202 protein-coding genes, 1 tRNA gene and 1 riboswitch (2 of these 204 only partly in view) are annotated in these 226,635 nt (G+C 68.6%); of the genes, 93 read left to right on the top strand and 110 right to left on the bottom strand.

The window, feature by feature from the left end:
• On the bottom strand, positions 1–354 hold the 5' portion of the coding sequence (locus ACUDCK_RS02840; RefSeq protein WP_175168070.1) for a TlpA family protein disulfide reductase. It extends 183 nt beyond the left edge of the window; the window shows 354 of its 537 coding nt (coding positions 1–354); its start codon is at positions 352–354; its stop codon lies beyond the left edge, outside the window.
• A 98-nt stretch (positions 355–452) separates the two neighbouring features.
• Here ACUDCK_RS02840 and mpl point away from each other — a divergent pair, with 98 nt between their 5' ends.
• The 13 genes from mpl to ACUDCK_RS02775 all read left to right on the top strand — a co-directional run bounded on the left by mpl (position 453) and on the right by ACUDCK_RS02775 (position 17,549).
• Positions 453–1,823: a UDP-N-acetylmuramate:L-alanyl-gamma-D-glutamyl-meso-diaminopimelate ligase gene (mpl, locus tag ACUDCK_RS02835; protein ID WP_175143946.1), complete on the top strand. Its 1,371-nt coding sequence runs from the start codon at positions 453–455 to the stop codon at positions 1,821–1,823.
• Positions 1,824–1,870: 47 nt separating this feature from the next.
• On the top strand, positions 1,871–2,473 hold the full coding sequence (locus ACUDCK_RS02830; RefSeq protein ID WP_175168030.1) for a YqiA/YcfP family alpha/beta fold hydrolase: 603 nt from the start codon (positions 1,871–1,873) through the stop codon (positions 2,471–2,473).
• Between the two features lie 66 nt (positions 2,474–2,539).
• Complete coding sequence (locus ACUDCK_RS02825; RefSeq protein ID WP_175168029.1) at positions 2,540–4,447, top strand: ribonuclease catalytic domain-containing protein; 1,908 nt, start codon at positions 2,540–2,542, stop codon at positions 4,445–4,447.
• 1,074 nt (positions 4,448–5,521) lie between these two features.
• A complete protein-coding gene (locus tag ACUDCK_RS02820; protein ID WP_054503410.1) occupies positions 5,522–6,193 on the top strand; it encodes a response regulator transcription factor in 672 nt (223 codons plus the stop codon).
• Positions 6,180–8,666, top strand: a complete 2,487-nt coding sequence (locus ACUDCK_RS02815; protein ID WP_064527928.1) for a sensor histidine kinase — start codon at positions 6,180–6,182, stop codon at positions 8,664–8,666. Before ACUDCK_RS02820 ends, ACUDCK_RS02815 begins: the two co-directional genes overlap by 14 nt.
• A 140-nt stretch (positions 8,667–8,806) precedes the next feature.
• Entirely contained in the window at positions 8,807–9,904 is a 1,098-nt protein-coding gene (locus ACUDCK_RS02810; RefSeq protein ID WP_054503409.1) for an ABC transporter substrate-binding protein, read from the top strand.
• 149 nt (positions 9,905–10,053) lie between these two features.
• Positions 10,054–11,832 (top strand): ABC transporter permease, encoded by a 1,779-nt coding sequence (locus ACUDCK_RS02805; RefSeq protein WP_049071111.1) that lies wholly within the window; start codon positions 10,054–10,056, stop codon positions 11,830–11,832.
• On the top strand, positions 11,825–12,913 hold the full coding sequence (locus ACUDCK_RS02800) for an ABC transporter ATP-binding protein (protein WP_144656936.1): 1,089 nt from the start codon (positions 11,825–11,827) through the stop codon (positions 12,911–12,913). The genes ACUDCK_RS02805 and ACUDCK_RS02800 overlap by 8 nt, the downstream gene beginning before the upstream one ends.
• Before the next feature lie 38 nt (positions 12,914–12,951).
• Positions 12,952–13,851 (top strand): TonB family protein, encoded by a 900-nt coding sequence (locus ACUDCK_RS02795; RefSeq protein WP_081273639.1) that lies wholly within the window; start codon positions 12,952–12,954, stop codon positions 13,849–13,851.
• Positions 13,848–14,711 (top strand): shikimate dehydrogenase, encoded by an 864-nt coding sequence (gene aroE / locus ACUDCK_RS02790; protein WP_054503408.1) that lies wholly within the window; start codon positions 13,848–13,850, stop codon positions 14,709–14,711. Before ACUDCK_RS02795 ends, aroE begins: the two co-directional genes overlap by 4 nt.
• A 4-nt stretch (positions 14,712–14,715) precedes the next feature.
• Complete coding sequence (mtgA, locus tag ACUDCK_RS02785) at positions 14,716–15,450, top strand: monofunctional biosynthetic peptidoglycan transglycosylase (RefSeq protein WP_054478367.1); 735 nt, start codon at positions 14,716–14,718, stop codon at positions 15,448–15,450.
• Positions 15,451–15,540: 90 nt separating this feature from the next.
• Entirely contained in the window at positions 15,541–16,719 is a 1,179-nt protein-coding gene (lptG, locus tag ACUDCK_RS02780; RefSeq protein WP_054503407.1) for an LPS export ABC transporter permease LptG, read from the top strand.
• A complete protein-coding gene (locus tag ACUDCK_RS02775) occupies positions 16,716–17,549 on the top strand; it encodes a symmetrical bis(5'-nucleosyl)-tetraphosphatase (RefSeq protein WP_054503406.1) in 834 nt (277 codons plus the stop codon). The genes lptG and ACUDCK_RS02775 overlap by 4 nt, the downstream gene beginning before the upstream one ends.
• 84 nt (positions 17,550–17,633) lie before the next feature.
• On the opposite strand, the gene ACUDCK_RS02770 is transcribed toward ACUDCK_RS02775, so the two are convergent.
• The 6 genes from ACUDCK_RS02770 to ACUDCK_RS02745 form a co-directional block, all read right to left on the bottom strand.
• Positions 17,634–18,374, bottom strand: a complete 741-nt coding sequence (locus ACUDCK_RS02770) for a lysophospholipid acyltransferase family protein (RefSeq protein ID WP_175168028.1) — start codon at positions 18,372–18,374, stop codon at positions 17,634–17,636.
• Positions 18,371–19,675 (bottom strand): dihydroorotase, encoded by a 1,305-nt coding sequence (locus tag ACUDCK_RS02765; protein WP_064527932.1) that lies wholly within the window; start codon positions 19,673–19,675, stop codon positions 18,371–18,373. Before ACUDCK_RS02765 ends, ACUDCK_RS02770 begins: the two co-directional genes overlap by 4 nt.
• Positions 19,672–20,652, bottom strand: a complete 981-nt coding sequence (locus ACUDCK_RS02760) for an aspartate carbamoyltransferase (protein WP_175168027.1) — start codon at positions 20,650–20,652, stop codon at positions 19,672–19,674. Before ACUDCK_RS02760 ends, ACUDCK_RS02765 begins: the two co-directional genes overlap by 4 nt.
• Positions 20,653–20,669: 17 nt before the next feature.
• Positions 20,670–21,071 carry a Holliday junction resolvase RuvX gene (gene ruvX, locus ACUDCK_RS02755; RefSeq protein ID WP_054503402.1) on the bottom strand — a complete coding sequence of 134 codons (402 nt, stop codon included), beginning with the start codon at positions 21,069–21,071 and terminating at the stop codon, positions 20,670–20,672.
• Positions 21,064–21,651, bottom strand: coding sequence for a YqgE/AlgH family protein (locus ACUDCK_RS02750; RefSeq protein ID WP_054503401.1), 588 nt, complete (start codon positions 21,649–21,651; stop codon positions 21,064–21,066). Before ACUDCK_RS02750 ends, ruvX begins: the two co-directional genes overlap by 8 nt.
• Before the next feature lie 129 nt (positions 21,652–21,780).
• Entirely contained in the window at positions 21,781–21,945 is a 165-nt protein-coding gene (locus ACUDCK_RS02745) for a rubredoxin (protein ID WP_003814980.1), read from the bottom strand.
• Positions 21,946–22,100: 155 nt separating this feature from the next.
• Here ACUDCK_RS02745 and ACUDCK_RS02740 point away from each other — a divergent pair, with 155 nt between their 5' ends.
• Genes ACUDCK_RS02740 through hemL form a run of 3 tightly spaced genes read left to right on the top strand, consistent with a single transcriptional unit; the run spans position 22,101 to position 24,855 of the window.
• Positions 22,101–22,910, top strand: a complete 810-nt coding sequence (locus ACUDCK_RS02740) for a bifunctional hydroxymethylpyrimidine kinase/phosphomethylpyrimidine kinase (RefSeq protein WP_100509616.1) — start codon at positions 22,101–22,103, stop codon at positions 22,908–22,910.
• The gene (gene thiE, locus ACUDCK_RS02735) at positions 22,907–23,572 is read left to right on the top strand and encodes a thiamine phosphate synthase (RefSeq protein WP_054419377.1); all 666 of its coding nucleotides are present in this window, start codon (positions 22,907–22,909) and stop codon (positions 23,570–23,572) included. Before ACUDCK_RS02740 ends, thiE begins: the two co-directional genes overlap by 4 nt.
• A 5-nt stretch (positions 23,573–23,577) precedes the next feature.
• The gene (gene hemL, locus ACUDCK_RS02730) at positions 23,578–24,855 is read left to right on the top strand and encodes a glutamate-1-semialdehyde 2,1-aminomutase (protein WP_054503400.1); all 1,278 of its coding nucleotides are present in this window, start codon (positions 23,578–23,580) and stop codon (positions 24,853–24,855) included.
• A 98-nt stretch (positions 24,856–24,953) separates the two neighbouring features.
• Here hemL and ACUDCK_RS02725 read toward each other — a convergent pair whose 3' ends face one another.
• Positions 24,954–25,694 carry a lytic transglycosylase domain-containing protein gene (locus ACUDCK_RS02725; RefSeq protein WP_175168026.1) on the bottom strand — a complete coding sequence of 247 codons (741 nt, stop codon included), beginning with the start codon at positions 25,692–25,694 and terminating at the stop codon, positions 24,954–24,956.
• Positions 25,695–26,013: 319 nt separating this feature from the next.
• Here ACUDCK_RS02725 and ACUDCK_RS02720 point away from each other — a divergent pair, with 319 nt between their 5' ends.
• Positions 26,014–27,762: a DUF342 domain-containing protein gene (locus ACUDCK_RS02720; protein ID WP_175143951.1), complete on the top strand. Its 1,749-nt coding sequence runs from the start codon at positions 26,014–26,016 to the stop codon at positions 27,760–27,762.
• Between the two features lie 31 nt (positions 27,763–27,793).
• Here the strand turns inward: ACUDCK_RS02720 and ACUDCK_RS02715 are convergent, their stop codons facing one another.
• From ACUDCK_RS02715 to ACUDCK_RS02690, 6 genes are read right to left on the bottom strand one after another with little or no spacing between them, the layout of a single operon-like run.
• On the bottom strand, positions 27,794–28,600 hold the full coding sequence (locus ACUDCK_RS02715; protein WP_175168025.1) for an SDR family oxidoreductase: 807 nt from the start codon (positions 28,598–28,600) through the stop codon (positions 27,794–27,796).
• Between the two features lie 13 nt (positions 28,601–28,613).
• Positions 28,614–29,225, bottom strand: coding sequence for a cysteine hydrolase family protein (locus ACUDCK_RS02710; RefSeq protein WP_054503396.1), 612 nt, complete (start codon positions 29,223–29,225; stop codon positions 28,614–28,616).
• Positions 29,222–29,755: an aromatic-ring-hydroxylating dioxygenase subunit beta gene (locus ACUDCK_RS02705; RefSeq protein WP_116792748.1), complete on the bottom strand. Its 534-nt coding sequence runs from the start codon at positions 29,753–29,755 to the stop codon at positions 29,222–29,224. Before ACUDCK_RS02705 ends, ACUDCK_RS02710 begins: the two co-directional genes overlap by 4 nt.
• Positions 29,746–31,089 (bottom strand): aromatic ring-hydroxylating dioxygenase subunit alpha, encoded by a 1,344-nt coding sequence (locus tag ACUDCK_RS02700; RefSeq protein WP_054419367.1) that lies wholly within the window; start codon positions 31,087–31,089, stop codon positions 29,746–29,748. Before ACUDCK_RS02700 ends, ACUDCK_RS02705 begins: the two co-directional genes overlap by 10 nt.
• A 9-nt stretch (positions 31,090–31,098) precedes the next feature.
• Positions 31,099–32,343, bottom strand: coding sequence for a dienelactone hydrolase family protein (locus ACUDCK_RS02695; RefSeq protein ID WP_063583143.1), 1,245 nt, complete (start codon positions 32,341–32,343; stop codon positions 31,099–31,101).
• Between the two features lie 31 nt (positions 32,344–32,374).
• Positions 32,375–33,562 carry an ABC transporter substrate-binding protein gene (locus ACUDCK_RS02690; RefSeq protein WP_175168024.1) on the bottom strand — a complete coding sequence of 396 codons (1,188 nt, stop codon included), beginning with the start codon at positions 33,560–33,562 and terminating at the stop codon, positions 32,375–32,377.
• A 262-nt stretch (positions 33,563–33,824) separates the two neighbouring features.
• On the opposite strand from ACUDCK_RS02690, the gene ACUDCK_RS02685 reads away from it, so the two are divergent.
• The gene (locus tag ACUDCK_RS02685; RefSeq protein ID WP_175168023.1) at positions 33,825–34,811 is read left to right on the top strand and encodes an AraC family transcriptional regulator; all 987 of its coding nucleotides are present in this window, start codon (positions 33,825–33,827) and stop codon (positions 34,809–34,811) included.
• A 485-nt stretch (positions 34,812–35,296) separates the two neighbouring features.
• Here the strand turns inward: ACUDCK_RS02685 and ACUDCK_RS02680 are convergent, their stop codons facing one another.
• The 19 genes from ACUDCK_RS02680 to ACUDCK_RS02590 all read right to left on the bottom strand — a co-directional run bounded on the left by ACUDCK_RS02680 (position 35,297) and on the right by ACUDCK_RS02590 (position 58,438).
• Complete coding sequence (locus ACUDCK_RS02680) at positions 35,297–35,701, bottom strand: RidA family protein (protein WP_006388562.1); 405 nt, start codon at positions 35,699–35,701, stop codon at positions 35,297–35,299.
• Positions 35,702–35,752: 51 nt separating this feature from the next.
• Complete coding sequence (locus tag ACUDCK_RS02675; RefSeq protein WP_026384894.1) at positions 35,753–36,178, bottom strand: acyl-CoA thioesterase; 426 nt, start codon at positions 36,176–36,178, stop codon at positions 35,753–35,755.
• 23 nt (positions 36,179–36,201) lie between these two features.
• Positions 36,202–37,842 carry an AMP-binding protein gene (locus ACUDCK_RS02670; protein WP_175168022.1) on the bottom strand — a complete coding sequence of 547 codons (1,641 nt, stop codon included), beginning with the start codon at positions 37,840–37,842 and terminating at the stop codon, positions 36,202–36,204.
• Positions 37,843–37,902: 60 nt separating this feature from the next.
• A complete protein-coding gene (locus ACUDCK_RS02665; protein WP_054503390.1) occupies positions 37,903–39,072 on the bottom strand; it encodes an acyl-CoA dehydrogenase family protein in 1,170 nt (389 codons plus the stop codon).
• A 2-nt stretch (positions 39,073–39,074) separates the two neighbouring features.
• Positions 39,075–39,932, bottom strand: a complete 858-nt coding sequence (locus ACUDCK_RS02660; RefSeq protein ID WP_006388558.1) for an enoyl-CoA hydratase family protein — start codon at positions 39,930–39,932, stop codon at positions 39,075–39,077.
• Between the two features lie 38 nt (positions 39,933–39,970).
• Positions 39,971–40,762, bottom strand: a complete 792-nt coding sequence (locus tag ACUDCK_RS02655) for an SDR family NAD(P)-dependent oxidoreductase (protein WP_116793563.1) — start codon at positions 40,760–40,762, stop codon at positions 39,971–39,973.
• On the bottom strand, positions 40,759–43,110 hold the full coding sequence (locus ACUDCK_RS02650) for a bifunctional salicylyl-CoA 5-hydroxylase/oxidoreductase (protein WP_054503388.1): 2,352 nt from the start codon (positions 43,108–43,110) through the stop codon (positions 40,759–40,761). The genes ACUDCK_RS02655 and ACUDCK_RS02650 overlap by 4 nt, the downstream gene beginning before the upstream one ends.
• 341 nt (positions 43,111–43,451) lie before the next feature.
• Positions 43,452–44,807 (bottom strand): IS110 family transposase, encoded by a 1,356-nt coding sequence (locus ACUDCK_RS02645; RefSeq protein WP_049073553.1) that lies wholly within the window; start codon positions 44,805–44,807, stop codon positions 43,452–43,454.
• A gap of 973 nt (positions 44,808–45,780) precedes the next feature.
• Positions 45,781–46,767, bottom strand: coding sequence for an IS110 family transposase (locus ACUDCK_RS02640; protein ID WP_116793657.1), 987 nt, complete (start codon positions 46,765–46,767; stop codon positions 45,781–45,783).
• A 363-nt stretch (positions 46,768–47,130) separates the two neighbouring features.
• The gene (locus ACUDCK_RS02635) at positions 47,131–49,707 is read right to left on the bottom strand and encodes a sensor domain-containing protein (RefSeq protein WP_054503387.1); all 2,577 of its coding nucleotides are present in this window, start codon (positions 49,705–49,707) and stop codon (positions 47,131–47,133) included.
• Positions 49,708–49,748: 41 nt separating this feature from the next.
• On the bottom strand, positions 49,749–50,546 hold the full coding sequence (gene siaD / locus ACUDCK_RS02630; RefSeq protein WP_054503386.1) for a biofilm regulation diguanylate cyclase SiaD: 798 nt from the start codon (positions 50,544–50,546) through the stop codon (positions 49,749–49,751).
• The gene (siaC, locus tag ACUDCK_RS02625) at positions 50,543–50,920 is read right to left on the bottom strand and encodes a biofilm regulation phosphoprotein SiaC (protein ID WP_175168372.1); all 378 of its coding nucleotides are present in this window, start codon (positions 50,918–50,920) and stop codon (positions 50,543–50,545) included. The genes siaD and siaC overlap by 4 nt, the downstream gene beginning before the upstream one ends.
• Before the next feature lie 38 nt (positions 50,921–50,958).
• Positions 50,959–51,498: a biofilm regulation protein kinase SiaB gene (gene siaB / locus ACUDCK_RS02620; protein WP_054503384.1), complete on the bottom strand. Its 540-nt coding sequence runs from the start codon at positions 51,496–51,498 to the stop codon at positions 50,959–50,961.
• A gap of 23 nt (positions 51,499–51,521) precedes the next feature.
• Positions 51,522–53,516, bottom strand: a complete 1,995-nt coding sequence (gene siaA, locus ACUDCK_RS02615; RefSeq protein WP_196767545.1) for a biofilm regulation protein phosphatase SiaA — start codon at positions 53,514–53,516, stop codon at positions 51,522–51,524.
• A 217-nt stretch (positions 53,517–53,733) separates the two neighbouring features.
• Positions 53,734–54,438 carry an ABC transporter ATP-binding protein gene (locus ACUDCK_RS02610; protein WP_049071045.1) on the bottom strand — a complete coding sequence of 235 codons (705 nt, stop codon included), beginning with the start codon at positions 54,436–54,438 and terminating at the stop codon, positions 53,734–53,736.
• Positions 54,438–55,238: an ABC transporter ATP-binding protein gene (locus tag ACUDCK_RS02605; RefSeq protein ID WP_054503382.1), complete on the bottom strand. Its 801-nt coding sequence runs from the start codon at positions 55,236–55,238 to the stop codon at positions 54,438–54,440. Before ACUDCK_RS02605 ends, ACUDCK_RS02610 begins: the two co-directional genes overlap by 1 nt.
• Entirely contained in the window at positions 55,235–56,203 is a 969-nt protein-coding gene (locus ACUDCK_RS02600; RefSeq protein ID WP_372416803.1) for a branched-chain amino acid ABC transporter permease, read from the bottom strand. Before ACUDCK_RS02600 ends, ACUDCK_RS02605 begins: the two co-directional genes overlap by 4 nt.
• Positions 56,203–57,123: a branched-chain amino acid ABC transporter permease gene (locus ACUDCK_RS02595; protein ID WP_006388547.1), complete on the bottom strand. Its 921-nt coding sequence runs from the start codon at positions 57,121–57,123 to the stop codon at positions 56,203–56,205. Before ACUDCK_RS02595 ends, ACUDCK_RS02600 begins: the two co-directional genes overlap by 1 nt.
• A gap of 151 nt (positions 57,124–57,274) precedes the next feature.
• Positions 57,275–58,438, bottom strand: a complete 1,164-nt coding sequence (locus ACUDCK_RS02590; protein WP_175144089.1) for an ABC transporter substrate-binding protein — start codon at positions 58,436–58,438, stop codon at positions 57,275–57,277.
• A gap of 260 nt (positions 58,439–58,698) precedes the next feature.
• Here ACUDCK_RS02590 and ACUDCK_RS02585 point away from each other — a divergent pair, with 260 nt between their 5' ends.
• The 8 genes from ACUDCK_RS02585 (at position 58,699) to ACUDCK_RS02550 (ending at position 67,524) form a co-directional block, all read left to right on the top strand.
• On the top strand, positions 58,699–59,193 hold the full coding sequence (locus tag ACUDCK_RS02585; RefSeq protein ID WP_054503381.1) for a MarR family winged helix-turn-helix transcriptional regulator: 495 nt from the start codon (positions 58,699–58,701) through the stop codon (positions 59,191–59,193).
• Positions 59,194–59,295: 102 nt separating this feature from the next.
• The gene (locus tag ACUDCK_RS02580; RefSeq protein WP_054503380.1) at positions 59,296–60,336 is read left to right on the top strand and encodes a hypothetical protein; all 1,041 of its coding nucleotides are present in this window, start codon (positions 59,296–59,298) and stop codon (positions 60,334–60,336) included.
• Positions 60,337–60,458: 122 nt separating this feature from the next.
• A complete protein-coding gene (gene argJ, locus ACUDCK_RS02575) occupies positions 60,459–61,685 on the top strand; it encodes a bifunctional glutamate N-acetyltransferase/amino-acid acetyltransferase ArgJ (protein ID WP_175144088.1) in 1,227 nt (408 codons plus the stop codon).
• A 301-nt stretch (positions 61,686–61,986) separates the two neighbouring features.
• Positions 61,987–62,853 (top strand): ATP-binding protein, encoded by an 867-nt coding sequence (locus tag ACUDCK_RS02570; RefSeq protein ID WP_054503378.1) that lies wholly within the window; start codon positions 61,987–61,989, stop codon positions 62,851–62,853.
• Entirely contained in the window at positions 62,846–63,808 is a 963-nt protein-coding gene (locus ACUDCK_RS02565; RefSeq protein ID WP_064526601.1) for a Nudix family hydrolase, read from the top strand. Before ACUDCK_RS02570 ends, ACUDCK_RS02565 begins: the two co-directional genes overlap by 8 nt.
• Before the next feature lie 235 nt (positions 63,809–64,043).
• Entirely contained in the window at positions 64,044–64,709 is a 666-nt protein-coding gene (locus tag ACUDCK_RS02560; RefSeq protein WP_054503376.1) for a TetR/AcrR family transcriptional regulator, read from the top strand.
• A gap of 9 nt (positions 64,710–64,718) precedes the next feature.
• The gene (locus ACUDCK_RS02555; protein WP_054503375.1) at positions 64,719–66,218 is read left to right on the top strand and encodes an N-acyl-D-amino-acid deacylase family protein; all 1,500 of its coding nucleotides are present in this window, start codon (positions 64,719–64,721) and stop codon (positions 66,216–66,218) included.
• 52 nt (positions 66,219–66,270) lie between these two features.
• Entirely contained in the window at positions 66,271–67,524 is a 1,254-nt protein-coding gene (locus ACUDCK_RS02550; protein ID WP_175168373.1) for a D-amino acid dehydrogenase, read from the top strand.
• Positions 67,525–67,559: 35 nt separating this feature from the next.
• Here ACUDCK_RS02550 and ACUDCK_RS02545 read toward each other — a convergent pair whose 3' ends face one another.
• The 8 genes from ACUDCK_RS02545 to ACUDCK_RS02510 all read right to left on the bottom strand — a co-directional run bounded on the left by ACUDCK_RS02545 (position 67,560) and on the right by ACUDCK_RS02510 (position 80,315).
• The gene (locus ACUDCK_RS02545; protein WP_175168374.1) at positions 67,560–68,519 is read right to left on the bottom strand and encodes a Bug family tripartite tricarboxylate transporter substrate binding protein; all 960 of its coding nucleotides are present in this window, start codon (positions 68,517–68,519) and stop codon (positions 67,560–67,562) included.
• A 238-nt stretch (positions 68,520–68,757) separates the two neighbouring features.
• On the bottom strand, positions 68,758–70,305 hold the full coding sequence (locus ACUDCK_RS02540; protein WP_175168375.1) for an efflux transporter outer membrane subunit: 1,548 nt from the start codon (positions 70,303–70,305) through the stop codon (positions 68,758–68,760).
• Positions 70,302–73,412: a multidrug efflux RND transporter permease subunit gene (locus tag ACUDCK_RS02535; protein WP_054503371.1), complete on the bottom strand. Its 3,111-nt coding sequence runs from the start codon at positions 73,410–73,412 to the stop codon at positions 70,302–70,304. The genes ACUDCK_RS02540 and ACUDCK_RS02535 overlap by 4 nt, the downstream gene beginning before the upstream one ends.
• Entirely contained in the window at positions 73,409–76,507 is a 3,099-nt protein-coding gene (locus ACUDCK_RS02530; RefSeq protein ID WP_175168376.1) for an MdtB/MuxB family multidrug efflux RND transporter permease subunit, read from the bottom strand. Before ACUDCK_RS02530 ends, ACUDCK_RS02535 begins: the two co-directional genes overlap by 4 nt.
• 15 nt (positions 76,508–76,522) lie before the next feature.
• The gene (locus ACUDCK_RS02525; RefSeq protein WP_054503369.1) at positions 76,523–77,800 is read right to left on the bottom strand and encodes an MdtA/MuxA family multidrug efflux RND transporter periplasmic adaptor subunit; all 1,278 of its coding nucleotides are present in this window, start codon (positions 77,798–77,800) and stop codon (positions 76,523–76,525) included.
• A gap of 138 nt (positions 77,801–77,938) precedes the next feature.
• Positions 77,939–78,691: a cell division protein ZapD gene (gene zapD, locus ACUDCK_RS02520; RefSeq protein WP_054503539.1), complete on the bottom strand. Its 753-nt coding sequence runs from the start codon at positions 78,689–78,691 to the stop codon at positions 77,939–77,941.
• Positions 78,692–78,733: 42 nt separating this feature from the next.
• On the bottom strand, positions 78,734–79,381 hold the full coding sequence (gene coaE, locus ACUDCK_RS02515) for a dephospho-CoA kinase (protein WP_054503368.1): 648 nt from the start codon (positions 79,379–79,381) through the stop codon (positions 78,734–78,736).
• Positions 79,382–79,460: 79 nt separating this feature from the next.
• The gene (locus ACUDCK_RS02510) at positions 79,461–80,315 is read right to left on the bottom strand and encodes a prepilin peptidase (RefSeq protein ID WP_054503367.1); all 855 of its coding nucleotides are present in this window, start codon (positions 80,313–80,315) and stop codon (positions 79,461–79,463) included.
• Between the two features lie 193 nt (positions 80,316–80,508).
• Here ACUDCK_RS02510 and ACUDCK_RS02505 point away from each other — a divergent pair, with 193 nt between their 5' ends.
• A complete protein-coding gene (locus tag ACUDCK_RS02505; RefSeq protein WP_054503366.1) occupies positions 80,509–81,273 on the top strand; it encodes a copper resistance protein NlpE N-terminal domain-containing protein in 765 nt (254 codons plus the stop codon).
• 146 nt (positions 81,274–81,419) lie between these two features.
• Here ACUDCK_RS02505 and ACUDCK_RS02500 read toward each other — a convergent pair whose 3' ends face one another.
• The 4 genes from ACUDCK_RS02500 to ACUDCK_RS02485 all read right to left on the bottom strand — a co-directional run bounded on the left by ACUDCK_RS02500 (position 81,420) and on the right by ACUDCK_RS02485 (position 83,947).
• Positions 81,420–81,836: a response regulator transcription factor gene (locus tag ACUDCK_RS02500; RefSeq protein ID WP_175168377.1), complete on the bottom strand. Its 417-nt coding sequence runs from the start codon at positions 81,834–81,836 to the stop codon at positions 81,420–81,422.
• 117 nt (positions 81,837–81,953) lie between these two features.
• Positions 81,954–82,808: a pantoate--beta-alanine ligase gene (gene panC, locus ACUDCK_RS02495; protein WP_175168378.1), complete on the bottom strand. Its 855-nt coding sequence runs from the start codon at positions 82,806–82,808 to the stop codon at positions 81,954–81,956.
• A gap of 43 nt (positions 82,809–82,851) precedes the next feature.
• Positions 82,852–83,742, bottom strand: a complete 891-nt coding sequence (locus ACUDCK_RS02490; protein ID WP_054503364.1) for a segregation and condensation protein A — start codon at positions 83,740–83,742, stop codon at positions 82,852–82,854.
• A gap of 16 nt (positions 83,743–83,758) precedes the next feature.
• Entirely contained in the window at positions 83,759–83,947 is a 189-nt protein-coding gene (locus ACUDCK_RS02485) for a DUF3460 family protein (protein WP_006386935.1), read from the bottom strand.
• A gap of 98 nt (positions 83,948–84,045) precedes the next feature.
• Here ACUDCK_RS02485 and ACUDCK_RS02480 point away from each other — a divergent pair, with 98 nt between their 5' ends.
• Entirely contained in the window at positions 84,046–85,500 is a 1,455-nt protein-coding gene (locus ACUDCK_RS02480; protein ID WP_175168379.1) for a DHA2 family efflux MFS transporter permease subunit, read from the top strand.
• Positions 85,487–87,010: a glycerol kinase GlpK gene (gene glpK / locus ACUDCK_RS02475; RefSeq protein ID WP_175144077.1), complete on the top strand. Its 1,524-nt coding sequence runs from the start codon at positions 85,487–85,489 to the stop codon at positions 87,008–87,010. The genes ACUDCK_RS02480 and glpK overlap by 14 nt, the downstream gene beginning before the upstream one ends.
• Positions 87,011–87,127: 117 nt before the next feature.
• Here glpK and ACUDCK_RS02470 read toward each other — a convergent pair whose 3' ends face one another.
• Positions 87,128–87,685 (bottom strand): hypothetical protein, encoded by a 558-nt coding sequence (locus ACUDCK_RS02470; RefSeq protein ID WP_059269217.1) that lies wholly within the window; start codon positions 87,683–87,685, stop codon positions 87,128–87,130.
• Positions 87,685–88,620 (bottom strand): LysR family transcriptional regulator, encoded by a 936-nt coding sequence (locus ACUDCK_RS02465; RefSeq protein ID WP_049070997.1) that lies wholly within the window; start codon positions 88,618–88,620, stop codon positions 87,685–87,687. Before ACUDCK_RS02465 ends, ACUDCK_RS02470 begins: the two co-directional genes overlap by 1 nt.
• 169 nt (positions 88,621–88,789) lie before the next feature.
• On the opposite strand from ACUDCK_RS02465, the gene gtdA reads away from it, so the two are divergent.
• The 8 genes from gtdA to ACUDCK_RS02425 all read left to right on the top strand — a co-directional run bounded on the left by gtdA (position 88,790) and on the right by ACUDCK_RS02425 (position 96,544).
• Positions 88,790–89,842, top strand: a complete 1,053-nt coding sequence (gene gtdA, locus ACUDCK_RS02460; protein ID WP_054503361.1) for a gentisate 1,2-dioxygenase — start codon at positions 88,790–88,792, stop codon at positions 89,840–89,842.
• Between the two features lie 77 nt (positions 89,843–89,919).
• A complete protein-coding gene (locus tag ACUDCK_RS02455; protein ID WP_054503360.1) occupies positions 89,920–90,618 on the top strand; it encodes a fumarylacetoacetate hydrolase family protein in 699 nt (232 codons plus the stop codon).
• 12 nt (positions 90,619–90,630) lie between these two features.
• On the top strand, positions 90,631–91,269 hold the full coding sequence (gene maiA / locus ACUDCK_RS02450) for a maleylacetoacetate isomerase (RefSeq protein WP_054503359.1): 639 nt from the start codon (positions 90,631–90,633) through the stop codon (positions 91,267–91,269).
• Positions 91,266–91,664, top strand: coding sequence for a chorismate mutase (locus tag ACUDCK_RS02445; RefSeq protein WP_054446332.1), 399 nt, complete (start codon positions 91,266–91,268; stop codon positions 91,662–91,664). The genes maiA and ACUDCK_RS02445 overlap by 4 nt, the downstream gene beginning before the upstream one ends.
• On the top strand, positions 91,657–92,661 hold the full coding sequence (locus ACUDCK_RS02440; RefSeq protein WP_064526630.1) for a Bug family tripartite tricarboxylate transporter substrate binding protein: 1,005 nt from the start codon (positions 91,657–91,659) through the stop codon (positions 92,659–92,661). Before ACUDCK_RS02445 ends, ACUDCK_RS02440 begins: the two co-directional genes overlap by 8 nt.
• Before the next feature lie 86 nt (positions 92,662–92,747).
• Positions 92,748–94,100 carry an FAD-dependent oxidoreductase gene (locus ACUDCK_RS02435; protein WP_175168380.1) on the top strand — a complete coding sequence of 451 codons (1,353 nt, stop codon included), beginning with the start codon at positions 92,748–92,750 and terminating at the stop codon, positions 94,098–94,100.
• Between the two features lie 19 nt (positions 94,101–94,119).
• Positions 94,120–95,340 carry a 3-hydroxybenzoate 6-monooxygenase gene (locus tag ACUDCK_RS02430; RefSeq protein ID WP_054503356.1) on the top strand — a complete coding sequence of 407 codons (1,221 nt, stop codon included), beginning with the start codon at positions 94,120–94,122 and terminating at the stop codon, positions 95,338–95,340.
• 28 nt (positions 95,341–95,368) lie between these two features.
• Positions 95,369–96,544 carry an ABC transporter substrate-binding protein gene (locus ACUDCK_RS02425; protein ID WP_054503355.1) on the top strand — a complete coding sequence of 392 codons (1,176 nt, stop codon included), beginning with the start codon at positions 95,369–95,371 and terminating at the stop codon, positions 96,542–96,544.
• A gap of 100 nt (positions 96,545–96,644) precedes the next feature.
• Here the strand turns inward: ACUDCK_RS02425 and ACUDCK_RS02420 are convergent, their stop codons facing one another.
• Entirely contained in the window at positions 96,645–97,007 is a 363-nt protein-coding gene (locus tag ACUDCK_RS02420) for a glyoxalase superfamily protein (protein WP_054503354.1), read from the bottom strand.
• Between the two features lie 84 nt (positions 97,008–97,091).
• On the opposite strand from ACUDCK_RS02420, the gene ACUDCK_RS02415 reads away from it, so the two are divergent.
• Positions 97,092–97,451: a hypothetical protein gene (locus tag ACUDCK_RS02415; RefSeq protein WP_175168381.1), complete on the top strand. Its 360-nt coding sequence runs from the start codon at positions 97,092–97,094 to the stop codon at positions 97,449–97,451.
• Positions 97,452–97,591: 140 nt separating this feature from the next.
• Here the strand turns inward: ACUDCK_RS02415 and ACUDCK_RS02410 are convergent, their stop codons facing one another.
• The 5 genes from ACUDCK_RS02410 to ACUDCK_RS02390 form a co-directional block, all read right to left on the bottom strand.
• Positions 97,592–98,608, bottom strand: coding sequence for a Bug family tripartite tricarboxylate transporter substrate binding protein (locus ACUDCK_RS02410; protein WP_049070977.1), 1,017 nt, complete (start codon positions 98,606–98,608; stop codon positions 97,592–97,594).
• 265 nt (positions 98,609–98,873) lie between these two features.
• On the bottom strand, positions 98,874–99,614 hold the full coding sequence (locus tag ACUDCK_RS02405) for an amino acid ABC transporter ATP-binding protein (RefSeq protein ID WP_049070976.1): 741 nt from the start codon (positions 99,612–99,614) through the stop codon (positions 98,874–98,876).
• Positions 99,615–99,674: 60 nt separating this feature from the next.
• Positions 99,675–100,778, bottom strand: a complete 1,104-nt coding sequence (locus tag ACUDCK_RS02400) for an amino acid ABC transporter permease (protein WP_006386909.1) — start codon at positions 100,776–100,778, stop codon at positions 99,675–99,677.
• Between the two features lies 1 nt (position 100,779).
• The gene (locus tag ACUDCK_RS02395; protein ID WP_054419126.1) at positions 100,780–101,970 is read right to left on the bottom strand and encodes an amino acid ABC transporter permease; all 1,191 of its coding nucleotides are present in this window, start codon (positions 101,968–101,970) and stop codon (positions 100,780–100,782) included.
• A gap of 127 nt (positions 101,971–102,097) precedes the next feature.
• Positions 102,098–103,114: an amino acid ABC transporter substrate-binding protein gene (locus ACUDCK_RS02390; RefSeq protein ID WP_006386905.1), complete on the bottom strand. Its 1,017-nt coding sequence runs from the start codon at positions 103,112–103,114 to the stop codon at positions 102,098–102,100.
• 315 nt (positions 103,115–103,429) lie between these two features.
• Between ACUDCK_RS02390 and ACUDCK_RS02385 the strand changes: the two genes are divergently transcribed.
• The 3 genes from ACUDCK_RS02385 (at position 103,430) to cheD (ending at position 106,229) form a co-directional block, all read left to right on the top strand.
• The gene (locus tag ACUDCK_RS02385) at positions 103,430–104,143 is read left to right on the top strand and encodes a cell division ATP-binding protein FtsE (protein WP_175143745.1); all 714 of its coding nucleotides are present in this window, start codon (positions 103,430–103,432) and stop codon (positions 104,141–104,143) included.
• The gene (locus ACUDCK_RS02380) at positions 104,140–105,048 is read left to right on the top strand and encodes a cell division protein FtsX (RefSeq protein WP_054503350.1); all 909 of its coding nucleotides are present in this window, start codon (positions 104,140–104,142) and stop codon (positions 105,046–105,048) included. The genes ACUDCK_RS02385 and ACUDCK_RS02380 overlap by 4 nt, the downstream gene beginning before the upstream one ends.
• 404 nt (positions 105,049–105,452) lie before the next feature.
• Positions 105,453–106,229: a chemoreceptor glutamine deamidase CheD gene (gene cheD, locus ACUDCK_RS02375; RefSeq protein WP_054503349.1), complete on the top strand. Its 777-nt coding sequence runs from the start codon at positions 105,453–105,455 to the stop codon at positions 106,227–106,229.
• 14 nt (positions 106,230–106,243) lie between these two features.
• Here the strand turns inward: cheD and ACUDCK_RS02370 are convergent, their stop codons facing one another.
• Positions 106,244–107,200 (bottom strand): GlxA family transcriptional regulator, encoded by a 957-nt coding sequence (locus ACUDCK_RS02370; protein ID WP_054503348.1) that lies wholly within the window; start codon positions 107,198–107,200, stop codon positions 106,244–106,246.
• 291 nt (positions 107,201–107,491) lie between these two features.
• Between ACUDCK_RS02370 and ACUDCK_RS02365 the strand changes: the two genes are divergently transcribed.
• Positions 107,492–108,181, top strand: a complete 690-nt coding sequence (locus ACUDCK_RS02365; RefSeq protein WP_054503347.1) for a M24 family metallopeptidase — start codon at positions 107,492–107,494, stop codon at positions 108,179–108,181.
• A 93-nt stretch (positions 108,182–108,274) separates the two neighbouring features.
• Here the strand turns inward: ACUDCK_RS02365 and ACUDCK_RS02360 are convergent, their stop codons facing one another.
• Complete coding sequence (locus ACUDCK_RS02360) at positions 108,275–111,886, bottom strand: indolepyruvate ferredoxin oxidoreductase family protein (protein WP_175167192.1); 3,612 nt, start codon at positions 111,884–111,886, stop codon at positions 108,275–108,277.
• A gap of 170 nt (positions 111,887–112,056) precedes the next feature.
• On the opposite strand from ACUDCK_RS02360, the gene mutY reads away from it, so the two are divergent.
• Positions 112,057–113,133, top strand: a complete 1,077-nt coding sequence (gene mutY, locus ACUDCK_RS02355) for an A/G-specific adenine glycosylase (RefSeq protein WP_420867707.1) — start codon at positions 112,057–112,059, stop codon at positions 113,131–113,133.
• A gap of 366 nt (positions 113,134–113,499) precedes the next feature.
• Here the strand turns inward: mutY and ACUDCK_RS02350 are convergent, their stop codons facing one another.
• On the bottom strand, positions 113,500–114,318 hold the full coding sequence (locus ACUDCK_RS02350) for a helix-turn-helix transcriptional regulator (protein ID WP_054495765.1): 819 nt from the start codon (positions 114,316–114,318) through the stop codon (positions 113,500–113,502).
• A 207-nt stretch (positions 114,319–114,525) separates the two neighbouring features.
• Between ACUDCK_RS02350 and iaaH the strand changes: the two genes are divergently transcribed.
• Positions 114,526–115,971, top strand: coding sequence for an indoleacetamide hydrolase (gene iaaH, locus ACUDCK_RS02345; protein WP_175167193.1), 1,446 nt, complete (start codon positions 114,526–114,528; stop codon positions 115,969–115,971).
• A gap of 31 nt (positions 115,972–116,002) precedes the next feature.
• Here the strand turns inward: iaaH and ACUDCK_RS02340 are convergent, their stop codons facing one another.
• The 10 genes from ACUDCK_RS02340 to metH all read right to left on the bottom strand — a co-directional run bounded on the left by ACUDCK_RS02340 (position 116,003) and on the right by metH (position 128,631).
• Positions 116,003–117,565, bottom strand: a complete 1,563-nt coding sequence (locus ACUDCK_RS02340; RefSeq protein ID WP_175167194.1) for a mannitol dehydrogenase family protein — start codon at positions 117,563–117,565, stop codon at positions 116,003–116,005.
• Positions 117,553–118,764 (bottom strand): D-mannonate dehydratase ManD, encoded by a 1,212-nt coding sequence (gene manD / locus ACUDCK_RS02335; RefSeq protein ID WP_054495775.1) that lies wholly within the window; start codon positions 118,762–118,764, stop codon positions 117,553–117,555. The genes ACUDCK_RS02340 and manD overlap by 13 nt, the downstream gene beginning before the upstream one ends.
• A gap of 27 nt (positions 118,765–118,791) precedes the next feature.
• On the bottom strand, positions 118,792–119,523 hold the full coding sequence (locus ACUDCK_RS02330) for an amino acid ABC transporter ATP-binding protein (protein ID WP_049077414.1): 732 nt from the start codon (positions 119,521–119,523) through the stop codon (positions 118,792–118,794).
• Between the two features lie 107 nt (positions 119,524–119,630).
• The gene (locus ACUDCK_RS02325) at positions 119,631–120,290 is read right to left on the bottom strand and encodes an amino acid ABC transporter permease (RefSeq protein ID WP_049070959.1); all 660 of its coding nucleotides are present in this window, start codon (positions 120,288–120,290) and stop codon (positions 119,631–119,633) included.
• Positions 120,287–120,952: an amino acid ABC transporter permease gene (locus ACUDCK_RS02320; RefSeq protein ID WP_006392647.1), complete on the bottom strand. Its 666-nt coding sequence runs from the start codon at positions 120,950–120,952 to the stop codon at positions 120,287–120,289. Before ACUDCK_RS02320 ends, ACUDCK_RS02325 begins: the two co-directional genes overlap by 4 nt.
• Before the next feature lie 33 nt (positions 120,953–120,985).
• A complete protein-coding gene (locus tag ACUDCK_RS02315) occupies positions 120,986–122,023 on the bottom strand; it encodes an L-idonate 5-dehydrogenase (protein ID WP_054483548.1) in 1,038 nt (345 codons plus the stop codon).
• A gap of 12 nt (positions 122,024–122,035) precedes the next feature.
• Positions 122,036–122,869: a substrate-binding periplasmic protein gene (locus tag ACUDCK_RS02310; protein WP_024067608.1), complete on the bottom strand. Its 834-nt coding sequence runs from the start codon at positions 122,867–122,869 to the stop codon at positions 122,036–122,038.
• Between the two features lie 131 nt (positions 122,870–123,000).
• On the bottom strand, positions 123,001–123,867 hold the full coding sequence (locus tag ACUDCK_RS02305; RefSeq protein ID WP_054503339.1) for a substrate-binding periplasmic protein: 867 nt from the start codon (positions 123,865–123,867) through the stop codon (positions 123,001–123,003).
• An 83-nt stretch (positions 123,868–123,950) separates the two neighbouring features.
• Positions 123,951–124,679 (bottom strand): FadR/GntR family transcriptional regulator, encoded by a 729-nt coding sequence (locus ACUDCK_RS02300; protein ID WP_006386875.1) that lies wholly within the window; start codon positions 124,677–124,679, stop codon positions 123,951–123,953.
• 178 nt (positions 124,680–124,857) lie between these two features.
• Positions 124,858–128,631 (bottom strand): methionine synthase, encoded by a 3,774-nt coding sequence (gene metH / locus ACUDCK_RS02295; protein ID WP_054503338.1) that lies wholly within the window; start codon positions 128,629–128,631, stop codon positions 124,858–124,860.
• A gap of 448 nt (positions 128,632–129,079) precedes the next feature.
• Between metH and ACUDCK_RS02290 the strand changes: the two genes are divergently transcribed.
• The 6 genes from ACUDCK_RS02290 (at position 129,080) to ACUDCK_RS02265 (ending at position 136,268) form a co-directional block, all read left to right on the top strand.
• Entirely contained in the window at positions 129,080–131,116 is a 2,037-nt protein-coding gene (locus ACUDCK_RS02290; protein ID WP_020925368.1) for a TonB-dependent receptor, read from the top strand.
• A 54-nt stretch (positions 131,117–131,170) separates the two neighbouring features.
• Positions 131,171–132,079: a cobalamin-binding protein gene (locus ACUDCK_RS02285; protein WP_024067604.1), complete on the top strand. Its 909-nt coding sequence runs from the start codon at positions 131,171–131,173 to the stop codon at positions 132,077–132,079.
• A gap of 247 nt (positions 132,080–132,326) precedes the next feature.
• Positions 132,327–133,136, top strand: a complete 810-nt coding sequence (locus ACUDCK_RS02280) for a thiazole synthase (RefSeq protein ID WP_020925370.1) — start codon at positions 132,327–132,329, stop codon at positions 133,134–133,136.
• Positions 133,133–133,975 (top strand): bifunctional hydroxymethylpyrimidine kinase/phosphomethylpyrimidine kinase, encoded by an 843-nt coding sequence (thiD, locus tag ACUDCK_RS02275; protein ID WP_020925371.1) that lies wholly within the window; start codon positions 133,133–133,135, stop codon positions 133,973–133,975. Before ACUDCK_RS02280 ends, thiD begins: the two co-directional genes overlap by 4 nt.
• A 180-nt stretch (positions 133,976–134,155) precedes the next feature.
• Positions 134,156–134,836: a protein-L-isoaspartate O-methyltransferase family protein gene (locus tag ACUDCK_RS02270; RefSeq protein WP_054483542.1), complete on the top strand. Its 681-nt coding sequence runs from the start codon at positions 134,156–134,158 to the stop codon at positions 134,834–134,836.
• Between the two features lie 100 nt (positions 134,837–134,936).
• On the top strand, positions 134,937–136,268 hold the full coding sequence (locus tag ACUDCK_RS02265; RefSeq protein ID WP_054503334.1) for a TolC family outer membrane protein: 1,332 nt from the start codon (positions 134,937–134,939) through the stop codon (positions 136,266–136,268).
• A 16-nt stretch (positions 136,269–136,284) separates the two neighbouring features.
• Here ACUDCK_RS02265 and ACUDCK_RS02260 read toward each other — a convergent pair whose 3' ends face one another.
• The 6 genes from ACUDCK_RS02260 to ubiE all read right to left on the bottom strand — a co-directional run bounded on the left by ACUDCK_RS02260 (position 136,285) and on the right by ubiE (position 142,206).
• Positions 136,285–136,773, bottom strand: coding sequence for an adenylyltransferase/cytidyltransferase family protein (locus tag ACUDCK_RS02260; protein ID WP_054503333.1), 489 nt, complete (start codon positions 136,771–136,773; stop codon positions 136,285–136,287).
• Positions 136,774–136,798: 25 nt separating this feature from the next.
• The gene (locus ACUDCK_RS02255) at positions 136,799–137,677 is read right to left on the bottom strand and encodes a ferritin (RefSeq protein WP_006386867.1); all 879 of its coding nucleotides are present in this window, start codon (positions 137,675–137,677) and stop codon (positions 136,799–136,801) included.
• Between the two features lie 180 nt (positions 137,678–137,857).
• Positions 137,858–139,411 carry a ubiquinone biosynthesis regulatory protein kinase UbiB gene (gene ubiB, locus ACUDCK_RS02250; RefSeq protein WP_054503332.1) on the bottom strand — a complete coding sequence of 518 codons (1,554 nt, stop codon included), beginning with the start codon at positions 139,409–139,411 and terminating at the stop codon, positions 137,858–137,860.
• A gap of 3 nt (positions 139,412–139,414) precedes the next feature.
• Positions 139,415–140,053 carry a ubiquinone biosynthesis accessory factor UbiJ gene (locus tag ACUDCK_RS02245; RefSeq protein WP_054503331.1) on the bottom strand — a complete coding sequence of 213 codons (639 nt, stop codon included), beginning with the start codon at positions 140,051–140,053 and terminating at the stop codon, positions 139,415–139,417.
• Between the two features lie 195 nt (positions 140,054–140,248).
• Positions 140,249–141,250 (bottom strand): Tim44 domain-containing protein, encoded by a 1,002-nt coding sequence (locus tag ACUDCK_RS02240; protein WP_175167195.1) that lies wholly within the window; start codon positions 141,248–141,250, stop codon positions 140,249–140,251.
• Between the two features lie 179 nt (positions 141,251–141,429).
• Positions 141,430–142,206, bottom strand: coding sequence for a bifunctional demethylmenaquinone methyltransferase/2-methoxy-6-polyprenyl-1,4-benzoquinol methylase UbiE (gene ubiE, locus ACUDCK_RS02235; protein ID WP_175143735.1), 777 nt, complete (start codon positions 142,204–142,206; stop codon positions 141,430–141,432).
• Positions 142,207–142,367: 161 nt separating this feature from the next.
• Between ubiE and phoB the strand changes: the two genes are divergently transcribed.
• The 9 genes from phoB (at position 142,368) to serA (ending at position 151,777) form a co-directional block, all read left to right on the top strand.
• Positions 142,368–143,066, top strand: coding sequence for a phosphate regulon transcriptional regulator PhoB (phoB, locus tag ACUDCK_RS02230; protein ID WP_054503330.1), 699 nt, complete (start codon positions 142,368–142,370; stop codon positions 143,064–143,066).
• Between the two features lie 12 nt (positions 143,067–143,078).
• Entirely contained in the window at positions 143,079–144,386 is a 1,308-nt protein-coding gene (gene phoR / locus ACUDCK_RS02225) for a phosphate regulon sensor histidine kinase PhoR (RefSeq protein WP_054503329.1), read from the top strand.
• Positions 144,387–144,459: 73 nt separating this feature from the next.
• Positions 144,460–145,146: a heavy metal response regulator transcription factor gene (locus ACUDCK_RS02220; protein ID WP_064524889.1), complete on the top strand. Its 687-nt coding sequence runs from the start codon at positions 144,460–144,462 to the stop codon at positions 145,144–145,146.
• Positions 145,143–146,543 (top strand): heavy metal sensor histidine kinase, encoded by a 1,401-nt coding sequence (locus ACUDCK_RS02215; RefSeq protein ID WP_054503327.1) that lies wholly within the window; start codon positions 145,143–145,145, stop codon positions 146,541–146,543. The genes ACUDCK_RS02220 and ACUDCK_RS02215 overlap by 4 nt, the downstream gene beginning before the upstream one ends.
• Before the next feature lie 74 nt (positions 146,544–146,617).
• Positions 146,618–147,112 (top strand): cupredoxin domain-containing protein, encoded by a 495-nt coding sequence (locus ACUDCK_RS02210; protein WP_054503326.1) that lies wholly within the window; start codon positions 146,618–146,620, stop codon positions 147,110–147,112.
• Positions 147,113–147,130: 18 nt separating this feature from the next.
• Positions 147,131–148,918: a copper resistance system multicopper oxidase gene (locus tag ACUDCK_RS02205; RefSeq protein WP_175167196.1), complete on the top strand. Its 1,788-nt coding sequence runs from the start codon at positions 147,131–147,133 to the stop codon at positions 148,916–148,918.
• An 18-nt stretch (positions 148,919–148,936) separates the two neighbouring features.
• Positions 148,937–149,950 carry a copper resistance protein B gene (locus ACUDCK_RS02200; RefSeq protein WP_175167197.1) on the top strand — a complete coding sequence of 338 codons (1,014 nt, stop codon included), beginning with the start codon at positions 148,937–148,939 and terminating at the stop codon, positions 149,948–149,950.
• Positions 149,951–149,968: 18 nt separating this feature from the next.
• The gene (locus tag ACUDCK_RS02195) at positions 149,969–150,442 is read left to right on the top strand and encodes a DUF411 domain-containing protein (RefSeq protein WP_064524897.1); all 474 of its coding nucleotides are present in this window, start codon (positions 149,969–149,971) and stop codon (positions 150,440–150,442) included.
• Between the two features lie 135 nt (positions 150,443–150,577).
• Positions 150,578–151,777: a phosphoglycerate dehydrogenase gene (gene serA / locus ACUDCK_RS02190; RefSeq protein ID WP_054503557.1), complete on the top strand. Its 1,200-nt coding sequence runs from the start codon at positions 150,578–150,580 to the stop codon at positions 151,775–151,777.
• Positions 151,778–151,901: 124 nt separating this feature from the next.
• On the opposite strand, the gene ACUDCK_RS02185 is transcribed toward serA, so the two are convergent.
• Entirely contained in the window at positions 151,902–152,486 is a 585-nt protein-coding gene (locus ACUDCK_RS02185) for an HD domain-containing protein (RefSeq protein ID WP_175143730.1), read from the bottom strand.
• A 72-nt stretch (positions 152,487–152,558) separates the two neighbouring features.
• Positions 152,559–153,434, bottom strand: a complete 876-nt coding sequence (locus ACUDCK_RS02180) for a LysR substrate-binding domain-containing protein (RefSeq protein ID WP_175167198.1) — start codon at positions 153,432–153,434, stop codon at positions 152,559–152,561.
• A 141-nt stretch (positions 153,435–153,575) separates the two neighbouring features.
• Between ACUDCK_RS02180 and ACUDCK_RS02175 the strand changes: the two genes are divergently transcribed.
• The 4 genes from ACUDCK_RS02175 to ACUDCK_RS02160 are packed head-to-tail and all read left to right on the top strand — an operon-like array spanning position 153,576 to position 156,590.
• Positions 153,576–154,007 (top strand): VOC family protein, encoded by a 432-nt coding sequence (locus ACUDCK_RS02175; protein ID WP_054503561.1) that lies wholly within the window; start codon positions 153,576–153,578, stop codon positions 154,005–154,007.
• 24 nt (positions 154,008–154,031) lie between these two features.
• Positions 154,032–154,766, top strand: a complete 735-nt coding sequence (gene pxpB, locus ACUDCK_RS02170) for a 5-oxoprolinase subunit PxpB (protein ID WP_175167199.1) — start codon at positions 154,032–154,034, stop codon at positions 154,764–154,766.
• A complete protein-coding gene (locus ACUDCK_RS02165) occupies positions 154,763–155,764 on the top strand; it encodes a 5-oxoprolinase subunit C family protein (protein ID WP_175167200.1) in 1,002 nt (333 codons plus the stop codon). The genes pxpB and ACUDCK_RS02165 overlap by 4 nt, the downstream gene beginning before the upstream one ends.
• 58 nt (positions 155,765–155,822) lie before the next feature.
• Positions 155,823–156,590 carry a LamB/YcsF family protein gene (locus tag ACUDCK_RS02160; RefSeq protein WP_064524919.1) on the top strand — a complete coding sequence of 256 codons (768 nt, stop codon included), beginning with the start codon at positions 155,823–155,825 and terminating at the stop codon, positions 156,588–156,590.
• A gap of 6 nt (positions 156,591–156,596) precedes the next feature.
• Here the strand turns inward: ACUDCK_RS02160 and ACUDCK_RS02155 are convergent, their stop codons facing one another.
• Both ACUDCK_RS02155 and ACUDCK_RS02150 read right to left on the bottom strand, forming a co-directional pair.
• Positions 156,597–157,298 (bottom strand): GntR family transcriptional regulator, encoded by a 702-nt coding sequence (locus ACUDCK_RS02155; protein ID WP_175167201.1) that lies wholly within the window; start codon positions 157,296–157,298, stop codon positions 156,597–156,599.
• Positions 157,299–157,407: 109 nt separating this feature from the next.
• Positions 157,408–158,046 carry a trimeric intracellular cation channel family protein gene (locus ACUDCK_RS02150; RefSeq protein ID WP_054503565.1) on the bottom strand — a complete coding sequence of 213 codons (639 nt, stop codon included), beginning with the start codon at positions 158,044–158,046 and terminating at the stop codon, positions 157,408–157,410.
• Between the two features lie 232 nt (positions 158,047–158,278).
• Between ACUDCK_RS02150 and ACUDCK_RS02145 the strand changes: the two genes are divergently transcribed.
• A complete protein-coding gene (locus ACUDCK_RS02145) occupies positions 158,279–159,148 on the top strand; it encodes a universal stress protein (RefSeq protein ID WP_054503566.1) in 870 nt (289 codons plus the stop codon).
• Between the two features lie 36 nt (positions 159,149–159,184).
• Here the strand turns inward: ACUDCK_RS02145 and ACUDCK_RS02140 are convergent, their stop codons facing one another.
• The 4 genes from ACUDCK_RS02140 to ACUDCK_RS02125 all read right to left on the bottom strand — a co-directional run bounded on the left by ACUDCK_RS02140 (position 159,185) and on the right by ACUDCK_RS02125 (position 163,401).
• A complete protein-coding gene (locus ACUDCK_RS02140; RefSeq protein ID WP_081273475.1) occupies positions 159,185–160,465 on the bottom strand; it encodes a muropeptide transporter in 1,281 nt (426 codons plus the stop codon).
• Between the two features lie 69 nt (positions 160,466–160,534).
• Entirely contained in the window at positions 160,535–161,149 is a 615-nt protein-coding gene (gene metW / locus ACUDCK_RS02135; RefSeq protein WP_175167202.1) for a methionine biosynthesis protein MetW, read from the bottom strand.
• Positions 161,146–162,417, bottom strand: a complete 1,272-nt coding sequence (metX, locus tag ACUDCK_RS02130; protein ID WP_064524922.1) for a homoserine O-succinyltransferase MetX — start codon at positions 162,415–162,417, stop codon at positions 161,146–161,148. Before metX ends, metW begins: the two co-directional genes overlap by 4 nt.
• Positions 162,407–162,488: riboswitch (SAM riboswitch) on the bottom strand. It overlaps the preceding gene by 11 nt.
• A gap of 157 nt (positions 162,489–162,645) precedes the next feature.
• The gene (locus tag ACUDCK_RS02125; RefSeq protein ID WP_054503569.1) at positions 162,646–163,401 is read right to left on the bottom strand and encodes a GntR family transcriptional regulator; all 756 of its coding nucleotides are present in this window, start codon (positions 163,399–163,401) and stop codon (positions 162,646–162,648) included.
• A gap of 182 nt (positions 163,402–163,583) precedes the next feature.
• Between ACUDCK_RS02125 and ACUDCK_RS02120 the strand changes: the two genes are divergently transcribed.
• The 6 genes from ACUDCK_RS02120 (at position 163,584) to ACUDCK_RS02095 (ending at position 168,987) form a co-directional block, all read left to right on the top strand.
• Positions 163,584–163,865 (top strand): UxaA family hydrolase, encoded by a 282-nt coding sequence (locus ACUDCK_RS02120; protein WP_026385179.1) that lies wholly within the window; start codon positions 163,584–163,586, stop codon positions 163,863–163,865.
• Between the two features lie 30 nt (positions 163,866–163,895).
• Positions 163,896–165,071, top strand: a complete 1,176-nt coding sequence (locus ACUDCK_RS02115; protein WP_006386837.1) for a UxaA family hydrolase — start codon at positions 163,896–163,898, stop codon at positions 165,069–165,071.
• A gap of 217 nt (positions 165,072–165,288) precedes the next feature.
• On the top strand, positions 165,289–166,302 hold the full coding sequence (locus ACUDCK_RS02110) for a Bug family tripartite tricarboxylate transporter substrate binding protein (RefSeq protein ID WP_054503570.1): 1,014 nt from the start codon (positions 165,289–165,291) through the stop codon (positions 166,300–166,302).
• A 13-nt stretch (positions 166,303–166,315) separates the two neighbouring features.
• On the top strand, positions 166,316–167,251 hold the full coding sequence (locus ACUDCK_RS02105) for a hydroxyacid dehydrogenase (protein ID WP_175167203.1): 936 nt from the start codon (positions 166,316–166,318) through the stop codon (positions 167,249–167,251).
• A 30-nt stretch (positions 167,252–167,281) separates the two neighbouring features.
• Positions 167,282–168,289: an Ldh family oxidoreductase gene (locus ACUDCK_RS02100; protein WP_064524929.1), complete on the top strand. Its 1,008-nt coding sequence runs from the start codon at positions 167,282–167,284 to the stop codon at positions 168,287–168,289.
• An 86-nt stretch (positions 168,290–168,375) separates the two neighbouring features.
• Positions 168,376–168,987, top strand: coding sequence for an SUKH-4 family immunity protein (locus tag ACUDCK_RS02095; RefSeq protein ID WP_054503573.1), 612 nt, complete (start codon positions 168,376–168,378; stop codon positions 168,985–168,987).
• A gap of 66 nt (positions 168,988–169,053) precedes the next feature.
• Here ACUDCK_RS02095 and ACUDCK_RS02090 read toward each other — a convergent pair whose 3' ends face one another.
• The 3 genes from ACUDCK_RS02090 to ACUDCK_RS02080 form a co-directional block, all read right to left on the bottom strand.
• Complete coding sequence (locus ACUDCK_RS02090) at positions 169,054–171,993, bottom strand: putative Ig domain-containing protein (RefSeq protein ID WP_175167204.1); 2,940 nt, start codon at positions 171,991–171,993, stop codon at positions 169,054–169,056.
• The gene (locus tag ACUDCK_RS02085) at positions 171,990–173,453 is read right to left on the bottom strand and encodes a hypothetical protein (protein WP_175167205.1); all 1,464 of its coding nucleotides are present in this window, start codon (positions 173,451–173,453) and stop codon (positions 171,990–171,992) included. The genes ACUDCK_RS02090 and ACUDCK_RS02085 overlap by 4 nt, the downstream gene beginning before the upstream one ends.
• A 416-nt stretch (positions 173,454–173,869) precedes the next feature.
• Entirely contained in the window at positions 173,870–174,772 is a 903-nt protein-coding gene (locus ACUDCK_RS02080; protein WP_054503576.1) for an AEC family transporter, read from the bottom strand.
• A gap of 117 nt (positions 174,773–174,889) precedes the next feature.
• On the opposite strand from ACUDCK_RS02080, the gene ACUDCK_RS02075 reads away from it, so the two are divergent.
• A complete protein-coding gene (locus ACUDCK_RS02075; RefSeq protein ID WP_054503577.1) occupies positions 174,890–175,126 on the top strand; it encodes a helix-turn-helix domain-containing protein in 237 nt (78 codons plus the stop codon).
• Between the two features lie 4 nt (positions 175,127–175,130).
• Here the strand turns inward: ACUDCK_RS02075 and ACUDCK_RS02070 are convergent, their stop codons facing one another.
• Complete coding sequence (locus tag ACUDCK_RS02070; RefSeq protein WP_054503578.1) at positions 175,131–175,670, bottom strand: hypothetical protein; 540 nt, start codon at positions 175,668–175,670, stop codon at positions 175,131–175,133.
• A 61-nt stretch (positions 175,671–175,731) separates the two neighbouring features.
• On the opposite strand from ACUDCK_RS02070, the gene ACUDCK_RS02065 reads away from it, so the two are divergent.
• Genes ACUDCK_RS02065 through ACUDCK_RS02055 form a run of 3 tightly spaced genes read left to right on the top strand, consistent with a single transcriptional unit; the run spans position 175,732 to position 178,788 of the window.
• A complete protein-coding gene (locus ACUDCK_RS02065) occupies positions 175,732–176,625 on the top strand; it encodes an alpha/beta hydrolase (protein WP_175143723.1) in 894 nt (297 codons plus the stop codon).
• Between the two features lie 32 nt (positions 176,626–176,657).
• Complete coding sequence (gene gshA, locus ACUDCK_RS02060) at positions 176,658–178,229, top strand: glutamate--cysteine ligase (protein ID WP_175167206.1); 1,572 nt, start codon at positions 176,658–176,660, stop codon at positions 178,227–178,229.
• A gap of 37 nt (positions 178,230–178,266) precedes the next feature.
• On the top strand, positions 178,267–178,788 hold the full coding sequence (locus ACUDCK_RS02055) for a lipocalin family protein (protein WP_054503581.1): 522 nt from the start codon (positions 178,267–178,269) through the stop codon (positions 178,786–178,788).
• Positions 178,789–178,887: 99 nt separating this feature from the next.
• Here ACUDCK_RS02055 and ACUDCK_RS02050 read toward each other — a convergent pair whose 3' ends face one another.
• The 13 genes from ACUDCK_RS02050 to ACUDCK_RS01990 all read right to left on the bottom strand — a co-directional run bounded on the left by ACUDCK_RS02050 (position 178,888) and on the right by ACUDCK_RS01990 (position 191,481).
• Complete coding sequence (locus ACUDCK_RS02050; protein WP_054503582.1) at positions 178,888–179,829, bottom strand: succinylglutamate desuccinylase/aspartoacylase domain-containing protein; 942 nt, start codon at positions 179,827–179,829, stop codon at positions 178,888–178,890.
• A 2-nt stretch (positions 179,830–179,831) separates the two neighbouring features.
• Positions 179,832–180,821 carry a Bug family tripartite tricarboxylate transporter substrate binding protein gene (locus ACUDCK_RS02045; protein WP_175167207.1) on the bottom strand — a complete coding sequence of 330 codons (990 nt, stop codon included), beginning with the start codon at positions 180,819–180,821 and terminating at the stop codon, positions 179,832–179,834.
• Between the two features lie 161 nt (positions 180,822–180,982).
• Entirely contained in the window at positions 180,983–181,897 is a 915-nt protein-coding gene (locus ACUDCK_RS02040; protein ID WP_054503584.1) for a LysR family transcriptional regulator, read from the bottom strand.
• Positions 181,898–181,922: 25 nt separating this feature from the next.
• On the bottom strand, positions 181,923–182,807 hold the full coding sequence (locus ACUDCK_RS02035) for an alpha/beta hydrolase (RefSeq protein WP_175167208.1): 885 nt from the start codon (positions 182,805–182,807) through the stop codon (positions 181,923–181,925).
• Positions 182,800–183,561, bottom strand: coding sequence for a GntR family transcriptional regulator (locus ACUDCK_RS02030; protein WP_175167209.1), 762 nt, complete (start codon positions 183,559–183,561; stop codon positions 182,800–182,802). The genes ACUDCK_RS02035 and ACUDCK_RS02030 overlap by 8 nt, the downstream gene beginning before the upstream one ends.
• Positions 183,562–183,643: 82 nt before the next feature.
• The gene (locus ACUDCK_RS02025) at positions 183,644–184,669 is read right to left on the bottom strand and encodes a carbon-nitrogen hydrolase family protein (RefSeq protein ID WP_064524951.1); all 1,026 of its coding nucleotides are present in this window, start codon (positions 184,667–184,669) and stop codon (positions 183,644–183,646) included.
• A gap of 19 nt (positions 184,670–184,688) precedes the next feature.
• Positions 184,689–185,381, bottom strand: coding sequence for an ABC transporter ATP-binding protein (locus ACUDCK_RS02020; RefSeq protein WP_054503587.1), 693 nt, complete (start codon positions 185,379–185,381; stop codon positions 184,689–184,691).
• The gene (locus tag ACUDCK_RS02015; RefSeq protein WP_064524954.1) at positions 185,368–186,132 is read right to left on the bottom strand and encodes an ABC transporter ATP-binding protein; all 765 of its coding nucleotides are present in this window, start codon (positions 186,130–186,132) and stop codon (positions 185,368–185,370) included. Before ACUDCK_RS02015 ends, ACUDCK_RS02020 begins: the two co-directional genes overlap by 14 nt.
• A gap of 100 nt (positions 186,133–186,232) precedes the next feature.
• On the bottom strand, positions 186,233–187,219 hold the full coding sequence (locus ACUDCK_RS02010) for a branched-chain amino acid ABC transporter permease (protein WP_175167210.1): 987 nt from the start codon (positions 187,217–187,219) through the stop codon (positions 186,233–186,235).
• The gene (locus ACUDCK_RS02005) at positions 187,216–188,130 is read right to left on the bottom strand and encodes a branched-chain amino acid ABC transporter permease (protein WP_064524957.1); all 915 of its coding nucleotides are present in this window, start codon (positions 188,128–188,130) and stop codon (positions 187,216–187,218) included. The genes ACUDCK_RS02010 and ACUDCK_RS02005 overlap by 4 nt, the downstream gene beginning before the upstream one ends.
• Positions 188,127–189,296: an ABC transporter substrate-binding protein gene (locus ACUDCK_RS02000; protein WP_059269127.1), complete on the bottom strand. Its 1,170-nt coding sequence runs from the start codon at positions 189,294–189,296 to the stop codon at positions 188,127–188,129. Before ACUDCK_RS02000 ends, ACUDCK_RS02005 begins: the two co-directional genes overlap by 4 nt.
• Before the next feature lie 58 nt (positions 189,297–189,354).
• On the bottom strand, positions 189,355–190,266 hold the full coding sequence (locus ACUDCK_RS01995) for a fumarylacetoacetate hydrolase family protein (protein ID WP_020925409.1): 912 nt from the start codon (positions 190,264–190,266) through the stop codon (positions 189,355–189,357).
• Positions 190,267–190,356: 90 nt separating this feature from the next.
• Positions 190,357–191,481 (bottom strand): cupin domain-containing protein, encoded by a 1,125-nt coding sequence (locus tag ACUDCK_RS01990; protein ID WP_175167211.1) that lies wholly within the window; start codon positions 191,479–191,481, stop codon positions 190,357–190,359.
• A gap of 207 nt (positions 191,482–191,688) precedes the next feature.
• Here ACUDCK_RS01990 and ACUDCK_RS01985 point away from each other — a divergent pair, with 207 nt between their 5' ends.
• Positions 191,689–191,949, top strand: a complete 261-nt coding sequence (locus ACUDCK_RS01985) for a hypothetical protein (protein WP_049070880.1) — start codon at positions 191,689–191,691, stop codon at positions 191,947–191,949.
• Positions 191,950–192,178: 229 nt separating this feature from the next.
• Here the strand turns inward: ACUDCK_RS01985 and ACUDCK_RS01980 are convergent, their stop codons facing one another.
• The 3 genes from ACUDCK_RS01980 to ACUDCK_RS01970 all read right to left on the bottom strand — a co-directional run bounded on the left by ACUDCK_RS01980 (position 192,179) and on the right by ACUDCK_RS01970 (position 194,897).
• On the bottom strand, positions 192,179–193,336 hold the full coding sequence (locus ACUDCK_RS01980) for a hypothetical protein (protein WP_175167212.1): 1,158 nt from the start codon (positions 193,334–193,336) through the stop codon (positions 192,179–192,181).
• Between the two features lie 95 nt (positions 193,337–193,431).
• A complete protein-coding gene (locus tag ACUDCK_RS01975; RefSeq protein WP_175167213.1) occupies positions 193,432–194,538 on the bottom strand; it encodes a helix-turn-helix transcriptional regulator in 1,107 nt (368 codons plus the stop codon).
• A 284-nt stretch (positions 194,539–194,822) separates the two neighbouring features.
• Positions 194,823–194,897, bottom strand: a tRNA-Arg gene (locus ACUDCK_RS01970).
• A 230-nt stretch (positions 194,898–195,127) separates the two neighbouring features.
• On the opposite strand from ACUDCK_RS01970, the gene ACUDCK_RS01965 reads away from it, so the two are divergent.
• Positions 195,128–196,036: a c-type cytochrome gene (locus ACUDCK_RS01965; protein WP_175167214.1), complete on the top strand. Its 909-nt coding sequence runs from the start codon at positions 195,128–195,130 to the stop codon at positions 196,034–196,036.
• Positions 196,037–196,123: 87 nt separating this feature from the next.
• On the opposite strand, the gene ACUDCK_RS01960 is transcribed toward ACUDCK_RS01965, so the two are convergent.
• The 4 genes from ACUDCK_RS01960 to ACUDCK_RS01945 form a co-directional block, all read right to left on the bottom strand.
• The gene (locus ACUDCK_RS01960) at positions 196,124–197,650 is read right to left on the bottom strand and encodes a 3-hydroxyacyl-CoA dehydrogenase (protein WP_116792593.1); all 1,527 of its coding nucleotides are present in this window, start codon (positions 197,648–197,650) and stop codon (positions 196,124–196,126) included.
• 72 nt (positions 197,651–197,722) lie between these two features.
• Positions 197,723–198,952 carry a CaiB/BaiF CoA transferase family protein gene (locus ACUDCK_RS01955; protein WP_175167215.1) on the bottom strand — a complete coding sequence of 410 codons (1,230 nt, stop codon included), beginning with the start codon at positions 198,950–198,952 and terminating at the stop codon, positions 197,723–197,725.
• A gap of 376 nt (positions 198,953–199,328) precedes the next feature.
• Positions 199,329–200,477 (bottom strand): acyl-CoA dehydrogenase family protein, encoded by a 1,149-nt coding sequence (locus ACUDCK_RS01950; RefSeq protein WP_006386797.1) that lies wholly within the window; start codon positions 200,475–200,477, stop codon positions 199,329–199,331.
• A 36-nt stretch (positions 200,478–200,513) separates the two neighbouring features.
• Complete coding sequence (locus tag ACUDCK_RS01945) at positions 200,514–201,137, bottom strand: TetR/AcrR family transcriptional regulator (protein WP_020925435.1); 624 nt, start codon at positions 201,135–201,137, stop codon at positions 200,514–200,516.
• A gap of 199 nt (positions 201,138–201,336) precedes the next feature.
• On the opposite strand from ACUDCK_RS01945, the gene ACUDCK_RS01940 reads away from it, so the two are divergent.
• Together ACUDCK_RS01940 and ACUDCK_RS01935 are read left to right on the top strand one after the other, a co-directional pair.
• On the top strand, positions 201,337–202,308 hold the full coding sequence (locus tag ACUDCK_RS01940; RefSeq protein WP_054503596.1) for an NAD(P)H-dependent flavin oxidoreductase: 972 nt from the start codon (positions 201,337–201,339) through the stop codon (positions 202,306–202,308).
• Positions 202,305–203,045 carry an enoyl-CoA hydratase-related protein gene (locus tag ACUDCK_RS01935; protein WP_175167216.1) on the top strand — a complete coding sequence of 247 codons (741 nt, stop codon included), beginning with the start codon at positions 202,305–202,307 and terminating at the stop codon, positions 203,043–203,045. The genes ACUDCK_RS01940 and ACUDCK_RS01935 overlap by 4 nt, the downstream gene beginning before the upstream one ends.
• Positions 203,046–203,160: 115 nt before the next feature.
• Here the strand turns inward: ACUDCK_RS01935 and ACUDCK_RS01930 are convergent, their stop codons facing one another.
• Complete coding sequence (locus ACUDCK_RS01930) at positions 203,161–203,994, bottom strand: enoyl-CoA hydratase/isomerase family protein (RefSeq protein WP_006392559.1); 834 nt, start codon at positions 203,992–203,994, stop codon at positions 203,161–203,163.
• A gap of 90 nt (positions 203,995–204,084) precedes the next feature.
• Between ACUDCK_RS01930 and ACUDCK_RS01925 the strand changes: the two genes are divergently transcribed.
• The 3 genes from ACUDCK_RS01925 (at position 204,085) to ACUDCK_RS01915 (ending at position 207,405) form a co-directional block, all read left to right on the top strand.
• Positions 204,085–204,954 carry an NAD(P)H-hydrate dehydratase gene (locus ACUDCK_RS01925; protein ID WP_175167217.1) on the top strand — a complete coding sequence of 290 codons (870 nt, stop codon included), beginning with the start codon at positions 204,085–204,087 and terminating at the stop codon, positions 204,952–204,954.
• 121 nt (positions 204,955–205,075) lie between these two features.
• Positions 205,076–205,309, top strand: a complete 234-nt coding sequence (locus tag ACUDCK_RS01920) for a hypothetical protein (RefSeq protein ID WP_049070864.1) — start codon at positions 205,076–205,078, stop codon at positions 205,307–205,309.
• A gap of 482 nt (positions 205,310–205,791) precedes the next feature.
• Complete coding sequence (locus ACUDCK_RS01915) at positions 205,792–207,405, top strand: ABC transporter substrate-binding protein (protein ID WP_054419285.1); 1,614 nt, start codon at positions 205,792–205,794, stop codon at positions 207,403–207,405.
• A gap of 90 nt (positions 207,406–207,495) precedes the next feature.
• Here the strand turns inward: ACUDCK_RS01915 and ACUDCK_RS01910 are convergent, their stop codons facing one another.
• Complete coding sequence (locus ACUDCK_RS01910) at positions 207,496–208,410, bottom strand: LysR family transcriptional regulator (protein WP_064527945.1); 915 nt, start codon at positions 208,408–208,410, stop codon at positions 207,496–207,498.
• Positions 208,411–208,574: 164 nt separating this feature from the next.
• On the opposite strand from ACUDCK_RS01910, the gene ACUDCK_RS01905 reads away from it, so the two are divergent.
• The 10 genes from ACUDCK_RS01905 (at position 208,575) to dapD (ending at position 220,410) form a co-directional block, all read left to right on the top strand.
• On the top strand, positions 208,575–210,011 hold the full coding sequence (locus tag ACUDCK_RS01905; protein WP_064527947.1) for a M20 family metallopeptidase: 1,437 nt from the start codon (positions 208,575–208,577) through the stop codon (positions 210,009–210,011).
• Positions 210,012–210,064: 53 nt separating this feature from the next.
• Entirely contained in the window at positions 210,065–211,036 is a 972-nt protein-coding gene (locus tag ACUDCK_RS01900) for a succinylglutamate desuccinylase/aspartoacylase domain-containing protein (RefSeq protein ID WP_116793235.1), read from the top strand.
• 63 nt (positions 211,037–211,099) lie between these two features.
• Positions 211,100–212,740 (top strand): ABC transporter substrate-binding protein, encoded by a 1,641-nt coding sequence (locus ACUDCK_RS01895; protein ID WP_175167218.1) that lies wholly within the window; start codon positions 211,100–211,102, stop codon positions 212,738–212,740.
• A gap of 50 nt (positions 212,741–212,790) precedes the next feature.
• Positions 212,791–213,768, top strand: a complete 978-nt coding sequence (locus ACUDCK_RS01890) for an ABC transporter permease (protein WP_006392551.1) — start codon at positions 212,791–212,793, stop codon at positions 213,766–213,768.
• 5 nt (positions 213,769–213,773) lie between these two features.
• Positions 213,774–214,691 (top strand): ABC transporter permease, encoded by a 918-nt coding sequence (locus ACUDCK_RS01885; protein WP_064527951.1) that lies wholly within the window; start codon positions 213,774–213,776, stop codon positions 214,689–214,691.
• Positions 214,688–215,671: an ABC transporter ATP-binding protein gene (locus tag ACUDCK_RS01880; protein WP_064527953.1), complete on the top strand. Its 984-nt coding sequence runs from the start codon at positions 214,688–214,690 to the stop codon at positions 215,669–215,671. The genes ACUDCK_RS01885 and ACUDCK_RS01880 overlap by 4 nt, the downstream gene beginning before the upstream one ends.
• Positions 215,668–216,678 carry an ABC transporter ATP-binding protein gene (locus ACUDCK_RS01875; protein ID WP_020925445.1) on the top strand — a complete coding sequence of 337 codons (1,011 nt, stop codon included), beginning with the start codon at positions 215,668–215,670 and terminating at the stop codon, positions 216,676–216,678. Before ACUDCK_RS01880 ends, ACUDCK_RS01875 begins: the two co-directional genes overlap by 4 nt.
• A gap of 5 nt (positions 216,679–216,683) precedes the next feature.
• Positions 216,684–217,589, top strand: a complete 906-nt coding sequence (locus ACUDCK_RS01870; protein ID WP_035182640.1) for a hydrolase — start codon at positions 216,684–216,686, stop codon at positions 217,587–217,589.
• A gap of 33 nt (positions 217,590–217,622) precedes the next feature.
• Positions 217,623–218,753: a M20 family metallopeptidase gene (locus tag ACUDCK_RS01865; protein WP_054503604.1), complete on the top strand. Its 1,131-nt coding sequence runs from the start codon at positions 217,623–217,625 to the stop codon at positions 218,751–218,753.
• Between the two features lie 676 nt (positions 218,754–219,429).
• Positions 219,430–220,410, top strand: a complete 981-nt coding sequence (gene dapD / locus ACUDCK_RS01860) for a 2,3,4,5-tetrahydropyridine-2,6-dicarboxylate N-succinyltransferase (protein ID WP_054503605.1) — start codon at positions 219,430–219,432, stop codon at positions 220,408–220,410.
• Positions 220,411–220,449: 39 nt separating this feature from the next.
• Here dapD and ACUDCK_RS01855 read toward each other — a convergent pair whose 3' ends face one another.
• On the bottom strand, positions 220,450–221,382 hold the full coding sequence (locus ACUDCK_RS01855; protein WP_054503606.1) for a GlxA family transcriptional regulator: 933 nt from the start codon (positions 221,380–221,382) through the stop codon (positions 220,450–220,452).
• Positions 221,383–221,507: 125 nt separating this feature from the next.
• Between ACUDCK_RS01855 and ACUDCK_RS01850 the strand changes: the two genes are divergently transcribed.
• On the top strand, positions 221,508–222,344 hold the full coding sequence (locus ACUDCK_RS01850; RefSeq protein WP_175167219.1) for an SDR family NAD(P)-dependent oxidoreductase: 837 nt from the start codon (positions 221,508–221,510) through the stop codon (positions 222,342–222,344).
• On the opposite strand, the gene ACUDCK_RS01845 is transcribed toward ACUDCK_RS01850, so the two are convergent.
• A complete protein-coding gene (locus ACUDCK_RS01845; RefSeq protein ID WP_054503608.1) occupies positions 222,311–223,150 on the bottom strand; it encodes a class II glutamine amidotransferase in 840 nt (279 codons plus the stop codon). The two genes, ACUDCK_RS01850 and ACUDCK_RS01845, sit on opposite strands and share 34 nt — an antisense overlap.
• Before the next feature lie 139 nt (positions 223,151–223,289).
• On the opposite strand from ACUDCK_RS01845, the gene ACUDCK_RS01840 reads away from it, so the two are divergent.
• A complete protein-coding gene (locus tag ACUDCK_RS01840; protein WP_175167220.1) occupies positions 223,290–224,348 on the top strand; it encodes a threonine aldolase family protein in 1,059 nt (352 codons plus the stop codon).
• 64 nt (positions 224,349–224,412) lie between these two features.
• Here the strand turns inward: ACUDCK_RS01840 and ACUDCK_RS01835 are convergent, their stop codons facing one another.
• Entirely contained in the window at positions 224,413–225,240 is an 828-nt protein-coding gene (locus tag ACUDCK_RS01835) for an AraC family transcriptional regulator (RefSeq protein WP_064528389.1), read from the bottom strand.
• Positions 225,241–225,311: 71 nt separating this feature from the next.
• Positions 225,312–226,635: the 3' portion of a UvrD-helicase domain-containing protein gene (locus tag ACUDCK_RS01830; protein ID WP_049070843.1), read on the bottom strand. The gene runs 740 nt beyond the window's last position; the window shows 1,324 of its 2,064 coding nt (coding positions 741–2,064); its start codon lies beyond the right edge, outside the window — the gene reads right to left on this strand; its stop codon occupies positions 225,312–225,314.

Raw genomic sequence — 226,635 nt, 5'->3', positions numbered from 1 at the left:
CTGTACTTTCTCGACAAATTTTTGCATGTTGGCGGCAGAATCCACGCCGATACCGACAAACTTGATTTGCGGGTATTTTTTCTGCAACGCGTCGAGTTCGGGCATCTCCTTGACGCACGGCGCGCACCAGGTGGCCCAGAAATTCACCACGATGGGCTGGCCCTTCCAGGCGGCCAGCGACTGCGTCGCGCCGTTCAGGTCGGGCAACTGCAACTGCATGAGCGCGGCGACAGGATCCTCGGCGGCGGGCGCCGCGGGTGCCTGCCGGGACTTGTTGCGCCCCAGCAGGGTGTAGCCGCCCGCGACCGTGGCGGCCACGGCCACGGCGGCGGAAAGGAGTAGGCGTCGATTCATGGCGCGATCATAACCGCTGCGGCCGGTTTTCGCCGCATCGCCCGCCGTGCCGGCTTGACCTGCGCCTATATATACAATGCAGGACAGGAGAGTTTTCAATGCACCTGCACATTCTTGGCATCTGCGGTACGTTCATGGGCGGCCTGGCGCTGATCGCGCGCGCCGCCGGCCACAAGGTCACCGGTTGCGACGCGGGCGTCTATCCGCCCATGAGCACCCAGCTATCCGAACAGGGAATCGAGCTGATCGAGGGTTTCGGCCCCGAACAGATGGCCCTCAAGCCGGACCTGTACGTGATCGGCAACGTCGTCAGCCGCGGCAATCCCCTGATGGAAGCCATTCTGGAATCCGGCGCCCGCTATGTGTCCGGCCCGCAATGGCTGGGCGACAACATCCTGCCGGGCGCCCACGTGCTGGCGGTGGCCGGCACCCACGGCAAGACCACCACCAGCTCGATGCTGGCCTGGATCCTGGAAGCCGCCGGCCTGGCACCCAATTTCCTGATCGGCGGCGTGGCCCAGGATCTGCATGTGTCCGCGCGCTATGATCCGGCGCGGCGCCCGTTCGTGATCGAAGCGGACGAATACGACACGGCGTTCTTCGACAAGCGTTCCAAGTTCGTGCACTATCGCCCGCGCACCGCGGTGCTGAACAACCTGGAATACGATCACGCCGACATTTTTCCCGATCTGGCGGCCATCGAGACCCAATTCCATCACCTGGTCCGCACCATTCCGGCGTCTGGCCGCATCATCCGCCCGGCGCGCTCCGAAGCGCTGGACCGCGTGATTGCGCGCGGATGCTGGTCCGAAATCGTCACGTTCGGCGCCGATGGCGCCTGGCAGGCGGGCACGCCCGACGACAGCGGCGCCTTCGAGGTGCGGCGCGACGGCGCCAGCATGGGCAGCGTGCGCTGGACCCTGGGCGGCGAACACAACCGCATGAACGCGCTGGCCGCGCTGGCGGCCGCCGAGCACGCCGGCGTGCCGGCCGCCGAGGGCGTCGAGGCCCTGAGCCGGTTCGGCGGGGTCAAGCGCCGCATGGAACTGCGCGGCACGGTCAACGGCGTCAAGGTCTACGACGATTTCGCCCATCACCCCACCGCCATCGCCACCACCCTGGAAGGCCTGCGCCGCCAGGTCGGGCCGGCGCGCATCCTGGCCGTGCTGGAGCCCCGCTCCAACACCATGAAGCTGGGCGCCATGGCGGCGCGCCTGCCCGACTCCCTGCGCGACGCGGACCTGGTGTTCTGCTTCGGCGCCCGCGAGGGCAAGCACGCCCTGGGCTGGAATCCGGCGCAGGTGCTGGCGCCCCTGGGCGAACGCGCTTCCAGTTACGATGATATCGACGCCCTGGTGGCCGCCGTGACGCGCGCCGCGCAACCCGGCGACCAGGTGCTGGTGATGAGCAACGGCGGCTTCGGCGGCATCCACGGCAAGCTGCTGGCCGCCCTGGAAGCGCGCGGCTGAGGCCGGGCGCCTCCATCCGCGCCCCCGCCCCACCGGAAAGGCACCCAATGATTCTTTACCTGCACGGTTTCCGGTCCTCGCCGATCTCCTTCAAGGCCCGCCTGATGGCCGACGCCATGGCCGCCCGCGGGCTGGCCGGCGCGTGGACCTGCCCGCAACTGCCGGCCAGCCCGCGCGAGGCCGCCGAGCTGGCGCTGGGCATCGCCCGCGAGCAATTGACAGGCGCCCCCGACCCGCTCGCGCTGACCGTGATCGGTTCGTCCCTGGGCGGTTTCTATGCCACCTGGCTGGCCGAGACGCTGGGCTGCAAGGCGGTACTGCTCAACCCCGCCGTCGAGGCCGCGCGGGACCTGGCGACCCAGGTAGGCGAGCACCGCATGTATCATTCCGACGCGCCGTTCATGTTCCTGCCGGAATATGTGGAGGAACTGGCCGCCCTGCACGTCGGCCGGATCACCCGGCCAGAGCGGTATTTCCTGGTGGCGGCGACGGGCGACGAGGTGCTGGACTGGCGTGAGATGCGTGATCGCTACGCCGGCTGCCGCCAGCGCATCGTGCAAGGCGGCGACCATGGCCTGTCCGGTTTCGCCGACTGGATGCCCGAGGTGCTCGAATTCGCCCTTGGCTCCACGCCGAATGGCCCCAAATAACACTGACATCAACGATAGATAGCTGCGCAAGGCGGCGCGTGCGCGCCGCCCAGGACGACCCTCACCATGTATGTGTTTTACGAAGACGACGGCAGCTTCAAGGCCGGCCATATCCTGTCCGAAACCGACGCCAGCCTGCAGGTGGAGTCGGAGTCGGGCAAGCGCAGCAAGATCAAGCGCGCCAACACGCTGTTCAATTTCGCCGCGCCCGAACCGGCCGCGCTGATGGCCCAGGCGGCGGCGCTGGCCGAAACCCTGGATCTGCAATTCCTCTGGGAATGCGCGCCCCAGGAAGAATTCGATTCGCCCGCGCTGGCGGCCGATTACTTCGGCCACGCCCCCACCCCGGTGGAACAGGCCGCGCTGCTGATGCGCCTGCACGGCGCACCCGCCTATTTCCACCGCCGCGGCAAGGGCAGCTACCGCCCCGCCCCGCCCGACATCCTGGCCGCCGCCCTGGCCGCGCTCGAAAAGAAACAGCGCCAGGCCGAGCAGCAACAGGAATGGGTCGACGAGATGGCCGCTGGCCGCCTGCCCGAGCCCATCGCCCAGGCGGCCGAATCACTGCTGATCCGGCCCGACAAGAATTCGCAGCAATGGAAGGCGCTGGACGCCGCCTGCGCCAAGCTCGGCAAGAGCCCCGACCGCCTGCTGCTGGAACTGGGCGCCTGGCCGCACGCGCTGGCCCTGCACAAGCGCCGCTTCCTGGCGGTGAACTTCCCGCGCGGCCTGGCCTTCCCCGAGCTGGAACTGCCGCCGATCGACCGTGACCTGCCGCTGTCGGATGCCGAGATCTACTCGGTCGACGACGTCACCACCACCGAAATCGACGACGCGCTGTCGGTCTCCACCCTGCCCGACGGCAATCTGCGCGTCGGCATCCACGTGGCCGCACCCGGCCTGACCGTGACACGCGACAGCGAGTTCGACAAGCTGGCGCGCGCGCGCCTGTCGACCGTCTACATGCCGGGCGACAAGATCCCCATGCAGCCCGACAATGTCATCAAGGCGTTCTCGCTGGACGCCGGCCGCGAGGTGCCGGTGCTGTCGCTGTACGTGACGGCCAACCCGGAAACCGGCGAGATCATCGAGTCGGACACGCGCCTGGAGCGCGTGGTGGTGCGTGAGAACCTGCGCCACAACATGCTCGACGCCCAGGTCACCGAAGAAAGCCTGAACGACGCCTCCACCGACCTGCCCTACGGCCACTGGCTGCGCCCGCTGTGGAAGCTGGCGCAGGCGCTGTCGGCGCAGCGCGAAAACGTGCGCGGCAAGCCCGAGAACAATTCGCGGGTGGAATACAGCTTCTACCTGGACGGCGACCCCGACGATCCCGACACCCCGGTGCGCCTGGTGCCGCGCCAGCGCAACGCGCCGCTGGACCGGATGGTGGCCGAGTACATGATCCTGGCCAACAATCTGTGGGGCGGCCTGCTGAACCAGCACGGCGTGCCCGGCATCTACCGCTCGCAACAGGCCGGCCGCGTGCGCATGAGCACGCAGGCGCTGCCGCACGAAGCCATTGGCGTGCCGCAATACGCCTGGAGCACGTCGCCGCTGCGCCGCTACGTCGACCTGGTGAACCAGTGGCAGTTGATCGCCGCGGTCGAGCACGGCGTCTCGGCGCGCCTGGTGGCCCCCTTCAAGCCGCGCGACGCGGACCTGTTCGCGATCATCGGCGCGTTCGACGCGCAATACGCGGCCTGGGCCGAGTTCCAGAGCGCGATGGAGCGCTACTGGTGCCTGCGCTGGCTCAAGCAGCACAACATCACCCGCACCGTGGCGCACGTGCTGCGCGAAGACCTGGTGCGCTTCGCCAACTGCCCGCTCGTGACCCGCATCGGGGGGATGCCCGAGCTGGAGCGCGGGACGGCGGTGGAGGTGGAGATCCTGGGGATGGATGAGTTGTCGCTGGAGCTGGATTGCCGGTATGTGGGGCAGGTGGGGCCGGCGGCTGAAGAGGCTGCTGCCTAGGGCGGTATTTGGCTTGTCGCTGGGTTGTTTCTGCTGGCGGCGGGGGGCTTTCTTAGGCCGCCCGTCTGGCAGGCGGCCCGGGCGGCGGGCGCCCACGATTGCGGTCCGGAGCGTTCGCTCCGGACTTCCCCTGCCTCATCCTCGTTGCCGCCTGCCGGCGGCTGCCTTCGGATTCCGTCGGGCGCATCGAGGTTGCCCGCCGCCCGGGCCGCCTGCCAGACGAGCTACGTTTTTCTTGGCCTGTGGCGCTGCAAGAGCGAGGACACTTCACGAGATTGCTGATGCCCGTTGCGGGTGGCCGCGCGGGCGGCCGCCCGCAACTTACGCGGTGTCTTGGCTTGGCGTGTTGGCGCTGCGCGCGGGTGGCGGGTTGCTTGTTTGGGGTGCCGTCCAGACGGGGGAAGAGAGTGGCGGCGCGTGATGGAGGGTGGCTTGCGCGTGACGAGCTTGGCGCACGCCTGATACTGGGGAAGAACGGCTGACGGGGAAGATGTCTGGCGATGCATCGCGGATCCTTCCACGGGAGGAGAACGCCCGATGCATCGCGGATCCTTCCACGGAAGACAACGCCCGATGCATCCCGGATCCTTTCCACGGAAGACAACACCCGATGCATCCCGGATTCTTCCAAACGTAGTACCGCCGGCGTTGCCTCTCCGATTCCTCCGCATCTCGCCCGACCTCTCCCCAAATGCCAAAGAAGGCCGCCCGCGCGGCCGGTTTTGGCGGCCCCGCCCAATCTTCCGTCCCGACCCGGTCTGCCGCCAGAACGCCAAGCACACGATTCGCCCCCGCGCCGGTGACGTGATCACGCTGTAGCCCGTGGCGTCGGCGGCCGGTGGGGCGCGGGGCGTGTAGATGCGCCCGAGGGAAACCGTAGGAAGCCGAAGGCGTACGAGGTTGACAACGGGGAAGTCCGGAGCGAACGCTCCGGACCGCAATCGTAGCCCCGCGCCCCGCCGGCCGCCGACGCCACGGGCGGCCAAAAGAACACCACAGCCCCCCCGACAGCGACAGCATCAAAGCCTCCCGTTAAACTCCCGAAAAAATCACAATCGATATCGGAGGACGGACATGCGCATTCTGCTGGTCGAGGACAACCTCGACCTGGGCGATGCCGTGGAGAGCAAGCTGCGCTCGGCGGGCCATAGCGTGCAATGGGTGCATGATGGCGTCGCCGCGCTGCGCTGGGGGCTGGACGAGACCTGGGATGCGCTGGTGCTGGACATCAACCTGCCCGGCAAGGACGGCTTCAGCGTGATCCGCGAACTGCGCGCGGCCGGACTCGAAGCGCCTGTGCTCGTCGTCACCGCGCGTTCCGAAATCGAAGACAAGATCGACATGCTCGACCTGGGCGCCGACGACTACCTCGTCAAACCCTTCGACCTGCGCGAACTCGAAGCCCGGCTGCGCGCCCTGCTGCGACGCCCCGCCGGACAGACCAGCAGCGTGACCGCCTACGGCAACCTGAGCCTGGACCTGGCCAATCGCCACGTCACGCTGGCCGGCGCGCCGCTGGAGCTGGGCCGGCGCGAGTTCCGGCTGCTGGAGATCCTGCTGGGCAAGCTGGGGCAGACCGTCGCCAAGGAACGGCTGATGAACCAACTGTTCGACCTGGATGATGGATCTTTGAACGCGCTGGAACTGCTGATCTCGCGCCTGCGCAAGAAACTGGCCGGCGCCTCCGTCGATATCGTCACCGTGCGCGGCGTCGGCTACCAGGCCCGCAGCCATGAGCCTGCCTGAAAGCGCCTCCATCCGCCGCCGCGTCTTCACACTGGGCGCGGTGCTGCTGGCCTGCGCGCTGATCGGGCTGGTGTTCTTCCTGCGCGACTACGCCCAGCGCGCCGCCGAGCAGGCCTTCGACCGGCTGCTGGCGGCGTCGGCGTTGACGATTGCCGGCTCCGTGCAGATCGAGGACAACGGCGTCACCGTCGAGCCGCCGGTATCGTCGCTGGCCATGCTGTCGGGCAGCGAACGGGTGTTCTACGAAGCCCGCGCGTCCAACGGCCGGCTCATCACGGGCTATGCCGACCTGGCGCCCGGCCTGCCGCTGGCGCAGTCGGCCACCCCGGTCTTCACTTACCTCAGCTACCACGACGAGCCGGTGCGCGTGGCCACGGTGGGACGGCTGGTGTCGGCCAGCCAGCATGCCGGCTGGGTCACCGTGCGGGTGGCCGAGACGCTGGGGTCGCGCGAGGAGCTGGCCGACGAAATCCTGGGCCGCAGCGTGCTGCCGCTGGTCGTGGTGTCGCTGGTGGCGCTGGGCCTGCTGTGGTTCGGCGTGCAGCGCGCCTTCGCGCCGCTGGCGGTGATCGAACGCGAACTGCGGCAACGGGCGCCGGACGACCTGGCGCCGCTGGTCACGCCGGTGCCGACCGAGGTGCGGCGGCTGGTCGAGGCCCTGAACGCCTTCATGCAGCGCCTGTCAGGGATCATGGACACCCTCAACACCCTGGTCGCCGACGCCGCGCACCAGGTGCGCACGCCGCTGGCCTCGCTGCGCGCCCAGGCCGAGGTGGCGCTGGATGAAACCGATCCCAAGCGCCTGCGCGAACGGCTGGGCCGCATCCACCTGAACGCCACCCACGCCAGCCAGTTGATCAATCAATTGCTGATGGACGCCACCATCACGCACCGGCTCGGCAAGGGCGCGCGCGCGCCAGTGGGCGTGGCCGAGACCATCAACGAAACGCGCCGCCGCATCGGGCCGCTGGAGGCGCAGCGCCTGCGCATCGAAATCGCGCCGCAGGTGCGGCGCGCCCGCATCGCCGGCGACCGCGTGGCGCTGCGGGAAATGCTGCGCAACCTGGTCGACAACGCGCTGCGTTATGCGCCCGAGGGCGCCGTCGATATCCAGGCGACGCCGGTGGCGGGCTACCGCGTGGCGCTCACCGTGTCCGACCGCGGCCCGGGCATCGCCGATGACGAAAAGGACGCCGTGCAGCAACGCTTCACGCGCGGCCGCGCCGGCGGATCGCAGCCGGGCTCGGGCCTGGGCCTGGCCATCGTGCGCTCGGTGGCCATGGCGCACGGCGGCTCGCTGTGGCTGCAGGACCGCCCCGGCGGCGGCCTGTCCGCGCGCGTCATCCTGCCGCTGGCGCGGCAGCGCGCGGGCCGCGCCGTGGCCGGGTTGCTCGGGGCCATCGGCACAACGCTGTTGCTGCTGGCCGCCGCGCCCGCGGACGTGCGCGCCGCCGAGATTCCCGAGATCGTCACCCGCTATCCCGCGCCGCAGCCGTCTTCGCGCGTGCTGACCATCGCCGGGCCCACCGACACGCCGGTGGTGGCGCCGCTGATCCTTGGCTTCCAGGCGCAGCGGCCCGACGTCACGGTGGTTTACCGCGAGATGGGCAGCCGCGAGCTGTACGAGGCCGCCATCGAGGACCGGCTCAAGGACGTGGACGTGCTGATGAGCTCCGCCTCGGACCTGCAGATCCGCCTGGCCAACGACGGCTATGCCCAGCGCTACGCCTCGCCCTACGCCGCAAAGCTGCCGTCGTGGGCGGTATGGCGCAACGAGGTCTACGGCTTCACCTTCGAGCCGGCCGTGATCGTCTACAACCCCAAGCGCTACACCGAGGCCACGGTGCCGCGCTCGCGCCAGGACCTGCTGCGCACGCTGGAGCACGACCGCGCTCGGCTGCATGGCCGCGTCGGCACCTACGACATCTCGCGCAGCAGCGTGGGCTACCTGATGGCCGAGCAGGACGAGCTGGTGTCGTCGAACTTCTGGGGCCTGGCCAACGCCTTCGGCCAGGTTGGCGTGCGGCTGTCAGCCACCAGCGCCGAACTGCTCGATGCCATCGAGAACGACGAGATGGACCTGGGCTACAACATCCTCGGCTCCTACGCCCTGTCGCGCCAGGCGGCGGGCAGCAAGATCGGCGTGGTGTTCCCGCAGGACTACGTGCTGGTGCTGGCGCGCTCGGTGTTGATCGCGCGGCGCGCGCCCAACCCGGACCTGGGCCGCGCGCTGGTCGACTGGCTGTTGTCGCCGGCCGGCCAGCAGGTGGCCTCCAGCCACGCGGCGCTGGGGTCGATCATGGAAGACACCCCCGGCCGCTGGACCTCGGAAGCGGTGCTGGCGCGCTCGCAGGGCATCGTGCAGCCGGTGGTGCTGTCGCCCGCGCTGCTGGTGGGGCTGGACCAGCGGCGCCATTCGCGCTTCGTGCAGAACTGGATCCGGCTGGTCACCGACACGCCTGAGCGGCCCTAGGCCAGGGCGGCCGCGGACACCGGGATTACCCTTATCCCGGCTGTCGTCCCATGACAGGACGACGACAGACGCCGAAACCTAAGATGGACGCCAAGCAGGCCCTTGCGCCTGTCGATACCAAATCCAAACGGAGACAAGACATGCTTGCCAAGTCCAGACTGGCGGCCGCCTGCGCCGCTGCATTCGCCATCGCCGCCGGCAGCGCCTACGCCCAAACGGTTCCCGCGGGCTACCCGGCCGATTATCAGAAGATCCTCGACGGCGCCAAGAAGGAAGGCAAGGTCGTGATCTACTCGACCACCGACACCAAGGCCGCCGGCCCCATCATCAAGGGCTTCGAAGCGCTGTATCCGGGCATCAAGGTCGAATACAACGACATGAACAGCACCGAGCTGTACAACCGCTACATCAGCGAGCAGGCGGCGGGCGGCAGCAGCGGCGACATCGTCTGGAGCTCGTCGATGGACTCGGCCCTCAAGCTGGCCACCGACTACGCGCTGCAGTACAAGTCGCCCGAAATCGGCAAGCTGCCGGCCTGGGCGGTGTGGAAGGATTCGGCCTACGGCACCACCTACGAACCGGCGGTGTTCATCTACAACAAGCGCCTGATCCCGGCCAACGAAGTGCCGACCACGCACGGCGCCCTGGCCAAGCTGATCGCCAGCCAGCCGGACAAGTTCAAGAACAAGGTCACCACCTACGACATCGAGAAGTCGGCCGTGGGCTTCATGCTGGCCGTGCAGGACAAGGCCAACGATCCCAAGTACTTCGAAACGCTCAAGGACATCGCCAAGGGCGGCCTGATCGTGCAGTCGTCTACCGGCACCATGATGGAACGCGTGTCGTCGGGCGAGAACCTGATCGGCTACAACATCCTGGGTTCGTACGCCGAGACCCGCGCCAAGACCGACCCGTCGCTGGGCGTGGCCTACCCGACCGACTACGCGCTGGTGCTGTCGCGCGTGGCGTTCATCAGCAAGAAGGCCAAGAACCGCAACGCCGCCAAGCTGTGGATGGACTACCTGCTGTCGCAGAAGGGCCAGGAAATCATGGCCAACCAGGCCGACCTGGCCTCGGTCCGCGACGACATCGAAGGCGACAACGACGTCGACGGCATGACCAAGAAGCTGGGCGCCTCGCTCAAGCCGATCCCGGTCAACGAGACGCTGCTGGACTACCTGGAGCAGAACAAGCGCCTGCAGTTCATCAAGGACTGGCGCGCCGCCGCCGGCAAGTAAGGCTGTCGCCGGTACCGCCGGGGGCCGCGCGCCCCCGGCCGCAAGCACGCGGGAGGGCGTAGCACCGCCGCCCGCCAGGCCGCCCGTGGCCCGGGTGTTCATGGCCAGTGGGCGCGACCCGCGTCTATCGAGATAACAGGATTTTCCCCATGCAGTCATTGCGCAGAAAATGGCAGTCCCTGCCACGCGGCGTGGTGGTGCTGATCACAGCCTTGGCCATCTACGTGCCGCTGTCGTTCATCATCATCCAGAGCTTTCTATCCGCGCCCTTCTTTTCGCCGTCCAAGGTCTTCAGCCTGGATGCGTTCCGCTTCATCTTCGCGGACCCCGATTTCTACAAGGCGCTGAAAAGCGGCTTCATCCTGGCGTTCGGGCTGGCCATCATCGCCATCCCGCTGGGCGGCATGCTGGCGTTCCTGATGATCCGCACCGACCTGCCGGGCCGGCGCTGGATCGAGCCGCTGATCCTGGTGCCGATCTTCGTGTCGCCGATGGTGCTGGGCTTCGGCTACGTGGTGGCGGCGGGCCCGGTCGGCTTCTTCTCGACCTGGGCGCAGAACATCCTGGGCTTCGTGCCCTGGAATGTGTATTCGCTGACCAGCATCGTCATCATCGCCGGCCTGACGCACGTGCCGCACGCCTACCTGTACATCTCGTCGGCGCTGCGCAGCATGGGCTCGGACGTCGAGGAAGCGGCCCGCGTCAGCGGCGCCTCGCCGCTGCGCGTGATGGTGTCCGTGAGCCTGCCGATGGTGCGCCCGGCCATGCTGTACGCCACGGTGCTGCTGTTCTTCCTGGGCCTGGAAGTGTTCGGCCTGGTGCTGGTGCTGGGTGACCCCGAAGGCAACCTGGTGCTGGCCACCTACCTGTACAAGCTGACCAACAAGCTCGGCATCCCGTCGTACCACCTGATGGCCGCGGTGGCCGTGGTGCTGATCTGCATGACGATCCCGCTGGTCATGCTGCAGCGCCGCCTGATGCGCACCGCCAACCGCTTCGTCACCGTCAAGGGCAAGGCCTCGCGCGCCCGTCCGCTGCCGCTGGGCAAGTGGCGCTGGGTGGCCGGCGGCGTAGTGGCGTTCTGGCTGCTGGTCACCATCGTGGTGCCGCTGCTGGGCGTGCTGCTGCGCGCCTTCGTGTCCAACTGGGGCATGGGCGTGTCGCTGTTCGACGTGCTGTCGCTGGACGCGTTCCGCACCGTGTTCTCGCAACCCAACCTGATGCGCGCGATCGTCAACTCGGTGGCCATCGGCGTGTTCGGCGGCGCGCTGGCGGTGATCTGCTACACCTTCGTCGGCCTGGCCATGCATCGCAAGCCGGACAACGTCACGCGCTTCATGGACTACAGCGTGCTGGTGCCGCGCGCCGTGCCCGGCCTGCTGGCGGGCCTGGCGTTCCTGTGGGTGTTCCTGTTCGTGCCGATGTGGCTGGACAACGCGCTCGACGCCGACCTGGGCGGCTGGCTGTCGGGCCTGCCGTTCGCCGAGTGGGCGCGCGAGAACTTCGTCGAATGGCTGCGTTCCATGCGCAGCACCATCTTCAGCGTGTGGCTGGCCTACACGGTGGTGTGGATGGCCTACGGGCTGCGGCTGATCTCGTCGACGCTGTTGCAGGTCGGCCCCGAACTGGAAGAAGCCGCCCGCAGCGCCGGCGCCCGCCGCGGCCAGGTCACACGCCACGTCACCGTGCCGCTGGCCAAGTACGGCCTGATCGGTTCGTGGCTGCTGATGTTCCTGATTTTCGAGCGCGAATACTCCACCGGCGTCTATCTGCTGTCGCCCGGCACCGAAACCATCGGCTCCATGCTGGTGTCGCTGTGGGCCTCGGGCGCCATCGACATCGTGGCCGCGCTTTCCTTCATCAATATCGTTCTGGTCGTGATCGGCCTGGGCATCGCCCTGCGATTCGGAGTCAAACTTCATGATTGAGCTTTCTGTAGAAGACCTGCACCTGGATTACGGCGACAACCCGGTGCTCAAGGGCGTGTCGATGCAACTGCGCCAGGGCGAAGTGGTGTCGCTGCTGGGCCCCTCGGGCAGCGGCAAGACCACCCTGCTGCGCGCCGTGGCCGGCCTGGAAGGCCCCAAGCGCGGCCGCATCACCATCGGCGATCGCACCGTCTACGACGGCGCCGCGCGCCAGGAGATCCCGGCCGAAGAGCGCAACCTCGGCCTGGTGTTCCAGTCGTATGCCCTGTGGCCGCACAAGACCGTGTTCGACAACGTCGCCTACCCGCTCAAGCTGCGCAAGGTGCCGTCGGGCGAAGTGCGCGAACGCGTACAGGCGGTGCTGGACCAGCTCGGCCTGGGCAAGCTCGGCCAGCGCCATCCGCACGCGCTGTCCGGCGGCCAGCAGCAGCGCGTGGCCATCGGCCGCGCCCTGGTGTACAGCCCGCCCGTGATCCTGCTGGACGAGCCGCTGTCCAACCTGGACGCCAAGCTGCGCGAGGAGGCCCGCGCCTTCCTGCGCGAGCTGATCATCCGCCTGGGCCTGTCGGCATTGATGGTGACGCATGACCAGAGCGAAGCCATGGCCATTTCCGACCGCATCCTGCTGTTGAACAACGGCAAGATCGAGCAACAGGGCACGCCGCAGGAGATGTACGGCGCGCCGTCGACGCTGTTCACCGCCGAATTCATGGGCAGCAACAACCGCCTGGACGGCAAGGTCACCGAAGTGCGCGATGGCCGCGCCCGCATCGAGGGCCGCGGCTGGGCGCTGTGGGGCAAGGCCGGCGAAGGCGTGGCCGCGGGCCAGGACGCCACCGCCGTGATCCGGGTCGAACAGGTCCGCCTGGCGGACGACCCCGACGGCAACCACATCGACATGCCGCTGCTGACCAGCATGTACCTGGGCGACCGCTGGGAATACCTGTTCCGCACCCCCGACGCGGATCCGGCCAACACGCTGGCGCTGCGCGCCTACGGTCCCGAGGGCCGCGAGCCCGGCCCCTGCCGCCTGGCCCTGCCGGCGGACAAGGTCTGGGTGTTCCCGCGCCCGACCAAGTAAGGTGACGGCGGCGGGCGGAGTGGCTCTACAATGCGTGCGTGCAACACGTCGCTGACTCCCCTCCCCCGCTGAGCCGTCCGCTGCGGTGGCTGGGCGCGCCCGCCCAGCATTACCTGCGCATCGGCCTCGCGATTTCGCTGTTGGTGCACGCCGGCGCCCTGGCGTGGCGCTTCGGCGCGCCCGCCTTGTCGCGGCCCCCGGCGACCAGCCTGGAGGTGGTGCTGCTGAACGCGCGCAGCGAGACGCCGCCCGATACCCCCCGCGCCCAGGCGCAGAACCAGATGAGTGGCGGCGGCAACGCCGAGCGCGGCCTGTCCACCACCCCGCTGCCCCAGACCGGCGCCTCGGCCGAAACCATCGTGCTCGAGGCCATGCGGCGCCGCCAGGTGCAGCTCGAGGCCGAACAGGCCCGCCTGATGACCCAACTGCGCGCGGCCGACAAGGCCGGCGCCGAGCGCCAGGCCGTCAATCCCTGGCCCGACGGCAACGAACGCGGCAAGGACGCCGAGGACCAGGCCAGCGTCATCCAGAACGCCCAGGTCGCCGCGCTGGCGGCAAAGGTGCAGCAGTACAGCGCCGAGCCGCGCAAGCAGTTCGTGGCGCCCTCGGCCGAGGCCTCGCGCTACGCCGCTTACCTGGACGCCTGGCGCGCCCGCATCGAAACGGTCGGCACCCAGCATTACCCGGAAGAGGCGCGTGGCCGTATCTACGGCTCGCTGCGCATCACCGTGTCGGTGCGCGCCGACGGCAGCATCGCCGACGTCGAGATCGACCAGCCGTCGCCGCACGCGGTGCTGAATCAGGCCGCCCGCCGCATCGTGCAACTGGCGGCGCCATTCCCGCCGTTCCCGCCCGAGATCGCGCGCGACACCGACGTGCTGGTCATCACCCGCACCTGGCATTTCGTCAACGACACCCTGGAAACCCAAGCCCCATGACCGAGGCGTCCCCTCTTGCCCGCTATGCCGTGATCGGCAACCCTATCGCGCACAGCCGCTCGCCGCAGATCCACGCCCTGTTTTCCCGCCAGACCGGCAAGCCGCTCAGCTACGAGCGCCTGCTGGCGCCGGTGGACGGTTTCACGGCGGCCGTGGCCGCCTTCGCCGCCGAGGGCGGCCTGGGCCTGAATGTGACGGTGCCGTTCAAGCAGGATGCCTATACGCTGGCCGCGGGCCGCCTGTCCAGCCGCGCCCGGCTGGCCGGCGCGGTCAACACCCTGTCCTGGCGCGACGGCGCCTGGCATGGCTGCAACACCGACGGCGTGGGCCTGGTTTCCGATCTGCTGCGCCTGGGCGTGCGCCTGACCGGCGCCTCGGTGCTGCTGGTGGGCGCCGGCGGCGCCGCCCGCGGCGTGCTGCAACCCTTGGCACAGGCCGGTTGCGCCCGCATCCATATCGTCAACCGCACCGCCGCCCGCGCGCTGGAGCTGGCCGAGGGCTGGCGCGAGACCGGCGCCGAGCCGCAGACCCGGGTCACCGCCGGCGGGCTGGCCGACGCCGCCCAGCCCGGCGGCTGGAACCTGGTGGTCAATGCCACCGCCAGCGGGCTGCAGGACGCCGCTCCCGACCTGCCCGCCGGCCTGTACGCCGAGGGCGCGGCCGCCTACGACATGATGTACGGCGCCCAGCCGACGGCGTTCATGCGCCAGGCCCGTGAGGACGGCGCCGCCCTCACGGCCGACGGCCTGGGCATGCTGGTGGGCCAGGCGGCCGAGAGCTTCTTCATCTGGCACGGCGTGCGGCCCGACCCCGCCCCGGTGCTGGCCGCGCTGCGCGAGGCGCTCATGGCCGGAAACTGAGCCGATGGCCGCCCGCGGCAAGAGCGGCAAGCGCCGCTCCTGGTTCCGGATCATCACCGGCGCGCTGATGGCGCTGGTGTGCGCGGTGCTGCTGTACCAGTTCTGGCTGTTCGGACTGGTGGTCTGGTACAACTACCAGAACCCGGGCAGCAGCGCCGTGATGCGCGAGGAACTGTCCCGGCTGCAGGATGGAAACCCCGATTTCCGCTTGAAATACGAGTGGGTGCCCTATGACAAGATCAACCGCAGCCTGAAGCTGGCGGTGGTGGCGTCCGAGGATTCCAACTTCACCGAGCATGACGGCGTCGAGTGGGACGCCATCCGCAAGGCCTGGGAATACAACCAGAAGCAGGAAGCGGCCGGACGCAGCAAGATGCGCGGCGGCTCCACCATCACGCAACAATTGGCCAAGAACCTGTTCCTGTCCAGTTCCCGCAGCTACCTGCGCAAGGGCCAGGAACTGGTGCTGACCTACATGATCGAACACGTCATGAGCAAGGAGCGCATTCTGGAGCTGTACCTGAATGTGGCGGAATGGGGCGTCGGCGTGTTCGGCGCCCAGGCGGCGGCCAAGCATTATTTCAACGTGCCGGCGGCCAGCCTGGGGGCCGCCCAGTCGGCCCGGCTGGCGGCCATGCTGCCGAATCCGCGCTTCTACGACAGCCACCGCAACTCGAACTACCTGAACTCCCGCGTCTACACGCTGACCCGGCGCATGCAGATGGTTGACATTCCCTGACACGGAAACCGGCGGCTTCGACAGCCCGGGCCCACCCGGGGCGGCCGGATTTGTTAAGCTTTCACGTTTAGCGCTACTTCGCCCTTTTTCATGCGTACCGCACGTCGCTACCTGGCCCGCGAGATCTATCGCTCTTGTGCAGTGGTCCTCATGGCCCTGCTGGGCCTTTTCACGTTCTTCGCGCTGGTGGACGACCTGGACAACGTGGGCGAAAAGTTCTCCATGATGGCCCTGCTGTACATGCAGGCGCTGGCCATCCCCACCCGGCTGTACGACCTTTTGCCCATCGGCCTGCTGATCGGCGCCATCCTGGCGCTGGCGGGGCTGGCCCAGCGCAATGAGCTGGTGATCCTGCGGGTCTCCGGCGTCAGCGGCATGCGTCTGCTGCGCATGCTCTGGATCGTCACCATTCCGTTGATGATCGGCGCCGCCCTGCTGTCCGAGTACGTCACCCCCTGGGCCGAGATGAAGTCGGGCGAGGCCAACCTGGTGTTCCGCGGCAAGGCCGGCGGCGACCGCCTGAACAGCGGCTACTGGTTCAAGGAGCCCATGGCCAACGGCGGCACCCGCATCATCAACATCGCTGAGCTCAAGGGCGACGGCCAGGTCACCGGCATCACCCTGTATGAATTCAAGAAGAACCTGACGCTGTCGGTGCTGTCCACCGCCCCGAGCGGCCTCTTTGCCCATGGCGACCTGGTGCTGAAAGACGTCGCCGAGACCCGCCTGGACGACAACGCGGCCGAGACGCTGGCCGATGCCCGGCCGCCGAAGAATCCTCCCGCGGTGGTGGTGAAGGTGCCCGAGCGCACCGTCGACACCACCCTGAGCGCCGAACGCCTGCTGGCCCGGATCCTGACCCCTGAGCGGATGTCGATCGCGACGCTGCTCGACTATGTGGATTATTTGCGCAACAACCAACTGCAATATGGTCGACAGGTGGTCGCCTTGTGGCGCAAACTGGCATATCCGTTCACGCTGCTGGTGATGATCACCATCGCCGCCCCCATCGGCCTGATGCAGACGCGCCGCGGCGGCGTGGGCGCCAAGGTGTTCATCGGCATCCTGCTGGGCGTGGGCTTCTTCATGCTCAACCAGTTGGCGCTGAACGTCGGCATGCTGGGCAAATGGCCGCCCTGGCTCACCGCCCTGGGGCCGAACATCGGCGCCATGGCCCTGGCGCTGGGCGCCATGAGCTACATGGAATACCGCCACACCATCACCCGAATCGTCCAACAACGTTGGCCCTGGAGCAAGAGTCCCGCATGAACGGCAGTATCTGGATGATCGGCGACGTGCAAGGTTGCTGCTCGCCGCTGGATCGCTTGCTGTCCCATCCCGATCTGGTCGGCGACCCGCAATCGCGCTTCTGGTTCGCCGGGGATCTCGTCAACCGCGGCCCGCAGTCGCTGGCGACGCTGCGTCGCATCATCGACCTGGGCGATCGCGCCACGGTGGTGCTGGGCAACCACGACCTGCACCTGCTGGCCGCCGCCGCGGGCGTGCGCAAGCCGTCCAAGTCCGACACGCTGGACGATATCCTGCGCGCGCCGGATTCGGCCGACCTGATCGACTGGCTGCGCTCGCGCCCGCTGGCGCATTTCGAGCAAAATCACCTGATGGTGCATGCGGGCACGCTGGCCAAATGGGACGTGGCCAAGACGCTGTCGCTGGCGGCCGAGGTGCAGGACGCGCTGCGCGGCCCGAACTGGCAGAAGGCGCTGCAGAAGATGTACGGCAACGAACCGTCGACGTGGAAGGAAGACCACAAGGGCGGCAAGCGGATGCGGGTGATCATCAATGCGCTGACGCGTATCCGCCTGTGCACGCCGAACGGCCACATGGAGTTCGCGACCAAAGTGACGCCGGGCGCCTGGCCGGCTGGCCTGGTGCCCTGGTTCGACGTGCCGAACCGCGCCACGCGCGACGTGACGACGGTATTCGGCCACTGGTCGACGCTGGGACTGATGCAGCGGCCGGACGTGATTTGCCTGGATACGGGATGCGTGTGGGGCGGGGCGTTGACGGCGTTGCGGCTGCAGGATCGGAAGCTGGTGCAGGTGAAGTGCTCGCAGTTCCAGGATCCGTTGTCCGAGTGACGATCGTCCTATTGCGACCGACGGCGGTGACCGCGGCTGCTCAGCATCTGCCCGTCGCGCGTTTCTGCCGCTGAGGCAGCCCCCTCAAAGCACCGCCTGGATCGCGTCCCGGGCCTGATGCGACAGTTCCAACCGCGTCGGCGCCGTCCCGTCCGCATGTTGCGTTGCCAGCACCGGCAAGAACACCACTTCGACCGCCAGCCCCGTCGTTCCCAGCACCCGCCAGAGATTCGCCACCAGCGTTTCCTCGCCCACGAAGGCCGCGAAGCCGCTGCGTTCGCCGTGTTGCAGGAAGCGCAGGGCCACCGGCTGGATTTCGACCGCGGCCGTGCGGGCCGGCTCGAACAGGCTCGCATGGAACGGACGCAGCGTGAAACCCTCGCTCGTCGTGCCTTCCGGGAACAGGCCGACCGCGTCGCCCTGCTTGAAGCGCGCCTGCATCGACTCGCCCATCGCGTGCACCGCGTGGCGTTGGCCGCGTTCGATGAACAGCGTGCCCGCCCCCGCCACCAGCCAGCCGATCACAGGCCAGGCGCGGATCTCGCTCTTGGCCACGAACGAGGTCGCGCGCGCCGAATTCAGCACGAAGATGTCGATCCACGACACATGGTTCGCCACCAGCAGCACCGGGCCCGTCATGCGCGGCTGGCCCTTGAAGACGACTCGCAGGCCGCAGGCCGCCATCAGGCAGCGCGACCAGGTGCGGTTGAGCCAGGCCCGCGGCTTTGGGCGCAGCAGCGGATACACCAGCCCCACGCACAGCAGGCCCAGAACGATCAACGGCACCACCAGCATCAGGCGAAGAACAAAGCGCAGCAGCTTCAAACAGGCGTCTCCCAGGCCGGACGGCCACCCACCAGGGTGGCGCGGACACGACCGGGCAGCATCATACCCGCGAACGGCGTATGACGGCTGTGGCTTTGCAGGGCGCCCGGCGCCACCAGCCATTCGGCCTCCAGGTCCGCAAGGCACAGATCAGCGGGCGCGCCCACGCCCAGTTCACCCAGGCCGGACAGCGCCGGAGACAACCCGCGCAGCACCGCCGCGGGTCCCGACGTCACCCGGGCCAGCGCCTGCGGCAGCGGCAGGCGGGCGTCGCGGGCCCATTTCAGCGTCAGCGACAGCAGCAATTCCAGGCCGGTCGCGCCGGGCTGCGAGTGCGGGAACGGAACGGACTTGCCGTCATCGTCCACCACCGCATGATCCGAACACAGCGCGTCCACCAGCCCCTCGCGCAGCGCCGCCTGGATCGCGTCGCGGTCTCGCTGGCCGCGCAGCGGCGGGCGCAGGTGGAAAGCCGTATTGAAATAGCCGATGTCCACATCGGTCAGGTGCAGGCTGTTGGCCGAGACGTCGGCGCTGACCGGCAGTCCTTCGCGGCGGGCGGCGCGCAGCAGGTCCAGGCCGCGGGCGGTGGAAAGGCGCGACAGGTGCACGCGGGCGCCGGTGGCGCGTTGCAACTCGAAAATCGTCTGCAGGGCCAGCGCCTCGGCTTGAGGCGGCTGGCCTTCCAGGCCCAGGCGGTCGGCGTAGGCGCCGGCGGCGACCACCGCCCCCTGCGCCAGCCAGGGGTCCTGCGGCCGCAGCCACAGCGCCAGGCCCTGCCCGGCCGCATAGCGCATGGCGCCCCACAGCACCCGGGTGTCGACGATGCCGGACTCGCCCGGCGAGAAGGCCACACAGCCGGCCTGCGCCAGCAGGCCCATTTCGGCCAGGGTCTCGCCGCGCAGGCCGACCGTGAGCGCGCCAAGCGGCAGCACCCGGCCATGCCCGGCGGGCGCCTCGCGCAGCAGCGCCTCGACCTTGGCCGGTTCGTCCAGCGGCGTGGCGACATCCGGCGGCAGGGCCAGCGTGGTCACGCCGCCCGCCAGCGCGGCGCGCAGCTCGGCGGAGGAAAAGCGGGCCTGCGCCGCCGCGCCGGCGTCCTGGCGCAGCACGCGCGCCGACAGGTCCACCAGGCCCGGCAGCACGGCCAGGCCAGCGGCGTCGATGCGGCGGTCGGCATGGAAACCGTCGGGGGCCTGACCGACCGCCGCCACTCGGCCATCGGCGATGAACAGGTCCTGGATGCCGTCGCGGTCGTGGGCCGGGTCGATCAGGCGGCCATTGGCGATGTGCAGCCTCATGCGGCGACTCCAGCCAGCACGCTCAAGGCGGCCAGGCGCAAATGACATTCAGAGCGGGCCAAACCGGCGTCAATGTCGCCCAGGCCGGCGGCGACATCGCCATCGACCTCGATGCCCGGCGTCAGCGCGGCGGCGGGCAGCAGCAGGGCATCGGGCCGGGCCAGCGCCAGGCGGTCCCGCGTCAGGCCATGACTGGCGGCGTATTCGCGCGCCGACGGCAGCAGCGCGCCGCTCATGCGCTCGGCGCGCAGGGGCAACACCATCACCACATCGGCGTCGGCCAGGCATTCGTGCAGCGTGGCGCAAGCCCGCACGCCCAGTTGCGGCAGGCCGTCGGGCAACAGGGTGCGTGGCGCGGCGGCGCGCACTTCGGGCACGCCCAGCGTGGTCATGGCATGGATCAGGCCGCGGGCCACGGCGCTGTGGCGGATGTCGCCCACCAGCGCCACGGCCAGGTTGGTCAGATCGTGCCTGGCCTGCAGCATCGCCTGCACGCGGGCCAATGCCGGCAGCGGATCGGCGTGCGCGCCGTCGCCCGCGTTGAGAATGCGCAGGCCCGGCGCGCAGGCGCCGGCGGCGCTGACGGCGGCGCCGCTGGCCGGATGCCGCAGCACCAGGATGCCGGCCGGCAGGCCGGCGGCGACCGCGGCGGGAGACAGCGCGGCGGCGGCAGGATCGCCGGCGCCGACGCCGTGGCCGCGGTCCACCCCGGCATCGGCGCCCGGGCCATTGGCCTGCAGCGACATGGGTCGCAGGCCCAGGCGCGCGGCGGCGGCCTCGAAATCCTGGCGCAGGGCGGCATCGCCGGCGGGCAGGCTCAGGAACAGGGGCAGGTCGGCGTGGGCGACGGCGGGCGTGCCGTCGGCGGCGAAAGCGGCCGCCGTCTCCAGCAGCCGCTCGACATGGCGTCGCGGCAACCCTTCCGTCGTCAGTAAATGCAGCAGTTCGCCACGGCGGTCGAGTTGTGGATTGAGCATGGGCGGGGCCGGCGGCGTCAGAGCGCCGGCGGCTTGTCCAGGTAGCGTTGCAGGATGACGGCCGCGGCCATGGCGTCGTCGGCCGCGTGCGTGCCCAGCAGGCGTTGCGCCTCCATGCTGGAGCCGCGCTCGTCGACCAGCTCCACCGCAACGCCGAAGCGGCCGTGCAACTGGTTGGCGAAGCGGCGGCAGCGGGCGGTGGCGGGCTGTTCGCCGCCGTCGCTGTCGAGCGCCAGGCCGACCACGACGCGATGCGGCTGCCATTCGCGCAGCAGCGCCTCGATGCGCGCGAAGCGCACGTCGCGCACCTCGCTGAAAATGATTTCGAGCGGCCGCGCGTGGCGCGTCAGCGTATTGCCGATGGCCACGCCGATTTTCTTCTCGCCGAAATCGAACGCCAGCAGGGTTTCTTCAGGCATGGCCCGCGTCGCCGGCCAGCATCACGGGATCGATGCCCAGCAGCTTGAGCGCGGCCGGATAGCGATCCTCGGGGGGCACGTCAAAGATGATGTGGTCGTCGGCGCCGACCGACAGCCAGGCGTTCTGGCCCATCTCGCTTTCGAGCTGGCCGGCGCCCCAGCCGGCGTAGCCCAGCGTGACCAGCATGCGGGCGGGCCCCTTGCCGTCCGCCACCGCCTGCAGCACGTCGCGCGAGGTGGTCAGGGCCATGGCGCCCAGCTTGATGCTGGAGCTGTAGTCGCCCGCGGGCGCGTGCAGCACGAAACCGCGATCGGTCTGCACCGGACCGCCGAAGAACACCAGCGTGTCCTTGACCGGAGCGATCTCGAGCGCCAGGTCGATGCGTTCGAACAGCGTGCCGAGCGTCAGGTCGGTGGGGCGGTTGATGACCAGGCCCAGGGCGCCACGTTCCGAGTGTTCGCAGATGTAGATGACCGAGCCAGCCAGGCTGCCTTCGACCATGCCCGGCATGGCGATCAGGAACTGGTTGGCGAAGTTGGCGGCCTGTGTGGTGGACTCTTCGTGGTGTTTTTCCGTCATGGCAACCCCTTTGTGGGTAGTCTGATAGAGCCGGGGGCCCGCCACCCTGGCGTGGCCCGTCGGGAGCGCGGGGCGGGCATGGCCCTCCCCCTCGTTGCAAGCCTTGGCGGAATACGTCAGTGCTGCGCGTCAGATTTCCATCAGTTCGAAGTCCTCTTTGCGGGCGCCGCATTCAGGACAGACCCAATTCGGCGGCACGTCTTCCCAGCGGGTGCCGGGCGCGATGCCCTCGTCGGGCAGGCCGGCCTCTTCGTCGTAGACCCAGCCACAAATCAGACACATCCAAGTACGCATAGTTCTCTCTTACATCAATTCCCTGCCGTCGTCCCCCCTACGGGGCAAAGGCGGGAGGCATCCATTAGAATGGGGACAATCTTACCGAAACCCAATAGGGGTTCCCCTGATTCTCCGCAAATGAGTCCGGGCACCCTAACTCTAGCGCTGTCCACGTGGCCCCCGTTACTCCCCCTCTCGTTTTGGTCTTCGGTCCGCTCGATCCCTCGGGCGCCGACGGTTTGCCCGCGGACGCCGTGACCTGCGCCCGCCTGGGCTGTCACGGCCTGGCGGCCGTCACGGCGCTGACCGTGCAGGATACCGCCGGCATCGAAGAAATCCATCCCGTTTCACCCGACCTGCTCGACGATCAGGCACGCTGCCTGCTCGAAGACATGTCGGTGCAGGCGATCAAGGTGGGCGGACTATACACCGCCGAAACGGCAAGCGTAGCCGCCCAGGTAGCCGCCGATTACAGCCAGGTGCCGCTGGTGCTGCACCTGGGCCAGCGCGCCCAGGTGCCGGCCGACGCCGCCGACGAGGACGACGCCGACGACCTGCTGGCCGCCATCCTCGAGCTGGTGCTGCCGCAGACCGACCTGCTGATCGTCGAGCACCTGCGGCTCGCGCAGTGGCATGCCGATGGCGATATCGATATCGGGGACGCACCGTCGCCGATGCACGCCCTGGTGGCCGCCGGCGCAGAATGGGTGCTGGTGCTGGGCAGCCCGCAACGGCCCGGTCACCACGCCAACGTGCTGCTCGGCCCCAACGGCCAGACCACCACCCTGCCGTGGCAGGCGCCCCCGGACCGCAACGGCGACGCCGGCGGGCTGGCCGCCACCGCCATCACCGCCCTGCTGGCGCGCGGCCTGGAAATGCCCGAGGCCGTGCGCCAGGGCCTGGCCCACGCCGACGCGGCGGTCGCCGCCAGCTTCCTGCCGGGCATGGGCCGGCGCATTCCCAACCGGATCCAACCGCAATGAAAGCCCTGCGTTTTCCCGCCGGCCTGTACGGCGTCACCCCCGAATGGGACGACACCGAGCGGCTGCTGCGCGCGGTGCGCCAGGCCGCCGAGGGCGGCATGCGCGCGCTGCAGTTGCGCCGCAAGGACGTGCCCGACGCGGTGCGCGCCGAGCAGGCGCGCGCCCTGGCGCCCCTGTGCCGCGAGCTGGGCGTGGTGTTCCTAATCAATGACGACTGGCGCCTGGCGCTGGAAGTCGGCGCCGACGGCGCCCACGTCGGCCGCGACGACGACAGCCTGGCCCGCATCCGCGCCGAAGCCGGCCCCGACCTGATCCTGGGCGGCTCCAGCTACGACGACCTGGGCCGCGCCCGCGAGCTGCTGGACGCCGGCGCCGACTACATCGCCTTCGGCGCCATGTTCCCCTCGCGCGTCAAGCCGGACACCGTGCGCGCGCCGCTGTCGGTGCTCACCGAGGCTCGCGCCCTGGTCGAGCAACGCGACGCGCCGCGCCCCGCCGTGGTCGCCATCGGCGGCATCACGCCCGGGAACGTGGCGTCGGTGGCCGCCGCCGGCGCCGATTCGGTCGCCGTCATCACCGGCCTGTTCGAGGCGCCCGCCATCCGCGCCGCCGCCGCGGCCTGCGCCGCGCCCTACTCCATCAACCGCAACCTGAAGCCCTGACCGCCATGTCCCGTAACGCCCAGCTTTTCGAACGCGCCAGCCGCAGCATCCCCGGCGGCGTCAATTCGCCCGTGCGCGCCTTCCGCTCCGTGGGCGGCACGCCGCGCTTCATCAAGCGCGCGCAGGGGCCGTACGTGTGGGATGCGGAAGACAAGCAGTACATCGACTACGTCGGTTCGTGGGGCCCGGCCATCCTGGGCCACTCGCATCCCGAGGTGGTGCGCGCGGTGCAGGACGCGGCCGTCAACGGCCTGTCGTTCGGCGCCCCCACCGAGGCCGAGATCGAACTGGCCGAAGTGCTGATCGCGCGCCTGCCGTCGCTGGAACAGGTGCGCCTGGTCAGCTCCGGCACCGAAGCCACCATGACGGCCATCCGCCTGGCGCGCGGCGCCACCGGCCGCAACAAGATCGTCAAGTTCGAGGGCTGCTACCACGGCCATTCCGACAGCCTGCTGGTCAAGGCCGGCTCGGGCCTCCTGACCTTCGGCAACCCCAGCTCGGCCGGCGTGCCGCCCGAATTCGTCTCGCACACGCTGACCCTGGAATACAACAACCTCGAAGCGGTGCGCGAGGCCTTCGCCCAGCACGGCGCCGACATCGCCTGCATCATCGTCGAGCCGATCGCCGGCAACATGAACCTGATCAAGCCGGCCGCCGGCTTCCTGGAAGGGCTGCGCGAGGTCTGCACGCAGCACGGCGCGCTGCTGATCTTCGACGAAGTCATGACCGGTTTCCGCGTCGGCCCGCAGGGCGTGCAGGGCCTGTCGGGCGTCAAGCCCGACCTGACCACGCTGGCCAAGGTGATCGGCGGCGGCATGCCGGTGGGTGCCTTCGGCGGCAGCGCCGAGATCATGAAGCACATCGCGCCGCTGGGCGGCGTCTACCAGGCGGGCACGCTGTCGGGCAACCCGGTGGCCGTGGCCGCCGGCCTGGCCACGCTGCGCCTGATCGCCGCCCCCGGTTTCTACGACAAGCTGGCGGCGCAGACCGCCAAGCTGGCCCAGGGCCTGCAGGAACGCGCCCGCGCCGCCGGCCTGGCGTTCTCGGCCGACTCGGTCGGCGGCATGTTCGGCATCTACTTCAGCGACAAGGTGCCAGCCACGTTCGCCGAGGTCTCGGCCTGCGACACGGCGCGCTTCAACCGCTTCTTCCACGCGATGCTGGACCACGGCGTGCATTTCGCGCCGTCGGCGTTCGAGGCCGGCTTCGTCTCGGCCACCCACGACGACGCGGTGATCCAGTCCACGCTGGATATCGCCGAGAAGGTCTTCGCGGCGATCTGAGCGCCGGCGCGGGGCTGTCGGCACGCGCTGGCCTCACGCTTGCCCCACAACGCCCTGGCGGCCCGACAGCGGCCGCCGGGGCGTTGTCGCATCCGCCCCTAGGGTGTCTTGTATTGCTGGTACAGCGCCGTGACGTTGCGCACGTACTGCTGGGTCTCGGCATAGGGAGGCACCGCGTCGTACTTGCGCACCGCGCCCTCGCCCGCGTTGTAGGCGGCCAGCGCCAGGTCCAGGCGGTTGGGATACTGATCGATCAGGCGGCGCAGCAGGCTCGATCCGGCCTTCACGTTGGTGGCCGGGTCCACCAGCGCCCGCTCGATGTCATCCGAGACCAGCAGGGTCGCCGCCGTCGCCGGCATCAGTTGCATCAGGCCCAACGCCCCCTTGGGCGAGCGCGCATCGCTGCGGAACCCGGATTCCACCGCGATGACCGCGGTCAGCAAGGCCCGGTCCACGCCCGAATCCCTGGCCGCCTGCGCGATCAGCTCGTCATGCGCCGTGGAGGGCGGCGCCGCCCCCCAGCGCGCGGCGCGGTCGCCCAGGGTCAGCAGGCTGGCGCCGTCCCCCGAGCGCGGCTCGCAGTCCAGGCAGGCCTTGATGCGGTTGCCGCGCAGCGCGGTACGAACCTGCGCGCGTTTGTAATACCTGGCGTAACCGTTGGGCACCTTCATGGCGCGCCAGACACCGAACGGATCTTTGTAACGGTAGATCTCGGTGGCGCGCGCGGCGTCCGTGGGCAGCAGCGCGCCGGCGGCCAGCAGGGCCGCCACCGCCAGACCGGCCAGGAAGGTCCGCCCGGCGCGTGGCCGTGCGGACGGAATGCATGAGAGTCGGAACATGGGGAAGGCGCTCCGGCGGCGTCCAGGGACGGGAAATCGAACGCCTATGCTGAGCCGGCGCGCCGGCTTTGTCGCTCCTGCCTATGCCCTAGTACCCGCCGCGCCGCCCGGCGCGGGCATCCCCGCACGGCCTGCGCCCCTGAAAGCCGGGGGCAAAAGCGTCATAGGAATAAGGGTCTGATCTACATCTTTTATCTTCATCCCCCCTCGTACTACTACGCAGTAGCCCAGCGTTCCTGGGTTAACATATGTCGCAATATTTCGTTTAATTACTAAATGAATGGAGAACCCGGCGCCAACTGCCGGGCAGGAGGCGGAGATGGGCGCAGACAATACGCTCCAGCTAGTGCTGGATGCCACTACCAACGTCCTGACGGCGATTTACTCGCCGCCACCTGCGCCGCAGAACAATGCCGCCACAGCCGACGCGCCGGCCGACGAGGCCCCGGGCCGGGAGGCCGACGCCCCGGAGACCGACACCCCTGACGCCGCCCCGGACGTCCCGCCCGCCGACCTGCCAAGCTGGGACACCCTCGCCGCCATGGCCACCGCGCAGGGCTGGTCGACCGAGGCGCTGGACAATCACGCCGTCATCGCCTTCATCGACCTGTGCCGCCATGCCACCGGAACCGTGCAGGTGCCGGTGGGCAAGCTGATCGACGGCTCGTTCGATCTGGAAGTGGACGCCGCCTGCATGTCGGCCCTGGTCACCCTGCACCCGCCCAAGGGCGGCAAGCCGGTGACCCTGCCCGTGCTGCGCCAGGCCATCGCCGACCAGGGCATCGTCCACGGCGTACTGGAAAAGGAACTGGCCGAGGCCGTCGAGCGCGGCGGCGCGCAGACCGTGCTGATCGCGCAAGGCACGCCGCCCACGCGCGGCACCCCCACCCGTTTCGAAAGCCTGCTGGACCGCCTGAAGCCGCGCGCCCAGGAAATCGACGAACTGGCGCAGATCGACTACCGCGACCTGGGCAGCCTGCTGCTGGTGACCCCCGGCATGCCGCTGATGCGGCGCATCCCGCCACTGCCGGGCATCGACGGTTGCAACGTGCTGGGCCAGCCGGTGCTGCCGGATGAACTGCCGGACACCCCGTTCAACGCCGAAATGTCCGGCGTCGAGATCGATCCGGAAGACCCCAACCTGCTGCGCGCCGCCATCGCCGGCTCTCCCAAGCTCATCCATCAGGGCGCGCAGGTCAATCCGGTGGTCGAGGTCGACGCGGTCGACCTGTCCACCGGCAACATCAACTTCCAGGGGTCGTTGCAAGTGCGCGGCGATATCAGCGCCACGATGGAAGTGCGCGTGACCGGCGACGTGGTCGTCAACGGCACCATGGAAGCCGCCCTGGTCGAAGCGGGGGGCAACGTCACGGTCAAGGGCGGCATCATCGGCATGGCCGAAGCCATGCAGGACGGCGCCAGCGAGTCAGCCAACAGTGCCGCCGCGCGCACCGCCCACATCGTCTGTGGCGGCGATGTGCGGGCCCGCTTCATCGCCAACGCCATCATCAGCGCGGGGCAGAACGTGGAAGTGGAACGCGAGATCCGCCAAAGCAGCATCGCGGCGGGCGGCAGCGTCAACGTGGGCGCGCCCAACACCCAACAGACCGCCATCACGGGCGGCCAGACCCGCGCCCTGCATTCGGTGCGGGCCGGCACCATCGGCTCGCCGGCCGGCGTGCCGACGCTGGTACAGGCCGGGCTGGATCCCCATGCCGACATCAAGCGTTCGGCGCTCACGCGCAAGCGCCTGAAGATGAACGAGGAAAAGGCCAAGCTGGAGCAGTTGCTGCTGTTCCTGCACGCCAACCCCGGCCGGGCCGGCGGCGACGTGGTCGAGCGCGCCCGCAACACCCACACCAAGCTGGGCCGCGACCTGATCGAGCTGGACGAAGAAGAAGCCCAGCTCATCCGCGACCTGCAGCCCCTTCATACCGCCACCATCATCGCGGCGCGGCGCTTCTGCGGCGGCACCAAGATCCAGGTGGGCAACCGCATGCAGGAGTTCCTGGAAGACCAGGTGGGCGGCAAGGCCGGCCTGGAAGAAGGCGAGATCGTCATCCGCTGACGCTCGCCCGGCGGCCGGGACCGCAGCCGGCTCAGGGCGCCAGTTGCTTGAACCAGGCGCGCGGCGAAATGCCGCGGTCCGGCCCGAGGATCGAGAAGCCGCCGTCCACCGGGATATCCACGCCCGTCATCCACGAGGCCGCATCGGAGCACGCGAAACACACCGCCGCCGCGATCTCCTCGCCCGAGCCGACCCGGCCCAGCGGATGAAAGTGCGCGCCCACCGCGTCGGCGGCTTCGCGCGAGCCGCCCGCCAGTTGTTCGACCGACGGCGACCAGGTCCATGCCGGCGACACCGCCAGCACGCGGATGCCGGCCGGCGCCAGCTCCACGGCGAAGTTCTTGGTGATCTGCAGCAAGGCCGCCTTGGAGGCCGGATACAGCGCGCGCCCGGCCGCGCCGAACTTGCCGCCGGTGCTGCCCAGGTTGACCACCACGCCGCCGCGCGGCAGCAGCGGCGCCGCCATCTGCGTGAAGATGGCGGCGGACACCAGATTGGTGTCGAGCGTGGCGTGCCATTCCTCGCGGCTGGAGGCCAGCCCGCGATCGTTGTACTGGCAGGCGTTGTTCACCAGGATGTCGACCCGCCCGAAGCGCGCCAGCGCGGCGTTCAGGCAGTGGCGGATCTGGTCGTCCTGGCCGATGTCGGTTTCGTGGAACAGCGCCCGCTCGCCGATCTCGCCCGCCAGCGCCTGGCCGGCCTGGGCGTTGCGTCCCACCAGCACCACGTTGGCGCGGGCCGCCGCCAGCCCGCACGCGATGTCGGCGCCCAGCCCCTGGGTGCTGCCGGTGACGATGGCGGTCTTGCCGGCCAAGCCGGGAAAGCCTGAGAAATCCATGAACAGTCCTTGATCAATGAGGCGCGGCGGCCCAGTGCATGGCCTGCGCCACCGAGCCGGTCTGCGCGATCAGCCGCATGCTGGCCAGCGAGGCGTCGTGCACCGCCGGATCGGCCGAGGCGCAGGCGTCTTCGGCCACCATGACATTGAACCCGATATCGGCGGCGTGCCGCACCGTGCCCTCGACCACCGAATGCGTCGCCACCCCCGCCACCACCAGCCGGCGCGCGCCCAGCAGCCGCAGGGTCTCTTCCAGCGGCGTGCCGTAGAAGGCGCTGATGCGCGTGTGCTTGACCACGAACTCGCGCGGACTGCCCGCCACCGGCTGCAGGCCTTCGTAGAAGGCGCTGCCCCATTGGCCCTCGGCCACGGCGCCGATGCTGGCGACGTTGCGGAAGATGTCGCAGTTGGGCAGCAGGTCGGCATAGTCGGGCCTGAAGGCGATGCGCACGTGCACGATCGGCAGGCCATGGCTACGGGCGCCGTCGAGCAGGTCGGCGGCGCCGCGCAGCACACGCTGGCGCACCACGCCATCGGCGTCCAGCCCGACGCGGATCTTGCCTTCGGGGTGCAGCACGTCGTTCTGGTAGTGCAGCGCCAGCACCGCGGCGTCGGCGGCACTCACACGAACACCTCGAACACATCGTGCGCGTCGTCGCAGTTCACCAGGTCCACCCGTTTCATGCGAATGCGCCAGTTGTCGCCATCGGCCGCCAGCTTGTGGGTGTAGCGGCCCGCCAGTTGGCGCGGCTGGCGCTTGCGCCACTCGGTCATCTGGAACGCCGAGTGCACCACCAAGTTGCCGCCGGCGTCCATGCCCTCGACCTGCACCCCGCCCACCAGCCGCGCGCTGCGCGTGGGCGGCTGCTGCGACCAGTTGCGCGGATGTTCCAGCCGGCGGATGCGCACGTCGCGCAGCATGCGGTCTTCCCAGAACAGCGAGATATGGTCGTAGGGGCTGGACTGGCCCGGCTCGCGCGGCATCCAGTACATGCCGTCGTCGGTCCACAGCGACTGCCAGTCGTCGTAGCGGCGCTCGTCCAGCAGCCGCGCCTCGCGATACAGGAACTGGGCGATGCGGTGGTAGGCCTCGGCCGGCACGTCGGCCGGCGCCAGGTTGGCGGTGGATACGTCGAATTCCAGGTCTAGCAGCATGCGCCTTCTCCTTGGCCGTGGGCGGACGCCACGGGACCGGCCTCCATATAGCGCTTCCAGGCGCGGAACTGGTTGCGCATCGGCAGCTCGCTGGTGCCGTTGATCGACACCATGCCGTCCGCGTCGCTGCGGTCGGTGCCGTGGTAGCGGTGCATGCTGACCCATTCGCCGCCACGGGTGGCGTTGCCTTCCTGGCAGCGGTTGTAGAGCTCGATGTCGTCCGGCATGACGTTGGACGACGGCGAGTTGATGACGTTGGCGTACAGCATGGCGCGCTTGAACACGCCGTCCGGCGCGCCCTTGCAACGGAAGGTCTGGATCTCGATCAGGGTGCGATCGACGGCGATCGGCCGGATCACGCGGAACTGCTGGAACACCGTGTGCGGCGAGCCGCTGCCGTAGATGACGGTGTTGTGGCGGTTCATGCCGAGGATCTCGCGGGCGCGGTCGGCGCCGTAGGCCGCGGTCAGCGCCTCGAAGTGGGCGCGCGACACCGGATCGCGTTCGGCCGCGCCCGGGTTGAAGATGCCTTCCATGTAGCCGTGGCCGTTGTCGTAGGCGCGCAGCTCCAGCTTTTCCCAGAACTCGTAGGGCTCGCCGTTGCCGTCCATGATGTGCAGCTCGAACGGCATCTCGCCGATTTCCTTGGCCTCGTCGCGCGCGGCGGCAAAGGACGATTCGTGCGTCACACGGGCATGCATGGTGTCGTGCAGGTTCTCGTAGAACACCTTCCAGTTGGAGCGCTGCATCACGCGGAAGATGCCGCCGGCCACCTCGACCTCGCCCACCGGCGAACGGTCGCACAGGTTGTCGATGGACGAGCGCACGCCGCCCAGGAATTCCTCCAGGCCCTGGCCGTCGCGGGCCTGGCTGGCGAAGACGAAGCCGCGATAGCTTTCCACGCGCGGCAGGCGCCGCATCGAGAAGCTGGGGTCGGTCGGATCGTACGAGGTGCCCTCCAATCCCTGCTTGAGCGGCACGCCCAGGTGGCTGCCGTCCAGCTTGAAGGTCCAGGCGTGGTAGGGGCAGCGGAAGAACTTGCCGACACAGCCGTCGCCGTCCGCCACGACCTTGGCGCCCTTGTGCGGGCAGCGGTTGTACAGGACGTGCACGCGGCCATCGCTGGCGCGCACCATCAGCACGTCCTGGTCGCCCAGCCGCGTGGTGTGATAGTCGCCCGTCTTGGGCACCTGGCTTTCGTGGCCGACGTAGACCCAGGCGCGGCCGTAGATGCGCTGCATCTCCAGCTCGAAGATCGCCGGGTCGGTGTACAGGGCGCGGTGCACGCTGTCGCCGCGCACCATCTCGCCCAATTGTTGATCGCTATACGGCATGGCGGTCTCCTACTTGTTCTCGCTGTCTTTCCAGCGCGCCATCAAGGTGTTGGAAGGCAGGGTCTCGTCCAGCAGCTTCTGCGCGGTCTCGCGGCCGGCCACCGGCAGGCCCTTGGGGTCGAGCGCGCCGATCTGCACCAGCACGCTGGCCTGGTCCCAATAGATGTGTTCGTGGCAGAGCTTGTCGCCGCGGAACTTGACGATGGCCACCAGCGGAATCTCGACGTATTTGCCGGTGGGCGCGACGCCGGGCAGCAGCCAGTCGATCTCGGTGGTGTGGGTGAAGCAGAACAGCAGCTCGTCGACGATCTGGGTCGCGCCCACGGTGCGCGACAGCGGCACCAGTCTGGTGTCGGGCGGATTGCTGTTGACGAAGTGGTGCTGGTAGAAGCGCGACAGCTCGCGGTAGCCCACGCCACCGGTCATGGTGGGGATGTGGTTGACGTAGGGCTCGGCCACCATCGTGGCCATGGTCGCGGCCACGTCGCGCGTGCCGAATTCGTATTCGCAGTGCTTGTCCCACAGGGCCGAATAGTCGAACTGCGGGCCGATCACGCGTTGCAGCGCGGCCATGCTGCGCTGGTGCGCCATCAGCGCCGACGGCTTGTCATAGTGCGCGCCGCCGGTGCGGGCAAAGGCGTGGTCCATCCCGGGGTACACATACAGCTCGACGTTGGCCTTGCCGCCCAGCGCCTCCAGGATGCGCTGGCGCGCCGGCGGCGGACAGAAGCCATCCTGCTCGGCGATGTGCAGCACCAGCCGGCCGCGCAGCTTGGCGGCTTCGTCCAGGCTGTCCTCGATGCCCACGCCGTAGTAGCCGATGGCCACGTCGGCATCCGTGCGGCAGGCGGCCAGATAGGCCAGCTTGCCGCCCAGGCAATAGCCCAGCACGCCGGCGCCGCCCTGCTGCTCGGGCAGCGCGCGCAACGCGGCCAGGGTCGCGGCGATGTCCTTGATGCCCAGATCGACGTCGAAGCCCTTGTACAGCTCGAACGCGCGCGGCATGTCGGCCGGGCCGTCGGTCAACTGGATGCCGGGCTGCTGGCGCCAGAACAGGTCCGGCGCCAGCACCACGTAGCCCTCCTCGGCCAGCGACTGCGCGGTGCGGCGCATGAAGTCATTGATGCCGAAGATCTCCTGGCACAGCACCAGCCCCGGCCCGTGGCCCGATGCGGGCACGGCCAGATAGGCGCTGAATGATTGGCCGTCGTGCGAGGCGATGGTCACCTCGCGCGTCGTGATGGTTGCGGTCATGCTTCTCTCCTTGATGCGTGCGTCGCCTGCCTCACTTCATCTGGCAGGCGGCGGCGAACGGGTCGTGATACTGCGTCAGCACCGTGCCCGACAGCTTGTTGGCCAGCTTGCCGTCCGCGCCCTTGACGATGGTGCGCAGGTAGTAGTTCTGGATCGGGTACTGGTTGCGGTTGAAGGTGAAGTCGCCGCGCACCGACTTGAAATCGGCGCGCCGCAGCGCCGGACGCAGCGCGTCGGCGCCCAGCTTGCCGCCGGTCTGCCTGACGGCGCTGTCCAGCAGCATGGCGGCGTCGTAGCCCTGCGAGGCGTACAGCGTGGGGGTGCGGTTGTAGGTTTTCCTGAAGTCCTCGACGAACTTGCGGTTGGCCGGGTTGTCCAGGTCGGCCGCCCATTGCGACGAGTTGTGCAGGCCTTCGATCGGCGCGCCCACCGCAGCGATCGTATCCTCGTCGCCCGAGAAGCCCGGCGCCAGCAGCGCGATCTCCTTGCCCAGGCCGGCGCCGTTGAACTGCTTGATGAAGTTCACGCCCATGCCGCCCGGCAGGAAGAAGAACACCGCGTCCGGCTTGCTGGCGCGCAGCCGCGTGATCTCGACGCCGTAGTCGAGCTGGCCGAGCTGGGTATAGATCTCTTCCGACAGCCCGCCCTTGTACAGGCGCTTGAAGCCGTTGAGCGATTCGCGCCCGCCGGGATAATCGGGCGCGATCAGCGCCACCCGCTTGAAGCCCTGGTCGGCGGCATATTTGCCCATCGCCGCCGGGATGTCCTCGTTCTGCCAGGCCACCGCGAAGAAATTCGGGTTGCAGCCGGCGCCGGCATAGTTCTCCGGCCCCGTATTGGTGCTCAGATAGATGGTGCCCGACTGCAGGATGGCCGGCATCACCGGCAGCAGCACGTTGGAAAACACGATCCCCGTCATGACGTCGACCTTGTCGCGCTTGAGCAGGCGCTCGACCGCCTGGCGTCCGGCATCGGCCTTCTGCTGGTCATCGGCCACCACCACCTCGGCCGGCAGCCCGCCCAGCTTGCCGCCGGTATGCTGCAGCGCGAGATTAAAGCCGTCGCGGATCTCGTTGCCCAGCGCCGCGCCCGGGCCCGACAGCGTGGTCAGCAGGCCGACCTTGATCTTGTCCGCGGCCGATACCCCGGCCGCGGCCGACATACAGCCCGCCGACACCAGCGCCGCCAGCGCGCGCCGGCCCCATAGCTTTCCCTTCATGAGCCACCCCGTTCGTGTCCGCCGGCGCCGCCGGCGCAATGCTGACAGAATCCGTCTGCCGTCGGTACACCCTGCCAACGATGAAAACTGCCAGCTTACGCGCCACGGCGCCGCCTTCCAACAACCCCCAGCTTAGGACGGGCGGGCGCGCGGCTCTATCCGAATCGGCGCACGCCTATCCGGGATTCACTTAATTCCAAACGCTTGACGATTGCATTACGCTCGACGGCGATACGGGAGCGTTCCCGTCCCGGAGGCATCCATGCACGGCTGGTCCCGCATCGAGCTGGCGCCATTGCTCAAACGACGCGTCTTCAGTTCCACCCAGCCGGCCGAAACCCGCGAGCGCGTCTCCGAAGCGCTCAAGGACCACCGCCTGACCTGGAAAGGCGGCCGCGTCGACGCCGAACTGAACCGCGCCCGCTTCGGCGCCCTGAGCGTCTGTACGCTGCGCTACGGCGCCGAAGTCCACATCGAACCCGACCGCCTGCAGGACTTCATGCTGGTGCAGGTGCCGCTGCGCGGCCGCGCCCGCATCGAATGCGGCAGCGACTGCGTCGACGCCCACCCCGACTGCGCCGCCGTCATCGCCCCCAACCGCGCCCTGAAACTGCACTGGGAAGCCGGTTGCGAACAACTGCTGCTGAAAATTCCGCGCGGCAAGCTCGAAGCCATCGGCCACCGCATTTTCGGCGACGCCGCCGCCCGCCCCCTGGACTTCAGCCCCGCGCTACGCCTGGACACCCCCGTCGGCGCCGCCTGGCGCAGCATGATGACCAGCCTGATCCACCTGCTCCCCACCCTGGACGACGGCGCGCCGAGACCGCCCGCCGCCTGGCTGGAGCACCTGGAAGACACCCTCGTCCTGCACCTGCTCTACAACCAGCCCAACACCTGGCAACGCCACGCCGGCCTGCCCCCCGCCCTGCCGCGCCGCGTCGCCCAGGCCGAAGCCTACATGCGCGCCCACCTGGCCGCCCCCCTGACCCTGACCGACATCGCCCGCGGCGCCGGCGCCAGCCCCAGCGCCCTCACCCGCCTGTTCCAGCAACACCGCGAGACCACCCCCATGCAGGCGCTACGCGTCCTGCGCCTGGACGCCGCCCGCGAAAAGCTGCAGCAAGGCGCCTGCGAAAGCGTCACCGAGGTGGCCGTCTCCGTAGGCATCAGCCACCTGGGCCGCTTCTCCGAGTACTACCGCGACCGCTTCGGCGAACTCCCCCGCGAAACCTTCCAGGCCAGCAGATAGGCCTGACAATTCTGGCGCCATGCGCCAACCCCCGCAGCCACAAGCGAAGAATCACAAACGTAGTTAAACCAACACATATGTGATAAAGCGCCCCGCCCGCGAGCGCGCAGCGTCATCCGCCCCCGCAAGACACCACGTAAGCTTCAAAAGGCCGTCCGCGCGGCCGCCTTGAAGCGGGCCCCGCAAATCGCTCTGAACCCGCGTCGCCGACCATCAGAACGCCAAGAACCCCAATCGCCCCAGCCCCCGCCATTAATTCTTATCGTGAGCGGGTGAGGGGGCAGGCGGGGGGATGGCGGGGCGTGTAGATGCGCCCGAGGGAATCCGAAGGAGTCGCCGAAGGCGAGGACGAGGATGACGAAGGGGCAGTCCGGAGCGAAGGCTCCGGACCGCAATCGTAGCCCCGCCATCCCCCCGCCTGCCCCCTCACCCGCGGCTCAAGAACCCACCTCGACGCGCATCAACACGTCAAGGCCGGCCCACCATCAAGCCGGCACCACCGCCGTAACTTCAATCTCCACCTTGGCCCGATCCTCCACCAGATCCGCCACCTCCACCGCCGTCATCGCCGGAAAATGCCTCCCGATCAATTCACGATAGTGCTTCCCGATCTCCGGATAAGCCGCCACATAGGCATCCTTGTCCGTCACATACCACGTCATCCGCACGATATGCTCAGGCCTGGCCCCGCCCTCGGCGAGAATCGCCACGATGTTGGCCAACGTCTGCCGCACCTGATCGGCCAGATCATCCGACTCGAACTGCTGTTGCCCGTTCCAGCCCACCTGCCCGCCCACGAACACCAGCTTGCTCCCCACCGTCATCTCGGTCAGGATCCCATTCGAATAGCCCCTCGGCGCCATCCAATCCGGCGGTTGCAGAATCTTCATAACGTCTCATCCTATTTTCAAAAAACAAACACCAGGGCGGCCCCGCCGAACTCACTCGGCGGCAACCAGATAATCCTGCATGCGCTCGCGCAGATCCGCCGGCAGCGGCATCGACTTCATCGTGCGCAGATCCACCGTCACGATCGTCAGCGTCGCCGACAGCCGCAACTGCCCGTCCGGCCCCTCGAACCGCACCAGCGCCTTGAACGACGCGCCGCCGATTCGCTGCACCTGCAGCGTCTGCCGCAGTTTCTCGTGCCAGCGGCTCGGCGCGCTGAAATCGCACGTCACCGACGCCATCGGCGTGCCGATGTGACGCTCCACGTGCAGCGCGTGAAATGGCAGCCCCATGCCCTTGTCGAACCACTCCTCGACAAAGTCATTGATCATCTCGAAATAGCGCGGATAGAAAACGATGCCCGCCGGATCGCAATGACGGAAGCGGACCTCTACCTGACTGATGAATGGTGCTGCCATGGCATTTCCTTGATGCAAAAAAATCACGCCATCTTGCGCAGCGCGAATCGCTGCAGCTTGCCCGTCTCGGTGCGCGGCAGCGCGGACACGAACTCGATGGCGCGGGGATACTTGTAGGGCGCGATCGTCGCCTTGACGAATTGCTGCATGGCCGCCACCAGTGCCTCGCTCGGCGCGAAGCCGGGCTTGAGCACCACGAAGGCCTTGACCAATTGGCCGCGCTCGTCATCGGGCGCGCCGACCACGCCGCATTCGGCCACCGCTTCATGGCGCAGCAGCGCGTCCTCGACCTCCGGCCCGGCGATGTTGTAGCCGGCCGAGACGATCATGTCGTCATTGCGCGCCTGGTAGAAGAGATAGCCGTCTTCGTCCTGCACGAACGTATCGCCGGGCAGGTTCCAGCCCTTCTGCACGAAGCGGCGCTGGCGCTCGTCGGCCAGGTAGCGGCAGCCGGTCGGCCCCTTGATCGCCAGGCGGCCCACCGTGCCGTTGGGCACCGGATTCATGTCATCGTCCACGATCTGCGCGATGTAACCGGGCACCACGCGGCCGATGGCGCCGCGGCGCACCGACTCGGGCGGGCTGGAAACGAACACGTGGATCATCTCGGTACCGCCGATGCCGTCGATCATCTCGATGCCGCTGGCCTCCTTCCACAACTGGCGCGTCGCGTCGGGCAGCGCCTCGCCGGCCGACACGCTCTTCTTGAGCGAGGACAGGTCGAACTTGCCCACCAGCGCCGCCATCTGGCGGTAGAACGTCGGAGCGGTGAAGACGATGGTGGCGCGAAAGTCCTGGATCAGTTGCAGCAGGCTTTCCGGCGTCAGGCGCTCGGCCAGCACGGTGCTGGCGCCGACGCGCAGCGGGAAGCACAGCAACCCGCCCAGGCCGAAGGTGAACGCCAGCGGCGGCGTGCCGCAGAAAATGTCGTCCGGGCCCGGCTTGATGACATGCTTGGGAAACAGGTCGCACATCGCCAGCACATCGCGATGGAAATGCATGCAGCCCTTGGGCGCGCCGGTGGTGCCGCTGGTGAAGGCGATCAGGCAGACGTCGTCGGCGGCGGTATCGCAGGCCGCGAAATCATCCGGCTTGGCCGCTGCCAGCGTGTCCAGCGCCTCGGGCGCCGTGTCGTTGAAATACACGATCTGCGCCAGCCCCGGGCAATGGTGTTCGTGATCCGGCTGGGCGCAGAACTGCGCCTCGTCCTTCAGGCGCACATCGCACAGCACCGCCTGGATCTGCGCCTTGTCGATGATCTGCTTGAGTTCCTTGGCGCGCAGCAGCGGCATGGTCGGCACCGTCACCAGGCCGGCCTTGATGGCGGCCAGCCAGGACGCCGCCATCATCGGGTTGTTGGGGCCGCGCAGCAGCAGGCGGTTGCCGGGCACCAGCTTCATGTCCTCGACCAGCACGCGCGCGATGCGGTTGGTCAGCGCCGCCAGTTCGCGATAGGTCATGGTGGCCGGCTTGCCGTCCTGCGCCCAGCGCAGCGCGACGCGCTCGCCGTGGCCACGGTCGACCATGGCGTCCACCAGCTCAACCGCGCAATTGAAGCGCTTGGGATAGGCCACGTCGGGGCCGTCCAGCAGGAACTCGGGCCATTGTTCGCCCGGGGGCAGATTGTCCCGGGCAAAAGTGTCGATGTGGGCGGATACTTCCATGAAATTCCCCTTGCTGATGCGGTGTAGTTGACTGCCGAAAGCGGAAACTCGATGGTTTCTTCAGGCCTTCAGCAGTTCCCGGGCGATGATCAACTTCTGCACTTCGGTGGCGCCTTCGTAGATACGCAGCGCTCTGATTTCCCTGTAAAGCTTCTCCACCGGCATCCCCGACACCACGCCCGCGCCGCCGAACATCTGCAGCGCGCGGTCGATCACGGTCTGCGCCGATTCGGTGGCCGTCATCTTGGCCATGGCCGCTTCGCGCGTGGTGCGTTGTTTCTGCACGTCGCGCATCCACGCGGCGCGATAGGTCAGCAGCGCCGAGGCGTCGATGGCCGTGGCCATGTCGCCCAGCGCGGCCTGCGTCAGTTGCAGGTCGGCCAGGGTCTGGCCGAACATGCGGCGCGACCTGGCGCGCGCCAGGCCTTCGTCCAGCGCGCGGCGGGCAAAGCCCAGCGCGGCGGCCGCCACCGAGGCGCGGAAGATGTCCAGCGTCATCATCGCCAGCTTGAAGCCCTGCCCCGCCTCGCCCAGCCGCTGCGACACCGGGATGCGGCAGTTGTCGAAGGTGATGGTGGCCAGCGGGTGCGGCGCGATCAGCTCGATGCGCTCCGAGATCTCGAAGCCCGGGGTGTCGGCATCCACCACGAAGGCGCTGATGCCGCGCGCGCCCGGCGCCTCGCCGGTGCGGGCGAACACGCAATAGAAGTCGGCGATGCCGCCGTTGGAAATCCAGGTCTTGGCGCCGTTGAGCACGTAGTGGTCGCCCTCCAGCCGGGCCTCGCAGGCCAGCGCCGCTACATCCGAGCCGGCATCCGGCTCGGACAGCGCGAACGCCGCGATGGCCTCGCCGCTGGCCACGCGCGGCAGGTAGCGCTGGCGCAGCGCGTCCGAACCCATCAGCGAGATCGCGCCGCTGCCCAGGCCCTGCATGGCGAAGGCGAAGTCGGCCAGGCCCTCGTGGCGCGCGAACGTTTCGCGCAGGATGCAGACCGAACGCGAATCCACCTCGGGCAGCGCGCCGCCCCAGGCGCCACCGGGGCCGCCGGCGACCGCGTAGCGCAGCCAGCCGGCCTGGCCCATGGCCTTGACCAGCTTGCGGCAGGCCGCATCGGCGTCGTGGTGGTCGACGTGGCCCAGGGCGCTCTCGCACCAGCCGTCGACATCATGCGCCAGTTTGCGATGGGCGTCGTCGAAGAACGGCCAGTCCAGCCAGCTTGCGTCGCGCATCATCAGTTCCCCTCGAAGACCGGCTTCTGTTTGGCCACGAAGGCCTCGTAGGCGCGATGGAAATCGCGCGTCTGCATGCAGATGGCCTGGGCCTCGGCTTCGGCCTCGATGGCCTCGTCCACGCCCATGTTCCATTCCTGGTGCAGCAGTTTCTTGGTCACGCCGTGGGCGAAGGTGGGGCCCGCGGCCAACTGCGCGGCCAGCTTGGCCGCCGCGTCCATCAGGGCGTCCGACTCGTGCAGCGCGTTGAAGAATCCCCAGCTTGCGCCTTCCTCGGCCGTCATGGCGCGGCCGGTGTACAGCAGTTCGGAGGCTCGGCCCTGGCCGATCATGCGCGGCAGCAGCGTGCAGGCGCCCATGTCGGCCCCCGCCAGGCCCACCCGCGTGAACAGGAAGGCGGTGCGCGCGGCCGGCGTGCCCAGGCGCATGTCGGAGGCCAGCGCCACCATCGCGCCGGCGCCGGCGCAGACGCCGTCCACCGCCGCCACGATCGGCTGCGGGCAGGCGCGCATGGCCTTGACCAGGTCGCCCGTCATGCGGGTGAAGTCCAGCAGTTCGGGCATGCTCATCTTGGTCAGCGGCCCGATGATTTCATGCACGTCGCCGCCGGAGCAGAAGTTGCCGCCGGCGCCCGTCACCACCACCACCTTGATGTCGGTCGCGTACACCAGCGCGCGGAACAGGTCGCGCAGTTCGGCGTAGGAATCGAAGGTCAGCGGGTTCTTGCGCTCGGGACGGTTGAGCGTGATGGTGGCGACCTTGCCGTCGGCCGACACCTGCCACAGGAACGTCCGGGCCTGGTAGCCGGCCAGCGGGCGCTTGTGGTGCTTCATGGTGTGCTCTTCGGGCTGCGTGCTCATGGTGTCTCCGTTCTGGAATCGTAGGGGTGGGCGCCGGCTCAGCCGGTCATCACTTCGCCGCCGTCGACGGCGATGGCCTGGCCGTTGATGGACGACGAGGCCGGCAGCGCCAGCCAGGCGACCGTCTCGGCCACTTCATCGGGCTGCACCAGGCGGCCCTGCGGGTTGCGCTCGGCCAGCTTGGCGCGGGCGGCGTCCGGCGTCATGCCGGTCTTCTCGACGATATTGGCGACCGCGCCGCGCACGATGTCGGTCTCGGTGTAGCCCGGGCACACGGCGTTGACGGTGACGCCCTTCTGCGCCGTCTCCAGCGCCAGCGAGCGGGTCAGGCCGATCACGCCGTGCTTGGCCGCGCAGTAGGCGCTGACGTAGGCATAGCCGATCAGGCCGGCGGTGCTGGCCACGTTGATGACGCGGCCCCACTTGGCCGCCAGCATGCCGGGCAAGGCGGCCTGGATGCAATGGAAGGTGCCGGTCAGGTTGACCGCCAGCATCGACTGCCACAGCGCCGCGTCGGTGCGGTCAAAGCGCTGGCTGACGGCCTGACCGGCGTTGTTGACCAGCACCAGCACCGGGCCCAGTTCGGCCTCGGCCTGGACGAAGGCCTGGCGCACCGAGGCCTCGTCGGCGATGTCGGCGCTGACCGCCTGCACCTGGCCCAGGCTGGCCAGGCTGTCGACGGCCGCCTCCAGCGCGCCGCCATCGCGGCCCAGCAGCGTGACCCGCGCGCCGCGTTCCAGCAGCGCGCGGGCGCTGGCCAGGCCGATGCCGCGGGCGCCGCCCGTCACCAGCGCGTGGCGGCCGGCCAGGGGAAGGGGGGACGTGCTCATTTGATGTCCAGTTGCGCCATGGCGGCGGCGCGTTCGAAATTGGTTTCCAACTGGCGCTTGCCGGCGAAGTACTGGCTCGGCCAGGCCACATCACGATAGCCCACGCGGGCCGCTTCGCGCAGCGTCCAGGAGGCGTCGGCCAGATGGGGACGCGCCAGCGCGCAGAGATCGGCGCGGCCCGAGGCGATGATGCCGTTGGCGTGGTCGGCCTCGAAGATGGCGCCCACCGCGATGGTGGGGATGCCGGCCTCGTTGCGCACGCGGTCGGCGAACGGCGTCTGGAACATGCGGCCGTAGACCGGCTTTTCTTCCTTGCTGACCTGGCCCGACGAGCAGTCGATCATGTCGGCGCCGGCGGCCTTGAAGTGGCGCGCGATCTCGACGGCGTCATCGGGGGTGATGCCGCCCTCGACCCAGTCGCTGGCCGAGATCCGCACCGACATCGGCTTGTCCTCGGGCCAGACGGCGCGCACCGCGCGGAACACTTCCAGCGGGAAGCGCAGGCGGTTTTCGAGGCTGCCGCCGTATTCGTCGTCGCGATGGTTGGTCAGCGGCGAGATGAAGCTGGACAGCAGATAGCCGTGGGCGCAGTGCAGTTCGAGCCAGTCGAAGCCGGCGGCCTGGGCGCGGCGGGCCGCGGCCACGAAGTTGTCGCGCACGTCGTCCATGTCGGCGCGCGTCATGGCGCGCGGCGTCTGCGACACGCCCTCGATGTACGGCAGGGCCGAGGCCGACAGCAGCGGCCAGTTGCCTTCGGCGAGCGGATGGTCGATCTTCTGCCAGCCCAACTGCGTCGAGCCCTTGCGGCCGGCATGGCCCAACTGCACCCCGATGCGGGCGTCGCTGTTGCCGTGCACGAAGCCGACGATGCGGGCGAAGGCCTGCTGCTGCTCGTCGTTCCACAGGCCCGGGCATCCCGGGGTGATGCGGCCATCGGGCGAGACGCAGGTCATTTCCACCATCACCAGCCCGGCGCCGCCCATGGCGCGGGCGCCCAGGTGCACCAGATGGAAGTCGCCCGGCACGCCATCGGTGCAGGAATACATGGCCATCGGCGACACCAGGATGCGGTTCTTGAGCTTGACGCCACGCGCCTGGTACGGCGTCAGCATGGGCAGCGGCGGCCGCTGGCCGGCCGGCGCCTGCGCGCCGGCGTGCTCGGCGATCCAGCGCTCGAAGCCTTCCAGCCAGGCCGGGTCGCGCAGCCGCAGGTTTTCGTGCGAAATGCGCTGCGAGCGGGTCAGCAGCGAATAGGCGAATTGTTCGGGTTCGAGTTCGGCGTAGCGCGCCACGTTCTCGAACCACTCGGTGGAGTTGCGGGCGGCGTTCTGGATCTTCAGCACTTCGACGCTGCGCACTTCCTCGTAGTGCTTCAGGCCGCGCTCGACGCTGCCTTCGGCGCCGCTCAGGCAGCGCGCCAGTTCGATGGCGTCTTCCAGCGCCAGCTTGGTGCCCGAACCAATGGAGAAGTGCGCGGTATGCGCCGCGTCGCCCATCAGCACCACAGGCACGGCGCGCTTGCCGCGGCTGGTTTCCAGTTGGTTCCAGTGGACCCAGGTGTTGCAGATGACGCGCGGGAAGCGGATCCAGATGGCCGAGCCGCGCAGGTGCGAGGCGTTGCTGATGAGCGCGTTGCCGTCCAGCCACGGCGCGAACAGCTTCTCGCAGTAGGCGATGCCCTCTTCCTGGCTCATCTGCTCGATGCCGGCGGCCTGCCAGGTTTCCTCGGGCGTCTCGACGATGAAGGTCGACATGCCGTCTTCGTAGCGGTAGGCGTGCGCCTGGAACCAGCCATGCTCGGTCTGCACGAAGGCGAAGGTGAAGGCATCGAACACCTTCTTGGTGCCGAGCCAGACGAAGCGGCAGCGGCGCTGGTCGATGTCGGGGTGAAAGGTGTCGGCGTAGCGGGTGCGGACCTGGCTGTTGATGCCGTCGGAAGCGATGACCAGGTCGGCGTCGTATTCGCGGGCGATGGCCTGGTCGTCCTGGACGAAGTTCTCGAACACCAGTTTGACGCCAACGTCTTCGCAGCGCGCCTGCAGGATGTTGAGCAGCTTCTTGCGGCCGATGCCGATGAAGCCATGGCCGCCGCTGCGGATGCTGCGGCCCTTGAAATGGATGTCGATGTCGTCCCAATGGTTGAAGGCGTCACCGATGGTCTGGGCGGAAACCGGATCGGCTTCGCGCAGGTTCTGCATGGTGGCGTCCGAGAACACCACGCCCCAGCCGAAGGTGTCGTAGGGGCGGTTGCGCTCGATCACCGTGACTTCGTTGGCCGGGTCTTGCAGCTTCATGAGCAGACCGAAATACAGGCCGGCGGGACCACCACCAATGCATACGATTTTCATTGCCGTAACGCTCCAAGAAGTGCGGCCCGGAAGCTTGGGGCGGGTCGCTGCTATTTTTAGGCCTTGATAGTTTAGGCTTGAAATATATACCTGGAATGGGAGGATCGCAAATGGGGGAAACGTGGGGGGTGGATTTTGGGGACGGGCTTGGGGTGCTGAGGGGATTGGCAGGGGGGGGTGCAGTGGAGGTTTGGGGCGTCGTTTGATCTTCGTAGGTCGCCCCTCGGGCGGGCGGACCCGATGGCGGGCGCCCACGATTGCGGTCCGGAGCGTTCGCTCCGGACTGCCCCGTTGTCATCCTCGTTGCCGCCTGCCGGCGGCTGCCTCTCAAGAAACTCCACTTAAGTCATTGATACCTCATTGGTTTCTCCTGAGGCGGTTAACGGCACCAAGCTGTAGCCCATGGTCTCTGCACGTTTTGTCAGGTGATGCAGGACGCGTTGGCGGTGGCGTTCTTCGTAGTACAGCTCACCTTGGTCGACGTATTCGGACCCTTTGGTCAGTAGGGTGTAAATCAGTCGAGCCAGTTTGTGCGCGGCTGCGGTGATGGCGCGCCGCTTGTCCAGGCGAGCGCACAGCCTTCGGTAGTAGGCGCCTAAAGCGGACTGGCTGTGACGTAGCGCCATTGCCGCCAGACGCAGGGCCTGTGCGGCGCGGTTGGGTGAGCGTTTGGTGGCGCCGTTCAGAACCTTGCCTCCGGAGATGCGTGTGCCCGGGCACAAGCCTAACCACGAAGCGAAGTGCTTGGCCGAAGGGAAGCGGTTCATGTCCGGACCGACCTCGGCCAGGACGGTAAAGGCAGTCATCTCGTCGATGCCGTTGATGCGGGTCAGGTCCACGCCGCACATGGCAAATAGATGCGTGCGCAGATCGAAGGCCATGGCCTTTTTGGGCCAGCGGCGCTGCGACTTGCCCGGATCGCCGTCATGGCGGTGCAGTTTGTGCAGTTCGGCTTGGATGTGCTGATCGCAATCGTTGAGCAGTTGTTGATAGGTGTCGTACAGGGCCAGCGCTTGCCGCAGCGCGAACAAGTGCTCGTGACGCCAGTTGCCTTGCAGCGCGGCAGCGATATCGTCCTCGCTGGCCTTGACCTGGCGCTTCTTCAGGCGGGCCAGTGCATGCGGGTCGCGCTCGCCACCGACGATGGCGCGGATGATGGCCTGACCGGTGACCCCGACCACGTCCGACAGCACTTGCGTGAGCTGAATGTTCATCTGGGCAAGTGCCTTCTGCATGTGCTGCACGTGGCGCACCTGCGAGGCAAGCAGCATCTCGCGCTGGCGCGAGAACTCGCGCAAGACGCAAATCTCGTCAGAGGGACGGAAGGCGCCGGCCAACAGGCCATAGCTCATGAGCTGTTGCAGCCACTGGCAGTCCAGGACATCGGACTTGCGGCCCGAGACGTTCTTCACGTGACGGGCGTTGACCAGGTAAACGGTGAAACCCTGGCTATCGAGCAGCTCATAAAGCGGGATCCAGTAAACGCCGGTGGACTCCATGGCCACGGCGGTAACGCCGCAGTCCTTGAGCCATTGCGCTAGGCGATACAAATCGGCCGTAAAGCTCTTGAACTCGCGGACAGGTTGGTCGTCGCGGTCATGAGGCACGGCAACGAAGTGGCTGGCCGACCCGATGTCGATGCCCGCGGCATCGGGATGGGCCAGGCTTAGGGTTGCATCGGACTTGCGAGGTGACATGGCTTGCTCCATCATCGCTAACGGAATGCCGCCAGGCATGGGTACGTCGTTGTACTCACTCTCTCAAACGGGATGCACGCGCTAAGCGTGTGCTCGCCAATGTCGGTGACGTCACCCGGGGCCATGCTTCAGTACGGGCGTGGGCAAACACGCACCATTGGAAGGTCGGTCTTTACCTGAGCGGCATTCCACCTTGCCACAGGTGCAGCCACGAAGACAGTTTCTTCGTCACGGGCGTCGTGAATGACGACTATTGGGCTTCGGATTCCCTCGGGCGCATCGAGGTTGCCCGCCATCGGGTCCGCCCGCCCGAGGGGCTACGCGTATCTAGGCTTGTCGCGCTGCTGGACCCGTGTGCGGGGAATGGAACTTGCGGGGCTGCCAGTTGCGGCCGCGCGGGCGGCCACAACTGGCGTCTGTTCATTTAAACGAGTTGCGGGTGCGCTGCGCGCTGGCGGCGGGCGGTTTTCTAATGATTCCGCACGTCAGGGGGAGGGGCGGTGGTGGTCGGCGCGGCGTAAAGCGTTCTGCGTGGGACGACCTCTCGCGCCGACCACAAACAGGCGTGGTGCGGGCGGTGTTTCATTGGCGCATGATTGCGATGTGCCCACGCCGCCAGGCTGCTCGTGCTGACTCGGCGGCATGTTACGCATGACGCGCCCTCCCGCCGACCACAAGCCGTCGGGATGCCAACAGACTATCAATAGCAAACGGTTCCGCCGTCCCCACACGCGAGAGCGCCATCACCCCGACGCAAGACGCCGCGTAAGCCGCAAAAGGCCGCCCGCGCGGCCGGCTTGCGGCGGGCCCCGCAAGACCCTCTCCCCGCATCATGACGGTCACCAGCATGCCAAGCACACAACCCGTCCCAGCGCCCGAGGCTAAGCCTCATCGCGAGCGCGTGGCGGGGTCGGTGGGGGATGGCGGGGCGTGTAGATGCGCCCGGCGGAAACCGTAGATACCGTCTTGGCCGTCAAGTAGAAAAAGCGTAGTCAGGTCTGTAAGGCTGCCGCGTCTTGAGCACACCGAAGCACAGATGTACCACCTTGCGCATGCAAGCACCCAGCGCCGACATCTTGGTCTTGCCCGCCGCCAGCAGCCGTTGATATAACGCCCGCACATGGGGGTTGTGTTTGGAAGCAACAACGCCGGCCATATACACCTTGGCCCGTACATCAGCGGGACCTGCCTTGGACATGCGGCTGCGCCCGCGTAGCGACGTGCCCGACTGTCTCCGCACCGGCACCAGGCCTAGATATGCCGCCAGATCCTCGGCGCACTTGAACTGGTGCATGCGCATCACTCGCAGCATGGTTCTGGCCACCTTCGGGCCGACCCCGGGGATGGAGGACAACAGCTTGGTGTCGTCCTTCAGGTCCGGGTGCCGGTCGATGTGGTCATCGATGGCCTTCTCCAGGCGAGCGATCTCCTTGTCATAGAAGCTCAGGGTGTCACTGATCGAACGCTCCACCAGCTCCGAGGCCGAACTGGCCTCGATCTTCTCTTGGCGGTTCATCGTGCGCAGCCGATCCTTGGACAGCGCGTCCAGCTGGGTAATCAAGGCGCGTAGCTCGCGCACATGTGCCGGCGGGGGCTGCCAAGCACCAGGCCTCATCGCCACGCCATAACGAGCCAACACCAGGCTATCGAGTGCATCTGTCTTGGAGCGCATCGCCATTGCCCGACTGAAGTCGTGCACGCTGGCCGGGTTGGCGATCGACACCGCGATGCCGCCGTCATGCAGCGTCGTGGCGGCCTGCTCGTGGTACGGGCCCGTGGCTTCCAGCACGGCATGGGCCTGGTCGGCTCCCACCCCGTGCTTGGCGCACCATCGAACCAGTTCGTGCACTCCGTCCCGACTATTAGGCACAACCTTGCTCTTGCGCTTGTCGTTCTCTGGATCCAGCAACAACGTGCAGTCCAGCTTCAGCTTGGAGACATCAATACCCAGATAGATCATCGTTCATACCCCCTCATACAAGAAAGTATGCCAACTGCGCCCACTTACCTTGTGCATGCAGGGTCAATCAGCCCTAGGCTACCGTCCAGTGTCCGCGATGGCGTCAGAGGTGAGAGACAGGGGTTTGGTCTACGGAACAGGGTTAAGTCCCTCGGGAGCCAAAGAAACTCACCTGCCTCTCATGGAATGGTAGCTAACCATCCCAGGGATCAAGATACAAGGGAGCCGAAGGCGGACGAGGTTGAGCCCGGGGCAGTCCGGAGCGAACGCTCCGGACCGCAATCGTAGCCCCGCCATCCCCCACCGACCCCGACACGCGCGACTCAAGAACCCAACTTCGACGCAAGCAAGCAAAAAAACCGCTCACCCCCTAGCCCGCAGCCACTCCTCAAGATCCCCAGCCGGCAACGGCGGCGAAAACAGAAACCCCTGCCCCGCCGCGCACCCCTGCTCGATCAGGAAGCGTCGCTGCTCCTCATTCTCTATCCCCTCCGCCACCACCGGCAGGCTGAGACTTTCGCCGATGCGGATGACGGCGCTGGTCAGCGCCCGCGCCGCGTCGTCGTTCTCCAGGCCCTGGACGAAACTGCGGTCGAGCTTCAGTTCATCGACGATCAGGCGTCGCAGGTGACCCAGACTGGAATAGCCCGTGCCGAAATCGTCCATCGACAGGCGCACGCCCAGACGATGCAGCTCGGCGATCGTGCGCAGCGTGCCCGCCGTCGCGTCCAGCACCACGCCCTCGGTGATCTCCAGCATCAGGTCCGACGCCGCCAGCCCGAACTCGGCCAGGGTCGCGGCGATCATGCGCGGCAAGTTCAGGTTGTGGAAATTGGTGGCCGACAGATTCACCGACACCGAGGGCACGCGCAGGCCGTTGTTGCGCCAGATGGAGAGCTGCGAGCAGGCCTCGCGCACCGCCCAGTCGCCCAGGTCGCCGATCAGGCCGCATTCCTCGGCCAGCGGCACGAAGCGCGCCGGCGAGATCTCGCCCAGCGTCGGATGGCGCCAACGCGCCAGCGCCTCGACCCCATACAGGCTGCCGTTCTTCAAGCCCACCTGCGGTTGGTAATGCAGTCGCAGCGCGCGCCCTTCCAACGCGTCGCGCAGCGCCGCTTCCAGCGCCAGGCGCTCCTGGGCCTGGCGGTTCATCTCGGCGCTGAAGAAGGAGATGCGGTTGCGGCCCGCCGTCTTGGCCTGGTACATGGCCATGTCGGCGTGGCGCAGCAGCGTGTCCATGTCGCGGCCATTCTCGGGGAACACGCTGATGCCGATGCTCACCGACGGATTGAGCGTGATCCCGCCCACCACGAACGGGTGCGACAGCGACACCAGGATGTGTTCGGCGGCGGCGGTCAGGCGGCCATGCTCGAAATCGGGCATGAGCATCACGAACTCGTCGCCCGACAGGCGGCCGACGATGTCGCTGGCGCGCGCCAGGCGGCGCAGGCGCTGGGCGATGTCGCGCAGCAGCGCGTCGCCGATGGGGTGGCCGAGCGTGTCATTGACCTGCTTGAAGCGGTCCAGGTCCAGGAACAGCACCGCCACGCGCTTGCGCTCCGGCTCGGCGCGGGCGATGGCCTGCTCGGCCTGGGCCAGCAGCAGGTTGCGGTTCGGCAGGCCGGTCAGTTCGTCGTAGAACGCCAGTTGGCGGATGCGGGCGCGGGCCTCTTCGCGTTCCAGCGCCAGCGCGCACAGATAGACGCAGACGTCCACCAGGCGATGGTGAAAGTCGTCCGGCAGGCGGCGTTCGCGGAAATAGAAGCCGAAGGTGCCGATGACACGTCCGTCGCTCGACTTGATGGGCGAGGACCAGCAGGCCTTGATGTCGTCCGGCAACGGCAGGTGGCGGTAGTCATCCCACAGCGGGTCGGTGGCGATGTCGGGCACGATCACCGGCCGGCCCAGGAAGGCCGAGGTGCCGCAGGCGCCCGACTGCGGGCCGATGGCCTCGCCGTCCAGCGCCTCGGTGTAGGCCGTGGGCATGCTCGGGGCGGCCAGCGGCCGCAGCTTGCCGGCCTCGTCCACCCGCAGCACCGTTGCCGCGACCTCGGGCGCCAGGCGCTCGACCTCGCGGCACACCATATTCATCACTTCCACCACCGAGGCCTCGTTGACCATGGCCTGCAGCACTCGCCGCTGCAGCACCTCGTGCACCTTGGTGGGCGTGATGTCGGTCAGCACGTCGACGACGTTCACCAGCGAACCGCGCTCGTCGAACACCGAATTGGCCATGACCGACACCCACAGCGGTTTGCCGCTGCGGTCGTAGACCAGCACGTCCTTGTGGTAGCCCTCGCGGCAGGCGATGCGGCGGTCCAGTTCCTCGCGGGTGCCGCCGTCGTGGCGGGTGCCGGCCAGCAGTTCGCCCAGCTCCTGCTCGAGCGCGTCGGCGCGCGAGAAGCCCAGCATGCGCTGGAACCCGTCGTTGACGTAGACGATGCGGCCGTCGCGGCCCGATACGGCCACGGCGTTGCCGGTTTCGTTGATGCCCAGCAGCAGCAGGCGGATTTCCTCCTGGCGCTCGGCGTCGGCGATCGACTTGCGCGAGATCACCGCGATGCGGCGCACTTCGCCGCTTTCGTCGCGCATAGGCAGGTAAGTCGCCTCGATCCACACGGACGCGCCGCTGCGCGTGCGGTAACGGCAGGTGCCCGAAAAGAACTCGCCGCGGCGCAGCCGCGCCCAGAGATGTTCGGCGCTGGCGATGCCCTTGCCCTCGTCCATGCTGTCGCACAGCAGGTCATGGCGCAGCCCGGGGATGTGGGCGCGGGTGTAGTCCAGCGCCGCCAGGAAGTTGTCGTTGGCGTTGATAAGGGAGCCGGCGGCATCGAAATCGAACAGCAGCAGTGCCCGGTCCATCGACGCCAGATAGTTGCTCACCTGCCACGCGGCGCCCTGCGGGGCCGCGCTCGAACCGCCTGGATGAGAATCAAGCATAAGGGGCTCCATACCGGAAAAACAGCGATTCCGGGTTCATTTCAGGGCCGGGGGAAACCAAGTGCGACACGGTCGCGTCCATCCTGTTTGGCCAGGTACAACGCCTGGTCCGCCCTGCTGAGCGTTTCTGAAAAGGTTTCTCCGAGCTGGTGACAGGCCATGCCGATGCTGACGGTCAGGCGCAACACGTCGGCGCCGACATCCAGGGCCAGGCCGCGCACCGCGCCGACCAGCCGGTCCATCACGCCCTGCGCCGTTTCCGGCGGGGTCGCGGGCAGCAGCACCAGGAACTCTTCGCCGCCCCAACGGCCGCACAGGTCGTACTCGCGCACGCTGCGGCGCATGGCGCCAGCCAGCTCGACCAGGGCGCGGTCGCCGATCTCGTGACCGTAGCGGTCGTTGACGGACTTGAAATGGTCGACGTCGAGCATGGCCACCACAAAGGCCTGGCCGCCGCGGGCGGCGCGCTGGACTTCCTGCTTGATCATTTCCATCAGGGCGCGGCGGTTGAGCAGGCCGGTCAGCGGATCGCGGCGCGAGGTTTCCTCCAGCGTGGCATTGAGGTCGCGCATCATGCTCTGGTAGTGATCCGAGATGCGCGCGATGCGCGCCAGCCGCCGCAGTTGGCGGTCGAACTGCTCGCACAGGCCCATTTCGCGTTGGTGCGCCATGGACTGGTAGGCGTCCGACAAGTGCGTGACGCGCTCGATCCGCGCCATCTGTTCGGCGGTGTGCCGCCACAGATCCTGCAACGCCTCGCGCAACGGATGCCCGGCGTACGCCGGATCCGCCAGCAGGCCGGCGATGCGGTCATCCAGCTCGGCGTTGCCGGCCTTCATTGGCGGCCGACGACCGAGAACGGGAAGGTGCAGTCTTCCTTGAATTCCTCGGCCAGCTCGCCGACGCGCTCGTTGCGCATGTCGTAGAACCAGGTGACGCTGACGCTGCGGCCCTTGCTGTGGGCGGCCTCCAGCAAGTCGAAGATGTCCATGACGGACTTGATGCTGCTGGTGTTCAGGTAGAGCAATTCGAGTTCCAGGTTCAGCGGCGCGGCGCTGCTGAGCAGGTAGGCCTCGACCCACTCGATCACCGGACCGAACAGCTCGAACGAATTCTCGGGGTAGGAGTCGCCGCGCATCGCCAGCACGCCGGCGGCGGCGTCCGCGGTGATGGCGGGCGTGGACTGGGTCCCCGCGATATTCAGGTCTTTCATCAGTAACTCCGAAAAGGTCTAAGGCTCAGGGGCGGCGGTCAGATCACGACGCTCAGGCTGAAGAACGCCCGGCCCTCGCCCGCGGCGGGCGTCAGGCTGGCCTCCAGCGGCGCGCCGGCCCGACGCGCGATATCGATCAGTCCCAGGCCGGCGCCGGAGGCCACGCCGGGGGTGCGGGGCTTGTGCAACTGGGTCTTGTACTCCGCCTTCAGGGCGGCCTTGTCCAGCCCGGCCAGCCGCTGGATGCGGGCCACCAGGCTGCGGCCATCCTCGGCCTTGACCAGGTTGCCGGCCGACACCACGTAGCGGCTCTCGTCGCGGCGCCCGATGACCACGGTGGCGGCGGCGTCCGTGTCGCCGTTCTGCGCGGCGTACTGGCGGATGTTCTGGATCATCTCGATGTAGACCGAGAACACGTCCATGGCCTCCGCCGGCCGGGCATGCTCGGCATTCAGGTAGTTCTTCAGCGCGTTGCCGATTTCCTCGATCAGGCTGCGGGAGATCGGCCCGTTGAAGCACAACAGCGTGCGATTCTGGTCGAACCGCTCGCCCAATGCGTAGAGATCGGAGGCATTCATGGGAGTTACCGCCCTGATAACGATTATTCGAAACGGAAAGACAGCAAGGTAATGTCGTCGCGCTGCGGCCGTTCGCCCTGGTAGCGAGCCAGGGCCTCGGTAAACGCGGCCGCCTGGTCAGTTAACGGCCGCCGCGCGTGTCTCTTGAGCATTTCGGCGAAACGCGTGTTGCCAAAGCCGAAACCATGCTCGCCGCCGGCCTGGTCCAGGAAGCCGTCGGTCGCCAGGTAGTAAGTCCAGCCCGGCTCCATGCGCAACTCGATATTCTGGTAGGCCCCGGTCCGCTTGTCGCCCAGCGCGCGCTTGCCCCCGGGCACCTCGCGCAGGGTTTCGCCGTTGCTGGCAAACAGGCTGATCTTGGCCCCGGCATAACGCAACATGCCGGATTGGCGGTCAATATATACCAGCCCCGCGTCGGTATTGGTCGCCAGAGCCCGCGGCAGTTGCGCATCGGCAAGCATGGCGCGGATGGCGCCGTCTGTGCGCGCCAGGATCCCGGCGGGGTCGGCAGGGCCGGCTTCGGTGATGGCCAGGTCGATGGCGGCGCGCGCCAGCATGGTCATCAGGGCGCCCGGCACGCCGTGGCCGGCGCAGTCCATGATCCCCAGCAGGCAGTTCGGGCCGTCCGAGCGGAACACGTAGAAATCGCCGCCGACCACGTCGCGCGGCTTCCACAGCACGAAGTGGTGGGCGCCGAGCGACTGGGTCAACTGGCGGTCTGGCAGGATGGCGCGCTGGATCAGGCTGGCGTAGTCGATGGAATCGCCGATCTTCTTGTGCGCGGCGGCCATCGCGCGGTTGGCATCCTCCAGCTCGGAGGTGCGCTCGCGCACCTTGCTTTCCAGTTCGGCGGTGTGCTGGCGCACCTTGTCGGCCATGACGCCGAAGGCGCGGCTCAGGTCGCCGATCTCGTCCTGGCCGCCCGGCGGCAGGCGCACGTCGTAGCTGCCGTTGGCGATGGCGCGGGCCGATTGCTGCAGGCGGCGCAGCGGCCGCAGCATCAGGCGCTCGATGGCGTAGCCGAAACACAGCAGCAGGGCCGCGAACAGCAGCACCAGGCCAATCGCGGCCGGCCACAGCCAGTCGGTGTCCAGCACCCGGGCCGCGCCCAGGTCGACCACCGTCAGCACGTGCCAGTGCAGTTCGGGCATGTAGGCCACCGACACCAGTTGGCGCACGCCGTCGATCGCGACCCAGGCGGTCTGCACCGATTGCGGATCGGCCTGGGCGGCGTGCAGCGCCGAGCGCAGCTCGTCGCGGCCGCTGCCGGCGTCGAACAGGTTGAACACCATGCCGCGACCGTTGGCCCCTTCCGTGCCGCTGGCTCCGGAGTTGTAGGCGATCAGCGCCGCATCCATGTGCGCCTGGATGGCGCCTTCCTCGTCGACGATGATGGGGGTGACGCCCGGCTGGCCGCTGTTGACGAAGTCGCGCAGGAAACCGCCCACGTCCAGGCCCGCGCCGGTCAGGCCGATGACCTTGTCGCCGTCGCGCACCTGCACGTTGATCCAGACCCGGGTGGTCTTGAGCTTGAGGTCCGGGTTGACGTTGATGTTGTAGCGCGCGCTCGCCTTGAGCGAGTTGTAGAACCAGCCATCGTCGGCCGCGTCGCGGCTGAGCGTGTAGCGCGGCGCCTCCGACAGCGGCTGGTCGTCATTGAAGTAATAGTGGCCGGTGGCGGCGCTGGCGATGAAATAGGCGCGGCCCAGCAGGTCGCGCCGGTAGCCGTCGGCCTCGCGGAAGAACAGTTCGCGCGCGGCCGGATCGCTTTCGTTGCGCAGCCAGCGGCGCGTGACCTCGCTGTCGGCCAGCCGCTGCGACAGCGCCAGCTCGCGCGACACCGGCGCCAGGATGCGCTGGCGGTTCAATTGCGTGAAGTTGTCGGCGAAGGCGCGGCCAAAGTGGTCGCGAACCCCGTCCAGCACCTGCCAGCCGATCAGCGCGGCTGGCGCCAGCGCGACCAGGCACGCCAGCAACAGCGCCATCAATGATTTTTTGCGCAAACCCCATTTCGCCATGCGAAGTCTTCCCTGACAGCTTGATAAGACGTGACGCATCCACGCGGTACGCACGGCGCGCTAAGTGTAGAGAACCACGAGATGAATTGAAACAGGCGTAAACACGCGGATTTGCCAAAGGTCAGCCTAATTCAGGCCCTGCCCCGCAAACCGCGTGTTTGTTGCGTTTTATATTGAAAGAAAATCCGCGCTCCGCGCCGGGATTGCGGCTTTCGCGCTACACGCCCAGGTAGCGTTCCCACAATCCGCGATCGGCATCGAGCGCGGCGGAGTCGCCCGTCCAGACCACCTTGCCGCGTTCCAGGATGACGTGGCGGTCGGCCAGGCTCAGCAGGCGCTCGACGTACTTGTCGATCACCAGGATGGTCTGGCCGGCCTGGCGCAGGCGCGCCAGGCAGTTCCAGATCTCCTCGCGGATCTTGGGCGCCAGGCCCTCGGTGGCCTCATCCAGAATCAAGAGGCGCGGGTTGGTGACCAGCGCGCGGCCGATGGCCAGCATCTGCTGCTCGCCGCCGGACAACTGGTTGCCCATGTTGCGGGCGCGTTCGCCCAGGCGCGGGAACAGCTCGAACACGCGTTCGGGCGTCCACGGCTCGCCGATGGCGGGATTGCGCGCGGCCACGAAGGCGGTCAGGTGCTCGCGCACCGTCAGGTTGGGAAAGCACTGGCGCCCTTCGGGCACGATGGCCATGCCGGTGCGGGCGATGCGGTCCGGGCTCCAGCCGCTGATGTCCTGCTCGGCGAAATGGATCCTGCCGCCGCGCAGCGGCAACTGGCCGAACAGCGTGCGCAGCAGCGTGGTCTTGCCCATGCCGTTGCGGCCCAGCAGCGTCACCACCTGGCCCGCGCCGATCTGCAGGTCCACGCCGAACAACACCTGGCTGGCGCCGTAGCCGCTCTGGGCCGATTCAATGCTGAGCATCAGGCAAGCTCCTGGCGCGCGGGCGCCGTTTCGTCATCGCCGAGGTAGGCCTGGCGCACATCCGGGTTGGCGCGGATCTCGTCCGGCGTGCCGGTGGCGATCACGCGGCCGTAGACCAGCACCGAGATGCGGTCGGCCAGCCGGAACACCGCCTGCATGTCGTGCTCGACCAGCAGCATGGCGGCGCGGCCGCGCAGGGATTCGATCAGGTCGGTCAGGCGCAGGGTCTCGTCGGGCCCCATGCCGGCCATGGGTTCGTCCAGCAGCAGCACGCGCGGCCGCGCGGCCAGGGCCAGCGCGAACTCCACCTTGCGCTGTTCGCCGTGCGGCAAGGTGCCCGCGGCGCGGTCCAGCAGGCTGGCGTCGATGGCGCATTCGCGCGCCAGCTCGCGGGCCTGCTCGTACAGGGCCGGCTCGGCCGCGCGCGGCCGCCAGAAGCGGAAGCTGCTGCCGGCGTGGGCCTGCACCGCCAGCACCAGGTTGTCCAGCACGCTGGACTGCTTGAAGATGTTGGTGATCTGGTACGAGCGCGACAGGCCCGCCGCCACGCGCTGGTGCGCGTTCATGGCGGTAACGTCGCGGCCGTCCACGGCCAGCGAACCGGAATCGGCCGCCAGCGTGCCGGACAGCAGGTGGATCAGGGTGGATTTGCCGGCGCCGTTGGGGCCGATCAAGGCGTGGATCTCGCCCGGGTTCAGCGAGATCGAGACATTGTCGGTGGCCACCAGCGCGCCAAAGCGGCGCACCAGGTTGCTGGCCTGCAGCGCGGGGGCCTGCGTGGGGGTATGGGTCTGGTTCATGATCCCGCCTTGCCGGTTTGCGCGGCACGGCCGCCGAACAGCGGGCCGAACAGGCCCACCAGGCCGCGCGGCGCGCCGAACACCACGCCCAGCAGCAGCACGCCCAGGGGCAGGTGCCAGTATTCGGTCCACTGGCGCAGCACTTCTTCCAGCACCAGCATCACCACCGCGCCGGCCACGCCGCCATAGCGCAGGCCGATGCCGCCCACCAGCACCATGATCAGCAGGTTGGCCGACTGGGTCCAGTGCATCAGGCTGGGCGAGATGAACAGGTTGTGGTTGGCCAGCAGCGCGCCGGCCAGCCCCGCCGCCGCGCCGCTCAGCGTGAAGGCGGTGAGCTTGATGCGGTAGACCGGGTAGCCCATGGATTCCATGCGCGACTCGTTTTCACGGATGCCTTGCAGCGCGGTGCCGAAGCGCGACAGCGTCACCCGCCCGAACAGCCACATCATCACGGCGAAGATCGCCAGCACCAGGTAATAGAACGCCACGTCGTTGGCCAGGTCGATGCCCGGCAGCGTCGAGTAGCCCGGCAGGTTCAGCCCGTCCTCGCCGCCGTACTGGCGCAGCGAGATGAAGATGTAGAACAGCATCTGCGCGAACGCCAGCGTGATCATGATGAAGTACACGCCGCGCGTGCGCAGCGAGATCGCGCCCGTGACGAAGGCCAGCAGCGCCGCCAGCAGCATCGCCACCGGCCACGACACCAGCGCCGAGGTCACGCCCGACATCGCCAGGATGCCGACCGCGTAGGCGCCGGCGCCGAAGAAAGCCGCGTGGCCCAGCGCCACCATGCCGCCGTAGCCCAGGATCAGGTTCAGGCTGGTGGCGGCCAGCGCGTAGATCAGCACGCGCCGCACGAAGGAGATATAGAAATCCAGGCCCAGCGCGGGCGCCACCAGCGGGAACGCCGCCAGCGCGGCCAGCAGGGCCAGGGTCCAGAGCATCGAAGAGGTCCGCATCATCAGCCTCGCGCCGGAAACAGGCCGGAAGGCCGGAACACCAGGACCGCCGCCATCAGCACGTAGATGGCGATGGCCGCCAGCGTCGGGCCGACGCTGGAGGCGACCGCGGGCGAGAACACCTGGCGCAGCAGCATCGGCAGGAAGGCCCGCCCGGCCGTATCGACCATGCCCACCAGCAGCGCGCCGACGAAGGCGCCGCGGATCGAGCCGATGCCGCCGATGACGATGCACACCAGCACCAGGATCAGGATTTCCTCGCCCATGCCGACCTGCACCGAGGTGATCGGCCCCAGCAGCGCGCCGGCCACGGCAGCCAGCATCGCGCCCAGCACGAACACGCCCAGGAACAGCAGCGGCACGCGCACGCCCATCAGGGTGGCCATCTGCCGGTTCGAGGCGCCGGCCCGCACCAGCACGCCGGCGCGGGTGCGCGTCACGAACCAGTACAGCCCCACGGCCGAGGCCACGCCGAAGACGATGATCATCAGGCGGTAGGCCGGATACAGCAGGTCGGGCAGCAGGCGCACCGGCCCGGACAGCAGCGCCGGCATGTTCAGCATGACCGGGGCCGGGCCCCAGATCATCTTGACCAGGTCATTGGCGATGAGGATGACGGCGTAGGTGCCCAGCACCTGTGCCAGATGGTCGCGCAGCGCCAGGCGGCGGATCAGCGTCAGTTCCAGCGCCACCCCGACCAGGCCGGTGGCGACGGCGGCCACCAGCACGGCGGCGGTGAAGGAACCCGTGCGCTGCATGGTTTCGGCGGCGACATAGGCGCCTGCCATATAGAGCGAGCCGTGCGCCAGATTCATGATGTCCATGATGCCGAACACCAGGGTCAGCCCGGCCGCGATCAGAAACAACATCAACCCAAACTGCAGACCGTTCAGCAATTGCTCGACGATGAGCGTGAACGTCATGAAAAATCCCCTGGTGGGCCCACCCCCGGAGCGCTGTGCGCTTCCCCCTCAAGGGGGCGTCGCGACGGACCGGCGAGAAGCCGGATCCGTGCGACCCCGCGGGGCCAGGCTACATTGTGTAGCCGCGACGCTTTACGCGCCCCGCCGCCTTTTATAGTTTGCAGTCGCCGACGTAGACGTCCTGGTACTTGTCGAACACCTTGCCCACCAGCTTGTTGGTGATGCGGCCGCTGGCGTCCTTGTCGACCACGCGCAGGTAGTAAGCCTGGATCGGGTAGTGGTTCTTGCCGTAGGTGTAGCTGCCGCGCACCGAGGGATAGTCGGCCTTGGCCAGCGCCTTGACGATGGCCTCGCGGTCGGAGGCCTTGCCGCCGGCCTGCTTGACGGCGGCGTCCATGGCCATGATGACGTCGTAGGCCTGGGCGGCGTAGACCGACGGGTAGCGGCCGTTGTATTCCTTGCGGAAGGCCTCGACGAAGGCCTTGTTCTGCGGCACGTCCAGGTCATGCGCCCACTGCGCCGTGTTGTACATGCCCAGCATCGGCTCGCCCACGGCCTGGATCACGTCCTCGTCGGCCGAGAAGCCCGGGCCGATCAGCTTGACGCTCTGCGACAGGCCGGCCGACACGAACTGCTTGACGAAGTTGATGCCCATGCCGCCCGGCAGGAAGATATAGACCGCGTCCGGCTTGGCGGCGCGGATCTGGGCGATTTCGGCGGCGTAGTCGATCTGGCCCAGCTTGGTGTAGACCTCGTCGCCCGGGGCGGTCTTGTAGCCGCGCTTGAAGCCGGCCAGCGCGTCCTTGCCGGCCGGGTAGTCCGGGGCCATGATGAACATCTTCTTGAAACCGCGGTCGGCCGCGACCTTGCCGGCGGCTTCGTGGAAGGCGTCGTTCTGGTAGGACGAACCGAACCAGTAGTTGTTGCACTGGGCGCCGGCGAACTGGCTGGGGCCCGGGTTGTTCGACAGGTACGGCACCTTGGCGGCGAACAGCGCGGGGCCGACGGCCAGCGCCACGTTCGAGCCGATCGGGCCGGTGAAGAAATCGACCTTGTCGCGCTGGATGTAGCGCGTCACCAGTTGGCGGGCCTGGTCCGGGTTGCCGCCCATGTCGGTCTGCAGGAACTCGGCGGGCTGGCCGCCCAGCTTGCTGCCCAGTTGTTTGATGGCCAGGTTGAAGCCGTCGCGGGCTTCGGCGCCCAGGGCCGAGAACGGGCCGGAAATGTCATTCGCGATGCCGACCTTGACCGGGTCGGCGTGCGCCAGTGCCGGAACCAACGCGGCGGCGGCAACGAGGGAAGTGATGAAACGCATGGTGGTGTGCTCCGTGCGCGAGCCGCGCAGAGGGTGTTTTTCTGGGATTGCGATTCGAAGGACTTCTATGCCCGGCCTGCCGACCCGTTCAGGCGGCGCGTCAGACCGGCGCCCGCAGCAGCCGATCCCGTGGTGCGGCAAGGGGAGAACTGGCGTGGTTCATAGTTTAGGTTTAAAGTATCCGGCAAAACAAGTCTAGGGTTTTTACCAGTGACTCACGAATACAGACCGATCCACGCATTCCCGGTAACCTCCCGACCATGACAGACGCCCCCGACCTGGAATCCCGCGCCGCCCCCGACGATCACCATGCGCTGCGCCTGTGGCTGCGCATGCTGACCTGCGCCAATCTCATCGAAGGCGAGATCCGCAGCCGGCTGCGCAACGAATTCGACACCACCCTGCCCCGTTTCGACCTGATGGCGCAATTGCAGCGCGCCCCCAAGGGCATGAAGATGGGCGAATTGTCGCGCCACATGATGGTGACCAACGGCAATATTACCGGTATCACCGACCAACTCGAAAAAGAAGGCCTGGTGGTGCGCACCAAGGTCGAGTCCGACCGCCGCAGTTCGCTCATCAAGCTGACCCCGCAGGGCAGGAAGAGTTTCGCCAAGATGGCGCGGGCCCACGAATCGTGGGTCAAGTCGATGTTCGGCGAGCTGCCCGAGGCCAGCCGCAACGCGCTGTTCCAGGCGCTGGGCGAACTGAAGCTGCAGGTGATCGCCACCCGCTCGGCCGCCGCCGCGGACTGAGCCGCCTCCTGCGCGCCGCCCGGCCCGGGGAGCCGCGGCGCACCGGCCGCCGGCCCCTCGGGCGGACGGAAAATGACAACGGTTTGGCGCATAATTGCCGCCATGATTCCGGTATCTCTTCCTGGCGGTAATTACTACGTGCTGATGGCAGTGTCGCTGGCCTGCCTCTCCACGCTGCTGACCTGGCTGGCCGTCCTGGCCACCAGCCGCGGCGCCCGGCTGTGGCTGGGCGACCATCGCCGCCGCGGCACGATCCTGATGACGCTGCTGGCCCTGGTCGGCGGCATCTTCCCTTACCAGCAACTGAGCCAATGGCTGGTCGCCCAGCGCGACGCGCGCCTGGGCGCCAGCCTCGAACGGGTGCTGGACCAGCCCACCCGCCTGGCCGGCGTCGACATGCCGGCCGGCACGGTATTGCGCCTGACCAGCGCCGGCGATCCGGCCTCGTTCGACCGCGCCACCTTCCCCGAGGGCCACCCAGCCAGCGTGCAGGGCATCAGCGCCACCCGCCTGTTCCACTACCCGGCCACCAGCCGACAACCCGAGACCCTATCGGCCGAGATCGCCCGCGATCAGGCCCTGGACGGCTGGCTCTGCGCCCACGGCCACCGGGTCGAATTCGTCATGCTGGGCGGCCAGCCGCGCTTTGCCAGTTGCCACCTGGCGATCGGCAACACCCTCAACCAGCAACCCATCCCGCCCGGCGCCTGGCTCAAGGTCGACGAGGCGGCCCGCGCCAGCGCCCCCGACCCGGCCAGCGCGGCGCCGCGCTGGCTGCTGCGCGCCGAGGGCAGCGAGCCCTTGTCCGTGGACGGCCTGCCGCTGCTGAAAGTGGACATGACGCTGGACGCCCAGCGCCGCCTGCTGGCATTCGAGGGCCTGTTGGGGCGCGAAAGCGCCTTCGGCGGCATCACCTACCCCACCGGCACGCGCATGCTGACGGCCGGCCCGCGGGTGCCCGGCATGCAGCCCGGCGACCTGCTGTTCTCGCCATCGCGTGGCCGCGCGGCGCGGCAGGCGGACGGCAAGGAGGTCGCCGCCGGCATGTCGGTGCTGCAGGCGCCCGACGGCACCGTGCGCCGCGTGCTGTCCAACCGCGAGGCCGGCGTGCTGGACGTGGCCGCCATGCGGACCGCCCCCTGACAGCCGACCTTCCGGCCGCCGCCGCCGGCTGTCGCAAAGCAGTGGGATAATACGAAGCTTTCCCCCGCGCGCCGCCTTGCCCTGGCGGCGATTTCCGTCCTGCTCATTCATGAGACGAAGTCATGGCCGTTAACCTGCAGATCCCCTCCGAGTCCGAAATTTTCCCTGTTGCCGGCGTTGAAATCGGCGTCACCGAGGCCGGCATCCGCAAAGCCAACCGACGCGACCTGACGGTATTCCGCCTGGCCGAAGGCAGCAGCGTGGCCGGCGTGTTCACCCGCAACCGCTTCTGCGCCGCCCCCGTGCAGGTGTGCCAGGCCCACCTGGCCGACGGCGGCCCGATCCGCGCGCTGGTCATCAACACCGGCAACGCCAACGCCGGCACCGGCGCCGAGGGCCTGAAGAAGGCCCAGGACACCTGCGCCGAGCTCGGCCGCCTGCTCGGCGTGCCCGCCGCCCAGGTGCTGCCGTTCTCGACCGGCGTGATCCTGGAGCCGCTGCCGCTGGACCGCCTGTTCGCCGGCCTGCCGGGCGCCATCGCCAACCTGGGCGCCGATCACTGGTCGAGCGCCGCGCACGGCATCATGACCACCGACACGCTGCCCAAGATCTCGTCGCGCCGCTCCCAGATCGGCGGCAAGACCGTCACCTTCACCGGCATCAGCAAGGGCGCCGGCATGATCCGCCCCAACATGGCGACCATGCTGAGCTTCCTGGCCACCGACGCCGGCATCGCCCAGCCGCTCCTGCGCAAGCTGGCGGTCGAGATCGCCGACGCCTCGTTCAACCGCATCACCGTGGACGGCGACACCTCCACCAATGACTCGTTCATCATCGTCGCCACCGGCAAGTCCGGGGTCGAGGTCAACGCCGAGTCCGACGCCGCCTACGCCGCCGTGCGCGAGGCCCTGACCGCCGCCGCGCTGGAGCTGGCGCAGAAGATCGTGCGCGACGCCGAAGGCGCCACCAAGTTCATGACCATCCGCGTCGAGGAAGCCGGCACCACCGAGGAAGCCCTCAAGGTGGCCTACGCCGTGGCCCACTCGCCGCTGGTCAAGACGGCCTTCTTCGCCTCGGACCCCAACCTGGGCCGCATCCTGGCCGCGGTCGGCTATGCCGGCATCGACGACCTGGACGTGTCGAAGATCCGCCTGTGGCTGGACGACGTGCTGGTGGCCAAGGACGGCGGCCGCAACCCGGCCTACCAGGAAGCCGACGGCCAGCGCGTGATGAAGCAGGCCGAGATCGCCGTGCGCATCGCGCTGGGCCGCGGCCAGGTCAGCGACACCGTCTACACCTGCGATTTCTCGCACGAGTACGTGTCGATCAACGCCGATTACCGTTCCTGATCAAGACCCGCCATCCGCCCGGTTGACCCCGGGCGCGAAGCGACGGCGTTCAGTTGCGCGCCGGGCCTCGCGGGATGGCGGCAGCAATGAAATCCAGTGGCTGCGCCTTACCCATCGCCGGTCACTGCCCCCGGGGAATCCGTGGCATCACCGCGGTCCCCGGCAGGTGACAGCCGTTGAGCGGCGCGCGCCCCCACGACGCCTTTGCGGCGGGACACGCGCCCTCTTCTTCCGACGATGCCCGCGAACGCGACGCGGGCCCGGTGCCGGGCCCGCCCGTTCGCTCTTCCAGGATCACACCGTGACCGCGAACGAATTCACCACCCTCATCCAGCGCGCCGAGCGCGTCCTGGCCCAGCTTGAAGCCTGGCTGCCCCCCGCGCCCCCCGACATCGACTGGAACGCCCACGCGTTCCGCTGGCGCAAGCGCGGTTCGCGCGGCTGGCTCGACGCCGTGCGCCACGTGGCCCGCATCGACCTCGAAGACCTGCAGCACATCGAGCGCCAGAAAGGCATCATCGACCGCAACACCGTGCAGTTCATCGAGAAGAAGCCCGCCAACAACGTGCTCATGACCGGCGCGCGCGGCACCGGCAAGAGCTCGCTGGTCAAGGCCATGCTGGCCGCCTACGGCGACCGGGGGCTGCGCCTGATCGAAGTCGACAAATCCGACCTGGGCGACCTGGCCGACATCGTCGAGCTGGTGGCCTCGCGCCCCGAGCGTTTCATCGTGTTCTGCGACGACCTGTCGTTCGAGGAAGGCGAGGCCGGCTACAAGGCGCTCAAGTCCGTGCTGGACGGCTCGGTAGCCGCCTCGGGCGACAACGTGCTGATCTACGCCACCTCCAACCGGCGCCACCTGATGCCGGAATACATGAGCGAGAACCTGCAGGCCAAGCACCAGCCCGACGGCGAGATCCACCCCGGCGAAACCGTCGAGGAAAAGATCTCGCTGTCCGAGCGCTTCGGCCTGTGGCTGTCGTTCTATCCCTTCAAGCAGGACGACTACCTCGATATCGTCTACCACTGGCTGCGCGAGCTGGGCTGCCCGGAAGACCAGATCGAACCGTCCCGCACCGAGGCGCTGCAATGGACCATCGAGCGCGGCTCGCGCTCGGGCCGCGTCGCCTACCAATTCGCCCGTGACTGGGCTGCCCGCCATGTCTGACAAAATCATCGATGTCGCCGCCGGCCTGATCCTGCGTCCGGACGGCATGCTGTTGCTGGGGCAACGCCCCGAAGGCAAGCCCTGGTCGGGCTGGTGGGAGCTGCCCGGCGGCAAGCTCGAACCCGGCGAGACCGTGCTGCAGGCGCTGGCGCGCGAGCTGCAGGAAGAGATCGGCATCCGCGTGACGCAGTCGCGGCCCTGGGTGACCTACGTGCACGCCTACCCCCACACCACGGTGCGCCTGGCGTTCTGCCACGTCACCGGCTGGGAAGGCGAGCCGCGCAGCCTGGAGAACCAGCGCCTGGAATGGGTCGACCCGGCCAACGCCGCGTCCGTCGGCGACCTGCTGCCCGCCACCCTGCCGCCGCTGCGCTGGCTGCAGCTACCGACCGCCTATGGCATCAGTTCGATCGGCTCGCGCGCCGGCCTGGCGGCGTTCCTGGGCCGGCTGGACGCGGCGCTGGCGCGCGGCGTCAGGCTGGTGCAACTGCGTGAACCGCAGTGGCCCGACGGCCCGGCCTCGGCCTCGCTGCACGAGGCGCTGCAGCAGATCGTCAAGCGCTGCCACGCCGCCGGCGCGCGGGTGCTGGTCAACAGCGCCCATCCGGCCGCCTGGTGGCGCGAGGCCGACGGCGTGCACCTGCGCGGCGCCGATGCCGCGCGCCTGGCCGCCCGGCCCGACCTGCCGGCCGGGGCGCTGGTCGGCGTCTCGGCGCATGACAACGCCCAGGTGGTGCACGCGCGCGAGCTGGGCGCGGACTTCGCCGTGCTGGGCCCCGTGCTGGACACGCCCAGCCACCCCGGCGCGCCGACGCTCGGCTGGGACGGCTTCGTCGAAGGCAACCGCGACGCTGGCATCCCGGTGTTCGCGCTCGGCGGGCAATCCACCCAGACGGTCTCGCACGCCCTGCGCCATGGCGCGCACGGCATCGCCGGCATCCGCGGCCTGATCTGAGGCCGTGGCCGCGGGGCGCGGCAGGCCCGCGCGGCCGCGCCGGCGCCTTTCCCTGCGCCTAGGGAAACTCCCCCCTTGCCGCGCGGGGCGCCCGCGCCCTATCTTGAGCATTGTTGTGACCATACGGTCACAACAAGGGATGGCTTGGGGCCGACACCTTGCCGCGCGGCCGCGGTTCCCGGACGGCGAAGTCTGGCAAGATGACACCCTCCCCTCACCAAGAAGGAACCGGCCAATGTCCCGACGTGAGAATACCGAGCGCCAGATCCTGCAGGCCCTCGAAGACCAGATCAAGGAAACCGGCATGGGAGGCGTAGGCATCAACGCCATCGCCAAGCGCGCCGGCGTCAGCAAGGAACTCATCTACCGCTATTTCGACGGCATGCCCGGCCTGATGCTGGCCTGGATGCAGGAACAGGATTTCTGGACTCGCAATCCCGACCTGCTGGCGGCGGACGAATCGAGCCAGCGCAGCCCCGGCGACCTGGTGCTGTCGATGCTGCGCGCGCAGATCGACGCGCTGTCCGGCAACGAGACGCTGCGCGAAGTACGACGCTGGGAACTGATCGAACGCAATGAGGTGTCCGCGCCGCTGGCGGATCGCCGCGAACGCGCCGCGCGCGGTTTCATCGACCGCGTCGACGGCCTTACCCCCGACATGGACGTGCCCGCCGTCGTCAGCGTGATGCTGGCGGGCGTGCTGTACCTGATGCTGCGCGCCAAGACCGAAAGCCATTTCCTGGGCGTGCCGCTGCGCACCCCGGAAGGCTGGGCGCGCATCAACGGCGCGCTGGAGCACCTGGTGAAACAGGGCTTCCCGGACGCGCTCAACCAGCAATCCCTCGCCCACCTGGAGACGCGCCGCAAGCAAACGCGGCCGCCCGCCGACCCCGGACCCTGACCCCATCCCATGCCCGCGCAATCCGCTTTGCAGGAATACGACCTCATCATCACCGGCGGCCTGATCGCCGACGGCCTGGGCGCCCCCGCCCACCGCGCCGACCTGGCCATCTCGGGCCAGCGCATCGCGGCCATCGGCGACGGCGCGGCCTGGCATGCCCTGCACCGCATCGACGCCACCGGCAAGGTGGTGGCGCCCGGCTTCATCGACTGCCATACCCATGACGACCGCGCGCTGCTGGCCGCGCCGCTGATGCGGCCCAAGGTCAGCCAGGGCGTCACCACGGTGGTGACCGGCAACTGCGGCATCAGCCTGGCCCCGGTGCACGCGCCCGGCGACGTCGTGCCGCCGCCCTTGAACCTGCTGGCGCAGCACACCGGCGAACTGTATGCGCGGATGCAGGACTACGCCGCCGCGCTCCAAGCCAGCCCGGCCGCGGTCAACAGCCTGGCGCTGGTGGGCCATTCCAGCCTGCGGGTGTCGGCGATGGACCGCCTGGACCGGCCCGCCGACAAGAAAGAAATCGCGGTCATGCGGCACGCGCTCGACCAGGCCATGGCGGCCGGCGCCGCAGGCCTGTCGACTGGCCTGTACTACCCCACCGCCATGCACGCCAGCACCGAAGAGGTCATCGGCGTGGCCGCGCCGCTGTCATCGTGGCAGGGCCTGTACACCACCCACCTGCGGGACGAGGCCGACCACGTCTGCGACGCCATGGAGGAAGCCTTCCTGATCGGCCGCGCCGCCGACGTGCCGGCGATTCTGTCGCACCACAAGGTCACGGGCAAGCACAACCACGGCCGCACCGCCGAAACGCTGGCGCTGTTCGACCGCGCCCGCGCCGACCAGCCGCTGGGCATGGATGTCTATCCCTACTCTGCCTCTTCCACCATCCTGGAGCCGCGCCGCGTGCCGGCCGGCGAAAGAATCATCGTCACCTGGTCACAGACGCGGCCCGAGATCCAGGGCGTGGATCTGCGCGAGCTGGCGGCGCGCGAAGGCAAGGACCCGCAGCGCCTGGCCGAGGAACTGTCGCCCGGCGGCGCCATCTATTTCTCGATGGACGAAGACGACGTCAAGCGCGTCATCGGCCACGGCAGCGTGATGATCGGCTCGGACGGCCTGCCGCACGACCAGCGGCCGCATCCGCGCCTGTGGGGCGCGTTCTCGCGGGTGCTGGGACGCTACGTGCGCGAAATGCGCGTGCTGGGCATGGAAGAGGCGATCCGACGCATGACCAGCCTGACGGCGGCCCAGTTCGGCCTGCGCGACCGCGGCGTGCTGCGCCCCGGCTGCTATGCCGACGTGGTGGTGTTCGATCCGGCCGCGGTGACCGACCTGGCCACCTTCGCCGAGCCGCTGCGTCCGTCCGCCGGCATCCAGGCGGTGCTGGTCAACGGCGAGCTGGTCGAGGCGCATGGCGTGGCCACCGGCGCCCGCCCCGGCCGCCTGCTGCGCGATGCCGACCGCGCCGCCCCCGGTTTCGAAACACCGGCCTGGGCCGCCTGAATCCCCGTCATCCGGCGCCCTGACGCGAGCGCCGCATCGTTCCCGGAGCATCATGCACACAATCGTCATCGGCGCGGGCGTGGTCGGCATGACCACCGCCTACTATCTGCATCGCGAAGGCCACCGCGTCAGCGTGGTGGAAGCCGGCCCCGGCCCTGGCCTGGTCACCAGCCGCGCCAATGGCGCCCAACTCAGCTACAGCTTCGTCGCGCCGCTGGCCGACCCGGCGGTGCTGCCCAAGCTGCCCGCGTGGCTGCTGGGGCGCGACACGCCGCTGAGCTGGCGGCCAAGGCTCGACCCCGCGCAATGGCGCTGGTGCCTGGACTTCCTTCGGGCCTGCACCCGCGGCCGCAGCCGCGCCACGACCCGTGAACTGCTGGCGCTGGGGCTGTACAGCCGCCATTGCGTGCACCAGTTGGTCGGCCATGAGCGGCCGGCGTTCGACTTCAGTTCGGGCGGCAAGCTGCTGGTCTACCAGGACGCGGCGGCCTATGGCCGCGCGCTCGCGCAGATGGACTACCAGGCCTCGCTGGGTTGCGAGCAACGCGCCCTGGACCGCCAGGCCTGCCTGGCGCTGGAGCCGGCGCTGGCCGACATCGGCGACAGCATCGCCGGCGCCATCCACACGCCGACCGAGGACGCCGGCGACTGCCTGCGCCTGTGCACCGAGCTGGAACGCATCCTGCGGGCCTCGCCCGGCGCGGCGCAATTCCATTTCGACACGCCGGTGTCGGCGCTGCGCACCGAAGGCGGCCGCATCGTGGCGCTGGCCACGCCCGCCGGCGACCTGCAGGCCGACCAGTACGTGCTGGCTGGCGGCATCGGCGCGCAGGCGCTGGCGCGCCGCATCGGCATGGACCTGCGCATCTATCCGCTCAAAGGCTACAGCCTGACCTACGACCTGACGCCCGACAGCATCGCGCCGCGCGCCAGCATCAGCGACATCGGCCGCAAGGTGGTGTATGCGCGGCTGGGCCAGCGCCTGCGGGTGGCGGGCATGGTCGACATCGGCGCGGCAGGCGGCGCCATTGACCCGCGCCGCACGCGCAGCCTGGAACGCGACGTGGCGCGCCTGTTCCCGCGCCTGAACGCCGCCGGCGCGCCGCAACCCTGGGCCGGCCTGCGGCCGGCGCGTCCCGACGGCAAGCCGTTGATCGGCGCCACGCCGTGGCGCAACCTGTGGCTCAACGCCGGCCATGGCGGCCTGGGCTTCACCCTGGCCGCCGGCAGCGCGCGCATGCTGGTCGATCTGATGCGCGGACAACCGCCCGCCGTGCAAGCCGCGAGCTTCGCGCTCGCCGCCTGACGGCGCGCCGCGCCGGGTTCAGCGGCGGGCCGGCCTCATTCGGCCTTGATGCCGCGGCCCTGGATCAGCTTGCCCCACTTGTCGCGCTCCTTGACCTCGAAGGCGGCCAGGTCGGCGCCGAACAGGTTGCCGGGCGTGGCGCCGCCTTGCGCCAGCGACTGCCGCAGAGCCGGCGATTGCAGCGCCTGCTTCATCGCCGCGATCAGCTTATCCACCACCGGCGCGGGCGTGCCGCGCGGCGCATAGAGACCCGACCAGGCGGTCACTTCGAAACCCGGCAGGCCCGCTTCGGCCATGGTGGGCAGGTCCGGCGCGGCCGGACTGCGCTCGGCCGACGTGACGGCGATGCCGCGCAGCCGGTCGCCGGCCTTGAGCGCCGCCATCGAGCTCGGCAGGTTGTCCATCAGTATGTCCACCTGCCCGCCGATCACCGCGGGGATCGCAGCCGACGATCCCTTGAATGGCACATGCAGCATCTGCAGACCCGCCATCGACTCGAAGTAGGCGCCTGTCAGGTGCACCGAAGATCCGATGCCGGGCGAGGCATAGGAATACCTGCCCGGGTCCTTCTTCACCGCCCGCATGACATCCTGCAACGTGTGCCATGGCGAGGCGGCCGCCACCGCCATCACGTTCGGCGTGGAGGCGATCATGCCCAGCGGCGTCAGGTCGGTCGCGGGGTTGAAGCCGATGTTCTTGTACAGGAACTGATTGACGCTCTGCGTGCCCACCGAACCCAGCACGATGGTGTAGCCGTCGGGTTGGGCCCGCGCGGCCGCCGCCACGCCCAGGTTGCCGGCCGCGCCCGGCTTGTTCTCGACCACGATGGACTGGCCCAGCGCCGGGCGCATGTGCTCGGCGATGGTGCGAGCGAAAATGTCGGTGGTGCCACCCGGCGGAAACGGCACGATCAGGGTGATGGGGCGTTCCGGCCAGGCCGCCGCCGCCGGGGCGACCAATGCACCTGTCAACGCGATCCCGCCCGCGAGCGCCATGGCGACGCCCTTTCCCGCACGAAAAAACCTGTCCATCCTCTTTCCCCTTCGTCAGAAGTGTTCGATCGATCAAACGGAATCCGGTGCGTCGGCGCGTCGCGATTCGGCGCGGCAGCCGGGCCGTGGACGGCGCCACGACCGGGCCTGGGCCTGACGTGACCATTCGGTCACTTTTGTCGCATTAGGAACCCGGGCCTGCGGCTTGTCAATCGGGGAGAGGAGGAGTTAGGCGTTATCCCTACCTGACGGCGGCAGGGGTCGGCGCGGCCCCCGACGTGGCGCCAGCGGCCGGCGCGGCGGCGCGCTCCACGCCTTGCGCCGCGGGCAGCCCGTTCCAGCCGCCGCCCAAAGCGACGATCAGGTTGACGCTGGCCACCAGGCGATTGCCGTACAGGCTGAGCGCGCTGCGTTCGTTGCTGAGCGCGGTGGCATCCACCACCGCCACGCTCAGGTAATCGACCAGCCCGGCCTTGTACTGGTTCTGGATCAGCCGCAGCGATTCGCGCGCCGACTCCAGCGCGCGGCGCTGCACGGTCTGTTCGTTCTCCATCACGCGCAACTGGATCAGGTAGTCCTCGACCTCGCGCAGCCCGGTCAGCGCCGCCTGGCGGTAGGCCGCCGCCTGGGCATCGTAGGACGCGCGCGCCTGCTCGACCTGCGCCTGGCGCGCGCCGCCATCGAAAATCGTCAACGCCAACGCCGGGCCCAGCGACCAGAAGCGCGCCGGCGCGGTCAGCAGTTCGGCGAACTGGCCGTTGCGGAAGCCTCCGTCGGCCGACAGGGTCAGGCTGGGGAACCAGGCCGCCTGCGCCACGCCGATCTGCGCATTGGCGGCGGCGGCGCGGCGCTCGGCGGCGGCCACGTCGGGACGGCGCTCCAGCAGCTCGGACGGCAGGCCCACCGGAATCCGCGGCAACTGCAGCGAGAACGGCGCCGGCGGCAGGCTGAAGTGCGACGGCGCCTGGCCCATCAGCACCGCGATGGCATGTTCGTACTGGCCGCGCTGCCAGTCCAGGTCGATCGACTGCGCGCGCGTGCTTTCGACCTGGGTGCGCGCCACCGCCACGTCCGACTGCCCCGCCACGCCAACGTTGTAGCGGTTCTGCGTCAGTTGCAGCGACTTTTCATAGGCCGCCACCGTGGCGTCCAGCAGGCGCTTCTGTTCGTCCAGCACGCGCAGTTGCAGATAGGCCTGCACCAGCGCGGCCTGCGCGCTCAGGCGGGTCGCGGCCAGGTCGGCCAGGCTGGCCGCGGCGCTGGCCTCGGACGATTCGACGCTGCGGCGCACCCGGCCCCACACATCCAGCTCCCAACTGACGCTGCCGGTCAGCGAATACTGGTTGGACACGTTGCCGCCGCCGCCCGACGAGGCGGACGACGAACCGCCGCTGCCGCCGCCACTGCCCGAACGGGTCAGGCCGGCGCCCGCCCCCACGGTGGGGAAGAAGCCGGCGCGGGCGCCGCGCACCAGGCCAAGCGCCTGGCGGTAGTTCGCCTCGGCCTGGGCAATGGTCTGGTTGGAGGCATTGAGGTTGTCCACCAGGCCATTGAGCGTGGCGTCGTCATAGACGCGCCACCATTGGCCGCGGTCGGCGTCGTCGCGCGGCTCGGCCCGCTTCCAGCCCGGCACCTCGTCCTGGCCTTCCTTGTAGGCCGCGCCCACGTCCAGCTCCGGCCGCTGGTAGTCGGGACCGACGGCGCAGGCGGCCAGCGCCGCGCACAGCGCCAGGGTGATGCCGGCGCGCGGCAGGAAGGCGGAAGGGAAAGGCTTGGCGTTGCGGATCATAGTTGTTCTATCGAAGCGGCCCCGCCGCGCCGGGCGCGCCCGCGCGCGGCCCAGAGGCGGAAACGGTCAAGGTAAAGATAGACTACCGGCGTGGTGTACAGCGTCAGGATCTGGCTCAGCACCAGTCCGCCCACGATGGTAATGCCCAGCGGCTGGCGCATCTCGACGCCGGCCCCCGTGGCCAACACCAGCGGCAACGCGCCAAAGATGGCGGCCATGGTGGTCATCATGATCGGCCGGAAGCGCGTCAGGCAGGCCTGGAAGATGGCTTCGCGCGGCGCCATGTGCTGGTTGCGCTCGGCCTCCAGCGCGAAATCGACCATCATGATGGCATTCTTCTTGACGATGCCGATCAGCAGGAACACCCCGATCAGCGCGATCAGCGTGAAGTCCATGCGCACCAGCAGCAAGGCCAGCAACGCGCCCAGCCCGGCCGACGGCAGCGTCGACAGGATCGTCAGCGGATGCACGAAGCTCTCGTACAGGATACCCAGCACGATATACATGGTGACCAGCGCCGCCAGGATCAGCCACGGCTGCTGCGCCAGCGTCTGCTGCAGCACCGCCGCCGTGCCCTGGAAGCCGGCCTGAATCTGGTCCGACGGCAGGCCGATGCGCGCCACCGCCGCATCGATGGCGGCGGTGGCCTGGCCCAGCGACACGCCCGGCGCCAGGCTGAACGACACCGTATCGGCGACGAACAGGCCCTGGTGCTGCACGCTCAGCGGCGCATTGGCGTTCTCGAAGCGGGCGAAGGCCGCCATCGGCACCCGCGCCCCGCTGGCGGTGATGACCTCGACCTGCTTGAGCGACTCGATGTCCTGCGCGAACTTCGGGTCCACCCCCAGCACCACGTGGTACTGGTTCAGCGGTCCGTACATCACCGACACCTGGCGCTGGCTGAAGGAATTGTTCAGCACGGTCGAGATCGTCGCCATGCTCACGCCCAGCCGGGTGGCGGCGTCGCGGTCGATCACCAGGTTGATCTCGCGGCCCTTGTCCTCGACGTCGGTATCGACGTCGGTGATCTCGGGCACCTTCGCCATGGCCTGCTGCACCTTGGGCATCCACGAACGCAGCAGTTGCAGGTCGCCGGACATCAGCGTGTAGTCATAGGAACCCTGGCTCTGGCGGCCGCCGACGCGGATGTCCTGCTGCGCCACCAGGAACATGCGCGCGCCCGGCATGTTCTGCAGCCGCGCCCGCAGGCGGTTGATGACCTGCTCGGCCGAGACATTGCGCTCGCCCAGCGGTTTGAGCTGGATCTGCATGAAGCTGCTGTTGCTGCCGCCGCGCCCGCCGGCGTAGCCGGTCATGCTCTGCACCGCCGGATCGGCCAGCACCACCTTGCGCAAGGCCTCCAGCTTGGGCACCGTGGCCTGGAACGACGTGCCCTGGTCCACCCGGAAAAAGCCCAGCAACTGGCCGGTGTCCTGCTGCGGGAAGAAGCCCTTGGGCACGACGGTGTACAGGTACACGTTCAGGCCCACCGCCGCCGCCAGGACCAGCATCATCAGCCGGCCATGGGCCAGCGCCCACGCCAGGCTGCGGCGGTAGCCGTCCTGCATCCAGGCAAAGCCGCCCTCGGCCCAGCGCGCCAGCCGGCCGGGCGGCTTCGGTTCCTTGGGCTCGGCCTTGAGCAGGCGCGCGCACATCATCGGCGTCAGCGTCAGCGACACCACCAGCGACACCATGATGGATGCCGACAGCGTCACCGCGAATTCCCGGAACAGGCGCCCCGCCACCCCGCCCATCAGCAGGATCGGGATGAACACCGCCACCAGCGACAGGCTCATCGACAGCACCGTGAAGCCCACCTCGCGCGAGCCGCGCAGCGCCGCCCGCATCGGCGACATGCCGTTCTCGACGTGCCGCATGATGTTCTCCAGCACCACGATGGCATCGTCCACCACGAAGCCGGTGGCCACGATCAGCGCCATCAGCGAAATGGTGTTGAGCGTGAAGCCGCACAGATACATGACGCAGAAGGTGCCGATCAGCGACACCGGCACCGCGACGCTGGGGATGATGGCCGCGCGCCAGCGCCGCAGGAACAGCAGCACCACCAGCACCACCAGGCCCACCGCGATGATCAACGTCAGCTCGGCCTCGTGCAGCGAGGCGCGGATGCTGGGGGTGCGGTCCTGCGCCACGGTCAGTTGCACGTCGGCCGGCATCAGCGCCAGCAGCGTCGGCAGTTGCGCGCGCACCGCGTCCACGGTTTCGATGATGTTGGCGTCGGCCTGGCGCCGCACGATCATCAGGATCGCGTTGCGCTGGTTGTAGAAGCCGGTCTGGTACAGGTCCTCGACCGAGTCCTCCACCCTGGCCACGTCCGACACCCGCACCGGCGCGCCGTCGCGCCAGGCCACGATCAGCGGCCGGTACTGTTCGGCGCGGCTGAGCTGGTCGTTGACCATGATCTGCCAGTGGTACTGGTCGTTTTCCAGCACGCCCTTGGGCCGGTTGGCATTGGCATTGGCCAGCGCCGTGCGCACTTCGTCCAGCGACACCCCGCGATTGGCCAGCGCGCCCGGCAGCACCGTCACGCGCACCGCCGGCAGCGAACTGCCGCCCACCGTGACCTCGCCCACGCCATCGACCTGCGCCAGCTTCTGCGCCACGATGGTCGAGGCCAGGTCGTACATCTGGCCCTGGCTCAGGGTGTCGGACGTCATCGCCAGCGTCATGATGGGCGCGTCCGAGGGATTGGACTTGTGGTACGTGGGGTTGCTGCGCAGGCTGGTCGGCAGCAGCGAGCGGGCGGCGTTGATGGCCGCCTGCACGTCGCGCGCGGCGCCGTTGATGTCGCGCGACAGGTCGAACTGCAGCGTCACGCGGGTCGAGCCCTGCGTGCTGCTGGAAGTCATCTCGGTCACGCCGGCGATGCTGCCCAGCGAGCGCTCCAGCGGCGTGGCGACGCTGGACGCCATGGTCTCCGGGCTGGCGCCGGGCAGGCTGGCCGACACCGAGATGGTGGGAATATCCATCTGCGGCAGCGGCGCCACCGGCAACAGGAAGAACGACAGCATGCCCGCCAGCACGACCGCCAGCGACAGCAGCGTGGTCGCCACCGGCCGGACGATGAAGGGCGCCGACAGGATCACGGCGCGCTCCCGGCGCGCGCCTCGCGCATGCCGCGCCAGCGCCGCGACATGCGGTCGAACATCAGGTAGATCACCGGCGTGGTGAACAGCGTCAGCACCTGGCTCAACAGCAGCCCGCCCACCATCACCAGGCCCAGCGGCTGGCGCAGCTCGGCGCCCGTGCCCGTGGACAGCATCAGCGGCAGCGCGCCGAACAGCGCCGCCAGCGTGGTCATCAGGATCGGCCGGAAACGCAGCAGCGCCGCCTCATGGATCGCCGCGCGCGGCGACAGGCCGCGCTTGCGCTCGGCGTCGAGCGCGAAGTCGATCATCATGATGGCGTTCTTCTTGACGATGCCGATCAGCAGGATGATGCCGATGATGCCGATCATGTCGAGCTCGGTGCCGCTGATCAGCAGCGCCAGCAGCGCCCCCACGCCGGCCGACGGCAGCGTCGACAGAATGGTGATCGGGTGGATGTAGCTTTCGTACAGCACGCCCAGCACGATGTACATGGTGACGATGGCCGCCAGGATCAGCCACAGCGTGCTCGACAGCGAATTCTGGAACGCCAGCGCCGCGCCCTGGAAGCGCGTCTCGACGCTGGCCGGCATGCCGATCTCGGCCTCGGCCGCGGTGATTGCCTCGACCGCGGCCGACAGCGATGCGCCCTGCGCCAGATTGAACGACACCGTCACCATCGGGAACTGGTCCAGCCGGTTCACCGCCAGCACCGTCTTGCCCTCGGTGATGCGGGCAATCGACGACAGCGGCACCTGCGCGCCGGTCGAGGTCGGGACGTGGATCTGGCCGAGCGAGGCCGGATTCATCTGGAACTGCGGCTGCACCTCCAGCACCACGCGGTACTGGTTGGACTGGGTGAAGATGGTCGAGATCAGGCGCTGGCCGAAGGCGTCGTACAGCGCCTCGTCCACCACCGCCGCCGTGATGCCCAGGCGCGAGGCCGCGTCGCGGTCGATTTCGACCCAGGTCTGCAGGCCGTCGTCCTGCAGGTCATCGGTCACGTCCTTCAGGCCCGGCACCTGGCGCAGCCGGTCGATCAGCTTGGGCGTCCATTCGCTCAACACCTTCAGGTCCGGATTGGACAGGGTCATCTGGTACTGGGTGCGGCTGACGCGGTCCTCGATGGTCAGGTCCTGCACCGGCTGCATGTAGACGGTCAGGCCGTCCTGCTTGCCGAAGGCTTCCTGCAGCCGCTCCATGACCGTGCGCAGGTCGCCGTTGCGCTCGGCCTGCGGCTTGAGCGCGATCTGCATGCGCCCGGCGCTGAGGGTGGCGTTGCTGCCGTCCACGCCAATGAAGGACGACACCGCCTGCACGTCCGGATCCTCCAGCGCCAGCCGCGCCGCCGCCTGCTGGCGCTCGGCCATGGCGGTGAACGAAATGGACTGCGGCGCCTGTGTGATGGCCTGGATCAGTCCCGTGTCCTGCTGGGGGAAAAAGCCCTTGGGAACCAGGATGTACAGCAGCACCGTCAGCGCGAAGGTGGCCAGGGCCACCAGCAGCGTCAACGGCTGGTGCCGCAGCACCTTCTGCAGCATGCGGTCGTAGGCGGCAATGGTGCGGTCGATAAAGGCGCCGGTGACCTGGTGAAAGCGCCCGTGCTTCTGCTCGGATTCGGCACGCAGCAGGCGCGCGCACATCATCGGCGTCAGCGTCAGCGACACCACCAGCGAAATCAGGATCGACACCGCCAGCGTGATGGCGAACTCGCGGAACAGCCGCCCCACCACCTCGGTCATGAACAGCAGCGGAATCAGCACCGCGATCAGCGAGAAGGTCAGCGAGATCAGCGTGAAACCGATCTGCTGCGCGCCCTTGAGCGCGGCCTGCAACGGCGTCTCGCCCTCTTCGATGTGGCGGGCGATGTTCTCGATCATGACGATGGCGTCGTCCACCACGAAGCCGGTGGCGATGGTCAGCGCCATCAGCGTCAGGTTGTTGATGGAGAAGCCGGCCAGGTACATGATGCCGAAGGTGCCCACCAGCGACAGCGGCACCACCACGCTGGGAATCAGCGTCGCGGTCAGGCTGCGCAGGAACACGAAGGTCACCATCACCACCAGCGCCACCGCCAGCAGCATCTCGAACTGCACGTCGGCCACCGAATCGCGGATGGTCTGGGTGCGGTCCGACACCACCGTCACGTCCAGCGTGGCCGGCAGCGCGGCGCGCAATTGCGGCAGCAGCGCCTGGATGCGGTTGACCACGTCGATGACGTTGGCGCCGGGCTGGCGCTGGATGTTCAGCAGGATGGCCGGCTTGTCGCCGGCCCAGGCCGCCTGGCGCGTGTCCTCGGCGCCCTCGACCGCGCGCGCCACGTCCGACAGGCGCAGCGGCGCGTTGTTCTTGTAGGCGATGATCAGGTCGTTGTAGTCGGTCGGCGACTTGAGCTGGTCATTGGCGTTGATGGTGGTCGAGCGCAGCGGCCCGTCCAGGTTGCCCTTGGGCTGGTTGACGTTGGCGCCCACCACCGCGGTGCGCAGGTCGGTCAGCCCCAGGCCGTTGGCCGCCAGCGCCTGCGGATTGACCTGCACCCGCACGGCCGGGCGCTGCCCGCCCGCCACGCTCACCAGGCCCACGCCCGGAATCTGCGACAGCTTCTGCGCCACCCGCGTATCGACCAGATCGCGCACCTGCGGCAAGGGCATGGTGGGCGAGGTGATGGCCAGCGTCAGCACCGCCGCGTCGGCCGGATTGACCTTGTTGTAGGTCGGCGGCACCGGCAGGTCGCTGGGCAGCAGGTTGGATGCCGCGTTGATGGCGGCCTGCACCTGCTGCTCGGCCACGTCCAGCGGCAGCGTCAGGTTGAACTGCATGGTGATGACCGAGGCGCCGCCCGAACTGGTCGACGACATCTGGTTCAGGCCCGGCATCTGGCCGAACTGCCGTTCCAGCGGCGAAGTCACCAGCGACGTCATCACGTCCGGGCTGGCGCCCGGATACAGCGTGGTCACCTGGATGGTGGGGTAGTCGACCTCGGGCAGCGCCGACACCGGCAACATGCGGTAGGCGATGAAGCCCGCGATCAGGATGGCCACCATCGACAGCGTGGTGGCCACGGGCCGCAGGATGAACAGGCGCGACGGGCTCACGGGGCGGCCCCTCGATCAGCGCGTGGCGGGCGTGGTGCCCGCCGGCGCGCCCCCGCCCAGCGACTTGTCCTTGGCGGCGGGGATCACCTCGCCCCCTCCCACGACCTCGACCTTGGCGCCGGCGCGCAGGCGGTCGGTGCCCTCGGTGACGACACGGTCGCCCGGCTGCAGGCCCTCGTTGACGGCGACCATGCCATTGTTGATGGCGCCCAGCTTGACCTGCCTGACCTGCACGGTATTGTCCGGCTGCACCAGGAACACGAAGGCGCCGGCCGAGCCCTGCTGCACCGCCGCCGTCGGAATCGCGGTCACGCCCTTGCGCGTCAGCACGTGCAGGCGCACGTTGACGAACTGGTTGGGAAACAGCGCGTCGTCCTGGTTGTCGAACTTTGCCTTGAGCTTGAGGGTGCCGGTGGTGACGTCGATCTGATTGTCCAGCGTCTCCAGCGTGCCGGACGCGATGCGGCGGGTGTCGGCGCGGTCATAGGCCTCCACCGCCAGGGTGCGGCCCTGGGCCAGTTCGGCGCGCACTTCGGGCAATTGCGTCTCGGGCAGCGTGAACACCACCGAGATCGGCTGGGTCTGCGTGATCACCACCAGGCCGTTGGTGTCCGAGCTGGACACCAGGTTGCCGCGGTCGACCTGGCGCAGGCCGAGGCGGCCGCTGATCGGCGCCGTGATGCGGGCGTAGTCCAGTTGCAGGCGGGCATTGTCGACATTGGCCTGGTCGCTCTTGATGGTGCCTTCGTATTGCCGCACCAGCGCCGCCTGGGTGTCGACTTGCTGCTTGGCGATCGAGTCCTGCTTGAACAGGGCCTGATAGCGCTGCAGGTCGCGGCGCGCGTTCTCCAGCAGCGCCAGGTTCTGCATCTGGGTGCCGCGGGCCTGGTCCAGGGCCACCTGGAAGGCGCGCGGGTCGACCTGCGCCAGCAGGTCGCCGGCCTTGACCTGCTGGCCTTCCTGGAACGGCACGTCGACCAGTTCGCCGCTGACGCGGCTGCGCACGGTGACGGTGTTGTAGGCCGTGACGGTGCCCAGGGACTTCAGGTAGATATCGATGTCCTGCGTGACGGCGCTGGCCACGCGCACCGGCACGGCCAGGTTGGCCATGGCCGCGGCCATGTTGGGCCGTCCGCCCGCGCCCGGACGCCCGCCGCCCGCGCCACCCGGCTTGGCGGCCGGCCGCAGCGCCAGCCAGGCGATGCCGGCGACCACCAGCAAAAGCACCGCCAACCCGATGATTCTGCGGCGGGTCCAGCGGGAAGGCGACGAAACGGGACGGCTATCGGACATGGGATACGGTTCCGGCACTGACGGAGAAAGCCGTATTGTGACCTAGACGACCGACATTTCAGCCATTGTCCGTTACCGCTGAAATCGGCCGCAACAGGAATCGGGGCGGGATGCCCCCCACCGCTCGCGCCCGACGGGCTACGAATTGCAGAGCGTGATCTGGAAGGGGATGCTGCGCGCCACCTGCTGGGGCTTGAATTCGCCGTCCTGCGTCGAAAAGCGGATCCAGATCATGTACTTATTCGCGCTGATCTCGGGAAAGACCCCCTGCGCCGGATCGACCCAGACGCGCAGCAGTTGGTACTGCTTGCCGCCCAGCATCTCCTGGTAAGCGCCCTGTTCGGCCACGATGTCGATCTTGCGGCCTGACTCGCGCAGCAGGCGCAGCGCCAGGGTCAGGCCGTCGTTCAGGGCGGTGAAGGGCGCCAGCCAGGCCTGCAGGTCCGCGCAGCGCGCGGCTTCGGACTTATGCTGCCAGGCGTAGTACGACGGCATGTCGACCTGAGTCGCGCCGCCGGGCACCGCCAGGCGCCCGCGCAGGCTGGTGAGCCATTCGTTCTCGCGCAGCGACTGGCCGGTCTTGCCGGGCGCCGCCAGGGCCGAAGCCACCTTTTCGAGTTCGCGCAGCATGCCTTCGAGCGCGTCCTGCGCCACCCCGGGGTGGTCGCGCAACCCAACCAGCGCGACGCGCTGGCGTTCGAGGTCCTGCAGCACCGAGCCTTTCACGTCGGTGCGTTCGCAGACATCGAGCAGATCGAACAGCGAGGTGACGGCAACCTGGTGCTGGCGTGAATCCCCCTCGCGCGCAAAGAAGAACAGCCTGTCGAACAGGTATTCGAGCCGCAGGTAGGCGCGGATGCGCTCGTTGAAGGGATATTCGTAAACAATCACGCTTGTAAACAGGCCCATCAGAGGTCGGCCGGCGGGCCGAGATTATTCAGGGGTGCCGGCCAAGCCCGAAGCTTGCCGGCCCGTGGTGGCCGCCAGCTTGAGCCAGCGATCATGCAGGGTCTTCGCCTGCGCGCGCAATTGCTCCGGCGATGTCGCGCCGCCATTGTCGATGACGTCGTCCGCGACCTCGAGCCGGTCCGCCCGCGCAGCCTGTGCCGCCATGATACGCCGGATGGCTGAGTCCGTCAGCCCGCTGCGCGAGCGCACCCGGGCCACCTGGGTGTCGGGATCGCAATCGACCACGCAGATGCGGTCGACGCGGCCGCGCCAGCGCCCGATGGACTCGACCAGCAACGGCACCACAAACACCAGATAGACGCCGCGCGCGGCCTCGGCCTGGCGTTCGGTTTCGTGGCCGATGGCCGGATGCAGGATGGCTTCCAGGCGCAGGCGGACCTGCGGGTCGGCAAACGCGCGCTCGCGCATCCAGTCGCGATCGAGAGCGCCTGCCGGCGTCAACGCGTCGGGCCCGAACTCGCGTTCGATGGCGGGCATCGCCGCGCCGCCGGCCGCGGTCAGCGCGCGCGCGATCTCATCGGTATCGACCACCGATGCGCCCCATTCCCCCAGCATGTCGGCCACGCGCGATTTGCCCGAGCCGATGCCCCCTGTCAGACCGATCTTGAACATGTTCGTCCTTCGTGTGCGCCCTGCTCCCCGCCGCCCCTGCGCCCCACCGGGCGCGCGCCGCCGCGGGGCGGACGCGCGTTCAATGCAGCAACCATCCCAGGCCTTGCTCGCCGCCCAGCAGCAGCACGGCCACGCCCGCCAGCGCCAGGTATGGGCCGAACGGCAAGGCCTGGCCGCGGCGTGCCCGGCCGCCGAGCGTCAGGGCGCCGCCCACCACCACGCCGACCACCGAGGCGCCCAGCAGCAGCATTGGCAAGGCGCCGACACCGAACCAGGCCCCCAGCGCCGCCAGCAGCTTGAAATCGCCGTAGCCCATGCCTTCGCGGCCGGTCAGCAGGCGGAATGCATGAAAGATAACCCACAGGAACAGGTAGCCGGCCACCGCGCCCACTACCGCCATCGGTAGCGGCGTGAAGGCGTCGAACAGATTCACGAGCAGGCCGGCCCAGGTCAGCGGCAGCGTGATCGCGTCCGGCAGCAGGGTCGATTCCAGATCGATCCAGGCCAGCGCCACCAGCGCCGCCGACAAGCCCATGGCGCACAACGCGATGGGCGTGGCGCCGAAACGCCAGGCGCAGGCGGCGAACAGGATGCAGGTGATCGCCTCGATGGCGGGATAGCGCCAACCGATCGGGGCGCCGCACGCGGCGCAACGGCCGCGCAGCGCCAGCCAGCCCAGCAGCGGCAGGCGGCGCCAGCCCGTCACCGGCGCCTCGCAGCTCGGACAATGCGCGGCCGGCGCCCGCAGGTCGGAGTCGATCGCCGGCCGGGCATTGCCCGCCGCTTCCTGGCACTGCGCCTGCCACTCGCGTTCCATCATGCGCGGCAGGCGGTAGGTGACCTGCGTCAGCCAGCCGCCGACCAGCAGGCCGGCCAGCGCGGCCAGCGCGACAAACGCCGCCAGGGGCACCGGCAAGACATGCCACAGCGTCATGCGCGCCCTCGCGGCGCGGTCCGCCGCGCCGGCGGACGAGCGCGGACGGCAGGACGGCGGGCGGGCTGCCAGGAGCCGTGTCGTAATTTGTGCATAAAGTGCCGGCAACGCCTTTCAGGATGGTGGGGAACGTATCGAATCTTCGCATAAGTGCGTAAAATCGGAGACAGACTCAACTTACGGATCAGCTGCCATGGCCGCGCGCGTCGAAATCCTTACCCGCCCCCGCAAACTCAGCATGATGGGGCTGCTGTTAGCGGGCACGGCGCTGGCAGCCGCGGGCTGCGCCCAGCAACGCACCGAAGGCTATTACGATCCCCCGGTCGAAAGCACCGTCACCGACGCCCAGTACCAGGGTTCCGGCGCCGGCTACCGCACCGTGCTGCGGGCGCCGTCGCAGGTGCAGATCGCGCTGAAGCCCGACCAGAAGAAGACCCCGACCCAGGCCGCCGCGGCCCAGGGCGCCACCACCGAGGATGGCCAGCCCGTGCCGGAAGGCGCGAGCAGCGGCGCCAGCGCCGGCGCGGCGCCCGCCCCGGCGCCCGCCGCGACGCAGAGCGCCGCCGCCAACAGCCTGGTGCCGCAGCCGCAGACCTACATGGGTACGCTGCCGTGTTTCTCGCCCGCCATGCAGTGCACGGCGCAACGCGTCACCCTGACCCTGGCGCCCAACGGCCGCTGGCGCGGCCGCACCGCCTACCTGGAAAACGATCCCCAGAAGGCCGCGCCGATCGTCGAGCAAGGCTGCTGGGACGCCACCGACGAGCGCCCGCCGCGCGTCCTGCTGCTCGACAGCAAGGGCAACATGCGGGTCGAATTCGTGGTCGCCGCCAACAACGTGCTGCGCGTGCGCTCCATCGGCGGCCAGTCGCCCAACCTGAACTACAACCTGACCCGCCAGCCGGACCTGGATCCGATCGACGAACTGGCCAAGGCCCAGGCGCCTCAATGCCCCTGAGCGCGGCGGGCCGGGTATCCAGCCCGGCCTGACCATCCCCCGCAGGGCCTGCCGGATGACGCATCCGCCAGGCCCTTGGTTTTTGGGGCGGCCTCCTGGACCGATGAAAGCCGAGGGGCGGCTGGCCACCCTCGAAAAGTAAGTGCCTACTTACTCCAGTATCCTTTATTGATAAGTGCCGCGCAGCAATCCGCGAGGATGGCATCGACCCGCTCCGCCCGCAGCGCATAGCGCGTGTCTGACGCGGGCGTATCCGCAGCGGGCTCGGGCGGCGGGGCGACCGGCGCCGCAGCCTCCGACCCGCACGGCAATGGCGCTCCCAGCACTGGCGACACGCCCGGTTGCCCAAAGGCGCACAGCCGGCAGGCCAGTTGCATGGCGTTGCGCACGCCCAGCTTGGCGAAGATCCGGGCGCGGTGGGCCTCGGCGGTGCGCAGGGAAATGTCCAGGTCAATCGCGATGACCTTGTTCGGACGGCCAGCCGCGACATAGGCGACGATCTGGCGCTCGCGCGGCGTCAGGGCGGACAGGAGGCGATCGAGGTCGGCGCGGGGAACGTGCATGGAATGGCTCTGCAATGATGACTTGCAGAGAGTCTGCCCCGCCCTCGCCGGCGACATAAGCTGGCAATTTTGCCAGGGGTGCGCGGCCCGGCCTGAGCCGGCCGCGGCGCAACCGGCTCAGGCCGTGTAGGCCAGCTCCAGGTTGTCGATCAGGCGGGTCGCGCCCAGCTTGGCGGCGGCCAGCACCACCACCGGCTCGCCCGCCTGGAGGTCGGCAGCTTCCGGACGCTTGAGGTCGCGCTGGCGGCGCAGGGCGATGTAGTCGACCTTCCAGCCGCGATCGGTCAGTTGCTGGGTGGCCCCGCGCTCCAGCCTCGCGGCGTCGCGCTCGCCGGCGGCCAGGCGCTGGCCGACGTTGTGCAGGGCGGCGTACAGGGCCGGGGCCTCGGCGCGCTCGGCCTCGCTCAGGTAGCGGTTGCGCGACGACAGCGCCAGGCCGTCGTCGGCGCGCACGGTCTCGTGCGCCAGCACTTCCACCGGCAGTTGGAACTGGCGGCACATGTTGCGCACCACCATCAGTTGCTGGTAGTCCTTCTTGCCGAACACGGCGACCCGCGGCTGGACACAGGAGAACAGCTTGAGCACCACGGTGCTGACGCCGGCGAAGAAGCCGGGGCGGAATTCGCCTTCGAGGATGTCGCCCAGGTCGTCCGGCGGCTGCACGCGGAAATTCTGCGGTTCGGGGTACATCTCGCGCTCGTTGGGCGCGAACAGCACGTACACGTCGCGCTCGCGTTCGAGCTTCTCGATGTCGGCGGCCAGGGTGCGCGGGTATTGGTCGAAATCCTCGTTCGGCCCGAACTGCAGGCGGTTCACGAAGATGCTGGCGACCACCGGGTCGCCGTGCTGGCGCGCCAGCTTCATCAGCGCCAGGTGGCCTTCGTGCAGGTTGCCCATGGTGGGCACGAACGAGACGCGGTTCTGGCCGCGCAGGTGGTCGCGCAATTCCTGGATGGTGTGGACGACTTTCAAGGGGGATCTCCGGGGTTGGGCGCACAGCCCGGGGGGAATCGGATCAGGCCGCGACCGCCGCGACGCTGGTGTAGGCCAGGCGCACGTAGATGGGCGCGTAAGGCTCGGCCTGGGTGATTTCCAGCAGCGATTCGCGCGCCAGTTCCAGCATGGCGATGAAGTGCACCACCACCACGGCGGCCGGCGCGCCCTCGCGCACCCGTTCCATGAACAGGTCGCCGAACTCCATGAAGCGCACGTCGTTCAGGCGCCGCAGGATGTGCGTCATGTGGTCGCGCACCGAAAGCTGTTCGCGGGTGATGTGATGGTGCTGGTTGAGCTTGGCGCGCTTCATGATGTCGGCCCACGCGGCGCGCAGGTCGTCGACGCTGACCTCGGGCAGCATGCGCTCGACGCTCAGGTCGGCAACCGCATGGCTGGTGACGAAGTCGCGGCCCAACTGGGGCAGGGCGTCGAGCTTCTGCGCGGCCAGCTTCATCTGCTCGTACTCGAGCAGGCGGCGCACCAGCTCGGCGCGCGGATCCTCGGGCTCTTCGCCGGTGTCGGTCTTCTTGACCGGCAGCAGCATGCGCGACTTGATCTCGATGAGCATGGCCGCCATCAGCAGATACTCGGCGGCCAGCTCCAGGTTGTGGATGCGGATCTGTTCCACATAGGACAGATACTGCCGCGTGACATCCGCCATGGGGATGTCCAGCACGTTGAAGTTCTGCTTGCGGATCAGGTAGAGCAGCAGGTCCAGCGGCCCCTCGAAGGCTTCGAGGAACACCTCCAGCGCGTCCGGCGGGATGTACAGGTCCGTCGGCATCTGGAACAGCGGCTCGCCGTACAGGCGCGCGAACGCGACGCTGTCAACGGTGTCGGGCGTGCTGTCGACGGACGGTTCCACTAGCGCGGCCAGGGCATCGCCCGGGACGGAGGGGGTGTGGGCCATGGCTGCCGCAACGGTATCAGTCGGCCTGATACACGTACGGCTTTTGCGGCACGCGGGCGGCGCGGAAGCCTTCCAGCAGCTCCGCGTCCTGCGGCTTGTCCCACAGACGCGCACGGCCTTCGCGCTGGCGTTCTTCGGTGCCAGGGTGCGACTGCTTGTAGTCTTTGAGGAACTTGGTGATCTCGGATTCGTAGTTGGTTGCCATGGCACCAATTTCAGTGGGTTTCGGATACCCGGAGTTTACTGCACGCGGGGCCGGGAGCCGGCGTTACAATCTTCCGGGTCCCACCGCCCCCCTCCGCCATGTCAGCCGAATCCGCAGCCGCAGTCAATCCCGCTCCTCCCTCGACCCCGGACGCGGTGCGCGCGGCGCGCATGATTCCCTTCATCGTCGGCTGTGCGCTGTTCATGCAGATGCTGGACGCCACGGTGGTCGCCACCGCCCTGCCGGCCATGGCGCGGGCCCTGGGATCGACCCCGGTGCGGTTGAACGTGGCCATCACCTCCTACCTGCTGTCGGTGGCCGTGTTCGTGCCAGTCAGCGGCTGGGCCGCCGACCGCTACGGCGCGCGCCGCGTGTTCATCGCCGCCATCGGCCTGTTCACCCTCAGTTCCGTGGCCTGCGCCCTGTCGCAGGACCTGCCGCAACTGGTCATCGCCCGGGTGGTGCAGGGCATGGCCGGGGCCATGATGGTGCCGGTGGGCCGCATCATCCTGCTGCGCACGGTGCCCAAGCAGGATCTGTTGAAAGCCATGTCGTTCCTGTCGATCCCGGCGCTGCTGGGGCCGGTGATCGGGCCGCCGCTGGGCGGTTTCATGGTCACGTACATGTCGTGGCACTGGATCTTCCTGATCAACATCCCCATCGGCGTGCTCGGCATCGCGCTGGTGCTGCGCTACGTGGCCGAGATCAAGGAAGAATCGGCGCCGCGCCTGGACTGGCTCGGCTTCCTGCTCAGCGCGGTGTGCCTGGCCACGCTGGTCAGCGGCTTCGAGGCCATCGGCCGCGACGTCATGCCGCTGCCGATGCTGCTGGGCCTGATCGCGGTCGGCATCGTCTGCGGCCTGCTCTACGGCTGGCATGCGCGCCGCACCGAACACCCCATCATCGATCTGGCGCTGATGCGCATCCCGACCTTCGCCATCTCGACGCTGGGCGGCAACCTGTGCCGCTTCGCGGTCGGCGCCACGCCCTTCCTGCTGGCCATGCTGCTGCAGGTGGGCTTCGGCCTGTCGCCGTTCTCGGCCGGCCTGATCACCTTCGCCAGCGCCGCCGGCGCGCTGCTGATGAAATTCGTCGCCACGCCCATCGTCCGGCATTTCGGCTTTCGCCGCGTGCTGACCGTGAACGCGGTGCTGACCGGCGCCTTCATCGTGGTCTGCGCCACGTTCACCCCCACCACCCCGGTCTGGCTGATGATCGCCATCCTGCTGGTCGGCGGCTTCTTCCGCTCGCTGCAGTTCACCGGCGTAAATACGCTAACCTATGCCGACATTCCCCCGGCCAAGATGAGCCGCGCCAGCAGCTTCGCCGCCATGGCGCAGCAGCTCGGCATCAGCCTGGGCGTGGGCGTGGCCGCGGTGACCCTGAACATCAGCATGACCCTGCGCGGGGCGGAAAGCCTGGTGGTGGGCGACGTGATCGTCGGCTTCATCGTCATCGGCCTGCTGTGCGCGGCTTCGGTCTTTTCCTTTAGACGCCTCGACCCGCTGGCCGGGGCACACCTGAACGGCGCCAAGAACAGTGACGACGAATGAATTTGTCCTAGCCCTGGACCAGGGCACCACCAGCTCCCGCGCCATCGTGTTCGATCGCGATGGCGTGGTGCGCGGCATCGGCCAACGTGAATTCCGCCAGCACTATCCGCGGCCGGGCTGGGTCGAACATGACCCCGGCGAGATCTGGCACAGCCAGTTGGACGTGGCGCGCGAGGCCCTGCGCAACGCCGCCGCCAGCGCCGCCGACGTGGCCGCCATCGGCATCACCAACCAGCGCGAAACCACCCTGATCTGGGACCGCGCCAGCGGCCGCCCCCTGGCCCGCGCCATCGTCTGGCAGGACCGCCGCACCGCGCCGATGTGCGACCAGTTGCGCCAGGACGGCCACGCCGACTTCCTGCAATCGCGCACCGGGCTGGTGCTGGACGCCTATTTCTCGGGCACCAAGCTGGCCTGGCTGCTGGATCACGTGCCCGGCGCGCGCCAGAAGGCCGAGCGCGGCGAACTGGCCTTCGGCACCGTCGACACCTGGCTGATCTGGCAGTTGACCGGCGGCGCGGTGCACAGCACCGACCCCAGCAACGCCTCGCGCACCATGCTGTTCGACCTGCACACGCAGGACTGGAACGACGAGATCCTGGCGCTGCTCAATATTCCGCGCAGCGTGCTGCCGTCGATCGCGCCCAGCAGCGCGGTGGTGGGCGAAGCCCTGCCCGAATGGCTGGGCGGCTCGATTCCCATCGCCGGCGTGGCCGGCGACCAGCAGGCCGCCACCTTCGGCCAGGCCTGCTTCCAGCCGGGCATGGCCAAGAACACCTACGGCACCGGCTGCTTCATGCTGATGAACGTGGGCGACAAGCCGGTGCAGTCGCACAACCACCTGCTGTCGACCGTCGGCTGGGGCCTGCCGGCGCAGGGCCAGCCAGGCTGGCGTCCGGCCTACATGCTGGAAGGCGGCGTGTTCGTCGCCGGCGCCGCGGTGCAATGGCTGCGCGACGGCCTGGGCATCATCCAGCGTTCCGAGGAAATCGAATCGCTGGCCGCCAGCGTGGCCGACACCGACGACGTCTTCATGGTGCCGGCCTTCGCCGGCCTGGGCGCGCCGCACTGGGACCCCTACGCCCGCGGCACCCTGGTGGGCCTGACGCGCGGCACCACCCGCGCCCACATCGCCCGCGCCACGCTCGAATCCATCGCGCTGCAGAGCGCCGAACTGCTGACCTGCATGAACGGCGACAGCGGTATCGCGCTGACCGAGCTGCGGGTGGACGGCGGCGCCGCCCGCAACGACCTGCTGATGCAGATGCAGGCCGACCTGCTGGGCGTGCCGGTGGTGCGCCCGCGGGTGCCCGAATCGACCGCGCTGGGCGCGGCCGGCCTTGCCGGCCTGGCGGTCGGCTTCTGGTCGGATCAGGACGAATTCGCCTCCAAGTGGCAGGCCGAGCGCACCTTCGAACCGGCCTGGCCGGACTCGGTGCGCGAGGCCCGCATGCGGCGCTGGCGCCAGGCGGTGGAGCTGTCCAAGGGCTGGTCCAACACCGCGAAGTGAACGGATGCCGCCCGGCGCGCCGCTGACACGCGCCGGCTGCCTGCGCGCGGATCGCCGCAAGGCATCGGCGGCCTCGGCCCCTCCCCCGCCACCCATCACGCGCACGCAGCCGGCCGCTTATGGCCGCCGCGCCTGCGCCTGCATCACCCGCAGCGCCACGCGATAGCCGGCGAACACATAGAACGCATTGCTGTTCATCAGCAGCCACGCGCCCGCGCCGCCCAGCAGCGCGACCACCGGGCCGACCGCGCGCATGTCGCCCTGCGACCAGGCGATCAGGCCCAGCACGCCGGCAGAGGCCAACGCCAGCGCGGTGCGCTTGAGCAGCACCAGCCCCAGGCTGTAGCCGCCCATGAAGGCCACCACGCCGATCGCCAGCGCCAGGGCCGTGACGGCGCAGGCCAGCACCAGCGCGAAGGCCGCCAGCGCCGGCCCGGCCGGCCGCAGCAGCAGGCTCAGCAGGCCGATGCCGACGCCGATGCCGCCAACCATGGTCAGCACCGCCAGCGCCAGCGGCGACCACAGCCCCGGCGGCGCGGCGCGCGCATCCATCTCGGCAACGAAACGGTGCATGGCCGCGGATGCGTCCGGCGCGCCCGCCTCGTCGCGCAGCGCCGCCTCCAGGCGGCGGCATTGCGCGATCAGCGCATTCAGCCCGGGGCCGGACGGCGCCATCACAGCCTCGTCACGCCCGGCGCGTGCTCGGCCACCGTGTTGCGCAGCGCGGCCATCGCCTCCTGCACGGCGGTCGGCCGGAACGCATCCTCGCGCCAGTACATGGCCACCGAGCCGAAGCCCGACAGGCGCATCGGAATGATGCGCATCGCCTTCATCTGCGTGAAGCGCAGCGCGGCGCGGTGCGAAGCGACGCCGATCATGTCGCTGTTGTTGATCAGCGTGAGGTTGATGGTGACCGAATTGGATTCGATGTGATCGGCCGGCGGCGCCTGGCCGGCCGCGGCCAGCGCGGCGTCGACCGCGTTGCGGATCGGCGTGCCCTTGGGCCACAGGATCCAGCGGTATGACAGCAGCTCCGGCCAGCCCGGCTGCTCCCGCGCGAACAGCGGATGGCGCGGCCGCGCCACCAGGTGGATCGGCTCCAGGTAGAGGGCCTCGAAGCGGATGGCCGGATCGTGATGCTCGGGCGCCGAGCGGCCCACCACGATGTCCAGGTCGCCCTGCGCCAGTTGCGCCAGCAGGCGGTCGGTGGTGCCTTCCACCAGTTTCACGCGGGCCTGCGGCATGCGTTCGAGCAGCTTCATCACCGCCAGCGGCACGGTATCCGACGCCGACGCGCCGGACGCGCCGATCACCACCCGCCCGCCGCCCCCTTCGCGCAAGGCGGCCATGTCGGCGCTGGCGCGGTCCAGTTGCGCCTCGACCCGCTGCGCGTGCGCGATCAGCACGTCGCCGTGCGGCGTCGGCCGCAGGCCGCGCGCATGGCGCTCGAACAGCGGCAGGCCGATGTCGTCCTCCAGATCCTTCAACCACTTCGACAACCCCGGCTGGGTCGTGTTGAGCATCGCGGCCGAGTGGCTGATGTTGCGGGTCTGGGCCAGGCTGAGCAGCATTTTCAGATTGCGCAGGCGCAACCGGTGAGTCCAGTCCATGGAGTCCCCTTTGGTCTCTTATCCATATAGTTATTGATATGGATAATAAGATAATTTCATTTCAAAACACATAGCTCGTTACGCATAATCGTCTCCATATCAGGCCCCGCCGCGCCCGCCGCGACGGGCCCACAGAAGCCGGCCCCGACGCCGGCCCCAGGAGACAGACATGCCCGACGGTCACCCCCCCGGCGCGGATCGCGCCGCCTATTACGCCCGCATTGCCCAGAAGCACATGGCCCCGCTGTGGGAGTCGCTGCACAACCTGGTGCCGCGCCAGCCCGCGCCGCGCTGCGTGCCCGCCATCTGGAAATACGACGAGGTGCGCGACGACGTGCTGGCCTCCGGCTCGCTCATCAGCGCCGAGGAAGCCGTGCGGCGCGTGCTGATCCTGGAGAACCCGGGCCTGCCCGGCCAGGCCAGCATCACGCAGAGCCTGTACGCCGGCCTGCAACTGATCCTGCCCGGCGAGATCGCGCCCAGCCACCGCCACACCCAGTCCGCCCTGCGCTTCATCGTCGAGGGCCGCGGCGCCTACACCGCCGTCAACGGCGAGCGCACCACCATGCATCCGGGCGACTTCATCATCACGCCGTCCTGGACCTGGCACGACCACGGCAACGCCGAGACCGTCGACGGCGGCGAACCGGTGGTCTGGCTGGACGGCCTGGACATCCCGCTGCTGCGCTTCCTGGATGCCGGCTTCGCCGAGAACTATCCGTCCGCCACCCAGCCGGTCACGCGTCCCGAAGGCGACAGCATGGCGCGCTACGGCCACAACATGGCGCCGGTGCGGCATCGCGCCACCGGCGGCACCTCGCCGATCTTCAACTATCCCTACGAGCGCAGCCGCGAGGCGCTGGACGCGCTCTACCGCCACGGCGAGCTCGACCCCTGGGACGGTGTCAAGCTGCGCTACCTGAACCCGGCCACGGGCGGCTACCCCATGCCCACCATGGCCACCTTCATGCAGCTTCTGCCGGCCGGCTTCCAGGGCAAGCCCTATCGCAGCACCGACTCCACCGTCTACAGCGTGGTGGAAGGCCGCGGCATCGCCCGCATCGGCGACGCCGAATTCCATTTCGGCCCGCGCGACGTGTTCGTGGCGCCGTCGTGGCAGCCGGTGCAGTTGGCGGCGCTGGAAGACGCCACCCTGTTCAGCTATTCCGACCGCCCGGTGCAGGACGCGCTGGGCCTGTGGCGCGAAGAACGCACCGCCTGAAGGCGGCTCCCTCCCATCATTTCAATTCCGGCCGGGGCCCGCACGGGCCCCGGCGCCGCATTCCAGAAAGGTGACCCATGTCTTTTGTGTTTGATCCCGCCGCCCCCGTTGCCGTGCCCGTCGCCGGCAGCCAGGACAGCTTCCCGGTGCGCCGCGTCTATTGCGTCGGCCGCAACTACGCCGCCCACGCCCGCGAAATGGGCTTCGATCCCGACCGCGAACCGCCCTTCTTCTTCTGCAAGCCGGCTGACGCCGTGGTGCCGGTGGCCGAGGGCAGCACGCTGTCGCTGCCCTACCCGCCCGAGACCGCCAACCTGCATTACGAGATCGAGCTGGTCGCGGCCATCGGCAAGGGCGGCGCCAACATAGCCGTCGACCAGGCGCTGCAACACGTCTGGGGCTACGCCGTCGGCCTGGACATGACGCGCCGCGACCTGCAGATGAAAATGCGCGAGGCCGGCCGCCCGTGGGAACTGGGCAAGGCCTTCGACCAGAGCGCGCCGATCGGTCCACTGATGCCCGCCGCACAGGCCCGCGACATCCACCGCGCCGGCATCTGGCTGCAGGTCAACGGCGCCGACAAGCAGCGCAGCGACATCGGCAAGCTGATCTGGTCGGTGGCCGAGACCATCGCCTACCTGTCCCGGTACTTCCGCCTGGAAGCCGGCGATCTGATCTATACCGGCACGCCCGAAGGCGTGGGCCCGGTGGTGCGCGGCGACACGATGGTCGGCGGCGTCGACGGCCTGGGCACGCTGAGCGTGCGAATCGCCTGAGGAAGCCCGCCCATGCAACTGCACAGCTTCTTCAACAGCTCCACCTCGTATCGCGTGCGCATCGCGCTGGCGCTCAAGGGCCTGCCGGTCGACATCACCCCGGTGAACCTGCGCAAGCAGGAACAGCGCGCCGCGGACTATGTGGCGCGGAATCCGTCGGCCGGCGTGCCGCTGCTGACCGACGGCGATTTCCAACTGTCGCAATCGCTCGCCATCATCGACTATCTGGACGCCACGCACCCCGAGCCGCGCCTGATCCCGGCCGCGCCGCGCGAACGCGCCCGCGTGCTGGAGCTTTCCAACGCCATCGCCTGCGACATCCACCCGGTCAACAACATGCGCATCCTGCGCTATCTGCAGGAAGAGCTGGGCGCCACCGACGCGCAGAAGAATGCCTGGTATCACCACTGGATCCGCGAAGGCCTGACCGCGGTCGAGACGCTGCTGGCGCGCCATGGCGGCGGCGCCTATTGCTTCGGCGACGCGCCGACGCTGGCGGACTGCTGCGTCGTGCCGCAGGTCGCCAACGCCCAGCGCATGGGCTGCGACCTGTCGGCCTACCCGCGCCTTGTAGGCGTCTACGAACATTGCCTCGCGCAACCCGCTTTCCAGCAGGCCGCGCCCGCCAACCAACCGGACTACATCAAGTGACCTCGCAAGTTTCCCCGGGCCAGGAGCCCGACACCCAGGGCGCGCCGCTGCGCGAATACACCGACCCGGACTACCGCCCGCTGTGCGCCAACCTGGCCGAAGTGCGCGCCAACATCGACCGACTGGACGACGAGATCGTGCGCCTGATCGCCGAACGCGCCATGTACGTCAAGGACGCCGCGCGCTTCAAGCGCGACGCCTTCCAGGTCAGCGCGCCGGCGCGCCAGGCCGAGGTGTTCGAAAAAGCGCGGCGCCTGGCCGAGCGCCACAACCAGGGCTTCGAAAACCTGGACCAGGTGGTGGACGCCGCCTACCGCGCCATGGTGGCGGCCTTCATCGCCAATGAGCAGACCTATTTCAACAATATGAAGATCGCGGGAGACAAGCATGCATAAGCCCTCAACCCTGGCGCGGGCGCGCGCTTTGACGGCGCGCGCGCTGGCGCTGGGACTGGTGGCCCTGGCGCCGCTGGGCGCGGCGCAGGCCGCCGACGCCTGGCCGTCGCAGCCGCTCAAGGCGCTGGTGCCGTTCGGTCCGGGCTCCAGCCCCGACCAGGTGGCGCGCATCGTCGGCGAGAAGGCCGGCGCCATCCTCGGCCAGACCGTGGTGGTGGAGAACAAACCGGGCGCCAGCGGCAACATCGGCACCTTCGCCATCGCCAACGCCAAGCCCGACGGCTACACCTTCGGCGTCTCGATCACCGGCCCGCTGGTGAACAACACGCTGCTGTTCGACAAGCTGCCCTACGCGCCGGCCACCGACCTGGCGCCGCTGACGCTGGCGGTGCACCAGCCCAACGTGCTGGTGGTGCCGGCCAACTCCGGCATCGACAACGTCGGCCAGTTGCTGGAGGCGCTCAAGAAGAACCCGGACAAGTACAACTTCCCCTCGCCCGGCGCCGGCACCGTTTCGCACCTGGCGGTGGAACTGCTGCTGCAGCGGATCGGCGCGCGCGCCACGCACGTGCCGTATCCGTCGTCGCCGGCCGCGCTGACCTCGCTGCTGTCGGGCGACACGCAGTTCGCCGCGCTGCCGCCGATCGCGGTCATGAGCATGGTCAAGGACGGCCGCCTGAAGGCGCTGGCCGTGACCTCGTCCAGGCGTTCCACCCTGCTGCCCGAGATCCCCACGCTGGCCGAAGTCGGCGTGCCCGGCATCGAGGGCTCGGCCTGGATCGGTTTCGTGATTTCGTCCAAGGTGCCCGCCGACATCCAGAAGAAGCTGTCGGACGCGCTGATCCAGGCGATCCGCGACCCCGAGGTGGTCAAGCGCCTGCAGGCGCAGTTCATGGATCCGGTGGGCAGCACCCCGGCCGAGTTCCGCGCCTACATGGACGATGAGCTCAAGCGCTGGGAACCGCTCATCACCAAGCTCGGCATCAAGGGCCAATAAGAAGGCCTGTGAACGGGCGGCCTCGCCGTCCAGCATTTCGCATTTCGCACCACCAGACAGTCAAGCAGGACAGCAAGGAGACAAGCATGACCCTCACCGAACCCGCCCGCCAGGTGCCGCTCTATGGCGAATACGACGTTGTCGTGCTGGGCGGCGGCCCCGCCGGCATCCTGGCGGCTGCCAGCGCCGCCCGCAACGGCGCCAGCGTGCTGCTGGTGGAACGCTATGGCTTTCTCGGCGGCATGGGCACGGCGGCGGGCGTCTCCAACTTCTGCGGCCTGCACGCCAACGTGCGCGGCGCCATCCGCCAGGTGGTGCACGGCATGACGGACGAGCTGCTGGACCGCATGCGCGCGCTGGACGGCCTGAACGACCCGCACCTGATCCTGGGCAAGATCCACGCCCAGGCCTACGACATCTCGGCCTTCAAGTGCGCCGCCGACGGCATGGTGCAGGACAGCGGCGCAAAAATACTGTTCCACGCATTGGCCACCGGCCTGACGCGCGACGCCGCAGGCAATGTCGACGCGCTGTTCCTGGAGACCAAGTCCGGTCGCTGCGCGGTGCGCGGCAAGGTCTTCATCGACTGCTCGGGCGACGCCGACATCGCGCAATGGGGCGGCCTGCCGTTCGAAAAGGGCGACGCGCACGGCCACATGCTCTACCCCACGCTGATGTTCAAGGTCGGCAACGTCGACGGCGCCCGCGCCCAGGAGGCCTGGAAGACCATTCCCCAACTGATGGACCAGGCCGCCGCCAGCGGCGAATTCACCTTCCCGCGGCGCGGCGCCATCGTGCGGCCGCAAAAGCATGACTACGAGTGGCGCGTCAACGTCACGCAACTGGCCAACGCCGACGGCAGCGCGGCCGACGGCACCGACGCCGCCTCGCTCTCGGCCGGCGAGCTGGAAGGCCGCCGCCAGATCACCGAATACCTGAAGTTCCTGCGCGCCAAGGTGCCGGGCTTCGAAAACGCCTATGTGCTCGACATCGCGCCGCAGCTCGGCATCCGCGAAACCCGCCGCATCGTCGGCGAGGCCATGCTGACCAAGGAAGACGTGCTGGGCTGCGCCGACTTCGAGGACAGCATCGGCGTGAACGGCTGGCCGCTGGAAATGCACACCGCCGGCGACGTGCAATGGCTGTGGCCGCCGATTCCGGAATCGCGCGGCTACAACCAGCTCCCTTTCCGCATGATGGTGCCGCGCCGCGGTCCCGGCGTCGCCGCCAACGTGCTGGTGGCCGGACGCTGCGCCTCGATGACGCACGAAGGCCAGTCGGCCGCCCGCGTCAGCGGCAGTTGCTTCGTCATGGGCGAGGCCGCCGGCACCGCGGCCGCCATGGCGCTGCGCGACGGCCATGCGCCCGCCGACGTGCCGGTGGCGGCGCTGCAGGCGCAACTGCAACGGCAAGGCGCCTTCCTCGGCCGTCAAGAATGAATACGCAAGGAACCTGGCAATGAATGCAACTCCCGCAAAGAACCCGCCCCAATCCGTCATCGTCGTGGGCGGCGGCATCGGCGGCCTGGCCGCGGCGCTGGCGCTGACGCGCCAGGGCATCGCGGTGCAACTGCTGGAACAGGCCGCGCACATCGGCGAGATCGGCGCCGGCATCCAGCTCGGTCCCAACGCCTTCGCCGCGCTCGACGCGCTGGGCGTGGGCGCCACGGCGCGCCAGCGCTCCGTCTTCACCGACCACATCATCATGATGGACGCGGTCGACGCGCGCGAAGTGGTGCGCATCGACACCGGCGAGGCCTTCCGCGAACGCTTCGGCGGCCCCTACGCCGTGATCCATCGCGCCGATATCCATCTGTCGATCCTGGAAGCGGTGCAGCAGAATCCGTTGATCCGCTTTCGCACCTCGACGCAGATCGCCGGCGTGGCGCAGGACGGCAAGCGCGTGGAGGTCACCGACACCGAAGGCAACCGCTACCAGGCCGACGCCGTGGTGGGCGCCGACGGCGTCAAGTCCGTGATCCGCGAACACCTGATCGGCGATCCGCCGCGCGTGACCGGCCACGTGGTCTACCGCGCCGTGGTCGAGCGCGACAACATGCCCGAGGAACTGCGCATCAACGCGCCGGTGCTGTGGGCCGGTCCGCACTGCCACCTGGTGCACTACCCGCTGCGCGGCGGCCAGCAATACAACCTGGTGGTGACCTTCCACAGCCGCGAGCAGGAACAATGGGGCGTACGCGAAGGCAGCAAGGAGGAAGTGCTGTCGTATTTCCAGGGCATCCACCCGCGCCCGCACCAGATGCTGGACCGCCCCACGTCGTGGAAGCGCTGGGCCACCGCCGACCGCGAGCCGGTCGAACAGTGGGGCCAGGGCCGAATGACGATCCTGGGCGACGCCGCCCACCCCATGACCCAATACATGGCCCAGGGCGCCTGCATGGCGCTGGAAGACGCGGTGACCTTGGGCGAGGCCGTCAAGCGTTGCGACCACGATCTGGAGGCCGCCTTCCGGCTGTACGAATCGGTGCGCATTCCGCGCAGCGCGCGCGTGGTCTGGTCGACCCGCGAGATGGGCAGGCTCTATCACGCGCGCGGTGTCGAACGCACCGTGCGCAACATGCTGTGGACCGGCCGCGGCCAGTCGCAGTTCTACGACGCGTTGCAGTGGCTCTACGGCTGGAAGGTGGAGAACTGTCTCGCGGGACCCATCCAGCCATAAAAAAAAGCAGGCACAGGAGGAGACAACCATGACGACACGCATCACCCGCGGCGGCGCCGCGCTGCTGCTGGCGCTGGCCGCCGGCGGCGTCCAGGCCCAGCAGAAACCCGTGGACATCGGCTTCATCGGCACGCTGTCCACGCCCGCCGGCTACATCGGCGAGGACGAGCGCGACGCCTTCATGCTGGCGGTCAAGGAAGGCGGCGGCAAGCTCGGCGGCGTGCCGGTCAACGTGCGCGTGGAGGACGACGCGCTCAAGCCGGCCAACGCCAAGCAGATCGCCGACAAGATGGTGCAGGGCGGCGTGCGCCTGTTCACCGGCGTGAACTTCTCCAACGTCATGGCGGCGGTCGGGCCGACGGTGCTCAACGCCGGCGGCTTCTACGTCAGCCTGAACGCCGGCCCCTCCAACTACGCCGGCAAGGCCTGCAATCCCAACTACTTCGCCGTCGCCTTCCAGAACGACTCGTACGCCGACACCGCCGGCATCGCCGCCAACGAGCTGGGCGCCAAGCGCGTCGTCGTCATGGCGCCGAACTACCAGGCCGGCCGCGACGCCGTCGCCGGTTTCAAGCGCACCTACAAGGGCGAGATCGCCGAGGAGATCTACACCAAGCTGGAACAGGCCGACTTCTCGGTCGAGCTGGCGCGCATCCGCGCGCTCAACCCGGACGCCATCTTCCAGTTCCACCCGGGCGGCGCCGGCATCAACCTGACCAAGCAATACGCCAACTCCGGCCTGGCCGACAAGATCAAGATGATCACGCCCATCTACTCGATGGACGAACGCATGCTGGCCGCCACCGGCACCGCCGGCAAGGGCTTCTACCTGAGTTCGCTGTGGAGCGCGGACCTGGACAACCCGCAGAACAGGCACTTCGTCGAAGCCTTCACCAAGGCCTACAACCGCGCGCCCACCGCCTATGCGGCGCAGGCCTACGACACCGCCAACCTGATCGCCTCGGGCCTGAAGGCCGTGGACGGCGACATCACCGGCAAGGCCGACGCGTTCCGCGACGCGCTGCGCCGTGCCGACTTCCCCAGCGTGCGCGGCAAGTTCAAGTTCGGCCCCAACCAGCACCCCGTGCAGGACTGGTATCTGCTGCACATCGAGGCCGGCGCGGACGGCAAGCTGGTCTACAGGAATCTCAAGGTCATCGCCCGCGACCACACCGACGTGCACGCGGCCGACTGCAAGATGTAGCCGCCGAGGACCTGGCGTCGCGGATCCGCCGGGAACGCTGGAGCGCGCGCGGCGCTACCTGGGCGTGCGCGCGCGCGCCCGGGTAGCGCGGCTCATGGACTCAGTCTTGCGATTCGCAGAACGTCAGGCGGTTGCCGAACGGGTCGGTCACCCGCAGCAGCCGGCCCCAGGGCGCGTCCTCGACGCCGGGCCGCGCGTAGCCGTACTGCTTGCCGATCAGTTCGGCCTGGTAATCGTCGACGCCGGTGGTGCGCACGAAGATGGCCGCGCCCGGCGTGGCATCGCCGTAGTGCTCGCTCAGGTGCAGCACCAGCTCGCCGCGATGCACCTGCGCGTACAGCGGCAGGCCCGGTTCGAAGCGATGTTCCCAGTCCCACTCGAAGCCGAGGAAATCCAGGTAGAACTCGCGCGCCTTCTCGACCGAAAAGATGCGCAGGATGGGAATGGCGGGGGACAAATGCATGATCAGGCCTTAGTATTCGAGGGATCGCGCCTGCCCACTACCGAGCGTGCGCGCATCTCGCCAGCATAAATCAAACCGGTTGCCATGCCCGACGCCCAAGCCGCATCCTGGAAACACCTGCCCGCGCCGAAGAAGCGCGCGGCGCTGCCCTTTGACGCCACCTACACGGCCGACCAGTACGCCCGCCTGCGGCAAGGCCGCATCCCGCGCGAAATGGAAGACAAGTGGTTCATCTATCTCGACGAGGGCGTGTTGCGCTTTCATCGCAGTTGGACCGGCATCTGGATCTACGCGCTGCGGCTGGAGGCCGCGGGCGACCAGTGGCGCGCGCATGAGGCGTGGGTGAACCGCGAGGCCGACCAGTACGGCTGCACCGACCTGGACACCGACCGCAGGCTGCTGACGCGGTTGGTCGACGGCCTGCTGGCCGCGCCGCGCGAATGATCGAACGGCGGGGATGACCGAAGCGTGGGGATGAAGCGCGGGCGCCGCGATCGCGGCGCCCGGCGGATACGCCGCCCCGACGGACAGGGGCGGCGTCAGGCCCGGCGCGTTCCCGACGAAACGCGCCAGGCGCGCCGGCCTCAGTTCAGGCTGGCGCCGGAAATCTTCACGATCTCCTGGTACTTGGCCTTCTCGTTCTTGACGAACTCGGCGAAGGCTTCGGGCGTCATGGGCGGCGCTTCCGAACCCATCGTCAGCAGGCGCTGCTTGACGTCGGGCTGCTGCATCGCTTCCGCGTAGGCCTTGTTCAGCTTGGCCACCACCGGCGCCGGCGTGCCGCCAGTCGTGAAGACGCCGAACCAGGTGCCCAGGTCGAAGCCCTTGATGCCCGACTCTTCCACCGTCGGCACGTCGGCCAGCAGCGACGAGCGCTTGGCCGTGGTCACGGCCAGCGCCTTGACCTTGCCGTCCTTGATCAGCGGAGCCGAGGCCGCCAGGTTGTCGAACATGAAGTCCGATTGGCCCGACAGCAGCGCCAGTTGCGCCGGGGCCGCGCCCTGGTAGGGAATGTGCTCGACGTTGATGCCGGCGCGCGCCTTGAGCAGCTCGCCCGACAGGTGGCCGGCGCTGCCGTTGCCACCGGAACCGTAGTTCAGCTTGCCCGGATTCTTCTTGGCGTACTCGATCAGGTCCGACAGCTTCTCGATCTTGTTCTTGGCGGCGAACTCGACGTTCATCACCAGCACGTTCGGTACCGACGCCACGATGGTGACCGGGGCGAAATCCTTCACCGGGTCATAGGGCAGGTTGGCGAACAGCCAGGGGTTGATGGCGTGGGTCGCGACGGCGCCCATCACCAGGGTGTAGCCGTCGGCCGGGGCCTTGGCCACCAGGTCGGCGCCGATGTTGCCGCCGGCGCCCGAGCGGTTTTCCACCACGACGGGCTGGCCGAGCGAGCCGCGCACCTTCTCGGCCAGCATGCGGGCCATGGTGTCGAGCGGGCCGCCGGGCGGGTAAGGCACCACGAAGCGCAGCGGCTTGGTGGGGAAATCGGTGTTCTGGGCCAGCGCGGGCGCGCCCAGGGCCAGCGTGGCGGCCAGGGCCGCGGCGCCGCCCAGCAGGACGCGGCGCATCGCGCCGCGGGGGGTCTGTTTCATCTGGTTTGCTCCTCTCATTGCATCGATGGCGGTCGGTAGCATACCGCAGCGGGATGAACGGCGTAACAAAGGGCTACCGGGAGAACCGAGCGCTTTTCCCGTGAACGGCGCGCCCCGGCCGACTGGAAACAACGTGCGCCGGCCACCCCGGCGTGCTCGGCGCCTTCCCTTTCGCGCCGCCTCGCCAACGGCCGGCGCCCAAAGAAAAGCCGCCTTCCAGGGAAGGCGGCTTTGGTCGGGTCGCGGCGCGCGGCGGCGCCCGGCCTCAATGCAGGATCTGGCTCAGGAACAGCTTGGTGCGCTCGTTCTGCGGGTGGTCGAAGAACTCGTCCGGGCTGTTCTGCTCGATGATCTCGCCGCGGTCCATGAAGATGACGCGGTTGGCGACCTTGCGCGCGAAGCCCATTTCGTGGGTCACGCACAGCATCGTCATGCCGCTTTCCTGGGCCAGGTTGACCATCACGTCCAGCACTTCCTTGACCATTTCCGGGTCCAGCGCCGAGGTCGGCTCATCGAACAGCATGATCTTGGGGCTCATGCACAGCGAACGCGCGATGGCCACGCGCTGCTGCTGGCCGCCCGAGAGCTGGCCGGGGAATTTCTTGGCCTGGTCCGGGATGCGCACGCGCTCCAGGTATTTCATGGCCGTGGCCTCGGCTTCGGCGCGCGGCTTCTTCAAGACCCACATCGGGCCCAGCGTCAGGTTCTCCAGCACCGTCAGGTGCGGGAACAGGTTGAAGTGCTGGAACACCATGCCGACGTCCTTGCGGATGGTCTCGATGTGCTTGAGGTCATTGGTGAGCTCCGTGCCGTCCACGATGATGTGGCCTTTCTGGTGCTCTTCGAGCCGGTTGATGCAGCGGATCATGGTGGACTTGCCCGAGCCGGACGGCCCGCACACCACGATGCGCTCGCCCGGCGCCACGTCCAGGTTGATGTTGCGCAGCACGTGGAACTGGCCGTACCACTTGTTCACGTCCTGCAGTCGAATGATGGCATCAGACATGCCTGTACTCCCGTAAATATCGCATTGCGGGTCCGCCGGTGGCGGACCCGCGGCAAGGTTCTAGCGTGCGTGGCCCGTGGCCAGGCGTTTTTCCAGCGCCTGGCTGTATTTGGACATGGAGAAGCAGAAGACGAAGTAGATCAGCGAGATGAACAGATACGCCTCCACCCCGAATCCGCGCCATGCCGCGTCGGACAGGGCCGCCTTGGCCGCCAGCGTCAGGTCGAAGATGCCGATGATCACCACCAGCGACGTGTCCTTGAACAGCGCGATGAAGATGCTGACCAGCGGCGGGATCACGATCTTGAGCGCCTGCGGCAGGATGATCTTGCGCATCTGCTGCCAGTAGTTCAGGCCGAGCGAATCGGCGCCTTCGTACTGGCCCTTGGGGATCGCCTGCAACCCGCCGCGCACCGTTTCGGCGATGTACGCGGCCGCGAACATGATGATCGCGATCTGCGCGCGCAGCAGCTTGTCGATGGAGAAGCCTTCGGGCAGGAACAGCGGCAGCATCACCGACGACATGAACAGCAGGCTGATCAGCGGCACGCCGCGGATCAGCTCGATGTACACGACGCACAGCGCCTTGATGGCCGGCATCTTCGAGCGCCGGCCCAGGGCCAGCAGCACGCCGATCGGGAAGGCGAAGGCGATGCCGAACGTCGACAGGATCAGCGTCAGCGGCAGGCCGCCCCAGCGCGCGTTCTCGACGTAGGTCAGGCCCAGCACGCCGCCCCACATCAGGATCGCCACGGCGGTCAGGCCGACGGTCCAGATGATGGCGAGCTTCCAGTTCCAGAAACGGCGGATGCCGCTGCACACGATCACCGCGACGAGGATGATGGTCGCGATCAGCGGCCGCCATTGTTCGTCGTAGGGATAGGTGCCGAACAGGATCAGCCGGTGTTTCTCGATGATGAAGGCCCAGCAGGCCCCGCCCACCGAGGCGCGGCATTCCTGCGCGTTGGCGGCGGTGAAGTTGGCCTTGATGAAGGCCCACTCGACCAGCGCCGGCACCGACATCAACAGGAACCACGCCAGCAGCACCGTGATCAGGATGTTCAGCGGCGAGGAAAACAGGCGCGAGCGCAGCCACGCCCACGCGCCGACATGGGTCTTGGGCGGCGGCAGCCCTTCGCTGGGGGTATGCGTAGTGCTGCTCATATCAACGCTCCACCAGCGCGATGCGCTTGTTGTACCAGTTCATGAAGATCGAGATCGACAGGCTGACCGTGAGGTACGCGCCCATGATGATGAGAATGCCCTCGATGGCCTGCCCGGTCTGGTTCAGCGTGGTGTTGACCACCGACACGATGTCCGGATAGCCAATGGCCACGGCCAGCGAGCTGTTCTTGGTGAGGTTGAGGAACTGGCTGGTCATCGGCGGGATGATCACGCGCAGCGCCTGCGGCAGCACCACCAGGCGCAGCACCTGCTTGCGGCGCAGGCCCAGGGCCCCGGCCGCTTCCCATTGGCCATTGTTGACCGCCTGGATGCCCGAGCGCACCACTTCGGCGATGAAGGCCGAGGTGTAGATCACCAGGCCCGCCAGCAGCGCGGCAAACTCCGGCGACAGCGTCAGGCCGCCGCTGAAGTTGAAGCCCTTCAGCTCCGGCATGTCCAGCGTCAACGAAGCGCCGCTGACCAGCCAGCCGATCACCGGCAGGCCGATCAACAGGCCGATGGCGGCGCGGCCCAGCGGGAACACGTGGCCGGTGGCTTCCTGGCGCTTCTTGCCCCAGTGGCCCAGGAACAGGATGGCGACGATGGCCAGGCCCAGGCCGGCCAGCATCCAGTCGAGCGAGTTGCCTTCCAGCGCCGGCACCTTGAGGCCGCGGTTGGAGATGAACACGCCCGGCAGCGGGTTGTGCGCCTGGCGCGGACCCGGCATGTTCTCGGTGATCAGCGCATACCAGAAGAACAACTGCAGCAGCAGCGGCACGTTGCGCATCACTTCGACGTAGACCGAGGTGATCTTGGCCACGAGCCAGTTCTTGGACAGCCGGCCGACGCCGATCAGCGTGCCGAGGATGGTCGCCAGCACGATGCCGAGCACGGCCACGCGCAGCGTGTTGAGCAGACCCACCCAGATGGCGCGGCCATAAGTGTCGGCGGGGGTGTAGGCGATGGGCGTTTCACCGATGGCAAAACCGGCCTCGCGTTGCAGGAAACCGAAGCCCGTGGCGATGTTGCGCACGGACAGGTTGTGAAGCGTGTTTGAAACCAGGAACCACACCGCCAGCGCGACGGCGGCCAGTGCGATCACTTGATAGACCACGGCGCGCACGCCGGGATCGTTCCAGTTCAGACGCCGGGGGGGTGCCGAAATCGGGGCGTTTTTATTTGAAGTCGTCATGAATGAATCTACAGAAGTCGGACACCGGGCAGCGGGGGCCTTGCGGCCCGCGCCGTCCACTCCTGCCGCCCGCTCGAAGGCGGGCTAGGCATGGCGCCATACTGGCGCCATGCCGGGCAGCCGTGTGTTAGCGCACCGGCCAGCCGTACATCAAGCCACCTTGCTTGTAGCTGGCGTTCAGGCCGCGCTCCAGCTTCATCGCGCTGCTCTTGCCGAGCGTGGCTTCGAAGCTTTCACCGTAGTTGCCGACCTGCTTGATGATGTTGTAGGCCCACTTGTCGTCCACGCCCAGGTTCTTGCCCATGCCCGGGGTCACGCCCAGGATGCGCTGGATGTTGGGATTGGTGCTCTTGGTCATTTCATCGACGTTCTTGGACGTGATGCCGTATTCCTCGGCTTCCAGCATCGCGTTCAGCGACCAGCGGATCACGTTGAACCATTGCTCGTCGCCCTGGCGCACCATGGGGCCCAGCGGCTCCTTGGAGAAGTCTTCCGGCAGGATGATGTACTTGTCCGGATTCTCCAGCGTGGTGCGGGTCGAGGCCAACTGCGACTTGTCGGTCGTGAAGGCATCGCAACGGCCGGCCGAGAAGGCGCGGATGATTTCGTCGTACTTGTCGATCACGACGGGCTTGAATTCGATCTTCTGGCCACGGAACCAGTCGGCCAGGTTCAGCTCGGTGGTGGTGCCCGGCTGCACGCAGATGGTGGCGCCGTTCAGTTCCTTGGCGCTCTTGACGTTCAGGTCCTTCGAGACCATGACGCCCTGGCTGTCGTAGTAGTTCACGCCCACGCCGATCAGGCCCAGGGTGGTGTCGCGCGTCAGCGTGACGGTGGTGTTGCGGGTCAGCACGTCCACTTCGCCCGATTGCAGGGCGGTGAAACGCTGCTGCGTGTTCAGCGGCGTGACCTTGAACTTGCTGGCGTCGCCGAACATGGTGGCGGCGACGGCGCGGCACAGATCCACGTCCAGGCCCTTGTACTCACCCTTGCTGTCCGCGATCGAGAATCCCGGAATGCCGGTCGAAACGCCGCATTGGACAAACCCTTTCTTCTTGACGTTATCGAAGGTCGCACCCGCATTGGCAGCCGCGGACGCAGCGAACAGGGCGGTGCCAATGGCAGCGAGTTTCAGTACTTTCATCTTGATCTCCGTAGGGGTGTTGCGAAGCCGAACGCAAGGCCGGGTTGGGCTTTACGCATGGGGCGGATGGTAGCGTCCGCAAAGCGGCCTCCGCATCCGGGAATTCCCTTGAAATATAGGGACACTGGACGAAATCAAATGGGGTTTTGCGATAAAAACGGGGACACATTTTCGTTCGAAAAAACGTGTCCAACCGGTCACTTTTATGCGGCGTCCGCGGTCACATCAGGACACTTTTTCCCGCGCGGCCCTCGCGCGGTTTTAGGCCAGCTTACTGTCCCCGAGTTAATATTGCGGCTTCATCCGACAGCCGCCATGATCGAATTCCAGCACGTATTCAAATCGTATGGCCGCGGCCGCAATATCCTGGCCGACATCAACTTCCGCGTGAGCGCGGGCGAGTTCGTTTTCGTGTCGGGGCCTTCCGGCGCCGGCAAGTCCACCCTGCTCAAGCTGATCGGCGGGCTCGAGCCCGCCAGCCGGGGCTCCATCCAGGTCAACGGCCAGCGGCTCGACAAGCTGCCTGCCCGCGCCCGGCCCTACCTGCGCCGCGCCGTGGGCGTGATCCTGCAGGACACGCACCTGCTGTTCGATCGCAGCGCGTTTGAAAACGTGATGCTGCCGCTGGCCGTCACCGGCCATCCCGGCGATTCGGCCGCCGCCCGCGCCCGCGCCGCGCTGGACAAGGTCGGCCTGTCGGGCAAGGAAGATCTCAACCCCATCGAACTGTCGGGCGGCGAGCAGCAGCGCCTGGCGATCGCGCGCGCCATCGTCAACCGACCCGCCATCCTGATCGCCGACGAGCCCACCGCCAACCTCGACCACGACAACGCGCAGCGCATCATGAATGTGTTCCGCGACTTCAACCGCGTCGGCGTCACCACGCTGATCGCCTCGCACGACCAGGAACTCATGGCGCGCTACGCCACCCGCACCCTGCGCATCGACCCGGGCAAGTTCGCCGACTCGCACGGCGCCGCCACGCCCCCGGCCGACGCCGGCCACGGCATCGCGGGAGAAACGGCATGAACGCCTGGCTGCGGCAGCATCGCTATGCGCTCATGGTCACCCTGCGCCGGCTGGTCAAGCAGCCGTTCTCGTCGCTCGCCAACCTGCTGGTGATGGCGCTGGCGCTGGCCCTGCCGTTGCTGGGCAGCGCCATCCTGGTGTCGGTGCAGCCGGTGGCGCGGCAGATGTCGGTCACCCCCGAAGTCACCGTCTTCATGCGGGTCGACGCGCCCGCCGGCGCCGCCGCCGACGTGGCCAGGCGCATCCAGGGCGAATACGCCAACGACGTGCGCGCGGTGCGCGTGGTCGGCCGCGACGACGCCCTGGCCGACCTGCGCGCCAACCCCGCCTGGCAGCAGGCGCTGGCCGTGTTGCCCGGCAACCCCCTGCCCGATGCGGTGGTGGTGACGCTGGCCGACGGCGAAGACCTGGCCGGCCGCGCCGACAAGCTGGCGCAGGCCTGGAAACAATGGAACCAGGTGGACCTGGTGCAACTGGACAGCGCCTGGGTCCAGCGGCTGGAGGCCATCCTGCGCTTTGCCCGCATCGGCCTGGGCTTCCTGGCCGCCTGCGTGGCGGTGGTGGTGCTGGCCACGGTGTTCAACACCGTGCGCATGCAGGCCCTGTCGCAGCGCGAGGAGATCGCCGTGGCGCGGCTGGTGGGCGCCACCGAGTCGTTCGTGCGGCGGCCGTTCCTGTACCTGGGCGCGCTGTCCGGCGCCCTGGCCTCGCTGCTGGCCATCGGCGTGGCGGCGGTGGCGCTGTCGCCGCTGAACAACGCCCTGCTCGGCCTGGCCCGCAGTTATGGGGCTGAATTCGCCCTGCATCTGCCGGGCACTCCCGTGCTGCTGGCCGCCATCGTCGCCTCCGCCGCCCTGGGCGCGCTGTCGGCGCGCTGGTCCGTCACACGCAGCACGCGATTCTGAAGGGCATCGGGCTTCGTCTGATTTCCCTCAAGATCGAGCCGCCTAAAGCCACGTATAGCCCCCGTTCTTCCCCGTGATCCGGGGAACGGCCCTACCCCGCCGTGGGTAGGATGGCAGCACCTGCCTGCCACGGCCCCGCGCGACCCGGCGCCAGGCGGACGGCCAACTCGTGTCGCGGCCGCCCGAGCATTGCCCCCGGGCGCCAGAATGACACCCGGTCGACGGCCAAACTGCCATATTTTTCAGGGACATAACAAAGTTGCGGTTACACAGGTTTTCCCCCTATTTCAGGCTAAATGTGTAAGAATAAAGCGACATTTTTTTACATATTTTGAAACGTTTTCCGTCCTACCGAGCGCCGCCCTTCGTGTTCAAACCGTTGTCCTTGCCCTTGATTCCGCCCCATGGTCGCCCGTCTTGACGCCCGCGCGACGCGCCACTATTTCGACAGCGCGTTCCAATCCCAGGCGGTGAAGGTACTCCCCAACGAGTACTACGTCACCGACGAAGACATCATGATCTCGACCGTGCTCGGTTCGTGTGTGGCCGCCTGCATCCACGACCCGGTCACTGGCGTCGGCGGCATGAACCACTTCATGCTGCCCGAGGGCGACATGCAGTCGCCCGCCTCGGCCACCATGCGCTATGGCGCCTTCGCCATGGAAGTGCTGATCAACGAACTGCTCAAGGCCGGCGCGGTGCGCGACCGCCTCGAGGCCAAGGTGTTCGGCGGCGGCGCGGTGCTGTCGGCCATGCAGCAGATGAACATCGGCGAACGCAATGGCCAGTTCGTGCTGAACTACCTGCGCACGGAAGGCATCCCCGTCAAGGCCCAGGACCTGGGCGACGTGCACGCCCGCCGCATCAACTATTTCCCGCGCGACGGCCGCGTGATGGTGCGCAAGATGGCGCCGCACCACCAGCGCGCCGAAGAAATCATCGCCAAGCGCGAACAGGCCGCCGCCGAAAGCGTGCAGGCCAAGACCCACAGCCCGCCGCGCGTCGAGCGTTTCACACGGCCCGGCGTGGAACGCTTCGACCGCCCGGCCGCCCGGCCGGGCGTGGAACGTTTCGATCGCCCCGGCGTCGAGCGTTTCGACCGCCCCGCCACGCGCCCCGGCGTGGAACGCTTCGACACCGGCGTCACCCGCCGCCGCAAGCCGGAAACCGCGGGCGGTTGAATCCGCCCGGCGCGTCAGCAGCCGAAACTGGCGCGATACTGGCTGGGCGACACGCCCAGCCGCCGCTGGAATACCTCGCGCAGGTGCCGCGCATCCCGGAAGCCGCAATCGAAGGCCACGGTCTTGAGCGGCGCCGAGGCGCGCTCCAGCCGCGCGCGGGCCGCATCCACCCGGGCGCTTTCCACGAAATCCGCCGGGGTGACGCCCGCATCGCGCAGGAACACCCGCGAGAAGTTGCGGCGGCTCATGTTGGCCACTGCCGCCAGCGCGTCCACGCCGAGATCCTCGGCCAGATGCCCCAGCACGTACTGCTGTACCTGCGCCACCGCCGAGGTCTCCTCGACGAAGGGCGTGAGGAACGGGCTGAACTGCGATTGCCCGCCAGCGCGATGCATGAACACCACCAGCCGTTTGGCCACGTTCAGCGCCACCTCCGGCCCATGGTCCTGCGCCACCAGGTACAGGGCCAGGTCGATGCCGGCGGTCACCCCCGCAGACGTATGCAGCCGGCCGTCCCGCGCGTACAGCCGATCGGTCTCGACGCGCAGATCCGGATAGCGCGCCGCCAGCGCCGGCGCGTCGTTCCAGTGGGTGGTGACGGTGGCGCCCGCCGGCAGGCCGGCGCGCGCCAGCAGGAAGACGCCGTTGCAGATCGAGCCGTAGCGTTCGGCCCGCGCGCAGGCCGCGCGCAGCCAGGTCCGTGCCTCGTCCGACTCCTGCGCCGCCGGCAGGCCGGGCCCGCCGGCGGCCAACAGCAGGTCGGGCGCGTCGGCGACATCGGCGTAATAGCGCTGCGGCGCCAGCAGCATGCCGTTGGAACAGGGGACCACGCCGCGCGTCAGGCCGATCAACTCCATTCGGTACTGCCGGGCAGGCAGCAAAAAGCGGTTGGCCTCGGCAAAGACGTCCAGCGGACCGCTGACGTCCAGCGACTGCACGCCGGGAAACACGAGAATGGCGACGGATTTCATGGGATCGGAGGGCGGGAGGCTCGGGCCCCGCGCGACACGGCGCGGGCACCAAGGCGGCAACGACGCCGCCAGACGCTACCTTAGCCCAAGGTCTGCGGCGCAAGGGGTCCCTGCCGTCCGGCCTGGCCGCAAACCGTGCCACGGCGGCCGCAATCCGCCGCCGTCCACGGCCATGGCCGCCGGACGCGCCAGGCTGGCCGGAATCCGTGCCGCGCGGCGCTGGTCGATGACCCGGCGCGCGCCCAGACTGCTTGCATCGCCCTCCGGGCTTGCCAAGCAAGGAACCCCCTCATGCAAACGCCCTCTTCCGACCCCAGCGAACGCGTCGGTCCCGCCTTCTCCGTGGACGGCATGCTGCTGGCCCGCAACAAGACACGCCAGGCCATCGAGGACATCGCCGCGCGCATCCGCCCCGGCATGATCGAGGAAGACGCGGTCGCCCTGGCCAAGCAGACGCTGATCGATGCCGGCATGGCGCTGAGCTGGCATCCCACGCGGGTGCGCTTCGGCGCCAACACCCTGAAAGCCATGCGCCAGGCGTCCACGCCCGGCGCGGTGCTGGGCGAACACGACATCTTCTTTCTCGACATCGCGCCGCGCCTGGACGCCTGGGAAGGCGATGGCGGCAAGAGCTACGTGGTGGGCGACGACCCCGGCCAGGCGCGTTGCGCCCGCGACGCCGAGGCGCTGTTCCATGACGTGCGCGGCGTCTGGCTGCGCGAGCGGCTGAGCGGACAGGCGCTCTACGCCTACGCCGACCGCCAGGCGCGCGCCATGGGTTGGGAGCTGAACTTCGACCTGCCCGGCCACCGCGTATCCGACTTCCCGCACGCGGCAATCCATACCGGCTCGCTCGCCGAGCTGGCGATCAGCCCATCGGAGATGCGCTGGATCCTGGAGATCCACTTGCGCGACCCGCAGGGCCGCTACGGCGCGTTCTTCGAGGACATGCTGCTGGACGACGCGCACTATCCGGCGTAGGGCTAGCCAGCCCCAGTCGCGCGCGGCTGCCGCGAGGGCGCATGGGCCGGCGGCAGGCATATGCCCGTCGCCGGCCATCGCCGCGCAGGCGGATCAGGCCGCCCGCGCGCCGCCGATCGACACCACGCTGGCGCTGAAGTCCTTGAGCAGCGCCTCGCGCCGCGCGGCGGCCTTCTCCATCGCCGCCTCCTTCACGTGGCCGTAGCCGCGGATCTCCTCCGGCACGCTGGCCAGGGCGACCGCGCGATCCAGGTTGCCGCGATTGAGCTTGGACAGGATCGCGCTCAGCGTCTCGCGATACTCGCGCGCCAGCTCGCGCCCGGCGCGGCGCTCGCGCGTGTAGCCGAACGGATCGAAGCGCGTGCCGCGCAGGCGCTTCATGCGCGCCAGCAGGCGGAACACCCGCAGCATGCCGGGGCCATAGGCTTTCTTGACCAGATGGCCGTCCGCGCCGCGGCGCGCGAACAGCGGCGGCGCCAGGTGGAAGCGCAGCTTCCAGTCGCCCTCGAACTGCTCGCCGATGCGCTTGAGGAACTCCCCGTCCGTGTACAGCCGCGCCACCTCGTACTCGTCCTTGTAGGCCAGCAGCTTGAAGTAGTAGCGCGCCACCGCCAGCGCCAGGCGCTGGGTGCCGGTGGCCTCGCGCTCGGCGTGCGCCACCTTGTCCACCAGGTCGGTGTACTGCCTGGCGTAAGCCGCGTCCTGGTACTGCGTCAGGAACGCGCGGCGCGTTTCGACGACGCGCGCCAGCTCGCCGGCCGGCTTCTTCAGCTCCACCACCGGTTGGACCGCGCGCGGCCGGCGGATCTCGATGATGCCCTCCGGATGCGCGGGCGCGCCGCCGCTTGCCAGCAGGCGCGTCACGCCGGCCAGGTCATGCGCCGCGCGGCGGCCCCAGGCGAACGCCGCCTGGTTGTTGGGCACCTGCTGGCCGTTCAGTTCGATGGCGCGCAGCAACGACTCGCGCGACAGCGGCAGCCAGCCCTTCTGGTAGGCGTAGCCCATCATCAGCGGGTTGGAATAGATGGCGTCGCCCAGCAGGCCCACGGCCAGCGCCGACGCGTCCACCGTGTGCAGGTTGTCCTTGCCGCAGGCGGCCTGCAGGTCGGCCGTCAGGTTGGCGCCCGGCAGCGTCCAGTCGGGGTTGGTGACGAACGCGGCGGTGGGCGCGGTGTCGCTGTTGAGCAGCGCGCGCGAGCGGCCCGGACGCAGCCGCGCCATGGCGTCGGCGCTGGTGGCCACCACCAGGTCGCCGGCCAGCATCAGGTCGGCCTCGCCCATCGCCACGCGCGTGTTCATCAAGTGGTCCGGCGTCTGCGCCAGCACCACGTGCGAATACACCGCGCCGCCCTTCTGCGCCAGGCCGGCCATGTCCAGCACCGAACAGCCCTTGCCTTCCAGGTGCGCGGCCATGCCCAGCAGTTGCCCGATGGTGACCACGCCGGTGCCGCCGACGCCGGCGATGAACACGCCATAGGCCTGCGCCAGCGCCGGCAGCGCCGGTTGCGGCACGTCGTCGTCGACCGCGCCTTCCGGCGCCAGCGCGCGCGGCTTGCGCAGCTTGCCGCCTTCCACCGTGACGAAGCTGGGGCAGAAGCCCTTCAGACAGGAGAAGTCCTTGTTGCAACTGGACTGGTTGATGGCGCGCTTGCGGCCGAACTCGGTCTCCAGCGGTTCCACCGACAGGCAGTGCGATTTCTGCGAACAGTCGCCGCAGCCTTCGCACACGCGCTCGTTGATGACCACGCGCCGCGCCGGATCGGGATAGGCGCCGCGCTTGCGGCGGCGGCGCTTCTCGGTGGCACAGGTCTGGTCATAGATCAGCACCGACACGCCGGGGTGCTCGCGCAACTCGCGCATCACCGCGTCCAGCTCGTCGCGGTGTTGCACCGGCACGCCCGGCGCCATGCCGGCCATGCCCTGGTATTTCTCCGGCTCGTCGGTCACCACCACGATCTTGTCGATGCCCTCTGCGGCCACCTGGCGGCTGATCATCGGCACGCTGATGGGGCCGTCCACCGGCTGCCCGCCAGTCATGGCCACCGCGTCGTTGAACAGGATCTTGTAGGTGATCGGCGCCTTGGCCGCCACCGCCGCGCGGATCGCCAGCAGGCCGGAATGGAAGTAGGTGCCGTCCCCAAGGTTGGCGAACACGTGCTTCTCTTCGGTGAACGGCGCCTGCCCCAGCCACGGCACGCCCTCGCCGCCCATCTGCGTGTACACCTGCGTGTTGCGGCCCATCCAGGTCACCATGTAGTGGCAGCCGATGCCGGCCATGCCGCGCGAGCCTTCCGGCACCCGCGTCGAGGTATTGTGCGGACAGCCCGAACAGAACCACGGCTTGCGGTCTTCCACCACGCGCGGCCGCGCCAGCGCCTGCTCACGCTCGGCGATGAAGGCCAGGCGCGCCTCGATGCCGGCGCGCACGTCGGCCGGCAATTCGAAGCGCAGCAGGCGCGCGGCGATGGCCTTGGCCACCATCGCCGGCGAGAACTCGTAGTGCGCCGGCAGCAGCCAGTTGCCCTGCGGCACCGCCCATTCGCCGCCATCCTTGTCGTCGAACTTGCCGACCACGCGCGGGATCTTCTTGCCGCTGCCGATCCAGCTAAACAGTTCCTCCTTCAACTGGTATTCGAGCACCTGGCGCTTTTCCTCGACCACCAGAATCTCGTCCAGGCCATCGGCGAAGCGCGCCATGCCGGTGGACTCCAGCGGCCACACCATGCCCACCTTGAACAGCCGCAGGCCGATGCGCTGGCACACCGCCTCGCTCAACCCGAGGTCGGACAGCGCCTGGCGCGTGTCCAGGTAGGCCTTGCCCGAGGTCATGATGCCAAAGCGCGCGTCGCGCGCCGGCACCTGCCACAGTTCGCGGTTCAGGTTGTTGGCGCGCGCGTAGGCCAGCGCCGCGTACAGCTTGTAGTCCAGCAGCCGCGCTTCCTGTTGCAGCGGCGTGTCCGGGATGCGGATGTTCAGGCCGTCCGGCGGCAGTTGGAAATCCCCGGGCAGCACGATCTGCACGCGGTACGGATCCACGTCCACCGAGGCCGACACCTCGACGATGTCGGTGATGCACTTCATGCCGACCCAGACGCCGGCATAACGGCTCATGGCCCAGCCGTGCAGGCCGTAGTCCAGCACCTCCTGCACGCTGGAGGGGAACAGCGCCGGGATCATGCAGGCCTTGAGGATGTGGTCGCTCTGGTGCGGCAGCGTCGACGACTTGGCCGGATGGTCGTCGCCGGCCACCACCAGCACGCCGCCGTGCGGCGACGTGCCGGCGGCGTTGGCGTGCTTGAACACGTCGCCGCAGCGGTCCACGCCCGGCCCCTTGCCGTACCACATGCCGAACACGCCGTCGTACTTGGCGCCTGGGAACAGGTTGACCTGCTGGGTGCCCCACACCGCGGTGGCCGCCAGGTCCTCGTTGATGCCCGGCTGGAACTCGACGTGGTGCGCCTTCAGGTACTTGGCCGCCTTCCACATGTTCTGGTCGACCCCGCCCAGCGGCGAGCCCCGGTAGCCCGACACGAACCCGGCCGTGTTCAGCCCCGCGCGCAGGTCGCGCAGCCGCTGCATCATCGGCAGGCGCACCAGGGCGTGGATGCCGCTCATCCAGGCGCGGCCGCTTTCGAGGGTGTATTTGTCGTCCAACTGGACGGATTCGAGCGCCGCGCGCAGCGCGGGCGTGAGGGGGGCATTCATGTCTACTCCGAGGGTCGTGGAACGCCCGCGGCAGCCAACGCACCACGCCCTCTTGAAGCGCATGCAGGCAAGCGGCGGGAGGTGAATTCCGGGCGCTCGATGCGCCTCTGTCCTACGGTTGTAACCGCTCGCCCCACCCCCGGCAATAGGGCGATGCGATAATTGCGGGCATGGACTTCGCCCCTCGCATCGTCGCCTGGCAACGCCAGCACGGCCGCCACGATCTCCCCTGGCAAAACACCCGGGATCCCTACCGCATCTGGCTCTCCGAGATCATGCTGCAGCAGACGCAGGTGGCCACGGTGATCCCCTACTACGAACGCTTCCTGCAGCGCTTCCCCAACGTGGCCGCGCTGGCCGCCGCCGCTCAGGAAGACGTGATGCCCTACTGGGCCGGCCTGGGCTACTACGCCCGCGCCCGCAACCTGCACCGCTGCGCCCAGGAAATCGCGCGCGACTGGAATGGCCACTTCCCGCCCAGCGCCGAAGCCATCGCCACCCTGCCCGGCATCGGCCGCTCGACCGCCGCCGCCATCGCCGCCTTCGCCTACGGCGAGCGCTCGCCCATCCTCGACGGCAACGTCAAGCGCGTCTTCACCCGTCACTTCGGCATCGCCGGCGACCCCGCCAGGCGCGAGATCGAACAGCGCCTGTGGGCCCTGGCCGACGCCCAGGTCGAGGCCGCGCCCGGCCTGGACATGGCCGCCTACACGCAGGGCCTGATGGATCTGGGCGCCACCCTCTGTACGCGCGGCAAGCCCGCCTGTGAACGCTGCCCGGTCGCCGACACCTGTGTCGCCAAGCGCGACGGCCGCCAGGCCGAACTGCCCACGCCCAAGGCGCGCAAGGCGATCCCGGAACGCGAGACCGCGATGCTGGTGCTGCAGCACCAGGGCGCCTTCCTGCTGCAGCAACGCCCCGAACCCGGTATCTGGGGCGGCCTCTGGAGCCTGCCCGAATTCGACGCCGCCGGCGACCCCCTGGCCGCCTCCCGCGCCCTCGGCCTGGACCCCGAACAGCGCTTCGAACTCGCCGCCTTCGCCCACACCTTCACCCACTACCGCCTGCACATCCGCCCCTGGTACGTGCCCGTGCGCAGCGCCTCGCTGCGCCAACCCACGCAACCCGAACGCTGGGTCACCCAGGCCGAACTCCCCGACACCGCCCTGCCCGCCCCCGTCAAGAAACTCCTGCTGGGCCTGATCGACGCCGGCCTCCCCGGCGACCTGCTGGCCAACAGCAAGTAGCGCCCTCCGACCGCCCCCCGCGCGCAGCGTCACCGCCCCGACGCCAGACACCCAAACGCCAAAGAAGGCCGCCCGCGCGGCCGCCTTTGGCGACCCCGCAAACCCTTTCCGCCCCGAAGATTGCTGGCAAGAACGCCAAGCACACCCCCCGCCCCAACAGCCGCCGTTAAGTCACGACGCGAGCGAGTGGCGGGGCAGGCGGGGGATGGCGGGGCGTGTAGATGCGCCCGGCGGAAACCGAAGGCAGCCGCCGCCAGGCGGCAACGAGGTTGAGCCCGGGGCAGTCCGGAGCGAACGCTCCGGACCGCAATCGTAGCCCCGCCATCCCCCGCCTGCCCCGTCACTCGCGCCTCAAGAACCCACCCGTCACTCATCCCCCAGCAACATCACCAACTTCAGATCCAGGTGAGTCGCCAGGCGGAAGGTAATCTGCTGAAACGCCATCCGCCCCCGCCGCGGATGCGCGAATTCACGCAGGCCGCCCTCGCGCTCGACCACCGCGTGCCGGTTCCACCAATGCGCGAACACCGCGCTCTGCCGGTTCAGGGCATCGATCAGCGCCAGCACCGCCGGCTCATCCAGATGCGCCCCCGCATCCGCCCGGAACTCGGCCACCACGCGCCGCGCCCGCTGCTCCCAGTCCACCACCAGCTCGCGCGCCGCCGGATCGAGAAAGATGTAGCGCAGCAGGTTGGGCTCCGGATCCCGGGTCGGCCAGTCGTCGAACAGTTCCCGCAGCGGTTCATTACAGGCCAGCACGTTCCAGGCCCGGTCCAGCACGTAGGCCGGCGCGGTGATGGCGTCCACGCACTCGCGCAACGACCCGGGCGCCCCCATCGCGTCGTCGCGCGCATGCTGCGGATCGGCGCAGTCGGCCAGGTCGAACAGATAGGCCCGCTCGGCCCGCGCCAGTTGCAACACCCCCGCGATGCGCGACCAGACCGACGGCGATACCGACACCTCGCGCCCCTGTTCGATCCAGGTGTACCAGGTGACGCTGATGCCGCACAGTTGCGCCACCTCTTCGCGCCGCAGCCCCGGCGTGCGCCGGCGCATGCCTTCGGGCAGGCCGGCCATCTGCGGCGTGATGCGCGATCGGGCGCTGCGCACGAATTCGCCCAGCGCCTGGCGGCGCAGGCGGGAGCCTTCGTGGCCGGCGGCGCCGGCCTGGGGGGAAGTGTTCATACCAGGATAAGAGAGGGACTTGTACGTGTATAAGCTCCATCTATCTTAGCGCCTGGCCGCCCGCGGGCGGTACCGCGCCCCGCCCGCGGGCGACCACGGGCCGGACCGGCATATCGACGAACGGCGCCCGGCCGCGCTACGGTCAACCCTGCACAGAACGGTATCGACCCGACGCAACCGCCCCAAAACCAAGGAGACAACCCCGCCATGACCGCCCACCAGACGTCCTCGAGCTGCCCCTCCGTGACCGAGGCCGCGGCGCTGTTCCGCGACGGCCAGATCACCAGCGAGGCCCTCACCCGGGCCTGTCTGGACCGCATCGCGTCCCGCCAGGACCTCAATGCCTTCATCACCGTCGACGCCGAGGGCGCGCTGGCCCAGGCAAGGGCCGCCGACGCGGGGCGCGCTGCCGGCCGCGCGCCCCGGCCGCTGGAAGGCGTGCCCTTGGCGATCAAGGACAACATCCATGTGGCGGGGCTGCCCAACACCGCCGGCACCCCGGCCCTGCATGGCTTCATCCCCAAGGAAGACGCGCCGGTGGTGCGCCGGTTGCGCGAGGCGGGCGCCGTCATCGTCGGCAAGACCCACATGCATGAACTGGCGTTCGGTGTGTCCGGCTACAACACGGCCTATCCCGGCCCGCGCGGCGCGGGCACGCGCAACGCCTATGACCCCGAACGCATCGCCGGCGGCTCGTCCTCGGGCAGCGGCGCGGCGGTGGGCGCGCGCCTGGTGCCGGCCGCGCTAGGCACCGACACGGGCGCTTCCGTGCGCCTGCCCGCCGCCCTCAATGGCGCCGTCGGCTTCCGGCCTTCCGTGGGTCGCTATGACGGTTCGGGCATTACGCCGATTTCGCATACCCGCGATACGCCCGGACCCATCGCCAACGGCATGGCCGACATCGCGCTGCTGGATGCCGTGCTGACCGGCGATGACACGCCACTGCCGGCGCTGCGCGCCGCCGACCTGCGCCTGGGCCTGCCCGGCTATTTCTGGCAGGACCTGGACCCGCGGGTAGAGGCCACGGCGCAGGCCGCCCTGGAGCGTCTGCGCGCGGCCGGCGTGACCCTGGTCCCGCTGGACCTGCCCGGCCTGGAAGCCAGCAACGCCGCGACCGGCATGCCGCTGTGCCTGTACGAGCAGAAGCACGATCTGATCGCCTATCTGCAACGCCACGACGCGGGCGTGTCATTCGAGGAACTGGTGGCTCGGATTTCCAGCCCTGACGTGAAAGCCATCTTCGACGACCTGGTCGTGCCGGGCGTGCTGCCCACGCCATCGGGCGAACTGCTGCCGCTGCAACCGCTTTACGACAGCGCCATCGCGCAGCATCGCAACGCGCTCATCGACGTCTACCGCCGTGCGTTCGCGCGGCACGCGCTGCACGGGCTGCTGTTCCCCACGGTGCCGGTGCTGGCGCCGCTCGCCGCGCCCGAGGCCAGCAGCCTGGAGTCGTTCCTGCGGCTGGCGCGCAACGTCGACCCGGGCAGCAACGCGGGCCTGCCCGGCCTGAGCCTGCCCGCCGGCCTGTCGGAGGGCGGCCTGCCGATCGGATTGGAAGTGGATGGGCTGCCGGGCGAGGACCGCCAGACCCTCGCGGTCGGCGTGGCGCTCGAACCGCTGCTGGGCCGACTGGCGCCGCCGCCAGCCTGACGCGCCTTTCCGCCCGGACGGCGGGCGAATATCAGTCCTGGTCCGCGCGCATCGCGGCCAGCGTCGCCTCCAGCGCGCCCGCCACGCCCAGCGTGCGCAACGACTGCGCCGCCTGCGCCACCTCGCGCACGAAACGCTCGTCGCGGCCCAGGTCGCCGAACACGGCGGCCAGGGCCGTCATCTCGCGCGCCCAGGCCAGCGCGGCGGCCGGTCCGGGCGAAGCATCGCGCGCCGCCTGCTCGGCCTGCGCCAGTCGCTGCGCCAGCGTCTCGGCCAACGGGTCATCGATGGGATAACGCCGTCCTGCCTGATCCACCCCGCGCAGGAAATGCAGCCAGCCGGCCAGCGCCAGCGCCAGCCCCGTGATCGGCCGGTCCGCCGCCAGCCGCGCCCGCACCGTGCCCAGCAGGCGCTGCGGCATCTTCTGCGATCCGTCCATGGCGATCTGCCGCGTCTGGTGCCGCAGCGCCGGATTGGCGTAGCGTTGCAACAGCCGCTCCTGGTAAGCCGCCAGGTCCAGGCCTGGCAGCACCGGCAGGGTCGGCGCGATTTCCATGCGCATCAGGTCCGCCAGATAGCGCCGCAGCGCCGGCTGCGCCACGGCCTGATCCACCGTGCCCCACCCCGCCATCACCGACAGGTAGGCCAGCGCCGAATGCGCGCCGTTCACCATGCGCAGCTTGAGGGTCTCGAACGGCGCCGCCTCGTCGACAAAGCGCGCGCCGCCCACGGCCCAGTCCGGCCGACCGGCGGCAAAGCGATCTTCCACCACCCATTCCAGGAACGGCTCGGCCTGCACCGGCCAGGCGTCCGTCATGCCCAGCGCCTGCGCCACGGCCGCGCGATCCTCATCGGTGGTGCGCGGCACGATGCGGTCCACCATGGAGCACGGAAACGTGCAGGCCTGGCCGATCCATTCGGCCAGGCGGGCGTCGACCTGCGCGGCGAACGCCAGCACCAGGCCGCGCAGCAGATGGCCGTTGCCGGGCAGGTTGTCCAGCGACAGCAGCGTCACCGGGCCCAGGCCCGAGGCGCGGCGCCGTTGCAGCCCCCACACCAGGAAGCCGATGGTGCTGCGCGGCGCCAGCGGCTGGCCCAGGTCGTGCACGATGTCGGGATGCGCCAGGTTCAACGCCCCGCTGGCCGGATCGTGGCAATAGCCCTTCTCGGTCACGGTCAGGCTCACGATGCGCGTGTACGGGCTGGCGATGCGCGCCAGCACCGCCTGCGGATCCTCCGGCGCCACCAGCGTTTCCAGCAGGCAGCCGATCACGGCCAGTTGCTGTCGCGGCCGGCCCTCGGCGTCGGCGCTGCGCAGCGCCAGCGTGTACAGCCCGTCCTGCGGCGCCAGCGCATCGCGGGTGTCGGCCTGGCGCAGCGACACGCCGCAGATGCCCCAGCGCGGGTCGCCGCTGGCGTGGATGGCCGCCTCATTCACCGCCGCCAGATGGCCGCGCGCGAACGCGCCCAGTCCCAGATGCACGATGCCGGCGCGCAACGCGCCCCTATCGTAGGCCGGTCGCGCCAGGCCGGGCGCCAGCGCCTGCAGGCGCGCCGGATGCAGCCGGACGGCCGCGGGGGCTACCAATTCCATAGCGTGCCGTCCTGCTGCAAGCGGTTCACCGGCAGGTAGGCGCGCTTGTACGGATACTTGGCGGCCAGCTTCTCGTCGATGTCCACGCCGTGACCCGGCACATCGCCCGGATACAGCATGCCCTGCGAGAAGGTGTAGGCGTGGGGGAACACCGCGTCCGTCTCCTCGGTGTGGCGCATGTATTCCTGGATGCCGAAGTTCGGCACCCACAGGTCGAAGTGCAGTGCCGCGCCCATGCACACCGGCGACAGGTCGGTGGCGCCATGGCAGCCGGTGCGCACCTGGTACAGCGAGGCCAGGTCGGCGATGCGGCGCAGGTGCGTGATGCCGCCGGCGTGCACCACGGTGGTCCGGATGTAGTCGATCAACTGGTTCTGCACCAGGTCCTTGCAGTCCCAGATCGAATTGAAGATCTCGCCCACCGCCAGCGGCGTGGTGGTGTGCTGGCGGATCAGGCGGAAAGCCTCCTGGTTCTCGGCCGGCGTGGCGTCCTCCATCCAGAACAGGTTGTACGGCTCCAGCGACTTGCCCAGGCGGCCGGCCTCGATCGGCGTCAGGCGGTGGTGCACGTCGTGCAGCAGGTGGTGCTCGAAGCCGAGCTTTTCGCGGATGCGATCGAACAGCTTGGGCGTGTGCCGCAGGTACTTCTCGGTGGACCAGTCGTGCTCGCTGGGCAGGTCGGCGTCGGCGGGTTCGTAGAACAGGTTGCCGCGGCCCACGCCGTAGACCTTGTCCAGCCCCGGCACGCCGCTCTGCGCGCGGATCGCGCGGTAGCCCATGTCGGCATAGCGCAGCACCTCGTCGACGGTGTGCTCGATGTCGCTGCCATTGGCGTGGCCGTAGACCATGACGCCGGTGCGGCTCTTGCCGCCCAGCAGTTGGTACAGCGGCAGGCCGGCGGCCTTGGCCTTCAGGTCCCACAGCGCGGTGTCGACCGCGGCAATGGCGGTCATGGTGACCGGACCCCGGCGCCAGTAGGCGCCCTTGTACAGGTATTGCCAGATGTCCTCGATCTGGTGCGCGTCGCGGCCGATCAGGCAAGGCACCACGTGTTCGGTCAGGTAGGCCGCCACGGCCAGCTCGCGCCCGTTCAGGGTGGCATCGCCGATGCCGGTCAGGCCCTGGTCGGTCTCGATCTTCAGGGTCACGAAATTGCGGCCCGGCGAACAAACAATGACGCGTGCGTTCGTAATTTTCATCATGGATTCCGTGAAACGGGAGGGTGTTCAGCCTTCCCAGCCCAGGTGGCTGAGGAAGTCGCGGGTACGGGCGACCTGCGGGTTGTCGAAAATCTGCGCGGGCGGGCCCTGTTCCAGGATGGCGCCGTTCTCGAACACCACCACCCAGTTGGCCACTCGCCGCGCGAAACTCATTTCATGGGTGACCACGATCATGGTCATGCCTTCCTGCGCCAGCTTCTTCATGACGTTCAGCACCTCGCCCACGGTCTCGGGGTCGAGCGCCGAGGTCGGCTCGTCGAACAACATCACTTCCGGCTCCATCGCCAGGGCGCGGGCGATGGCCACGCGCTGCTGCTGGCCGCCGGACAGGTTGGCGGGGAAGTTGCCGGCCTTGTTGGCCAGGCCGACCTTCTCCAGCAGCGCCATGGCGCGGGCCCGCGCCAGTTCCGGCGCCATGCCGAGCACGGTGATGGGCCCCATGGCGACGTTGTCCAGCGCCGACTTGTGCGGGAACAGCTCGAAGCTCTGGAACACCATGCCCATGCGCTGGCGCACCTTGCGCACTTCCGATTCGGCCTCCGGCACCGCCACGCCATCCAGCAGCACGCGGCCGCCGTCGATCTTCTCCAATGCATTGGTGCAGCGCAGGAGCGTGGACTTGCCCGAGCCGGACGGGCCGATCAGGCACATCACCTCGCCCTTGTTGACCTGCAGCGAGACGTCGTTCAACGCCACGAAGTCGCCAAAGACCTTGCGCACGTGCTCGTACACCAGCACCGGCGGCTGATCGGCGCCCTTGCGTGCGGCGGCCGTTGCCGCGCGGGTCGTTGCTGCGGCCGCCGCCGCGCCGGTCGTGCCGGCCACTTGTTCCAGGATCATCTCGTTCACTCCTTGACTCCGTATTTGCGGTGGATCCAGTCGACCAGCTTGGCCTGCGGATAGCCCATCAGCCAATAGATCACCGCCATCGCGGTCAGCATTTCCAGCACGCGGAAGCTCTGCGCGCGCACCTGCATCGAGGCATAGGCCAGCTCGCTGACGGCGATCACCGACACCAGCGAGGTGTCCTTGAACAGCGAAATCCAGGTGCTGGCCAGCACCGGCAGGATGCGCCGCGCCGCCTGCGGCACCAGCACCTTGAACATGGCCTGGCGGCGCGACATGCCCATCGCCAACGCCGCCTCCATCTGGCCCTTGCGGATCGAATTGATGCCGGCGCGGAAAGTCTCGGAGTTGTAGGCCGACACGTTCAGCACCAGCGCCACCAGTGCCGTGGTCACCGCCGAGAACTGCACGTCCAGCGCCATCGGCATCACGTAGAACGCCCAATAGATCACCAGGATCAGCGGCAGGTTGCGGAAGAACTCGACGATCGCCACCGCGATGCCATTGGCAACGCGGTTCGACGACAGCCGCATCAGCGCCAGCACCATGCCGCCGGGCACCGCCAGCGCCATCGTCACCACCGTCAGCATCACGGTCATGGCCGCGCCCTGCAGCAGCACCTGGCGCGAGTCCCAGATAATTCCCCAGTCCAGATTCATGAGCGCCCCAGGTGTGCGTAACGTTGGTACAGCCGGTCCACGCCGCGCGTCACCGGGAACAGGATCACGAAATACGCCACGATCACCGCGGTGAACACCTCGATCGGCCGGTAGCTCTGCCCGGCGATGGTCTCGGCCTTGTGCATCAGTTCGGGCACCGCGATCACCGTGGCGATGGCGGTGTCCTTGATCGCCACCGTCAGCACCGAGCCGAAGGCCGGCAGCATGCGGATGGTGGCCTGCGGCAGGATGATCTTGCGCAGCGCCTGGGCCCGCGACATGCCGAGCGCCAGGCCGGCGCGCATCTGTCCCGGGCGCACCGACTCGATGCCGGCGCGGATCACCTCGGCAGAATAGGCCGCGATGTGCAGCGTCAACGCCACCAGCGCCGCCCAGAACGGCGCGAAGGTCACCCCGGCCAGCAGCGGGAAGGCGAAGTAGATCCACACCAGCACCACCAGCACCGGGATGGCGCGCATGCTGTCGATGTAGAACACCAGCAGCACCCGCAGCCAGCGCGGCCCGTACAGGCGCAGCAGCGCGATCACCAGGCCCAGCAGGATGCTGGACACCGCCGTGACGGCGCTCAGCGCCACCGTGATGCCCAGGCCGCTGGCGAAGAAGCGCCAGTTATCGACGATGGGGGAAAAATCGAAGTCCATGGAATCTCCGTGCGGTCGCGAGCGCGGCCGGGCTCAGAACGTCACCATCACTTTCATGGCCTGGCGCCGGTCGGCCGCCAGCGCGAAGGCCTCGTGCGCCTGGCGCGCCGGCACCGCCGCCGTCAGCAGCGGCGCCACGTCCACCAGGCCGCGGCCCAGGTAGTCGACCGCCCAGGCGTATTCATCGACGAAGCGGAAGCTGCCGATGACGTTCAGGCTCTTGACCATGATCTGGTTGAACGGGCACTGCTCGCTGCTGCCGCCCAGCGTGCCCACCGTGACGATGGTGCCGCGCGGCCGCGTGGCGCGGATGCAGTTCGCCAGCCCGGCGTAGTTGCCGGAGGCCTCGAAGCACACATCGACCGTGCCCTTGCCCGCCGCCAGCTCGTCCAGCGCGCCCGGCTCGGCGGCGGCGTTGATGGTGCGCGTGGCGCCGACCTTGGCGCAGGTTGCCAGGGTCTGGTCGACGATGTCGACCACGATGACCTGGCTGGCGCCGGCCAGGCGCGCCGCCATCAGCACCAGCGCGCCGATCGGCCCGGCGCCCACCACCATCACCGTCTTGCCCAGCAGCGTGCCGGCGCTGCGCACCGCGTGCAGCGCCACCGCCAGCGGCTCGCCGAAGGCAGCCAGCTCGAACGACAGGCTGTCCGGCACCGGCACGCACTGCTTTTCCTGCACCACCACCTGCTCGCGCATCGCGCCCTGCATGTGCGGATAGCGGCTGGCGCTGCCGAAGAAGAACACCGCCTCGCAGTGGTTGGAATCGCCCTGGCGGCAGTAGCGGCACACGCCGCAGGTGCGCGCCGGATCCAGCGCCACGCGGTCGCCGGGCTTGACGGCGGTGACCGCCGAGCCGACCTCCAGCACCTGGCCCGAGGCCTCGTGGCCCGGCGTCAGCGGTTCGCGGATGACGAAGTCGCCGACCCGGCCGTGACGGTAGTAATGCAGGTCCGAACCGCAGATGCCGACCGCCTTGACGCCGACGCGCACCTGCGTCGGGCCCAGCGGCTCGGGCGCCTGTTCCACCAGCCGCAGGTCCTCGGCCCCATGAATCGCGCAATTGAGCATGGTGTGTCCGCCTTACTTCAGGTTCTGCGTCATGCGGCGTTCTTCGGCCACCAGTTCGGGATGCATGCGCGCTTCCACCTTGCGCAGCCACTCCAGGTACACCGGCTGGTTCTTGGCCACGCCCATGCCCGCGTCGATCGCGAAGATCTTGCTGTCCTGGCAATCGTTTTCCTTGGGGAACACGGCCAGGCCCTTGACCTTCCTGCTGATGTTGGGCCACAGCATGCGGTTCAGCGGCGCCACGTCGGAGCGGCCCGCCAGCACTTCCTCGATCGGCGCCACCGAACCCGAGTTGGTGACGCCGCGCAGCTTGGCCTTGGGAAAGTTCTCCAGCACCAACGGCTCTTCGCCCGCGCCCGAGAAGTACGCCATGGTGATGCCGGGCTGGTTGAAGTCCTCGACCTTGGTGGCGCTGGTGAACTTGGGGTTGGACGCCAGGCCGAACATGCAGACGCTGGTGTTCGAGAACGTGACGAAGTCGATGATCTTGGCGCGCTCGGCGTTCTGGTTCAGCGGCCCGATCATGATGTCCATCTGATTGGCGATCAGCGCCGGCACCTTGGTTTCGTGGCTGACCTGCACCGGCACGATCTTCACGTCCAGCAGGCGCGCGAATTCCTTGCCCAGCAGCCACGACGAGCCCATCCAGGGCTCGCCCGAGCCGGTGGTGTTCTGCACCAGCCACGGCGGGTTGTTGACCACGCCCACGCGCAGCACGCCGGCCTTACGAATGGCGTCGATGCGCGGGCTCTCGCCGGGCGCGGGCGGCGTCTGCGCCTGGGCGGTGGCGGCGCCGGCCAGCAGCAGAGCGGTGGCGGCGAAACGGGTGAGGAAGGACGGTTGCATTGCGGTCTCCTTGGAGGCAAGCCCGGCGGCGGACGCCGGATGCGGGCGCGCGAGGCCGCGGGCAGTCGCCCGGGCCGCGCGCCTTGCGCGGGGTCGGTGAATCCAGTGGGGTGGGGAAAGGCCGGAGCGGCCTACGGGGTCTGTTCGATGATGCGCATTTCGTCGGCGTCCAGGCGCGTCTTCATGCCGGCGGCCACCTGCCGCAGCCAGGCCAGGTATTCGGGCTGGTTCTTGTCGATCGCCAGGCCCACCGGCGAGGCCTTTTCGGTGCTCTGCTGGCAGTTGGCCTCGGCGGGCAGCGCGGTCAGGCCGCGCACCTTGCGGCTCAGGCCGACCCAGGGCACGCGGTTGATCGGCGCCGCGTCGGCGCGCTTGGCCATGATTTCCTCGATCGGCGCGGTGGCGCCCGAGTTGGCCACGGCGCGCAGCGTGGCGTTGGGAAAGCGCTGCTTGACCCAGGCTTCCTCGGCGCCGCCGGTGAAGTATGCGATGGTGACGCCGGGCCGGTTCAGATCATCGACCGACTTGGCCGCGGCCATTTTGGGATTGGACGCCAGGCCAAACAGGCAGACGCTGGTGGACGAATACAGCACGAAGTCGACCACTTTCAGGCGCTCCGGCGTCTCGGCCAGCGGGCTGATGGTCATGTCGACCTGGTTGGCCGCCAGCACCGGCACCTTGGTCTCGTGCGAGACCTGCACCGGCGTCAGCTTCACGCCCAGCAGGCGGGCGTATTCCTTGGCCAGCAGCCAGGCCGGGCCGCTCCAGCCCTCGCCGCCCTTGCCGGACACGTCCTGCAGCAGCCAGGGCGCATTCTGCAGCACGCCGACGCGCAGCTCGCCCGCCTTGCGGATCGCATCGATGCGCGCGCTCTGGCCCGCCGCGGGCGCTTCCTGCGCCATCGCCGGCGCCGCCAGCGCATAAGCCGTCAGCGCGCACGCCGACAACATCGCCGCCGCCCTGTGCCAGGCGCGGCTCCCCTTGTTCCTTTGCTGCATCCTGTTGTCTCCTGATGTGTGTCGCCCGGTTCCGGGGCGCGGTATCTTCCGCGCTCTGCCGGGGGCCGCCTGCCGGTATTACGTCAACGCCACCCCTGCGCGAACTCGCCGATCACGCGTTCGAGGTGATTGCGCATTGCCTGCCGCGCGCCATCCGCATCGCGCGCCACCAGCGCGCTGAAGATGCGCTGATGGTCTTCCTGCGAGGCCTGGCGCAATTCCTGCGTGTGGAAATGCTGTTCGATCTTTTCCCAGATGGGGCCTTGCGCCTGGTCCCACATCGCCGTCACCGTGCCCAGCAGCACGCTGTTGCCGGTGGACTGCGCGATGTACAGGTGGAAACGGCGGTCGGCCTCCTGGTTCTCTTCCTTGTGCATCATCTGTTCGCGCATGGTGGTCAGCGCCTCGAAGATGCGGTCCAGGTCGGCGTCGTTGCGCGTCGTGGCCGCCAGCGCCGCGATCTCGGATTCCACCAGGCAGCGCGCGCGCAGCAGTTCGAACGGACCGGCGCCCGGCTCCTGCGCGGCCGGCAGGCGCGCCACGCCCGGCTTGGGCTCACAGACGTAGATGCCCGAGCCGCCGCGCACTTCCACCACGCCCTGCAGTTCCAGCGCGATGATGGCCTCGCGCAGCGAGGTGCGGCTGACGTCGAAGCGCTCGGCCAGCGCCCGCTCGGCCGGCAGGCGCTTGCCCACCGCGAACTCGCCCTGCGCGACCAGCGCCTGGATCTGCGCGGCCAGCCGCAGGTAGGCGCGGTCGGCCACCGGCTTGCTGGCGGGTTCCTCGGGCTTGGGGATCAGTTGTAGTGTCATGGCGTTGAAAGTGGTTGGACCAAATATTATGTGGTTTACCAATTTGGCACATCATGGTTTACCACTATCCATTTGGTAAACCGTCCGAGTAAAACAAAGCGCCGCGCCGGACGAGCCGGGGCGGCGCTGGGGTGGCGCTGGGATACCGGGCGGGCCCGGCGCGGCGGCGGAACCCGCCTCAGCCCAGGTTCGGCGCCAGCGTGCGCTTCAGATCCTCGATGCTGCGGCCGCTGCGCGCGGCGTAGTCCTGCAACTGGTCTTCGCCGATGATGCCGACGTTGAAATACTGCGACTGCGGATGGCTGAAGTAGAAGCCCGACACGCTCGAGGCCGGGAACATGGCGTAGCTGTCGGTCAGCATCATGCCGATGTCGGCGCCGTCCAGCACGCGGAACATGTCGGTCTTGACCACGTGCTCCGGGCAGGCCGGATAGCCCGGCGCCGGGCGGATGCCGACGTACTTCTCGGCGATCATGTCGTCGTTGGACAGCGCCTCGTCCGGCGCGTAGCCCCACAGGTCCTGGCGCACGCGGGCGTGCAGGCATTCGGCGAAGGCTTCGGCCAGGCGGTCGGCCAGCGACTTGAGCATGATGCCGGAATAGTCGTCCAGCGCCTTCTCGAACTCGGCTTCCTTCTTCTCGATGCCGATGCCGGCCGTCACCGCGAACATGCCGATGTAGTCGAGCTTGCCGCTGGATTTGGGCGCGATGAAGTCCGACAGCGACTTGTTGCTGACGCCCTCGCGCTTGGCGCCCTGCTGGCGCAGGTTGCGGTAGGTGAACAGCACCTCGCTGCGGCTCTCGTCCTTGTAGACCTCGATGTCCTCGTCGTTGACGCTGTTGGCCGGATAGAAGCCGACCACGCCGTTGGCGGTCAGCCAGCGGCCCTCGACGATGCGTTTCATCATGGCCTGGCCGTCGGCGTAGACCTTGCGCGCCTGCTCGCCCACCACCTTGTCGTCCAGGATCGCCGGGAACGGCCCGAACAGACTCCAGGTCTGGAAGAACGGGCCCCAGTCCACGTACTTCGCGATCTCGGCCAGGTCATAGCTCTTGAAGGTGCGGCGGCCGATGAACTTGGGGCGCGGCGGCGTGTAGCTGTCCCAGTCGATCCGCGGGCGCGAGGCGCGCGCCTCGGCCAGCGGCAGGATCGGCGCGGCCTTGCGGTTGGCGTGGCGGCGGCGCACGTCCTCGTATTCCTCGGCCAGCTCCGCCAGGTAGGCGTCCGCCTGGTCGGACATCAGGCTGGTGGCCACGCCCACCGAACGGCTGGCGTCTGGCACGTAGATCACCGGGCCTTCGTAGTTGGGCGCGATCTTCACGGCCGTGTGCACGCGGCTGGTGGTGGCGCCGCCGATCATCAGCGGCACCTTGCGGCTGCGGAAATACTCGTCGCGCTGCATTTCCGAGGCGACGTAGGCCATCTCTTCCAGGCTGGGCGTGATCAGGCCGGACAGGCCGACGATGTCGGCCTTCTCTTCCTTGGCCTTCTCCAGGATCTGGGCGCAGGGCACCATCACGCCCATGTTCACCACTTCGAAGTTGTTGCACTGCAGGACCACCGAGACGATGTTCTTGCCGATGTCGTGCACGTCGCCCTTGACGGTGGCGATGACGATCTTGCCCTTGGCGCGCACGTCGCCGCCGGCGGCCGCGATCTGGCGCTTTTCCTCTTCGATGAAGGGGATCAGGTGAGCCACGGCCTGCTTCATCACGCGCGCCGACTTCACCACCTGCGGCAGGAACATCTTGCCGGCGCCGAACAGGTCGCCCACCACGTTCATGCCGTCCATCAGCGGGCCTTCGATCACCTCGATCGGACGGCCGCCGCGCGCGGCGATCTTCTGGCGCACCTCTTCGGTGTCCTCGACGATGAAGGCGGTAATGCCGTGCACCAGCGCGTGCGACAGGCGCGCCTCGACCTCCGCATTGCGCCAGGCCAGGTCTTCTTCCTTCTTCGCGCCCGAGCCCTTCACCGTGTCGGCGAACTGCACCAGGCGCTCGGTCGGCGTGCGTTCGTCGGCCGGGTCGGTCTTGCCGACCGGCTCGGCGCGGTCCAGCACCACGTCCTCGACCAGGTCGCGCAGCTTGGGATCGAGGTCCGCATACACGCCCAACTGGCCGGCGTTGACGATGCCCATCGTCATGCCTTCCTTGACCGCGTAATACAGGAACACGGTGTGGATGGCCTCGCGCATCGGCTCGTTGCCGCGGAACGAGAAGCTCACGTTCGAGACCCCGCCCGAGATGCGGGCGTGGGGCAGGTTCTCGCGGATCCAGCGGGTGCCCTCGATGAAGTCGACGGCGTAATGGTTGTGCTCGTCGATGCCGGTGGCGACCGCGAACACGTTGGGATCGAAAATGATGTCTTCCGGCGGGAAACCCTCTTCCTCGACCAGGATCTTGTAGGCGCGGCCGCAGATTTCCTTGCGGCGCTCCAGCGTGTCGGCCTGGCCCAGTTCGTCGAACGCCATCACCACCACCGCCGCGCCGTAGCGGCGGCAAAGGCGCGCATGGTGGCGGAACGGCTCCAGTCCTTCCTTCATCGAGATCGAGTTGACCACCGGCTTGCCCTGCACGCACTTCAGGCCGGTCTCGATGACGTCCCACTTGGAGCTGTCGATCATCACCGGCACGCGCGCGATGTCGGGTTCGGAGGCGATCAGGTTCAGGAAGCGGTGCATGCACGCCACCGAATCCAGCATGGCCTCGTCCATGTTGATGTCGATGATCTGCGCGCCGTTCTCGACCTGCTGGCGGGCCACGGCCAGCGCCTCGTCGTATTTCTCTTCGCGGATCAGGCGCGCGAACATCTTGCTGCCGGTGACGTTGGTGCGTTCGCCCACGTTCACGAACAGCGTGTCCTCGTCGATGTTGAGCGGCTCCAGGCCCGACAGGCGGGTCTTGACCGGGATCTCCGGCACCACCCGCGGCGTCAGCGCCGCGACCTTGTCGGCAATCGCGCGGATGTGGTCGGGCGTGGTGCCGCAGCAGCCGCCGGACATGTTCACCAGCCCGGCGCGGGCGAATTCCTCCAGCAGCGCGGAAGTATCGGCCGGGGTCTCGTCGAAGCCGGTCTCGGCCATCGGGTTGGGCAGGCCGGCGTTGGGGTAGACACAGACGTAGGTGTCGCAGATCTTGGACAGCTCGGCCACGTACGGGCGCATCAGCGCCGCGCCCAGCGCGCAGTTCAGGCCGATGGTGACCGGCCGCGCATGGCGCACCGAGTTCCAGAAGGCCTCGACGGTCTGGCCCGACAGGATGCGGCCGGAGGCGTCGGTGACGGTGCCCGAGATCATCACGGGCAGGCGGATGCCGCGCTGCTCGAACACTTCCTCGGTGGCGAAGATCGCCGCCTTGGCGTTGAGCGTGTCGAAGATGGTTTCGATAAGGACGATGTCGATGCCGCCGTCCAGCAGGCCGTTGAGCTGTTCAATGTAGGCCACGCGCAGCTCGTCGAAGGTGACGTTGCGGGCGCCCGGGTCGTTCACGTCGGGCGAGATCGACGCCGTCTTGGGCTGCGGGCCGAGCGCGCCGGCCACGAAGCGCGGCTTGTCCGGCGTGCTGTACTGGTCACAGGCCTGGCGCGCCAGTTGCGCGGACACCAGGTTCAATTCATAGGCCAGTTCCGGCAGGTCGTAGTCGCCCTGCGCGATCGAGGTGGCGCCGAAGGTGTTGGTCTCGATGACGTCGGCGCCGGCTTCCAGGTACTGGCGGTGGATCTCCGAGATCACGTCCGGCCGCACCAGCGACAGCAGCTCGTTGTCGCCCTTCAGGTCCTTGCCATGGCCGGCGAAGCGCTCGCCGCGGAAATCGGCCTCGCCCAGCTTGTAGCGCTGGATCATCGTGCCCATGGCGCCGTCCAGGATCAGGATGCGCTGGCCCAGCAGGCGGGCGAAATCGCCGCCACGGGTGAAACTCTCGGGCGGGTAAGGCAGGCGGGGATACGACACGTTCAGGTCCGAAAGGAGGGTTGGGCAACGAAAGCGGCCGCGCAAATGTCGCTAAAAAACGATAAAGGCCGAAAAATCAACCCCTGATCGTAACAAAACAGGCCCTGTTTCGCCCTCCGGTGATACAGTTTCGGCCCCGAACCGGTGCTTTCGGCGCACAGGGACAGGCAAGAACGCAACACTTGCCGGTCCGCGCGCGAAAGGTAAACGGGAAACAGGAAGACATCCGCCCCGCCGCCCACAAGGCCGGCTGGCCCGGATATCCAGCCTGTGCTGCCCCCGCAACGGTCCCCATGCGCGCGATGCGCCCATGGCAGCCCGATACCGGCCTGTTCGATCGCCAGGACGCCCGTCCGGCGCCCGCTCCCCAGGGATCGCGGCGTGGCCCCGGGTTTCCTCCCCATCGTGATTGACCTGCGGGGTCGCGGGTCGCATCGAGGTCTTGTAGATGAAATCCCGCTCCATCCGGCGCTACGCTGGCGCCCTGCTCTGTTCCGCCCCGGCCCTCTCGGCCGCCCAGCAAGCCGCCACCCCCGCTCCCGAACTCGACACCGTCACCGTCACCGCCCAGCGCGTGCCCAGCGACGGCCGCACCTTGCCGGTGTCGATCTCCGTCATCACCGCGGAAGACATCGCCGCCAGCAGCGCCCGCACCATGCAGGACCTGCTGTCGACGCAAGCCGGCATCCACCTGATCAACAGCTCCGGCTCGGCGGACGGCGCCATGGTCGACCTGCGCGGCTTCGGCGTGACCGGCGCCAGCAACACGCTGATCATGATCGACGGCGTCAAGCAGAACCCCAACGACCTGTCCGCCCCCAACCTGGGCGTGGTGCCGCTGGACCAGGTCGAGCGCGTCGAGATCGTGCGCGGCAGCGGTTCGGTGCAATACGGCGGCGGCACCACCGGCGGCGTGATCAACATCATCACCCGCAAGGACTTCGCCAAGGAGCCGGTCACGGCCCGCGCCACCGCCACCTTCGGCAGCTACGGCCTGCGCCAGTACGACGCCGCCGTGGCCCTGAACAACCAGAAGGTCGGCGTCGACGCCTACATGCAATCGCTGCACAGCGATGGCTACCGCGACAACAACGCCGAAACCCGCGAGGGCGGCGGCGGCGGCATCACCTTCCGCCATGCCGACGGTTCGATCCGCTTGTACGGCAACACCACCACGCAGCGCCTGGAACTGCCCGGCCCGCGCCAGATCAATCCGCTCACCGGCCTGAACCAGTACCAGGACGACCGCCGCGGCTCCAAGAACGACGCCGACTTCATCAAGTCCACGTCCACCACCATCGGTCTGCAACTCGAACAGGCGCTGGGCGTCGGCACGCTCTACGCCGACCTGGCCAGCCGCAACAAAAAGCTGCACGGCCTGACCTATGCCTCGCCGAGCATGTTCGACAGCGGCGGCGACACGCTGCGCGACCAGAAGCTGGTGGAAAACAGCGCCAGCCTGCGCTACCGCCTGCCGATCAGCGGCGGCCACAGCGTCGTCTTCGGCGCCGACGCGCTGGAGTCCCGGACCACGGTCACGCAGGACGCGTACTACGACCCGGTCCAATCCAGGATGCAGTCGCGCCAGCATCAGTACGGACTGTTCGCCGAAGGCCAGATCCGCGCCACCGAGAGCACCAACGTCACCATGGGCGTGCGGCGCCAGTATGCCTCGGACAAGCTGGAAATCCTGGCCGGCTCGGGCGGCAACCCCTCGGACAGCGGCCACCACCTGACTGCCTGGCAGTTGGGCGTGCGCCAGGATCTGAGCAACGGCTTCGGCGTGTACGGCAAGGTCGGCCGCAGCTTCCGCCTGGCCAACAGCGACGAATTGCTGTGGGTGCAGAACCCGCTGGCGCCGCAGACCTCCACCGACAAGGAACTGGGCGTGACCTGGCAATCGGAGCGCAGCAGCGCCCGCCTGTCGTGGTTCCGCTATGACCTGACCAACGAAATCCAGTACAACCCGCTGGCCGACATGTTCGGCGCCAACGTCAACCTGGACCCGACCCGGCGCCAGGGCATCGAACTGGAAGGCCATCACGAAATCGTCCGCGGCGTGACGCTGGACGCCAACGTGACCTGGATGGAGGCGCAATTCCGCTCGGGCACCTACAACGGCGTCGACCTGGCCGGCAAGACCGTGCCGATGGCGCCGAAGTGGCTGGCCAATGCCGGTGTGACCTGGCGTCCCACCGATGCGTTCCTGTGGAACGTGGCCGCGCAATACGTCGGCAAGTCGCGCCTGGACAACGACCAGGCCAACGAGTTCGACAAACAGCTGGACGCCTACGTGCTGTTCAACACCAAGGTCGCGTACAAATTCACCCGCAATATCGAAGGCGCGGTGGGCGTGAACAACATCCTGGACCGCAAGTACGCCACCTACGGCATCCGCAGCGGCAGCATGGGCGAAACGGGTCCGTACAACCTGTACCCCGCGCCCGGCCGCAACTTCTACGCCTCCCTCACGCTGCGCTACTGAGCGGCGATCCGATATAGTCGGCGTTGTTCCACGCCGACCGTATCGATCCCTCGCATGACCTTCGTCCGCGCCCTTCCGTTCGCCGTCCTGGGGCTGCTGTCCGGCCCCGGTCCGGCGGCGGCCGACACCCCTGCCGGCCCCACTGCGGCGATCCACGCGCGCGACGATCGCGGCCGCGACCTGACCCTGGCGGCCCCGGCGCGGCGTGCGGTGACCCTCGCGCCGCACGCCACCGAGCTGGTCTACGCGGCCGGCGCCGGCGCCTACCTGGTCGCCACCATCCGGGGCAGCGACTATCCGCCCGCGGCTCGCGCCCTGCCGGTCATCGGCGACGGCACCCAGCCCGATCCCGAGCGCGTGGCCGCCGCCCGTCCCGACCTGGTCATCGCCTGGCAACCATCGGCCGCCGCGCCGCTGGCGCGCGTGATGGACAAGCTGGGCGTGCCGCTCTACTACAGCGACCCGCAGACGCTGGCGGCCATCCCCGACGCGGTCGAACGCCTGGGCGTGCTGTTCGGCACCGAGGCGCGGGCGGCGCCCGCCGCCCAGGCCCTGCGCGCGCGGCTCGACGCGCTGGCCGCGCGCTACGCCGGCCGCGCGCCGGTGCGCGTCTTCGTGCAGGCGGGCCTGGACCCGATCTACACCCTGAACCACGCCAGCATCGTCAGCGACGCGCTGCGGCTGTGCGGCGGCGTCAACGTCTTCGAGCAGGCGCCGGTCGTGGCCCCGCAGGTCGGCCTGGAAAGCGTGTTGGCGGCGCGGCCCGACGCGGTGCTGGCCGGCGTCTCCGCGCCCGCGGACACCGCCCGCAACCTGGCGGCCTGGCGCGCCATGGGCCTGCCGGCGGCGCTGGCCGGCCACGTCTACGGCATCGACGCCGACGCGCTGTACCGCCCCGGCCCGCGCCTGATCGACGCGGCCGAGCAGTTGTGCGCGGACCTGGACGGCCTGCGGGCGCGCTAGGGCCGGCGGCTCGAAAGCCCCCGCCCGGCGCGGGGCCGGCGGCATACCCCTGTCCGCGACCCGCTCATTCGCGCCCGCCCGTCGTGCGCGGCAAGCGCGATTTGTGGAACGCGCCAGCGTGGCCTTGGTCGCAGCCGCGCCGCGCCGTGCTTTATGATTCGCCTAACCGTGATCAACCCGTTGATCCCCGATGATCAGCCAGCCCCCGCGGGTCCCGCTGCGCGCGCCCGCTCTTTGAAGCACCGCCATGACCACTCAAGACACTCTCACCATCGCCGGCCGCGCCTATTCGTCGCGCCTGCTCGTCGGCACCGGCAAGTACAAGGATTTCGAACAGACCCGCGCGGCGCTGGACGCCAGCGGCACCGAGATCGTCACGGTCGCCATCCGCCGCACCAACATCGGCCAGAACCCGGGCGAGCCCAACCTGCTCGACTACGTGCCGATGTCCAGGTTCACGCTGCTGCCCAACACCGCCGGCTGCTACTCGGCCGACGACGCCGTGCGCACGCTGCGCCTGGCGCGCGAACTGCTGGACGGCCACGCCCTGGTCAAGCTGGAAGTGCTGGGCGACCCGCACACGCTGTTCCCCAACATGCCCGAGACCCTGAAGGCCACCAAGACCCTGGTCGACGAAGGCTTCCAGGTGATGGTCTATTGCACCGACGATCCCATCCAGTGCCGCATGCTCGAAGACATGGGCGCCGTGGCCGTGATGCCGCTGGCCTCGCTGATCGGCTCCGGCATGGGCATCCTGAATCCCTGGAACCTGCGCCTGATCATCGACCAGGCGCGCGTGCCGGTGGTGGTGGACGCCGGCGTGGGCACCGCCTCGGACGCCGCCATCGCCATGGAACTGGGTTGCGACGCCGTGCTGATGAACACCGCCATCGCCGCCGCGCGCGACCCGGTGCTGATGGCCAGCGCCATGAAAAAGGGCGTCGAGTCCGGCCGCGAGGCCTTCCTGGCCGGCCGCATGCCGAAAAAGCTCTACAGCGGCGCGCCCAGCTCGCCCACCGAGGGCCTGATCACCGCCGCGCCCGGCGCCGCCAAATGAGCAGCCGCCAGCCGGCCGCCAACGGCCGCCCGATCCCCAACGCGCTGACCATCGCCGGCGTCGACCCGTCCGGCGGCGCCGGCATCCTGGCCGACGTCAAGGCCATGAGCGCCCTGGGCGCCTATGGCTGCGCCGTCATCGCCGCGCTCACCGCGCAGAACACCCAGGGCGTCAGCGGCATCTCGCCGGTGCCGCCGGCCTTCGTCGGCCAGCAGATCGACACCCTGTTCGCCGACGTGCGCATCGACGCGGTCAAGATCGGCATGCTGGGCCAGCAGCCGGTGATCCAGGTGGTGGCCGAAAAGCTGGCCAAGTGGACCCCGGCGCACGTGGTGCTGGACCCGGTCATGGTGGCCAAGAGCGGCGACCTGCTGCTGGAACGCGACGCCGTCGGCGCCATGCGCGAAGCGCTGCTGCCGCAGGCCACGCTGCTCACCCCCAACCTGCCCGAGGCCGGCGTGCTGCTGGAAGAGCGCCCGGTGGAAACGGTCAAGGAAATGCGGCGCGTGGCCGAACGCCTGCGCAACAAGCTGGCGCATTCGGGCCAGCGCTGGGTCATGGTCAAGGGCGGCCACCTGCCCGGCAACGACACCATCGACCTGCTGCACGACGGCGACCGCATGATCGAGCTGCCCGGCCACCGCATCGAGACCGCCAACACCCACGGCACCGGCTGCACCCTGTCGGCCGCCCTGGCCGCCCTGCTGCCCCAGGTCGAGGACGTGCCCGAGGCGGCGCGCCGCGCCAAGGCCTACCTGACCGAAGCCATCCGCCACGCCGAGCGCCTGTCGGTCGGCTCCGGCCATGGCCCGGTGCACCACTTCCACGCCTGGTGGTGAGACCGGCGGGGGGACTCCGTGCCGGATTCCCCCGCCCGCCTGGCCGTGATTGCGTCCGAAAGCGCCGCGACCGCCGGCCCGTTTCCGGGCGTGTAACCAGGCGGCCCGCTCCCCGGCGTCACAGGACGCTACGAATCGGTACAATGGTCGGCTGATTCCTCCGCTTTTTTCCTGACCGTCATGAACGCTTCGACCCTGCCCGACGTAGAACAAGCCCGCTTCAACATGGTGGAACAGCAGATCCGCCCGTGGGACGTCCTGGACGCCAACGTGCTGCAAGCACTGTTCGATGTGCGCCGCGAACAGTTCGTTCCGCCGGCCCTGCGCGCCCTGGCGTTTTCCGACCTGGAACTGCCGCTGGAAATCAACGCGGTCAATACCCGCCAGACCATGCTCGCCCCCAAGGTCGAAGCCCGCCTGGCCCAGGAACTGCAACTGAGCAAGTCCGACTGCGTGCTGGAAATCGGCACCGGCTCCGGCTACCAGGCCGCGCTGCTGGGCTACCTGGCGCAGCAGGTCACCTCGGTCGAGATCGACAGCCGCCTGGTCACGTTCGCGCAGCAGAACCTGCAGATGAACAACGTCACCAACGTCAAGGTCGAAACCGGCGACGGCCGCAACGGCTGGGGTTCCACCGAATACGACGCGATCCTGGTGACGGGTTCCGTGCCGGTCGTGCCCGACGCGCTCAAGTACCAGTTGCGCGTGGGCGGCCGCCTGGTCGTCGTCGTCGGCCAGGCCCCCATCATGACGGCCTGTCGCATCACCCGCACCACCGCCGCCAGCTTCGAGACCGTCAATCTGTTCGAAACGGTCATCAAGCCCCTGCGCGGCGCCACGGTGTCGCAGTTCAAGTTCTGAGTTCCCAGGCGGGGCCGTGCGGCCCCGCCACGCCGGCCCGCCCGCCACACGGGCCCCCGCCCTGGATTCCCTGGAGCAGCACCCCTCCCCCTGACAGATCATGCGCGTCCGACTGCTTACGGCTTTACTGGTTTTTACCTCCGCCGCAAGTGTCGGCCCGTCTGTCGCGTGCGCGCAGAATCTGCTGCAGGTGTGGCAATCCGCCCTGGGCAATGACCCCATCTATGCGGCGGCCCGCGCCAACTACCGCGCCGGGCTGGAAAAGGAACCGCAGGCGCGCGCCCTGCTGCTGCCCGAGGTCTCGGCCGGGGTCGGCGGCGCCTACCAGGAAACCCGCAGCACCCGCGGCCTGAGCATGGCCTACAGCGGCGGCCGGGGCGTCTGGGACCTGGCGCTGAGCCAGCCGCTGTTCGACTGGGGCCGCTGGCAGAACTACGAGCAGTCCAAGCTCATCGTCGCCGATGTCGAGGTGCAATTGCAGCAGGCCTACCAGGACCTGCTGCTGCGCGTGGCCGACGCCTATTTCAACGTGCTGTACGCCCAGGACGCCCTGACCGCGACCGAGGCGGAGAAAGCCGCCGTGGCCGGCCAGTTGGAGTCGGCCAAGCGCAACTTCGAGCTGGGCAACGCCACCATCACCGACACCTACGAAGCGCAGGCGCGCTACGACCTGGTGGTGGCGCAGGAACTGCGCCTGCAGAACGACCTGGACGTGCGCCGCGACGAACTGGCCAGGATCATCGGCGCGGCCCCCGGCGCGCTGGCCGAACTGCCGCCGGGTGTGCAGTTGCCCGCGCCGCAGCCGGCCCGCGTGGCCGACTGGAGCAACCAGGCCGAATCCTCCAGCCTGGAGGTGCTGCGCGCCCAGTTGCTGACGCGCATCGCCGGCCGCGAGATCCAGATCGCCAAGAGCGGCCACTACCCTACCCTGAACCTGCGCGCCACCAGCGGCAGCGCCAGCGACGCGGTGATGCGCAATGCCACCCCCGGCAAGCCGATCGACAGCACCATCGGCGTGGTGCTGTCGATTCCCTTGTATTCGGGCGGCGGGGTGTCCTCGCAGGTCACGGAAAAGGTGCAGCTCGAACAGAAAGCTCGCCACGATTTCGAGGCGGCGCGGCGCCAGGCGGTGCAGGCCGCGCGCCAGTACTACACCGGCGTCACCAGCGGCCTGGCGCGCATCCAGGCGCTGGAAGCCGGCGAGAAGTCCAGCCGCGCCGCGGTCGAGGCCAACCGCACCGGCTACGAGGTGGGCGTGCGCATCAACCTGGACGTGCTCAACGCCCAGCAGCAGCTCTACGCCACCCAGCGCGACCTGGCGCTGGCGCGCTACAGCACGGTGCTGTCGGGGCTGCGCCTGAAGGCCACCAGCGGCATCCTGGCCGAGTCCGACCTGGAAGCCATCAACCGGTTGCTGCGCGAACCGCGCTGAGCGTGTGGCGCCGGGCTCAGGCGCCCTGGATCTTCTTGACCAGCGCCGTGGTGGAGCGCTCGAACTCGAACGGAATGGCCACCGCGCGGCCGCCCCAGGTCTTGACCAGGGCGGTCTCGGGCAGCTTTTCCATGTCGTAGTCGCCGCCCTTGACGATCAGGTCCGGCTTGAGCTGGCCGATCAGGGCCTCGGGCGTGTCCTCGTGGAACGAGGTGACCACCGTGACAAAACCCAGCGCCGCCAGCAGCGCGGCGCGGTCTTCCATGCGGTTCAGCGGGCGCTCGGCGCCCTTGCCCAGGCGGCGCACCGATTCATCGGTGTTGACCGCCACGACCAGCGTGGCGCCCAGTTGGGCGGCCTGGTCCAGGTAGGTGGCGTGGCCCCGGTGCAGGATGTCGAAGACGCCATTGGTGAACACCAGCGGCCGCGGCAGGCGGCCGGCGGCAACGGCCGCGACGCAGTCGTCGCGGGACAGGACTTTGGATTCGAAACGGGCGGCTGGCATGCCGCGATTGTACGACGGCGCCCGGTCAGGCGCCGGCCAGCACGATTTCCTTTTCCTTGGGCACCACCAGCGCCGTCATTTCCTTGCGATAGCGGTTCAGGTCCTTGACCGTCTCGAAGCTGCGGTCCATCAGCTTGGACAGGATGTGCAGGATGCGGGTGGCGACCTTCTGTTCCCAGATGCCGTCGAAGCGGATCTGGCTGTCCAGCCAATGCTCCAGCCAGCCCGGCTCGGGCAGGCGCGACTGCACCGTGTCGTTGGGGAACAGGTCCTTGTTGACGTGCAGGTTGGTCGGGTGCAGCGCCTGCTGGGTGCGGCCGGCCGAGGCCATCAGCACGCCGATCTTGGAGAACGCCAGGCGCGCCTGGACGCTGGTGTCCTCGCCGCGGTTGTGCAGGGCGCGGCGCATGTACTGCAGGTAGGCGCCGGCATGGCGGGCCTCGTCCTGCGCCACGGTCTTGTAGATGGCCTTGATGACCGGCTCGGTATGCCATTCGGCGGCGCGGCGATACCAGTGGTTCAGGCGCACTTCGCCGCAGAAATGCAGCATCAGCGTTTCCAGCTCGGGCGCGACGTCGAATTCGAAGCGCACGTTGTGCAGCTCTTCCTCGGTGGGCACCAGGTCGGGACGGAAGCGGCGCAGGTATTCGATCAGCACCAGGGAATGCTTCTGTTCTTCGAAGAACCACACCGACATGAACGCGCAGAAATCGCTGTCGCCGCGATTGTCGCGCAGGAACATCTCGGTGGCCGGCAACGCGGCCCATTCGGTGATGGCGTTCATCTTGATCGTGTGCGCCTGCTCGTCCGAGAGCTTGCTGCGATCGAAGTCGCCCCAGGGAATATCGTGCGCCATGTTCCAGCGCACCGCTTCCATGGTCTTGAAGAGTTCAGGATAAAGCATGTTCTGCCCTTGTTTTGTCCCGCTGTGGGGCTATAGAAATTGATGAATGGCGCACGCACTTGCCGGCGTGACGCTGCACAAGTCTGCCCAGCGCTATTTTTCGCCGTCTCCCGCGAAGCTATGATGACCGTTTCATGAATGAAACATGACAGGGGGATCGCACTTACACCATCGCGCCGCCTATCGGGTCAATGCCCACAACGCCACCCCAATCGCCAGGGCCAGCACGCCAACCAGCGCCGCGACGAGCCGGTTGTTCTGTTCCTGGGCCCGCCGCAACTGCGCCATCTCGGCCAGCAGCGCCGGCGAGAGGTTCGGGCGGTTCAGGTGGTCGTGGACCAGCCTGGGAAGCGCCGGCAGCATCTGCGACCACTGCGCGGCTTCTTTTTCCAGGCTCTGCCGCAGGCCCTTGATTCCGACACGCTGGCGCATCCAGCGTTCCAGATAGGGCTTGGCGGTCTTCCAGAGATCCAGGTTGGGGTCGAGCTGCCGCCCCAGGCCTTCGACGTTCAGCAACGTCTTCTGCAGCAGCACGAGCTGCGGCTGGATCTCCACATTGAACCGGCGCGAGGTCTGGAACAGGCGCAACAGCACCTGGCCCAGGGAAATCTCGGACAACGGCCGGTCAAAATAGGGTTCGCAGACGGCGCGCACCGCGCCCTCCAGTTCTTCCTCGCGCGTGTCGGGCGGCACCCAGCCGGACTCGATGTGCAATTGCGCCACGCGGCGGTAGTCGCGGTGGAAGAAGGCCAGGAAGTTCTGCGCCAGGTAGTTCTTGTCGAATTCCGACAGCGAGCCGACGATGCCGAAGTCCAGGGCGATATAGCTGCCCAGCGTCTCGGGCCGGTCGGACACGTAGATGTTGCCCGGGTGCATGTCGGCGTGGAAGAAGCCGTCGGTGAACACCTGGGTGAAGAAGATCTCGACGCCGGTGCGCGCCAGGGTCGGGATGTCGATGCCGGCGGCGCGCATGCGCTCGACCTGGCCCACCGGCACGCCGTACATGCGCTGCATGGTGAACACGGTGGACGCGGTGTACTCCCAGATCACCTCGGGCACCATCAGCATGTCGCCGCGGCCCGATTCCGGGCCGAAGTTGCGGCGCAACTGGCTGCAGTTGGAAGCCTCGCGCACCAGGTCGAGTTCGTCGTGCAGGTATTTGTCGAACTCGGCCACGACTTCGCGCGGCTTGAGCCGGCGGCCATCGGCGCCCAGGCGCTCGATGATGCGGGCCACGATCTTGAGCAGCGACAGGTCTTTCTCGATGATGCCGAGCATGCCGGGGCGCAGCACCTTGACCGCCACCTCGCGGCCGTCGTGCAGCACCGCGAAGTGCACCTGGGCGATGGAGGCCGACGCCACCGGGTCCACCTCGAACTGCGCGAACAGCTTTTCGGGCGGCGCGCCCAGCGCGGCCTCGATGCAGGCCGCGGCCTGGGCCGACGGGAACGGCGGCACGCGATCCTGCAGCAGCGCCAGCTCGTTGGCGATGTCGGCGGGAATCAGGTCGCGGCGGGTGGACAGCACCTGGCCGAACTTCACGAAGATCGGGCCCAGCGATTCCAGCGCCAGGCGCAGCCGCAGGCCGCGCGGCTGGCGTGGCCGGGTCCCCAGGCGGATGACACGCAGCAGGCAGGTGGCCAGCGGATGGTTCAGGCTGGACAGCACCAGCTCGTCCAGACCGTAGCGCAGCGAAACCAGGATGATACGAAGCAGGCGAAGCAAGGGAAACATGGGTCAGGCGCCTCGCTTGGCGGCGACCGTGGCCAGTCGCGATTGCAGGGCGGCGGCCGAGCGCGTCAGGGCGTCGGCGCGGGCGTTCAGCTCGGCCAGGTCCAGGCGCCATTGCTCCAGCGCCGGGCGGCCCAGCAGCATGCCGCTTTCCTCGGCCAGGTACTCGGACACGTTCTCGGCCATGCGCTGGCCGGCCTCGCGCGCGCCGCCGGCGGCCGCGCGCAGCCCGCCCGCGATGCGCAGCGCGGGAATGTCGCCCACCAGCCGGGCCAGGCTGTCTTCCGGGTCCCAGCGCAACTGCTTGGACAGGTCCGCCACCACCTGGGCCAGGGCGGCGTCGCCGGAAATATGCGTGGCTTCGGCGAAATCGGGCGCCGCGCCGCCCGCGCCCAGGCGCGGCAGCGGCAGCTTCTCGGGCGCCACCGTCAGGGTCACATCGGGCACCACGGCGGCATCGGCCTGGGCCGCCAGCCCCTCGCTGTCGATGGTCAGGCCCAGCGTGAAGCCGCCCAGCGCGAAGCGCACGGTCTTGCCGGCGTGGCGGGCCAGGCGTTCGCGCGCCCAGTCCTCACGCTTCAACAGGGCGTTGAGCGCGCCGACGGCCAGCCGTGCAGGAGTGGGCAGAAACGAAAAGGGCAACATGACGGTCCGCGACCCCGCGCAACGGGGCTGACGAAGTTGATGGGTAAATCGGGAGTGTAACGGGTTGGATGGGGGTGTGTTCCGGACAGTCGGGACGCGGTTTGCGCCCGCGCATGGAAAAACCGGCCCTGAGGGGCCGGTTGTGGCGGACGGCCGCGAGGCCGCCGCGATAGCAGGAGATTGGCGCCAGCCGGATCAGCTGGCGTATTCCACCGGGATCTGCTGGATGCCGGCCAGCAGCCAGCCGCCGTTGGCGGGCTTGAACAGGTTCCAGACTTCCTCGAAGCGGAAGGCTTCGGCGCCCGGGGTTTCGCGCAGCATGCCCGAGAAACGCACGCTGGCCAGGTGACCGTCGGACACGGTTTCGATGCCCAGCAGCTCGGCGTTCAACAGCACCACTTCGGTCTTGTTGGGGGCCGCGCCACGCTCGGCCAGTTGCGGCTTGAGCTCGGTGATCAGGTCGTCGGTCAGGTAGTCGCGCAGGCGGTCGGTGCTGCCGCTGTCCCACACGGCCTGGATGCGCACGAACTGTTCCTTGGCCTGCTTCAGGAAGTTGGGCGTATCGAAGTCGCCGGGCACGAACCAGTTGTTGTCGTCACCCGCCTTGGGCAGCACGGCGGCCGGGGCGGCAGCGGCGGCTGCGACCGGCGCCGCGGTCGGAGCGGCCGGCTTCAGCGCCTCACGCCACATGGGCTGCTGCTGCGGCTGGCCAGGCGCGTTGTTGGCGCCGCCGAAGGCGCCCTGCGTGGCCGGACGCGGCGCCGCGCCGCGCAGGCGGCGGATGATGAACATCACGGCGAACACGACCACGGCGATCAGCAGCGCGGACGACAGGAACTCGGCGAAGGCGCCCGACAGGCCCATGCTCGAGAGCAGCGCGGCGATGCCCAGGCCGGCGGCGATGCCGGCGATGGGGCCGAGCCAGCGCGAGGCGCCGCTCTTGGCGGCGGCGCCCGCGGCGCCGGCCGTGGCGGCGCCGGCGGCCGCCGGGGCCGCGGTGGCGCCCGCGGTGTTGCTGGCGGCGGTCGGCGGCGTGGTCGCCTGGCGCTGCTGGGTCACATTGGAGGATTGGCGGCCGACGCTGCTGCCGCCGCCGGCGCGGCGGGCTTCGGCGTCAAACGACGCCGTCACCAGCGCAGCGCCGGAGATGGCGATGAGCGCCGCGGCGACAAACCGCGAGAAACAGAATTTGGTCATGGATTTGCTCCCTCGTACCCGCGCTTCCCGCTGCCCCGAGCAGCGGAAAGCCGCACGGATCGTGCGGCCGTTCAGCGCGACTTTCTTACAATAATCTGAATGACGTAAGAATAACGGACAAGCCGTCGCCCCACAAGTTCCCCCGGGGCAAAGAAAAGCCGTATCGGACCCAGGGCAGGTCAGCCCAGGCGCACGCCCTCATGCAGGGCGGCGATGCCGGCCGTCAGGTTGAAGTACTGCACCCGCTCCAGGCCGGCGGTGCGCAGCATCTCCGCCAGGGTTTCCTGGTCGGGGTGCATGCGGATCGATTCCGCCAGGTAGCGGTAGCTGGCCTCGTCCTTGGCCACGGTCTTGCCCAGCCAGGGCAGCACGTTGAAGGAGTACCAGTCGTAGGCCGGCGCCAGCGGCTTGGCGATGCGGGAGAATTCCAGCACCAGCAGCTTGCCGCCCGGCTTGAGCACGCGGGTCATCTCGGCCAGCGCGCGGTCCTTGTGGGTCATGTTGCGCAGGCCGAAGGCCACGCTGACGCGGTCGAAATACCCCGTCGGGAACGGCAGGCGCTCGGCGTCACAGACGGCCGTGGGCACCAGCAGGCCGGCGTCGGCCAGGCGGTCGCGGCCGACCCGCAGCATGGAATCGTTGATGTCGGTCAGCCAGACCTCGCCGGTGGGGCCGGCGCGCTTGGCGAAAGCCTTGGCCAGGTCGCCGGTGCCGCCGGCGATGTCCAGCACCTTCATGCCGGGGCGGATGGCGGCGCGGCCGATGGTGAAGGCCTTCCAGACGCGGTGCAGGCCGGCCGACATGAAATCGTTCATGATGTCGTAGCGCTGCGCCACCGAATGGAAGACTTCGGCGACTTTGCGGGCTTTTTCGCTTTCCGGCACCGATTGGAAGCCGAAATGCGTCGATTGGGACGCGGAATCCGCGGAATGTTGCGATTCGGAGGGGTTTTGCATGGTGAATTCCCGATATATCGTCCAATGGTAGCCTATCGGGGCCCGCCGGATGCCGCCCGCGGGCGGCGCAAGGCACCGTGCGGTCACATACCTGAAATATTGCGGCCATACTATCGCAATGTTCGCGCCGCGCCGGCGCTCCGAAGCGTGCCCTATCCGCCATGTCCAGCACCATCCTCGTCGTCGAAGACGAACCCGCAATCCAGGAACTGATCGCCGTCAACCTGTCCTTCGCCGGCCACAAAGTGCTGCGCGCCTTCGACGCCGACCAGGCCCAGACGCTGATCCGCGCCGAGCTGCCCGACCTGATCCTGCTGGACTGGATGCTGCCCGGCACCTCCGGCCTGGCCATGGCGCGCAAGCTGCGCAACGACGAGCGCACCCGCGCCGTGCCGGTCATCATGCTGACCGCCAAGGGTTCCGAGCAGGACAAGGTCGACGGCCTCGAAGCCGGCGCCGACGACTACATCACCAAGCCCTTCTCGCCCAAGGAGCTGATGGCCCGCATCAAGGCCGTGCTGCGCCGCCGCGCGCCGCAACTGACCGACGACGTGATCGACGTGGGCGGCCTCAAGCTGGACCCCGTCACGCACCGCCTGTCGGGCAACAGCCTGTCGCTGCAGATCGGCCCCACCGAATTCCGCCTGCTGCACTTCTTCATGACCCACCCGGAACGCGTGTTCTCGCGCTCGCAACTGCTGGACCAGGTCTGGGGCGATCATGTCTTCGTCGAGGAACGCACCGTCGACGTGCATATCCGCCGGCTGCGCAAGGCGCTGGAGCCCAGCGGCCACGACGCCCATGTGGAAACGGTGCGCGGCAGCGGCTACCGGTTTACGGCACAGGTCCCGGCGCGGTAAAACTCCCGCACGATGATCTGGCTGCGCACCCTTATCCTGGTCGCCCTGTGGGCGGCGATCGCGCTATTGGCGCAATGGCTCATTGGAGATCCGGCCGGTTGGGTGCTGTTCAGCGCCGCGCTGGCCACCATGCTGCTGTGGCGAAGTTGGCGCCTGCACCTGGTGTCGCACTGGGCCAGGCATCCCGACACCTCGCCGCCCGCCTCGGTCGGCCCCTGGGACGATATCCTCGCCCCCCTCTACCGCTACACCCGGGCCCGCGCCCGCGAGCTGGCCGAGACACGCGACACCATGCAGGGCATGCTGGCGGCCGCCCAGGCCCTGCCCGACGGCGCGGTCACGCTCAATGAAGACTTCCAGATCGACTGGTGCAACCGCATGGCGCGCCAGCACCTGGGCCTGCGCCTGCCGGCCGACCGCGGCCACAACCTGCTGAACCTGCTGCGCGCGCCGGAATTCGTCGAGTACGCCCACCGTTCCTCGTGGCCCGACCCGATCCTGGTGCGCCTGGGCCAGAACGGCCAGGAACGGCTGATGATGATGCAACTGACGGCCTACGCCAGCAACCAGCGCCTGCTCATCACCCGCGACGTCACCCAGATCGAGCGCCTGGAAACCACGCGCCGCGACTTCGTCGCCAACGTCTCGCACGAACTGCGCACGCCGCTGACGGTGCTGGCCGGCTTCCTGGAAACGCTGCGCGACATGCCCGCCGACGCCCTGCCGCCCGAGCAGCGCGCGCAGTACCTGGATATGATGCACGAGCAGGCCCAGCGCATGCAGGCCATCGTCGAGGATCTGCTGACGCTGTCGACGCTGGAATCGTCGCCGGGCAGCGACCCGCGCGCGGTCAACATGGGCGCGCTGCTGCAGAAGGCGCGCCAGCAGATCGAGGCCCTGTCCGGCGGGCGCCATGTCATCGAATGGCACATCGACGAAACGCTCGACGTGCTGGGCGCCGAGACCGAGCTGACCTCGGCGCTGTCGAACCTGTTGACCAACGCCGTGCGCTACACGCCCGACGGCGGCACCATCACCGTGCGCTGGGAACGCGAGGCCGATGGCAGCGGCCGCTACAGCGTGCAGGACACCGGCATCGGCATTCCCGCCCGCCATATCCCGCGCCTGACCGAACGCTTCTACCGCGTCGACCGCGGCCGCTCGCGCGCCGTCGGCGGCACCGGGCTGGGGCTGGCGATCACCAAGCACATCGCCATGCGCCACGACGCGGAACTGCTCATCACCAGCGAACCCGGCAAGGGCAGCGTGTTCGCGCTGCGCTTCCCGCCAGACCGCATCGCCGTCGATCCGTCCGCCTGAACGCTACACGCGCAACGCGCGCAGCGGGCAGGATCCGCGCCGCAATCGCGGCGCGGATGGTAAATTTCCCGCCATGCGCATCCTGGTCATCGAAGACGAACCCAAGCTGGCCGATTACCTCAAGAAAGGGTTGTCGGAGCAAAGCCACGTCGTCGACCTGGCGCGCGACGGCGTCAACGGCCTGCACCTGGCGCTGGAAGGCGCCCACGACCTGATCGTGCTGGACGTGATGCTGCCCGGCGTGGACGGCTTCGGCATCCTGGCCGCGGTGCGCGCCAACAAGGACACGCCGATCCTGATGCTGACCGCGCGCGACGCCGTCGAGGACCGCGTGCGCGGACTCGAAGGCGGCGCCGACGACTACCTGGTCAAGCCTTTCGCCTTCTCCGAGTTGCTGGCGCGCGTGCAGGCCCTGCTGCGGCGCGGCCGTTCGCAGGAGCCCACCGTGTTCCGCCTGGCCGACCTGGAACTGGACCTGGCGCGCCGCAAGGCCGCGCGCGGCGGCCGGCGCCTGGACCTGACCGCCAAGGAATTCAACCTGCTGGCCCTGCTGCTGCGGCGCCAGGGCCAGGTGCTGTCGCGCACCACGCTGGCCGAACAGGTCTGGGACATGAACTTCGACAGCGACACCAACGTCATCGACGTGGCCGTGCGGCGCCTGCGCAGCAAGCTGGACGACCCGTTCGAGGCCAAGCTGCTGCACACCGTGCGCGGCATGGGCTACGTGCTCGAATCGCGGCCGGAGCCGGCGCGCGAATGAAAGCGCCGCGCGTGCGCTCGATGCAGGCGCGCCTGACCCTGCTGCTGGGCGCCATCGCCCTGCTGGTCTCCAGCCTGGCCGGCGCCACCCTGTTCTGGGCCCTCAAGCGCGAGGTCGAACGCCAGGAGATCACCGAGGTCAGCGGCAAGCTGGAGCTCATCAACCACCTGATCGACATGCAGAACAACGCGCGCGGCCTGCACGACCTGGCCGCCACGTTCGACGACATGCGCACCGGCCAGAGCCAGCTAGGCATCTGGATCGTCGATGCGCAAGGCCATCCGGTCTACGGCGGCGATGCGCCCGAGACGCTGCAGACGCTGCCCGGCCGGCAGGTGCTGCTGCAACTGGCCGACGGCAGCCGCATGCGCGGCCTGCGCGTCGCGGTCGACGACCGCATCCTGCCGGGCGCGCACCTGACGGTGGCGGTCAGCACCCGCACCAGCTCGCAATTCCTGTACGCCTACGGCACGGCGCTGGCGTTGATCTGCGCGCTGTGGGTCGGCGCCACGGTGGTCCTGGCGGCCTGGGCCGTGCGCCGCAGCATGGCGCCCACCCGGCGGCTGTCGGAACAGGCCGCCCGCATCCAGCCCGACAACCTGGCCGTGCGCCTGCCGCTGCGCGACACCGACCGCGAGCTGCACGAGCTGGTGCTGTCGTTCAACCGCACGCTGGAGCGCCTGCAGGCCGCCTACCAGCAGATGGAAGGCTTCAACGCCGACGTCGCGCACGAGCTGCGCACGCCGCTGGCCACGCTGATCAACGGCACCCAGGTAACCCTGTCCAGCGGCCGCGACGCGGCCGAGCTGCGCGATGCGCTGGAATCGAACCTGGAGACGCTGGAAGACCTGAAGACGCTGGTCAATGACATGCTGTTCCTGGCGCGCGCCGACCGCGGCGAACGCGCCGCCGACCTGGCGCCGGTGTCGCTGGCCGCCGAGGCCCGGCGCGTCGCCGACTTCTACGAGGCGGCGCTGGAAGACAGGGGCGTCACGTTGCGTTGCGACGGCGACGCCGTCGTCGCCGCCAATCCCGGGCTGGTGCGCCGCGCGCTGGCCAACCTGATCTCCAACGCCATCAAGGCCACGCCGCGCGGCGGCGAGATCGTGCTGGCCTGCCAGCCGCGGCCGGCCGGCGCGCGGGTCGAGGTGCGCAACCCCGGCGCGCCGATCCCCGAGGCCGACCTGCCGCGCATCTTCGACCGCTTCTTCCGCTCGGGCCAGGCGCGCGCGCCGCGCAGCGAGGGCCACGGCCTGGGGCTGGCGATCGTGCGCGCCATCGCCCGCATGCACGGCGGCGAGGTCGATGCGGCCTCCGGCCCCGAGGGCACGGTGGTCGGCATCACCCTGCGCGGGCCCGCGCCCACGACCGCCGGCGCCAACATTACAAAGAAGTAATCTTCGCGACAGAACCGGGTCACCCCGGTTTTCCTAAAGTGCCTCTCATGGTCAACCCCCATCAAGGGAACAGCATGAACGGCACTTTGCTCCGCATCACCCAGATCACCGTCCTGGCCGCCCTGCTGGGCACCGGCACCGCCTTCGCGGCCGGCGCCCATGGCGAACACGCCGGCCACGCCATGCCGGCGGCCTCCGCCCCCATCGGCACGCCCGGCGACGCCGCCCGCGTCACCCGCAGCATCGACATCGACATGACCGACGCCATGCGCTTCACGCCCGCGCAGGTACAGGTCAAGGCCGGCGAGACCGTGCGCTTCAACGTGCGCAACTCGGGCCGCATCCGGCACGAGATGGTGCTGGGCAGCGACGCCGACCTGCAGGCCCACTACGCCATGATGATGAAGGACCCCGGCATGCGCCACGAAGAGGCCAACGCCGTGTCGCTGGACGGCGGCAAGAGCGGCCAGATCGTCTGGAAGTTCGACCGCGCCGGCACCGTGTCCTTCGGCTGCCTGGAGCCCGGCCACTACGCCGCCGGCATGAAGGGCGCGGTGTCAGTCCAGTAATTCCGCCGCGGATCCGTCATGAAAGTCCTCCCCATTCCCGCCCGCCGCCGCTTCGTGCAGGGGCTGGCCGCCGGTGGCGCGCTCGCGGCGCTGGGCGGCTGGCGCGCCGCCGCCGCGAGCCGGCACGCGGCCCCCGCTTTGCCCGCCGAACTGCGCGGCACCGAATTCCACCTGGAGATCGGCGAGACCCCGGTGAACTTCACCGGCGCGGCCCGCATCGCCACCACCGTCAATGGCCAGGTGCCGGCCCCGCTGCTGCGCTGGCGCGAGGGCGACACGGTCACGCTGCACGTCACCAACCGCCTGCGCGAACAGACCTCGATCCACTGGCACGGCATCCTGCTGCCCACGGAAATGGACGGCGTGCCGGGCCTGAGCTTCCCGGGCATCGATCCGGGCCAGACCTTCACCTACCGCTTCGACGTGCGCCAGAGCGGCACCTACTGGTATCACAGCCATTCGGGTTTCCAGGAGCAGACCGGCCTGTATGGCGCCATCGTCATCGACCCGAAGCGGCGCGACCCCATCGCCGCGGACCGCGACTACACCGTGCTGCTGTCGGACTGGACGGACGAAGACCCGATGCGGGTGTTCGACAAGCTCAAGGCCATGCCCGACTACTACAACCGCAACCAGCCCAGCGTCGAGAGCCTGATCCGCGAGGCCGGCGAGAAGGGGTGGCGGGCGGCGCTGTCCGAGCGCCTGATGTGGGAACAGATGCGCATGAACCCGTCCGACCTGGCGGACGTCTCCGGCGCCACGTACACCTTCCTGACCAACGGCGCGACGCCCGCCGGCAACTGGACCGGCCTGTTCAAGCCGGGTGAGCGCGTGCGGCTGCGCTTCATCAACGGCTCGGCCATGACGTACTTCGACGTGCGCATCCCCGGCCTGAAGATGACGGTGGTGGCGGCCGACGGCCAGGACGTGCGGCCGGTCGACGTGGAGGAATTCCGCATCGCCGTGGCCGAGACCTACGACGTGATCGTCGAGCCCGCCGAGGACCGCGCCTACACCATCTTCTCGCAGGCCATGGACCGTTCCGGCTACGCCCGCGCCACCCTGGCGCCGCGCCCCGGCATGCAGGCCGAGGTGCCGGCCGTCGATCGCGTGCAGTTGCTCGGCATGATGGACATGGGCATGAAGCACGACATGGGCGGCATGGACCATGGCGCCGCGCCGAAGGCGACCGCCGGCGCGATGGCCGGCATGAACCATGGCGCCATGCCCGGCATGGACCACGGCAGCTCCCACGGCGGCGGCGCGGACCAGGGCGGCATCGTCGAGGTCAGGCACCCCTATCCCGAGGAACGCGGCCCGGGCAATTCGATGCTGCCCGACGTGGTCTCCACCCGCCTGGACGACCCCGGCATCGGCCTGCGCGACAACGGCCGCCGCGTGCTGACCTACGCCGACCTGCGCTCGATCCGCGAACCCGACGACAACCGCGCGCCGACCCGCGAGATCGAGCTGCACCTGACCGGCAACATGGAACGCTACATGTGGTCGTTCAACGGCGTGACGTTCTCCGACGCCAGGCCCATCGTGCTGCGCCATGGCGAGCGCGTGCGCTTCGTGCTGGTCAACGACACCATGATGACCCACCCCATCCACCTGCACGGCCTGTGGAGCGACCTGGAATCGCCCGACGGCGCCTTCCAGGTGCGCAAGCACACCCTGTCGCTCAACCCCGCGCAGCGCCTGAGCTACCGCGTCAGCGCCGATGCGCGCGGCAACTGGGCCTACCACTGCCACCTGCTGTACCACATGGAGGCCGGCATGTTCAGGGCGGTCGTGGTGGAGTAGGCGATGAGAAACCGGACTATGCGCACTTCCCTTCCCCCGTTCCGCCATGCCGTGCTGGCCATCGCCCTGCTGGCGGCCCTGGCCAGCCAGCCGGCCCTCGGCCAGGCCACGGGCGACCACGCCGGCATGGATCATGGCTCGATGCCGGACATGAACCACGGCGGCGCCACGCCCCAGCCCGCGATGCCACCCGGCATGGACCATTCCTCCATGCCAGGCATGAATCACGACGGCGCCAAGCCACAGCCCGCGATGCCGCCCGCCATGGATCATTCCGCCATGCCCGGCATGGACCACGGCGCGCCCGCCGCCGCCCCGCCGGTCGGCAGCCTGCCGTCCAGCGACGGCGCCGGTCCGCGCGGCTACGACAGCTACGGCATCCATCCGCACATGATGGACAAGGACGCTTCATCGCGGCTGCTGTTCGACAAGTTCGGCTGGTCGCGCAACCGCGACGGCCAGAACGCGCTGGAATGGGATGGCCGCTTCTGGTGGGGCACCGCCACCGACCGGCTGGTGATCAAGAGCGAAGGCGCGCGCGAAAGCGGCGGCGGCTCCGAAGCCAAGGTCGAAGCCTTCTGGAGCCACGCCATCTCGCCGTTCTGGGACCTGCAACTGGGCGCGCGGCGCGACTTCGGCACCGGCCCCAAGCGCAACTGGGCCGCGCTCGGGATCGAGGGCGTGATGCCCTACAACATCGAGTTCGAGACCACCGCCTACGCCGGGCCGTCCGGCCGCACCGCGCTGGGCATGAAGGCCGAGTATGACCTGCTGCTTACCCAACGTCTGATTTTCACGCCCGAAATCGAGGCCAGCGCCTACGGCCGCAACGACCCCGAGCGCGGCATCGGCTCGGGCCTGTCCAGCGGTTCGCTGTCGCTGCGGCTGCGCTACGAGGTCACGCGCCAGTTCGCGCCCTACGTCGGGGTATCCTTTGAACGTAAGTTCGGCCGCACCGCGGACTATGCGTCCGCCGCCGGCCAAGGTCGCTCGCAGGCCGCCGTGCTGGCCGGCGTGAGCTTCTGGTTCTGATCTTTCTCGCGGAGACCCATGAAAACACCTCTCATCCCCGCCCGTCGCCTGCTGCTGGCGGCCGCGCTATCCCTGCCCCTGTACGCGCCGCTCCTCGCGCAGGCCCAGTCCGCGCCCAAGGTGCAGGTCTGGAAGACCCCCACCTGCGGCTGCTGTGAAGACTGGGTCAAGCACATGCGCGACAACGGCTTCGAGGTCACCACCCACGACGTGCAGGACACCGGCGCGGTGCGCCGCAACGCCGGCATGGCCGACTATGGCTCCTGCCACACGGCCGTGGTGGACGGCTATGCCATCGAGGGCCACGTGCCGGCCAGCGACGTGCGCCGCCTGCTGCTCGAAAAGCCCGATGCCGCCGGCCTGGCCGCCCCCGGCATGCCGCTGGGTTCACCCGGCATGGACGGCCCCGAATACGGCGGCCGCAAGACCCCGCATGATGTCCTGCTGGTGGACAAGCGCGGCGGCGCCAAGGTGTTCCAGGCGTATCGTTGAAGCACCGGGCCAGGGCAAGCCCCGGCCACCCGCCTGAAACAATTCATCCCCACCCGGGCAATGGGTACCTCTTGCACCGCAGCAAAAATGCGCCACAATAAATAAAACGCATTCTTCACCCGACCCCTGGCAGTCATGGCACACATCGTCCTGTTCGAGAACATCCACCCGAGCGCCCGCGCCGTCTTCGAAGCCGCCGGCTACACCGACATCGTCACGCATGCCGCGGCCCTGCCGCCGGCGCAGTTGCAGGACGCCCTGCGCGGCGCCCACGTCGCGGGCATCCGTTCTCGTACCCACCTGGATGCCGCCCTGCTGTCCGGCAGCCCCGACCTGCGCGTGGTCGGCTGCTTCTGCATCGGCACCAACCAGGTCGACCTCGACACCGCCATGCAGCGAGGCATCCCGGTGTTCAACGCGCCGTTCTCCAACACCCGCTCGGTCGCCGAGCTGGTGCTGGGCGAAGCCATCCTGCTGTTGCGCCGCATTCCCGAGAAGAACGCCCGCGTCCATCTCGGCCACTGGGACAAGAGCGCCGCCGGCGCCTTCGAGACCCGCGGCAAGACGCTCGGCATCGTCGGCTACGGCAACATCGGCTCGCAGATCAGCACGCTGGCCGAAAGCCTCGGCATGCGCGTCATCTACCACGACGTCGAAGCCAAGCTGCCGCTGGGCAACGCGCGTCCGGCCGGCTCGCTCAACGACCTGCTGGAACAGGCCGACGTGGTCACCCTGCACGTGCCCGGCGGCAAGTCGACCGAAAACATCATGAATGCGGAGACCATCGCGCGCATGCGCCGCGGCGCCATCCTCATCAACGCCTCGCGCGGCACCGTGGTCGACATCGACGCCCTGCACGCCGCGCTCAAGTCCGGCCACCTGGCGGGCGCCGCCCTCGATGTGTTCCCCACCGAACCCAAGGGCGCCGACGAACCCCTGGCCAGCCCGCTGATCGGCCTGCCCAACGTCATCCTGACTCCGCACATCGGCGGCAGCACGCAGGAATCGCAAGAGAACATCGGCCGCGAAGTGGCCGAGAAGCTGGTGCGCTTCCTGCAGGCCGGCACCACCAAGGGCGCGGTCAACTTCCCCGAGCTGCCCTACCTGGAGCCGGCCGGCGCCACCCGCATCCTGCACGTGCACCGCAACGCCCCCGGCGCGCTCGGCACGCTGGACAACCTGATGGCGCAGCACGGCCTGAACATCGTCAGCCAGACGCTGCAGACCAAGGGCCAGATCGGCTACGTGATCACCGACGTCGAAGGCCAGGTCGACGACCTGGTCATGACGACGCTGCGCGATCACCCGATCACGGTACGTTGCGACCGGCTGTAAAAGGCGCTCTGGACAAAAACAGGCCCGCTCGCGCGGGCCTTTTTCATGCAGGCGAGGCGCCGACGGCACCGGCGCGCAATCACGCCGAAGTTTGCCCCCGGGACGACGACGCGTCCCCGCCGCCTTACGGCCGGTCCGCGAAATGCGCCGCCACCCATCGTTCACAGACGTCCCACAATTGCGGGGCGCCGCGCTGGATCACCGGACCGTAGCGGGCCAGCACCTGCTCGCGCGACACGCCGTTCTCGGTCCAGGTGCCGCCGCCCGTGAACACGTTGATCAGCAGCGGCTGGAAGCGGTCCAGCGCCTTGGCGAAGCGCGCGTCCTCGCTCTCGGCCTGCTCGAATTCGCGCCACAGCGCCAGGAACTCTTCGCCCTGCGGCGGAGGCAGCAAGCCGAACAGCCGTTCGGCCGCCTTGTCCTCCTGCTCGGCCTGCCACGCCGCCGACGAACCGCCATGGATCGGATGGTCGCCGACGTCGATCTCGACCACGTCGTGCAGCAGCAGCATCCGCATGACCCGCTGGGTATCCACCGGACCGCTGGCGTATTCGCTCAGCACCAGCGCGTACAGCGCCAGGTGCCAGGAGTGCTCGGCGGAATTCTCCTTGCGGCTGCGGTCCAGCAGCGGCGATTGCCGGACGACGGTCTTGAGCCGGTCGATTTCGCGGAGGAATTGCAGCTGTTTTTCCAGTGAGGTCGATGCCATGGTGTCCTGCGTGGGTGGCGGTCCTGGCGCGAATGCCGATCGCGTTCCCGACACTGTACCGCCCTGACTGGCTCAGGGCGCCAACGTGGCCCCCGCCGCCCGCGCCAGGCATTCCGCCATCTTGCCGCGGACGCTGCCGGCGTCGAACGGCAACCGCCCGATGAGGCCGATCTCGCGATGAAACGCCGCATCGCCCAGCGACACCAGCCGCAGGCCATCCGTATCCAGGCCGCGCAAGCGCGGCAGCAGCGCCACGCCCAGTCCGTGGCGCACCATGTTGGCGATGGCCTCGATCTCGTCCAGCTCCACGGCCTCGTGCACCGTGATGCGCTGCTTCTTCAGGAACAGGTCCACCACGCGCCCGCCGAACGACGCGCGGTCGTAGCGGATGAAGGGCTGCGCCGCCAACACCTCGCGCCACGGCGCCAACGCCATCGCGGCCGGCATCGCCAGCACCACTTCCTCGCGCAGCAACGGCTGCCAGCCCAATTCCGGCGGCAGCGCGAACGGCGGCCGGATCAGCAGCGCCATGTCGACCTCGCCGGCGTCCACCTGCCCCAGCAGCGACAGCGACACCCCCGGCACGATGCGCACCCGCACGTCGGGATAGCCGGCGCGGAACTCGCCCAGCGCCCGCACCAGCAGGTCCTGCTGCACCGACGCGATGGCGCCGATGCGCAGCGAGCCGCTGACATGGCCGGCCCCGGCCGAAGATGCCATGCGCTCGGCCATGGCCACCAGTTCCTCGGCCTGCGGCAGCATCTCGCGGCCATGGTCGTTCAGCACGGCGGCGCGCGCTCTGCGGTCGAACAGCGCCACGCCCAGGTAGTCCTCCAGGCGCTTGATCTGGGCGCTGACCGCGGACTGGGTCAGGCCCAACTGAGCGCTCGCCCCGGTGAAGGTGCCGTCGCGCGCCACGGCAATGAAGGTCTTGAATTCTTTGATCACGATCAATATTTTCGATGCTAAGACACAAAAAATATCGTTTTTCAATCAAAAAAACAATTCATAAACTATCGACTCCGGACACGCCCCGATGGTGACGGTCCGCATTCTGAATTACCTTTTCCGCCTTATCCGGAGCTTTTCATGACCGCTCAAACCAACCTGCCGCCGTTCCACCTGGCCTTCCCGGTCCGCGACCTGGCCGAAGCCCGCGCCTTCTATGGCGAAAAGCTGGGCTGTCCGGAGGGCCGCAGCTCGCCCGACTGGATCGACTTCAACTTCTACGGCCACCAGATCGTCGCCCACCTGGCCCCCAGCGAGTGCGGCCACAAAGCCACCAGCGCGGTCGATTCGCACAATGTGCCCGTGCGCCATTTCGGCGCGGTGCTTTCCATGGAACAATGGGAAGCCATGGCCAAGCGCCTGACCGATGCCGGCACCGAGTTCGTCATCGAGCCCTACATCCGCTTCAAGGGCGAAGTCGGCGAACAGGCCACCATGTTCTTCCTGGACCCGTCGGGCAACGCGCTGGAATTCAAGGCGTTCAAGAACCTGGATTCGTTGTTCGCCAAGTAATCCGTCTCTACAGGTTTCGTGCCGTTGAACGCTACATCAGACACTTCTTCTCCGGCCGAAACCGCCTGGCGCATCCAGCCCCAGGGCGACCGCTGCCTGATCGTCTCTTTCGGTGACCAGATCGACGCCGCCATCGGCCGCACCTGCCTGGCGGCGGCGCGCAAGCTGCGCGACGCCGGCCTGCCGGGCGTGACCGACGTGGTGCCATCGTTCGTGGCGGTGGCGGTGCATTACCGGCCCGACGGCCTGGGCAACGGTCCCACCTACGCCGACCTGGCCGCGCGCATCGAGGCGCTGCTGGGCGACGGCATCCAGGCCGACGCCGCCGCCGGCCGCGAGGTCGACGTGCCGGTCTGCTACGGCGGCGAGCACGGGCCCGACCTCGACGACGTCGCCCGCGCCGCCGGCCTGACCCCCGACGACGTCATCGCGCTGCACAGCGGGCCGCGCAGCATGGTGTTCATGCTGGGCTTCGCGCCCGGCCACGCCTACCTGGGCGTGCACGACGAAAAACTGAACCTGCCGCGGCGCGCCTCGCCGCGCACCGCCGTGCCGCCCGGCGCGGTGGCCATCGCCAACCGCCAGACCGTGATCTACCCCAACCGCCTGCCCGGCGGCTGGCACATCATTGGCGCCACCCCGCTGACCATGTTCGACCCCGCGCGCGCCCCCGCCGCCTATTTGCAACCGGGCGACTCGGTGCGCTTCGTGCCCATCACCCCCGATGAATTCGAACGCCTGCGGGAGGGCCGGCCGTGAGCCTCACCGTCATCAAGCCGGGCATGCTGTCCAGCTTCCAGAACCGCGGCCGCGAGGGCTACCAGCACCAGGGCATCCCGGCCGCCGGCGCCATGGACGAACGCGCCCATCGCCTGGCCAACGCGCTCGCCGGCAACACCGGCGATCCCGCCACGCTGGAAATGACCCTGACCGGCCCGACGCTGCGCTTCGACGCGCCGGCCTGCTTCGCGCTGGCGGGCGCCGACCTGGGCGCCACGCTCAACGGTCAGGACATCCCCCAGCACCGGCCGCTGGTCGCCCGCGCCGGCGACACGCTGGCCTTTGGCGCGCGGCCAGCCAACGGCGTGCGCGCCTATCTGGCGGTGCACGGCGGCTTTGCGCTGGCGCCGGTGATGGGCAGCGAAACCACCTATCTGCGCAGCGGCTTCGGCGGCTTCGAAGGCCGCGCGCTGGCCAAGGGCGACCAGGTCGGCCTGCGCCACACGCTTGCCGGCCGCGACCTCGATGCGTTGCAAAAGGCCCTGTGGGACCTGCGCATCTACCTGCCAGGCGCGCTCGGCAACAAGCAACGCGACACCATCCGCTTCCTGCCCGGCATGCAGTGGCAGGAATTCTCCGAAACCTCCCGCCATGCCTTCGGCGGCGCGGAATTCCGCATCAGCCCGCAGTCCGACCGCATGGGCTACCGCCTGCAGGGCCCGGCGCTGTCCATGAGCCAGCCGCGCCAGATGCTGTCGGAGGCCGCCAGTTTCGGCACCGTGCAGGTGCCCTCTGGCGGCGAGGCCATCATTCTCATGGCCGACCGTCAGACCACCGGGGGCTACCCCAAGATCGCGCAGATCGCCACCGTCGACCTGCCCTTGCTGGCGCAGTATGCGCCGGGACGCGCGCTGCGGTTCGCCATGATCGAACTCGACGAGGCGCAACGCCTGGACGGCGAGCGCGAACGCGCCTTCGCCCAGTTGCTGGACGCGCTGGCGCCGCTGCGCGCGCTGCTGGGACCTGGCCACCCGTGAGGCCAGCTCGCACGCGCCCCCCCCGAATAACAGCCCGAACCTCCACAGGAACCTCATCATGAGCACAAGCATCGACCTGAACTGCGACATGGGCGAAAGCTATGGCGCCTGGAGCATGGGCAACGACGCCGCGGTGCTGGCCTTCGTCAGCTCGGCCAACATTGCCTGCGGCTTTCATGGCGGCGATCCCGCCACCATGCGCAAGACCGTGGCCGCCGCCCTCAAGCAGGGCGTGGCGCTGGGCGCGCACCCCAGCCTGCACGACCTGGTCGGCTTCGGCCGCCGCGCGATTCCGATCACGCCGGACGAGGCCTACGACATCACGGTCTACCAGATCGGCGCGCTGGCCGGCGTGGCCGCCTCGCAAGGCGCGCGGCTGCACCACGTCAAGGCGCATGGCGCGCTCTACAACATGGCCGCCAAGGACGAGGGCCTGGCGCGCGCCATCTGCCAGGCGGTCAAGGACGTCGACGCCTCGCTGCTCCTGTACGGGCTGGCCGGTAGCAAGCTGGTCGACGCCGCGCGCGCCATCGGGTTGGCGGCGGCCAACGAGGTCTTCGCCGACCGTTCCTACCAGGACGACGGCTCGCTCACGCCGCGTACCCGCGCCGGCGCCATGATCGAGGATGTCGACCAGGCGGTCGCGCAAGTGGTGCGCATGGTCCGGGAAGGCAAGGTGCGTTCGGTCGACGGCAAGGACGTGCCCGTGCAGGCCGACACGCTCTGTATCCACGGCGACCAGCCCAATGCGCTGGTGTTCGCCCGCGCCATCCGCGAAGCGCTGGAACGGGCCGGCATCGCCGTGCGCACGCCGGCGCGCGGCTAAGCCGCCCTAGCCGCGCCCGAAGCGCAGCGCCGACTCTTCCGCATCCTGCTGCGAGGCCTCGTGGTAGGCCCGCAGGATGCCTGGCAGCACATCGATCACGTAGTTGCGCGTCAGCTCGGCGGCGCGGTCGAAATCGCGCTTGTCCAGCGCCTGCGTGATGCCCTGGGTGTAGGTCTGCAGGTTGTTCGACGCCATCGTCTGCCGGGCCAGCAGGTAGCGCAGCGGCTCGACCTGCTCGTACAGCTTGGTCAGCACGTCCGCCAGCGGCGCATTGCCGGTGAAACGGGCGCCGGCCAGGTAGAACTCGCGCAGCGCGGCGATATAGGCGCGCACGTCGCGCTTGGCCATGGCGGCGGCGATCGCCTCGTCATAGCTGCGCAGCTCGGCCACCAGGGGCGAGATGTCGTCGATCTCGGCAACCTGGCGGATGCAATAGGCTTCCAGTTCCGCGCGCAACTTGTAGAGGTGGCGGATCTGGGTTTCGGAATACAGGGTGACCCGGAAGCCCTTGCGCTGGACATGCGTCACCAGGCCGCTCAGTTCCAGCAGACGCAGCGCTTCCCGGATGGGACTGCGGCTGGTGCCGAAACGCTGCTCCAGTTCCTGTTCCCGCAACGGCTGCCCGGGCCTGATAGTGCCATCCACTATCAACTCACGAATCTGTTCCTGTAGGAAGTACGGAATCGTGGCGGGCGCTTTGACGTCCAATCGGCTCCCCTTGTACTGCGTGATGCAAGTATTGCGACAGCGACAAGATACTAGAAATTTATTGAAACACAAATAGGAAAATTGTTGCAGGAAATCGCGCGCGGTCCGCTCAGTGCCAGTCGTCCCGATAGACAAACTTCGGCATCTGCCAATTGAAGCGCAGGGCCAGCAGGCGCAGCGCCAGACCGACCGCCAGCGCCACGGGCACTGCCGCGTTGGCCGGCATTCCCAGAGCCTGCGCGCCCAGGTAGAGCCCGCCGGTCACCACCGACACGCTGGCGTACAGTTCCTTGCGGAACAGCAGCGGCACCTCGTTGCAGAGCACGTCGCGCAATACCCCGCCGGCGCAGCCGGTGATCATGCCGCTGATCAGCACGACCGTGATCGGCAGTTGCATCAGTTGCGCCACCTGGCAGCCGATGACCGTGAACGCCACCAGGCCCAGCGCGTCCGCCAGCAGGAACACGCTGCGCAGACGCCGCATCACCGGCGCGATCAGGGCGGTCAGCAAGGCCGCGCCCGCCGTCATCCACAGGTATTCGGGATGCACCACCCAGGTCAGCGGATAGTGGCCCAGCAGCACGTCGCGCAGCGAGCCTCCGCCCAGCGCGGTGACGCAGGCGATGATGCAGACGCCCATCCAGTCCATGTCGCGCCGGCCGGCCGATAGCGCCGCCGTCATCGCTTCGGCCACGATGGCGACCAGGTACAGGGTGTGCAGCAGGGCAGGAGAAAGGTCGTAGAACATGAAACAGGTGGGCGATGGACGAAGCCGCGGCGCGGCAGGCCCCATTGTATTGACAGCCCACGGCCCGGGCGATTGCTCCCCGCCGGATCCTCCCTTACCCTGGAAGCGCGTTGATATCGGTCAAGCCCCTGTCCATGCCCCGGCGGGACAATGGGGATGTGCCCGCAAGGGCGATTTCGGCCACCGGCGGGCTAGCGGGAGCCACCGGCGGGCCCCATATCGGGAGAAACGTATGTCGCAACAACCTGGCCCCATCCTACTGGCCACGGACCTCAGCGCGCGGGGCGATCGCGCCCTCGATCGCGCGCTGCAACTGGCCAAGGAACTCGATACCAAGCTGGTCGTGCTGCACGTGATGGAAAGTCACGGCGTGTCGCCGCGCCTGACCACGCCGGTCTGGCGCCGCCTGGCCGCCGACCACAAGGCGGTGGCCGAACGCGAGCTGGCCGAGGACCTCGCCAACGCCGGCGTCGCCACCGAAGTCGTGGTGGTCTCGGGTGATCCGCTGGTGCGCATCATGGAAACCGCCGACAGCTTCGGCTGCTCGCTGATCATCGCCGGCATCGCCCGCGACGAGACCCTCGGCCGTCTGCTGCTGGGCACCACGGTAGAGAAGCTGGCGCGCCAGGCGCGCCAGCCGGTGCTGGTGGTCAAGAACCGGCCGCGCAAGCCGTACCGCGACGTGCTGGTGGCTACCGACTTCTCGGCCGGCTCGCGCCGGGCGCTGCGCGCCGCGCTGCAACTGGTGCCCAACGCCGACCTGACGCTGTTCCATGCCTACGATGTGCCGTTCCAGGGCAAGAACGTGCCGGACGATGCGGTGACCCGCAGCTTTTATCACGCGGCCGAGCAGAGCTCGCGCGAATTCATCGCCGAAACGCCGGAACTGGCCAACGTGGCGCCGCCCAAGGTGGTGCTGGAATGCGGCCAGCCGGAGACGGTGCTGTCGGAATACTCGTTCAACCACCGTTCCGACCTGGTCGTCACGGGCACCCATGGCCGCACCGGCCTGCTGCGCACGGCCATCGGCAGCGTTGCCGAGCGCCTGCTGGAAGCCCTGCCGAGCGACGTACTGATCGTGCGCCTGACCGAAGAGGCGTAACCCCCGCCCTGGCGCCGGGCCCAGGCGGGCCTGGCGTCAGGCGTCGCCGTCCTGCATCATGGCCTCGATGCGGCCGCGCAGCAGATACAGCAGCAACAGCCCCGGCAGCGCGATGACCACCGTCACCAGGAAGAACCCGGGCCAGCCCAGGTGCTCCACCAGTGGCGGCGTCAATGGCCCGGCCAGATAGGTCCGGCCCACGGCCGACAAGGCCGACAGCAGCGCGAACTGCGTGGCCGAGAAACGCTGACGGCACAGGGCCATCAGGAGCCCGACGAACGCCGCCGTGCCCAGGCCGCCGCACAGGTTTTCCAGCCCGACCGCCGCGCCCATCAGCCAGATGCTCTTGGGGCTGACCGCGATCAGCCAGTAGCCCAGGTTGGACACCGCCTGCAGCAGGCCGAACACCATCAGCGAGCGGTACAGCGTCCAGCGCGACATGATGAGTCCGCCGGCCAGCGCGCCGACCACGGTCGCGGCCATGCCCATGACCTTGTTGACCGCGCCGACCTCGGTGGGCGTGTAGCCGGCGCCGCGGATCAGGAAAGTGGTCGAGAGCGCGCCGGCAAAGGCGTCGCCCAGCTTGTACAGCACGATCAGCAGCAGCACCGCCAGGGCGCCGCGCCGGGTGAAGAATTCCTGCAGGGGCGCCGACACGGCCTCGCCTAGGCTGCGCGGCGGCTTGGCCACGTGCTCCGGCTCGGGCGCCCACAGCGTCGCCAGCGCGCACAGCAGCATCAGGCCGCCCATCACCACATAGGTATTGCCCCAGCCGATCCACTGGTCGGCCAGGATCAGCGCCAGACCGCCCGAGACGATCATCGCCACCCGGTAGCCCATGACCTTGATGGCGGCGCCGGCGCCGCGCTCTTCCTTGCGCAGCACGTCGGTGCAATAGGCGTCGAAGGCGATGTCCTGGGTGGCCGACAGGAACGCCACCAGCACCGCCAGCAGGGCCAGCGTCTGCAGCGCCGAAGACGGCGACAGCGTGCCCATGACCATGATCGCCAGCGCCAGCAGCACCTGTGTCACCAGCATCCAGCCGCGGCGCCGGCCCAGCAGCGGCGGCGCATAGCGGTCCACCAGCGGCGCCCACAGGAACTTGAGCGTGTAGGCGGTGCCCACCAGGGTCAGGAAACCGATCTGCTGCAAGGGCACGCCGGCCACCGTGGCCCAGGCCTGCAGGGTGCCGCTGGTCAGGGCCAGCGGCAATCCGCTGGCGAACCCCAGGACCAGCAGGGGCGCGACGCGGGGACTGGTGTAGACGTTGGATACAGCGGTAATGACGGTCTCCTGAAACGGCCCGGCCGGGCGCACGGGCGGGCACGGCGGGCTTGCGGCATTTTAGGCGCTGGCGCCCGGGCCGTCAGCCTGCGTTTCAGAATGTCAGGGCGAAGCGAAGCGGTACACCGCCAGCGTGCTGCGCCAGCTCGGAAAGGCCTTGATCTCGCGCCCCTCGTTGAAGGTGGCGCGTTCCAGGATGCGCAGGCCCAGCTCGCCGGCCAACTGCTCGAAATCGCGCAGCGTGCACAGGTGGATGTTGGGCGTGTTGTACCACTGGTACGGCATCTGGCCCGTCACCGGCATGCGCCCGCGCAGGATGGCCCAGCCGTGCGGCCAGTAGCCGAAGTTGGGAAACGACACCACGCCATGGCGCGCCACCCGGGCCATTTCGCGCAGGATGTGCTCGGTGCGATGCATCGACTGCAGCGTCTGCGACAGCACCACGGTATCGAATTGCTTGTCGTCGAACAGCGCCAGGCCGTCTTCCAGGTTCTGCTGGATCACCTCGACGCCGCGCCGCACGCAGGCGATGACGCAGGTGTCGTCCAGTTCGACGCCGGCGCCGCGCACCTGGCGATGGTCGCGCAGGTGCGCCAGCAGCGCGCCGTCGCCGCAGCCCAGGTCCAGCACCCGGCTGCCGAGTTCGATCCAACTGGCGATGCGCGCCAGGTCGGGACGCAGCGCAACGAGGGCCGGACGGGGAGTCACAGGAGTCATGCGGAGCGTCCTTCGGTCTGGGTGGCGCCGGTCAACGCCAGCTCGCGGGCGATGCGCTCGTAATAGCCGCGCACCACGGCATGGTAGCGCGCGTCGTCCAGCAGGAAGGCGTCGTGTCCGTGCGGCGCGTCGATCTCGGCATAGGTGACCGGGCTGCCGTTCTTGAGCAGGGCGCGCACGATCTCGCGCGAGCGCTCCGGCGGGAAACGCCAGTCGGTGCTGAACGACACCAGCAGGAAATCCGCCTTGGCCGGCGCCAGCGCGCGCGCCAGGTCGCCGCCGGTCTTGCGCGCCGGATCGAAATAATCCAGCGCGCGGGTGATCAGCAGGTAGGTGTTGGCGTCGAAATAGCGGGTGAACTTCTCGCCCTGGTAACGCAGATACGACTCGACCTCGAACTCGACGTCGTAGCCGTAGCGGTAGGCGCCGTTGGCGGCGGGTTCGCGCTGGGCGCGGCCGAATTTCTCGGCCATGTCGTCGTCGGACAGGTAGGTGATGTGGCCGATCATGCGCGCCACCGACAGGCCGCGGCGCGGCACGGTTTCCTGCGCGTAATAGTCGCCGCCATGGAAATCCGGATCCGTGATGATGGCGCGCCGCGCCACTTCGTTAAAGCCGATGTTCTGCGCCGACAGGCGCGGCGTGCTGGCGATGACCACGCAATGGGCCACGCGCTCGGGCAGCGTGATGGCCCAGCTCAGCGCCTGCATGCCACCCAGCGACCCGCCCATCACGGCGGCGAAGCGTTCGATGCCGAAGTGGTCCGCGACCCGCGCCTGCGCCTGCACCCAGTCCTCCACCGTCAGCACCGGAAAGGCGGCGCCCCAGGGTTTGCCGGTCTCCGGATTGATGCTGGCCGGGCCGGTCGAGCCGAAGCACGAACCCAGGTTGTTGACGCCGATGACGAAGAACACGTTGGTGTCGACCGGCTTGCCGGGACCCACCATGTTGTCCCACCAGCCGACGTCGCTGGGGCTGTCGGCGGCCTGGCCGGCCACGTGGTGCGAGGCGTTCAGGGCGTGGCAGATCAGCACCGCATTGCTGCGCGTGGCATTGAGCGTGCCATAGGTCTCGACCGCCAGCTCGTAGCTGGCCAGCGACTGGCCGCTGAGCAACGGCAGCGGCTCGTCGAAACGCAGGAAGACGGGAGCGACCAGTCCGACGGAACCGGGATCAGCGGCATCGGACTGCGTGAGAGTGGCGGCGGGCAGGGTCGCGAGCGCGGCGCTGGCCGAATCACCGGCCAAATGTTGGGCAGGAGTGGTCATACGGACCTCTTTAGCTGGATTTATTGGAAGGCGCCCGCAAGCGGATCAGGCAAATCGGCGCCGAAAATTGGATAGTGCGGCAGGAATTCTAGCACTGCTGGCGGCGGGGACGGCAAGCGGCCGGGAACAGCCGCGGCCGTCAGCGCCGTGATCGCGGGAAGGCCCGCGTCGGAATGCCAGCCCCCTTCCCCGCCGGCCGCATCCTCCCGCTGCGGGGCGGCAGGCGCCTCAGGCCCCCGCCTCCCAGGGCTCATGGCCCAGGTATTCGTAGCGTTCGGTATTGACGCGCGAGATGCGCCATTCGACCGGCTGGCGGTTGTACGAATAAGCCACGCGCCGGATCTCCAGCAGCGCCGCGCCCTCGGCCACGCCCAGCCAGCGCGCATGGGCGCGGTCCGCCAGGCAGGTGCGCAGGCGTTCGTCGGTGGCGATGACGTTGACGCCGAACACATCCTGGTACAGCGCATACAGCGTGCTGGCGCGCTCGCGCAGGTGCGCCTCGGTCATGCCGGGAAAGCGCGATTCCGGCAGGCAGATGTCATCGACCATGACCACGTCGCCGTTCAGCGACAGCATGTTGAGGAACTCGAACACGTAGGCGCCGGCCGGCAGCCCCAGCTTGTCGCGCGCCTCGGCCGAGGCCTTGACGCGACGAAAGCGCAGCAGCTCGGTGGTCGGGTACGACTTGTGGCCGTCCTGGCGCAGGATGCGGAAGAACTTGAAGAAGTGGTGGTTGCGGGTGTGCACCGCCACATAGGTGCCGCGGCCCTGATGGCGCACCAGGATGTTCTCGGCGGCCAGTTCGTCGATCGCCTTGCGCAGCGTGCCGATCGACACGCCGAAACGCTCGGCCAGGTTCTTTTCCGGCGGAATCGCCTCGCCCTGCTTCCATTCGCCTTGGGCCAGCGCGGCAAGCACGGCCTGCTTGACCTGCTCGTACAAGGGACTGCCCAAAGGCACAGTCGATGACAGGCTGGTGTTCATGGGTGCATCGCAATAAATCCGGGCCTCCAGTGTAGCGGCGCGAGCGGGCCTCGCTCAAGTCATACAATTCATATATATGATTTAGTTGACATGCAAAAAAGCCCGCCCTAAGATTTGCCGGACGTTGTGATCCGAAGCGTCCGCGGCACTCCGCCGCGGCGCTCACCCAGGAGAGGAAGACGATGATTCACGCCGTATTGCACGATGCCAAGGACACGGTGGCGGTCGCTGTGGTGGAAGGCCTGACCGCCGGAACGGAGCTAAATGCCTGGATCATGGACGAGGACAAGATCATCCATGTGCGGGCCTCGCAGGACATCCCCATCGGCCACAAGGTCGCGATGAAGGACATGGCCGTGGGCGACACGGTCTACAAGTACGGCGTGGACATCGGCCGCGTGGTCGCGCCGATCCAGGCCGGCCAGCACGCCCACGTGCACAACATCAAGACCAAGCGCTGGTAAGCCGATCCTTCGCCCACACAGGAAACCATCATGTCCGTCATCAATGCTCAGACCACCTTCCAGGGCTACCGCCGCGACAACGGCCGGGTCGGCGTGCGCAACCACGTCATCGTGCTGCCCGTGGACGACATCTCCAACGCCGCGGCCGAGGCCGTCGCCAACAACATCAAGGGCACGCTGGCCCTGCCCCACCCCTACGGCCGCCTGCAATTCGGCGAAGACCTGGAACTGCACTTCCGCACCCTCATCGGCACCGGCTGCAACCCCAACGTCGCGGCGGTGGTGGTGATCGGCATCGAGGAAGGCTGGACCAAGCGCGTGGTCGATGGCATTGCCGCCACCGGCAAGCCGGTCATGGGCTTCAGCATCGAACTGCACGGCGACCACGACACCATCATGCGCGCCTCGCGCTGCGCCAAGGAATTCGTGCACTACGCCACCGCCCTGACCCGCAGCACGTGTCCGATTTCGGACCTGTGGGTCTCGACCAAGTGCGGCGAGTCCGACACCACCTCGGGCTGTGGCGCCAACCCCACCGTGGGCAACGCCTTCGACAAACTCTACGCGCTGGGCTCGACGCTGGTGTTCGGCGAGACCTCGGAGCTGACCGGCGGCGAGCACATCGTGGCCGAGCGCTGCGCCAACGACGCCGTGCGCGAACGCTTCATGTTCATGTTCGACCGCTACCAGGCCATGATCGACCGCTGGAAGACCAGCGACCTGTCCGAATCGCAGCCGACCAAGGGCAACATCGCCGGCGGCCTGACCACCATCGAGGAAAAGGCGCTGGGCAACATCCAGAAGATCGGCAAGCAGTGCCGGGTCGACGGCGTGATCGACAAGGCCGAGATTCCCGACGGCCCGGGCCTGTGGTTCATGGACTCGTCCTCGGCCGCGGCAGAGATGGTGACGCTGTGCGCGGCCTCGGGCTACGCCGTGCACTTCTTCCCCACCGGCCAGGGCAACGTCATCGGCAACCCGATCCTGCCGGTCATCAAGATCTGCGCCAATCCGCGCACGGTGCGGACCATGTCGGAACACATCGACGTCGACACCAGCGGCCTGCTGCAGCGCGAGATCGACCTGAACCAGGCCGGCGACAAGCTGCTCGAATGCATGCTGGCCACCGCCAACGGCCGCTGGACCGCGGCCGAGGCCCTGGGACACCGCGAGTTCGTCCTGACCCGTATCTTCGAAAGCGCCTGACGGCGCCGGCGCGGCGCGCTCCGCAATGCGCGCCTGCCGCAGCGGTTTCATCGCGGCGCGCGCCGACCGTGCGCGCCGCGACAGCACACGGCGCCCGCGCCGTGCCGCAGTTCCCTCGCAGCACACGCACAAAAGCATGCAGACCCGGGCGCAAGCCGCCACGGCAGCACAGGCGTAAGCATTCCTACCCGGGCGCCACCCCCAAGGAGGAAGACAGATGAATCGCGAGCAACACCCCCCGATCGACGACGCGCAGCGCCGCCGCGCGCTGGCCGCCCTGGGCGCGGCCGGCCTCTGTGCGCTGGCCCCTTGGCGCCAGGCCCTGGCGCAGAAAGGCGCCTGGCCGGAACGGCCCATCAATTACGTCGTGCCGTTTCCCCCGGGCGGCCTGACCGACGTGGCTGCGCGCCAGGTCGGCAAGGCGCTGAACGATGCCGAACGCTGGAACATCGTGGTCGAGAACCGCCCGGGCGGCAGCGCCAACATTGGCGCTGCCCACGTCTCGCACGCCGCGCCCGACGGCTACACCTGGCTGGCCATCACCCTGTCGCACGCCGCCAACGCCACGCTGTTCGCCGGCAAGGCCGGCTACGACCTGACCCGCGACCTGGCGCCGGTGGCCGGCCTGGCTTCGTCACCCATCATGGTGGTGGTCAACGCCAAGAGTCCCATCAAAACCATGGACGACCTGGCCCGCGCGGCTGCCGCCAAGCCGTTGGCTGCCGGCTCCAGCGGCAATGGCACGCCGCCGCACCTGACGCTGGCGCTGTACCAGAAGCTGACCGGCGCGCCGCTGATGCACGTGCCCTACAAGGGCGGCGCGCCGTCGCTGACCGACCTCATCGGCGGCCACCTGGACGTGGTGTTTTCCAATTACCCCGAATCGCTCGCGCATGTGAAGAACGGCTCGCTGCGCGCCCTGGCCATCACCACCCGCGCGCGCAGCGCCGACCTGCCCGACGTGCCCACGGTGGCGCAGGCCGGACTGCCGGACTTGATCGTGGAGAACTTCACCGGCGTGATGGCGCCGGCCAGCACGCCGCCGGAGCTGGTGCAGCGCATCGGCGAAGCCATCGTCAAGCAGGTGTCGCAGCCCGCGATGCAGCAGGCGCTGCTGCAGTTGGGATTCGTGCCGCAGCCGCGCGGACCGGCCGAGTTCGGCAGCTACCTGCGGTCGGAGGTCGACCGCTGGGCCAGGATCATCCGCGACGCCAACATCCAGATCGCCTGACGCCGGAGCCGCCATGCACGTGCTTATCTCGGAATTCATGGACGCGCCCGCGGTCGACGCGCTGCGCCAGCGCTTCGACGTGCGCTACGCCCCCGACCTGGTGGACCAGCGCGACGCCCTGCTGCGCGCCGCCGGCCAGGCCGACGCCCTCATCGTGCGCAACCGCAGCCAGGTGGACGCGGCCTTGTTGGCGGCCGCGCCGCGGCTGCGGGCGGTCGGCCGGCTGGGCGTGGGGCTGGACAACATCGACCTGCCCGGCTGCGCGGCGCGCGGCATCCAGGTGGTGCCGGCCACCGGCGCCAACGCGCGCGCGGTGGCCGAGTACGTCATCGGCACGTTGCTGGCGCTGCTGCGCGGCGCCTACGGCGCCAGCGCCGCCGTGGCCGACGGCCAATGGCCCCGCGCCGCCCTGTCGCAGGGGCTGGAGGCGCACGGGCGCACCCTGGGCGTGGTGGGTTTCGGCGGCATCGGCCAGTTGACCGCGCGGCTGGCGGCCGGCCTGGGCATGCGCGTCGTCGCCTGCGACGCCGCCCTGCCGGCGACCCATCCCGCCTGGGCCGAAACCTGCGCCACGCGGCTGGAACTGGACGACCTGCTGGCGCAGGCCGACGCCGTCACCCTGCACGTGCCCCTGACCGCCGGCACCCGCCATCTGCTGGACGCGGCCCGCATCGCTCGCATGCGGCCGGGCGCGGTGCTGATCAACACGTCGCGCGGCGGCATCGTCGACGAGGCCGCGCTGGCGGCGGCCTTGCGCGGCGGCCGCCTGGGCGGCGCGGCCCTGGACGTGTTCGAACAGGAGCCGCTGCCGGCCGGCGGCCCGCTGGCCGGGGCGCCCAACCTGATCCTGACCCCGCATATTGCCGGCTTGACGCAGGAAGCCAACACCCGCGTTTCCGACATGGTGGCCGCCGGTGTGACAATAGCGCTTACCGGCGGCGCCCAATGAAACGCGGCGCGCCTCGCTGACAGGAAGGATATGGCTCACATCTATCTGGACGAACTTCAACACCTGGCCGCGGCCAGCCTGGCCGCCGCGGGCGCCAACCCGGCCATGGCCGACAGCACCGCCCGCGCGCTGGTCTTCGCCGAAAGCCAGGGGCTCAGTTCCCACGGCCTGTCGCGCGTGCCGTTCTACGCCGGCCACCTGCGCACCGGCCGCGCCATCGGCAACGCCGTGCCGCGCATCGTGCACGAGCGCGGCGGCGCGGCGCTGATCGACGCCGGCTCGGGCCTGGCGTTCCCGGCATGCGCGCTGGCGGTGGCCGAAGCCAGCCGCCGCGCGCGCGAACACGGCGTGGCCTTCATCGGCGTGGCCAACAGCCACCATTTCGGCGAGGCCGGCTATCACCTGGAAGCGCTGGCCGATGCCGGCCTGGTGGCGCTGGCGCTGAGCAACTCGCCCGCCGCCATGCCGGCCTGGGGCGGAAAGCGTCCGCTATTTGGCACCAACCCCATCGCCGCCGTCTTTCCGCGTCGCGGCGGCGGCCGCATCGTCATCGACCTGTCCTTGTCGCAGGTGGCGCGCGGCAAGCTCATGATCGCGGCGCGCGACAACCAGCCGATCCCGCTGGGCTGGGCGCTGGACGCCGACGGCCAGCCCACCACCGATCCCAAGGCCGGCCTGGCCGGCAGCATGCTGCCCGCCGGCGGCGTGAAGGGCGCGATGCTGGCGCTGATCATCGAGCTGCTGGCCTGCGCCCTGACCGGCTCGCACTTCGGTTTCGAGACCGAGTCGTTCTTCGTCGACGCGGGCGGCCCCGCGCGGCTTGGGCAGGCCTTCATGGCCATCGACCCGGGCGCGCTGGCGGGCAACGAGGCCTACCTCGAACGCGTCGAGACGCTGGTGGCAGCCATGCTGGAAGACGACGGCGTGCGCCTGCCCGGCGACCGCCGCCGCAAGCTGCGCGACGAGGCGCTCAAGCATGGCGTGGAAATCCCCGAAGCGCTGATGGCACAGTTGCGCGCCATGTCGGGCGTGGCCTGAATATTCCCCGGCGGTGGCTTGCCCGGCGGCCGGACGGGCCCCGCCCACTGCCGACCCGACGCACTTCGACCTGCTCGCCCTTCGCTATGACCGATGACGATCTGGCCGGCCTATATGCCGGCGGCGCCACCCACCTGGACGCGGCCACGCTGGCGACAGCGGGCCTCGATCCCTCCAGCCGCGCCTGGCTCGCCGACCACGGCCTGCCGTTGCGGCCCGAGCCCGCCATCCCCCTGCTGGAGTTCGTGCCGCCCCGCATGCACGCCGGCGGCAACGCCGCCGTCCTCGTGATCGCGCGCGAACCGTGGGCCGACGCGCTGTGGATAGGAATCGCGGCGGATGGCCGCGTGGTGACGGCAGGCGCGGACGGGCCACCGATCCTCATCAACAGCCGCATCACGCATTTCCTGCATTTCCTGGCCGCGTTCCAACGCTTCCAACGCGCGGCCAGCCGTGACGATGCGGGGCCCCGCGTGTACACCCAGGCCGAGATGCAGGCCCGACTCGACGCGTTGCGCCAGGGCCAGGGCCGGCGCGCGAGCCCGCCCGCCTCACGAGCACCCGCCACGCCGGCCCTTGACCGCCCTGCCGCGCTGCGCCGGCTCGAGCAGGCCTGGCGCGACTGTGATGCCGCCGCCCTGGCCCGCGGCGGTTGGTGGCTCCGTATCCGGGAACAACTGCGCGACGGCCTGCTGTAGCCTGCCGCACCCCGCCGCCGGCCGAACTCCCGGGGCGAATGGCCCTACCTCTACGGAGTCAACCGCTCAAGGCCAGGTGACCGTGAAACTCTTGTTCACCGCATGCCCGGCCGCATCGGTCACGGTCACTTTTATCGCCGACGACATGCCCGGCGCAGCGCCGGGTCGGACCCGCAGGTTCCGCGGAGCGCGGCTGTCCGTTCCGGCTTTCGTGAATTCCAGCAGGTCGGCAACGCCCAATGCTGCCGTCATGGCGACATCGCCGACCCCGCCAGATACCGTCACGAAAGAATCGAGCGTCACGTCGGGCTCTCCCACGGCAGGTCCAGCCAGGGCGTCCGAGGTGAGTTGCACGGCCAGCGCCGGCGCGATCTCCAGGTTGAAGAAGGCCGAGGTCGGCACCGCCTCCACCAAGGGGTCCGAGATCGCGACGGCAAAGGTATTGGAGGGCGACACTTCGAGCGCCGTACCGGTTATCTCGCCGGTCGTGGAATCCATCGTCAAGCCGGCCGGCAAGCCGCCATGGAGCATGCGGTACTCAAGCTTCCGTCCGCCCGCGCCCCCTCCCTGCACAGGGCTGTAGCTGACGGCGTCGCCAATCATGTAAGCCTTGACAGGCACCCGCACGTTCGCGGTGGGCCGCTCGAACGCCAGCAGGCCGAAGCGCTCCTGCACCGTGTGCGCCGGCGAGGCGGTATCGCTGATAGTGACGGTGTAGCGCGCAATGTTGGTGTCCAACTGCTCGACCGTCGGGGTGCCCGAAATGACGCCGGTCGCCCGATCCATCGTCAAGCCATCCGGCAGGGGCGGCGCCACGTCGTACGATAGCGACCCGACGCCGCCCGACGCCGTCACTGGCGCATAGGCCGTCAGCGGTTCGTTCAAGGCCTGCGTGGTGTACGGCAGGTTGAGCGCGGCCGCCAGGTTGCCATGCACCGCGAGCGTGAAGGTGGCGGTGACGGTCTGCAAGGGATCGGCGCTGTCGGTCACCGTGACCGTGTATTCCGTGGCAGGCGACACCGCGATCGGCGTTCCGGGGACATTCTTGATCTTGCCGTTCCGCTCCTCCATTTGCAGCCCGTCCGGCAAAGGGGGCTGCACGCTGAAGTGGAGCAGGCCCAGGCCGCCCACGGCATTGACCGGGGCCTCGTCGACGATTTCGGCGTCGACCATGATGGAAACGGCCGGCTTCACCGTGGCCGCCGTCAGCGCCGGTACGACCAGCAGGGAAAAGGTGCCCTTCGCCGAATGCTCCGGCATGGCGCTGTCCGTCACGGTGTAGGTATATGTGGCGAGCAAAGACGGCGTGGTCGTGACCCCGGTGATCGCGCCGGTTCCCGCGTTCAGGGCCAGGCCCGCCGGCAGTGCCGGCGTCACGCTGTAGCGATACGGAGGCACGCCGCCCCAGGTGAGGGCCGGCGTATAGGAAACCGTGTCATGTACCCGATGTACTTCGCCGGCGTTGGGTACATTGGTCTGGAGGATCGGAAAAACCCGGAGCGAGAAGGCCGAGCTGGCCCTCTGCCCAACGCTGTCGCTGACAGTGACGGTGTAGACGGTCTCGGCAGACTCGCCCACGGCGGAACCGGAGATGCCGCCGTCGCTTGCATCCAGGCCCAAGCCTGCCGGCAAGGCAGGTGAAATCTCGAAATGGCGCGCGCCGACACCCCCGGAGGCCTCGACGGGAGCCGCGACCGTCACGGGGTCCCCCTCCGTCACGGAGATCGCATCGACCCGGCTCGTCACCGAGATCGTCTCACCAACCTCCATCATGAAAGAGGCCGTGACCGTATGCGCCGGCGAATCGCTATCGGTGACCGTGACCGCGTACGTAGTCAGAGGCGCTACCGCGACGGCGGACCCCGTCAGCATGCCAGTCGCCTCGTCCAGCGCCAGCCCTGCCGGCAATGCGGGGGAAACGGAATAATGAAGCGCTCCCACGCCGCCCGCGGCGGTCACCGGCTGATAGCTGAGCTCGCGGCCGACGACGGCGTCCGTCGTCCCCGAGGAAGTGGCGACCGCTGTCAGCAAGCCCCTGATCTCCAGCGTGAAATTGGCGCTGACCTCATGCGAGGGCGAGGCCCCGTCAGTGACCGTCACGGTGTACTCGGTCCGGGGCGATGCCATCGCGGCGGATCCCGTGATGGCGCCGGTCGACGCATCCATTGTCAATCCGGCCGGCAGCGCCGGGGCGACCGCATACCCGAGCGTACCGATCCCCCCCACGGCCGACACCGGCGTGTCATTGAGCGGATCACCCGCCTGCGCCACCCAGGTGGCACGATTGACGGTGGAGAGCAAGGCTGCCCCGATCGCCAGGCTGAACCGGGCCGTGGCGGCCCCCGGCGGCGTGCCGCTGTCGGTCACTGTCACCGTATAGTCGGTCAGTGGCGACGGGACGAGGGCGCTACCCGTCACGGCGCCGGTTTCCACGGAAAATTCCAACCCCGCGGGCAAGGCGGGAGTGACGGCGTAGTGCAACTTGCCAATACCTCCGCCGCCGCTCACCGGAACCACATCGGCGCCGACCGCTACGCCGACCAGCCAGCTTCGCGACGTGAAATTGGCGCTGGCCGACAGCGGCCCGGCCACCGTCACCTGATAGCTGCCGGCGCCTGCCTCGAACCCGGGCAGGTCGGCCGCCTGCGTGGCGGAGATGGTGGCGGAGCCCGCCGCCACCGCGGTGACCGTGCCATCGGCGGCAACGCGCGCGATGGCGTCGTCGCTCGAACGATAGGTGATCGCGCCTTTGCTGGCCGGCTGGTCGCTGAGTGCCGGGTTGCCGACGGCATCCCCGACCGTCAGCGTGACGGACGCCTGCGCGAAGCCCAGCCGCGGCGTGACGGAGACCCTTTGCACGACCACGCTGATCACGCTCAACCGCGACTGCGCGACGGCGAGGTCGACCCAGGCCAGAGCGAGGACCAGGCAGGCCCCCGTCAGGGTGTAGAGCGCCAGGTAGAACGGCGTCTTGAGAAATTGGACGATCTTCTTGCGGCTTGTCATTTCCGGCCCACCGTGATCTTGACGTTGTAGGCGGACGTGGTGGCGTCGGTGACGCGCACCAGGTATTCATCCGTTGCCGTGGGAACCGGCAGCCTGGGCAGATCCACCACGAGCTGCTCGGGCGCCACCGAAAACTGCGGCGAAATGCCGATGTCGGCGCCGTTCTTCTGCACCGACGCCAGGACCAGCGCGCCGCTGCCGACGGCGATGGTGAGTCGTTGGCCATCGGCGCTGACCTCGGCGCCGGGCGGCAAGCCGGCCTTTTCGACGAAGACTTCCCGCACCCCGGTACGGTCGACCTTGGCCAGGAAGGTCTGTGGAATGCGGTCCGGACGCGTGATGGCCTTGTCGAGCAAGCGGGCGCCGGTGTATTGCTGCATCGACTCGCGCAGCGCCAGCGAGGTATCGTCGGCCGTATGGCGTGACGGCGAAATCAGTTTCATCAGGTCGACGTAAACCATGACCGTCTTGCTGTTGAGCGCGCCATCGCGGCCGCGCGACATGCCGAACGACAGGCGCGCCTTGTCGCCCGACAAGCTGGCGATCAGATCGCGCGACACGCCGGTGGATACGCGCATGTCGAACAGGTAGTCCTTGTAGAGCGCGAACTTCACGCCGCCGGAGAGATAGGGACGATGGCGGCTCTCGACCGAGCCGTCGCCCATCGGGTAGCGTTCGTGTTCCAGGCCGAGCGACGAGCTGAGCACCAGCGAGGAGGACGGCGCGTATTGCAGGTCCACACTGGCGCCGTACAGCCGGCCGGTGGAGATGCGGCGCGGGTCGTAGAGCACGCGGGTGTAGTTGGCATAGTCCTCGAGCACCGTGCGGCTCGACAGGTCGTTCCGGCTGTGCGCCCGCGCGCCCCAAGCGGACGCGCCCAACGCATGCAGGCCAAGGCCAGACTCGGGCGTGAACAGGCGGCGCGCCGACAGCACGCCCGCCAGTTGCGTGACCGGCACGCGCGCGCTGCCGGAATCGAAATCGAACGACGGCCGGCCTTTCATCAGCGACACCGCGGCGTCGAATTCGTATTGCTTGCTGGCGTCGACGAAAATGCCGCGGCCAATCAGTTCGCGCTGGTATTCACCGAGCTGCATGCTCGCGCCGAGGGCGAAACGATCGGTGATGAGCCGGGCGTATTCGATGCGGCCGATCGGCGCGTTGTCCATGGCGCCGCCGCCGACCCGGAACCGCGAATCGGACGTGGACAGCGCGAAGGAATCCCGCCCCAGCGACACGGTGCCGTCGCCCACGGGCACGGTCAGGTTTGGATTCGACGCGCCCATGCGCGTGCCGGTCGCCGCGGCCATCATGGGATTGCCCCGGGCATCGCGCCGCGCCTGCTCGGCCCGCGCGGATTCCTGCAGGAAGGCAGCGAAGGCACGTTCGAGTTCGCGCTTGTCGCCGGCTTGCGGCGCCGGCAGGTCGGGCAACCCGCCCGCCGCGGCAGGTGTGGTCAAGGCGAAGGCCGCGGCCAACGCCAAGAGGACCCGCACGCAGTGGCGGGACCGAAGCCCGCCACAGTCGACGGAGATCTTGCGAGGAGACGATTCCGTATTGGGATGGGGCGCCCGAGGGGCGATGGGCTTCCGCAAGGAAACGGACTGAGGCATCTTGATATTTCCAACATCGGCCGTGGCGATGTCGCCGGAACCTGAATCACGAGGAATGCGTTGATTCTAGGTATCTGGAAGGGGCGAAATGACCGCGCGGCCGACACACAAAATTAATTGAGTGAATCGACCATCACGGTCAATTGGACTAGCAAAATATCCGAATGCCTGCGGCGAAAGAAGCGCGCGCCCTCTAGAATCGGACGGCCAGAATGCGCAATCGTCAAAGGGCGAAAATCAGCGCCGGAAAATGACACCAGGGGTCACATTCCGGCGGCGCGGCTGAACCAGAGCATCAGCGGCGCCAACAGCAGGAACACCACGGTGGACACCAGCACCGCGCCGGCGGCGGTGTCGCCCATGTCCGTGTAGCGCTTGGCGTACATGTAGCTGACCACCGCGCACGGCATGGCCATCTGCAGCGTCAGCGCGCCGGCCAGCACCGGCTCCAGATCGAGGATCCACACGATCGCCAGGCCCGCGCCCAACCCGGTCACCAGCCGCATCGCCGCCACCTTGGCGCCGTCGCGCACGCCGTTGGCAGGGATCAGCGCCAGCGCGTGGCCCAGGCTCAGCAGCATCAGCGGCACCGTCACCGCGCCCAGCATGCGGGCGGTCTCGATCAGCCAGGCCGGCACCGGGATGTGCAGCATGCGCATGGCGACAGCCACCACCGAGGCCAGCAGGATCGGACTTTTCCAACTGCCCTTGGTGTTGACGCCAGGCAGCAGCCGCACCGCGATGGTGTGCATGACGAAGGAATTGACGGCGAAGAACGCCACCGCCACCGACAGGCCGGCATCGCCGAACGCCAGTTGCGAGATCGGCAGGCCCAGGTTGCCGGCATTGGGCAGGAACGCCGTCGGCAACAGGGTGCGCACCGGCAGGCGGCCCAGCTTGAGGAGCAGGGCGCAAACCAGCGCGCACAGCAGCAGCGCCAGCAGCGTGGCGGCCGCCACGTCGGCCAGCGCGCGGTCGTCCAGGTGGGTCGTGACGAAGGTGTGGAACACCAGCGCCGGCGTGGTGACGGACGTGACCAGCGTGGTGATGAAAGCGCCGCCGAACGGCAGGTCGCGCTTGCCCCAGAAGACGCCGATGCCGACGCACGACAGGAGCGGCAACATCAGCACGATGGCCGACAAATAGAACTGCGCGATGGCCAGCATCCGTTTATTCCGTCAGAGATTCAAAGGGCGATACGCAATGGCATCATCGCTTGTCCACGGCCGATGGCCGGCCGGAACATGGGTTGTCTTTTGCCAGGAACCCGCGTCCCCGCCGCCATGTCCGCCGACCCCATTCTCGTCGCCCCGCTTGCACCGCTCAGCGTCCGGCTGTCGCCGCGCGAATCGGCTTCGCTGCTCTGGAGCGCCGCCGGCAAGACCAGTTGGGAAACCGCCCGCATCCTGGACATCAGCGAAAGCACCGTCAATTTCCATTTGCGCAACGCCTGCCGCAAGCTGCAGGTGCGCGGCCGCCGCGCCGCGGTGGCGGCGGCGATCCGGCGGGGATTGGTGTGAGCCGTCACGGCTTGACCACGACCGACCTCAGGAATTCACGCGCCCGCTCCTGCGGCAGGCTGGCCTCGGTGCCCGCCGCCACCGCCTCGATCAGCATGGTGTCGGTCACCCACACCCGCGCCCGCAGCCAGCCGGGCTTGCCCATGGCCTTGCCCTGCACGTCGATGTCCTGCCCGTAGGGCGGCCACTCGGTGGGCGGCGGCGCCTGCATGTTGACGTACAGCGAACGCATCAGGGCCATGCCCAGCGCCTGCCTGGCCACGGGATCCGCCGCGATCTCCGGCGGCAGGGGCGCCGATCCGATCGCGAACACCGCCTCGCCAACGGTGGCCGTGGCCAGCGTGAATGACAGCGTATGGGTGTCCAGCCGCAACTGGCGGGTCTCGGTCTGCACCCGGTTCGGGAACGCCGCCCGCACCCGGCCGTCCGCCACGTCCACTTCGCGCCAGTTGTAACGGGGCGAGCAGGCGCTGACCAGCAGGGCCAACACAACAATCGGCCCGGCTTTCTTGAACATGAAACGAAACAGCGATGAAATCGTCATTACCGTAAAGACCCCACGGTCTTTTCATTTCGAGGACAGCCCCAAATTGTCGCCGATTTCGATGACCCCAGCGCCCGACGGCACGCCCCTGGCCAATTACGTGTGGTCCGCCGCCCCGAATGTGCCCTCGCCCGTGATCGGCGCGGGCACGCCCGGCATCTACCTGCTGCATGGCCTGAGCGAGCATGCCGGGCGCTATGACCGGCTGGCGCGCTGGCTGGCCGCCCGCGGCTGGACCGTGGGCGCCCATGACCATCGCGGCCATGGCCGCTCCGGCGGCCGGCCCGCCACGCTGGCGCGCCAGGAGGACCTGGTGACCGACGCCGTCGCACGCCTGGCCGACTGGACCGCCGCCCATGGTCGCCCGCCGATCCTCCTGGGCCACAGCCTGGGCGCCCTGGTGGCGGTGCGGATCGCGCTGCAGCGGCTGGCGCCGATCGACGCCCTGGTGCTCAGTTCGCCGCCGTTCGTGGTCAACGTGCCGCTGTGGGTGCGCCGCACCCTGACCTGGATGTCCCTGCACGCGCCCGACCTGCGCGTGCCCCACGGCCTGGCGCCCGCGCGGATTTCGCATGACCGGGCGGTGGTCAAGGCCTACCGGTCCGATCCGCTGGTGCGGCGCAGCATGACCGGCCGGCTGGCCCGCTTCGTCGATGACGGCGGCCGCGATTCCCTGCGGGAAGCCCACCTGCTGGCCTGCCGCACCCTGCTGATGGTGGCCGGCGACGACTCCATCGTGGCGGCCGAGGGCAGCCGCCAGTTCGCCCAGCGCGCGCCCGCCGAATTGCTGACATTGCGCTGGTACGACACCGCCTGGCACGAGATTTTCAACGAAACCGCCCCTATTGCCGACCCGGTCTACGCCGACCTGGACGAGTGGCTGGCGCGCACCGCCGCGCAATTGTCCCTGTCCCCAGTACTGGCTCCCTCGGCAGAGGAGGCCAGCACCCCGTAAAATCCGGCGACAGACCCCATCGAGAAGATTCCGTGACTGATACCGCCGCCCAACGCCTCTCCCGCCTGGAGGCCAACCGCTCGCTCCTGACCCAGACCCTGAGGGGCATCGAGAAAGAAGGCCTGCGCGTCGACGAGCAAGGCATCCTGGCCCGCACGCCGCACCCGGCCGGGCTCGGTTCCGCGCTGACCAACGAACACGTCACCACCGACTATTCGGAATCGCTGCTCGAACTGATCACCGGCACCCACGACAACGTCGACGCCCTGCTGGCCGAGCTGACCGCCACGCATCGTCACGTCTACAGCGTGCTCGACCACGAGCTGATCTGGAACCAGTCGATGCCGGCCACCCTGCCGGCCGAGGCCGACATTCCCATCGCCTGGTATGGCACGTCCAACACCGGCATGCTCAAGCACGTCTACCGCCGCGGCCTGGCCGAGCGCTACGGCAAGACCATGCAATGCATCGCCGGCGTCCACTACAACTTCTCGCTGCCCGAAACGCTGTGGTCCGTGCTGGACACGCAGCCCGGCACCGACCAGGACCGTCGCTCGCGCGGCTACATCGGCCTGATCCGCAATTTCACGCGCTACTCCTGGCTGCTGATGTACCTGTTCGGCGCGGCGCCGGCGCTGGCGCGTGATTTCCTGCGCGATGGCGAACACGGCCTTCAGCGCCTGGGCGACCACACCCTGTACCTGCCCTACGCCACCAGCCTGCGCATGAGCGACCTGGGCTACCAGAACAAGGCGCAGTCGCAGCTCAAGCTCTGCTACAACGATCTCGACACCTTCCTCGGCCGCCTGTACGACGCGGTCACCCAGCCCTGGCCCGACTACCAGAAGCTCGGCACGCATCGCAACGGCGAATGGATCCAGCTCAACACCAATGTGCTGCAGATCGAAAACGAGTACTACTCCAGCATCCGCCCCAAGCGCGCCACCGGCCGCTGCGAGCGCCCCATCACCGCGCTGGCCGAACGCGGCGTGCAGTACGTGGAAGTGCGCTGCCTGGACATCAACCCCGAATCGCCGGTGGGCATCGACGCCGACACCAGCCGCTTCGTGGATGCCTTCCTGCTGTTCTGCGCCGCCTCCGACAGCCCGTTCTTCCCCGCCAACGGCTACTGTCAGCGCAGCGCCGACAACTTCGCCACCGTGGTCAAGGAAGGCCGCAAGCCCGGCCTGCAACTGGACCGCGACGGCAAGGCCATCGGCCTGGCGCAATGGGGCCAGGAACTGCTGGACCAGATCGCGCCGTACGCGGCCCTGTACGACTCGGCCCTGGGCGGCAGCGCCTATGCCGACAGCCTGGCCGCGCAGCGCGCCAAGCTGGGCCAGCCCGACGCCACGCCGTCCGCGCGCCTGCTGGCCGCGCTGACCGACAGCGGCGAATCGTTCCACGACTATTCGCTGCGCCAGAGCCGCGCGCATGCGCAGGCGCTGCGCGCCCAGCCGCTGCCGGCGGACGTGGCGGCCGAATACCGCCAGGCCGCGCTCGACTCCAGCGCCGAACAGCGGCGCATCGAGCAAGCCGACGACGTCGATTTCGACACCTACGTGGCGCGCTATCACGCCGCGCTCAAGGCGCCGCGCAAATAAGGCGTATCGTTAGGGTTTTGGATCAGGAGGCTTTCCCATGCGCCGCATTGCAACATTACTGTTGGCCGTCGCCGCCAGCGCGGCCGGAATCGCCCACGCCGCGCCGCCGCCCATGCAGACCGTGGAGTCGGTCGACCTGAAGCGCTATGCCGGCATGTGGTACGAGATCGCCAACTTCCCGATGTTCTTCCAGCGCAACTGCGTGGGCGACACCACCGCGGAATACACGCTGCATCCGGACGGCACCGTGGGAGTCAACAACCGCTGCCGCACCAAGGACGGCGACATCGACTCGGCCACGGGCACCGCCACGGTGGTCGAAGGCAGTAACAACGCCAAGCTCGAAGTCTCGTTCTTCAAGCCGTTCAAGGGCGACTATTGGGTCATCGGGCTGGACCCGGACTACCGCTGGGCAGTGGTCGGCACGCCCGACCGCAAATACCTGTGGATCCTGTCGCGCTCGCCGCAACTGCCCAAGGAAGACCTGGATCGCGCACTGGCCGCCGCCACCGCGCAGGGCTACCAGCTCGACGAATTGCGCTACACGCCGCAGAAGTAGTGCGCGGCCGGCCCGGCGGCGATACGGCCAGGGCCCGGCCACGCGGTCCGCGACCGCGCGATACGCGCGGCGTTCAGACCGCGCCCACCGCTCGCGTGGTCAGCCCGCGTAGTCGCGCGCCAATCGCACCACCGTCACGCCCGGCTTGAGCTGACGCAGCGACGGCATCACCAGCGTGCAGCGGTCATAAGGCGAAACGATCGCCCGGCCGTCGGCCCAGCCGATCACCGATCCCGCCTTTTCCAGCGTCTCCAGGCCCTGCCAGGGCTGCGCGAAGCTCACGTCCATCGACGGCGCCACCACCGCGTCGGTCACTTCCAGCACCCGCTGCGCGGCGTCGGGCTGCCGCCAGCCGGCCGGGATGTCGGCGGCATCCACCACATCCGCCGCGACCAGCATGCGCGCCACCATGTCGCGCGCCACGTCGCGGGCCGCCGGATCGCCGTGAAAGCCGCATTCGATCAACAGCGCGCAGGCGTCGCCGCGCGCCGGATCCCCGAACTGCGCGAAGTCGCGCATGCGCACGCCGTCCTTGTGGCCGGCGTCCACGATGACGTGCCGCGGCGCCTTCAGGCGCCGCGCCAGCGCGATATTGCGCGGCAGGACGCCCGTCAACAAGAGCGGCGCGCCCGGCTCGTGCATGGAATGCAGGTCCAGCAGCCAATCGGCGCGCTCGACCCACGGCCGCAATTGCGCCGCTCGCTGGCGGTCGCGGGTCGTGGGGTTGTCCAGGCGCTCGGCGCTCCAGACCCGGTTCATGTCCTCGTCGACGAAACGCGAGGCGTCATGGCGCGCCAGATCGAAACGGTCGAAGGCTGGCAGGTTGCAGAACGCCAGCGTCAGGCGGCCGCGGCGCGGCCGCAGGCCCGCGGCCAGCAGGTCCTTCAGCGCCCAGGCGCCGCACAGCTCGTTGCCGTGCACCAGCGCGGACAGCATCAGCGCGCGGCCGGGCAGGCCCGAGTCGAAGTGCCAGACGCCCGGCGTATCGGTATTGCCCAGCCGCTCGGCGGCGAGATCGGGAACGGGCAGCGTGAAATCCATGATTACTGCGCCTCGATCTTGGCCGCCTTGACCAGCGCCCCGTACTTGCGCGCCTCGGCGGCCTGCGAGGCCACCGGATCCAGATCCGGCTGCGCCAGCACGCCGCCGGCCTCCAGCATCTTGGCGCGGAATTGTTCCGACTTGAGCGTATCGGCCAGGGCCTCGCGCAGCTTGGCGGCCACCGGCTCGGGCAGGCCGGCCGGGCCGTACAGCGAGAACGTGATGCTGAGGTCGACCGCCTCGAACCCCGGGGTCTCGGCCAGCGCCGGAATGTCAGGCGCCACCGCCGAACGCTTGGGCTGCGTCACGCCCAGCGCCACGATCTTGTCGGCGCGCACTTGCGGCAGGCCCGAGGACAGCACCAGCACGCCGAAATCCAGTTGGCCGCTCATCAGGTCGGTCACCAGCGGCGACACGCCCCGGTAAGGAACATGTTCAGCGCGCGTATTGGTTTCCTGGTTGATCATCTCGCCGGCCAGGTGCAGCGTGGTGCCGACGCCGGACGAGCCGTAGTTGAAGCTGCCCGGCGCGGCGGCGCGCAGCTTCTGCAGGTATTCGGCGGCGGTCTTCACGCCGGAATTCTTGCTGGCCGCCAGCATCATGGGCTGCGTGGCGATCACGCCCAGGGCGGTGAAGTCCTTGGCGCCGTCGTACTTGACGGCGCTGTTGATCATGCGGGCGACCACCATTTCATTGGTCGAGCCCAGCAACAGCGTGTAGCCGTCCGGCGTGGCGCGGGCCACGCGCTGCGCGCCGATGGTGCCGCCGGCCCCGCCGGCGTTCTCGACCACCACGCTCTGGCCGATGCGCTTGGCCAGCTCCTCGCCGAACAGACGCGCGGTCAGGTCGACGCTGCCGCCTGCCGGATAGCCGACGATCAACGAGACCGGGTGGTCGGGGTAACCGGCGGCGATGGCCGGCGAGGCGATCAACGAAACGGCGGCACAGAGCGCGACCGACGCGCCGCGCAAGGCGTGCGGAACGAATTTCATGAATTTCTCCCTGGGGTGCTGAGGTGGACGGCGGCGCCGTCTCGTTCGAGTTTCGGGAGACATTCTGCGCGTGGGCCGGCGGCATGATGTGCCAAGTCGGCACATTTCCGTGCTAATTCAGATTGCCGCCGGCCTGCCCCTGCGAGCAATGACGCGCCGCTTCAGGCCTTGCGATTGGCGGTGGCTTCCCAAGCCGCCTCGGCGAGGTCGGCCAGGCGCGCCCGCGAGCGGTACAGCCGCACCTCGAAGGCGATCTCGTCGCTGCGGCCGCCCAGCGACACCAGGACGCCGCGGCGACAGTCGGCCGCCACCATCGACCAGGGCAGCCAGGCCACGCCCAATCCCTTGAGCGCCGCGCCATGCGCGGCATCGAGCGAATCGATGCGCACGAACGGCGTCAGCGCATAGGGCGTGGATTCGAGCCTGTCGCCCAGGATGCGCTCCATCGACAGGCCGCCGGCGTAGGTAATCAGCGGCGCCGGCTGACCGCCCTCGCTCAGCACATAGCGGGCGCGGCCGCGGCCATCGGCCTGGCTGACCGGCACCAGCTTGTCGGTGCCCAGCGTCATGTAGCGATAGCGCACCGGGTTGAGCTGCATGGACAGGGCCGGATGCTCGTAGCAGCACAGCAGGTCGACCTTGCCCTGCTCCAGACGCATCGCCATGTCTTCCATCTTGCCGGTGGAAATCTCCAGTTGCGTGCCTTCGGTCAGCACCTTGGGTGCGCGATGGCGCAGCCGCGCGATCCAGTCGCCCACCACGGTACGCGACAGGCTGCGGCCGGTGGCGATGCGCAGCACCGCCTCGCCGCCCGCGCCGGAACTGCGGATGCGATGGCGCACCAGGCCCATCTGCTCGACCACCTGGGTGGCGGTCTTGAGCAGCGCCTCGCCCTCGGCGGTCAGCGTCACCGGCACGCGCTGGCGCTCCACCAGCGGCGCGCCGGCCCAGGCCTCCAGCGCGCGGATCCGGCGCCCGAAGGCCGGATGCGTGACGTGCCGCGCCTCGGCGGCGCGCACGAAGCTGCCGCTCTGCGCCAGCGCAATCAGGTCTTCGAGCAGTTTCAGGTCGGCCATGGCGCGCCCGTGTCCGTGAACGCGCTCAGGCTTGCGCCAGGCCCATCATCGCCAGGGTGGCGCGGGTCAGATCGCTGGCCGGGTCCTCCAGTTCGTTCACCAGGTCGAAGTGGTTGCAATGCGGCGTCGGGATGCGCGTGGCCTGCAGGCCGGCGCCGGTCCAGGCGCGCTCGAAGGCTTCGGTCTGGTTCTTGAAACCCTGCGTCTCCAGGCCGCCGACGGCCAGCAACATGGGGCCGGCGCGCTCGGGCAGGTTGAAGATCGGGCTGTGTCGCGCGGCCTGCTCCGGCGTCAACTGCAACCAGGTATTGGGCAGCACGTCGCACAGCGGTCGCAGGTCGAACAGGCCGCTCAGCGCCAGCGTGCCCTTGACCACGTCATCCGGCACGCCATAGCGCGCCGGCCAGGCGGGCGCTGCCAGCATCGCCGCCAGATGCCCCCCGGCCGAACTGCCGCCGACGTAGATACGCTCGGGATCGACGCCGTACGTCGCCGCGTTGTGGTACAGCCAGGCCAGCGCCGAGCGCATCTCGCGCACGATTTCCGGCAGCGTCGCTTCGGGCGCCAGGGTGTATTCCGGCACCGCCACCGCCGCGCCGGCCGCGTTGAAGGCCTCTGCCATCACCGGCGCGTCTTCCTTGCGCTGCGCGCGCCAGTAGCCGCCGTGGATGAACACGAACAGCGGCGCCGGGCCGCGGTTCGCCGCCGGCAGGAAAAGGTCCAGCCGCTCGTCCTGGCCCATGCCGTAACGCAGGTTCAGCAGGCCGGGGCGGCGCGACTTCACCGCGGCGGCCGACTCGGCGTAGCGGCGCACGCAGGCGTCGAAGTCCGCCACCGACTCGCGGGCGTTGTATTGCACCTCGCGCTCGGCGATGGTGGGGAAAAAGAGATCGATGTCCGCGTCACGCATGAATGGGCTGCCTGTCGTCCTGGGAAATGATGTGTTCGATGAATTGCGCCGTCTTGCGGTAATGCGCCGCCAGCATCGCCACCGAGCGCTCGACGTCGCGCGAGAGCGCGGCATCGAGCAACTGGCGATGCTCGTCGTCGACATTGCGTTCGGGGCCGTAGGCGGTGGCGCCGGCGCGCGCCGGGCGCCGGTAGCGTTCGGTCTGCGCATACAGTTGTGTGGACAGGTCCAGCAGCCAGTGCGAGCGGCAGGCGCCGATCAGCGCGTGGTGGAAGTCCAGGTGGCGCGCCTCGAGCGATTCCTCCAGCTCCTGGCTGGGCGGCACGGCCTCGCCGGCGCGCTGCGCCGCCAGCGTCAGCGCGTGGTAGGCGCCGACCAGCCGCGCCTCCCAGGCGTCATCGGCGTTGGCCAGCGAGCGCCGCAGAGCGTCGCAATCGATCAGGATGCGGGTCTCGCAGGCGTCCCACATTTCCTCGACCGACAGCGGCGCGATGCGAAAACCGCGCGAGGTAGTGGTGATCACCATGCGTTCGCTGCGCAGCCGGTTCAGGGCTTCGCGGATCGGGGAAAAGCTGCTGCCGTAGCGTTGCTTGAGCAATTCCAGGCGCAGCGACTGGCCCGGCGCGAACGCCCCGCTCATGATGTCGCGCCGGAGCAGGCGGTAGACCTGCTCGGACAGCGTGATTTCCTCTACCTCGGCGTTCCCGTCGGCGCCGGGCTCGTCCTGGCGGGAAGCTTTGATTCTTGGCTTCAACGTGCTCTCCAGATGTCAGCGGCCTTGAGGCCGGGGCCGGCGGGCGCTCAGGCGGCCCATTCTACCCGCGGCCCGGTCGCCCCTAGCCGCGCGCCTCGGGCAACGGCTCGAAGTCTCCGTCCAGCTCGGCGGCGCCCGATTCGGCCAGGTCGTCATAGCGCGCCGCCTGCAGCGGCCGCCGGTTCACGCGCAGGTCGAACACGTCGAAGCGGTTGTAGTGGCCGACGATGTCGTGCATCTGGCGCGGCTGGATGCAGCGCGACAGGTCGATCTCGGCGTAGACGATGCCTTCGTCGTCGATCAGCGGTTCGCCGATGACGCGGCCGTCCGGCCCCAATATTCCCGAAAACGCGCTGTTGCGGCGCGCCAGCATCTCGCGCGCTTCCGGATGGCTGGCGCTGATGGCGTCCTGGATCTCGGTGGAAATGGTCGAGCACGACACCACCGTGAACACCTTGCCCTCGAATGAATGCGCCGCCGCCCGCAGGCGGATGGCCTCGGCCATGTCGTAGTCGGGCGGCGCCACCGGCAGCGAGATATAGCTGGCGACGTGCACCATCTCGCCCTGCGCCAGCAGCGAGAAGCGCGCCAGCGTGTTGGTGTTCTCGCCGCAGGCCAGGCCGCCGAGCTTGCCGACGGACGTGTCATACACGCGCAGCGACTCGCCGTCGCCGTGGGCCCAGGTCAGCTTCTCGGCCCAGGTCGGCACCAGCTTGCGGTGGCGGCCCAGGACGCGGCCCTCTTCGTTGATGAAGACCATGGTGTTGTAGATCGTGCCGACGCCATGCCGGCTGCGCTCGTTCACCCCCACCACCACGTTGACGCGGTGCTGGCGCGCGGCCTGGGCGATGCGGCGGATCTCCGGCCCCGGCAGCTCGATGGCGCTCTTGCAGAGCTTTTCGAACCACGGGCTGCCCTGCACCGGGTTCATCACCCAGCTCCAGTAGGGATAGGCCGAGACGAACACTTCGGGAAAGGCCACCAGGCTGGCGCCGTTGCCGGCGGCCTCGGCGATCAGCGCGCAGGTCTTGTCGACGGTGGCGTCGGTGTCCAGGAACACCGGGGCGGCCTGGACGGCGGCGGCCTTGAAAACGGGCAGGTTCAACATGCGTGTGCTCCTATTGCGGTCAGATGCCGAGATAACGTTGCGCCAGGTCGGGCTGCGCGGACAGTTCCGCGGGCGCGCCCGACCAGGCCACGCGGCCCTTGTCGACGATGTAGTGACGGTCCACCAGCGTCGCCATCTCGGGCAGGTTCTTGTCGATCACCAGGATGGTCTGGCCCTCGGCCTTCAGCGCCCGCAGGCAACGCCAGATTTCCTGGCGGATCAGCGGGGCCAGGCCTTCGGTGGCCTCGTCCAGGATCAGCAGTTTGGGATTGGTCATGAGCGCGCGGCCGACCACCAGCATCTGCTGCTCGCCGCCCGACAGCGTGCGCGACGACTGCGCGCGGCGCTCCTTCAGGCGCGGGAACAGCGCGTAGACCCGCGCCAGGTCCCAGCCGCCAGGCGCGGCGCGCGAGGTCGCCACCAGGTTCTCTTCCACCGACAGCGAGCCGAACACGCGCCGCCCTTCCGGCACCAGCCCCACGCCCAGCCGCGCCACCGCGCTCGGCGCGGGCCGCGCCAGCGTCTGGCCGCGGAACTGGACCTGTCCGCCGGTGGCCGGCAGCATGCCCATCAGCGTCTTGATGGTGGTGGTCTTGCCCATGCCGTTGCGGCCAATCAACGAGATCACCTCGCCCTCGGCGGCCTCGAAGGCCATGCCGAACAGCACCTTGCTCGATCCGTAGCCGCCGGTCAGGCCCTCAACCTTCAACATGTTCTTCTCCCAGGTAGGCGGCGCGCACTTCCGGATGGCGCCGCACCTCGTCGGGCGCGCCGCTGAACACCACCTTGCCGTAGACCAGCACGCTGATGCGGTCGGCCAGCGCGAACACGGCGTCCATGTCGTGCTCCACCAGCAGGATGCCGTAGTCGCCCTTCATGCCCAGCAGCAGGCGCGTCATGCGCGCGGATTCTTCCGGCCCCATGCCGGCCATGGGCTCGTCCAGCAGCAACAGGCGCGGCGAACGCGCCAGCGCCACCGCCAGTTCGAGCTGGCGCTTCTCGCCGTGCGCCAGGTCGGCGGTGCGCACGTGGCGCCGGTCCGCCAGGCCGACGTGGGTCAGCCATTGCATCGCCTGCGCCTTCAGGCCGGCATCGCGGCGCGGATCCGACCAGGCGCCAAAGGCGCGGCCGCCCTTGAGCATGCTGGACAGGATGACGTTTTCCAGCGCGGTGTATTCCTGGCACAGCTCGGTGATCTGGAACGAGCGGCCCAGTCCCAGGCGGGCCCGCTCGAAGGCGCGCAGCGCCGTCACGTCGCGTCCGTCCAGCTCGATGGTGCCCGAGTCCGGCCGGATCTCGCCGCAGATCTGCGCGATCAGCGTCGACTTGCCGGCGCCGTTCGGGCCGATGATGGCGTGGATCTCGCCGGCGCGCACGTCCAGGTCCACGCCGTTGGTGGCGACGACCGCGTCGAAGGCCTTGCGTAGCTGCGTCAGGCGCAGCAGGGTTTTCGTCTCGTTCATTCCTGGTGTCGGCTTACTATCGGGATGCCACGGATCCGGCTCCGCCGGTCCGTCGGCATGCCCCCTGGAGGGGGAAGCGCGAAGCGCCTCGGGGGTGGGCTCAATCCGCATGGCGCGTCTCCAGCAAGCGACCGAACAGCCCTTTCTGCCCCCACAGCACGACCAGCACCAGCACCGGCCCCATGTACAGCAGCCAATGCTCGGTCAGCGACGACAGCATCTGCTCCAGTCCCAGGAACACCGCCGCGCCCGCGATCGGACCCAGCAGCGTGCCCACGCCGCCGAGGATGACGATGGCCATCAGCTCGCCCGACTTGGTCCAGGCCGCCATGTCCGGCGTCACCAGCCCAGCATAGTTGGCCCACAGCACCCCCGCCAGACCGGTGCCCACCGCCGACAGCACGAAGGCGCTCAGGCGGTACGGCGTGGGCGCCACGCCCAGGTTGATGGCGCGCCGCTCGCTCTGGCGTAGCGCCTGCAGCACCATGCCAAAGCGCGAGTTGGTGACGCGGATGCACAGCAGCGTCCAGAGGGTCAGCAGCGCCAGGCAGACGTAGTAGAACGTCAGCGGGTTCTCCAGGTTCAGGCCGGGCAGCACGTTGCGCTGCGAGATCATCAGGCCGTCGTCACCGCCGTAGAACTGCAGCGACACCAGGATGAAGTACACCATCTGCCCGAACGCCAGCGTGATCATGATGAACTGCACGCCGCGCGTGCGCAGCGCCAGGTAGCCGAACAGCCAGCCCGCCAGCGCGCACACCGCCAGCGCGATCGGCCACACCACCAGCGCGGCGTTGCTGCCGGCCCAGCCGAACAACGGGCCGGCTTCGGTGGTGTGGAAGGCGATGATGCCCACCGCATAGCCGCCCAGCCCGAAGAACATCGCGTGGCCGAAGCTGACCATCGCGCCGTAGCCGATCACCAGGTCCAGGCTGACCGCGGCCAGGCCGTAGATCAGGAAGCGCGTCACCACGCCGATCAGGAAGGGCATGTCGGTGGCCGCCGCCGCGCCCGGCAGCGCCAGTAGCAGGATCAGACCAGCCAGCCCCCAGCGCGCGCGATTCGAAAGTGTCTTTGCCATCATCATCCTCGCGCCGGGAACAGCCCGCCCGGCTTGGCGATCAGCACGATCGCCATCAACACATAGATACTGGCCGAGGCCAGGCCCGCCGCCAGCGGATCGGCCGTGGCCGGCGAGAACATCGCGCCCAGCAGTTGCGGCAGGAACGCCCGCCCCATGCTGTCGACCATGCCGACCAGCAGCGCCCCCGCCAGCGCGCCGCGCACCGAGCCCACGCCGCCGATCACGATGACCACGAAGGTGGTAATGAGGATGCGTTCGCCCATGCCGATCTCGACGGCCAGGAGCGGCGCCGCCATCACGCCCGCCAGCCCGCACAGCAGCGCGCCCAGGCCGAACACCAGGGTGTAGAGCTTCTTGATGTCCACGCCCAGCGCATCGACCATTTCACGGTCGTCGGCGCCGGCGCGGATCAGCATGCCGATGCGGGTGCGGTTTACCAGCCACCACAAGCCCACCGCCACCAGCGCGCCGACCGCGATGAACGACAGCCGGATCAGCGGATACTGGAACCCCGGCGCCAGCGTCACCGCGCCTTCCAGGAACGACGGGATGCCCACCAGCGGCGGCCGCCGGCCGAAGATCAGGCTGACCGCCTCGTTCGAGAACAGCAGCAGGCCGAAGGTGGCCAGCACCTGGTACAGGTGGTCGCGCTTGTACAGCTTGCGGATCACCAGCACCTCCACCGACAGGCCGTACAGCCCCGCCCCCAGCAGCGCCGCCAGCACGCCCGCCAGGAACGAGCCGGTGGTGCCGATGGCGTAGGCCGCGCAGTACGCACCCACCATGTAGAACGAGCCGTGGGTCAGGTTCACCACGCCCATGATCCCGAAGATCAGGGTCAGCCCGGCGGCGAGCAGGAACAGCATCGCGCCGAACTGCAGCCCGTTGAGCAACTGTTCGAAGAGCAGTGTCATGACGGCATCTTGCAGAATTGGGCGTAGGCGTCCTTGTCATCGGACACCAGCTTGCGCACCAGGCGCGGCGACAGGCCGCCGTCGGCGTCTTTCTCGATGCGCATCAGGTACAGGTCCTGCACCGGATGCTGGTTGGTGTTCATGCTGAACTTGCCGCGCAGCGAGGCGAACTCGGGCTTGCGCAGCGCGGCGCGGAACTCGGCCTGGCGCGACAGGTCGCCGCCGGTGGCCTTCAGGCCAACGCCGATCAACTGCGCCGTGTCATAGGCCTGCATGGCGTAATCGGTGGGCACGCGGCCATAGGCCTCCTTGAACGCCTGCACGAAGGCTTTGGACTGCGGATTGTCGAAGTCCTGCGACCAGATGCCGGTGATGTAGGCGCCCTGCGCCGCGTCGCCGGTGGCCTTGATCATGCGCGCATCCATCGAGAAGCTCGGCATCAGCATCGGCACGGTCTTGTTCAGGCCGGCCGCGGCATATTGCTTGACGAAGTTGATGCCGGTGCCGCCCGGATGGAACTGGTAGACGGCGTCGGGCGCCAGCGACCGCACCCGCGCCAGCTCGACCGAGAAGTCCGACTGATCCAGCTTGGTGTAGATCTCGGCCACCACCTCACCCTTGTAGGTGCGCTTGAAGCCCTCGATGGCATCGCGTCCGGCCTGGTAGTTCGGCGCCAGCAGCGCCACGCGCTTGTAGCCCAGCTCATTGGCGGCCACGCCGCCCGCCGTGTGGAAGGCATCGTTCTGGTACGAGGCGACGAAATAGTTCGGGTCGCACTTCTCGCCGGCGAAGCTCGACGGGCCGGGGTTCAGGCTGACGTAGAACGCGCCCGACTTGACCACGCCCGGCGCCACCGCCGCCAGCACATTCGAAAAGTTCACGCCCGTGAACAGCTTGATGCCCGACTGCAGCATGCGGTCGGCCGCCTGCTTGGCGTTGGCGGGCTTGAGGCCATCGTCCTCGATCACCAACTGCACCGGCACGCCGCCCAGCTTGCCGCCGCCCTGCTTGATCGCCAGATTGAAGGCGTCGCGCTCGTCCTCGCCGATGTAGCCGGCCGGCGTCGACAGCGTGGCGATGAAGCCGATCTTGACTGGCTCCGCGGCGTGCGCGATGCCCCCCAGCGTCCAGGCCAGGCCCGCCGCCAACATGGTTTGCTTGATCATTGTTTTCCCCTTGGAGACCGCCGCGCCCGCCGTTTCGTGGCGGGCGCTGGAATTTCGCCTAGACCGCCACCACCGGATGCCGCAACGTGCCGATGCCTTCCACGCACGCCACCACCACGTCGCCCGGCCACAGCCACTCCTGCGGCTTGCGGCCCGCGCCCACGCCCTCGGGCGTGCCGGTGGCAATGATGTCGCCCGGCTCCAGCGTGATGCCGGCGCTGATGTCCGAGATCAGGAAGGGCACCTTGAACAGCATGTGGCGCGTGTTCGAGCCCTGCTTCTTCTCGCCGTTGACCGTCAGCCACAGATCCAACACCTGCGGATCGGGAATCTCGTCGGCCGTGACGATGCAGGGGCCGAACGGCGCGTAGGTGTCCTGGCCCTTGGAATAGATCCACTGGCCGGCGCGGCGGCAGTCGCGCGCGCTCATGTCCAGCATCACGCTATAGCCGAACACGTACGACAGCGCGTCGGCCTCGGCCACGCGCGTGGCGCGGCGGCCCATGATCACCGCCAGTTCGACTTCCCAGTCCAGTTGCTGGGTGATCTTGGCGTTGTGCTCGATGGCGTCGCCCGGGCCGATCACGGTGGTGGGCGGCTTGGAGAAGATCACCGGCTGCTTGGGCAGGTCGGCCGAGGTATCGAGCGTGCGGCTCGATTCGGCCACGTGCTCGACGTAGTTCAGGCCGATGCCGAAGATGTTCTTGCGCGGACGCGGAATCGGCGCCAGCAGCTTGACGTTCTCCTGCGGCAGCGCGGTGCCCACGGGCCAGGCGCCGCGGTACGACTCCATCAGCTTCGAGGCCTGCGCCACGGCCACCGGGCCCAGGTCGATGAAGGCCAGCATGTCGTCCGGCAGCGCGACGCCGCCGGCCTGCCCCAGCAGGGCCAGGTCGATCACATAGCCTTCGGCCAGCGCGCCCAGGCGGGCGGCGGCGGTGGGATGGGCGCGAAAAGTTACCAAGCGCATAGGAACTCCAGGAAATTCAAGACGAGTTGAGACAGGCGCCCGGCCTGCGCCGGGCGGCGGATGAAAATTCGATGGGATTGGCGCCGGCCGCTAGATCAGTTTCTGGTGACCGTCGTTGTCCTTGACCGCTTCCTCGCGGTAGAGCGCCAGCGATCGCATCACCGGCAGGTCGTTGAAGCAGAACAGGCAGGCGTCGTCGCTGGACGACAGGTTGGCGTGCTCGTGCACGGCCCACGAGGGCACACAGAAGATGTCGCGCTCGGTCCAGTCGTAGCGCTTGCCGTCGATGACCGAAAAGCCGCTGCCCTTGGCCACCTGGTAGAGAAAGCTGCCGGTGTGGCGGTGGGCCTTGGTGTGCTCGCCCGGGCGCAGCAACTGCATGCTGGCGCCGATGGTCGGCATGACCGGGCCGCCGGTGGCCGGGTTGACGTACTCCATCAGGATGCCGTCATAGGGACTGCCCGCCGACACCCGCGCGTGGCGGCGCAGCGCCTCGTAGGTGGGTTCCCATTCGTACTTGAACAGCGGCGAATACGGCTTGGTCCAGCCCGTCGTCTGCGGCCGCAGCGCCGCGCTGCCCCACAGCGCGCTGGTGTCGTCCACCGGGTGCGTCACGGTCTGGTTCAGGTCGGGATGCACCGCGTAGAAGCCGGCCTCGAACGCGTTGACCAGCGGAATGTCCAGGCCGTCCTGCCAGATGCAGGTGGTGCCGTCCTCGGCCACGCCGTGCTCGTGCCAGGTGCCGTTGGGCGTGAGCACGAAGTCGTTCGCGCCCAGCGTCATCTTGTGGCCGTCCACCACCGTGAACGCGCCCTTGCCTTCCATGATGAAGCGCAGCGCCGAATGCGAATGCTTGTGCGCCGACGCCAGCTCGCCCGGCCGCATCACCTGCAGGCCCGAATACAGCCAGCCGACCGCGGCGGCGACGTCGCGCCGGCCCGGGTTGTTCAGGTAGATCACGCGGCGGCCCGCTTCCTCGGGCGACACCAGTTCGGCCGAGCGCAGCACGTGGCTGCGCAGGTCCTGGTAGCGCCAGACCACCGGCACCGACGCCGAACGCGGCGCCCAGGGCTCGATCTTGTTGGCCACCGTCCAGAGCGCCCCCGTCTCGAGCCGGGCCAGATCCTGGTAATAGGCGATGCGCTCCGGTGAATCCGCCACGTTGGCGCGACCGGCGGTGTCTTCCCGATAGGCGTCGTACCTGTTCGCTTCCATCCCTTGCCTCTTTTTTATAAAAATCAAAAGATTTTCGAAAATATTAGAGGCGAGCCGGCATTTGGGCAATCGTTGCGCGCTAGGGGTTTTCCTGGGGCGGCTGCCCCGTCCCGAAAATATTTGTGGAGCGACGAAAAACACTGTACAAAAACACAGTGCAACATGCTACATTTCGCTCGCCCGCACAACGTCGTCCAGGAGACTCCTGTGTCCGAAGCCGCTCAAATCGCCCAGACCCACGTCGTCCAATACATCGTCGTCCCTTACCGCGCCGCCGCCAATGGTGTCGCCCCCGGGGAAATCCGCCCCGCCAGCAGCGAGTTCGGCGCCATCCGCATCGCCAACTCCATGGCCGGCAAGTTCGCCGGCGTCGCCGCCTACGAGGTCATGATCGACAAGGAAACCGGCGACATGGAATCGCCGCGCATCCTGGCGCAGATCGGCACGGTGCCGTCGCTGGACGACTGACCCTCGACCGCAAAGCACTTGAAGTCCTTGGCCACGACGTTGGAGTTGTTGAGCGACTGGCCGTTGGACATGCCAACCTTCGATTCCTTGTAGCCGTCGTCCTTGTAGCCGTCGTTATCCTTGATGCGTTGGAAACCAACGCCAGTACCGATCTGTCGTGCAACGACTACACGCGACGTTATCTGCGTCGAGCGTCCCCGCCCCTCACATCCTTGCGGCAAGACAGCAATTACCTGCCGCGGGATGCAAAGCGCCAGCAGGCGGTCTGCGCCTTGCTACCCGCGGAGATCTGGCTCGAATCGAACGATTCGATCAACGGCTGCCCATCGATGCAGGCCACGATGAACGTGGACTGCGTCGCGTAGCGGTACGCCAGCCGATGCGTGGCGCCCGGCTCAAGGCCCAGGCCTTGCGTGATGTATGTGCGCTTCGTGCGCGAGAACTCGCTGCCGCGCGATTGGCAGACCGTGCCATCGCGCTGCCCATTGGCGGCATAGACGTTGCAATAGCCGACCGCCACGGGCACCTTGCAGATATTGGTGTAGGTGATGTAACCATCGGATGTCTGCCCGCGCTTCAGGCAATCACTGCGATTGGGACCGTATGCGAGCGCCTGGGTGCCTTGACCTGACTTGGCCACGCTTGCGTCCGCGCCCTGCGTTGGGGTCCTGCGGTCGGCCTGGCGCGCCGACGACCTGCTCAACTGCGCCACCTTCTGCGCCCAGGCCGTTTTCAGACAGCCCACCATGGGCGCCTCCGCTCCCTGCCGGCCAGCCTGCAGCGCCTCATACTTGCGCAGCGCCTCCTGCGCCTCGGCCAGCGTCGCGCCATTCAATTGCTTGTTGTGCCGAGTTATCGCGCTCGCAGCGCCCGCGGCATTATTCGGTCCATAGATTTGCCGTATCTCCGCCTCGCAGACGGGTTTTGCAGGGAAGGCCGGCGGCGGATTGCCGGACGCTGCCCGCAGCGACTTCGGCGCCCACTGGACGATCTGCGGCGGAAAACCGTTTTTCCTCATAACGCCAAGGCGATACTCATATTCCGTGCGCAGTGCATTGTCGTCCTTGTCCTCGCCCAGGCCCGCGATGGCGCAGTGATAGAAATGGGGGCTGCCGTAGCGTTCGCCGTTATCCTCGCGGTACTTGCCTATCCCCTTGAGATAATCGATCCATTGGACCCTGAGCGCTTTCCATGTTGCCTCATCGGCCCTTTCAACCTGGAATATCTCCGTTCGATAGAACTGGTCGGCGCCGATGCCCTCGCCAACGCGTGACAACAGGATCCCTGCCTCGCAATAGGCGGACGCGGCCACGGCGGCGTGCGCGGCCAGCATTCCGAACAGGAAGAAAATCGGACGAACCACAATACGGAAGGAAAGCGCGCGCATAAAGCCCTCCAAGCGCAGTAAGCGGATTGGGACGATATTCCCAATCCGGCCGCCCCCGCATCTCCAGGATTGGGGATACGGCGGGGCTGCCATCCCTACGCCTGCAACACCAATGCGCTCAACTGCGCGGCCCGTCTGATTCCCGTTTTGGCATAGATGGCTTTCAGTTGGAATCGCACGGTTCCGAGCGATACGCCGCGCACCTCGGCACACTCCCGCGGCGACAAGCCATCGCAGCAAAGCAGCATCGCCAGTTCGGCCTCGGCCCGGGTCAATCCATGGAACAAGCGCAGGCGCTCCGTCTTGGCCTTTGGCGCGGCCAAGGCCACGCCGCTCATCAGCGTCAGGCGGCCTTGCGCCGCCCGTGCAAGGCGCGACCGCTCGGGAACCGGCGTCAACGCCAGCGGCAACGGCGCACCGGAGCGCTTGCGCAACTGGATGCCGCCGGCCGCGCAGGCGGCTCGCCACTCGGCCTCGCTGGCGCCATGCGCGCTCACGAAGCGGCCGTCAACGAAACGCACCGCGGGTTCGCTCGCCATCAGCGCCTCGGCTGCCCGATTCGCGCGGATCAGCCGACGTTGTTCGTCCAGGATGAAAAGCGGCGTATCGATCCCGTCGAGCATGGATTCGGCGATGGCGAGCCGGGTTTCCAGAACCCCGACACGCGCCTGCAAGCGCAGGGCCCGGCTGACGTGCGGATAGAGGATATTGACGGCGTCGCGCTGGCCGTCGGACAAGCCGCGCGAATCCGCGGCGCCGCTCAGGCTCAGATAGGCGCTATCGAACGCGCCCCGGTGCAGGAATAACCCCGACAGGCTGCCCAGGCCGTGCGGCCGCAGGAAATCCTGGTAATAAGGATGGGACAGGCGCTCACGTTGTGAAAAGGCCCGCGTGTCCTCGAACCAGCGGCCGGCCTGCCAGGTGGACGCCACCGGCACGACCGGGTCGTCCTTGAAGAATGCAGCGTCATAGGCTTGCTGGAATGTGGCCGTCCAGGCCTCATCGTCTCCGGCCGCGACGTTGACCGAAGGCCGCAACGAGGAGGAATCCAGCGCCATCAGTACCACCAGACGCCGGTCCACCAGTTGCCGGATCCGCTGCAACGGCACGTCCCAGCCGTGCCCGCCCAGTCCCGCTGCGTAAATGTCTTCGATCACGGCATCCAAGGCCGCGCTGCGGATGCTCTCTGCTCTGGAATCCATGCTTGCGACGTTTCGCCTCGTGTGGATGAAGCAGGCGACCGCGGACAATGCGGCGGAACCGGTGGTGCGGGCAGGATAAGGAACGCGCTGGCGCCGCGTCAATCGGGAAAGACCGGGCAACGAGACACCCGCATGGCAGGAAAGCGGGACGCGGCCAGGCGATGGTGTGGATACGAGGAAAGAGGGGAGATCGGCGCCGGCCAGTCAGCATGATGGCGCTGGCATTTTCTGGCGGCCCGCCGATGCGGCATGGGCGTGGGCGCAAAGCGCCGCAACGTTGCTGATGGCGCGCCCGACAGGAATCGAACCTGTATCAAGAGCTTCGGAAACTCTCATTCTATCCATTGAACTACGGGCGCAGCGCAAGGAGGCGGTATTGTACCTAGTTTTGCGCAATCTGCATGAAGTGGATCGATTCGCCGGGCAAACTGCGTGAAAACCCCGTCCGTCCGTTGGACGCGCGTCCCTGACACCGTTATATAATCCAGCGTTTGCTTGCAAGGCGGTCTGCTTTTTGCCGCCCTTTGTGCAGTACTGATTTTCTGTTGCCGCCGCCAGGCGCCCCGGTACCCGTTAGCAGGATTTGGTCATGAGCAACGAGCAGGAACACATAGAAGAGCACTCCTCCCCCATCAAGACCCCGAAGCAACTGATCGTCACGGTCATACTGGCCTTCGTGGTGCCTATCGCCATCATCATCCTACTGGTGAACATGGTCGCCTCGGGCGCCAAGGTCGGCGCCGGCTCCGATACCCTGTCCACGGAAGCCGTCACGAAACGCATCGCCCCCGTCGCGGGATTCGAACTGGTCGACGCCAACGCGCCCAAGGTCTTCAAGACTGGCGAACAGGTCTTCCAGGCCGTCTGTACGGCCTGTCATACCGCCGGCGTGGCGGGCGCGCCCAAGGTCGGTGACAACGCCGCTTGGGCCCCCTTCATCAAGTCCGGCTTCGACGCGATGATGAACGTCGCCCTGCATGGCAAGGGCGGCATGCCCGCCAAGGGCGGCAACCCGACTCTGTCCGATTTCGAGGTTGCGCGCGCCGTGGTGTACATGGCCAACAAATCCGGCGGCTCGCTGCCGGAGCCGGCCGCCCCCGCTGAAGAAGGCGCCAAGAAGGAAGCCGACGCCGCGCCGGCCGCGCCCGCGGCTGCCGCTCCCGCCGCCGCACCGGCTGCCGCGGCTCCTGCTGCTGCCGCGCCCGCTGCCGCTGCGCCGGCTCCCGCGCCCGCGCCGCAACAGGCCGCCGCGGTCAACCCCGCTGGCGAGACGCTCTACAAGAGCGTCTGTTTCGCCTGCCACGCCACCGGCGTGGCCAACGCTCCCAAGTTCGGCGACAAGGCCGCCTGGGAGCCGTACATCAAGACCGGCATGGACGCCATGGTCAAGGTCGCGATGCAGGGCAAGCCGCCGATGCCGCCCAAGGGCGGCGCGGCCAACGCCTCGGAAGACGACATCCGCGCGGCCGTGCAATACATGGTGGACGCGGCCAAGTAAGCCGCACATAACCCGGACGCGACGCCGCGCCAGTCGAAAAAAAGCCCCTCGATGCATTCGAGGGGCTTTTTGTTTCGGGTCGCGCCGTCAGTCGGCGGCCGAGGTCTTGAGCAGCGACATGCCCAACTGCACGCGGCGTTGCAGCCACAGGCTGGGACGATAGCGCGGATCGCCGGTAACGCGCTGGATGTTCTTCAGGATCTCCAGGATGCGCTCCGCGCCCAGCGCGTCGCCCAGGGCCAGCGGCCCCACCGGATAACCCAGCCCCAGCGTCACGGCGCGGTCGATGTCCTCGGGGGTGGCGATCTGCTGTTGCGCGATATCGGCGGCGATGTTGACGATCATGGCCACGATGCGCTGCGCGACGAAGCCCGGAGAATCCTCGACCACCGACACCGGCACGCCGTCGCCGGCCAGCACCGCGTGCGCGGCATCGCGCCATTTGGCGTCGGTTCCCGGCGACACCATCAGGGTGCGGCGCTTGGCCTTGTCGAACGCGTGCAGCGTATCGAGGCCGACGCAGCGCGCAGGATCCAGCCCTTGCGCCGACACCGTGGTGGATACGTCTTCACCGAACGGCGTGACGATGATGAGCGCATCGGCCGCCGGCGTGGAGCCGGACACCAGCGGCGCGCCCAGCTTTTCCAGCAGCGCGGTGGCGCGTGCGTAGCCTTCCGGATGGCGCGGACTGACCCAGACCTTCAGGCCCTGCGGCAGCGCTGGCACGGGCGGCTCGGCCGGCACCTGCTTCTGTCCATCCACATACTTGTAGAAGCCCTCGCCGGCCTTGCGGCCGATCAGGCCGCCGGCCAGGCGCACGGTGGTGATGGGCGACGGACGGAAGCGCGGTTCGTCGAAGAACTGGCGGTAGATGGATTCCATCACCGGATGCGAGACGTCCAGCGCGGTCAGGTCCAGCAGCTCGAACGGGCCCATGCGGAAGCCGGCCTGCTCGCGCATGATGGCATCCACCTGCGCGAAGCTCGCCACCGATTCCTGCGCCACGCGCAGGCCTTCGGTGTTCATGCCGCGACCGGCGTGGTTGACGATGAAGCCGGGCATGTCCTTGGCGCGCACCGGCGTGTGGCCCATGCGGCGCGCCAGTTCGGCCAGCGCGTCGCCGGTCTCGGGCGCGCTGCGCAGGCCGTCGATGACCTCGACCACCTTCATCAGCGCCACCGGGTTGAAGAAGTGATAGCCCGCGACGCGCTGCGGCAGCTTGCAGGCCGCGGCGATGGCGGTGATCGACAGCGACGAGGTGTTCGAGGCCAGGATGCAGTCGTCGGCCACCACGCCCTCCAGGGCGGCGAACAGGTCGCGCTTGACGTCCAGGCGCTCGACAATGGCTTCGACCACCAACTGGCATTGCGACATGTCGGTCAGCGCCGTGGCGGACTCGACGCGCGCCAGCGCGGCCTGCGCGTCGGCGGCGGTCAGCTTGCCCTTCTCGGCCAGCTTGTCCCAGGTCTGGCGCAGCGACTCGCGCGCGGCGGCCACGGCATCGGCGCTGGTGTCGTACAGGCGCACGCGCAGGCCGGCCTGTGCCGCGATCTGGGCGATGCCCCGCCCCATGGCCCCGGCGCCCACGACGCCGATGGTTTGAATCTCCGTCATCAACTTCTCCTGCCTGTCATTGGAATGGTGTGTGCGCCGCGCCCAGCGCGGCGACGGGATGGCGCGGGCGGATCAGGACGGGCTTTGCGCCAGCGCCTGGATTTCCGCGGCCGACAGCCCGAGCTTTTCGGCCAGCACCTGCGCGGTGTGTTCGCCCAGCATGGGCGGCGCGCGGCGGTATTCGACCGGGCTGCCCGAGAACTTCAGCGGACTGGCGGCCATGGGCACGGTGCCCGCGGTCGGATGCGGCAATTCGCGCTTCATGCCGCGCGCCAGCACCTGCGGGTCTTCGTAGACCTGGTCGAGCGTATTGATCGGGCCGGCCGGCACGCCCACGGCCTCGAGCGAGGCGAGCCAGTGATCGCGCGCGCCGGTGGCCATGCGTTCGGCCAGCAGCGGCACCAGCGCCTCGCGGTTCTTGACGCGCTGCGGGTTGGTGGAAAAACGCGGATCGGCCGACAGCTCGGGCAGGCCGATGGCGCCGCAGTAGTTGCGGAACTGGCTGTCGTTGCCGACCGCGACGATCAGGTGGCCGTCGCTGGCGGCGAATACCTGGTACGGCACCAGGTTCTGGTGCGCGTTGCCGGCCCGGCGCGGCGCGTTGCCGGAGGTCATGAAGTTCAGGTTCTGGTTCGCCAGCATGGCGACCTGGCAGTCCAGCAGCGCCATGTCGATGTGCTGCCCCAGGCCGCTGACCGAGCGCTCGTGCAGCGCGGCCAGGATGCCGACGGTGGAGTACATGCCGGTCATCAGGTCGGCCACGGCCACGCCCGCTTTCTGCGGGCCGCCGCCGGGCAGGTCGTCGCGCTCGCCGGTGATGCTCATCAGGCCGCCCATGCCCTGGATCATGAAGTCATAACCCGGGCGGCTGGCGTACGGACCGGTCTGGCCGAAGCCGGTGATCGAGCAGTAGATCAGGCGCGGGTTCACTTCCTTGAGGCTGGCGTAGTCCAGGCCGTACTTGGCCAGGCCGCCGACCTTGAAGTTCTCGACCAGGATGTCGCTCTGCTGGGCCAGTTCGCGCACCAGTTCGGCGCCGCGCGGCGAGGCGATGTCGAGGGCGACGGAGAACTTGTTGCGGTTGGCCGAGAGGTAGTAGGCGGCTTCGGTGGTGTCGTTGCCGGCCGCGTCCTTCAGGTACGGGGGGCCCCAGGCGCGGGTGTCGTCACCGGCGCCGGGGCGCTCGATCTTGATGACTTCGGCGCCGAGGTCGGCCAGGTTCTGGGTGCACCAGGGGCCGGCGAGAACGCGGGTCAGGTCCAGGACGCGGATGCCTGTCAGGGGAGCGGGACGTTGCGACATCTTTTATCTTTTCGCCAAAGAGTATTAGGTCAGTGGGGATATTAGCCGGTGGGGGCTTGGGTGTGTTGGGGTGGTCGTTTTGGGGGGACGCGGGTGGGTTCTTTAGACGCCCTTTGCGGTGTGGCGTGGGGAATGGGGGGCTACGATTGCGGTCCGGAGCGTTCGCTCCGGACTGCCCCTTACTCATCCTCGTCCTCGCCTGCGGCGACTCCTTCGGATTCCGTCGGGCGCATCTACACGCCCCCCATTCCCCACGCCACACCGCAAAGGGCTGCATTTAGGGCTCATGACGGGCGCTGGGACGGACGGTGTGCTTGGCATTCTGGTGACGACCATCGGGCGTGGCCGGTGGATGCACGCCACGCCTTCTCCCTGCTTAACTGTTGGCCTTGATGACCTCGCGGGCGATGACCAGTTGCTGGATTTGCGAGGTGCCTTCGAAGATGCGGAAGAGGCGCACGTCGCGGTAGAAGCGTTCCACGGCGTATTCGGACATGTAGCCGGCGCCGCCATGGATCTGGACGGCGCGGTCGGCGACGCGGCCGACCATTTCGGTGGCGTAGAGTTTGCAGCAGGCGGCCTGCATGGTGGTGTTCTCGCCGCGATCGCGCAGGCGGGCGGCGTCCAGGACCATGCAGCGGGCGGCGTAGAGTTCGGCCTGGCTGTCGGCGATCATGGCCTGGATCAACTGGAACTCGGCGATGGGCTGGCCGAACTGCTTGCGTTCGGTGGCGTATTTGACAGCGTCGCGCAGCAGGCGGTCGGCGATGCCGACGCACAGGGCCGAGATGTGCAGGCGGCCCTTGTCGAGCACGCGCATCGAGGTGCGGAAACCATTGCCTTCCTCGCCACCCAGCAGGGCCGAGGCGGGGACGCGGCAGTTGTCGAACACCACGTCGCTGGTGAGCGCGCCGGCCTGGCCCATTTTCTTGTCGGGCTTGCCGATGATGAGGCCGGGCGTGCCGGCTTCGACCAGGAAGCACGAAATGGAATTGGCGCGGCGTTCGGGCGCGGTGCGCGCCATCACCGAGAACAGGCCGGCGATGGGCGCGTTGGTGATGTAGCGCTTGGTGCCGTTGAGCACGTAGTGGTCGCCGTCGCGTTCGGCCGACAGCCGCAGCGCCATGGCGTCGGAGCCGGCGTCGGGTTCGGTCAGCGCGAACGAGCCGATCAGTTCGCCGCTGGCCAGGCGCGGCAGGTAACGGGCGCGCTGTTCGTCGGTGCCGGCCAGCACGATGGCCTGCGAGCCGATGCCGATGTTGGTGCCGGCCAGCGAACGGAACGCGGGCGAGGTCTGGCCCAGTTCGAACACCACCTTCACTTCTTCTTCCATCGTCAGGCCCAGGCCGCCGTGGTCGGGCGAGATCGACAGGCCGAACAGGCCCAGCTCGCGCATTTCGGCGACGATGTCCGGCGGCACCTGGCCGCTGGCGGCCAGTTCATCCTCGGCGGGAATCAGGCGTTCGTGCACGAAGCGGCGCACGGCGTCCAGCAACAGGGTCAGGGTTTCGGTATCCAGGGCCATGATCTGAGTCTCTCGGGAGTGCGGGGCGGCCGGCGCTCAGGGGCGCATGCCGCCAACCAGTAAATCGAAATAGCCGGCGGCGATGGTCTCGGCGCTGTCGCCCTGGCCTGGCTTGTACCAGCGCACCATCCAGTTCAGCATCGACAGCACGGCGCGGCCGGTGGCGGGCACGTCCAGCGGCCGGAACGCGCCTTCGGCCACGCCCTGCGCGATCAGGTCGCGCAGGCGCTTCTCGTAGCCGTCGCGCAGCCGGGCGGCGTCCTCGCGCTCGGGCAGCGCCATGCCGGAATAGCCGATCAGCATGGTGACGAACTCGGCGTGGTGCTGCTCGAAGTAGCGGGCGTGGCCGACCATGAAGGCGCGCAGGCGGGCGGCGCCGCCCTCGGCGCGCGCCACGTCCTGGCCGACGCTCTGGTTCAGGCCATTGAGCACCGCCAGGATGATGGCGTCGTAGATGTCCTGCTTGGTGGTGAAGTAGTGATAGATGGCGGCCTTGGACACGCCAATGGCGGCGGCCAGGTCCGACACCGAACTGCCGTCGTAGCCGCTGCGCGCGAACAGCTTGGCGGCTTCGGCCAGGATGCGTTCGCGCGGCGCCGCCAGCGTTGGCGGGCGGCCGGCGCGGGCGCGTTTGGTGGCGGGGGCTGCGGAAGTCGCCATGAGGGAACCTGGTGAGGCGGCGTCGAGGCAGGCAATGCCGGACCGCGGGCGGTTCCGTTCCATTGACAGCGGTTCGGCGCTTGCCGTTAAATAAAGATTAATTAATTACCGGACGGTCGGTAGGTAATTGTAGACACATCCCTTTCCGCCACGCAAGCGCGGCTTGGGCGCTCAACCCGAAACCACACGTGACGCCGTTATGCCCCACTCCCTCGTGACAGATCTGTATGGCCAGATGTCCTTGCCGGTCATCAGCGCCCCCATGTTCATCGTGTCCAACCCGAAGCTGGTCGTCGCGCAATGCACGAGCGGCATCGTCGGTTCGTTTCCGGCGCTGAACGCGCGTCCGCAGAGCCTGCTGACCGACTGGCTGGACGAGATCCAGGCCGGCCTGGCCTCGTACCGCGAGGCCAATCCGGGCGCCGCGGTCGCGCCCTACGCCGTCAACCAGATCATCCACCAGTCCAACGACCGGCTCGAACAGGACCTGGCGGTGTGCGCCAGCCACCGCGTGCCGCTGATCATCACCAGCCTGCGCGCGCCCGGCGACCTGGTCAAAGGCATCCACGACTGGGGTGGCAAGGTGTTCCACGACGTCACCACCATCCGCCACGCCGAAAAGGCGCTGGAAGCGGGCGTAGACGGGCTGATCCTGGTGTGCGCGGGCGCGGGCGGCCATGCCGGCACGCTCAGCCCGTTCGCGCTGGTGTCCGAAGTGCGCCGCTTCTATGACGGCCCGCTGATCCTGTCGGGCGCCATCACCTCCGGCGCCCAGGTGCTGGCCGCGCTCGCCATGGGCGTGGACTTCGCCTACATGGGCACGCGCTTCATCGCCAGCGAGGAAGCCAACGCCAGCGAGGGCTACAAGTCCGCCATCGTCGAGGCCAGCGCGGCCGACATCCTCTACACCCCGTTCTTCACCGGCATCCCCGGCAACTACCTGAAGGCCAGCATCAGCGCCGCCGGCCTCGATCCGGCCAACCTGCCGCAGCCGGACAGCGGCGCCTCCAATTTCGGCTCCAGCCGCGTCAAGCCGTGGAAGGACATCTGGGGCGCGGGCCAGGGCGTGGGCAACATCGGCAGCGTGCAACCGACCCGCCAGATCGTCGAGACACTACGCCGCGAGTACGCCGAGGCCAAGACGCAACTGGCCGCCAGGACCTTCGCATGAGCGCCGGGCTGCGGGTCACGCGCGACGGCGCGGTGCTGACGCTGGTGATCGACCGCCAGGACCGCCGCAATGCGCTCGACACGGCCACCTACGCCGCACTGACCGAACAGCTCGCGCTGGCCAGCGCCGACACCGGCGTGTCGGCGGTGATCCTGGCCGGGGCCGGCGAACACTTCACGGCCGGCAACGACCTGCGTGACTTCCAGGCCGAGCGCGGCGCCGGCGACAGCGCCGGGCTGACCTTCCTGCGCGCTTTGACGCAGGCCGACGTGCCGGTCATCGCCGCCGTGGAGGGCTACGCCATCGGCATCGGCGTGACGCTGCTGCAGCATTGCGACTTCGTCTACATCGGCGAGGGCGCCACCCTGCGCATGCCGTTCGTGGCGCTGGGCCTGTGCCCGGAGGGCGCGTCCAGCCTGCTGATGCCGCGCCTGGCCGGCGCCCGCCGGGCCGCCGAATGGCTGTTGCAGGGCAAGGCGTTCTCGGCGCGGGAAGCGTGCGAGGCCGGCCTGGCCACCGCGGTCACCGCCAAGGGCGGCACCCTGGCGGCCGCGCAGGCCACCGCCGCCAGCCTGGCGAAACAACCGCCGACCGCGCTGCGGCTGACGAAGGCCATGCTCAAGCGCCCGGACCGGCAGGCGATCCAGGACACCCTCGATTACGAGGCGCAGCAGTTCCGCGCCCGCCTGCAGACGGAAGAGGCCCAGGCCGCCTTCGCGGCGTTCTTCAAGAAGTGAATCCGGCACGGCCGGGCGCCTTGCGCGCCCGCGCCGCCGTATGCGACGCCTGGGCCGGCTCGCTTGGCCAGATCCCGCCCGGCGCGGGGCCGGACGCGGCCGGCAACCGCCCTTGTCAGAACGGCGAGTCAGGCCGGAAGTTCGGCGCCCGCCGCTCGCGCAGCGACTGCACGCCTTCGCGCACGTCCGGGCCGCCGAACCCCATGAATTCCAGCGCCAGCGACGTATCGAAGGTCGGGCCGGCCATGCGCAGCCAGTTGTTCAGCGAATACTTGGTCCAGCGGATCGCGGTCTGCGAGCCGGCCGCCAGGCGGTTGGCGACCTCGAAGGCGCGGCCGATCAACTCGGCCTCGTCCACGCACAGCGACACCAAACCGATGCGCTCGGCCTCTTCGCCGCTCACGGTTTCGCACAGCATCAGGTAGTACTTGGCGCGCGCCATGCCGCACAGCAGCGGCCAGACGATGGCGGCATGGTCGCCGGCGGTGACGCCCAGGCGGGTGTGGCCGTCGATGATGCGGGCGTCGCGCGCGGCGATCGAGATGTCGGCCAGCAGGCCGGCCACCAGCCCCGCGCCCACGGCGGCGCCGTGCATCGCCGAGACGATCGGCTTGCTGCAATTGATGATGTTGTAGACCAGGTCGCGCGCCTCGCGCCAGACGCGGGTGCGCACGTCGAAGTCGTCCGCCATCTGCTGCACCAGGTCCAGGTCGCCGCCGCCCGAGAAACCCTTGCCCTCGCCGCGGATCACCACCACGCGGGTATCGGGGTCGGTGTCGATATCGCGCCAGATGTCGGCCAGCTCGCGGTGCATGCGGTCGTCGGCGGTGGACAGCTTGCCCGGCTTGCCGTCCTTGGACCCCATGATCAGCTCCAGCACGCCATTGGGATGGCGGCGCAGCTTGAGGGACTCGTAGGCGGAATAGTGTTCCAGCGTGATATCGGTCATCGTCGTCTCCGGTGGCGCGGGCGGAAGGCCGCGCGTTTTGGGGCACTATAGTGGATAGCCCCTGCGCCGACGATCCCGGAGCCTCAGCCCATGAACACCCCCGATTCCTTCTTTGTCGGCGAGATCCGCCGCGACGATCTGCCCGCCCTGTTCGCCGCGCGCGGCCCAGACACGCACAAAGGCAGTTTCGGCACCGTTGGCGTCGTGGGCGGCGGGCGCGGCATGGAAGGCGCGGCGCTGCTGGCCGCGCGCGCCGCGCTCAAGACCGGCGCCGGCAAGGTGCTGGTGGGCTTCGCCCAGGACGCGGCGCCGCTGCCCTGCGACCCGCTGCAACCGGAACTGATGCTGCGCGACGCGCGCTCGCTGCTCGACACGGACTGGGGCGTGACCGCCTGGGTCGCCGGGTGCGGCATCGGCGCCGGCCCGAGCGCGGCCAACGCCCTGTCCGAGCTGTTCGTTCTGCGCCATGGCGCGCCGCTGGTGCTGGATGCCGACGGCCTGAACCTGCTGGCCAACGGCGGCATCCGGCCCAACTGGGGCGACGGACCGGTGGTGCTGACCCCGCATCCGGCCGAGGCGGGCCGACTGCTCGGCCTGGACACCTCCCACATCCAGGCCGACCGCCCGGCCGCCGCCCAGGCGCTGGCGCGGCGCTTCGGCGCCTGGGTGGTCCTGAAGGGGGCCGCCACGCTGGTCTGCGCCCCCGACGGCACCTGGCGCCGCAACACCAGCGGCAACCCGGGGCTGGCCACGGCCGGAACCGGGGACGTATTGGCCGGCATGCTGGGCTCGTTATTGGCCCAGCGCCTGCCCCTCGAGCAGGCCGTGGCCGGCGCGGTCTGGCTGCATGGCGCGGCCGCCGACGCCCTGGTGGCCCGGGGCATCGGGCCGATCGGGCTGACCGCGGGCGAGCTGGCGGATGCCGCCCGAGGCCTGCGCAACGGTGGACCGACAGGCTAAGTCCCTGGGGGAAAAAACATTTTTACAACATACTAGGGTTTTCCCCTAAAAACGCGTTGCTTTTGATTTAGGGTTATCCCTATAATGGTTTACCCCAAGACGAAACGGACTGGAGAAAACCATGAGCGAACTGACCCTGAACCACACTGCCCGCCTGACCGACGCGCTGGAGCGCGACCTGCTCCGCGGCGCCCTCGAGAACCAACCGAATTCCCACCCGCTGACCAACCTGAAGAAGGCTGGCAAGGCGATCGCCGCCGCTGTCGCTGGCGTGTTCGCCTTCATCGACGAAGTCAACGAGTCGATGAACAAGGCCCGCGCCGCCAGCTCGCGCTTCTCCGGTTCGCAGTGGTAAGACCAGCCGTGCCGGCCTGAGTCGCGACCGATCTCCCGCGATTCAGCCTGGCGCGCTGCCGGTGCGACGCCCGCCGCCGATGCGGCGCCCGTTGCATCGGACCCGGCGCCCGGGTCTTCATTACCGGGCGCCATCGCGCCGCGCCGGCCCCCCTTGCGGGGCCCCCGCGACGCCCTCCACGATGCCATTCCCGATCGCCCCAGTGCGAAGCCGTCCCGAAGCGGGACCGCCTCGAACTGGGGCGATCGGCATTTTTCGCGCGGCTTCGGCCGCTATTCCCCCTCTCGGCGTTTACCCTGACGCCGGCCCGGCGCGCATTGACAGCGCGCGAAGCCCCTACCGATAATCGGCCCCTTGCCGTCGTGCCTGGCGCCAAAAACACCGCAAGCCCCCCCGGCCGACGTTGCGTTCCCCCGGTGGCCCCGCCCGCTGTTTCCCCCCGCCAGCACGATCCGGTTCGTTTCCCATCCGGAGTTGTCACCATGAAGTTGCGCACCACCCTGGCCCTCGTGGCCGCCGCCATTCCCTTGGCCGCTGCCCAGGCCCAGACGCTGAAGATCGGCCTGTCCGCCGAACCCACCTCGGCCGACCCCCACTACCACAAGATGACGCAGAACGACGCGTTCTCCGCGCACGTCTACAGTTCGCTGGTGGGCCGCAGTGCCGACATGAAGCTGGTGCCCGCGCTGGCCACGTCCTGGAAGAACCTGGACGACCTGACCTGGGAATTCAAGCTGCGCGACGACGTCAAGTTCTCCAACGGCAAGCCGTTCACGTCCGAAGACGTGCTGTTCACGATCTGCCGCACACTGAACAACGAGACCAACGTGTCGCAGTCCTACATGGACACGACCAAGCTGATCACCGACGTGCAGACGCCGGACGCCCACACCGTCATCATCAAGACCGGCGCCCCCTTCCCGCTGATGCCCGCCGAAATGGCGCGCTCGCTGCCGATCATCTGGAACGGCATCGTCGAGCACGGCAAGCTGACGTTCGACCCGAAGAAGGGTTGCGGCGTGACCGGCGCCTGGCCGACGGTGGCCGACTTCAATAACGGCAAGGACGCCATCGGCACCGGCCCGTACACCCTGAAGTCGTACGTCAAGGGCACCGGCATCGAACTGGTGCGCAACGAGAACTACTGGGGTCCGAAGCCCTACTGGAAGGAAGTGAAGTTCGTGCCGGTGCCGGCCGCCGGCCCGCGCCTGACCGGCCTGCTGTCGGGCGACTTCGACATGATCGAGAACCCCGCCGCGCGCGACCTGCAGCGCCTGAAGGACAACCCCAAGTTCGGTTTCGTGGCCACGCCCTCGACCCGCCTGGTGTTCTTCCAGCCCGACGTGGCGCGCAACCCGAGCCCGTTCGTCAAGAGCGCCGACGGCAAGAACCCGCTGCAGGACCTGCGCGTGCGCAAGGCGATTTCGATGGCCATCGACCGCAAGACCATCACCGCCCGCATCATGGACGGCATGGCCACCCCGGCCTACCAGTACATGCCCGACGGCATGTTCGGCGCGCTGCCCAAGGCCCCGGAAATCAAGTACGACCCGGAAGGCGCCAAGAAGCTGCTGGCCGAAGCCGGCTACCCCAACGGCTTCGAGCTGACGCTGTCGTCGACCAACGACCGCTACGTCAATGACGGCCAGGTGGCGCAGGCCGTGGCCCAGTACCTGGCCCGCGTCGGCATCAAGACCAACGTCGACGCCATGACCGCCTCGATCTACTTCCCCAAGCGCGCCAAGCGCGAGTTCAGCTTCTCGATGGGCGGCTGGCCGGCGGAAACGGGCGAAGCCTCGGCGCTGTTCCAACTGTGGGTCGCCTCGCTCGACTCGCCCAACAGCCTGGGCACCAGCAACTACGGCGGCTTCACCAACGCCGACTTCGACAAGGTCTACAAGCAGGCCATCGTCACCGTCGACGCGCCCAAGCGCGAGAAGCTGCTGCAGGAAGCCACCCAGATCGCGCTGGACAACGTGCCGCTGATCCCGCTGCACTTCGAAAGCAGCATCTGGGCCTTCCGCAAGGGCATCTCCTATGAAGGCCGCCGCGACCAGTTCACGCTGGCCACCTCGGTCAAGCCCGACGCCAAGTAATCCGGCGCGCGCGACATGAAAACGGCTGCCTTCGGGCAGCCGTTTTTCTTTGGATGCGCGTCGCGTCCCCACCGGACGGCCGTGGCGGTCTCAGGCGCCCGGCCCTTGCGCCAGCAGCACGTCCAGCTCGCGCGACAACAGGTCGATGAAGGCTTCCGTCTTGGGCGGCAGCTGGCGCCCCTGCATGACGTGCAGCTGCAAGGTGCGCGACTGCAACTGCGCGTTGGAGATCGGCACCGCCACCAGCTCGTCGCGCTTGAGGCTCCAGGCCACCGAGATGTAGCCGCTGAGCATGATGGCGTCAGAACCGAACACGAAGCCATGCAGCGGCGAGGAATCATTGCAGGTAAAGGTCGGCTCGAGCTGCACCGATTCCAGCAGGCAGCCCATCTCGAACAGATGGCGGGTAGTGGTGCCGGGGCCCGTCAGCGCCAGCGGGTAGCGGCCCAGGTCCTGCAGGCTGACGCTCTTGCGGCCGGCCAGCGGGTGGCCCGCGGCCATGACGGCGTGCACCGGCGCGCGCCGCGAATAGCGCACGCTGACGCCGCTGAGCCGTTCGACGTTGAAGGTCATGCCCAGTTCGACGCTGCCTTCGGCGACGCGGCGCGCAACATCGGCCGGCGTGCCCACGTGCAGGTCGAAGCGCGCCTCGGGCCAGTCGCGGCGAAAGCGCGCCATGGCCGACGGCAGGAAGATGCGCGCCACGCCCTCGACCGCCGCCATGCGGATCTCGTTGCGCGCCATGCCCTTGAGCGCGGCGATCTCTTGCAACACCGAATCCGATTCAAGCAATGTGCGGCGCGCGTGGGCCAGCAGCAGCCGGCCGGCCTCGCTCAGCACCATGCCGCGCGCGGCGCGCTCGAACAAGGCCGCGCCCGCCTCTTCCTCCAGCTTGGCGATCTGCCGGCTGATGGCCGACACCGCCACGTGCAGGCGTTCGGACGCCCCGCTCAGGCTGCCCGCCTGGGCGACCTCGACAAAGTAACGCAGGGCGATGCCGTGCATGTTTCCCCCTCGCTGGGGCCTGACGCCGATGAAAATAGCTTTGCCTTTTTTGCAAAGCTTCCGATAAATATTCTAATTGTAGAGAAAGCTTCCCTGATCCTAGAATTTGCGCAACGATTCAGCAGGGTGCGCAATGACGCGCCCTGCCAGACAAGGGGAAGTCCGTGCCAGCAGCAGTCACGAGCGCCAACCGCGCCGCCGCCATCGGCCGCGCGGTCGCATATGCCGATAGCGGCGCCTTGCAGCGCGACGTGGCGGAGCTGGTCGCGCACCGCACCGAAAGCCAGAACCCGGACCAACGCGCCGCGCTCCACGACTACCTGCGCGCGGCGGTCGCGCCGCGCCTGGAAGCGCTGGGCTGTTCCTGGCGCGTCGAGGACAACCCCGTCGCCGGCGGTCCGCCGTTCCTGCTGGCCGAGCGCATCGAGGACCCGGCCCTGCCCACCGTGCTGATGTACGCCCACGGCGACGTGGTGCGCGGCTATGACGAGCAATGGCGCGCCGGCCTGGCGCCGTGGCGCCTGACGGCCGAGGGCGATCGCTGGTACGGCCGCGGCGCCGCCGACAACAAGGGACAGTACTGCGTCAACATGACCGCGCTGGAACAGGTGCGGGCCGAACGCGGCGGGCGCCTGGGCTTCAACCTGCGCATGCTGGTGGAATGCGGCGAGGAAGTCGGCTCGCCCGGCCTGCACCAGGCGTGCGCCGACTGGCGCGACGCCCTGGCGGCGGATGTCTTCATCGCCTCCGACGGCCCTCGGCTGGCGGCCGACCTGCCGACACTGTTCCTGGGCTCGCGCGGCACGCTGCTGTTCGACCTGACGGTGGACCTGCGCGGCCACGCCCACCACTCGGGCAACTGGGGCGGCGTGCTGCCCAATCCCGGCATCATCCTGGCAAACGCGCTGGCCAGCCTGGTGGATGCGCGCGGCCGATTGCTGGTCGACGGCCTGCGTCCGCCGGCGATTCCGCCCGCCGTGCGCCAGGCGCTGGCGGACATCCAGGTCGGCCAGGACGACGACGCACCCGAGATCGACCCGGACTGGGGCGAGCCCGGCCTGTCGCTGGCCGAGCGCCTGTTTGGCTGGAACACGCTGGAAGTGCTGGCCTACAAGACCGGCAATCCCGACAACCCGGTAGGCGCGATTCCGCCGCGCGCCAGCGCCACCTGCAACCTGCGTTTCGTGGTCGGCACCGACTGGCGCCAGGCCGAGGGCATCCTGCGCCGGCACCTGGACGCGCGGGGCCTGCGGCAGGTCCAGGTCCGCGTGCGGCGCGGCACGCCGGCCACCCGGCTGGACCCGGACGATCCGTGGGCGCGCTGGGCCGTGGCCTCGCTGGCCGCCACCACCGGCAAGACGCCCGCGCTGCTGCCGAACCTGGGCGGCACCGTGCCCAACGACGCCTTCTCGGACGTGCTGGGGCTGCCCACCATCTGGGTGCCGCATTCCTATCCCGCCTGTTGCCAGCATGGCCCCGACGAACACCTGCTCGCCTCGGTGGCGCGCGAAGGCGCGGCGGTGATGGCCGGCCTGTTCTGGGACCTGGGCGAACAGGGCGCGGCCGTGGCCGCGCAACGCGAGCGCCTGACCGCCACCTGACCGCCTTCGGGCGTCATCCCTTATACAATCCCCCTCGCTTGATCGGAGTTCCCATGTCCTCGTCCCCTACCGCGTCCCGTCCGCGTCCCTTTTTGCTCGCCTGTCCGGATCTGGCGGCCGAGCGCGTGGGCAACACGGATACCCCCGGCGTCTGGCATTTCGACTCCGGCGCGCCGGGCAAGCGCGTGATGCTCAGCGCCCTGGTCCACGGCAACGAGCTGTGCGGCGCCTGGGCCCTGAAGGACGCGCTGGCCGCCGGCCTGCGCCCGCGCCGTGGTTCGCTGACGCTGGCATTCTGCAACCTGGCCGCGTTCGACCGCTTCGATCCGGCCAACTACGCGCCGGCGCGCTTCGTCGACGAAGACATGAACCGCGTCTGGAGCGACGACAAGCTGGCCCAGCCCATCAGCCAGGAACGCCGCCGCGCCGCCGCCCTGCGCCCGTGGGTGGCGCAGGCCGACTGGCTGCTGGACTTCCACTCGATGAGCAATTCCGACGTGCCGCTGCAACTGACCGGCATGGAACAGCGCAACATCGATCTGGCCCTGTCGCTGGGCAACCCCGCCACCATCATCGCCGACGCCGGCCATGCCGCCGGCGTGCGCATGCGCGACTACGGCCGTTTCGGCGAGGCCGGCGACAACGGCACCCGCTCGCTGCTGATCGAATGCGGCTTCCATGGCGCGCCCGAGGCGCGCGGCGTGGCGGTCGATCAGATGGCGCGCTTCCTGGTGGCGGCCGGCACCGTGGACGAGGCCGACCTGCCCGCCGCCTGGTTCGCCCCCCAGGCCAGCGCGCAGCGCGCGCTGCGCGTGACCCACGCAATCGCCGCCAAGAGCGCCGACTTCCGTTTCGCCGAGCCCTGGAAGGGCCTGGAGACGCTGGCGCGCGCCGGCACCGCCATCGGCTGGTCCGAGGGCGAGGCCGTGACCACGCCGTACGACAACTGCGTCCTGATCATGCCGTCGACCGCCAACCTGCGGGCCGGGGTGACGGTGGTGCGGCTGGCGCAACCGATCGTCTGATGCATCGCGCGGCGCGCCCTCGATGGCGCGCCGCCTCATAAAAAAACCACCAAGGGAAGCAGCATGTCCGCAAACGTTTTCATTCGCAGCGCGTTATCGACCTGTACGCTGGCGGCCGCCCTGGCCGCTGGCGCCATGGCCCAGGCCCAGTCGGCCCCGCAGACGCTGCGGATCGGCCTGTCGTCCGAACCCACGGCGATGGACCCGCACTACCACCAGGTCACGCCCAACGACGCGATGACCTCGCACATCTTCGAGACGCTGATCGGCCAGGACGCCAAGATGAATCTGGTGCCGCGGCTGGCGACCGCCTGGAAGGCGGTGGACGACACCACCTGGGAATTCACGCTGCGCGACGGCGTGAAGTTCTCCAATGGCCAGCCGTTCACGCCCCAGGACGTGATCTTCACGCTGTGCCGCGCGTTCCACAACGAGCAGTCGATCGGCGGCTCGTACCTGAGCGTGGTGCAGAAGCTGGCCAGCATCGACGTGCGCGACGGCAACGTGCTGGTCATCAAGACCCACCTGCCCTACCCGCTGCTGCCCAACGACCTGACCCGCAACGCCATGCTGTGGAGCGGCATCGTCGAGCATGGCCCGATCCGCTTCGATCCCAAGAATGGTTGCGGCGTGACCGGCCCCTGGCCCACCATCAGCGACTTCAACAGCGGCAAATCCGCCATCGGCACCGGCCCGTACACGCTCAAGTCGTACGTCAAGGGCAGCGCCATCGAGCTGGCGCGCAACGACGCCTACTGGGGCGACAAGCCGGCCTGGCCGAACGTGCGCCTGATTCCGGTGCCGGCCGCCGGCCCGCGCCTGACCGGCCTCCTGGCCGGCGACTTCGACCTGATCGAGAACCCCGCCGCGCGCGACGTCAAGCGCATCTCGGAAACGCCGGGCTTCGGCTACGTCATCACGCCGTCGGTGCGGGTGGTGTACTTCCAGTTCGACGTGGCGCGCAGCCCCAGCCCGATGGTGCGCGCCGCCGACGGCAAGAACCCGCTGCAGGACGTGCGCGTGCGCCGCGCCATCTCGATGGCGATCGACCGCAAGGCCATTACCGCCCGCATCATGGACGGCGCCGCCACCCCGGCCAACCAGTTCCTGCCCGACGGCATGTTCGGCACGCTGCAGCCGCCGCCAGAACTGAAGTACGATCCGGCCGCCGCCAAAAAGCTGCTGGCCGAGGCCGGCTACCCGGACGGCTTCGAGCTGACCATCTCGTCGACCAACGACCGCTACATCAACGACGCGCAGATCTCGCAGGCCGTGGCCCAATATCTGTCGCGCGTGGGCATCAAGACGACCGTGGACGCGATGACGCGCTCGGTCTACTTTCCCAAGCGCGCCAAGCGCGAGTTCAGCTTCGCCATGGGCGGCTGGTCGTCGGAAACCGGCGAAGCCTCGTCGTTCCTGCAGTACTGGGTCAGCGCCTTCGACAAGGAACACGGCCTGGGCACCAGCAACTACGGCGGCTATGACAATCCGGCCTTCGACAAGGTCTTCAAGCGCGCCCTGACCACCGTCGATCCGGCGGTGCGTGAGAAGCTGCTGCAGGAGTCCCTGACCCTGGCGCTGGCCAACCTGCCCAGCATTCCGCTGCATTTCGAAAGCAGCATCTGGGCGTTCCGCAAGGGCCTGACGTACGAAGGCCGCGCCGACCAATACACCCTGGCCATGTCGGCCAAGCCCGCCAATTAAGATCGCCGTTTCCGGCGCCTGCAACCCCGAGCCCACCAAGGAAATATCACGTGGCCCTTTTCATCCTACGCAGACTGATCCAGAGTCTGTTCGTGCTGCTGGCCGTCTCGGTCGTGGTCTTCTTCGCGGTGTATGCCGTGGGCGACCCGATCGAACTGCTGGTCAGCCCCGAAGCCAGCCAGGCGGCGCGCGAGGCGATGATCGCCCGCCTCGGCCTGGACCTGCCCGTGTGGCAGCAATACACAGGGTTCCTGTGGCGCGCGCTGCACGGCGACCTGGGCACCTCGTTCGTGCACGGCATCCCGGCCATCGAGCTGATCGTGCAGCGCATCCCCGCCACCTTCGAGCTGGTGATCGTGGCCATCGGCCTGACCTGTGTGATCGGCATACCGCTGGGCCTGGTGGCCGGCCTGTACCGCGATGAGCCCCTGGGCCGCGGCATCATGGCGTCGTCGGTGCTGGGCTTCTCGCTGCCCAACTTCTGGCAGGGCATGATGCTGATCCTGCTGTTCGCGGTGTGGCTCGGCTGGCTGCCCGCCACCGGCCGCGGCGACACCGTGACGGTGCTGGGCGTGCGCCTGTCGATCCTGACGGCCGACGGCTGGTCGCACCTGATCATGCCGGCCATCAACCTGGCGCTGGCCAACATCGCGCTGGTGCTGCGCCTGACCGCCTCCGGCGTGGTCGAGGCCCGCAGCCAGGACTACGTGAAGTTCGCGCGCGCCAAGGGCATCAAGCCCGGCCGCATCGTGCGCCGCCACATCCTGCGCAACATCCTGATCCCGGTGGTCACCGTCATCGGCATGGAATTCGGCAGCCTGATCGCCTATTCCACCATCACCGAGACCGTGTTCGCGTGGCCCGGCATGGGCAAGCTGCTCATCGACAGCGTCTACCAGCTCGACCGGCCTGTGGTGGTCGCGTACGTGATGCTGGTCACCCTGATCTTCGTGGTCATCAACCTGGTTGTGGACATCCTGTACGCCGCGCTCGACCCGCGCGTGCAGCTCGTGACCCCCGCTCAATAATCGCCATGGCTCAATCTCCCAATACCGGCCGCACCCGTACCGTCCAGCCCCTGGCCGATACGCCCAAGCGCGCCTCGATCCTGAAGAAACTGCGGGCCCGCCCGACCGTGCGCGGCTCGGTCATCGCCCTGACCATCCTGGTGCTGCTGGTGGTGTTCGCGCCCTACTTCGCGCCGCAGAACCCCTATGACCTGGCCAACCTGTCGCTGATGGACGGCCGCCTGGCGCCGCGCCAGGCGCTGATGGACGGCAGCATCGCCTGGCTCGGCACCGACGACCAGGGCCGCGACATGCTCAGCGCCATCCTGTACGGCCTGCGCATCAGCCTGATGGTGGGCCTGTCGGCCGTGATGCTGGCCACCGCCGTGGGCGGCGCGGTCGGCCTGGTGGCCGCCTACGTCGGCGGCCTGGTCGACACCGTGCTGATGCGCATCGTCGACTTCATCCTGGGTTTCCCGACCATCCTGGTGGCGCTGGTGCTGCTGGTGGTGCTGGGGCGCGGGGTCGACAAGGTGATCCTGGCGCTGGTGCTGGTGCAATGGGGCCACTATGCCCGCATCATGCGCAGCCGCGCGCTGCAGGAGCGGCGCAAGGAGTACGTGGAGGCCGCCGCCAACCTGGGCTTCCCGGCCTGGCGCATCATGGTGTTCCACCTGCTGCCCAACTGCCTGGGCCCCGTCATGGTGTTCGCCACCATCCAGATCGCCACCGCCATCGCGCTGGAAGCGACGCTGTCGTTCCTGGGCGTCGGCGTGCCGATCACCGAACCGTCGCTGGGCCTGCTGATCTCCAACGGCTTCCAGTACCTGCTGTCGGGCGACTACTGGATCAGCCTGTTCCCGGGCATTGCACTGCTGTTGCTCATTCTTTCAATCAATATCGTCGGCGACCGCCTGCGTGAAAGCCTGGACCCCAAGCGATGAGTGAAGTCCTTCTTGATGTGCGCGGCCTGCGCACCGCATTCCATACCGAGGCCGGCGCCTGGCTGGCGGTCGACGGTGTCGACCTGACCGTGCGCCGCGGCGAGATCGTGGGCCTGGTCGGCGAGTCCGGCTCGGGCAAGTCGGTCACCGGCTTCTCGCTGCTGGGGCTGATCGATCCGCCGGGGGAAGTCGTCGACGGCGAAGTGAAGTTCAAGGGCAACGACCTGCGCAAGCTCTCCGAAGAGCAGATGCGCCAGTTGCGCGGCAACCGCATCGCCATGATCTTCCAGGACCCGCTGATGACGCTCAACCCGGTGCTGCGCATCGGCGAGCAGATGATGGAAGCCATCCTGACGCACGAGGACGTGCCGCGCGCCGAGGCCATGGAACGCTGCCGCGAGGCGCTGGCCATGGTCGGCATTCCGTCGCCGGAGAAGCGCCTGAAGAGCTACCCGCACGAGTTCTCGGGTGGCATGCGCCAGCGCGTGGCGATCGCCATCGCCATGCTCAACAAGCCCGACCTGATCATCTGCGACGAGCCGACCACGGCGCTGGACGTGACCATCCAGGGCCAGATCCTGTACCGCATGCAGGAGATCTGCCGCGAGCACAACACGGCGCTGATCTGGATCACCCACGACCTGGGCGTGGTGGCCGAGCTGGCCGACCGCGTCGCGGTCATGTATGCCGGCCGCATCGTCGAGAGCGGCCCGGTCGAACAGGTGCTGGACGCGCCGCGCCATCCGTACACCCGCGGCCTGCTGGACTCGATGCCCGGCGCCACCACGCCGGGCGCGCGCCTGCACCAGATCAACGGCATGGCGCCCAGCCTGGCCGGCCGCCCGTCGGGCTGTGCCTTCCGGCCGCGCTGCACCCACGCGGTCACGCGCTGCACCGAACAAGCCCCCACCGTTACCACCGAAGGTTCGCGCAGCTATCGCTGTTACGTCCCGATCGCCCGCGAGGCCGAGCAAGCATGAGTCAAGCCGATACCCCCGTCATCGAGCTCAGGAACGTCCACAAGCGCTTCGAACAGCGTCCCGACCTGGCCCAGCGCATCCTGGCCCTGGGCGGCCGCCCGATCGACCGCCGCACCGTGTATGCCGTCAACGGCGTCGACCTGCGCATCGGCCGCGGCGAAGTCGTCGGCCTGGTGGGCGAGTCCGGCTGCGGCAAGTCCACCCTGGGCCGCGTCGTTGCCGGCCTGCACCGCCAGACCGAAGGCGACCTGCTCTACCAGGGCCAGGACGCGCGTCGACTGCGCGGCGCCGACAAGCTGGCCTACACGCTGGGCGTGCAGATGATCTTCCAGGATCCGCAGGCCTCGCTCAACCCGCGCCAGCGCCTGCGCCAGATCCTGGGCGAATCGCTCAAGGTGCACAAGCTGGCGCCGCCGGCCGAGATTCCCGCGCGCATCGACCAGGCCCTGAAGGAAGTGGGCCTGGACACCGAGTACCGCGACCGCTTTCCGCACCAGATTTCGGGCGGCCAGCGCCAGCGCATCGGCATCGCCCGCGCGCTGATGGTGGCGCCCAAGTTCCTGGTGTGCGACGAACCAGTGGCGGCGCTGGATGTTTCGATCCAGGCGCAGGTGATCAACCTGTTCATGGACCTGCGCGAGCAGCACGGTTTCACGTACCTCTTCATCAGCCACGACCTGGGCGTGGTGCGCCACATCTCGGATCGCGTGGCTATCATGTACCTGGGCAAGATCGTCGAGATCTCGACCTCGGCCGAGATCTTCGCGCGCGCCAACCATCCGTACACCCAGGCCCTGATGGCCGAGGTGCCGGACGTGGCGCGCCGCGGCCGCAAGTTCACGCCGATCAAGGGCGAGATCCCGTCGCCGCTGAATCCGCCGTCGGGCTGTACCTTCAACCCGCGCTGCCCGCACGCCATGCCGCGCTGCCGCGAGCAGGCGCCGACGCTGAAGGAAATCTCTCCGGGCCACTGGTCGGCCTGCCACCTGAACGAAGCCACCGCCTGAACGCCATGAAACCCTCTGACATGTCCAACGTGGACCGCATCGCCATCGAAATGGGCCATGCCGGCCGCAACGCCATCACCTATATCGACGAGGATCGCAATTCCGATCGCCCGTTCAAGCTGCAGACCTACCGCCCCTACGGCTACACCCCGGATCGCCCGGTGGTGATCGTGCAGCATGGCGTGCTGCGCAACGGCGACGAATACCGCGACTTCTGGGTCGAGGCCGCCGACAAGCACAAGCTGCTGATCGTGGCGCTGACCTTCTCCAACGAGATCTGGCCGGGCGTGGAAAGCTACAACAATGGCCGCGTGTTCTCGGCCGGCGGCAATCCGCGCCACATCGACGGCTGGACCTACGCGCTGGTCGGCAACGTGATCCGCGACATGATCGACGCCGAGATCACCGATGGCCAGAATGTCTACCTGTTCGGCCACTCGGCCGGCGGCCAGTTCGTGCACCGCCTGATGAGCAGCCAGTCGCACGCGCCGTTCAAGGCCGTGGCGGCCGGCAACCCCGGCTGGTACACCCTGCCGACCTTCGACTACCCCTTCCCCGAAGGCATGGACGGCGTCGGCCTGACCGAGGACCACCTGGTCAAGCTGCTGGCGTACCCGATGACGATCCTGGCCGGCGACCAGGACATCGCCACCGACGACCCCAACCTGCCGTCGGAACCGGCCGCCATGCGCCAGGGGCCGCACCGCTTCGCCCGCGCCCACAACTACTTCGAGGCCGGCCGCAAGGAAGCCGAGCGCCGCGGCGTGCCGTTCAACTGGACGCTGCAGGTGGTGCCCGGCATCGGCCACGACGGCCGCGCCATGTCCGCGGTCTGCGCCAGCCTGTGGTTCGAGGGCGGCATGCCGAGCGACGCCGAACTGGCCCGCCTGGCCGGCCAGCAGGTCGCCTGAACGTTCCCTTTCATTCCCGCTAGCAGAATCGCCATGTCCTCCACTTCCCGCACTGAACAACTCGTCGCCGGCATCCAGAGCTGGCTGCAATGCGAATCGCCTTCGAACTTCCCCGACGGCATCGCCGCGATGGCCCGCATCATCGCCGACTACGCCGCCGCGGCCGGCCTGACGGTGGAACTGTCGTCGCTCGGCCCCGCCACCGGCCCGCTGCTGTACGCCACCAACCGCGCCGCTGGCGACACCCGCCCCGGCATCCTGATCCTGGCGCACATGGACACGGTGCACCCGGTCGGCACGCTGCTGGAGAACCCGGTGCGCATCGAGGGCGACCGCCTCTACGGCCCCGGCAGCTACGACATGAAGGCCGGCATCTACCTGGCGCTGACGGCGCTGGCCAGCGTGGCCCGCCCCGGCGCGACGCAACTGCCGGTGGATTTCCTGGTGGTGCCCGACGAGGAAACCGGCAGCCATGCCTCGCGCGCGCACATCGAACGCTTCGCCGCCAATGCCAAGTACGCCCTGGTGTGCGAACCGGCCCGCCCCAACGGCGGCAAGTGCGTGACGGCGCGCAAGGGCACCGGCATGCTGAACCTGAACGTCAAGGGCCGCCCCGCCCACGCCGGCATGCAGCACGAGAAAGGCCGCAGCGCGATCCGCGAAATGGCGCACCAGGTGCTGGCGCTGGAAGCGATGACGGACTACGAGCGCGGCATCACCGTGAGCGTGGGCACGATCGCCGGCGGCACCGTCACCAACACCGTGCCGGCGCTGTGCCGCTGCGTGGTGGACTTCCGCGTGCCCGACATGGGCGCGGCCGAAGACGTGCTGCGCCGTATGCGCGAGCTGTGCGCGGTGGGCCCGGACGTGGAACTGGACATCGACGTGGAACTGAACCGCCCGCCGATGGTGAAGACCGAGGAAGCCGCCGCGCTGCTGGCGCTGGTGCAAGGCTACGCGGAACGCGCCGGCTTCCTGCTGGAAGACGCGCCGATGACCGGCGGCGGCAGCGACGCCAACTTCACCTCGGCCATGGGGATTCCGACGCTGGATGGTCTTGGGGCGGATGGGGACGGGGCGCATACGCTGAATGAGTACATCTTGGTTTCTACGTTGGAGCAGCGGTTGAAGTTCTGGGAGTTGTTGTTGAAGGAACTTGCTTAGAGTTCTTTTTGCGGCGGGTTGGGTTCTTTAGCCGCGGGTGTCGGGGCAGGCGGAGGATGGCGGGGCTACGATTGCGGTCCGGAGCCTTCGCTCCGGACTGCCCCGTCGTCATCCTCGTCCTCGCCTTCGGCGACTCCTTCGGATTCCCTCGGGCGCATCTACACGCCCCGCCATCCTCCGCCTGCCCCGACACCCGCTCACGATGAGACTTAGTGACGGGCTCTGGGGCGAATGGGGTGCTTGGCATGCTATTGCCCATCAGGGGTGGGGAGAGGATCTTGCGGGGCCCGCCTCAAGCCGGCCGCGCGGGCGGCCTTTTGAGGCTTACGCGGCGTCTTGCGTCGTCGCGTTGACGCTGGCGCGCGTGGATGCGGCGCTGTCGAGCACGACTGAGAGATTGCGCGCACCACACTTGTTTGTGGGCGGCGCGGCAGACTCGTGACGCGCAACATGACATCCATCGCGCCGCCCACCACCGCCCCTCCCCCTGATGCGCGGCCCAAATAGAAAACCCCTCAACACCAGCGCACAGCGCACCCGTCTCGCCTTCAAATGCGCAGACGCCCCTTGCGGCCGCCTGCCCGAGGGGCGGCCTACGAAGCGCCCCGCCGCCCCCGAATAGAAAGCCCCGCCCCCATCGCCTAGAATATTCCCAAGAAAATCCCAAAAAAAGCCCATGCAAGAACACCCCCAAAACAGCGCCATCGCCTACGGCCTGGCCACGATCGCCGCCGACGGCACCGTCCTCGATACCTGGTATCCGCGCCCGTCCCTGACCGACAAGACGCCCGCGGGCGGCACCCGGCACCTCACGCCTGAAGAAGCGCGAGCCGCGCTCGGCGAGCACGTGCCCACCTCGCTGGGGCGCGACACCCGGCGCAAAGTCGACATCGTCGCCGTGCGCACCGCCATCGCCTCGCTCGACCAGCCGCCCGCCGACGCACACGACGCCTACCTGCGCCTGCACCTGCTCAGCCACCGACTCATCCGGCCGCATGGCGCCAACCTCGACGGGTTGTTCAACGTGCTCGCAAATGTGGCCTGGACCTCCGCCGGCCCCTGCGCCGTCGACCAGGTCGACGCGCTGCGCTGGCAACTGCGCGCCACCGGGCAGATCCTTGAAATCCGCGGCGTCGACAAGATCCCGCGCATGACCGACTACGTCGTGCCCGCCGGCGTGCGCATCGCCGACACCGCCCGCGTGCGGCTCGGCGCGCACCTGGCCGCCGGCACCACCGTGCTGCACGAAGGCTTCTGCAACTTCAACGCCGGCACCCTCGGCGCCTCCATGGTCGAAGGCCGCATCAGCGCCGGCGTCATCGTCGATGACGGCACCGACATCGGCGGCGGCGCCTCCATCATGGGCACCATGTCGGGCGGCGGCAAACAGGTCGTGGCGATTGGCAAGCGCTGCCTGCTTGGCGCCAACTCCGGCATCGGCATCTCGCTGGGCGACGACTGCGTGGTCGAAGCGGGCTGCTACGTCACCGCCGGCACCCGCGTGCTGACGCCGGAAGGCGCGGTGGTCAAGGCAGTGGAGCTGGCCGGCCAGCACGGACTGCTGTTCCGCCGCAACTCGCAGACCGGCGCGGTCGAAACGCTGGTGCGCACGGCCGCCTGGGGCACCTTGAACCCGGCGCTGCACACCGGGCACTGATCGGGCGGCCCGTCACGGGCCGTCCGCGCGACGCCGTCGTCAGGCGTGCAGCAACCGCCGCATCGCCTGCGGCGACTGGCCGAACGCGCGCAGAAAAGCCTTGCGCATGCGGTCGCGGTCGCCAAAGCCGGTTTCGCGCGCCACCACCTCGGCCGCATGACGGCCGGACTGCATCATGTCCTGCGCCGCCTCCAACCGCAGATGTTCCACCGCCTTGGCCGGAGACTGGCCCGTTTCCTGGCGGAACACACGGCTGAACTGGCGCGGGCTCAGGTGCGCGGCGCGCGCCAGCTCGTCCACCGACAATTCGGCCTTCAGGTTGGCCTTGGCATAGGCCAGCGCGGTCTGCACCCGATCGGACTTCGCATCCAGCTCCAGCAACGCCGAATACTGCGACTGTCCGCCCGCGCGGCGTTGTGTCAGCACCAGCTTGCGCGCGACCGCGCGCGCCATGTCCGCCCCCAGGTCCGCCTCCACCATGGCCAGCGCCAGATCAATGCCGGCGCTCATGCCCGCCGAGGTCCAGATCGGGCCGTCAGCCACGAAGATGCGGTCCTCGTCCACCTTGACCCGCGGATACTCGCGCTGCAGGCGCCGCGCATAGAACCAGTGAGTGGTGGCGCGGCGGCCGTCGAGCAGGCCGGCCTGCGCCAGCACGAACGCGCCGGTGCACATCGAGGCGCAACGGCGCACCCGCTCGCTGGCGCCGCGCAGCGCGCGCAACAGGCTCTCGGACGCGCCCTCGCCGGTGTTGTCGCCGGCGACGATCAAGGTGTCGAACGCGCGCCGCCCCAGCTTCTGCGTGTCCTGCGCAAACCCCAGCGAACTGGCCACCGGGCCGCCATGCTCGGACACCAGGACGACGCGATAGGCCGGTTCGCCGCTCTGGCGGTTGGCCATCTCGAAGACCGCGCTGGCCGCCAGGCTCATGAGCTGGAAGCCCGGGTGCAACAGGATCGCGATGGTTTTCATGGCTGGACCGTCCGTTTTCATCGTATGTCCTGAAAAGACGTTTCTATGTCATTGAGGATATTCCATCCCGGTTCTACTCTGCAAGGGTACCGGCACTACCCGCCGTCCCCATTTCGGAGTCTTTCATGAGCAACACCCCGTCTGGCAAATCCCCCGGCCGCGCCCTGGTCACCGGCGCCTCGTCCGGCATCGGCGCGCGCTACGCCCACCACCTGGCCCATCGCGGCCACGACCTGACGCTGGTGGCGCGCAACGTCGAACGCCTGGAAACCCTGGCCGCGCGACTGCGCGCCGAGACCGGCCGTGACGTGCGCGTGCTGCCAGCCGACCTGTCGCGGACCGACGGTGTGCAACGCGTGGCGCAAGCGCTGCGCGAGGACGACTCGCTGACCCTGGTGGTGAACAACGCCGGCATCGGCGCGGTGGCGCCGCTGCTGCAATCCGATGCCGCCCAGATGCAGGCCATGATCGACCTGAACATCAGCGCCCTCACCCACCTGACCATGGCGGCCGCGCCCGCCTTCGTGGCGCGCGGCGGCGGCACCATCATCAATATCGCGTCGATCGTCGGCCTGCACCCCGAGCTGCTCAACGGCGTCTACGGCGCCAGCAAGGCCTATGTGCTGGCCTACTCGCAGTCGCTGCGCCACGAACTGGCGGACAAGGGCCTGCGCGTCCAGGCGGTGCTGCCCGGCGCCACCGGCACCGAGTTCTGGGACCTGGCCGGCAAGCCGGCCAGCGAGTTGCCGTCCGCCATCGTGATGAGCGCGGACGACATGGTGCGCAGCGCGCTGGCGGGCCTGGACCAGGGCGAGTTCGTCACCATCCCGTCGCTGACCGACCCGACCCTGCTGGAACGCCTGGAAGCGGCGCGCCAGGCCCTGGGACCGGAACTGTCGCGCAATACGCCGGCGGCGCGCTATGGCATTCAGGCGCCCGGCGGCACCGGCACGAACGGATAGTGCTCGACGCGGCCCCGGCCCGCGATGATGGCGGTGGATTCGGGCACCTCTTCCCAGGCGCCCGGCATCTCGCTCAGCGGCTCGGACAGCAACAGGAATGCGTCATCGTCCAGCGCCGCGACCTTCGGGTCGTCGGGATAAAGCTCGCGCAGATGCCGCACGCAGGTGTTGTGGAACAGCGTGCGCGAATCGCGCTCGCTGGAATAGCGCACCGCGATCAGGCGCTCGCCATCCAGCGCGCACACGGTCATGTTGATGGGCCGGGCCACCCCGTGGCGCCGGCCGGTCTCCTCGACCGCGCCGACCATGCGCGCCAGCGCCTGCAGCGCGTCTTCCTCCAGGCCGAAAGTCAGCGCCAGCAGGAACATCACCTCGGAATCGGTCGACCCTTCCAGTGAACCGAAGTAGGCCGGCGCGATCATCAGCATCAGGTCGCGCCGCAGCAGCGGATAGTCGCGGATCACGCCGTTGTGCACGAACAGCCAGTTGCCATGGCGGAACGGATGGCAGTTGGTTTCCTGGGCCGGCGTGTCGGTGGCGGCGCGGATGTGCGCCACGAACAGCGGCGAATGGATGGCGCGCGCGGCCTCGCGCAGGTTGCGGTCGTTCCAGGCCGGATGCACGCTGCGGTAGCGGAACGGCGGCTCGGGCGGTCGGCCGTACCAGCCCAGGCCGAAGCCGTCGCCATTGGTGGTGGTGGCGCCCATGCGCGCATGCAGGCTCTGGTCGATCAGCGAGTGCGTGGCCTTGAACAGCACGCTCTCCATTTGCAGGGGACTCCCGGTGTAAGCCAGCCAGCGGCACATGATGCGCTCCTTGAAAAACCGGCCCGGCGCGGGCTCGCCGGGTCCGCCCCAGTGTAGGAGCGAGGCGCAATTTTCTACAAGCCCGGCCCGGCGCCGGCGGGCATAGTGAGGACCTGTCTGTCTTCACCGGAGCCCCGTATTGGACACCCCCGCCGCCGCCTCGCCCCAACAGGGTTTCGCCAGCGACAACACCGCCGGCGCCAGCCCCCAGATCCTGGCCGCGCTGCTGCGCGCCAATGAGGGACAGGCCCCCGCCTATGGCGCCGACGACATCACCCTGCGCGTCGAACGGCGCCTGGCCGAGATCTTCGAACGCGAGGTCGACGTGCTGCTGGTGCCCACCGGCACCGCCGCCAATTCGCTGGCGCTGGCGGCGCTGACGCCGCCCTGGGGCAGCGTGCTGTGCCACGCGCACAGCCACATCGCCAACGACGAATGCGGCGCGCCGCAGTTCTACAGCGGCGGCGCGCGCCTGGCGCTGCTGGAGGGCGCGGCCTCCAAGCTCGACCCCGCCCGGCTCGCGGAACAAGCGCGCCACAAGGCCGGAGACGTGCACTCGATGCCGCCGGCCTGCGTCAGCATCACACAGGCCACCGAGACCGGCAGCGTGTACACGCTGAACGAGATCCGGGCCCTCGGCGCCGTCTGCCGCGATGCCGGGCTGCCCCTGCACATGGACGGCGCGCGCTTCGCCAATGCCCTGGTCAGCCTGGACTGCACGCCAGCGGAAATGACCTGGAAGGCCGGCGTCGCGGCGCTGTCGTTCGGCGCCACCAAGAACGGCGCGCTGGGCGCCGAGGCCATCGTGCTGTTCGAACCCGGACGCGCCGCCGAACTGGCCTACCGGCGCAAGCGCGGCGGCCACCTGTTTTCGAAGATGCGGCTGCTGTCGGCACAGATGGAAGCCTATCTGGCGGACGACCTGTGGCTGCGCAACGCGCGCCAGGCCAACGCCATGGCGGCGCGGCTGGCGGCGGGCATGGCGAACCTGCCGGGCGTTGAACTCCAGGGGCCGGTCGAAGCCAACATCCTGTTCTGCCGGCTGCCGATCGCCGCCATTGACGGCTTGCTGGCGCAGGGCTTTCGCTTCTACCACGACCGCTGGGGCCCGGGCGTGGCGCGGCTGGTGACGTCGTTCACCACGCACGAGCAGGACGTCGATCACTTCCTGGCGGCGTTGCGCGCGCTGGTGCGATAACGACCCGCGCCGTTCCTCCGGCGCGCCGCGCGCCAGCGCCAGGACGACGCGGGAATCGGCGCGCTCAGGCCGCGCGCCGGTAGGCCGAGGGCGGCACCCCATAGGCCGTGCGGAACGCGCGGTTGAAATGGCTCTGGTCGTAGAAGCCGACATCGGCCGCCACCTGCGCGATCGGAGCGCGCGCCCGCGCCAGCGCGGCGCAGGCCCGCTCCAGGCGCAGCCGCGTCAGCCAGGCGTGCGGCGTCAGCCCCACCGACAGCGCGAAGCGGCGCAGGAACTGGTAGCGGCTCAGGCCGCAGAGCCGCGCCAGGTCTTCCAGACCGATCTTGTCGCCCAGGTGGGCCTGGCAATAATCCCGCACGACCCGCTGGTGCGCGAGCGACAGGCCGCCGCGCACCGCCTGGGGCGTCACCGCCCCCGTGCGCGCGAACAGCGTCCCCATCAGGGCCAGCGAGGCGGACTCGTGCGCCAGCGGCCCGGCGGCCGCATCCGCCATCCAGGAAGCGTGCAACGCCTTGAAGCGGGCCGCCAGCGCGGGTTCCTCGATCAAGGTGCCCAGGAACCGCTCGTCGGATGCGCCGCCCGAGACTTCGGCGATGAAATCGCGCATCAGGTCGGGCGACAGACGGAAGGTCTTCAGGGTGTAGGACTGGCCATAGTCGGCCACGCCGGCGCCATCATGGACCTCGCCGGGCGGCATCAGGGCGATGCCCCCGGGCCCCAGCAGCGTGCTGCGGCCACGGAAGGTCTGGCGCTGCACGCCCTGGGTCACCAGGCCGATGTGGTAATCGACGTGGTAGTGCCGGTCGAACTGGAAGTCGACCAGCCGCGCCACGCCCAGCACCAGGCCCGGCGTGCCGGGCACCGGTTGGTAACGCACGTCATCCTTCATCGTCAGCGCCATGATGCAAAGCGGCAGGTATAGATCCTGGACGCTCCCCCGTCATGTAATTTATTGCGGGGCTATTTCTTCAGCAAGGCCTTGAGCATGGCCATGCGTTCCTTGGGATTCATGGCGGCGGTGGTCTCGTCTTCCTGGATGCCCGGAGCATCCAGGCCCATTTCCTCGATGAAGCGCGACGGTTCGCGCACCAGGTCCTCGCGCGCCCGGCGCCGGCGCTTGCACCAGCTCAGGTTGAGGCTGCGCTGGGCTCGCGTGATGCCCACGTACATCAGCCGCCGCTCTTCCTGGATACGGGTGGCCAGGTTCTCCGCGGCGCGCGCCGGATCGCCCACCTCGTCGTCCTTGCCCAGGTGCGGCAGCAGGCCTTCTTCGACGCCCGCCAGGTACACGTGCGGATACTCCAGGCCCTTGGAGGCATGCAGGGTCGACATCTTGACCGCGTCCGGCTCCTCTTCCTCGCCCCGTTCGAGCATGGTCACCAGCGCAACGTGCTGCACCAGTTCGAACAGCGACATGTTGTCCTCTTCGGCCTTGCGCTTGAGCCAACCGGTCAGCTCCAGCACGTTCTGCCAGCGGGTCTGCGCCGGGCGTTCGTCGAACAGCTCGAACAGATGGCGTTCGTACTGGATCGCCTGCACCAGGTCGTCCAGGATCACGCCGGCGGGTTCGGCGGGCGCGCCATCGGCGCCGGCGGTGGCGCCACGGCCGGCGCGCCACTGCATGCGGCGGATGAATTCGGTGAAGGTGCGCAGCGGTTCGAGCTGGCGCGGCGCCAGCAGGCTTTCCAGCCCGGTCTCATCGACCGCCGCCAGCAGCGACAGCTCGCGAGTGGCGGCATACTGGCCCAGCGTCTGCAAAGTGGCCTGGCCGATGCCGCGCTTGGGCGTGGTGGCGGCGCGGATAAAGGCCGGATCGTCCTCGTCGTTGGCCAGCAGCCGCAGGTAGGCCAGGATGTCGCGCACCTCGGCCTTGTCGAAGAAACTCTGCCCGCCCGCGATCGTGTACGGGATCTTCAGGTTGCGCAGCGCCTGCTCCAGGATGCGCGACTGGTGATTGCCGCGATACAGGATGGCGAAATCCTTCCACTGCGCCTGGCGCTCGAAGCGCGAGGCCGAGATCTTCATGGCGATGGACTCGGCCTCGTGCTCCTCGCCGTCCATCGCCGAAACGACGATCGGCTCGCCCACGCCCAGGTCCGACCACAGCTTCTTTTCGAACAGCTTGGGGTTCTTCTCGATCACCTGGTTGGCCGCCGCCAGGATGCGCTGCACCGAGCGGTAGTTCTGCTCCAGCTTGATGAGCTTGAGATTGGGATAGTCGGTGGTCAGCTTGGCCAGGTTCTCGATAGTGGCGCCGCGCCAGGCGTAGATGGCCTGATCGTCG

This window comes from Achromobacter sp. CF-sbj1-Ac2-l (assembly GCF_052698165.1).
The sequence above is the reverse complement of the archived record's forward strand: the minus strand, read 5'-3'. Positions and strand labels throughout refer to the sequence as shown.

Excerpts from the sequence above, each read along its gene's own strand:
- mpl (WP_175143946.1), top strand. The coding sequence starts at position 453 with ATGCACCTGCACATTCTTGGCATCTGCGGTACGTTCATGGGCGGCCTG.
- ACUDCK_RS02830 (WP_175168030.1), top strand. The coding sequence starts at position 1,871 with ATGATTCTTTACCTGCACGGTTTCCGGTCCTCGCCGATCTCCTTCAAG.
- ACUDCK_RS02825 (WP_175168029.1), top strand. The coding sequence starts at position 2,540 with ATGTATGTGTTTTACGAAGACGACGGCAGCTTCAAGGCCGGCCATATC.
- ACUDCK_RS02820 (WP_054503410.1), top strand. The coding sequence starts at position 5,522 with ATGCGCATTCTGCTGGTCGAGGACAACCTCGACCTGGGCGATGCCGTG.
- ACUDCK_RS02815 (WP_064527928.1), top strand. The coding sequence starts at position 6,180 with ATGAGCCTGCCTGAAAGCGCCTCCATCCGCCGCCGCGTCTTCACACTG.
- ACUDCK_RS02810 (WP_054503409.1), top strand. The coding sequence starts at position 8,807 with ATGCTTGCCAAGTCCAGACTGGCGGCCGCCTGCGCCGCTGCATTCGCC.
- ACUDCK_RS02805 (WP_049071111.1), top strand. The coding sequence starts at position 10,054 with ATGCAGTCATTGCGCAGAAAATGGCAGTCCCTGCCACGCGGCGTGGTG.
- ACUDCK_RS02800 (WP_144656936.1), top strand. The coding sequence starts at position 11,825 with ATGATTGAGCTTTCTGTAGAAGACCTGCACCTGGATTACGGCGACAAC.
- aroE (WP_054503408.1), top strand. The coding sequence starts at position 13,848 with ATGACCGAGGCGTCCCCTCTTGCCCGCTATGCCGTGATCGGCAACCCT.
- mtgA (WP_054478367.1), top strand. The coding sequence starts at position 14,716 with ATGGCCGCCCGCGGCAAGAGCGGCAAGCGCCGCTCCTGGTTCCGGATC.
- lptG (WP_054503407.1), top strand. The coding sequence starts at position 15,541 with ATGCGTACCGCACGTCGCTACCTGGCCCGCGAGATCTATCGCTCTTGT.
- ACUDCK_RS02775 (WP_054503406.1), top strand. The coding sequence starts at position 16,716 with ATGAACGGCAGTATCTGGATGATCGGCGACGTGCAAGGTTGCTGCTCG.
- ACUDCK_RS02765 (WP_064527932.1), bottom strand. The coding sequence starts at position 19,675 with ATGAGGCTGCACATCGCCAATGGCCGCCTGATCGACCCGGCCCACGAC.
- ACUDCK_RS02760 (WP_175168027.1), bottom strand. The coding sequence starts at position 20,652 with ATGCTCAATCCACAACTCGACCGCCGTGGCGAACTGCTGCATTTACTG.
- ruvX (WP_054503402.1), bottom strand. The coding sequence starts at position 21,071 with ATGCCTGAAGAAACCCTGCTGGCGTTCGATTTCGGCGAGAAGAAAATC.
- ACUDCK_RS02750 (WP_054503401.1), bottom strand. The coding sequence starts at position 21,651 with ATGACGGAAAAACACCACGAAGAGTCCACCACACAGGCCGCCAACTTC.
- ACUDCK_RS02745 (WP_003814980.1), bottom strand. The coding sequence starts at position 21,945 with ATGCGTACTTGGATGTGTCTGATTTGTGGCTGGGTCTACGACGAAGAG.
- thiE (WP_054419377.1), top strand. The coding sequence starts at position 22,907 with ATGAAAGCCCTGCGTTTTCCCGCCGGCCTGTACGGCGTCACCCCCGAA.
- hemL (WP_054503400.1), top strand. The coding sequence starts at position 23,578 with ATGTCCCGTAACGCCCAGCTTTTCGAACGCGCCAGCCGCAGCATCCCC.
- ACUDCK_RS02725 (WP_175168026.1), bottom strand. The coding sequence starts at position 25,694 with ATGTTCCGACTCTCATGCATTCCGTCCGCACGGCCACGCGCCGGGCGG.
- ACUDCK_RS02720 (WP_175143951.1), top strand. The coding sequence starts at position 26,014 with ATGGGCGCAGACAATACGCTCCAGCTAGTGCTGGATGCCACTACCAAC.
- ACUDCK_RS02715 (WP_175168025.1), bottom strand. The coding sequence starts at position 28,600 with ATGGATTTCTCAGGCTTTCCCGGCTTGGCCGGCAAGACCGCCATCGTC.
- ACUDCK_RS02705 (WP_116792748.1), bottom strand. The coding sequence starts at position 29,755 with ATGCTGCTAGACCTGGAATTCGACGTATCCACCGCCAACCTGGCGCCG.
- ACUDCK_RS02700 (WP_054419367.1), bottom strand. The coding sequence starts at position 31,089 with ATGCCGTATAGCGATCAACAATTGGGCGAGATGGTGCGCGGCGACAGC.
- ACUDCK_RS02695 (WP_063583143.1), bottom strand. The coding sequence starts at position 32,343 with ATGACCGCAACCATCACGACGCGCGAGGTGACCATCGCCTCGCACGAC.
- ACUDCK_RS02690 (WP_175168024.1), bottom strand. The coding sequence starts at position 33,562 with ATGAAGGGAAAGCTATGGGGCCGGCGCGCGCTGGCGGCGCTGGTGTCG.
- ACUDCK_RS02685 (WP_175168023.1), top strand. The coding sequence starts at position 33,825 with ATGCACGGCTGGTCCCGCATCGAGCTGGCGCCATTGCTCAAACGACGC.
- ACUDCK_RS02680 (WP_006388562.1), bottom strand. The coding sequence starts at position 35,701 with ATGAAGATTCTGCAACCGCCGGATTGGATGGCGCCGAGGGGCTATTCG.
- ACUDCK_RS02675 (WP_026384894.1), bottom strand. The coding sequence starts at position 36,178 with ATGGCAGCACCATTCATCAGTCAGGTAGAGGTCCGCTTCCGTCATTGC.
- ACUDCK_RS02670 (WP_175168022.1), bottom strand. The coding sequence starts at position 37,842 with ATGGAAGTATCCGCCCACATCGACACTTTTGCCCGGGACAATCTGCCC.
- ACUDCK_RS02665 (WP_054503390.1), bottom strand. The coding sequence starts at position 39,072 with ATGCGCGACGCAAGCTGGCTGGACTGGCCGTTCTTCGACGACGCCCAT.
- ACUDCK_RS02660 (WP_006388558.1), bottom strand. The coding sequence starts at position 39,932 with ATGAGCACGCAGCCCGAAGAGCACACCATGAAGCACCACAAGCGCCCG.
- ACUDCK_RS02655 (WP_116793563.1), bottom strand. The coding sequence starts at position 40,762 with ATGAGCACGTCCCCCCTTCCCCTGGCCGGCCGCCACGCGCTGGTGACG.
- ACUDCK_RS02650 (WP_054503388.1), bottom strand. The coding sequence starts at position 43,110 with ATGAAAATCGTATGCATTGGTGGTGGTCCCGCCGGCCTGTATTTCGGT.
- ACUDCK_RS02645 (WP_049073553.1), bottom strand. The coding sequence starts at position 44,807 with ATGTCACCTCGCAAGTCCGATGCAACCCTAAGCCTGGCCCATCCCGAT.
- ACUDCK_RS02640 (WP_116793657.1), bottom strand. The coding sequence starts at position 46,767 with ATGATCTATCTGGGTATTGATGTCTCCAAGCTGAAGCTGGACTGCACG.
- ACUDCK_RS02635 (WP_054503387.1), bottom strand. The coding sequence starts at position 49,707 with ATGCTTGATTCTCATCCAGGCGGTTCGAGCGCGGCCCCGCAGGGCGCC.
- siaD (WP_054503386.1), bottom strand. The coding sequence starts at position 50,546 with ATGAAGGCCGGCAACGCCGAGCTGGATGACCGCATCGCCGGCCTGCTG.
- siaC (WP_175168372.1), bottom strand. The coding sequence starts at position 50,920 with ATGAAAGACCTGAATATCGCGGGGACCCAGTCCACGCCCGCCATCACC.
- siaB (WP_054503384.1), bottom strand. The coding sequence starts at position 51,498 with ATGAATGCCTCCGATCTCTACGCATTGGGCGAGCGGTTCGACCAGAAT.
- siaA (WP_196767545.1), bottom strand. The coding sequence starts at position 53,516 with ATGGCGAAATGGGGTTTGCGCAAAAAATCATTGATGGCGCTGTTGCTG.
- ACUDCK_RS02610 (WP_049071045.1), bottom strand. The coding sequence starts at position 54,438 with ATGCTCAGCATTGAATCGGCCCAGAGCGGCTACGGCGCCAGCCAGGTG.
- ACUDCK_RS02605 (WP_054503382.1), bottom strand. The coding sequence starts at position 55,238 with ATGAACCAGACCCATACCCCCACGCAGGCCCCCGCGCTGCAGGCCAGC.
- ACUDCK_RS02600 (WP_372416803.1), bottom strand. The coding sequence starts at position 56,203 with ATGATGCGGACCTCTTCGATGCTCTGGACCCTGGCCCTGCTGGCCGCG.
- ACUDCK_RS02595 (WP_006388547.1), bottom strand. The coding sequence starts at position 57,123 with ATGACGTTCACGCTCATCGTCGAGCAATTGCTGAACGGTCTGCAGTTT.
- ACUDCK_RS02590 (WP_175144089.1), bottom strand. The coding sequence starts at position 58,438 with ATGCGTTTCATCACTTCCCTCGTTGCCGCCGCCGCGTTGGTTCCGGCA.
- ACUDCK_RS02585 (WP_054503381.1), top strand. The coding sequence starts at position 58,699 with ATGACAGACGCCCCCGACCTGGAATCCCGCGCCGCCCCCGACGATCAC.
- ACUDCK_RS02580 (WP_054503380.1), top strand. The coding sequence starts at position 59,296 with ATGATTCCGGTATCTCTTCCTGGCGGTAATTACTACGTGCTGATGGCA.
- argJ (WP_175144088.1), top strand. The coding sequence starts at position 60,459 with ATGGCCGTTAACCTGCAGATCCCCTCCGAGTCCGAAATTTTCCCTGTT.
- ACUDCK_RS02565 (WP_064526601.1), top strand. The coding sequence starts at position 62,846 with ATGTCTGACAAAATCATCGATGTCGCCGCCGGCCTGATCCTGCGTCCG.
- ACUDCK_RS02560 (WP_054503376.1), top strand. The coding sequence starts at position 64,044 with ATGTCCCGACGTGAGAATACCGAGCGCCAGATCCTGCAGGCCCTCGAA.
- ACUDCK_RS02555 (WP_054503375.1), top strand. The coding sequence starts at position 64,719 with ATGCCCGCGCAATCCGCTTTGCAGGAATACGACCTCATCATCACCGGC.
- ACUDCK_RS02550 (WP_175168373.1), top strand. The coding sequence starts at position 66,271 with ATGCACACAATCGTCATCGGCGCGGGCGTGGTCGGCATGACCACCGCC.
- ACUDCK_RS02545 (WP_175168374.1), bottom strand. The coding sequence starts at position 68,519 with ATGGCGCTCGCGGGCGGGATCGCGTTGACAGGTGCATTGGTCGCCCCG.
- ACUDCK_RS02540 (WP_175168375.1), bottom strand. The coding sequence starts at position 70,305 with ATGATCCGCAACGCCAAGCCTTTCCCTTCCGCCTTCCTGCCGCGCGCC.
- ACUDCK_RS02525 (WP_054503369.1), bottom strand. The coding sequence starts at position 77,800 with ATGTCCGATAGCCGTCCCGTTTCGTCGCCTTCCCGCTGGACCCGCCGC.
- coaE (WP_054503368.1), bottom strand. The coding sequence starts at position 79,381 with ATGTTCAAGATCGGTCTGACAGGGGGCATCGGCTCGGGCAAATCGCGC.
- ACUDCK_RS02510 (WP_054503367.1), bottom strand. The coding sequence starts at position 80,315 with ATGACGCTGTGGCATGTCTTGCCGGTGCCCCTGGCGGCGTTTGTCGCG.
- ACUDCK_RS02505 (WP_054503366.1), top strand. The coding sequence starts at position 80,509 with ATGGCCGCGCGCGTCGAAATCCTTACCCGCCCCCGCAAACTCAGCATG.
- ACUDCK_RS02500 (WP_175168377.1), bottom strand. The coding sequence starts at position 81,836 with ATGCACGTTCCCCGCGCCGACCTCGATCGCCTCCTGTCCGCCCTGACG.
- ACUDCK_RS02490 (WP_054503364.1), bottom strand. The coding sequence starts at position 83,742 with ATGGCCCACACCCCCTCCGTCCCGGGCGATGCCCTGGCCGCGCTAGTG.
- ACUDCK_RS02485 (WP_006386935.1), bottom strand. The coding sequence starts at position 83,947 with ATGGCAACCAACTACGAATCCGAGATCACCAAGTTCCTCAAAGACTAC.
- ACUDCK_RS02480 (WP_175168379.1), top strand. The coding sequence starts at position 84,046 with ATGTCAGCCGAATCCGCAGCCGCAGTCAATCCCGCTCCTCCCTCGACC.
- ACUDCK_RS02470 (WP_059269217.1), bottom strand. The coding sequence starts at position 87,685 with ATGGCGCCGTCCGGCCCCGGGCTGAATGCGCTGATCGCGCAATGCCGC.
- ACUDCK_RS02465 (WP_049070997.1), bottom strand. The coding sequence starts at position 88,620 with ATGGACTGGACTCACCGGTTGCGCCTGCGCAATCTGAAAATGCTGCTC.
- gtdA (WP_054503361.1), top strand. The coding sequence starts at position 88,790 with ATGCCCGACGGTCACCCCCCCGGCGCGGATCGCGCCGCCTATTACGCC.
- ACUDCK_RS02455 (WP_054503360.1), top strand. The coding sequence starts at position 89,920 with ATGTCTTTTGTGTTTGATCCCGCCGCCCCCGTTGCCGTGCCCGTCGCC.
- maiA (WP_054503359.1), top strand. The coding sequence starts at position 90,631 with ATGCAACTGCACAGCTTCTTCAACAGCTCCACCTCGTATCGCGTGCGC.
- ACUDCK_RS02440 (WP_064526630.1), top strand. The coding sequence starts at position 91,657 with ATGCATAAGCCCTCAACCCTGGCGCGGGCGCGCGCTTTGACGGCGCGC.
- ACUDCK_RS02435 (WP_175168380.1), top strand. The coding sequence starts at position 92,748 with ATGACCCTCACCGAACCCGCCCGCCAGGTGCCGCTCTATGGCGAATAC.
- ACUDCK_RS02430 (WP_054503356.1), top strand. The coding sequence starts at position 94,120 with ATGAATGCAACTCCCGCAAAGAACCCGCCCCAATCCGTCATCGTCGTG.
- ACUDCK_RS02425 (WP_054503355.1), top strand. The coding sequence starts at position 95,369 with ATGACGACACGCATCACCCGCGGCGGCGCCGCGCTGCTGCTGGCGCTG.
- ACUDCK_RS02420 (WP_054503354.1), bottom strand. The coding sequence starts at position 97,007 with ATGCATTTGTCCCCCGCCATTCCCATCCTGCGCATCTTTTCGGTCGAG.
- ACUDCK_RS02415 (WP_175168381.1), top strand. The coding sequence starts at position 97,092 with ATGCCCGACGCCCAAGCCGCATCCTGGAAACACCTGCCCGCGCCGAAG.
- ACUDCK_RS02410 (WP_049070977.1), bottom strand. The coding sequence starts at position 98,608 with ATGAAACAGACCCCCCGCGGCGCGATGCGCCGCGTCCTGCTGGGCGGC.
- ACUDCK_RS02405 (WP_049070976.1), bottom strand. The coding sequence starts at position 99,614 with ATGTCTGATGCCATCATTCGACTGCAGGACGTGAACAAGTGGTACGGC.
- ACUDCK_RS02400 (WP_006386909.1), bottom strand. The coding sequence starts at position 100,778 with ATGAGCAGCACTACGCATACCCCCAGCGAAGGGCTGCCGCCGCCCAAG.
- ACUDCK_RS02395 (WP_054419126.1), bottom strand. The coding sequence starts at position 101,970 with ATGACGACTTCAAATAAAAACGCCCCGATTTCGGCACCCCCCCGGCGT.
- ACUDCK_RS02390 (WP_006386905.1), bottom strand. The coding sequence starts at position 103,114 with ATGAAAGTACTGAAACTCGCTGCCATTGGCACCGCCCTGTTCGCTGCG.
- ACUDCK_RS02385 (WP_175143745.1), top strand. The coding sequence starts at position 103,430 with ATGATCGAATTCCAGCACGTATTCAAATCGTATGGCCGCGGCCGCAAT.
- ACUDCK_RS02380 (WP_054503350.1), top strand. The coding sequence starts at position 104,140 with ATGAACGCCTGGCTGCGGCAGCATCGCTATGCGCTCATGGTCACCCTG.
- cheD (WP_054503349.1), top strand. The coding sequence starts at position 105,453 with ATGGTCGCCCGTCTTGACGCCCGCGCGACGCGCCACTATTTCGACAGC.
- ACUDCK_RS02370 (WP_054503348.1), bottom strand. The coding sequence starts at position 107,200 with ATGAAATCCGTCGCCATTCTCGTGTTTCCCGGCGTGCAGTCGCTGGAC.
- ACUDCK_RS02365 (WP_054503347.1), top strand. The coding sequence starts at position 107,492 with ATGCAAACGCCCTCTTCCGACCCCAGCGAACGCGTCGGTCCCGCCTTC.
- ACUDCK_RS02360 (WP_175167192.1), bottom strand. The coding sequence starts at position 111,886 with ATGAATGCCCCCCTCACGCCCGCGCTGCGCGCGGCGCTCGAATCCGTC.
- mutY (WP_420867707.1), top strand. The coding sequence starts at position 112,057 with ATGGACTTCGCCCCTCGCATCGTCGCCTGGCAACGCCAGCACGGCCGC.
- ACUDCK_RS02350 (WP_054495765.1), bottom strand. The coding sequence starts at position 114,318 with ATGAACACTTCCCCCCAGGCCGGCGCCGCCGGCCACGAAGGCTCCCGC.
- iaaH (WP_175167193.1), top strand. The coding sequence starts at position 114,526 with ATGACCGCCCACCAGACGTCCTCGAGCTGCCCCTCCGTGACCGAGGCC.
- ACUDCK_RS02340 (WP_175167194.1), bottom strand. The coding sequence starts at position 117,565 with ATGGAATTGGTAGCCCCCGCGGCCGTCCGGCTGCATCCGGCGCGCCTG.
- manD (WP_054495775.1), bottom strand. The coding sequence starts at position 118,764 with ATGAAAATTACGAACGCACGCGTCATTGTTTGTTCGCCGGGCCGCAAT.
- ACUDCK_RS02325 (WP_049070959.1), bottom strand. The coding sequence starts at position 120,290 with ATGAATCTGGACTGGGGAATTATCTGGGACTCGCGCCAGGTGCTGCTG.
- ACUDCK_RS02320 (WP_006392647.1), bottom strand. The coding sequence starts at position 120,952 with ATGGACTTCGATTTTTCCCCCATCGTCGATAACTGGCGCTTCTTCGCC.
- ACUDCK_RS02315 (WP_054483548.1), bottom strand. The coding sequence starts at position 122,023 with ATGCTCAATTGCGCGATTCATGGGGCCGAGGACCTGCGGCTGGTGGAA.
- ACUDCK_RS02310 (WP_024067608.1), bottom strand. The coding sequence starts at position 122,869 with ATGCAACCGTCCTTCCTCACCCGTTTCGCCGCCACCGCTCTGCTGCTG.
- ACUDCK_RS02305 (WP_054503339.1), bottom strand. The coding sequence starts at position 123,867 with ATGCAGCAAAGGAACAAGGGGAGCCGCGCCTGGCACAGGGCGGCGGCG.
- ACUDCK_RS02300 (WP_006386875.1), bottom strand. The coding sequence starts at position 124,679 with ATGACACTACAACTGATCCCCAAGCCCGAGGAACCCGCCAGCAAGCCG.
- ACUDCK_RS02290 (WP_020925368.1), top strand. The coding sequence starts at position 129,080 with ATGAAATCCCGCTCCATCCGGCGCTACGCTGGCGCCCTGCTCTGTTCC.
- ACUDCK_RS02285 (WP_024067604.1), top strand. The coding sequence starts at position 131,171 with ATGACCTTCGTCCGCGCCCTTCCGTTCGCCGTCCTGGGGCTGCTGTCC.
- ACUDCK_RS02280 (WP_020925370.1), top strand. The coding sequence starts at position 132,327 with ATGACCACTCAAGACACTCTCACCATCGCCGGCCGCGCCTATTCGTCG.
- thiD (WP_020925371.1), top strand. The coding sequence starts at position 133,133 with ATGAGCAGCCGCCAGCCGGCCGCCAACGGCCGCCCGATCCCCAACGCG.
- ACUDCK_RS02270 (WP_054483542.1), top strand. The coding sequence starts at position 134,156 with ATGAACGCTTCGACCCTGCCCGACGTAGAACAAGCCCGCTTCAACATG.
- ACUDCK_RS02265 (WP_054503334.1), top strand. The coding sequence starts at position 134,937 with ATGCGCGTCCGACTGCTTACGGCTTTACTGGTTTTTACCTCCGCCGCA.
- ACUDCK_RS02260 (WP_054503333.1), bottom strand. The coding sequence starts at position 136,773 with ATGCCAGCCGCCCGTTTCGAATCCAAAGTCCTGTCCCGCGACGACTGC.
- ACUDCK_RS02255 (WP_006386867.1), bottom strand. The coding sequence starts at position 137,677 with ATGCTTTATCCTGAACTCTTCAAGACCATGGAAGCGGTGCGCTGGAAC.
- ubiB (WP_054503332.1), bottom strand. The coding sequence starts at position 139,411 with ATGTTTCCCTTGCTTCGCCTGCTTCGTATCATCCTGGTTTCGCTGCGC.
- ACUDCK_RS02245 (WP_054503331.1), bottom strand. The coding sequence starts at position 140,053 with ATGTTGCCCTTTTCGTTTCTGCCCACTCCTGCACGGCTGGCCGTCGGC.
- ACUDCK_RS02240 (WP_175167195.1), bottom strand. The coding sequence starts at position 141,250 with ATGACCAAATTCTGTTTCTCGCGGTTTGTCGCCGCGGCGCTCATCGCC.
- ubiE (WP_175143735.1), bottom strand. The coding sequence starts at position 142,206 with ATGCAAAACCCCTCCGAATCGCAACATTCCGCGGATTCCGCGTCCCAA.
- phoB (WP_054503330.1), top strand. The coding sequence starts at position 142,368 with ATGTCCAGCACCATCCTCGTCGTCGAAGACGAACCCGCAATCCAGGAA.
- phoR (WP_054503329.1), top strand. The coding sequence starts at position 143,079 with ATGATCTGGCTGCGCACCCTTATCCTGGTCGCCCTGTGGGCGGCGATC.
- ACUDCK_RS02220 (WP_064524889.1), top strand. The coding sequence starts at position 144,460 with ATGCGCATCCTGGTCATCGAAGACGAACCCAAGCTGGCCGATTACCTC.
- ACUDCK_RS02215 (WP_054503327.1), top strand. The coding sequence starts at position 145,143 with ATGAAAGCGCCGCGCGTGCGCTCGATGCAGGCGCGCCTGACCCTGCTG.
- ACUDCK_RS02210 (WP_054503326.1), top strand. The coding sequence starts at position 146,618 with ATGAACGGCACTTTGCTCCGCATCACCCAGATCACCGTCCTGGCCGCC.
- ACUDCK_RS02205 (WP_175167196.1), top strand. The coding sequence starts at position 147,131 with ATGAAAGTCCTCCCCATTCCCGCCCGCCGCCGCTTCGTGCAGGGGCTG.
- ACUDCK_RS02200 (WP_175167197.1), top strand. The coding sequence starts at position 148,937 with ATGCGCACTTCCCTTCCCCCGTTCCGCCATGCCGTGCTGGCCATCGCC.
- ACUDCK_RS02195 (WP_064524897.1), top strand. The coding sequence starts at position 149,969 with ATGAAAACACCTCTCATCCCCGCCCGTCGCCTGCTGCTGGCGGCCGCG.
- serA (WP_054503557.1), top strand. The coding sequence starts at position 150,578 with ATGGCACACATCGTCCTGTTCGAGAACATCCACCCGAGCGCCCGCGCC.
- ACUDCK_RS02185 (WP_175143730.1), bottom strand. The coding sequence starts at position 152,486 with ATGGCATCGACCTCACTGGAAAAACAGCTGCAATTCCTCCGCGAAATC.
- ACUDCK_RS02175 (WP_054503561.1), top strand. The coding sequence starts at position 153,576 with ATGACCGCTCAAACCAACCTGCCGCCGTTCCACCTGGCCTTCCCGGTC.
- ACUDCK_RS02160 (WP_064524919.1), top strand. The coding sequence starts at position 155,823 with ATGAGCACAAGCATCGACCTGAACTGCGACATGGGCGAAAGCTATGGC.
- ACUDCK_RS02150 (WP_054503565.1), bottom strand. The coding sequence starts at position 158,046 with ATGTTCTACGACCTTTCTCCTGCCCTGCTGCACACCCTGTACCTGGTC.
- ACUDCK_RS02145 (WP_054503566.1), top strand. The coding sequence starts at position 158,279 with ATGTCGCAACAACCTGGCCCCATCCTACTGGCCACGGACCTCAGCGCG.
- metW (WP_175167202.1), bottom strand. The coding sequence starts at position 161,149 with ATGACTCCTGTGACTCCCCGTCCGGCCCTCGTTGCGCTGCGTCCCGAC.
- metX (WP_064524922.1), bottom strand. The coding sequence starts at position 162,417 with ATGACCACTCCTGCCCAACATTTGGCCGGTGATTCGGCCAGCGCCGCG.
- ACUDCK_RS02125 (WP_054503569.1), bottom strand. The coding sequence starts at position 163,401 with ATGAACACCAGCCTGTCATCGACTGTGCCTTTGGGCAGTCCCTTGTAC.
- ACUDCK_RS02120 (WP_026385179.1), top strand. The coding sequence starts at position 163,584 with ATGATTCACGCCGTATTGCACGATGCCAAGGACACGGTGGCGGTCGCT.
- ACUDCK_RS02115 (WP_006386837.1), top strand. The coding sequence starts at position 163,896 with ATGTCCGTCATCAATGCTCAGACCACCTTCCAGGGCTACCGCCGCGAC.
- ACUDCK_RS02110 (WP_054503570.1), top strand. The coding sequence starts at position 165,289 with ATGAATCGCGAGCAACACCCCCCGATCGACGACGCGCAGCGCCGCCGC.
- ACUDCK_RS02105 (WP_175167203.1), top strand. The coding sequence starts at position 166,316 with ATGCACGTGCTTATCTCGGAATTCATGGACGCGCCCGCGGTCGACGCG.
- ACUDCK_RS02100 (WP_064524929.1), top strand. The coding sequence starts at position 167,282 with ATGGCTCACATCTATCTGGACGAACTTCAACACCTGGCCGCGGCCAGC.
- ACUDCK_RS02095 (WP_054503573.1), top strand. The coding sequence starts at position 168,376 with ATGACCGATGACGATCTGGCCGGCCTATATGCCGGCGGCGCCACCCAC.
- ACUDCK_RS02090 (WP_175167204.1), bottom strand. The coding sequence starts at position 171,993 with ATGACAAGCCGCAAGAAGATCGTCCAATTTCTCAAGACGCCGTTCTAC.
- ACUDCK_RS02080 (WP_054503576.1), bottom strand. The coding sequence starts at position 174,772 with ATGCTGGCCATCGCGCAGTTCTATTTGTCGGCCATCGTGCTGATGTTG.
- ACUDCK_RS02075 (WP_054503577.1), top strand. The coding sequence starts at position 174,890 with ATGTCCGCCGACCCCATTCTCGTCGCCCCGCTTGCACCGCTCAGCGTC.
- ACUDCK_RS02070 (WP_054503578.1), bottom strand. The coding sequence starts at position 175,670 with ATGACGATTTCATCGCTGTTTCGTTTCATGTTCAAGAAAGCCGGGCCG.
- ACUDCK_RS02065 (WP_175143723.1), top strand. The coding sequence starts at position 175,732 with ATGACCCCAGCGCCCGACGGCACGCCCCTGGCCAATTACGTGTGGTCC.
- ACUDCK_RS02055 (WP_054503581.1), top strand. The coding sequence starts at position 178,267 with ATGCGCCGCATTGCAACATTACTGTTGGCCGTCGCCGCCAGCGCGGCC.
- ACUDCK_RS02050 (WP_054503582.1), bottom strand. The coding sequence starts at position 179,829 with ATGGATTTCACGCTGCCCGTTCCCGATCTCGCCGCCGAGCGGCTGGGC.
- ACUDCK_RS02045 (WP_175167207.1), bottom strand. The coding sequence starts at position 180,821 with ATGAAATTCGTTCCGCACGCCTTGCGCGGCGCGTCGGTCGCGCTCTGT.
- ACUDCK_RS02040 (WP_054503584.1), bottom strand. The coding sequence starts at position 181,897 with ATGGCCGACCTGAAACTGCTCGAAGACCTGATTGCGCTGGCGCAGAGC.
- ACUDCK_RS02035 (WP_175167208.1), bottom strand. The coding sequence starts at position 182,807 with ATGCGTGACGCGGACATCGATCTCTTTTTCCCCACCATCGCCGAGCGC.
- ACUDCK_RS02025 (WP_064524951.1), bottom strand. The coding sequence starts at position 184,669 with ATGTTGAACCTGCCCGTTTTCAAGGCCGCCGCCGTCCAGGCCGCCCCG.
- ACUDCK_RS02020 (WP_054503587.1), bottom strand. The coding sequence starts at position 185,381 with ATGTTGAAGGTTGAGGGCCTGACCGGCGGCTACGGATCGAGCAAGGTG.
- ACUDCK_RS02015 (WP_064524954.1), bottom strand. The coding sequence starts at position 186,132 with ATGAACGAGACGAAAACCCTGCTGCGCCTGACGCAGCTACGCAAGGCC.
- ACUDCK_RS02010 (WP_175167210.1), bottom strand. The coding sequence starts at position 187,219 with ATGATGATGGCAAAGACACTTTCGAATCGCGCGCGCTGGGGGCTGGCT.
- ACUDCK_RS02005 (WP_064524957.1), bottom strand. The coding sequence starts at position 188,130 with ATGACACTGCTCTTCGAACAGTTGCTCAACGGGCTGCAGTTCGGCGCG.
- ACUDCK_RS02000 (WP_059269127.1), bottom strand. The coding sequence starts at position 189,296 with ATGATCAAGCAAACCATGTTGGCGGCGGGCCTGGCCTGGACGCTGGGG.
- ACUDCK_RS01995 (WP_020925409.1), bottom strand. The coding sequence starts at position 190,266 with ATGCGCTTGGTAACTTTTCGCGCCCATCCCACCGCCGCCGCCCGCCTG.
- ACUDCK_RS01990 (WP_175167211.1), bottom strand. The coding sequence starts at position 191,481 with ATGGAAGCGAACAGGTACGACGCCTATCGGGAAGACACCGCCGGTCGC.
- ACUDCK_RS01980 (WP_175167212.1), bottom strand. The coding sequence starts at position 193,336 with ATGCGCGCGCTTTCCTTCCGTATTGTGGTTCGTCCGATTTTCTTCCTG.
- ACUDCK_RS01975 (WP_175167213.1), bottom strand. The coding sequence starts at position 194,538 with ATGGATTCCAGAGCAGAGAGCATCCGCAGCGCGGCCTTGGATGCCGTG.
- ACUDCK_RS01965 (WP_175167214.1), top strand. The coding sequence starts at position 195,128 with ATGAGCAACGAGCAGGAACACATAGAAGAGCACTCCTCCCCCATCAAG.
- ACUDCK_RS01960 (WP_116792593.1), bottom strand. The coding sequence starts at position 197,650 with ATGACGGAGATTCAAACCATCGGCGTCGTGGGCGCCGGGGCCATGGGG.
- ACUDCK_RS01955 (WP_175167215.1), bottom strand. The coding sequence starts at position 198,952 with ATGTCGCAACGTCCCGCTCCCCTGACAGGCATCCGCGTCCTGGACCTG.
- ACUDCK_RS01950 (WP_006386797.1), bottom strand. The coding sequence starts at position 200,477 with ATGGCCCTGGATACCGAAACCCTGACCCTGTTGCTGGACGCCGTGCGC.
- ACUDCK_RS01945 (WP_020925435.1), bottom strand. The coding sequence starts at position 201,137 with ATGGCGACTTCCGCAGCCCCCGCCACCAAACGCGCCCGCGCCGGCCGC.
- ACUDCK_RS01940 (WP_054503596.1), top strand. The coding sequence starts at position 201,337 with ATGCCCCACTCCCTCGTGACAGATCTGTATGGCCAGATGTCCTTGCCG.
- ACUDCK_RS01935 (WP_175167216.1), top strand. The coding sequence starts at position 202,305 with ATGAGCGCCGGGCTGCGGGTCACGCGCGACGGCGCGGTGCTGACGCTG.
- ACUDCK_RS01930 (WP_006392559.1), bottom strand. The coding sequence starts at position 203,994 with ATGACCGATATCACGCTGGAACACTATTCCGCCTACGAGTCCCTCAAG.
- ACUDCK_RS01925 (WP_175167217.1), top strand. The coding sequence starts at position 204,085 with ATGAACACCCCCGATTCCTTCTTTGTCGGCGAGATCCGCCGCGACGAT.
- ACUDCK_RS01920 (WP_049070864.1), top strand. The coding sequence starts at position 205,076 with ATGAGCGAACTGACCCTGAACCACACTGCCCGCCTGACCGACGCGCTG.
- ACUDCK_RS01915 (WP_054419285.1), top strand. The coding sequence starts at position 205,792 with ATGAAGTTGCGCACCACCCTGGCCCTCGTGGCCGCCGCCATTCCCTTG.
- ACUDCK_RS01910 (WP_064527945.1), bottom strand. The coding sequence starts at position 208,410 with ATGCACGGCATCGCCCTGCGTTACTTTGTCGAGGTCGCCCAGGCGGGC.
- ACUDCK_RS01900 (WP_116793235.1), top strand. The coding sequence starts at position 210,065 with ATGTCCTCGTCCCCTACCGCGTCCCGTCCGCGTCCCTTTTTGCTCGCC.
- ACUDCK_RS01895 (WP_175167218.1), top strand. The coding sequence starts at position 211,100 with ATGTCCGCAAACGTTTTCATTCGCAGCGCGTTATCGACCTGTACGCTG.
- ACUDCK_RS01885 (WP_064527951.1), top strand. The coding sequence starts at position 213,774 with ATGGCTCAATCTCCCAATACCGGCCGCACCCGTACCGTCCAGCCCCTG.
- ACUDCK_RS01880 (WP_064527953.1), top strand. The coding sequence starts at position 214,688 with ATGAGTGAAGTCCTTCTTGATGTGCGCGGCCTGCGCACCGCATTCCAT.
- ACUDCK_RS01875 (WP_020925445.1), top strand. The coding sequence starts at position 215,668 with ATGAGTCAAGCCGATACCCCCGTCATCGAGCTCAGGAACGTCCACAAG.
- ACUDCK_RS01870 (WP_035182640.1), top strand. The coding sequence starts at position 216,684 with ATGAAACCCTCTGACATGTCCAACGTGGACCGCATCGCCATCGAAATG.
- ACUDCK_RS01865 (WP_054503604.1), top strand. The coding sequence starts at position 217,623 with ATGTCCTCCACTTCCCGCACTGAACAACTCGTCGCCGGCATCCAGAGC.
- dapD (WP_054503605.1), top strand. The coding sequence starts at position 219,430 with ATGCAAGAACACCCCCAAAACAGCGCCATCGCCTACGGCCTGGCCACG.
- ACUDCK_RS01855 (WP_054503606.1), bottom strand. The coding sequence starts at position 221,382 with ATGAAAACCATCGCGATCCTGTTGCACCCGGGCTTCCAGCTCATGAGC.
- ACUDCK_RS01850 (WP_175167219.1), top strand. The coding sequence starts at position 221,508 with ATGAGCAACACCCCGTCTGGCAAATCCCCCGGCCGCGCCCTGGTCACC.
- ACUDCK_RS01845 (WP_054503608.1), bottom strand. The coding sequence starts at position 223,150 with ATGTGCCGCTGGCTGGCTTACACCGGGAGTCCCCTGCAAATGGAGAGC.
- ACUDCK_RS01835 (WP_064528389.1), bottom strand. The coding sequence starts at position 225,240 with ATGAAGGATGACGTGCGTTACCAACCGGTGCCCGGCACGCCGGGCCTG.